Raw genomic sequence first — 178,871 nt, 5'->3', positions numbered from 1 at the left:
CGCAGACCGTGAAACAACAGCGTTGCTGCTATCTCGGAGAAGATGGTGCATCCGGGAGGATTCGAACCTCCGACCGCTCGGTTCGTAGCCGAGTACTCTATCCAGCTGAGCTACGGATGCATCGGGAAACTTGCTTTACTGCCGATATTGATACCGCTGCTAAAGCCGTATCAAGTAAGAGATGGTGCATCCGGGAGGATGACTCACTCGGTTCGCCCTTCGGGCCGTTGCTGAAGCAACGTTATCCTCCCTGGTGCTGGCGATTATCTCGCAGACCGTGAAACAACAGCGTTGCTGCTATCTCGGAGAAGATGGTGCATCCGGGAGGATTCGAACCTCCGACCGCTCGGTTCGTAGCCGAGTACTCTATCCAGCTGAGCTACGGATGCATCGGGAAACTTACTTTACTGCAGATTTTGATACTGCTGCTAAAGCTGTATCAAGTAAGATGGTGCATCCGGGAGGATGACTCGCCTTGCGGCTCGCCCTTCGGGCCGTTGCTAAAGCAACGTTATCCTCCCTGGTGCTTGCGGCTAATACCGCCACCTCATCCACACCTTCGTTGCTGAAGGTATGGAGAATATGGTGCATCCGGGAGGATTCGAACCTCCGACCGCTCGGTTCGTAGCCGAGTACTCTATCCAGCTGAGCTACGGATGCAAAATGGCGGTGAGGCGGGGATTCGAACCCCGGATGCAGCTTTTGACCGCATACTCCCTTAGCAGGGGAGCGCCTTCAGCCTCTCGGCCACCTCACCACACGCCTCTTACGAGTGCTTCGAAGAACTTGTTTCTGCTCTTCGTCGCTGCGATGGCGCACATATTACTTTCTGGTACTTATAAGTCAAACCTTTTTTCGAGACCTTTTTTTCGTTTGCACACTTCCCGCGCAATTAGCCTGTGAAAACGGCAAAAAGAGTATTTTATCAACAAGAAATTGGCGATTACGCCGCGGCTAGCGCAAAAGATAACTGTCGCGGACGCTGAGAAAGAGACAAAAAAGAGAAGCTATCGGAGAGGAAAAGTGGCACAAATGGGGGATAGAAGGAGGCGCCTCACCGAACAGCGAGGCGCGAAAACCTTAGTAACTGGACTGCTGGGATTTTTCAGCCTGGATACGCTGGTAGATCTCTTCACGATGCACGGAGACTTCTTTAGGGGCATTAACGCCAATACGTACCTGGTTACCCTTCACCCCTAAAACTGTCACAGTGACCTCATCTCCAATCATGAGGGTCTCACCAACTCGACGAGTCAGAATCAGCATTCTTTGCTCCTTGAAAGATTAAAAGAGTCGGGTCTCTCGTATCCCGGCATTATCCATCATATAACGCCAAAAAGTAAGCGATGACAAACACCCTGCGGTGTAAGCAGTCACGGCATCACATTCTGTTAAACCTAAGTTTAGCCGATATACACAACTTCAACCCGACTTTATCGTTATCAGTGCTTCTCGCGCAAGATGCTGTAATCCGAGAATCACAGCATCTATGCAATTATAGTTATTACAGTTTTGCGCTTACCCAGCCTTTCACACTGGCCAACGCAGCAGGGAGAGCAGACGCATCGGTACCGCCAGCTTGCGCCATATCCGGACGACCGCCCCCTTTACCGCCCACCTGCTGGGCGACCATACCTATCAGTTCCCCTGCTTTCACGCGGTCTGTCACATCCTTAGACACACCAGCAATCAGAGAAACCTTACCTTCTGCGACCGTGGCCAACACGACAATCGTTGAACCCAACTGATTTTTCAGATCGTCAACCATAGTACGCAGCATTTTCGGCTCAACGCCGGCCAGCTCGCTGACCAGCAGCTTAACGCCGTTAATCTCTTCCGCTTTGCTGGAGAGATTTGCGCTCTCCTGCACGGCAGCCTGCTCTTTCAGCTGCTGCAGCTCTTTTTCCAGCTGACGGCTGCGTTCTAACGCGGCGCGGACTTTGTCACCGAGGCTGTGGGTATCCCCTTTCAGCAGCTGTGCAATATCGCCCAGCAGATCGCTCTGCGCATGCAGCATCGCCATCGCGCCTTCACCGGTTACCGCTTCGATACGGCGCACGCCCGCGGCGGTACCGGATTCAGAGGTAATGCGGAACAGGCCTATGTCACCGGTGCGCGAGGCGTGCGTACCGCCGCACAGTTCGGTGGAAAAATCGCCCATACTCAGCACGCGAACGCGATCGTCATACTTCTCGCCAAACAGCGCCATCGCGCCGGATTCACGCGCAGCGTCAATATCCATGATATTGGTTTCGATCGGCAGGTTACGACGAATTTGCGCGTTCACCAGATCTTCTACCGCACGGATCTCCTCCGGCTTCATCGCTTCAAAATGCGAGAAGTCGAAGCGCAATGCTTTGTCGTTGACCAGAGAGCCTTTCTGCGCAACGTGCGTACCGAGAACCTGGCGCAGCGCCGCGTGCATCAGGTGCGTCGCGGAGTGGTTCAGGCGGATACGCTGGCGGCGAGCCTGATCGACATCGGCCTGCACGGCGTCGCCGACTTTGAGCGAACCGCTGGTCAGTTTACCAATATGGCCAATTGCCTGACCGTACTTCTGCGCGTCGCTGACCTGGAAGGAGAAACCGGCGCCCTTCAGTTCGCCTTTGTCACCCACCTGGCCGCCGGATTCGGCGTAGAACGGCGTCTGGTCGAGGATAACAACCGCTTCCTGACCGGCGTTCACCGCGTCAACCGCTTTACCATCGATAAACAGCGCGGTGACTTTGCCATTCAGTTCCAGGCTGTCATAGCCTTTAAACTCAGAGGTGCCGTCGACGCGGATCATCGCATTGTAGTCCGCGCCAAAGCCGCTGGATTCGCGCGCGCGACGGCGCTGCTCTTCCATCGCGGCTTCAAAGCCGGCTTCGTCAACCTTGATGTTGCGTTCGCGGCAAACGTCCGCGGTCAGGTCAACCGGGAAGCCGTAGGTGTCGTACAGGCGGAAAGCGGTTTCGCCGTCCAGCGTGTCGCCCTGCAGTTTAGCCAGCTCTTCATCCAGCAGCGCCAGTCCGCGCTCCAGCGTACGGGCAAACTGCTCCTCTTCGGTCTTCAGCACCTGCTCAACCTGAGCCTGCTGCTGTTTCAGCTCTTCGCCGGCGGAACCCATCACGTCAATCAGCGGGGCAACCAGTTTCCAGAAGAAGGTCTCCTTCGCGCCCAGCATGTTGCCATGGCGAATTGCGCGGCGAATGATGCGGCGCAGCACGTAGCCGCGGTTTTCATTCGACGGGATAACGCCATCGGCAATCAGGAACGCGCAGGAACGAATGTGGTCAGCGATAACGCGCAGCGACTTGTTCGAGAGATCGGTCGCACCGGTAACCTTCGCCACGCTCTTAATCAGATCGCGGAACAGGTCGATATCGTAGTTGGAGTTGACGTGCTGCAGCACGGCGGCAATACGCTCGAGGCCCATACCGGTATCTACGGACGGCTTCGGCAGCGGCTCCATGGTTCCGTCAGCCTGACGGTTGAACTGCATGAAGACGATATTCCAGATCTCAATATAGCGATCGCCGTCTTCTTCCGGCGTTCCCGGAGGGCCGCCCCAGATATGGTCGCCATGGTCGAAGAAAATTTCGGTGCAGGGGCCGCACGGCCCGGTGTCACCCATCTGCCAGAAGTTATCGGAAGCAAACGGCGCGCCTTTGTTGTCGCCGATGCGGATAATACGCTCGCGCGGTACGCCAACTTCATTTGCCCAGATATCGAACGCTTCATCGTCGGTTTCGTAGACGGTCACCCACAGTTTTTCTTTCGGCAGGGCGAACCAGTTTTCACCGGTCAGCAGTTCCCATGCGTATTTGATGGCATCCTGCTTGAAGTAATCGCCGAAGCTGAAGTTACCCAGCATTTCAAAGAAGGTGTGGTGACGCGCGGTGTAGCCGACGTTTTCCAGATCGTTGTGCTTACCACCCGCACGAACGCAACGCTGCGCGGTGGTCGCGCGCGAATAATTACGTTTGTCGAGACCAAGGAAGACATCCTTGAACTGGTTCATCCCGGCGTTGGTAAACAGCAGGGTCGGGTCGTTATGCGGCACCAGGGAGCTGCTCGCAACTACCTGATGTCCTTTACTATGGAAAAAGTCGAGAAACGCCTGACGGATCTCAGCGGTGCTCTTGCTCATAATTATCCTGAAATCAAGCTAACGAAATGTCGCTGGCAGCCACTACCCAGTATCGACCGGCAGGCTACTCACGAAAATAAAGTGGGAATAAGATAAGTTTTCTTCACGGGGAAGTAAAATCCCGGATGGGTCAATCTGCAAAATTTCGCCAGATTTCCTGAATATCCTCCATCAGATAGCCGCGATAGAGCAAAAAGCGCTGAATTTTGACTTTTTCGGCAAATACGCTGGGCAGGGGTTCGCCATATTTTCGCTGCGCCTGCTCTTTGGCAAGCCGCGCCCAGTCGATTTCGCACTCGCGCATGGCTGCCTCTGTCGTCTCGCGGGAGATCCCCTTCTGCTTTAGCTCCTGGCGGACGCGCGCCGGGCCGTACCCCTTGCGGCTACGGCTGGCAATAAACTGACGGACAAAGCGTTCGTCATCCAGATAGCGGTTCTCAATGCACCATTCAACGACTTTATCGACCTCTTCCGGCGTCACATCTAACGCTTCAGGGCCATTTTTGCTCATGACCGGTGCAGCCAGTTTTCGCCTTAGCTCCTGTTCGCTGTGGTCGCGCATTGCCAGAATGCGAATCGCGCGATCCAGCAGCCTGGCGTAGTCAGAGCGGCGGGATGAAGTTTCAGTCACGGTCAGCCTCGCTAATCAAAAAAAGCAAAAGGGCCGCATAAGCGGCCCCTTGTTAGTCTGTTCAGACGATATCAGAAATCCTGTTCGGTTTCCGCTTCGCTGTTGCCATCTACCGCGAAGTCCGGCGTGGAGTCCTGATTGCTCAGCAGCAGTTCACGAACTTTCTTCTCGATCTCTTTTGCCGCAGCCGGGTTCTCTTTCAGCCAGGAGATAGCGTTCGCTTTACCCTGACCAATTTTATCGCCGTTGTAGCTGTACCAGGCACCGGCTTTCTCGATCAGCTTCTCTTTCACGCCGAGATCGACCAGCTCGCCGTAGAAGTTAATCCCTTCACCGTAGAGGATCTGGAATTCAGCCTGTTTAAACGGCGCGGCGATTTTGTTTTTCACCACTTTAACGCGGGTTTCGCTGCCGACAACGTTATCGCCCTCTTTCACCGCGCCGATACGACGGATGTCCAGACGAACGGAGGCGTAGAACTTCAGCGCGTTACCGCCGGTGGTGGTTTCAGGGTTACCGAACATCACGCCAATTTTCATACGAATCTGGTTGATGAAGATCAGCAGGGTATTGGACTGCTTCAGGTTGCCCGCCAGTTTACGCATCGCCTGGCTCATCATACGCGCCGCGAGGCCCATGTGAGAGTCGCCGATTTCGCCTTCGATTTCCGCTTTCGGCGTCAGCGCCGCAACGGAGTCAACGACGATAACGTCTACCGCACCGGAACGTGCCAGCGCGTCACAGATTTCCAGAGCCTGTTCGCCGGTATCCGGCTGGGAGCACAGCAGGTTGTCGATATCGACGCCCAGCTTGCGTGCGTAAACCGGGTCCAGCGCGTGTTCCGCATCGATAAACGCACAGGTTTTGCCTTCGCGCTGCGCGGCGGCGATAACCTGCAGCGTCAGCGTGGTTTTACCGGAAGATTCAGGCCCGTAGATCTCGACGATACGGCCCATCGGCAGGCCGCCTGCGCCCAGGGCGATATCAAGGGAAAGCGAGCCGGTGGAGATAGTTTCCACATCCATGGAACGGTCTTCACCCAGGCGCATGATGGAGCCTTTACCGAATTGTTTTTCGATCTGGCCCAGTGCTGCCGCCAACGCTTTCTGTTTGTTTTCGTCGATAGCCATTATTACTCCTCTCATGCCGGGTGTAACCGGGTAGTGAATTCTGTTCTGTTGAAGCAATTATACTGTATAGTCATACAGTATCAAGTATTTTGTAGAAATTGTTGCCAGAGGAGATTTAGCGCATAGGCCGTGGCCTGGCGGCGTACCGACTCGCGGTCTCCGGCAAAGCATTCGCGCCGGGTCACGCCCTGTCCGCTGGCGCTGGCGACGCCAAACCAGACGGTTCCCACCGGCTTTTCCGCGCTGCCGCCATCCGGTCCGGCAATGCCGCTGACCGAAATGGCATAGTCCGCGCGGGCCGCGCGCAGGGCGCCAATCGCCATTTCCACGACCACCGGTTCACTCACCGCGCCATGCTCAAGCAGCGTCGCTTCGCTGACGCCAATCATCTGCGATTTCGCTTCATTGCTGTAGGTCACAAAACCGCGCTCAAACCATGCCGAACTGCCGGCGATATCGGTAAGGGTTTTGGCGACCCAGCCGCCGGTACAGGACTCCGCCGTGGTCACCGTCGCGCCGCGCGCTTTCAGCGCCTGCCCCACCAGCTCGCTCAGCTGCATTAATTCGGAATCTGTCATTCGTCGCCCCACGTAAGCTGTACAAACAGGCCATCAAAGATAGCATTTTCAGCAGAGATATGGGGATGAGGTAACGAATTTACGAGTCTGCTTCAGAAAAACATCGACCACGCCCGACGGCGTATTTTCGGATAGCCGCCAAAGGTCGCCGGTGTCACAATTCACCGCACATCTAAGGAAGAGTGAAATAAGAGGTTACCAGGAATGGCCAAAGCACCGCTTACCTCAGAGCAGAACGTGAAAAAATACGCCAGGTGCGTCTGCGCCTGTTTATCTGCGGCACAGTTTCACTGCTAACCGCGCTACTGCATATTTTCACCCGCTCATTCAACCCGCTGTTCGAAGGCGTACAGATCCTGCTGGGCGTGGGCTGTATTGCCAGTGGATTCACATTGAACAAAAAAATCAAGCAGATACTCGCAGAACCATAGCGGCGGAAAACCGGCCCATCGCGGGCCGGCTTTTATTTATTTCATACTCGCCGCGATCAGCTCCACGTTGTGACGCAGCATTTTCACGTAGCTGTCCGCCACGCCGCCCGGTTTAGAGAGCGCTTCAGGGTAGAGCTCTCCCCCCGGCTGCGCGCCCGTTGCGCTGGCAATCTGTTTAACCAGTCTTGGATCAAGCTGATTTTCCATAAACCAGGTATGCACCTCGTCGGCTTTAATTTGTTTGATTAAGGCCGCCACCTGCGCCGCGCTGGCTTCACTTTCCGAAGATAATCCCTGCGGCGCGAGGAAGGTCACGCCATAGGCGCGGCCAAAATAGCCGAACGCGTCGTGGCTGGTCAGAACCTTACGCTTTGCCTGCGGAATGGCGCTGAACCGATCTTTTGCCCAGCGATCGATCTCATTGAGCTGGCTGATATAGCGCTGACCGGATGCCTCCAGCGCCGACTTATCTTCCGGGTCGGCTTTCACCAGGCCGTTGAGGATATTCTGCGCATACAACGCACCGTTCGCGGCGCTATTCCACGCGTGCGGATCGGTTACCGTTGCGCCATCTTCTTCCAGCGTATGGGTTTTTACGCCACCGGAAGCCACCACCAGCTCACCTTTAAACCCCGATGCCTTAATCAGCCTGTCCAGCCAGCCTTCCAGCCCCAGGCCGTTCACCACCACCACATCGGCTTTGCTCAGCAGCGCGCTGTCTTTCGGCGAGGGTTCAAAGGTGTGCGGGTCGCCGTCCGGCCCTACCAGCGTATCCACATGCACATGTTCGCCGCCAATCTGCTGCGCCATATCGCCTAATACGGAAAAACTACTCACCACGTTTAGGGTTTTCGCCATCACCCCGTGCGATGCCAGACCCAGCGCCAGCGCCAGCCATATCCCGGTACGTTTCATCATTGTCCTTACCCCATTAATTTGCGCCAGCCGACCACCAGCCGGCTGCGCGAGCCAAAAAACACCGATATAAAAAAGAGGCCGCTGGCGGTCAGCACAATGGCGGGCCCGGCAGGCAGGTTTGCCGCCCACGACAGGCTCAGCCCCATCCACGCGCAAAAAGCGCCAATGAGCGCCGCCAGCAGCAGAATGCCCGGCAGCGTCCGCGCCCAGCAGCGCGCCGCGACCGCGGGCAGCATCATGACCCCCACCGCCATCAGCGTGCCGAGCACCTGAAACCCGGCCACCAGATTGAGCACCAGCAGGGCGAGGAACAGGCCGTGCAGCAGCGCAGGCACTCTTCGCGCGTTCACCTGAAGCCAGACGCTGTCGAAGGCTTCGCTGACCAGGCCGCGATAAAACAGGGCGATGCAAATCAGCGTCAGGCTGGCGACGCCGCTCACAAACAGCGCCGAATCGCTGTCCACCGCCAGAATCGAGCCGAACAGCAGATGCAGCAGGTCGACGTTAGAGCCACGCAGCGAGACCAGCGTCACGCCCAGCGCCAGGGAGCCGAGATAAAATCCAGCAAAGCTGGCATCCTCTTTTAAAAGCGTGCGTCGGCTGACCCACCCCGCCACCAGCGCCACCGCAATGCCGGCAATAAAACCCCCGACGGTCATCGCCAGCAGCGACATCCCGTTAAGCAGGTAGCCCACCGCCACGCCGGGCAAAATCGCATGCGAGAGCGCATCGCCCATCAGGCTCATGCGGCGTAAAAGTAGGAAGACGCCGAGCATGGTAGTACTCAGGGACAACGCCAGGCACACCACCAGCGCGCGGCGCATAAAGCCAAATTCGATAAAGGGCTGAATGAAGGTGTGCCAGATCATGCCAGCCTCGCGGAGTGAAAGGCGGGCAGCACATCAGGCGTACTGCCCCAGCGGGCGCGCTGCGGCGTCAGCAGCATCGTTTCCGGGAAATAGTTGGCGACCCGCTGGTTATCGTGCAGCACCGCCAGAATCGTCTGCCCCTGCTGATGCATTTCAAGGATCAGCGCCATCAGCTCGCGGCAGGTGGCTTCGTCGATGCCGGTAAACGGTTCGTCGAGCATCACCAGCGGCGCGCGCTGCACCATCACCCGCGCGAACAGCATGCGCTGAAACTGGCCGCCGGAGAGCGCCTCAATCGGCGTTTTCGCCATCGTTAACAGCCCCACCCGCTCTATAGCTGCGACGATGCCCTGGCGCATCTCCTCCCCGAGCCCGCGCAGCAACGATACCTGCGGCCAGGCCCCCTGGCTGACGACATCCTGCACCGTGAGCGGAAACTGCGACTCCAGCGCATGCCGCTGCGCCAGCCAGCCGATAACCGGCCGTCCGTCGCGCCAGTTCAGGCGGCCGCTGACCGGCGGGATAAATCCGGCCAGCGTCTTTAACAGCGTCGATTTCCCGCAGCCGTTCAGGCCGACGATAGCGGTCATACTCCCCGTTGCAATCGTGCCGCTAAGTGACGGCGCGATCGCCAGCCCTTCATAGCCAGCCACCAGATGATCGAGCTCTATCATGGCAGCGATACCGCCCACCAGGTTGCCAGCCACAGGGCGGCCAGCAGCACGCCGGCCATCGCCAGCCGGGCGATGCCTGAAGTCATCAATAAGGAAGTCAATGTTTACGCCTCAGTAAAATGTTATAACATAACAATATTAAAAGAAGCGCGGAATGTAAATTGGCGTCAACAAAAGGAAATGCTGCAAAATGTTACAGACTCCTCTCCGGATGGAGAGGAGCACAGAAGACGGGGTTACTGCATGCGGGCCTGAGAAACCGCCAGACCCAGCTGCCAGACGGCCATCGCGTAGTGGGTGCTGTGGTTATAGCGGGTAATGGTGTAGAAGTTCGGCAGACCGTACCAGTACTGGTAGCCTGTGCCGATATCCAGACGCAGCAGGCTCGCCTGCTGGTGGTTACCCAGCGGCTGAGTCGGGGTAAGTCCCGCCGCCGCCAGCTGCGAGACGCTGTATTTGGTTTTGAACCCATTGTTCAGCCCAGGCGCCTGGCCCAGCGCCTGTACCGCGACCAGATCGCCGCTCACCCAGCCGTGCTGCTTGAAGTAGTTCGCTACGCTGCCGATCGCATCGACCGGATCCCACAGGTTGATATGCCCGTCGCCGTTAAAGTCCACCGCGTACTGCCTGTAAGAAGAGGGCATAAACTGACCGTAGCCCATCGCGCCGGCGAAGGAGCCTTTCAGATCGAGCGGGTCATCCTGTTCGCTGCGCGCCATCAGCAGGAACGTTTCCAGCTCGCTGGAGAAGTACTCGGCGCGGCGCGGATAGTTAAACGACAGCGTCGCCAGCGCATCAAGGATGCGGGTTTTCCCCATCACCCGCCCCCAGCGGGTCTCGACGCCAATAATCCCGACGATAATTTCCGGCGGCACGCCGTAAACCTGGTACGCGCGGTTGAGCGCATCCTGATACTGGTTCCAGAATGCCACGCCGTTCTGCACGTTATCCGGGGTAATAAACTGTTTTTTGTAGCGCAGCCAGGCGCCGTTTGGCCCTGACGGCGGCAGCCCGGTGGGCGCCTGGCGGTCCATCAGGCGCAGCACATAGTCCAGGCGTTTAGCCTGCGAGAGAATTTGATGCAGCTGCTGGCGGTCGAAGCCGTGCTTGCTCACCATTTTATCAATGAACTGTTCCGCCGCCGGGTTATTGGCGAAATCGCCGCTCATCTCCATCACGTTATGCTGCGGCTCGAGTAAAAAACCGCCCGTGCCGCCCGCCATTTCCTTTTCCGCAGGAGTTTGAGGTTTGCTGCTGCAGGCAGCGAGGAGAACGCACAGGGGGAGTAAAGCCAGGGAACGACGCTTCAACATGGGACATCCATTTAACAAATCGGCAAGGGGTAATTATGGTAAAGCATGCGCCCGCTCACAAGGAAGCGGCGGCAATGTAAATTCTTTTTTATCGCCCTTTTTCCTCTCTCCCCGCCGGATCCTTCGTTCACTTCAGCTACAATCTTTCAAAATAAAATATTTATCTTTCATTTTGCGATCAATATAACAATTTCAAACCTTTTAAAATGATTAAAATTAGCTGCCAGTTAGCAAGAAAAATAACACGCTGAAGGAGAGAACAATGATTGAAGTCGTTACCCACGGCGCCGAATGGTTTATCGGCCTGTTTCAGAAGGGAGGCGAGGTGTTCACCGGTATGGTCACCGGGATCCTGCCTTTGCTGATCAGTCTGCTGGTGATCATGAACGCGCTGATCAACTTTATTGGTCAGCAGCGGATCGAAAAGCTGGCGCAGCGCTGCGCCGGTAATCCGATCTCCCGCTACCTGCTGCTGCCCTGCATCGGCACCTTCGTTTTCTGTAACCCGATGACCCTGAGCCTTGGGCGCTTTATGCCCGAGAAATATAAACCGAGCTACTACGCGGCGGCCTCCTACAGCTGCCACTCAATGAACGGCCTGTTTCCGCACATCAACCCCGGCGAACTGTTCGTCTATCTGGGGATCGCCAACGGGCTAACCACCCTCGGTCTGCCGTTAGGGCCGCTGGCGGTGAGCTATCTGCTGGTGGGCCTGGTGACGAACTTCTTCCGTGGCTGGGTGACCGACCTGACCACGTCAATTTTTGAGAAAAAAATGGCCATCCAGCTTGAGCAGAAAGTGCATCTGTCAGGAGCGACATCATGACCCGTATTCGCATTGAAAAAGGCGCCGGCGGCTGGGGCGGCCCGCTCGAACTGGACGCCGTTGCCGGTAAAAAGATTGTCTATATCACCGCGGGCACCCGCCCGGCGATCGTCGATAAAATTGCCCGCCTCACCGGCTGGCAGGCGGTCGATGGCTTCAAAGAGGGCGAACCGCCGGAAGCGGAAATCGGCGTGGCGATTATTGACTGCGGCGGCACCCTGCGCTGCGGTATCTACCCGAAGCGCCGCATCCCGACCATTAATATCCACGCGACCGGCAAATCGGGTCCGCTGGCGCAGTACATCGTCGAAGACATTTACGTTTCCGGCGTCAAAGAAGAGAACATTTACGCGCTGGAAGAGGGCCCCTCCCCGGCCGCGCAGGCCGCGCCAGCCCAGCCGGCGGCCCGCGACTATGACACCAGCAAGAAAATAACCGAGCAGAGCGACGGCCTGCTGGCCAAAGTTGGTATGGGGATGGGCTCGGTCGTGGCGGTGCTGTTCCAGGCCGGGCGCGACACCATCGATACGGTGCTGAAAACCATTCTGCCGTTTATGGCCTTCGTTGCGGCGCTGATCGGCATCATCATGGCCTCCGGCATCGGCGACTGGATTGCCCACGGCCTGGCGCCGCTCGCCAGCCATCCACTGGGCCTCGTCACCCTGGCGCTGATCTGCTCTTTCCCGCTGCTGTCGCCGTTTCTCGGCCCCGGCGCGGTCATCGCCCAGGTTATCGGCGTGCTGATTGGCGTGCAGATTGGCCTTGGCAATATTCCGCCGCATCTCGCCCTGCCCGCGCTGTTCGCCATTAACGCCCAGGCCGCCTGCGACTTTATCCCGGTTGGCCTGTCGCTGGCGGAAGCGCGCCAGGACACCGTGCGCGTCGGCGTACCGTCGGTACTGGTGAGCCGCTTCCTGACCGGCGCGCCAACGGTGCTGATCGCCTGGTTCGTTTCCGGATTTATTTACCAATAAGAGGTGCCTGAAGATGACCGTGATTTACCAGACCACCATTACCCATATCGGCGCCAGCGCGGCGATGGCGCTGGACGAGCAGATGCTGATCACCTTCCGCGAAGGCGCCCCGGCCGATATCGAAGAGTACTGCTTTATTCACAACCACGGCGAGCTGTCCGGCGCGCTGTTGCCGGGCGCTGAGCTGCAGCTCGGCGAGCTGCGCTACCCGGTCACCGCCGTCGGCGACGTCGCCGAGCAGAACCTGCGCGAGCTGGGCCATATCACGCTGCGCTTTGACGGCCACCGCGAAGCGGAATTCCCCGGAACCGTACACGTGGCGGGGCCGGTGCCGGAAGGCATCGCCGCCGGCTGCGTACTGAAATTTGTTGCTTAAGCTGTAAGGAGAAAAGTATGAATCAGGTTGCTGTTGTCATCGGTGGGGGACAAACCTTAGGGGAGTTTCTGTGTCGCGGGCTTGCCGCAGAAGGCTATCGCGTGGCGGTGGTCGATATTCAGAGCGATAAAGCGACCCGCGTCGCGCAGTCGATTAACGCGGAATATGGCGAAGGAACGGCGTGGGGCTTCGGCGCGGACGCCACCAGCGAAGCCAGCGTCGTCGCCCTTGCCCGCGGGGTCGACGAAATATTTTCCCGCGTCGACCTGCTGGTCTATAGCGCCGGGATCGCTAAAGCGGCGTTTATCAGCGACTTCGCGCTGGGGGATTTCGACCGTTCGCTGCAGGTGAATCTGGTGGGCTACTTCCTTTGCGCCCGCGAGTTTTCCCGCCTGATGATCCGCGACGGCATTAAAGGACGCATCATTCAGATCAACTCTAAATCCGGCAAAGTGGGCAGCAAGCATAACTCCGGCTATAGCGCGGCGAAGTTCGGCGGCGTGGGGCTGACACAGTCGCTGGCGCTGGACCTCGCGGAGTACGGGATTACCGTGCACTCCCTGATGCTCGGCAACCTGCTGAAGTCGCCGATGTTCCAGTCTCTGCTGCCGCAGTACGCCACCAAGCTGGGGATCCCGGAGGAGCAGGTCGAGCAGTATTACATCGACAAAGTCCCGCTGAAGCGCGGCTGCGATTACCAGGACGTACTTAACGTGCTGATGTTTTACGCCAGTCCGCAGGCTTCGTACTGCACCGGCCAGTCCATTAACGTCACCGGCGGGCAGGTGATGTTTTAAAACAGGATTCCCGGATTGCGCTGCGCTTATCCGGGTCTTCCCTACACCACACTTTATGGAGACTTTTATGGTTACCGCACTTATCACCGTCGCCGCCATCGCCTGGATAACCCAGCTCGCCTTTGGCGGCTGGCAAATCAGGCAGTTCAATCGCGCATTCGATCGGCTGTGCCAGCAGGGACGCGTCGGCGTCGGCCGTTCCTCGGGGCGGTTCAAGCCGCGCGCCGTCGTCGCCATCGCCGTCGACGAAAACGACCGCATTCGCGATACGCTGTTAATGAAAGGCCTCACCGTCTTCGCCAGGCCGCAGAAAATTCCCGCCCTCACCGGTAAGCATCTTAAGGAATTGCAGCCTGATGTGATCTTTCCCAATGATCCGCTCTGTCAGAATGCACTATCATTAGCGCTTAATCCGAAACATGGATAATTTCGTTGTGAACGTTAATATCTTGCGAAATTATCATTTCGAAACTTTAAACGCAGGATACAACGCCTATGAAACCACGTCAGCGCCAGGCAGCCATTCTCGAGCACCTGCAATCGCAGGGCAAATGCTCGGTCGAAGAGCTGGCGCAACACTTCGACACCACCGGCACCACCATCCGTAAGGATCTGGTGATCCTTGAGAATGCCGGTACCGTTATCCGCACTTATGGCGGCGTGGTGTTAAATAAAGACGAGGCCGATCCGCCCATCGACCACAAAACGCTGATCAACACTCATAAAAAAGAGCGGATTGCCGAAGCCGCGGTCAGCTTCATTCACGATGGTGACTCGATCATTCTTGACGCCGGAAGCACGGTGCTGCAAATGGTGCCGATGCTCAGCCGCTTCAATAACATTACCGTGATGACTAACAGCCTGCATATCGTCAACGCCCTCTCCGAACTGGATAACGAACAAACCATCCTGATGCCGGGCGGCACGTTCCGCAAAAAATCAGCCTCCTTTCACGGCCAGCTGGCGGAAAACGCCTTCGAACACTTCAGCTTCGATCGACTGTTTATGGGCACCGACGGCATTGATTTAATCGCCGGCGTCACCACCTTTAATGAGGTTTATACGGTCAGCAAAGCGATGTGCAATGCCGCCCGCGAAGTTATCCTGATGGCCGACTCGTCAAAGTTTGGCCGCAAAAGTCCCAATATCGTCTGCGGCCTCGAGAGCGTGGACAAACTGATTACCGATGCCGATATCAGCCCGGAATTTAAGCGGGCGCTGGAAGACAAAGGCATCGAAGTCATTATTACTGGAGAACATCATGAGTAACTTTCTGTTAGAAGCCGGACGCCAGACCCTAATGCTGGAGCTTCAGGAGGCGAGCCGCCTGCCTGAACGCCTGGGCGACGACTTCATCCGCGCGGCGGAAACCATCATCCACTGCGAGGGCAAACTGGTGGTCTCCGGTATCGGCAAATCGGGCCATATCGGTAAAAAGCTGGCCGCCACCTTCGCCAGCACCGGCACCCCGGCATTTTTCGTCCACCCGGCGGAAGCGCTGCACGGCGATCTCGGAATGCTCGACAGCCGCGACGTGATGCTGTTTATCTCCTACTCCGGCAGCGCCAAAGAGCTGGATCTTATCGTCCCGCGCCTGGAGGAAAAATCCATTCCGCTGCTGGCGATGACCGGTAAATCCACTTCGCCGCTGGCGCTGGCGGCGAAAGCGGTGCTTGATATTGCCGTTGAGCGTGAAGCCTGTCCGATGCACCTCGCGCCGACCTCCAGTACCGTCAATACCCTGATGCTCGGCGACGCGCTGGCCATGGCGGTGATGCAGGCCCGCGGCTTTAACGAAGAAGATTTCGCCCGTTCGCACCCGGCCGGCGCGCTGGGCGCGCGGCTGCTGAACAAAGTTCACCATCTGATGCGCCGCGACGGCGACGTGCCGCGCGTCGCCAACGACACCAGCGTGATGGACGCGATGCTCGAACTCAGCCGCACCGGCCTGGGGCTGGTGGCGGTCTGCGATGAGCGCAATCACGTGCAGGGCGTCTTTACCGACGGCGACCTGCGCCGCTGGCTGGTGGGCGGCGGCAGCTTACAGGATATCGTCAGCCAGGCGATGACCCGCAACGGCGTTACTCTGCAGGCGGAAAGCCGCGCGATAGAAGCCAAGGAGCGCCTGATGAAGCACAAAATCAGCGCCGCTCCGGTGGTGGATGAAAACGGCCAGCTGGTCGGCGCGATTAACCTGCAGAACTTTTATCAGGCCGGGATCCTTTAAGCCCCAGACGCTTCGCCAGCCGGTGCAGGTTGGCGACATCGAGCCCCAGCGCGCGGGCGGCGGCGGCCCAGCTGCGGCCATTAGCCGCCAGCGCGCTGGCTATCGCTTCGCGCTGGAACGCCTCCGTCGCCTCGCGCAGGCTCACCGCTTCCGCCGCCGGCTGCGGGCTGACGCTCGGCAAGGCCGGCGCTTCCCCGGCCAGCTGAAAGTGCCGCGGCTGCAGCACGATGTCATTACCCGCCTGCGTCGCCCGCGCCAGCACCACCGCCCGATGAATAGCGTGCTCCAGCTCGCGCACGTTGCCCGGCCATGGCCAGGCCAGCAGTCTGGCCCGCGTCGCCTCGCTTAAAATCACCTGCGCCAGCCCCATGCGCAAACGGCACTGTTCGCAGAAATAGCCGGCCAGCAGCACCACGTCATTTTCCCGCTCGCGCAGCGCCGGAACCGACAGCGGAAACACGCTCAGACGATGATACAGGTCGGCGCGAAAGCGCCCCTCCACCACCTCCTGACGCAGGTCGCGGTTGGTAGCCGCCAGCACCCGCACATCAACCCGCAGGCTGCGATCGTCGCCGACGCGCTGAATATCGCCATACTGCAGCACCCGCAGCAGCTTGGCCTGGAGCGCCAGCGAAAGCTCGCCAATTTCATCGAGGAACAGCGTCCCGTTGTCAGCCATTTCAAATTTACCGCTGCGGTTGCTGATCGCCCCGGTAAAAGCCCCTTTGACGTGGCCAAACAGCTCGCTCTCCGCCACGCTCTCCGGCAGGGCCGCGCAGTTGAGATAGACCAGCGGATTGGCCGCCCGCGGCGACCCCTGATGCACCGCTTTCGCCACCAGCTCTTTGCCGGTGCCGGTCTCGCCGCTAATCAGCACGTTTAAGTCAGAAGCCGCGACGATATCGATCTCTTTTTTCAGCTGCAGCATCGGCGCCGACAGGCCAATCATCTCCTGACGTTCGGCTGCCGGATACACGATAGCCTGCTCCGGCAGCACGTTTTGGTTCTCCAGCCGGGCGATCAGCAGCGCGTTATTGAGCGCCCCGGCCACCAGGGCGGCAATCAGGCGCAGCTCCTCGTCGCTGAAGCTGTCAAAACGGTCCGCATCCATGCCGTCGAGGGTGAGCGCGCCGATCAGGGTTTGCCCGGCAAACAGCGGCAGGCCGACGCAGGCGTGCACCTTCAGGCTCTCCTGTCCGGGGATCAGGCCATCGTAAGGGTCCGGCAGATCGCTATCCGCCGGGAAGCGCACCACGTCCCCCGCCCGGGCAATCGCCTCCAGCCGCGGGTGGCCTTCAAGGGCAAAGCGTCGGCCAAGCACGTCCTGGGCCAGGCCATCAATCGCCAGCGGCACAAACTGGTGCGCCTCGTAGCGCAGCAGCGCCGAAGCATCGCAGCCGAGTATCTGCCGCAGGGTGGTAATCAAACGCGAAAAACGGTCGGCATGGCCGAGATCGCTTTGTAAATCAATGGCGATTTTCGCCAGGGCCTCGACGGAGAAACTCATTGTCGCCTCATAGTCATTCTGACAATTAACATAGTCATATCGACTATTTTAACCATTGTCATTTTGACATCAACAGATTTAATAAAAATCATAAAATATTTTAAATTCAACAAGTTAAAAAATTGGCACGCAACTTGATATAAGCAAAACATCTTATTTGAACACTGCTGAATTAATTGAGGTTGCTATGTCTATTCTGGTTAAAAATAACATTCATTGGGTTGGCCAACGCGACTGGGAAGTGCGTGATTTCCACGGGACTGAATATAAAACGCTGCGCGGCAGCAGCTACAACAGCTATCTCATCCGGGAAGAAAAAAATGTGCTGATCGATACCGTCGATCATAAATTCAGCCGTGAATTCGTGCAGAACCTGCGCGGTGAAATCGACCTCGCCGATATTGATTACATCATTATCAACCATGCTGAGGAGGACCATGCCGGCGCGCTGACCGAACTGATGACGCAGATCCCGGATACTCCAATCTACTGTACCGCCAACGCCATCGACTCCATCACCGGACACCATCATCATCCGGAGTGGAATTTTAAGGTGGTGAAAACCGGCGACAGCCTGGATATCGGCAACGGCAAACAGCTGATTTTCGTCGAAACCCCGATGCTGCACTGGCCGGATAGCATGATGACCTATATGACCGGCGACGCGGTGCTGTTCAGCAACGACGCCTTCGGCCAGCACTACTGCGATGAGCATCTGTTTAATGATGAAGTTGACCAGGTTGAGCTTTATGAACAGTGCCAGCGCTACTACGCCAACATTCTGACCCCGTTCAGCCGCCTGGTGACGCCGAAAATTACCGAAATTCTCGGCTTCAACCTGCCGGTAGATATGATTGCCACCTCCCACGGCGTGGTCTGGCGCGATAACCCGACGCAGATCGTCGAAAAATATCTCGAGTGGGCGGCGGATTATCAGGAAGACCGCATCACGATTTTCTACGACACCATGTCCAACAACACCCGCATGATGGCCGACGCGATAGCCCAGGGCATTACCGACGTGGATCCGCGCGTGGCGGTGAAAATTTTCAACGTCGCCCGCAGCGATAAAAATGAAATCCTGACCAACGTGTTCCGCTCAAAGGGCGTGCTGGTCGGCACCTCAACCATGAATAACGTGATGATGCCGAAAATCGCCGGCCTGGTGGAGGAGATGACCGGCCTGCGTTTCCGTAACAAGCGCGCCAGCGCCTTCGGCTCCCACGGCTGGAGCGGCGGCGCGGTTGACCGCCTGTCCACGCGTTTACAGGATGCGGGCTTTGAAATGTCCCTGAGCCTGAAGGCCAAATGGCGCCCGGATCTCGACGCGCTGGAAGTGTGCCGCGAGCACGGCCGCGAAATCGCCCGCCAGTGGGCCCTCTCCCCGCTGCCGGCGAGCGAGGCCAAACACGCCGCGCCTGAGGCAACGCCCTGCGCAGCGCCAGCGGCAGCCGATCTCGGCCCGAAAATGCAGTGCAGCGTTTGCCAGTGGATTTACGACCCCGAACAGGGCGAACCGAACCAGGACGTCCAGCCGGGTACGCCGTGGAGCGAAGTCCCGGATAACTTCCTCTGCCCTGAGTGTTCGCTGGGTAAAGATGTGTTTGACGTTCTGGCGTCGGAGGCAAAATGAGCGATGGCATCGTCATTATCGGCTCGGGCTTCGCGGCCCGCCAGCTGGTGAAAAATATTCGCAAGCAGGACCCGAATATCCCGCTGATCCTGATCGCCGCCGACAGCATGGATGAGTACAACAAACCGGATCTCAGCCATGTGGTCAGCCGCGGGCAGAACGCCGACGACCTGACCCTGCAAACGGCGGGCGAGTTTGCCGAGCAGTACAATCTGCGCCTGTTTCCGCATACCTGGGTCAGCGATATCGACGCCGAGCAGCACCTGGTGAAGAGCCAGGACCGCGAATGGCGCTATGACAAACTGGTGCTGGCCACCGGCGCAACGCCGTTTATCCCACCGGTGCCGGGCCGCGAGCTGATGCTGACCCTCAACAGCCAGCGGGAATACGGCGCGGCGCAAAGCCAGCTGCGCGATGCAAAAAGGGTGCTGATCGTCGGCGGCGGGCTGATTGGCTGCGAGCTGGCGATGGATTTCTGCCGCGCCGGCAAAGCGGTGACGGTGGTGGATAACTCCGCCAGCGTACTGTCGGCCCTGATGCCGCCCGAGGCCAGCAGCCGACTGCAGCATCGTCTGACCGACATGGGCGTGCATCTGATGCTGAAGTCCCAGCTGGTAAGCCTGGCGCAGAGCGCCGACGGGATTCGCGTCACCCTTGACCGCCAGCGTACGGTAACGGTGGATGCGGTGGTGGCCGCCGCCGGTTTACGCCCGGAAACGGCGCTGGCGCGGCATGCGGGTCTGAAAACTCACCGCGGCGTGGTGGTGAACAGCCAGCTGCAAACCAGCCATCCGGCGATTTACGCCCTCGGCGATTGCGCGGAAATCAACGGCATGGTCCTGCCTTTTCTGCAGCCGATTCTGCTGAGCGCCATGTGCCTGAGTAAAAATCTGCTGGCCCAGCAGGGAGAACTGAAGCTGCCGCCGATGCTGGTGAAGGTCAAAACGCCGGATTTACCGCTGCACCTGGCGGGCGATACCCGGCGCGAGGATCTGACGTGGAATATCGTTGCCGCCAAAGACGGCCTGGTCGCGAAAGGCGTTGACGCCGAGAACCAGCTGCGCGCTTTTGTGGTCAGCGAGGATCGCATGAAAGATGCTTTTGCCCTGCTCAAGCAGCTGGTGAGTTAACCTCGATGAAATAATCTTATTCCCGGGTCGCGGCGTAAATGCCTTACCCGGGCTACCGGATCTCAGACGGCCATTAACCTGTAGCCCAGCTAAGCGCAGCGCGAGCCGGGAAAATGCCCAACCTACCGCGCCAGGTTATCGTACCCGCGCCAGCGGTAGTTGAGCACCGACAGCACCCAGCAGGCCACGAACAGCCCGACTACCGCAAAACCGGCGTCGCCGAGATGGTCGTTCAATGCACCAACCCAGCGCCAGAGGCCGCCGCTGAGGGAGAACTTATCCATCAACAGCCCCAGCGCTTCCAGACCGCCGATAAACAGCGCCACCACCACCGAGGTGCCGGTAATGGTCATATTGTAATAGAGCTTGCGCTGCGGCTTACTGAACGCCCAGCCGTAGGCGCCGACCATCAGCACGTTATCGAGCGTATCCACCAGCGCCATCCCGCTGGCGAACAGCGCCGGAAAAATCATAATCGACCAAATCGACATCCCGCTCGACGCGCTGGCCGCCGAAATCCCCAGCACGCCGATTTCCGTCGCCGTATCAAAGCCGAGGCCAAACAGAAAACCCACCAGATACATCTGCCAGCTGCGGCTAATCAGGCGGAAGGTTTTACCGAACAGCCAGCTCATCATGCCGCCGGTCATAACCTCATCGCTCACCTTTTCGCCCTGCTTCCACGCCCGAAAGCTGCGCCAGACGCTGCGCAAAATAACCAGGTTGATAAAGGCCATCACCAGCAGGAACAGCGCCGACACGGCGGTGCCGATAACGCTGCCGGTCTCGTGAAACCAGCTCATCTGCTGGCCAAACGCGGTGGCGGTCGCGGCAATCGCCGCCGACGCCAGCACCACAATCGACGAATGCCCCAGCGAGAACCACGCGCCAACGGCAAAAGGCCGCTTCCCCTGCTGCATCATTTTGCGGGTCACGTTGTCGATCGCCGCGATATGGTCGGCGTCCACCGCGTGGCGCAGACCGTAACCCCAGGCCAGCAGGCTGGCGGCCATCAACGCGCCGCTACCGCCGAACGCCGCAAATGCCCAGCCCCAGGCCAGCAAATTGGCGGCAATCAATGCCAGCACCAGCGCCGCTGCGCGCGGCTGCTGACGCAAAATCGTCACTATCATATTGATGTCCTTTAAGCCTGCAGGCGGGCCGCAGCGATAACCGCCTGGCCGAGGGCAATCGCGCCATCGCCTGCGGGCAGCTGCTGCGGAAAGAGCAGAGTAAAATCGGCCAGATAAAAGGTCAATCGCGCCGTCAGCAGGCGGTTGTGCAGTACCCCGCCGCCGAAGGCCAGCGTGTGAATATTCCGTGCGTTCGCGCAATCGCGCATCATGGCCGCCAGCCCGCGGGCCAGCGCATCATGAAAGGCCCAGGCTTTTTGCGCCGGGCTCGCCTGCCAGCTCAGCCACCGCTGCCAGAATGTAGCCATGTCCAGTTTACCTTCGCGCCACGGCAGGGTCGCTGGATGATCAACTCCTTCGCAGGTCGCCGCCAGCGCCTCCAGACGGCACGCCGCTTCCCCCTCATAGCTCAGGGTGAGCGGCGCGCAGCCCAGCGCGCAGGCGACGGCGTCAAACAGACGGCCGCACGACGATGCCTGCGGCGCATTAATACCGCGCTCGATGGCCCGCGCCAGCAGCGGCCAGCTTTGCTGGCGCAGCGCGGCGGTGTCGGCATAATTCTGCCATTCAGGGACGAACGCCAGGCAGTGGGCGAGCAGATTGCGCCACGGCTGACGCGCCGCGAGGTCACCGCCGGGCAGCGCCACCGCCGGCAGACCGCCGAGATGCTCGCACTCGCGATAGTTGACCCGCAGGCACTCGCCGCCCCACAGCTCGCCGTTTTCCCCCATCCCGATACCGTCGAGGGTCAGGGCAATCACGTCGCCGCCCTCCAGCGGCCAGCGGTGCTCGGCCAGGCAGGCGGCTGCGTGGGCATGATGATGCAACACGCGGTCCACCGGCAGCGCCAGCGACGCCGCCCACCGCGAAGCGCGGTAGCCGGGATGGGCGTCGGCAACCACCCGCTGCGGGGTAAAAGCGTAAATCTCCTGCATCAGACGCAGCGCCTGCCGCCACTGCGCCTCGACGCCCTCCTCGTCGAGATCGCCAAAATGCTGGCTGAGCACCGCTTCATCGCCGCGCAGCAGGCAGAACGTATTTTTCATATCCGCACCGAGAGCCAGCAGCGGCGGTACGTCGTGGAAACCCGGCGGCAGCGCCAGCGCGTCCGGCACGTAGCCGCGGGCGCGGCGCAGCATCTCGCCGCTTTGCCGCACCACGGAATCATCCATCCGCTGCACAATCTCGCGATTATGCAGCAGAAAACCGTCGGCAATTCCGGCTAAATCCGCCAGCGCCTCGGCGTTGGTTAACGCCGGCGGGCGGCCGCTGAGGTTGCCGGAGGTCATCACTAATGGGCGCGCCAGCGCCTGCGAAAGTAAATGCTGCAGTGGATTAGACGGCAGCATCCCCCCTACTTCCGCAAGCCCTGGCGCAATCTGGTCGCACAGGCCGGCCACCTGCGTTTTCTCCAGCAGCACGATCGGCGCGGCGGGAGAGGTCAGCAGCGTCAGCGCCGGTTCATTGAGCCCCGCCGTCGTCGCCAGCATCACCGCCAGCGGTTTCGCCGGGCGATGCTTACGCGCCCGCAGCTTCGCCACGGCCTCGCAGTTTCCGGCGTCGCACAGCAGATGGAAACCGCCCAGCCCCTTCACCGCCACAATATCGCCCGCCAGCAGGCGAGCAATCGTCGCATCTAAGGCGGCCTCGCCAAATAAGTGCCCCTGCGGGCCGCGCCACTCCAGCTGCGGCCCGCACTCGGCGCAGGCTACCGGCTGCGCGTGAAAGCGGCGATCGGCGGGATCGCCATATTCCGTCGCGCAGGCGGGGCAAAGAGGAAACGGCGACATAGAGGTCAGCGGGCGGTCGTAGGGCATAGCGCGAATAATGGTAAAGCGCGGCCCGCAGTGGGTGCAGTTGATAAACGGATAGCGGTAGCGGCGCTCCCGCGGGTTGTTCATCTCCGCCAGGCATGCCGGGCAGGTAGCGGCATCGGGCACAATCTGCGTGCGCATGCTTCCGGCCCCGCTTTGGCGGATGGTAAAGCCCGGCGGCGGCGCGGCCCAGACAAAAGGCGCCGCTGCCGCGCTGTCAATACGCGCCAGCGGCGGGCAGCGCCGGGTTAACGCGGCGAGAAATGGCGTATCATCGCCGACAAGGCGCACCAGCACGCCGTCGCCGTCGTTGCACACGTCGCCGCGCAGCCCCAGCTGCTGCGCCAGCTGCCAGACGAAGGGGCGGAATCCCACCCCCTGCACTTTACCGCGAATGCGGATTTGCACCCCGTTCATTGCGCGGCCGGCTTACCAGGCCAGCGCGGTGCGGCGGCGTTTTTCGATATTCATCTGTTCGAGCTTGTTGCGGTCGACGCAAATCAGCGCGTGGGTCGGACAGGCATCCATACAGGCCGGGCCTTCCTCACGGTGGTGGCAAAGGTCGCATTTGTTGGCTTCGGCTTTTTCCGCCATCACGTTCAGCCCCGCGCCGCTGTGGCGGATAACCGGGCGCACCACCACTTCCATGGCGCCGTACGGACAGGCCACCACGCAGGTTTTGCAGCCGATGCAGCGCTCCTGCATCACGTGGACGAAGCCCTGGTCGCGGCTGATGGCGCCGTTCGGGCAGACGTTGGCGCACGGGGCGTCCTCACACTGACGACAGGCGGTGGCCGTCGACACGTTGACGCCTTTGATCACGTGAATACGCGGTAGAAAGGTTTTTGGCGTCAGCGCGGCGCAGTCCTGATTTTCCTGATGAGAGACCACGCAGGCCACTTCACAGGTGCGGCAGCCGATGCATTTGCTCGCGTCGGCGATAATGAAACGGTTCATCCATTTCTCCAGCTGTAAGAAGGTTACGCGCCGGAGTATGCATAATGCGTTCCAATTTTTATCTTACTAATATTAAAGGAGATAATTACGATACAGACTGTCATCGTCAGTTGTGACGATGACAGCTGACGACGTCAGGCGTGCGGGCCGGGAACCATCGAGTCGCGTTCAATCAGCTCGCCGGAAAAGGTTTGCTGAAATTTAAAATCGCCGCCGTCGAGCATAAAGATCAGCCGGTTGATGCTCTCTTTGATCATCTCCGTCACCGGGACTTTGACGCTGGAGAGCGCCGGTACCATAAACGGCGCCAGCGCGATATCGTCAAAGCCCACCACCGAAACCTGCTCCGGGACCTTGACGCCGAGCTGGTGCAGCTGCTTCATCGCACCAACCGCCATATCGTCGTTGCTCGCCACCAGCGCGCTATAGCCGACGCGGCGCTGGCGCAGCGTCGCGACTCCCGCCGCGCCGGTTTCCGGCGTCCAGCGGCCTTCGACGATCAGATCGTTATTCAGGGCAATGCCGCCGCGGGCCAGCGCGTCTTTATAGCCCGAGAGGCGCTCTACGCCGGTTGGCGAATCCAGCGAACCGGTAATAAACGCGATATCGCGATGGCCGAGCGCGATAAGCTTTTCCACCGCCATCATCGCCGAGGCTTTTTGATCGGACCAGACGCAGTGGCTGGCGTTGCGGCGCAGACGGCGGTTGAGCACCATGATCGGCCGCTCATGATTTTCGATAATCTCATCCATCTCATCAACGCTGAGAAAGCGCGGATAGATAATAATCGCATCGCAGCGCAGATCGAGCAGATACTGAATCGCCTCGCGCTCCTCCTCCGCGCTGTGCTTGCCGTCGGCGAGGATCAGCTGCCGCCCTTTGTCTTCGGTCATCCGCGCCACGTGGTAAAGCAGTTCGCTGAAATAGACGCCGTGATAAAGGGTGTTGGTCACCACCAGCCCGAGGGTCTGGGTCTTTTTCGTCGCCAGATTGCGCGCCAGCAGATTCGGCCGGTAGCCGCTTTCGGCCACCGCCTGGAAAACGCGATCTTTGGTCTCCTGGCTGACATAGCCGTTCCCCGACAGCACCCGCGAAACGGTGGCCTTCGACACCCCCGCGCGCTTCGCTACCTCCAGCATCGTTGCCATGTGGTTATTCCTGTTGCCAATGTTGCCCGCAGTGTACTGCACGCGCTGCCCTTTTTCAGCATTTGCGCGTCGCCCGCGCTGATGCGCACACAGCGATCAAAATCACAAAATTAAGATCTTATTTTTTTATTTCTTGTATGCATTCATGAAACTAATCATGATTTTGTGGAACCGGTTTCCTACGTATACATGATGCCGCTCCGCTTTCCGGCGCGGCGACAAGCCAGTACCCCATTGATAAACAGGATAAAATCCGATGTCTAAAAATTATGCAGCTCTGGCGCAGCAGATTATCGCGGCAATTGGCGGCGCAGATAACGTTGCCGCCGTCACCCACTGCATGACCCGCCTGCGTTTCGTGGTCAAAGACAACGAGCGGGTCGACAGCGCCACCCTCAAAGGGCTGAAAGGCGTGCTCGGCGTCGTGCGTAGCGATAACCAGTGCCAGGTGATCGTGGGCAATACCGTCTCCCAGGCGTATCGCGAAGTGGTCGCCCTGCTGCCGGGAGAACTGCGCCCTGCCGAACCGCAGGGAAAACCGCCGATCACCCTGAAGCGCATCGGCGCCGGGATCCTCGACGCACTGATCGGCACTATGTCGCCGCTGATCCCGGCAATTATCGGCGGATCGATGGTCAAGCTGCTGGCGATGATCTTAGAGATGACCGGCGCGCTGCCCAAAGGCGCGCCAACGCTGACTATTCTGACGGTTATCGGCGACGGCGCGTTCTTCTTCCTGCCGCTGATGGTTGCGGCCTCCGCGGCGGTGAAGTTCAAAACCAATATGTCGCTGGCGATTGCGATTGCCGGGGTGCTGGTACACCCGAGCTTTATCGAGCTGATGGCCAAAGCCGCCCAGGGCGAGCACGTGGAGTTCGCCTTTATTCCGGTGACGGCGGTGAAATACACCTATACCGTGATCCCGGCGCTGGTGATGACCTGGTGCCTCTCCTATATCGAACGCTGGGTCGACCGTATCACCCCGGCGGTGACAAAGAACTTCCTTAAACCGATGCTGATCGTGCTGATCGCCGCTCCGCTGTCGATTCTGCTGATTGGCCCGCTCGGCATCTGGATCGGTAGCGCCATTTCCGCGCTGGTCTATACGATCCACAGCTATCTCGGCTGGCTGTCGGTGGCGATTATGGGCGCGCTGTGGCCGCTGCTGGTGATGACCGGGATGCACCGGGTCTTTACCCCGACTATCATTCAGACCATCGCCGAAACCGGCAAAGAGGGCATGGTAATGCCGTCGGAAATCGGCGCTAATCTGTCGCTGGGCGGTTCGTCGCTGGCGGTGGCGTGGAAAACCAAAAACCCGGAGCTGCGCCAGACGGCGCTGGCGGCCGCGGCTTCCGCGATTCTGGCGGGGATTTCCGAACCGGCGCTGTACGGCGTGGCGGTGCGGCTGAAGCGACCGCTGATCGCCAGCCTGATCAGCGGCTTTATCTGCGGCGCAGTGGCCGGCATTGCCGGGCTCGCCAGCCACTCAATGGCGGCGCCGGGGCTGTTTACCAGCGTCCAGTTTTTCGACCCGGCCAATCCGATGACCATCGTCTGGGTCTTCGGCGTCATGGCGCTGGCGGTAGTGCTGTCGTTTGTCCTGACGCTAATGCTTGGCTTTGAAGATATTCCGCAAGAAGAAGCCGCCGCCGACGCCAGACAGCGCCAGGCCGGCACCCAGGCTTCTCACGCCTGAACACCATTTTGTTAACGAGGTAACGCATGGCGACTTTTCCACAGGGATTTTTATGGGGCGGCGCACTGGCCGCCAACCAGTCCGAAGGGGCATATCTGGAGGGCGGCAAAGGGCTGACCACCGTCGATATGATTCCCCACGGCGCGCACCGCCTGGCGGTCAAGCTGGGGCAGGAGAAACGCTTCGCGCTGCGCGACGATGAGTTCTACCCGAGCCACGAGGCGATCGATTTTTATCATCGTTATAAAGAAGATATCGCCCTGATGGCGGAGATGGGCTTTAGCGTCTTCCGCACCTCTATCGCCTGGAGCCGTCTGTTTCCTAAGGGCGATGAGCTGGAACCGAATCCGGAAGGGATCGCCTTTTATCGCTCGCTGTTCGAGGAGTGCAAAAAGCACCGCATCGAGCCGCTGGTGACGCTGTGCCATTTCGACGTGCCGATGCACCTGGTCACCGAGTACGGCTCCTGGCGCAATCGAAAAATGGTGGAGTTCTTCACCCGCTACGCCCGCACCTGCTTTGAAGCCTTTGATGGCTTGGTGAAATACTGGCTTACCTTCAATGAAATCAACATCATGCTGCACAGCCCGTTCTCCGGCGCCGGTCTGGTGTTTGAAGAGGGGGAAAATCAGGAGCAGGTGAAATACCAGGCCGCCCATCATGAACTGGTCGCCAGCGCCTTAGCGACCAAAATCGCCCACGAGGTGAATCCGCAAAATCAGGTCGGCTGTATGCTGGCGGGCGGCAACTTCTACCCTTACTCCTGTAAGCCGGAAGACGTGTGGATGGCGCTGGAGAAAGATCGCGAGAACCTGTTCTTTATCGATGTCCAGGCGCGCGGCGCGTATCCGGTCTGGGCGGCGCGGGTATTCCGCGAGAAAGGCGTGACCATCGCCAAAGAAGCGGGCGATGATGAAATCCTGCGCCATACCGTCGATTTCGTCTCCTTCAGCTACTACGCTTCGCGCTGCGCGTCGGCGGAGATGAACGCCGGCAACACCAGCGCCGCCAATATTGTTAAATCACTGAAGAACCCGCATATTCAGGCCAGCGAATGGGGCTGGGGCATCGACCCGCTCGGCCTGCGCATCACCATGAATATGATGTATGACCGCTACCAGAAACCGCTGTTCCTCGTGGAAAACGGTCTCGGCGCGCGGGATGAGATTGACGCTAACGGCGAGATTAACGACGACTACCGCATCAGCTATCTGCGCGAGCATATTAAAGCGATGGGTGACGCCATCGAGGACGGCATTCCGGTGATGGGCTATACCAGCTGGGGCTGTATCGATCTGGTGTCCGCTTCTACCGGCGAGATGAGCAAGCGCTACGGCTTTATCTACGTCGACCGCGACGATGCCGGACACGGCACGCTGGCGCGAAAACGCAAAAAGTCGTTCTGGTGGTATAAAAAGGTGATTGCCAGCAATGGGGAAGATTTGGCGTAGTGTGCCCCGCGGACTGAGGGAGCCTCAGCTTAACAAACACCTGCAACACGGAAATTTTCCCGGCTTGCGCTACGCTTAGCCGGGCTACAGGTTCATCAACGCCAGCGAACCGGTAGCCCGGGTAAGGCGTTTACGCCGCGCCCCGGGAAAAAAGGACGCTTGCTCCCCTGACCGAACTTCCGGCTCGCGCTGCGCTTAGCCGGGGAACGCCGGCTCCTCTGCGGCTTCAAGTGCCGCAAAACCGCCCTGCCCCTGCCAGCCATCAAGCCGCGCGTACACCACCTCGACCGCGTCCTTAATCGGCTGGGTCATTGGGTAATAAAAGCCGACGATATCCGGCTGAATGCCTAGGAAAATCACCTCGCCGATATCCTCTTTTAGCTGATCGATCAGATAGTTGAGCGGCATATTGTGGGTGGTCATCATAAACATCTCGGCGATATCGTCCGGATCGACGATGCGGATCTCGCCGGGATTCAGGCCCATATCGGTGGCATCGACGATCAGCAGGCGCTCGGGGCGCAGCTCGCGAATGGCGACGATATCGTTCTCCGGCGCGCTGCCGCCGTCAATCACCACCCATTCGCCGACGGGGTTAACCGCGCACATCTCCGCCAGCAGCGGACCTGCGCCGTCGTCGCCCATCATACTATTGCCGACACAGAGTAAAACGTCAGTCACGGAGTCTCCTCACTATCAGGTAGATGGCGCTTTCCTGGTGAATATCATGCAGCATGCTGAGCAGCGTTTTGCTCCACGCCTGCTGCTCGGGGGTCTGCCGGGCCTGCGCTTTATCAAAAGCGTTGGCCAGCATCGTCACATGATTGCTGTCGATAACAATCTCGCCGTACTTCGGCACGCCTTCCATTTTACGCCGCGCGGTGCTGCCCTCTTCGAGGGTCGCAATCCACGCCAGATACGCCTGCCACGGGCAGCTCAGTGCCGCCTCAAGGCAGTCGATCACGCCGAGGTGATGGCCAATCGCCAGGCTGTAATAGACCACCTGCTGCGCCTGGTCGGGCGTCGCATCGTTCTCATCAATAAATTTACGGCTCAGCTGACTGAACACCACCGTCTCGCTCATCGGATACGCGCTCCCTCGACCACCTGGTTCAGATGGGTGACGATCTCGGTCAGGCGCGGATCTTTTTCCGCCTCCAGCCAGCGCACCACCTGGCTATCGCCCTGCCCCAGCAGGCGCATATAGTCGTCGGCTATCTGGCGACCGTAGCGATAGCCCGCCAGCCGGCGCGCTTCGCGATCGATGCGCACCCGCAGCGGCTGTACCATATCCGGGTGCAGGAGTTCGGTCGGCTGCTCGTCCTGCTCGCCCGGCAGACGGGCGTGGATTTTCTGCTCCAGCAGGCCCAGCGCCATCGCGAATCCGTACAGCGTCGCGGCGGGGGTCGGCGGGCAGCCGGGAATATAGACATCCACCGGCACGATTTTATCGGTGCCGCCCCATACGCAGTAGAGGTCGTGGAAGATGCCGCCGCTGTTGCCGCAGGCGCCGTAGGAGATACAGATTTTCGGGTCCGGCGCGGACTGCCACGCGCGCAGCGCGGGAGAACGCATCGCCCGGGTTACCGCCCCGGTAAACAGCAGAATATCGGCGTGACGCGGCGACGGCACCACTTTGATCCCAAAACGCTCGGCGTCGAACAGCGGCGAAAGGGTAGCGAAAATCTCGATCTCGCAGCCGTTGCAGCCGCCGCAGTCCACCCGGTAGACGTAGGCGGAACGCTTAATTTTCTTCAGCAGCGATGCCTTCATGCTGGCGATGGACTCATCCACCGTCATCGGCACCGGAATGCCGTTTTCATCGCGCGGCCCTAATAAGTTACTCATCAGCTGGCCTCTCTCATATGGCGAGTCAGTTCAATACGGTCGGACGGCACCAGGCACTTCTGGCGTTTACACTCCGGGCAGGTCTCAAAGCTTTCGCGATGCAGCTCGGCGCGGCTGTCGCCGTTGTGTTTGAGCAGCGCGATGGCGTAGTCGATCTCTTTCTGTACGGCGAACGGCCGTTCGCATACCCGACAGTGGCAGATGGCAAAACGCGACTGCTGGAGGAAATCCTCTTTTTTCCACACCGCCAGCTCGTACTCCTGAGAGAGCCTAATCGCCGCCGTCGGGCAAACCTCTTCGCAGCGTCCGCAGAAGATGCAGCGTCCGAGGTTGAACTGCCACGCCAGCTGGTTGGTGGCCAGATCGGTCTCCACCGTCAGGGCGTTCGACGGACAGGCGTTAACGCAGGCGGCGCAGCCGATGCACTGCTGCGGGTTATGCTCCGGTTTGCCGCGGAAGTTTTTATCCACCGGCATCGGCTCCAGCGGGTATGAGTGCGTCGCGGTGCCGGTTTTGATAACTTTTTTAATAAAGGTAAACATGGCGATTCCTTATTTCAGCGGCGAGTTCTTACGCTCGATGCTGTAGCGCTCCAGCTCTTTGTACGGCACCACTTTGCTTTTCTTCTTGCGCACGTCGACCACGGTCATGCGGTCGGTGCAGGAGTAGCACGGGTCGAGGCTACCGATAATCAGCGGCGCGTCGGAGACGGTATTGCCGCGCAGCATATAGCGCAGGGTCGGCCAGTTGGCGTAGGTCGCCGCCCGGCAGCGCCAGCGGTACAGCTTCTGGTTGTCACCGGTCATGCTCCAGTGGATATCATCTCCGCGCGGCGCTTCCGAGAAGCCCAGCGCGAAGCGGTGCGGAATATAGGTGAACCCTTCGACCATCAGCGGGCCGCCCGGCAGGTTATCGAGGCCGAAGTCGATCATATTCAGCGCGGTGTAGACCTCGTTGATGCGCACCTTCAGGCGCGAGATGACGTCGCAGCCCTGTTCGCTGTGCACTTCCATCGGCAGCAGGCCGTAGCCGACAAACGGGTGATCGGCGCGGGTATCGCGGGCGTGGCCGCTGGCGCGCACCATCGGGCCAACGTTGCTGAAGTCGCGGGCGATTTGCGGGTCGAGACGGCCAATGCCCACGGTACGCTGCTCCATATTCGGCGTGCTGAGCAGCATATCTACCAGCTCCTGCACGTCGCGGCGCATCTGCTGCGCCAGCTGGCGGGTCTGGATCATGTCCTCTTTCAGCAGATCGCGACGAATGCCGCCAATCAGGTTCAGACCGTAGGTTTTACGCGCCCCGGTAAGAATTTCCGCCATCTTCATCGAGGTTTCGCGCACGCGGAAGAATTGCATAAACCCGGAGTCGAACCCGGTAAAGTGGCAGGCGAGGCCGAGGTTCAGCAGGTGCGAGTGCAGGCGCTCCACCTCCAGCAGAATGGCGCGGATCATCTGCGCGCGCTCCGGCACCACGATGCCCATCGCGTTCTCCACCGAAGTGGTGTAGGCGGTGCTGTGGGCGAAGCCGCAGATCCCGCACACGCGGTCCGACAGGAAGGTCACTTCGTTGTAGCCCATCCGGGTTTCCGCCAGCTTTTCCATCCCGCGATGGACGTAGAACAGGCGGTAGTCGGCGTCGATAATATTTTCGCCGTCAACGAACAGGCGGAAGTGGCCCGGTTCGTCGGAGGTGACGTGCAGCGGGCCAATCGGCACCACGTTGTTTTTCTTGCTACCCAGCTCGTTGATAAACTCGTAGGTTTCGGCGTCGGTGGTCGGCGCCGGACGCTGGCGGTAGTCCATGCTGTCTTTACGCAGCGGATAGAGTTCATCCGGCCAGTCGTCCGGCAGCACCAGGCGGCGCTCGTCCGGCAGCCCCACCGGGATCAGACCGTACATATCGCGCACTTCGCGCTCGCCCCATACTGCCGCCGGCACCCGCGGCGTCACCGACGGATACTCGGGTTTATTGGCGTCCACTTCCACGCGTACGGTGATCCAGCACTTCGTGCCCTGCTCCATCGACAGCACGTAGTAGACGGCGTAGTGGCCGTTCAGCTTGCGTTCATCGTTGCCGAACAGCACCGACAGCCAGCCGCCCTGCTTGTAGTACAGGAACTCGACCACTTCCGGCAGATAGTTGACCTTCACCGTGACCGTCAACTGGTCTTTGGTCTGCCAGGCTTCATCCAGCACCACGCCCGGAAAGGCCTGATGCAGCGCGGCGAGATAGTGTTGACCGATTTTTTCTTCAGACATGCTCAAACTCTCTTAAATCACGCCACCAGCAAGGAGACGAAGGCTAAAAAGGCAAAACCAAACCCGGCCCAGGTGACGCGGGAGGTGGCGCAAAAGCGCAGACGCGCCATGCTGTTTTCGAACAGCGCAATCACCAGCACGCCGAGCACCAGCTTGACGACGGCAACCACCAGCGCCAGCAGCAGACCGCCGACGCTAAAGCTGGTCATCTGTCCCCACGGGATAAATACGCCGACGAACATCTGCAGGACCACCAGCTGCTTGAGGCTGATGCCCCACTTCAGCACGCCGAAGCCGCTGCCGCTGTATTCCGAGAGCGGGCCTTCCTGAAGCTCCTGCTCCGCTTCCGCCAGGTCGAACGGCAGCTTGCCCATTTCGATAAAGGTGGCGAAGGCGCAGGCACACAGCGCCAGAATCAGCGGAAGAGTGCGGGCGACAGGCCAGTGATAAATGGTGTCGGTGATGCTGCTGATATGGGTGGACTCCGCGACCTGCGCCGCGACCCACAGGCCGAGCAGCAGGATGGGCTCCACCAGCACGCCGAGCATCGCTTCGCGGCTGGCCCCAATAGCGGTAAACGGGCTGCCGGTATCAAGGCCGGAAATAGCAAAGAAGAAGCGGGCGATAGCGAACAGGTAGATCAGGGTGATCAGGTCGCCCAGCCCCGCCATCGGCGAATCAACGGTCACCACCGGCAGCGCGGTGGCGATGGTCAGCATCACGCCGACCATCACGTACGGCGTCAGGCGGAAGACCCAGCCGGAGGCGTCCGGGCCAACGCTCTGGCGGCCCAGCAGTTTCAGGATATCCCGGTACTCCTGCAGCACGCCCGGACCGCGGCGGTTGTGCAGACGCGCGCGGGCGACGCGGGTCACCCCGGACAACAGCGGCGCGGCGGCGAACAGCACCAGCGCCTGCAACAATGCAATTAATACGCTCATTCTCAGGCTCCTCGGGAAATCACAATCACCACCAGCACCGCCAGCTCCACCAGCGCCACGCCGCGAAACAGCGCGGGCGCGGAAGCGTTCTGCCAGCCGGGCACCAGGCGCACCGGGTTCAGCCAGTGGCGCAGTTTCAGAATCGGCGCAAAGGCTTCTTTCACCGGCATGGCGAAACCGTGGGCGGTCACCACCATGGATTTTTCATGGTCGTAGCCACAGACCCAGGCCGCCCCGCGGGAGCGCGCCGGCAGGCGATCGCCCTTGAAGAAGATCATCAGCAACAGCGGCAGCAGCGGGCAGGCAATCAGCAGAATGGCGATCAGCGGCTGAGACACCACGCTGGAGACCTCCGCCTGCACCGGAAACGCCCCGCTCACCAGCGGCAGCAGCCACGGCGCGGCAACCCCGCCAATCACGCAGCAGACGGCGGCCAGCACCACGCTAAAGGTCATCAGCCCCGGCGCGCAGGTGGCGTTTTCCGCCTCTTTGCTTCGCGGCGCGCCGAGGAAGGTGACGCCGTAGACTTTCGCCATACACATCACCGCCAGGGCGCCGGTAATCGCCAGGCCCACCGCCAGCAGCGGCCCAAGCAGGCGGCCAACAAACGCATCGCCGGTGCTTAGCTTGAAGAAGGACTGATAGATTACCCACTCTCCGGCAAAACCGTTCAGCGGCGGCAGCGCCGCCATCGCCATCAGGCCCACCAGCATGGAGAGCGAAATCAGCGGCATTTTCTTGCCGATGCCGCCGAGCTTTTCGATATCGCGATGGCCGGTGCGGAACCACACCGCCCCCGCGCCGAGGAACAGGGTGGTTTTAAACAGGCTATGGTTGATCAGGTGATACATGCCGCCGATAAAGCCCAGCACCATCAGGGTCGGGTTATGGGTCGCCACGCCGGTGACGAACGCCCCGAGGCCGAGCAGGATAATGCCGATGTTTTCCAGGGTGTGGTACGCCAGCAGGCGCTGAATATTGTGCTCCATCAGGGCGTACAGCCCCCCGACGAAGGCGGTGATCATGCCCAGAACCAGCAGCATCACGCCCCACCACAGCGGCGGTACGCTGCCGGCCAGCGAGACCGTCAGGATGCCGTAGAGACCGACCTTCATCACCACCGTGGAAAACAGCGCGGCGGCCGGCGCGCTGGCGCCTGCGTGGGCCTGCGGCGCCCAGCCGTGCAGCGGAATAACTCCGGCCAGCAGCGCAAAGCCGACCAGGCCCGGCAGCCACAGCAGCGCGTTCTGCGGCACCGCCATCGCCAGCTGGGTAATCTGCGCCAGCTCAAGGGTGCCGTAGGACGACCAGACCAGCCAGCAGCTCCACGCCATCAGCAGCGTACCGAGGCGACCCAGCGCAAACCACAGCTTGCCGGACTGCGCGCAGCCGGTAAGAAATGCGGCGCACAGGGCCATAATCTCCGCCATCACCACCAGCGCGCCGAAGTTCGTCACCACCACCGCGCAGGTCGCAGCGGCCAGCAACAGGTTCACCAGCAGGCCGTTCGCTTTGACCTGCGGATGACGATGCCAGGCAATATTGAACAGCGAAATCGGCAGCGCCGACAGGCCGATCGCCAGCAGCCACAGCGCGTTGACGCCGCCCACGCGCAGGGTCAAATGCAGCATCTGCAGCATGCCGCCGCTAACGCGCTCCGGCATCAGCAGCGCCGTTCCGCCCGCCAGCACCAGCATCGCGCTGGCGACCGCGCCGCCAATCCCGGCGATCGCCCCGCTCAGCGGTTTGCGCAGGGCGAACAGAAACGCCAGCACCGCGCTGGCGGCGTACCAGGCCACCGCCTGATTCACTAAGGAAATCACACTCATTTCACGTCCCCTTGTTGCGCCTGGAACAGCGACAGATCGCCGAGATCGGTATTAAAAGTCAGCTGCCGCTTACGCTTGCTGGCCTGGGCGATATCGCGGATATCCACCAGCAGCAGCGCTTTGGTCGGGCAGGTACGTACGCACGCCGGGCCCTGCTCATCGAAGTGGCACAGGTCGCATTTGACGGCGATGGCGCGCACGCCCGGTACCCAGTCGAGCAGCGAGCTGACGCGGGCCGGCGCCGGCGGCGCGGCGGGGGCCAGGGGGGTATTGGCGTTAGCCGGCATATCCAGCGGACGGCTGCCGGAAAACTCAATGGCGCCGAACGGACAGGCGATGCCGCACAGCTTGCAGCTTACGCACAGGCTCTCATTGAGCTGCACCGCGCCATCAACGCGATTAATGGCGTTAACCGGGCAGACGGCGGCGCAGGGCGCATCTTCACATTGGTGGCACATCTGCGGCGCGGATTCTTTTTCATTGCGCATTAAATGCAGCCGGGGCATGGCCTGCAGGCCCTGCTGGCGGTGAGTCTCAGCGCAGGCGGCTTCGCAGGTGCGACAGCCGATACAGACGGTGGAGTCAGCAATTACAAAACGGTTCACCGGGTCATCCTCAGGTGAAAGTCATTTTTGACGAAAACAGGTTACGCAGGTGTCAGCTTCGACACTTGTCGACACCTGACGATTAACGGGCCAGCGTCAGGTGGCTTAAATCCACCGGCTGGTCTTGTTCGATAGCCTCGTAGAGACGGTCGTAAACGCTGGCGATAGTCGCCAGATAGTGCTCCAGAACCTGCTCGCGATCGCGGTTGCTGATCCGGCCATCAATGGTGCCGTCTGAACCCAGCGTGGCCTGGGCAATCAGGCGTCTGTCGTCGCTGTTTTTGGTTTCGACGTAGTACTCGATGGTGTGGCTGTTAAAGCCCTCCGCCAGCGCCACGTAGACCTGAAAATGGCCAAACAGTACGAAGCACAGCTCTTTATCCGGCGCGCAGCTCATGGCGTGATGCAGACGCGCTTTCGACAGGGTTATTCCCTGTACCAGCGAGTTGCAATAGGTGTGCCACTGCTCCTGATGCTGGCGGTGACGATCGGCGATGTAGTCCGCCTTTTCACTTAATTCCCAAATAGTCATCCCGGATCCCCCGTTGTATGAGATGCACCGGTTAAGCACTTTTCATGCCAAAATTTAATTAATTGATTTTAAACATATTTATAAAATTTCGGGGGCCGAAAAGACATGTCGATGACGACGTCTGCCGCGCGTCATCGACATTTTCGTGACATTACCTATGACCTGGCATCGTTATTGCATTAAAGGGCCATCGCGATACGGAGGCACCATGCACGAAATCACTCTTAGCCAGCGGGCGCTGGAAATTATCGAACAGCAGGCGCTGCAGGCCGGCGCGCGTCGGGTGACCGGCGTGTGGCTGAAGGTCGGGGCGTTTTCCTGCGTGGAGGCCAGCGCGCTGACCTTCTGCTTTGAGCTGGTGTGCCGCGGCACGCTGGCGGAGGGCTGCGAGCTGCATATCGCCGAACAACAGGCTGAATGCTGGTGTGAATCCTGCCAGCAGTACGTGCATCTCATCTCCCAGCACGTGCGCCGCTGCCCGCAGTGTCAGAGCGACCGGCTGCAAATCGTGGCGGATGACGGCTTACAGATTCAGCGACTAGAAGTGGAGTAATAAGATTATGTGTACAACCTGCGGCTGCGGTGAAGGCAACCTTTATATAGAAGGCGACGAGCATAACCCGCATTCGGCGTTTCGCAGCGCCCCCTTCGCGCCCGCCCCGCGCCAGATGATGAACATTACCGGCGTGAAAACCGATAACTTTTCCCCCACCCGCTCGGAAGCTGGCGACCTGCACTACGGTCACGGCGAGGCGGGTACCCATGCGCCCGGCCAGAGCCAGCGGCGAATGCTGGAAGTGGAAATCGACGTGCTGGATAAAAACAATCGTCTGGCCGCCCGCAACCGCGCGCGCTTCGCCGCTAAAAACCAGCTGGTGCTGAATCTGGTCTCCAGCCCCGGCTCCGGCAAAACCACCCTGCTGACGGAAACCCTGCTGCGGCTGAAAGAGAAAACCGCCTGCGCGGTGATTGAAGGCGATCAGCAAACGGTGAACGACGCCGCGCGCATCCGCGCTACCGGCACCCCGGCGATTCAGGTCAACACCGGCAAAGGCTGCCATCTCGACGCGCAGATGATCGCCGACGCCGCGCCGCGCCTGCCGCTGGATGACCACGGGATCCTGTTTATCGAAAACGTCGGTAACCTGGTGTGTCCGGCGAGCTTTGACCTCGGCGAACGTCATAAAGTGGCGGTGCTGTCGGTAACCGAAGGCGAAGACAAGCCGCTGAAGTATCCGCATATGTTCGCCGCCGCCAGCCTGATGCTGCTTAACAAGATCGACCTGCTGCCGTATCTCAACTTTGACGTGGAGAAGTGTCTGGCCTGCGCCCGCGAGGTGAACCCGGATATTGACATCATCCTGCTCTCCGCCACCAGCGGCGAAGGCATGGACCAGTGGCTTAGCTGGCTGGAGACGCAACAATGTGCATAGGCATTCCCGGACAAATCTGCGCCATTGACGGCAATCTGGCGAAGGTAGAAGTGTGCGGTATTCAGCGCGAAGTCGACCTGACCCTGGTGGGCGCGGTCGACGATCGCGGCCAGCCGCGTCTCGGCCAGTGGGTGCTGGTCCACGTGGGTTTCGCCATGAGCGTGATTAACGAAGCCGAAGCCCGCGATACCCTCGAGGCGCTGCAAAATATGTTTGAAGTCGAGCCGGACGTCGGCGCGCTGCTGTACGGCGAGGAGCGGTAAATGCGCTATGTCGATGAATACCGCGCCCCGGAACAGGTGATGCAGCTGGTGGAACATCTCCGGCAGCGCGCGCGCCTGCTGCCGCATACCGCCGACCGTCCGCTGCGCATTATGGAAGTGTGCGGCGGCCATACCCACGCCATTTTTAAATTTGGCCTCGACCAGCTGCTGCCGGAAAATATCGAGTTTATTCACGGCCCCGGCTGCCCGGTGTGCGTGCTGCCGATGGGACGCATCGACGCCTGTATCGATATCGCCAGCCGTCCGGGGGTGATTTTCTGCACCTTTGGCGACGCCATGCGCGTGCCGGGAAAAAACGGCTCGCTGCTGCAGGCGAAATCGCGCGGCGCCGACGTCCGCATCGTCTATTCGCCGATGGATGCCCTTAAGCTGGCGCAGCAGAACCCCGAGCGTGAAGTGGTGTTCTTCGGCCTTGGTTTTGAAACGACGATGCCCGCCACCGCCCTGACCCTGCGCCAGGCCCGCGAGCGCGGCGTCGCCAACTTCTACTTTTTCTGCCAGCACATCACCCTGCTGCCGACCCTGCGCAGCCTGCTCGACCAGCCGGATAACGGTATCGACGCGTTTCTCGCCCCCGGTCACGTCAGCATGGTGATTGGCACCGACGCCTACGGCTTTATCGCCAGCGACTATCATCGTCCTTTAGTGGTGGCAGGATTCGAACCGCTTGATCTACTGCAAGGCGCGGTGATGCTGGTTGAGCAGACAATAGCGCGGCACAGCGACGTGGAGAACCAGTATCGCCGGGTGGTGCCCGATGCGGGCAACCCGCTGGCGCAGTCGGCCATCGCCGAGGTGTTTTGCCTTAGCGGCGATAGCGAGTGGCGCGGTCTGGGGGTGATTAACGACTCCGGCGTGCATCTGACGGCCGCGTATCAGCGTTTCGACGCCGAAGCGCATTTCCGCCCGGCACCGCAGCGGGTCAGCGACGACCCGCGCGCCCGCTGCGGCGAGGTGCTGACCGGCCGCTGCAAACCGCACCAGTGCCCGCTATTCGGCAATACCTGCAACCCGCAGAGCGCGTTTGGCGCGCTGATGGTCTCATCGGAAGGCGCCTGCGCCGCCTGGTATCAATATCGCAGTCAGGAAATCGAAGCATGAAAAGCGTTCAGTTAGCCCACGGTAGCGGCGGTCAGGCGATGCAGCAGCTGATCGGCGACCTGTTTATGCAGGCTTTCGCCAACCCCTGGCTGGCGGAGCAGGAAGATCAGGCGCGTCTCGATCTTGCCCAGCTTAGCGCGCAGGGCGACAGGCTCGCCTTCTCCACCGACAGCTACGTCATCGATCCGCTGTTTTTCCCAGGCGGCAATATCGGCAAGCTGGCGGTGTGCGGCACGGCCAACGATGTGGCGGTGAGCGGCGCGCTGCCGCGCTATCTCTCCTGCGGGTTTATTCTCGAAGAGGGGCTGGAGATGGCCACCCTCGAAGCGGTGGTGAACAGCATGGCGCAGACCGCGCGGGATGCCGGCATCGCCATTGTCACCGGCGATACCAAAGTGGTGCCGCGCGGGGCGGCGGATAAGCTGTTTATCAATACCGCCGGGATCGGCGTCATCCCTACCGGTATTCGCTGGGGGGCGCAGCAGATTAGCGCGGGAGACGTGCTGCTGGTCAGCGGTACGCTTGGCGATCACGGGGCAACGATCCTCAACCTGCGCGAACAGATGGGGCTTGACGGCGCGCTGTCCAGCGACTGCGCGGTACTGACGCCCTTGATTCAGACGCTGCGCGACGTTGCTGGCGTGAAAGCCCTGCGCGATGCCACCCGCGGCGGCGTTAACGCGGTGGCCCATGAATTCGCCGCCGCCAGCGGCTGCGGGATTGAACTGCACGAGAATAAGCTGCCGGTGAACGATACCGTGCGCGGCGTGTGCGAACTGCTGGGGCTGGACGCGCTTAATTTTGCCAACGAGGGCAAGCTGCTGATCGCCGTCGCCCGCGAGGCGGCGGAAAGCGTACTTGCGCATCTACGGTCTCAGCCATTAGGCCGCGATGCGGCAATAATCGGCGAGGTTGTGCCGCGCGCGGGCGTGCGCTCTGTCGGTCTGTACGGCGTGAAGCGCACGCTGGATCTTCCCCACGCCGAGCCGCTGCCAAGAATTTGTTAACGGTGCGGCCCCCGGATTGCGGCTAACGCCTTATCCGGGCTACAAAACTGCGCGCACCTGTAGCCCGGCTAAGCGCAGCGCGAGCCGGGAAAAGCCAGCATGATTATCCAGCCCAAACCAGCGGGCACCCACGGATGGGTTAATGGCGGTCACAACCGCTTTATTAACAGACTATTATTTGTGTCATCACTTTCTTCTGCGCCGCTTTGCGGCGCTTTTGGACTTAAGCAATGTCGTATACACCGATGGGCGATCTTGGGCAGCAGGGTCTGTTTGATATCACCCGCATTTTATTACAGCAGCCGGATCTGGCCGCGCTGAGCGAGACGCTGACCGGCCTGGTGAAGCAGTCCGCGCTCGCAGACCGGGCGGCGATTATTCTGTGGCATTCCGGCAACCATCGCGCGGTCCGGCACGCCTGCGACGACGCGGGGCAGCCGGTGAGCTACGAAGATGAAACCGTCCTCGCCAACGGCCCGGTTCGACGCCTGCTCTCGCGCCCGGATGCGCTGCATTGCGATAGCGCCACCTTTGCCGAAACCTGGCCGCAGCTCGCCGGCAGCGGACTCTACCCCACCTTTGGCTATTACTGCCTGCTGCCGCTGGCGGCGGAAGGGCGTATTTTCGGCGGCTGCGAATTTATTCGCGACGACAACCGGCCGTGGACCGAAAAAGAGTACCAGCGGCTGCACACCTTTACGCAAATCGTTGCCGTGGTCACCGAACAGATCCAAAGCCGGGTCAGCAACAACGTTGATTACGACCTGCTGTGCCGGGAACGCGACAACTTCCGCATCCTGGTGGCGATCACCAACGCCGTGCTCTCGCGGCTGGATATCGACGAACTGGTCAGCGAAGTGGCCAAAGAGATCCATCGCTACTTCCGCATCGACGCCATTAGCGTGGTGCTGCGCAGCAACCGCAAAGGCAAGCTCAATATCTACTCCACCCACTACCTCGACGCCAGCCACCCGGTGCACGACCAGAGCGAAGTGGAAGAAGCCGGTACCCTGACCGAGCGGGTATTCAAAAGCAAAGAGATGCTGCTGCTCAACCTGCATCAGCACGACCCGCTGGCGCCGTACGAAAAAATGCTTTTCGAGATGTGGGATAACAAAATTCAGACCCTGTGCCTGCTGCCGTTGATGTCCGGCAATACCCTGCTTGGGGTGCTGAAGCTGGCGCAGTGCGATGAGAAAGTCTTCACCACCACCAACCTCAAGCTGCTGCGGCAAATCGCCGAGCGCGTCTCGATCGCCATTGACAACGCCCTCGCCTACCGCGAGATTCAGCGCCTGAAAGAGCGGCTGGTCGATGAGAACCTCGCCCTGACCGAACAGCTTAACAACGTTGAGAGCGAGTTTGGCGAAATCATCGGCCGCAGCGAGGCCATGAACAGCGTGCTCAAGCAGGTGGAGATGGTGGCGCAGAGCGACAGCACGGTGCTGATCCTCGGCGAAACCGGCACAGGTAAGGAGCTGATTGCCCGCGCTATTCATAATCTGAGCGGCCGCAATAGCCGCCGGATGGTCAAAATGAACTGCGCAGCGATGCCCGCCGGGCTGCTGGAAAGCGACCTGTTTGGCCACGAGCGCGGCGCCTTCACCGGCGCCAGCGCCCAGCGTATCGGCCGTTTCGAACTGGCGGACAAAAGCTCGCTGTTTCTCGATGAAGTGGGCGATATGCCGGTGGAGCTGCAGCCGAAGCTGCTGCGCGTCCTGCAGGAGCAGGAGTTCGAGCGTCTCGGCAGCAATAAGCTGATTCACACCGACGTGCGCCTGATCGCCGCCACCAACCGCGATCTTAAACAGATGGTCGCCGATCGCGAGTTTCGCAGCGATCTCTACTATCGGCTGAACGTCTTCCCGATCCACCTGCCTCCCCTGCGCGAGCGGCCGGAGGATATTCCCCTGCTGGTGAAGGCCTTCACTTTTAAAATTGCCCGCCGTCTCGGGCGCAACATTGACAGCATTCCGGCGGAAACGCTGCGCCTGCTCAGCCGCATGGAGTGGCCGGGTAACGTGCGCGAACTGGAGAACGTCATTGAGCGCGCGGTGCTGCTGACCCGCGGCAGCGTGCTGCAGCTCTCCTTACCGGAAATGAGTATCGAGACGGAGCCGCTGGCGGCGGAAGTGCTGCCGGAGGAAGGGGAAGACGAATACCAGCTGATTGTCCGGGTGCTGAAAGAGAGCAACGGCGTGGTCGCCGGACCGAAGGGCGCGGCCCAGCGTCTGGGATTAAAGCGCACGACGCTGCTTTCGCGCATGAAACGCTTGGGTATTAATAAAGACCAGCTGCAGTAGGTACATCTTCAGAACGCTGTTTCATTTTGATTTTAATGAAACAGCGTTCTGTGAGACAACTCGCTTTACCCGTTCCTGATGAATGATAAATAAGCCTTTTCCTTAATGGAGATGCTTATGACGCGTTTACCTCTGGCCGCCGCCATCGCTTTGCTTTTGGCTTCTCAGGCTGCATTTTCCTCTCTTCCCACCTTTTCAGTCTGGCCCGGCGGTGAAGCGCCCGGCGCGAAAAACAGCCCGGCGAGCGAATCGCTGGTGGAGCGCAGCAAAGACCCCTCGCTGCCCGATCGTGCGGTCACCGGCGTTCGCGCTCCGACAATTACCGTTTACGCGCCGGAGAAGCCCAACGGTATCGCGCTGCTGGTGACGCCGGGCGGCTCTTATCAGCGGGTGGTGCTGGATAAAGAGGGCAGCGATCTTGCCCCGGTGTTTAACGCCCGGGGCTATACCCTGTTTGTGATGACCTACCGGATGCCGGCGGACGGTCACGCGGAAGGCAGCGAGGCGCCGTTGGCCGATGCCCAGCGCGCGCTGCGTACCCTGCGGGCGCGGGCCGCCGAGTGGCATATCGACCCGCAAAAAATCGGCATTATGGGCTTTTCCGCCGGGGGACACGTGGCGGCAAGCCTGGAGACACGCTATAGCGAACCGGCTTACGCCGCCGTGGACGCGGTTGACCAGCAGAGCGCGCGGCCGGACTTCGCGGTGCTCGGCTATCCGGTTATTTCCATGGATCCGGCAATTGCCCATCCCGGATCGCGCAAGGCGTTGATTGGCGAAACGCCGACGGCGGAGCGGCAGCGTCGCTATTCACCGGAGCAGAACGTCACGCCGCAAACGCCGCCGACCTTTATTTTCCACGCAGTGGACGATCCTTCCGTGCCGGTGGATAACGCGCTGGTGATGTTTAACGCCCTGCGCGCGCATCAGGTGCCGACCGAGCTGCATCTGTTCGCCGAGGGAAAACACGGATTTGGCATTCGCGGGACCCGAGGCCTGCCCGCCGCCGAGTGGCCACAGCTGGCGATGAACTGGATAGCCTCGCTGGCGGAAATGAAAAAATAGCGCTGGTAATCCCCGGCTCGCGGCTGACGCCTTAGCCGGGCTACCTGTCCGCAGACGCTGGGGACCTCGTAGCCCCGGTAAGGCGTCAGCCGCCACCGGGGGGTTGCAGAGCTATTTATCAGAACTGAAGCCGTTGCTGGTCGCCAGTTCGGCAAACCACAGCGCGTTGCGCTTTATCTGCCGCTCTCCGGTTTGCAGATTAAGCCGCCAGAAACCGTAGCGGCGCTTGAACGAGTTAATCCACGACCAGTTATCGATAAAGGTCCACTGATGCACGCCAAAGCAGTTCGCGCCGTCGGCTATCGCGCGATGCAGCTGCACCAGATGCTCTTCCATCAGGCCGATGCGGAACGAATCGTCAATCACCCCGTCTTCGCCCGGCTCGCCTTCCGACTCAATATCCATCGCAATACCAATTTCCGCGAGGAACCACTTTATATTGCCGTAGTTATCGCGAATATTGGCGGCAATGTCATAAATCGCCTGCGGCAGAATCTCATTATTATCGCGATAAGGATTAAAGCGCCCTTGCGGATTCACGTAGTTTTCGAAATAGAACTCCGGGGTGAAATAATCCAGCGTATAGTCGCTTTCGCGCGCCTTCACCCGCCGCGGAACGTAATAGTTAACGCCGAGAAAATCGACGCGCGATCCGGTAATCAGCTCCACGTCGGCTTTTGTCACCTCCGGCAGGCAGTCGTGCGCGGCCAGAATTTCGCACAGCGCTTTCGGGAACTGATGCTTCACCAGCGGATCGAGGAAGCTGCGGTTGAAGAACAGATCCGCATACCACGCCGCTTTTTGATCTTCCGCGCTGTCGTTGCGGGTATAGGAGGGCGTCAGATTCAGCACCACGCCAATCCCGCTTTCCAGCGCCAGCGCGCGAAACTCGCGCACCGCTTTGGCGTGGGCCAGCATAATGTTGAACGCCACCTGCGCCGCCAGCCTGCCGTCTTTCTTGCAGGGATAGTGGAAGTCGTACAGGTAGCCGCCCTCAACCGGCACAATCGGCTCGTTGAAGGTAATCCAGTATTTCACCTTGTGACCGAATAGCTCAAAAGCGGTACGGGCAAAACGCGCGAAGAGATCCGTCACGTGCGCCGACTCAAAGCCGCCGTACTGCTTTTGCAGCGCTTCCGGCATGTCAAAATGATAGAGGTTGATCATCGGCTCGATGCCGTTTTCAATCATCTCATCAAGGTAGGCATGATAGAAACGCACCGCGTCCGCATTGGGCGCGCCGGTTTCGAAGTCATCAATCAGCCGCGACCACTGAATCGACGTGCGGAAGGAGTTGAACCCGGTCCGCTTCATCAACGCCACGTCCTGGGGATACTGATGATAGGTGTCGCAAACGGTTTGCGGCCCAATCTGCTGATAAAAACGTTCCGGCTGTTCGGCAAACCAGCTATCCCAAATAGAACGGTGCGGCTTGTTGCTTATCCCTTCCGTTTGCGGACCAGATGCCGCCGCGCCCCAAAAAAAGCCTTCCGGAAACTGATACCGGGTCATAACGCCTCCTGTAAGTTAAAAAAGGCCGCACCCAACGGGCGCAGCCAATAAGCACTACTCTGCAACCACTTCAATCGATTTGATAAACATGTAGCCCCAGTCGCCGGCAAATTTACCGAAGTCGATGCGGTTATCGCCGGCCTTCAGCTCAACCGGCACCTGCAGCTGCTGGCCCTGTTCATCGGTCTGCGGGAATTCAACCGCGATTGGCGCGCCGTCGTTGACGATAAACGAGTTTTTCTTGCCGCCCCATTTGCCGCTGAACGTCACCCGCAGCTGATACTTGCCGGCCCACGGCGCGGAAACCTGCCAGCTGACCTTATCCCCGTCGTTGGCGAACGGCCCGAGGAAGCCCTCTTCGTCAATCGTCAGCGCGTCTTTCTCACTTTTCGCCGCCTCAATTTTGCCATCGGTCACGTTCAATACCCCGCCGCCAAAACGGCAGTAGTCGGCGGGAACTTTACCGACGGCTTCCGTCACCGTGACCTTAACGGTTTTGCTGCTTTTGAGCAGGCCGTCATCGGCGCTAAAAGTCAGCGCGTATTCACCGGGAGCGCTGAACCAGGCGCGGGTTTCGGCTTTATCCGTCGCGCAGAAGTGGGCCTGCGCGCTGCCGCCGTTGCTCCAGCTCACCGTCACGTTGCGGTCCGGGAGGGCGTCATCGCGCCAGCTCGCGCTGAGCTGCACGCCCTGGTCCTGGCTGGTGGTGAGCGTCTCCGCCAGCGCGACTACCGGCGCCTTATTCGCCTGGGTATGCTTCACGCTAATCACGTTCGAAGGCGATGAACTGCCGCTCTCGTTTTTAGCGATGACGCGGTAATAGTACGTATTCCCCAGCCGCAGACTGCGATAGTCATCGCGGAACAGATCCATCGTCTGCGGGTTCCACTCGTTAACGCCGTCGGCAATGTCGCGCCCCACCACCTTCCACGGCCCGGATGGCGAATCGGCGCGCTCAACATCGTAGGCGCGCCCTACCGCCGCCCCCAGCCAGTTGATCGCAAAGGGTGAATCCGTCGGCCGCAGCGTCGGCGCGTCAGGTTTCGGCAGCGGCGGCGCTTTCTCCTGCCCGTTCATCTGCGCCGCGGCGGTACGCACCAGGTCGACCACCTCCATCTCCTGGTTGGCCTTACCTTCGACCGGGAAGCCCGGCAGATGGTAGCTATAGTGACCGGTGGACTCTTTGTGCCAGTAGAAGCCGCCGTCGTGACGATGACCGCGGAAGCCCCAAATCAGCCCGCCCGCCGCCTGCGCGCCGTTGACTTCGCTATGGACGATCGACTGCATAATGGCGTTAAGCTGCTGCGCGTCCAGCAGGCCGAATTCGCCCACCATATAGACTTTCTTACCCGCCGCCGCCGTCAGGTCTTTTTTCACCTGATCGGGATGGTTGTTATCGGCATTGGTGTAGTAGTGGTTGCTGACGATATCGACATGGGGATCGTTGAGCGCAAACCCGTTAATTTTCTTGTAGGTGCCATCCACCACCAGCTGATGCGGCGCCCACTTTTTGATCCACGCGGCGGTCTGTTGAAGAAACGCCGCGTTGGTGTCTTCCAGTTCGTTGCCGGTCTCCCAGGCCATAATCGCTTTTTCGTCGTAATAAGGACGACCGGTCACGCTGTTGGTACGGGTGATGACCTGGCGAATCACGTCAAGATAGGCCTTGAAGGTTTTACTGTCGGTACGGTAAAAATCCTCCGGCTTTTCGTGGTAGAACGCCGCCAGCTGCTCGCGACCGCCCCACCACCACCAGTGATCGATAAACGGCAGGATCAGGCGCAGCCCCTGTTTGTCCGCCTCGGCGATCATGTTGTCGTATACCCGCATTGCCTTTTCATTCAGGCGCGGCATGCCGTCGGCGGTTTCCGGGGCCTGAATATGGGTTTCGCGACCGCAGGCCTCGTCAAACGTCTGCTGCACCGAGAGCACGTATACCCGCTGCGCCCTGGCGCCGGTTTGCACGAGCGCTTTAATCCAGTTTTCCTGTTCCTCCGCCGTCGGCCAGCGGAAATATTGCCCCCAGCCGCGCGAGTCGGCCTTGCAGGTACCGCGCGCATCATCCTCGATACGGTGCAGTTCCGGCGCATGAATGCCCGCAAAGCGGAACACCTTGTCGCCATCTTTTAACGTTGCGCCGTCGCGGGTAATAAAGTGTTCAAAGTGCGACTGCTCCGCGGCCATCGCGCCTGCGCTTCCCAGCGCCGAAAGCAGCGCGACGAGCATCAGTTTTTTCACCGGCTTAATCATCGTTATCTCTCCTTAGAACCAGACTTCGGCCTGCACGCCGAAGTTCAGCGTATCGGTGTCGCCGCTGCGCGAGTAGCTACCGGCGGAAAGGGTATTGGTGCTCCAGTCGTAGTTGCCGTCCAGCGCGTCGGACACCCCTTTATCCCACTTCGCGTAAGTCACAAAGAAGCGCAGCTGCGGGCGAGTCCAGAAGCCGGAATCAAAGGTCAGGGTCGGCGCGATGGTCACTTTCGTCAGGCCGCCTTTGCCTTTACCGTCCACGCCTTTGTAGTTTTTATCGTCGAGATATTCGTAGCCCAGCTCGTACTGCATGGCGAAGTTTTTGGTGATCTGCTGGTACGGGCGAATCCCCGCCACCCAACTGGTGCGCCCCCAGCCTTCGGCGTCTTCCGTCCACCAGCGGTAGTTTTTGTCTTTCTGATAGTAGGCGAACGTGGAGATTTCCCAGTCGCCGAGCGAGGCCATGTTATCCAGCACCACGCGCCAGGACTGGGTATCGTCGAGGTTTGCCCAGCCCCAGCCGTTTTTACCCAGCGAGTCTCCCGCCGCCAGGCCGCGCCCGTACTGGAAGACCACGCGAGAGTAGCCGCCGGTCAGGCCGTAAAAGCCGTCAAAGTTGTAAACGCCGGTCACGCCGTAGCCCTTCTCCGCCGAGGTCGGGTGCTTCTCGTTGCGGTTCATGTGGTGGCCAATCAGCTCAAGATCGAAGCCGGTGCCGCCGATCTTTTTCAGCCACAGGTTGAGCGAGTAGTCATCCGGATAGCCCTGATCGCCTTTGTCGACCGGGTAGGCTTTGGTTTCATCCGTCGGCGAGAAGGCGTAAACCCCGGCATCGAAGCGCGCGAAGCCGAGATCCATGTTGTCGAAGCCGCCGCCGGTACCGTTGTACTGAATGTACTCCCAGTCGAACTGGTGGCTGGAGGTGTTGGAGCTGCTGTAGCGCTTACCGGCCCAGAAGGTCATTTCCGGGGCGAAGTCGAGGTTTGACAGTTCGGCAAAACCTTCACGGAACTGCACATCATGCCCGTCGTCATCCTGGCAGTTCCAGTCTGAGGTGCATTTCGACTGATGGGTAATGTTGGCCTGGACTTTAGCCACCACGCCGGTGTCCGAGGTTAACGTCACCGTCGGGATCAGTTCGATCTTGGTGTCCTCTTCGTTGCCCAGACGCCACTTGCCGTCCGGCATCAGGCCAACGGAGTCGGCGCGGTTACCGTCGGCGTTGGCGAGGATCCCCGAACGGATATAGCCGTGGAGCATAAAATCGTACTTCGGATCGGCGATGGCGCAGTCGCTCATCACCGCGAGGGCGAGTAAAGACAGAGGTATTGAATGATTTAGCCTGATCATTTTTTATCCTTGGTTATTTTTTTATTAACACTGCCTGAGAACGGGAGGAAATTTACGGATCAAAATTGGAAATGTACATCCGCAAACGGAAATCGCTTTCCGTAATTGCCGGATGAGTTCACAAATTTAACGATAGCGGGCAAATATTCGTGATTTAGATCACATCTTTAAGCGGAAATAAAAAAGCCCGCGCGCGGCGGGCTGTGGCAGGCAGGGGAAAAGCTTAGCGTTCGGCGTCGGCGAGCTGCCGTTCATAGACCTTGAAGAACGGACGATAGAGCATCCAGGCATTAAAAATGGCGAACAGGCACATGCAGAGGTTTTTCCAGCTGCCGTTGGCTGACCACGCCGCGCCGAGCGGCGCCGGCATCGACCACGGCAGCATCGCCACCGCCCGATCGAGAACCCCAAGATGGGTTAAATACCAGGCGATACAGGCATTTATCAGCGGTACGAAAAGAAACGGCAGCAGGAAAACCGGGTTCATGATAATCGGAAAGCCGAACAGTATCGGCTCATTGATGTTAAACAGCGAGGGCAGCAGGCCAATTTTCCCCACGCTTTTCAGCTGCCGCGAACGGCTGCGCATCGCCATAAACACCAGCGGCAGGGTGGAGCCGATACCGCCGATTAGCAGGTAGAAATCCCAGAATCCCTGCAGGTAGATATGCGGCAGCGTGGCGGAACCGGCGGCCAGCGCCTGCTGGTTTTCAAACAGATAGGTCATCCAGAACGGGTTCATAATCCCGGTGATAATCAGCGCCCCGTGAATGCCGACAAACCAAAGCAGGTTGCAGATAAATAAAGAAATTAATACCGCGGTTAAGGTATCGGACGCCACCACCAGCGGCCGCACCGCTTCGCTAATCAGCTCCGGTAAAATGCGCCCGGTGCTCTGCAGCAGCAGCGCGTTGATGACGCTAATAGAGAGCATCACCACCAGCAGCGGGATCAGCAGCTGAAAGCCGTTGCGGGTCATCACCGGCACCTCTTCCGGCAGGCGGATGCACCAGCCTTTCTTATAGAAAAAGCGCACGATTTCAATCGAGTAAGTGCTTGAAATCAGTGCGGTAAAAATCCCCATTCCGCCGAGGAAAATATTGGTTGCGCCGTTGTCGCGAAAGCCGATAAACAGCAAAAACGCCAGGCAGCCGGTCAGCCCGCAGAGCCGCTCCGGCAGCCGGTACTGCTTGGCAAGGCTGGCGCTGGCGCCGAAGGCCACAATCAGCGCCACCAGCCCGATAGTCAATTCAAAGGTTGGCAGCAGAATGGGCCGCAGCTGGAAATAGAACTGGCCGAAAGCCGATGCGCCGTCGATGGAAACGGGCGGAAACAAAATCGGCACCAGCAAACTTCCGACAATCACAAACGGCATCGCCAGCGCAAAGCTGTCGCGCATCGCCGTAATATGGTTATTGCGCGTCAGAACGTTAGCCAGCGGCGCCAGCCGCTGCTCGATGATGTCGACGACAACATTCATCAACTGAATGTTCATAGTCCTGCCTTATAGGAATAGTTTATCGCCAGGATGATCGCGAACTCCCGGATAAAGTAAAAGCCCGCCATAGGTGATCGTGGTCACAATAAATAAATCCACAAACGGAAAGCGCTTTCCGTTTTATATCCATTATGACTATAGTCGGCGCATCCATCTCATCAGGAGCGATATATGAAAAAGATAATGTTGTGCTGTTCCGCGGGCATGTCCACCAGCCTGCTGGTGAAAAAAATGATCGCCGAAGCCGAGCAGCGCGGTCTGCCGGTGGAGATCAACGCCTTCGGCGTCGCGGAATTCGATCAACAGGTTGGCCATTACCAAGTGGTCCTGCTGGGGCCGCAGGTGAAATACATGCAGAAAGATCTGCAAAAGCAGGCTGATAAATACGGTATCCGCGTGGAACCCATCAACATGATGGATTACGGCATGCAGAAAGGCGGCGCCGTACTGGATTTCGCGCTTTCCCTTATCGATAACAAAAACTAAGGAAAGATCATGAGCTCTCTGTACGCGAAGCTGATCGCCGTGATTGAACAGAAGATCACGCCTATGGCGGGGGCGATCGGCCAACAAAAATACGTCACCTCCATTCGCGACGGTTTTATTACCGCCCTGCCCTTTATGATCGTCGGCTCGTTTTTGCTGGTCTTTATCTTCCCGCCGTTTTCCCCGGATACGACGTGGGGATTTGCCCGCGCCTGGCTGCAATTTTCTCTCGATCATCGCGATGCGCTGATGCTGCCGTTTAACTTCAGCATGGGGGTGATGACGCTGTTTATCGCCGTCGGGATCGCCGCCAGCCTGGCGAAACACCACAATCTGGACTCGCTGACCGCCGGGATGCTGTCGCTGATGTCGTTCCTGCTGGTGGCCGCGCCGCTGAAAGATGGCCAGATCTCCACCGCCTACTTCTCCGGCCAGGGGATCTTCACCGCAATTCTGGTGGCGATTTACTCTACCGAGCTGTACGCCTTCCTCAAGCGCCACAATATTACGATCCGTCTGCCGCCGGAAGTGCCGGCTGGCGTGGCGCGCTCGTTTGAGATCCTGATCCCGGTGCTGGCGATCGTGCTGACGCTGCATCCGCTGAACCTGTTTATCGAAGCGCAGCTGGGCATGATCATCCCGGAAGCGATCATGTCGCTGGTGAAACCGCTGGTGGCGGCGTCCGATACCCTACCGGCGATTCTGCTGTCGGTGCTGGTGTGTCAGGTGCTGTGGTTTGCCGGGATCCACGGGGCGCTGATCGTCACCGGGATTATGAACCCGTTCTGGATGGCGAACCTGTCGATCAACCAGGCGGCGATGGCCGCAGGCACCGCGATCCCGCATATCTACGTCCAGGGCTTCTGGGATCACTATCTGCTGATCGGCGGCGTCGGCTCCACCCTGCCGCTGGCTTTGATGCTGCTGCGCAGTAAGGCGGTGCATCTGCGGACGATTGGCCGGATGGGCGTGGTGCCGGGCGTATTTAACATCAACGAGCCGATTCTGTTTGGCGCGCCGATCATTATGAATCCGCTGTTCTTCCTGCCGTTCGTGCTGGTGCCGATGATCAACGCAACCCTGGCCTACTTTGCGCTGAAGCTGGACCTGGTGAGCCGCGTGGTGTCGATGACGCCGTGGACGACGCCGGCCCCTATCGGCGCCTCGTGGGCGGCGAACTGGAGCTTTAGCCCGGTGATCATGTGCCTGATTTGCATGGCGACGGCGATGGTGATGTACCTGCCGTTCCTCAAGGCCTACGAAAAACAGCTGCTGGAGCAGGAGCACGCTAACGCGGCGGCCCAGGCCGAAAGCGCGCCGCAGTCCGCATAATTCATACTATTCAGAGGTTTGTCATGGAATTAGAAGAACAGGTAATGGGTATCATCATCAACGCCGGGCAGTCGCGTAGTCTCTGTTACGAAGCGCTGAGCTGCGCTAAAGCGGGTGATTTCGCCACCGCCGACGAAAAAATGAAAGAAGCGGCGCATTTTGCCCGCGAGGCGCATCTGGTGCAGACCCAGCTGATTGAGGCCGACGAAGGCGAGGGTAAAACCAAAATGACTCTGGTGATGGTTCACGCTCAGGATCATCTGATGACCTCGATTCTGGCGAAAGAGCTGATCGGCGAACTGATCGCCATTTACCGCTCGCGACCGCTGCACGCGTAGGGTTCCCCCTCTCCGGGGGAGAGGAGATGACGTAGCCCGGGTAAGGCGTTTACGCCGCAACCCGGGAAAACGGTAAATGCTCATGTCACCTGGCTGGCTGACTTCCCGGCTCGCGCTGCGCTTAGCCGGGCTACCTGAACTGCACGCGTAGCTCCCTCTCGGAGAAAACCGGCAACCACGATTAAGGACAACCATGCTACATCTGGGTTTAGACATTGGCGGCACCAAAATGGAAGCCGTCCTGCTCAACGCGGCGGGCGAATGCGTCTATCGCCAGCGCCGTCCGACGCATAAAGAGAGCTATCAGGCGTTTATGCAGCAGCTGCTCGGACTGATTGCGACCGTCCGCGACTGGAGCGAACGGCCGTTTACTCTCGGCATCGGCCTGCCGGGGGCTATCGACCCGCAAAGCGGCCTGATTAAAAACTGTAACTGTCTGGTACTCAACGGCCACGACCTGCGTCATGACCTGATGCGGGAGCTCGGTCAACCGGTATGGATGGCGAACGATGCCGACTGCTTCACCCTCTCTGAGGCGGTGGACGGCGCGGGCGCGGGGGCAACGACCGTATTCGGCGTTATCATCGGTACCGGCTGCGGCGGCGGCGTTGCGGTGAACCAACGGCTGCTCAGCGGGCCTAACGCCATCGCTGGCGAATGGGGACACAATCCTCTGCCGGGCTATTGCCCCGAGCGCGACGGCCCGGCGCAGCCCTGCTACTGCGGCAAAGAAAATTGCATCGAAAGCTTTATCTCCGGTACCGGCTTTGCCCGCCGCTACGGCGAGCAGGCGCCTGCGGAAGCGATTATCGCCGCCGCGCAAAACGGCGAACCGCAGGCGCTGGCCCACTGGCGGCATTTTATTGACGCTTTCGGCCGTAGCCTGGCGTCGGTAATCAATATCCTCGATCCGCAGGTGATTGTACTGGGCGGCGGGCTCTCCAACGTCGGGCAAATCTATGAGCAGCTGCCGTCGGCGATTGTCCCGTATCTCTTTTCCGACAGCTGCCGAACGCAGATCAAACAGGCCCGCTTCGGCGACGCCAGCGGCGTGCGCGGCGCGGCCTGGCTGCCGGTTCTGGCCAACGCTGAAGCCGGTCGGCGGTAGACACTTTTTTCAGCAGGTATGCTAAGCTAGGCGAAAATATTCAGACAGAAAATGCCATGCCAACCATTGATGATGTTTCAAGATTAGCGAATGTCTCCCGAGCGACGGTATCCCGCGTGCTGACCGGCACGCGGGGCGTGCGCGAAGAGAGCCGGGAAGCGGTGCTGCGCGCGGTAGAGGAACTTAACTACCGCCCGAGCTTTGCCGCGCAAAACCTCGCCAGTCAGACATCCAATCACGTGGGGCTGGTGATCCCGGCGAACGATGACAGCAGCGGCGCGCGCCTGCTGCCGATGCTCTCGCTAGCGCTGAAGGGGCTGAATAAAAACCTGATTGTTCAGTACGTCACGGATGCGGCGGAACAGGCGGCGGTCGTCGACGATTTACAGCGCCAGTGCGTGGCGGTGGTGGTGCTCGGCGCCGTCCCGGCGGATGCGCCGCGCAACGTGATCTCCTTTGACCGCTTCAGCATTGCCGGGGTCAATAATCAGGGCTACGACTACGCTTTTGCCACCGAAAGCGCCTGCCGCTACGTGATCGGCAAGGGCCATCGCAATATCGCGCTGCTCGTTGATAACGACAGCGATGACGCCAGCCGCCAGATGCTCGAAGGCTATCGCAACGTCCTGCAAAACTACTCCATCCCTTTTAACCGGCAGCTGATGCTGGCGGCCAACGATAACGTTGAACAGGCGCTGCTGACGCTGATTAACAGCTTCAGTAAATACTCGGTGATTATCGTGAAACGGGACCGCTACGCCGCCGAAGCGATGCGCCTGCTGCGCGAGTTCAACGTTGCCGTACCGCAGGAGGTCTCGCTGCTGAGCCTGGAAGATTCTCCCCTCGCCTCGCTGCTCAATCCGCCGCTGACCTGTATCTCCTGGCCGCTGGAGCAGCTGATGGAGAACTGCCTGCAGCGTATCCGCAACCTGATTGACGAGCGCCCCACCTTCTCTCCCGAAGGGCGCACGCTGGCGGGCCGCCTGATCCCCCGCCAGTCGGTGGCCGATCTCTCCTGATTTCAGCGTCCGGCCTTCCGCGTGGCCGGGCCTTTTCCTCTCCCGCCGCGGGTTCGCACGCTAATCATTCGCCTCACATCTAAATAAGAATTATTTTCATTTATAAATAGCTTGTGCTATATAACATAGCAATGGCTATAAATGATGATTAATTAACCGCAACGTTGTGAGGGACCTTATGCTGCACCTGCCACCCCTGAAGCATCTGATGTTTGCCGCCACGCTGGCGCTGCTGGCCGTCGCCCCCGTCCAGGCACAAGAGAAATTTAAAGTGATTACCACCTTCACGGTGATCGCCGATATGGCGCAAAACGTCGCGGGCGACGCCGCCGACGTCAGCTCCATCACCAAACCGGGAGCCGAGATCCATGAATATCAGCCGACGCCCGGCGATATCAAACGCGCGCAGGGCGCGCAGCTGATTCTCGCCAACGGCCTGAACCTTGAACTGTGGTTCGCCCGCTTTTATCAGCACCTGAACGGCGTACCGGAAGTGGTGGTCAGCAACGGCATTCAGCCGATGGGCATCAGCGAGGGGCCGTATAACGGTAAGCCCAACCCGCACGCGTGGATGTCGGCGGACAACGCGCTGATCTATGTCGATAACATTCGCGACGCGCTGGTGAAGTACGATCCTGAAAATGCCGACGCCTATCGCCACAACGCCGAAGCCTACAAAGAGAAGATCCGCCAGACCATGGCGCCGCTGAAGGCGGAACTGGCGAAGCTGCCGAAGGATAAGCGCTGGCTGGTGACCAGCGAGGGCGCGTTTTCTTACCTGGCCCGCGATAACGGCCTGCAGGAGCTCTATCTGTGGCCGATCAACGCCGACCAGCAGGGTACCCCGCAGCAGGTGCGCAAAACCATCGACACCATGAAGAAAGAGCGCATCCCGACCATTTTTAGCGAAAGCACTATTTCCGATAAACCGGCGCGTCAGGTGGCCCGGGAGGCCGGCGCTCACTACGGCGGCGTCCTGTACGTCGACTCTCTGAGCGCCGCCGATGGCCCGGTGCCAACCTGGCTCGACCTGCTGCGCGTCACCACCCAAACCATCGTCCAGGGCATCAACGACGGACTAAGGAAACAGGCATGAGTCACGAGCTGCCGGGCCTCGCGGTCAACAACGTCAGCGTCACCTGGCGCAACGGTCATACCGCGCTGCGCGATGCTTCGTTTAGCGTCCCGCGCAGCGCCATCGCGGCGCTGGTCGGGGTAAACGGCTCGGGAAAATCGACGCTGTTTAAAGCGCTGATGGGCTTTGTGCACGTCGGAAAAGGCGATATTGCGATTCTCGGTCAGCCGGTTAATCGCGCCCTGCGGCTGAACCTCGTCGCCTACGTTCCGCAGGCGGAAGAGGTGGACTGGTCCTTCCCGGTGCTGGTGGAGGATGTGGTGATGATGGGGCGCTATGGCCATATGGGCTGGCTGCGGCGGGCCAAACCGCGCGACCATGAGATTGTCGACGCCGCCCTGGCGCGGGTCGGTATGAGCGAGTACCGCCACCGCCAGATTGGCGAACTCTCCGGCGGGCAGAAAAAGCGCGTGTTTCTGGCCCGCGCTATCGCTCAGCAGGGAAAAGTCATTCTGCTGGATGAACCCTTTACCGGCGTCGACGTGCAGACCGAAGCGCGCATCATCGAGCTGCTGCGGGAACTGCGCGACGAAGGCTGCACCATGCTGGTTTCCACTCACAACCTCGGCTCGGTAAGCGAGTTCTGCGACTACACGGTGATGGTCAAAGGCACCGTGCTGGCCAGCGGCCCGACGGAAAGCACCTTTACCGCCGAAAACCTCGAGCTGGCGTTTAGCGGCGTGCTGCGCCACGTGGTGCTGAGCGGCGCGGAAGAGCGGATTATCACCGACGATGAGCGGCCGTTTATCAGCCGTCGGGCGGCGGGAGGCGAAAGATGAGCTGGCTGCTGGAGCCTTTTGGTTATCACTATATGCTGAACGCGATGTGGGTCTCGGCGCTGGTGGGCGGGGTGTGCGGGTTTCTCTCCTGCTACCTGATGCTTAAAGGCTGGTCGCTGATTGGCGACGCCCTCTCCCACTCCATCGTGCCCGGCGTGGCGGGCGCTTATATGCTCGGTCTGCCCTTCGCGCTGGGGGCGTTTCTTTCCGGCGGCCTGGCGGCGGGCAGCATGCTGTTTCTTAACCAGCGTTCGAAGCTCAAGGAAGACGCAATTATCGGCCTGATCTTCTCCTCTTTTTTCGGTATTGGCCTGTTTATGGTGTCGCTGAACCCGACTTCAGTGAATATCCAGACCATTATTCTCGGTAATATTCTGGCCATCGCCCCGGAGGATATTATCCAGTTGGCAGCGATTGGCTCTATTTCGATGGCGATTCTGCTGCTGAAGTGGAAAGACCTGATGGTGACCTTTTTCGATGAGAACCACGCTCGGTCCATTGGTCTGAATACCACCGCGCTGAAGCTGCTGTTCTTTACCCTGCTGGCGGCCTGTACCGTGGCGGCGCTGCAGACCGTCGGCGCGTTTCTGGTGATTTGCCTGGTGGTGACCCCCGGTGCCACCGCCTGGCTGTTGACCGACCGCTTCCCGCGCCTGCTGGCGATTGCCGTCGCGATTGGCAGCCTGACCAGCTTTTTCGGCGCGTGGCTGAGCTACTATCTGGACGGGGCGACCGGCGGGATTATCGTCGTCGCCCAGACGCTGCTGTTTTTAGCCGCTTTTGTTTTCGCGCCGAAGCACGGCCTGCTCGCCAGCCGTCGCCGCGCCAGGGAGGCCTCATGCTGAGCGCGCTGCTTGAACCTTTCCAGTTTTCCTTTATGGTCAACGCCATGCTGGTGGCGGCGATCGTTGCCATCCCCTGCGCGCTGCTGTCGGTGTTTTTGGTGCTCAAGGGCTGGGCGCTGATGGGCGATGCCATGAGCCACGCGGTTTTTCCGGGCGTAGTGGTGGCGTATATCCTCGGTATCCCCTTCGCCATCGGCGCGTTTATCGCCGGGCTGTTCTGCGCCATCGCCACCGGTTATCTCGACGATAACAGCCGCATTAAGCGTGATACCATCATGGGCATCGTCTTTTCCGGGATGTTTGGCGCGGGCCTGGTGCTGTACGTGTCGATTCAGTCGGAGGTCCATCTCGATCATATTCTGTTTGGCGACATGCTGGGTATTTCCGCCAGCGATATTGTACAAACGTCGCTGATTGCGCTGGCGATTGCGCTGATAATCGGGCTTAAGTGGCGTGATTTTCTGCTGCACGCCTTTGATCCGCAGCAGGCGAAGGCCAGCGGATTGCGCTGCGGGCTGCTGCATTATGGGTTGCTGTGCATGATTGCGCTGACCATCGTGGCGACGCTGAAAGCGGTGGGGATCATTTTGTCGATTTCGCTGCTGATAGCGCCGGGGGCGATCGCTCTGCTGCTGACGCGACGTTTTGTCAGCGCCCTGCTGCTGGCGGTGGCGATGGCGTTAAGCTGTTCGCTGGGCGGCGTGTGGCTGTCGTTTTATCTCGACAGCGCCCCGGCGCCGACCATTGTGGTGCTGTTTACCGTCCTGTTCGTTATCGCGTTTGTCTGGACGTCGGTTCGCGATAGTCAAACCACGGCTCGTTCAGGCGAAGCCCCGGGTCGCGGCTGACGCCTTACCCGGGCTACAGACCGCACGAATTGTAGCCCGGCTAAGCACAGTGCGAGCCGGGGAGTTTATTGCTGGACGTCGGTTCGCGATAGTAAAACCACGGCCCGTTCCGGCGAAACCCCGGGTCGCGGCTGACGCCTTACCCGGGCTACAGACCGCACGAATTGTAGCCCGGCTAAGCACAGCGCAAGCCGGGGAGTTTATTGCGGCTTTTTGGGCCGATACTTATCCGGTAACTTCGGTACCGGGCGTTTGTCATCGATCAGGTGGCGAATCGTCAGGATCGGGTGCCGCCAGAGCATCCGCGGCCCCGCCCAGCGCATAATCTGCTTCATCTCTTCGCGTTTCGCGGGCTGATAGCAGTGCACCGGGCACTGCTTGCAGGCGGGCTTTTCTTCGCCAAATACGCACCTATCCAGCCGCTTGTCGGCATAGCCGTTGAGCGCCTGATAGTATTCTGTATCGTCACGGGCCTCCGGGCAGCGGCGCTGGTAGAGCGCAATCATGCTGCTAATGGTCTTTTTTTCCCGCGCAATACGTTTGCCCGCCATCGCCTGTTCCCCCCGATAAAGATGCATTCATAATACACATTAAGAGAGGGCGATGCAGCCCCATACTCCCTGAGGATTATGCCGGTTTATCCACGTGCCCCAGCGGTTTTTCCGGGAAGCACACATCGCGCACCCGGCGCTTGAGTTCCGCCGCGTCGGGGAAACCGCCATCCTGCTTGCGCTCCCAGATTTGCACATCATCAACGGCCACCACGAAGATCCCGCCGGTTCCCGGAACCAGCGTGACCGAAGCGATATCGGTGCTAAAGCTGTGCAGCAGTTCCTGTGCCATCCAGCTAGCGCGCAGCATCCAGTTGCACTGCGAACAGTAGGTGATGGTAATCGCGGCTTTATGGCTCATCGGCTTCTCGCTGTCGGTAAAAGGGCAAATTGTAAACAACTTGCAGATTAATTGAAGATAACATGATTATTTTGTTGCAAACGATAATACCTATCATTACCATTCGCAATCAATAAGCATGGAGAAAAAACGTCCAGTAACGGAATAACCGGACACACCTGCACTCTGGAAGTAACGCGTGAGCCAATACTAATAATGATTAAGGCGTGGCTACTATGTATAACTCCACTCAATCAACAGCATGGTTCAAGAAAAGCCTGCTGGTGACTTCTTTGCTTACAGCAATTTATCAGACTTCCGCCGGGGCGGCTGATACCACCGCGAAAACCACCAGCAGCGCATCGACTGATGACAGCTCGGAACGGATGACCGTTACCGCGCCGGCGCCGTTGCTGAAAGCGGGCAGCGAACATTCGATCGGCGCTCAGGAGCTGCAGGATAAAGGGGCCAACGACTTTGGCTCGATCATGCGCTACGAGCCGCTCATTAGCGCCACCGGCGCCAGCGGCGGTTCCGGCAACGGCAAAAGCGGCTTCGACCGCGGCGGCTATACCGGCTACAACATACGCGGCATGGAGAGCAACCGCGTCGGGATCGACGTCGACGGCATCGCCCAGCCGAACGCCACCGGGCGCAGCTACGCCAGCCGCGCGGGCCTTAATACCTTCGGTATGGGTCGCGACTATATTGACCCCTATATGTACGGCAGCATCGATATTCAGTCCGGGGCGACATCAACCGAAACCGCTAACAGCGCCATCGGCGGCAACGTCTCTTTCCGCCCGAAATCCGCGGATGACTATCTGCATCCGGGCAAAACCAGCGCCTTCGGCTACCGCAGCGGCTACGACTCGTCCGATCGCAGCTTGCACAACGGCGTCACCGTTGCCGGCGGCGACGAGACCCTGCGCGGGATCTTCGTCTACAGCCGTCGCGACGGTCAGGAGACGGAGAATAACAGCGGGACCGTTGATTCCTATCCGGCAAACTGGCACTCCAACGCCTTTATGGCCTCGGGGATCTGGCAGCCGAATGACGAACATAAGTTCACCAGCACCTTCGATTATTACCATAAAACGAACCACACGCATTACGACGCCTGGGACTCCAGCGGCAACAGCGTTATCGGTACGTCAAACCAGACCAGCCAGACCCGCCGCTGGGGACTGAGCCTGAAAGACGACTGGACGCCGATGAACGACTATATCGACAGCGTATCGACCAAAGTCTACTACCAGCATACCGAGGCCCATGACTGGACCTATATGCCGGACAGCGTCACCCGCGCAATGCAAACGGTGAGCTCCGACTACGATACCGACACCTGGGGGATTCAGAGCGCGCTGGCGAAATCGATAGGCCGCCACGATCTGAGCGCCGGTTTTAACGCCAGCACAACGAAAACCCAGCGGCCGTTAACCCAGTCGCCAACCCCGAGCGCCTTTAGCCAGATTATGCAGCCGGACGCCGATAGCCGCGGCTATATCGTTGCCGGCTTCCTGCAGGACAAAATTAACTTCGACCTCGACGGCCATAACTTTGCGGTTATCCCGGGCATGCGCGTGATGCATCAGTCGACCAGGCCGGAAAACGTCGCCGATTTGGCCAACAACAGCAGCGTGCTGACCGGTTCCGACGTGTCAAATCTGTACGGTAAGAACGCTGATACCCAGGCACTGCCGTCGCTGGTCTTGCAGTACGATATCACCCCGCGCCTGATGACTTATCTGCAGTATCAGCGCGGCGCGCAGTTCCCGAACGCCAGCCAGCTTTACGGTTCGTGGAACCTCGGTTCCAGCTACGCCGGACGCGCCCAGTATGCGCTGATCGGCAACACCGATCTGAAAACCGAAACCAGCGATAACGTTGAGTGGGGGATGAAGGGTGAAGTGGCGGATGGCATCACCATGCGTACCGCGCTGTTCTACAACACCTATAAGAACTTTATCGCCTATACCCGCTACACCCGCGCCAATAATCCGACGCAGTTCACTAACGTACCGTCGAACATCTACACCATTTACCAGGCGGAAAACCGCGATAAAGCGTACATCTACGGCGGCGAAATCAGCGCTAAATTCAACTTTGGCACCTGGTTTGAAGAGGTTAACGGCCTGAGCGCCACCCTCGCTTACGGCTATAGTGAAGGGCAATCGAAATCCAGCTACAGCGGCGATAAGTACGTCGACCTCGATAGCGTCGCGCCAATGAAGGCCATCGTCGGCGTGGCGTGGGACGATCCGGCAAAAGTGTACGGCACCGCGCTGACCGCCACCTTTGTTAAGGGCAAGCGCGCCACCGCCACCAACCGCGAAAGCTATACCAACTCCGGCTCCGCGATTACCGATTCGACCAGCGAGTATATGCGCGTTCCGGGCTACGGCATGCTGGACTGGACCGCGTACTGGCAGGTCGCGAAGAATGTGCGCGTCAACGGCGGCGTATACAACATTACCGATCGTAAATACTGGGATTATCTGAGCAGCCGCAATATCGAAACGGCGACGAACCAGGACGCCAACGACAGAGCGCTGGCGGTGATGCCTGGCCGCACCTGGCAGCTGGGCGTGAACGTCGATTTCTGACCGGCCAATAATAAGAAACCTGCTCCCCGGCCGCGCGCCGGGGAAACTCATCGTAGAGAAGGATGTGAATTATGCACAACACCCAACCGCAACATACCCCGCTGTGGCAGCGCTATCTGACCACGAAAGCGCAATCTTCCGCGAAATACGCCCGCGATATCGCCGCCGAAATGGGGATTAGCGAAGCCGAGCTGACCGAAGCCCGCCTGGGCTACGATGCCGTACGTCTGCAGGACGACGCCCGCGCCATCCTGACGGCGCTGGAAACCGTGGGGGAAACCAAATGCATCTGCCGCAACGAATACGCGGTGCATGAGCAGGTCGGCGAATTTACCCATCAGCATCTGAGCGGCCACGCCGGGCTGGTGCTTAACCCGCGCGCCCTCGATCTGCGCCTGTTTCTCAGCCAGTGGGCCAGCGCTTTTCGCCTGAACGACAACGGCCGCCAGAGCATCCAGTTCTTCGATCCGCACGGCGACGCGCTGCTCAAGGTTTACACCACCCGGAATACCGACATGGCGGCCTGGGATGCGCTGATTGCCGGGCATACGCAGCAATCGCCTGCCCCGCTGGCGATTCGCCCCGCCGCTCCGCTGAAATATGCCGACTCCGCCGACGGCGAGGCGCTGGAAAACGAATGGCGGGCCATGACCGACGTTCACCAGTTCTTCGGCCTGCTGAGAAAATATAACCTGTCGCGCCAGCAGGCTTTCCGCCTGGTCAGCGACGATCTCGCCTGCCGCATTGACACCCGGACGCTGCCGGGCCTGCTGGAAACCATCCGCCAGGATGGCAACGAGATCATGATTTTTGTCGGCAACCGCGGCTGCGTGCAGATCTTCACCGGCGCGCTGGAAAAGGTCGCCCCGATGCGCGGTTGGCTGAATATCTTCAACATCGCGTTTACCCTGCATCTGCGCGAGGAGAGCGTGGATGAGATCTGGGTGACCCGCAAACCGACCTCTGACGGCCACGTCACCAGCGTCGAGCTGTTCGCCAAAGACGGCACGCAGATCGCACAGCTGTTCGGTCAACGCAGCGAAGGCCACCCGGAGCAGGCGCAGTGGCGTGCGCAGGTCGATCGTTTGACCACAGAAGGGCTACTCGCATGAAGCGCTGGCTGATATTACTTGCGGCGTTTCCGCTGTTGGCCAGCGCCGCCGCCGAACGCATTGTGTCGCTCGGCGGCGACGTCACGGAGGTGGTTTACGCTCTCGACGCCCAGCGGCAGCTGGTGGCGAAAGACAGCACCAGCACCTGGCCTGCCGCCGCGCAGAGCCTGCCGGATGTGGGTTATATCCGCCAGTTGAATGCCGAGGGGATCCTCTCCCTGCGCCCGACGTTGGTGCTGGCCAGCGCCCAGGCACAGCCCTCGCTGGTGCTGAAAAAGGTGGCAGAGAATAAGGTTAAGGTAGTCAATGTGCCGGGCGGCTACGACCTTCCGGCAATCGAAGCAAAAATTGGCGTGATTGCCGACGCCCTCGGTAAGCAGAGCGAAGGAAAAGCTCTGCGCCAGAAACTTCTTCAGCAGATCGCGCAAATTCCTTCCCAGCCTGTAAACAAGCGGGTGCTGTTTATCCTCAGCCACGGCGGCATGAATACCATGGTGGCCGGGAAACAAACCGCAGCGGACGGGGCAATCAGGGCGGCCGGGTTAGAGAATGCCATGCAGAGCTTCGACCATTATCGCAGCATGTCGCAGGAGGGCGTTATCGCAAGTAAACCGGACCTGGTGGTGATCTCCGCCGATGGGCTGAAAGGCATGGGCGGCGAAGCCGGGCTCTGGAAGCTGCCGGGACTGGCGCAAACGCCAGCGGGACGCCATAAACAGGTACTGGTGATAGATGATATGGCCCTGCTCGGCTTTGGCCCGCGTACCCCGCTGGCGGTGCTCGCGCTGCGGCAAAAAGCGGAGCAGTTGCCCTGATGCGCACCCACCCTGCCCGGCATCTGTGGTTAATGACGCTGCTGCTGATTGTCCTCACGCTACTCGCCACCACCCTGGGCGCCATGCGTCTGCCGTTGGCCAGCCTGCTGCCCTCCGGCGACGAGATCCTGAGAAACATCTGGCTGACCATTCGTTTGCCGCGAGTGCTGCTGGCGCTGCTGGTCGGCGCCGCGCTGGCGCTCTCCGGCTGCGTGATGCAGGGGCTGTTTCGCAACCCCCTCGCCGATCCGGGGCTGTTAGGGATCAGCGGCGGCGCGGCGCTGGCGGTCGCCTGCTGGCTGGTGCTACCTCTGTCGGTGCCGCTGCTCGTGGCGCTGTACGCCCCGATGCTGGCGGCGTTTATCGGCAGCATGGCGGTGATGGTGGTGATTTTTATCCTCAGCCGGGCGGGAGACGCCTCGCTTTCGCGCCTGCTGCTGGTCGGCATCGCCATTAACGCCCTGTGCGGCGCGCTGGTCGGGGTACTGGCGTGGATCAGCAACGATACCCAGCTGCGCCAGCTTTCGCTTTGGGGGATGGGCAGCCTCGGGCAGGCGGAATGGTCGACGCTGCTGGTGGCGGCCACGCTGATGATCCCGGCCTCTCTCGTGGTGTGGGCGATGGCTTCACGGCTTAACCTGCTGCAGCTGGGCGATGAAGAAGCGCACTACCTCGGCGTCAACGTTCGCGCCCTGCAGCGGCTACTGCTGCTGTGCAGCGCATTGCTGGTGGCGTCGGCGGTGGCTATCAGCGGCATTATCGGGTTTATCGGACTGGTCGTGCCGCATTTGATGCGGATGTGGCTGGGGCCGGACCATCGCGGCCTGGTCCCCGGTTCGCTGCTGTGCGGCGCGATGTTACTGCTGCTGGCCGACACGCTGGCGCGTACCGTTGCCGCCCCCGCCGAGATGCCGGTCGGGCTGTTGACCAGCGTACTCGGCGCGCCGTGGTTTCTGTGGCTGATTTTTCGTCGGGAGAAAGGGCCCCATGGATAACCGCTATAGCGCGCGTTCGCTGTCGCTGCGTCTGGGTAACCGGCAGATTATTCATGATGTTTCGCTCCAGCTCTGCGGCGGTGGAATGACGGCATTGATTGGCCCCAACGGCGCCGGTAAATCAACCCTGTTGCGCCTGTTGACCGGTTATTTAACGCCCGACGGTGGCGAACGGGTGGTGGAAGGCCGCCCGCTGGAGAGCTGGTCGGCAGAAACGCTTTCCCGCCGCCGGGCGGTGATGCTGCAGCGTACCCAGCTTCACGCCGACTGGCCGGTTGAGACGGTTATCGCCATGGGCCGTTCGCCATGGGGCGGCGTAGCAAATGAGGAGATGATCTGCCAGGTAATGAAAGAGACCGGCTGCGATCATCTGGCCGGAAGACGCTACCCTTCCCTCTCCGGCGGCGAACAGCAGCGGGTGCAGCTGACCCGCTGTCTGGCGCAGCTGTGGCGCGATGGCGCCCCCGAGGGCTGGCTGTTTCTCGATGAGCCCACTTCGGCGCTGGATCTCTATTACCAGCAGCACCTGCTGCGCCTGCTCAAACGCCTGACCTGCAGCAGCCGGCTGCACGTCTGCATAGTGCTGCACGACCTGAACCTCGCGGCGCTGTGGGCCGACCGGATTCTGCTGCTGCATCAGGGGAAGCTGGTAGCCGAGGGCACGCCGCAGGAGGTGATCCAGCAGCCGATTATCAGCCGCTGGTACGGCGCGGAGGTCAGCATGGGGGAACATCCCGATGCGGCCGTTCCGCAGGTCTATCTGGCGCCGTGAACTGATGAAATGATTATGCCGGGCGGCGGCTAACGCCCCGCCCTGTGAAAACGTTCCTTTCTGAACAGCGAAGCCGGTATGTCTACCGGCTTCGCTGCGATTGCCAAATTAGAAGATCTGCCGATACAGCGCTTTAATCTCTTCCAGACTGGTGTCACGCGGGTTGCCGCCGGTGCACACGTCCGCAAGGGCCGCGCCGGCCAGAGCATCAATATCCTCTTCTTTCATTCCCACGTCGCGCAGGCGCGCCGGGATATTGACGTCGCGATTCAGCTGCGCCACCGCCTCAATAGCTGCCTGACGCGCTTCGGCAATCGGCAGGGTTGACGCCTGCTTGTTGCCGAGGGCCACCGCGATGTCGCGATATTTTTCGCCAGTATATTCGGCGTTGTAGGCCATGATATGCGGCAGCAGCACCGCATTAGCCACGCCGTGCGGCGTACCGTAGAACGCGCCCAGCGGGTGGGCCATACCGTGGACCAGCCCCAGACCAACGTTTGAGAAGCCCATTCCGGCAATATACTGCCCCAGCGCCATCCCTTCCGCGCCCTGCGCCTCGCCCTGTACCGAAGCGCGCAGCGAGCGGCCAATCACCTCGATAGCCTTCAGATGCAGCATGTCGGTGAGTTCCCATGCGCCTTTGGTGATGTAGCCTTCAATCGCATGGGTTAGCGCGTCGACACCGGTCGCCGCCTTCAGGCTGGCCGGCATGCTGCTCATCATGTCGGCATCGATGATCGCCACTACCGGGATATCGTGCGGGTCGTAGCAAACAAATTTGCGGCGATTCTGTACGTCGGTAATCACGTAGTTGATGGTGACTTCGGCTGCCGTACCAGCGGTGGTTGGGATGGCAATCATCGGCACGGCGGCGTTTTTCGTCTCCGCCCCGCCTTCCAGACTGCGGACGTCGGCGAACTCCGGGTTATTAATGATGATGCCTATCGCCTTACAGGTATCCTGCGGTGAGCCGCCGCCGATAGCGATCAGGTAGTCGGCGCCCGACTGTTTAAACGTCTCTACGCCCTGCTGCACAACCTCAATCGTGGGATTCGGGACCACTTCATCAAAAATGCTGTAAGGCAGCCCGGCTTCGTCGAGAATAGCAAAAACTTTTGTCGCTACGTTAAAACGAATCAGATCCTTATCCGTGACCACCAGCGCTTTTTTGAAGCCGCGTTTTTTAACTTCGTCAACGATACAGCGAATCGAACCTGGGCCAAAATAAGAGGTTTCGTTTAAAATCATTCTGTAAGCCATTTGTGCTCCCTCAACTCGAGTGTTTGGTAACCATAATATTTAGCCCTACAGTAACGTGACTGAAGCAGCCATTTTATTATTTCATATCAAATAACACCCTAATTGCCCGGCACCTGACTCAGTTAATTAACGCATCGCACTTTAGCTATGAGATTTGTCCAACATACTGGACATCCGTGGCCATCATTTTAATGACGACCACTGGCACTCTGCAGCATTATAAATTTGAGAAAGATATTATCTCATTATGTATATTATTGAAGTAGATCACATTATTTTATTTTTAACCACCGACACGCATTCATATAGCAAAAAAGAGAGCTGTACAGAAGCACAAAATGTCTCCGCGCGCCAACCTCATTACAGCATATGGTCATATCGTCGACTTAACACTTTAGAAACAAAAACATCATTTACACAACAAAACGGTCATTCCGGGCCGTCGACTATCGATTAAAAATCCCCCATAAGAATTATCTGTCATTATCGGCAATTGCTTATCGATCAAAGGGTAGACGAAATACCTTTTACTTAGGAGGTGTGAATTTTCACTATTAAGAATATTCTCTATTAATTGCGAGATATTAACTATCAAAAAGATAAAAAAAATCAAAAAAAAACCTAAGAGGCTTATATTTATTGCAAACATCATAACCTCTTGTTAGTATAACCTTTAGTCCATATTTTTATTATAAAAATACCATTTATGATGCTTATTAAACTTTATTCTTATCACCTGACCATACTTCTCCAACGGCAGGAGTAAATGTCTGACCTTATAAATTGACATTTCACACTTGTCCGCTAACTCACGAGTAAGTAACCCCTCAGGCTCATGTTCTTTTAATACATAAAGAATATACTCCTGCTCTGGTACAAGTACCCCGGAGAATTTATTGATACCCATTGAACTCATCAATACTCGTAAACTTTCAACTGCAGCTACAGAATTTTGATGTGAATGCGGGGTACAGGGTGAAAATGAAATCTTCATGAGTCAGCTCCTTCTGTCATTAAGTACACGGCAGTATGGATTGCCCCTACTAAAACGGCAACATTAGCTTTAAATTTCAAGCTAAACAGTACATTTATCTGAAATTCACTTTTTTTTATGATAAAAACCCTGATATAAAGAGTGAATTTTTAATTCCGTGCGGAGATAAAAATGCGGTTCGATATAGAGGGATTTATTACATTTGATACTGAGGAAGCATCTCTGGTCAATCTGTTGACCGGTGATTGTATTGAACTCTCTGCTACTTCCACTCGCCTCCTGACCAATCTGTTACAATACCGAGGGGATATTATTTCTCGCGTTGATATTTTTCAGTCGGTATTTGAAAAGTATGGCGCCAGACCTTCTAATAGTAATCTTAATCAATACATCTCAACGCTACGTCGCAGCCTTGCCGATCTGGGCATAGAGAAAAATGTGATTATTACGGTTCCGCGAATCGGTTTTAAGATTTCTGAAGAGGTCATTATCACCTGCGACAATGATTACTCCTCCTCTTTCACACTCCCGACGCTTACCCCAGAATCTCCCAGGCGTAATCTGCTGTGGAAACACCGCAAAGTCGCCATTTTATTTATCCTGTTAGCGATCGGTTTGATGCTGTTTTCACAGATCTTTACCGATAAAAAACAGTCATCTACAATATCTTTCATTCAGGATAAATGTACGATTTATAGCGCCGGAACACTACGCGCAACGGAAATACTCAGAAATAAAAAGCTGTTCCCCTCAGGGCTCGATTGCTCTACGCCAAAGAAAATATACCTTTTCAACCGACAACTAAATCAGGAACAAGATTTAGGTATTTATATGGATATATTCATACTCAAATGCGATATGAAGTACCAGCAGTGCCATAGTTACTACTATAAGGAAATAAAAAATGCGTAAATACGCTTTAATCGTTCTGCCCTGTACGCTGGCGCTGACATTAGCTTTCATCCTGTACATTTTTTTCAACAGCCGTGACACCTTCTCCTGTAAATCTCAGTACGACCTTACTGAAAATATAAATGAGAACATTCTCCGCTCACAGGGCTTGCTTTCCGCTGAACTTTCTAACCATCGTCTTTTAATCAACCTTGAGGGATTACTTACCAGTAATGGCAATAAATACATTGTCTCGCGCACCATCGCCCTCAATTTAAAAAAAACCACTACTGCGGGTCATCTTTTTTATATTTCCGATGCGCAAATCACTCGCCACAGCGGTGATAATACGCCTGAAAATATCGCGCAGAAAAACCTCTTTAGCGATCAAACTCCTGATAGAATCATCTATATAAATCGCGTTAATAATGATACTATTTTATTCGGTAACCAGACGTTCCCACAATATGGTTGCCAGCGTCAAAAAACAATCATTGATTGAGATTTATCTCATTAATTTTAATTATAAAGATATCATGACGATACATTTACTACCGACGTTAGCCAGCATCGCTAATATTATTGATATGATTAACCCACGGCTAAACCTGCACCATGTCAGAACGGCGTTTATCGCATCGCATCTGGCTAATTTAGTCGGTTTCTCTGCGGCCCAGCGGCGTAAAACCATTCTCGCGGCTCTTGTTCATGATGTCGGCGGGTTAAATGAAAAATCGCGCCTTGAACCGCTAAATTACATCGATAACGAACATAATAATCACGCGCTTATCGGCAGCGAGTTGCTTAGCCGAATTCCGCTGTTTCGCCCGCTTAACAGAATTGTTCGCTATCACCACACCCGCTGGCGCAATGGTCTCGGGCATTATATTGAAGGTGAGCGAGTGCCCGAAGAGAGCCATCTGCTCTTCTTCGCTGATCGACTGGATGTGCTTTATTGCCAGCACCGTACCGACCATAGCGTTTTTTTACGCAACAAGCTAATCGACATCGTTGCCGCCGGAACCAACATTCTTTATAAACAGGAGTTTATTCAGGCCTTCAGAAAGCTCTCCGCCGATGACCGTTTCTGGTCTGTCATGGCCTCCAGCGACTATCGCGATTACATTAACGCGATCCCCGGCGTCCATAACGACACCCTCTCTTTACACAATCTCCGCGATATTGCCGAGCTGGTCTCTTTTATTATCGATCAGTTCAGCCAGCAGACGCCCTGGCACTCCGCAGCCGTCGGGCACATTGCCGGTTATCTGGCGACAAAAATAGAAATGAGCGCGACGCAAACGTTGAAAGTAGAGATTGGCGGGTTACTGCATAATATTTCCTGCCTGGATCATAGCCCGCAGTCGAAGCGCGTTAATGCAGCAGGCAACGTCCTGAACACGCTTTATCCTATTGAAGGTATTGATGATATTTCTGAGTGGATGGCTATACAACATTGCACCGCGCCGCTTCAGTTATCTCAGGAAATCCTCAAACCAGAAGCCGTGCTTATCGCGGTGAGCCGACGGGTAGTCCATGCGCTAAACGGGCCGAAAGCGGAAGAGAAGTCGCTGGCGCAGTTAATAAAAAATAATCCGGGAGATGAAATTCCCCCGTTTATGTTGGCCCTGATTGCCCAATACTCCTCACAGATTATTCAGGTCTATCGTGCAACCGCTGGCGAAATTAAAGCGTTAGTGAATCGCATTGCGCAACTCGCGCATTCTGTTTAGGAGCTAAACCAGCCTAATCACAGACTCAGGCGCTCAATCCACCGTCCAGAACCAGGGTTTGTCCGGTCATATACTGGCTCCCCTCACCGATTAAAAACGCCACCGCTTGCAGCACATCATCCGTTTCGCCCAATCGGCGTAGCGGTATCGACTGGCGCATCTCTTTTAATTTTTGCGCGGGTATCTCCTCCAGCATCTCCGTACGGATCAGGCCCGGAGCCAGGCAGTTGACCCGAATGCCGAAGCGCCCGACCTCGAGCGCCAGCGAGCGGGCAATACCGCTCATCGCCGCTTTACTCGCGGCGTACGCCGTCTGCCCCACGTTGCCCTTTAACGCGCTGACCGACGACATCATCACAATGGAGCCCCGCCGCTGCGTTAACATCGCCGGCAGCAGCACCCGGTTCCAGTTCATCATCGAGATCACATTGGTGTCCAACACCTCGCGCCAGAGCGCGGCGTCCTGATGAATATGCAGGCCATCGCGAGCTATCCCGGCATTGTGGATAATCGCTTCCGGTGCCCCCCGTTCGGCCAGTAGCGCCTGCGCAAGCTGTTCAACCCGCGACGCGTCGTTGCCGTCGCAGACATATCCCTGTACCCGGTGGGCGGAATTTTCGCTCGCCGCACGAGTGGCGTTAATCGCAGCCTCATCGCGGCCGGTAAAGACCACGTTCCCGCTTTGCGCCAGGCCGGTGACCAGCGCCCGACCAATACCGCGGCTGCCGCCGGTCACCAATATCCATTGTTGCGCCATATCAGTTACCTGACTCCTTGCTGATGTGCTGACACAGTTCGCCCAGGGTGATCCCCGGATTGTGAATGAACCAGTCCGCCTCCAGAGTAATATTGAATTCACGTTTTGCCAGCACCATGAGCTCGACGTAGTCAAGGCTATCCAGTTTCAGTCGAACCAGCGGCGTATTCTCATCAATCTCATCCGGTTCCAGATCTTTCGCATCGCAAATCATTTCACATACTTTTTGCAGAACTTCATCATAGGCAGTCATAAATTATCCTTAATTATCAATTATGCACGGGGCCAACTTTTAGCGTGACCACGTTCGTTATTATCAGGTCATCCAGCTGCGCCGCAGCGGCGATGCGCACCAGCGCCCCCTGTTCGGCCTGGCCCACCACCAGCGAGGGCAGCAGCCAGAGCGACAGAGATTGGGGCCGAATCGGCGTCGCTTTGCCCGCGAGACGAGCATCAAACACCACCTCCTGGTGGGTTTGTAGCACCGGATAGCGGGTAAATATTTGCTGCAACGAGGTTTCCTGCGGCCCGAGCAGGGCCGCGATGTTTTCCTGGCGCAGCAGCGCGGGATCGCCAATCAGCTGGCGGAACAGCAAGGCGTCAAGATACTGCCACTGCGCCAGGTCGGGCCAGGCGGCGTTGAAGCGGGACTGCAGCTCGCGCAGCGTCTTTGGCGCAATTATGCAGGGCTGTTTACCCACCAACGATTCCGGCTCGGCCGCCGTGGTCATCTGGCAGGACAGGCAGAGTTCGCCATTCAGCGGATTGCTGACCGATGTGGCGGATAAAAGGCGATTTTTGGCTACCCCGGGTGTTAACAGCCAGTCGGTATCGCACCATATTGGCCTGCGTAAGCGAACCTGGCATTTTACGTAACGCTCAGGGCGGTACAGTCGGGAGTGGGCATCGCGCTTCACGTCGAGCAGCGCGCGCATTCCGTGGACGCTCAGCTGTCCCGCGCCCATCTCGCGCGCTGCCGCGAGGTCGAAGTGAATCGGGTTTTCGTCGCCGGAAAACGCCGCCCACTGCTGCGCGTCGGCAAGGGTGTAGTGCAGCAGCGTCACGCGTGTTTCTCCAGCACCAGCGCAGCATTCGCGCCGCCGAAACCAAAGCTCAGATTCAGCGCCCGATGTATCTCCCCCTGACGGTGCCCTTCGGCGATATAGTCAAGATCGCACTGCGGGTCAGGCTGGGTTAAATGGGCCGTCGCAGGCAGGATCCCCGCCGCCATCGCCTGCAGGCAAACAATGGTCTCGAAGCTACCTGCGGCGGCAATCAGATGCCCGGAGTAGGCTTTGGTGCTGGAAATCGGGATGCGGTACGCTTCGTCGCCCAGCGCCTTTTTCAGCGACTGCGTTTCGTTGAGATCGTTGAGCGGCGTTGAGGTGCCGTGGGCGTTGATGTAATCGAGGTCAGCAGGCTGGAGATCCGCGCCACGCAGCGCCCAACGGATGGTCTGCTCGCGGGCTACGCAGTCCTCCGCCGGGGAGGTAAAATCCACCGCGTCGGAGAAATTAGCATAGCCGGTGACCTCCGCCAGGATCGTCGCCCCGCGCGCGAGGGCGCTCTCGCGCTCCTCCAGGCACAGCACCGCCCCGCCTTCCGAAAGCACGAACCCGCTGCGCTGCAGGCTGAACGGACAGCTGGCCCGCTCCGGCGACTCCGTTTCCCGGCTCAGCGCGCCGAGCACATCGATATTCCAGATCGCGCAAACGCTGTTTAGCGATTCCCCGGCACCGGCGAGCAGCATGCTGGCGCGGCCAAAGCGAATCGCATCATAGGCCTCGCCGATAGCGATAGTGCCGGTGGCGCAGGCCGCGACCGGGGTATTTTGATAGCCGCGTAAATTCCACAGCTGGCTACAGGCGGCGGTGCTCACGTTGGGCATGGAAAAAAAGCAGCTAAAGGGCGAGGAGACGCCGGTTTTCTCAAACTCGGGTACCGCCAGATAGCTTTCATCCAGCCCTGCCCAGCCGGAACCGATGATGGCGCCGCACATTAGCGGGTCATAAAACGCCGTAGGAGCTTCGCCCGCAAAGGCCATCGCCACCGCTTCCCGCGCGGCGGCCAGCGCCAGGCGCGCGTGACGCGGCAGACGCCGACGAATCGCGGCGGGAACCCCCTTGAGGCTGGGTTCATTCGCCACCTGCCCGATAAAATGCGTGTGAATACCGTTCGCGGAGAGATCCACATAGCGGTAGCCGCGTCGATAATCCATGATGGCCTGCCAGCTTTCGGCGGCGCTATCGCCGAGGGGAGTCACCGCGCCATAGCCGGTTATCACCACGCGATAAGGGGATTTACTGTGACTCATTCTGGGAAGTCCTCTGTTGCGGGTTAATGCCTCCCTGCGCCAGCCAAAGCTGCAAAGTGGCATAAAGATAGTCGTACTGGTTCTGCGCCAGGCTGTTCTGCACATCAAGCAGCGCGTCCTGGGCGTTCAGCAGAGTCTGATAATCCACCGCCCCTGAGCGGTAGCGGCTCCCGGTGAGCGCCAGACGCTGCTCGCCCAGCTGCAGCGATTGCAGCAGACGATCGCGCTGCTCGTCGGCGTTAAGCCGCTTCTCCATCGCGTTGTCCACCTCCGACAGCGCGGTATAGGCGGTGCGGCGAAAGTTCACCGCCTCCTGCTGTACCTTCACGCTGGCCTGTTCCACGGTGAGCTGTACCGTGTTCCACTGGATAAAGGGTGCGGAAACGCTGCTGCCCACGGTGCGCAGCGGGTCGTTAAACCACTGGTGAAAGAGCTGGCTTCCGGCGCTTAGCGTTCCCTGCAGCGAGAGCGTGGGATAGAAGCTCAGCCGCGCGGCGTCTGAGCCCGCCAGCGCCGCCCGCAGGCGGGATTCCGCCGCCTGCAGGTCCGGACGGCTGGCGAGCGCGGCCAGCGGCGTGGCGTTGGCAATAGCGATATGCTGACGCACATCCAGCGCGGAGGACTCATCGGTGTGCTGAGCCGGCGGTCTGTTGAGCAGCAGCGCCAGCGCGTTACGGGAAATCGCCCGCTGCTGCTTCAGACTCAGCAGCTGATTCTGGCGGCTAAAGACCGTCTGCCGCGCCTGCAGCACATCGAGCAGGCCCACTTTCCCCGCTCGCTGCCAGGACTCAATCTGCGCCAGCGTCTGCCTGGCGATATCCAGACTCGCCGCCTGATACGTCATTTGCTGGTTCAGCAGTGCGATGTTCCAGTACAGCTGCGCGGTGGTGTCAATCGTCGACAGGATCGTCGCCCGGTAGTCCTGCTCGCTGGCTATCGCCTCCCATTCGCTCTGCTCCCGGATCCGCGCCAGCTTGCCCCACAGATCCAGCTCATAGCTCAGGGACAGTGAGGCGCTGTAGCTCTCCTGCGAACCGCCGCTGTTGAGCGGTTTTGAGTTACTGCCGGAGCCGTTGAGGCTCGCGTCGGGGCTGATATTGGTCCGGGTGAGCCCGGCGGAAATACGCGCCTGCTTAAGGGTTAAGGCGGCAGCGGCGAGATCGTTATTGCTTTCCAGCACCTGGCCCACCACCCGCGACAGACGTTCGTCGCCGAAACGGTCCCACCAGCGCTGCGCTTTCTCCTGCGAGCGCGCGATGCTGTCTCCCTCTGTCCGCTGCCAGTTCTCCGGCACTGACAGAAGCGGGCGCTGATAATCGCTGCGGGTTAAATTCCCGCAGCCCGTCAGCAATATAATTAACGGTAATAAAGTCAGCGGTCTCATTCGCGGGCCAGCGCCTCCGTCGGGTTCAGTCGCGCCGCGCGGCGCGCTGGAAAATAGCCAAACGTCAGGCCAATCAGGGCGGAAAAACCGCAGGCCATCGCTACCGGCAGCCAGGTGAAAACCATGGAAAACTCCTGCGTCAGCAGGGCAAACAGGTTACCGGTGGCCCAGGAGCCCAATACCCCTGTCAGCCCGCCGAGCGCGCAGATCATCACCGCCTCAATTAAGAATTGGTGCATGATGTCGCTGGGGCGAGCGCCGACCGAAAGCCGGATGCCAATCTCATGGGTGCGTTCGGTAACGGAAACCAGCATGATGTTCATGACGCCAACGCCGCCAACCAGAAGCGAGATGGCGGCAATCGCGGTGATCAGCAGCGACATGGAGTCAGAGGTTTTTTGCAGCGCGTTGGCGAGCTGTTCGTCGGTCTGGACAAAGAAATCTTTTTTGCCGTGCTCGCGGATAAGATGCCTTTCCGCCCGCCGCGCCGCGTCCTGCGGCGACAGCGTTTCCTGAAAGCGCAGCGTGAGCGCCTCCAGCGGTTTGTCCCCGGAAATCCGCTGCAATAAAGAGGTATAGGGGATCCAGGCCGACATAAACCCGCTGACCACCTTCGGTCCCGGCTTGCTGGCGATGCCGATCACCCGCCACGGCGCGCCGGCGATTTGCACAATTTTACCCAGCGGATCTTCATTACCGGGAAACAGCGTCTCTTTGCTGGTTTCATCCAGCACCAGCACCGGTTCACGATCGTCGACATCGCGGTGGGTAAAACCGTTGCCGTGGAGGAAACGAATGCCCTGCAGCGAGAAATAGTCGGCGGAAACCCCGGAAAGAATAATTGAGGAATCAAACCCCTGGCGCACCGCGGTCGTCATGCTGGAGACAATCGGCGACACCCCAAGCACCCACGACTGTTTGCCGAGACTGGCGATATCATCCAGCGACAGCGCCCGCTCCATATCCGGACGCTTGCTGCCCCAGCCGGTGCCGGGGCGGATTTCGAGCGTGGTATTACCCAGCTTGCCAATCTCGTTCATGATGCTCTGCCGGGCGCCTTCTCCCACCGCCATGGAGGAAACCACGGACGAAATGCCGATGATAATCCCCAGCATCGACAAAAAGGCGCGCATACGATGCCCCAGCAGCGACCGCCATGCCATCCGTACCGACTCTCCGATGCTGCGCGACAGCGAGGCCCGGCCGTTATCCTGCACCGCGGGCAGCCGCGGAATGCCGTGATTATCACGCGCGCCGCGAATGCTGTCGGCGACCACCTGCCCATCGCTGATCTCGACGATCCTCTGGGCCTGCTGCGCCACCTCGCGATCGTGGGTCACGATAATCACCGTATGCCCGTCAGCGTTCAACTGGTGCAGAACATCCATCAGCGCCCGGCCGCTGACGCTATCCAGCGCCCCGGTGGGTTCATCGGCGAGAATAATCTGCGCGCCGTTGATCAGCGCCCGACAAACGCTGACCCGCTGCTGCTGGCCGCCGGAAAGCTGCGCGGGTTTATGCGCCAGGCGCGCGTCAATGCCCAGCTTTTCCGCCAGCAGCGCAATGCGTGCCTGGCGCTCAGCTGCGGGCATCGCGGTATAGAGCGCAGGGATGGCAATATTCTCTTCCGCCGTCAAATAAGGCATCAGGTGATAGCGCTGAAAAATAAATCCCAGCCAGCGGCTGCGCAGCTCCGCCAGCTCTGCGCTGTCGGCCTGATGGGCGGCGATGCCGTTGATATACACTTCACCGCTGCTGGGTTTATCCAGACAACCGATAATATTCATCAGCGTCGATTTACCCGAGCCGGAAGCGCCCATAATCGCCACCATCTCGCCGGGCATAATGGTCAGAGAGATGGATTTCAGCACCGGAATCCGTTGCGTCCCGGCAACAAAATGGCGCGTGACGTTGTTCAGCAAGATTAGCGGCTCAGCCATCAGATGGACCCCGCATCCTGCGGGATTACCACCCGCTCACCGGACTGTAATCCTTCAAGAACCTGCGCATACTGGCGGTCGTTAATACCGATGCGAATGGTACGCTCCTCGCTGCCGTTCTCCTTTTGCACCACGACCAGGTAGCGCTCATCGCCGAGCGAACGCCCCAGCGCGGCAACCGGCACGCGCAGCGCATCTTTCACCTGCGCGATGCGGATAAACACCTGGGCGGTCATCGAGGTTTTCAGCAATCGCTGGCGATTATCCACCTCGAAGGTGCCGTTATAGTAAATGGCGCTGCTCTGCTGGTTACCGACAGACGCGCCGGCGTTTTGTTCCTCCAGCGCCTCCTGCGGCGCGGGCTGGACATAGCCAAGCTCCCCTTCATAACGGGTTTGCGGGTCGGCAATGACGTAAAACCATAGCGGCTGTCCCGGATGGATTTTCTGGATATCGGCTTCGGAAATGCGGGTTTGGACCTGGACTTTATCGAGATCGGCGAGCACCAGAATCGTGGGCGCAATTTGCGAGGAGACGATGGTTTGCCCTTCACGGGTCACGATGCCCAGCACTTCGCCATCCATAGGCGCGAGAATGCGGGTATAGCCGAGGTTGGCGTTGGCAGTCTGCACGCTCATTTCCGCCTGCACAATCTGCGCCTCATTCACCGCAATCTGCTGAACCTGCGCGGCATACTGCGCCTGCGCCTGTTCGAGGTCGCTGCTCACGCCGGAGCCGTCGCGGCTCATGGCCTGCTCGCGCGCCAGCGCTTTGCGGTACTGCACCAGCATGGCCTCAGAGGACAGCTTTTGCGCTCTGGCGCTGGCCAGCTGCGCGGTAGCGTTGCGTAAGTCGGAAAGCTGCAGCGTCGGGTCGATTTCGGCTAACAGCTGCCCTTTGCGCACCCGCTCGCCCTGGCGCACGTACAGTTTACGCAGCTGGCCGCTGACCTGCGCGCCGACGCTCACCTGGACGGCAGGTTTGATAATCCCGCTCGCCAGCACGACCTTTTCGATATCCCCGCGATCGAGCGTAACGGTATCAATCGACTCGGCCTGTGCCGGAAATGAACGCTGATAGTAGACGGCGGCAACAATGGCCAGCATAGCGACCAGCGCAAACAGCCACGTTTTACGGCGGCGTAAAAATGCTCTTCTCATTGGCCCACCTCTCCCTGTGTGATATCGCGCAGCTTGCCTTCCTTCAGGCGATAAACCCGCGTGAAATGATGCAGGATCTGCTCGCTGTGGGTCACGACGATCAGCGTCTTGCCCTGTTCGCGGCAGTGCTGGCACAGCGCGAGGATCGCCGTTTCCGCGGTTTCATCATCAAGATTGGCGGTCGGTTCGTCGAACAGCAGTATGGGCCGGGTGCTGTAAAGCGCCCGCGCCAGCATCAGCCGCTGACGCTGGCCTAAAGAGAGCGCCGAGTGGCTCTCGCGGATCAGCGCCTCCATTCCTCCCGGCAGCGCCTGAACCACCGGCGCCAGCGCCATTTTTTCGACCAGCGCCTCCACTCGCCCGCGATCGCTGTCGCTGTACCACGGATCAAACAGGGTGATGTTTTGCAGCACCGAGGCGTTGAACAGGATGTCTTCCTGACTCTGTAGCCATACCTGCGACGCCAGCTGCTGCGCGCTCACCTCATCGTTGTTCAGCAAAATTCGCCCATGCTGCGCGGAAAAAAGCCCTGCCATCAGCCGCAGCAGGGTGCTTTTTCCGGCGCCGGAGTCGCCCACGATCGCCAGCCGATCGCCGGGCTCCAGGATGAGATCAACGGCATTGAGTACCGGACGCTGCGGGTTGTAATGAAAGCTCACCTGCTCGAACGTCAGCCGCGGAACGGCTTCACCGCTGAGCGGAGCAAACTGGGGCGCAGCAGGCTCATGGCGGGTGAACAGGCCCTGCGCGCGGGTATCAATCACGTGCAGCTGTGATTTACGGATCACGGCATAAAATATCCGCGTGACGTAGGAGGTAAAAATCTGTCGTAAAAAGCTGTAGGCAAAAAAGTCGCCCAGCGAGATAAGCTTTGCATGCACCAGCGGCAGCACCACCAGCATGAAAACCACCATCTCAAGGCTACCGGTCAGCTGGTACAGTCCCTCTTTGACCTGCTGATAGACTTTCTGCCGCTGGAGGCAGGTGAAAAGGTCATGAGACAGACGGGCAAACTGCGCTTTACGCTGCGTCTCCAGTCCGGCGGTTTTGATAGTTAACACGCCCTGTAGCGTTTCCATAAAAAAGTCATTCAGCGTCGCGCTTTTCAGCTGCAGCTGCTGCGTATACCAGCGGTCGCGGAAAATGGCCCAGACGCTAATCAGCCCCATAGCCACAATACCCACGGCGGAAATCAGCGCCAGCACCGGGGAGATCCAGAACATAATACCGATCGCGATAACGCAGATGATCCAGTCCGAGCGGAGCCCGTTATCCAGTTCGATTTTTTGCAGCATCCCGCCCTGCCAGGCGATAAAACGGCTGAAAACGTCCCCCGGCGCGCGTTTTTCAAAAAAACGCAGCGGATTATTCAGCAGGCGGGAAAAACCGATATCGCTCTTAAGCAGGACAAAGCGGCGAATAAATCGCTCGCTAATCACCCTGACGCCCAGCGCCAGCAGCGTGGATACAACAAAGGCGAGGATGAACCATAAATAAGGAAACTGCGTATTTTGAACGTCAGAGAAGGCCTGATTGATCGCCCGGCTGACCATCGTCGGCATTAAAAACAAGGTGAGCGAAACCAGGAAGGTCAAGAGCATCAGCTTATAAATGCCCGGTACCGCCGCGGTCTCCTTCAGGCTCATCGCCCGCGGCATCTCCTGCTGCGCGCCAGCAATAACCGGGTCCGGGCCGGCAATCGCGCCGGGCGACTCTTCAAGGATCAGCGCATAGCCGCTAATCTCTTTTTTTAATGCCGAGAAAGGCAGCCACTGCTGGCCAATCGCCGGATTCATGACGCAGACGTAATCCCCTTTTCGCCAGGCCAGCAGTACATAGTGGCTGGCGCCGTAGTGCAAAATGGACGGGAACGGCAGCGCATGAAGCTCTGCGTGATCGAACAACACCGGCGCGGTGGCAATACCGATCTGCTGCAGGATAACGGATAAATCGCTCAACGATGTCCCATGATCGGATGCCGGGAAAATTTCCCGCAAAGCCGGCAGCGAGCACGGAATATTCTGGGTTTGCGCCAGCATCGCAATACAGGAGAGGCCGCATTCATTGGTCTCTTCCTGGAAAACCATATCAGGAATAATCTTTTTCATGATGATGCATCAGTGATTAATAAAATAGAGCGAATGGCTGTGCCACAAAAGCCAATCCTGCGGATAGTCACGCAGGGTGTTTTCAATCATCGTCGGTAGCTTTGCCGCGACCTCTTTTGGCCTCAGCGGAGAATAGATCTTTATTTTTATCCCGTGCTGATAATAGAGGTGATAAAAAACAACCTGCGCCGATACGATGCGAGAAAACCGCTGTACCCCGCTATGTAATTTTGCCGGGCGGCCAAATAGCCGGCAGCTTATTTTTCCGGACTGCGCTTCAGGGGTCTGTACGGTATAATCAGCCGGAATATCGGGGAAAATAATCATATTTTCCCGCCCTGCCGACACATTAGTCATTAACGCCATAAGCTCGCTAGCCAGCGATGTATTATCCTGGTGGATTGAGCAGTAAGAGAGCGCGACGCCGCCCATTTTACGGCTGGCGACGGTATAGTTTTCCGCGCTGGAAGAAACCACTACGCTGGCTTTGCCCGGCGTCACGCCGGCCCCGACCATCGCCGCTAAGATATCGGAAATGCAGTGCAGCGGCGCAAGGACAACCGGCGTCTTTTGCGCCGCCAGGGGAGCGACAACGGCGTCAAGCTCTCGCGTGCATGCCTGCATCTGGGCCAGGGTGGCCGGGTGCTGTCCCCAGGTCGCCCCTATCTCCAGCAGCTGGCGGCGCATGGCTATCCATCCGGCATCAATTCGATCCTCGACGCCCGTCAGGCAGCGGTAGTTTTGCGTCGCCACGGCAGTGCGGCCACGGTACTGTCTGCCCAGCAGCCGCAGCCGACACAGCGCGCGAATCGCCAGCAGCAGCAGAGGCATCGGGGTAAAACGCATGACTCTACGCACCGCTTTTTGACCGTAGCCGGTAAGAGGCCGGCAGCGCCAGCTCAGCTGCGCGGACCATTTTCTTACGCTGAAGACGCTCCAGACGATGAGAAAGCGCGCCACGCTTACTCCTTATCCTGGGTTAACAGCTGGCGTAAATAGTCGGCAAATTCAGGAAACTGACGATCCTTTGCCACTACGTATTTTTTATTCACAATAAACAGCGGCGTCGCGTTGATGTCATAAAGCTCGGTGATTTTCGCCATATATTCCAGACGCTCGGCAACGGCCTGGCTTTGGCGTAACTGATGGTATTTCTCGACATCAATACTATTCTTTTTCAGCCAGCCATTAAGCGTTTCCTCATCGGCTAAATTAATCCCGCGGGTCATTACCGCGTTAAACGCCTGGTCGCGCATCTGGCGCTCAATGCCCATAACTTCAAGGGTCGCAAAAACCGGCGCAAAGACCGCCAGTCCGTTATTCTCGCCAGTAATATGGATAACTTCAAAGGTGCTATCCGCGGGTAGCGTGGCGGCGAATTTTTCGATCTCTTCTTCGTTCGATGCGCAGTAGTGACAGCCATAGGACATCACTTCAATAATGCTTTTCTCATTTTTTATTGGGCTACTGGCAACGGTTGCGCTGTCAATTTTCCGCAGGGCGGAAGGCTGACTGCTATCCAGTGAAAATGTATTAAACACAAATATGTGATAGCACAGCACGGTAATTAGCGACGAAATTAACGCCACCAGAAACGTATAGCCAACGGCGGTAATAGGTTTTATCTTCATTTGATACCAGGCTCGCGAGAATGGCGGAGGAATACATGGAGGGTTACCCCTCCATGTATCACATCAGAGATTAACGACGGATGCTGTTTGGCACGACGCACATGCTGTCCGGCGCATCTTTCATGCTAACGGTCGAACCGTGCTTATCCGTACAGGTGGTCACTTGTTTACAGGTAGAAATACCGCCAACGACCACTGTCTCGTAAGAACTTGTGCAAGTTTCCTTGCAGCATCCGCCAATAATATTTGATGCTTCAATCATACTTAATTTTTGCATTTGTTAGATCCTTAACTATTTATATTGAAATGTATTTTTCTTACACTTACCTACTGGCTTAGCTATCTGCCAGTAATTCTGTCGATGTTAGACTTTGTATGCTGTTATACGCAGGGGGTGGCAACGATACACTTGAAAATATTAAACAGTTCTACGTTATTTTTAGCATTTAATTTTTTCATCAGGCCCCGTTTGCAGCGGCTCAGTCGACGAACATCAATTTTTTGCTCAGAGGAAATTTGCGACAATGACTTCCCTTTGAATATTTCTTCCATTAACCACCAGTCATCGCTGGAGATACTGTTATTAAAATCCCGGGCTAACCACTTCTGTCGGGTATAATTAATAAGCGAGCGGCTATAAAATATTTTCTTTGCCACCATCGAATCAGCGCCTTCAATGAATTTAAAAAAATTCTCCAGCGACTCATTTTTTAATAACCAGCTCGCCTCCGGGAGCAGCGAATGCAGCGCAAAGAACAGAGAAATATTATTCTCTCCTAATAAAATCACCAGCTGCTGATTTTCCCGGCAGTAGTACTCTTTTATAGTGTATAGCGCATTAAAGCGTTCGTCCGGCAAACTGTCGACATCGCAGAGCACCCAGCGCAGCTCCTCTTTCTGCTTCGGCAGACGCAGCGTGTTGATCAGCTGAGAGAACTGGTCGAGCCTTGAGAAAGAGCAGTCGTCGTCATGCGCAGCAAGATCGTCAACCAAAGAACGTACGCCTTCTGAGAAAAAGATATTTTTATCGTAGAGAAAGAAACGGCGGCTCATTTTTCATCATCCTTGATCTATTCTACTGGTAATTAAGGGTGTAATACGCTGTTGCCTGAAAAGCACCGGTTTGCAAGGTTTTGTTACTCAAGGCATCCGGTTCCCCTTCAACAAAAGCTTTAAAATTTAACTGCATAGTGGCATCGGAAATAGCGACCGCGGTTGTTGGCGTATTGAGTGAAATCGCCGTGCCGTTACTCTCTTCAAAACCAATGCCAATGCCGCTGGCGGAATTTGGCGCTACCGGCGTAATCGCCAGACGGTCGCTCATATTGGCATTTTCCGTCCCGCTAAAGGTTACGGTAACGGAATTAAAAACATCGGTACTGCAATCCTTAAGCTCAATCACAAACGCTTTGGGCTGTGATTTACTCTCCGCATAGAGCGTACGGGTTGAAATCTGACCAAAATCAACGGCGATATTTTTGGATGAGGGAACGATACTGCAGCCATGGGCCGCGACGGTGCCTTTAAAGGTTAAGTCGCCGCCGATCAGTTCCCCGCTGGCATACGCCGGCGTGACAGCCGGCAGCAAATATATAAGAACCATTGATGCGATAAATTGACGCATGCTGCCCCCTTACTGAAACTCAGCGACCACGGTGGCCGATGCCTGGAATTCCCCTTCGAGAATATTGGTCCCGGCATTAGCAATCGGCGCGGCGGTCAGATTCCATGTTCCCTGATTGTTATTAAAACCCGGCACGTCATAAAATCTATTCGCGGCCACTAAACTGCCGCCTGAATCTTTCAGAATAATGCCAAGATTGGATCGATCGACGGCGCCGGTGGTCCCTAAATAATCGCTATTAAAACTGGCGGTATTGGCCTGCTGAATACCCAGGCGAATATTTAAATTACCGTTCGCGAAACTTCCCCCTTCGCATTTCACCTGAATCGGCACGGACCGGCTGTAATTATTGCCATTTAGCAGCGAACCCGAACTGGGGATGGTATCAAAATCAACGACGATCGGTGAACCTGAGTTGACAATGCATTTATCCGGAACGGTAATGACCCCGGAATTAATCGATATAATCGACATTGGGGTACTGCCCATTCCTGAGCTGTAATTCCCCAGGCGGCCGTAAAGCTTGGCGATTTCTGTACCCAACAGGTTAACGCCGTTGATAATAGGCTTAGTAATCATAAACGTTACCCGCCCCTTGGCGCCGGACTCAAAGTTATTAAACTGGGTAGTTGGCGGGACACATTGGTTCTGAAAGGCATTATTCGATTCGTTATAAAAAGGCACCGAAAGATATTCCATGCGCTGACCACGGATATAAATTTCAATTTTGACATCCATATAATCATTGAGCTTTAAATAGCCCGGCGCGCTTCCCTGCTGCATCAGCGAGGCGGTCGAAGAGTAATAAATTGCCTGATCTTGCATGGGAATCGTACAGCTGGCTATACCAGAGTATTGCCCGCCCAACGAAAATTCATAAGGAATCGTTGCCCCAATGCTGTTATTGGTAATATCCTGATTGACCACGTCAATATTATACATTTTAGGTCCGCCGACCGGCGTAATTTCCCCTTCAATCGCCGCTCTGGCATCAAGGGATAATAAGCCGCCGCAGAGTAAAAGCGTGACGCAAGATTTTCGCCCGAGAACCATCGTCGTCATCAGAGATACTCCATTTTTAAACGCAGCAGTCCGCTAAAGTTGCCCGCGGTCACGTTTCGTCCGGTTGACTCCAGCACGGCAATAAACGTCAGGCTGCTATCGCCGGTTTTCACAATAAACGGCGGCTGCGTTTGATTAATATCCAACGCCCGTTCTTTGACATCCAGCAGGCGAATACCAGCTCCTGAGATGCTGCCGGTCAGGCGCAGCAGCTGGCGATTACGTTCATCCGATTCGCCGATAAAAGTGAGCTGAACCGCCTGCTCGCCGGTGGTGTAGAGATGCTTGCTGTTGCCCGTCGTCCGTGAGGCGATGCTGTCGCGCGCCTGCGAGGCGCCTTTCAGGCAATCCCTGAGTTCGACGCGAACCAGCACCGGCTGGCTCCGGTCGCCGGCCTGATGAAAACGGCGGGCGCTGATTTCACCCATCTCAATAATCTGCAGGCGGCTCTGCGGTGCCAGCACGCAAGGCGAGGCATAAACGGAGCCATTGAATATCACGTTACCGCCATCTTCCCCCTGATGATCCCGGTTATAGTGCTGTGGCTGTAGCGGAATATCAGCGTCGGCCAGCGCTGGCATACTGATACCGAATACAAACAGTGCTAATAGCGATAGACGCGTTTTCATCATCAGGTTCCTCTTTAATTACCCTTGCTGCGATGGCGGCAGCGCTTTACAGGTATTTCCTTCACAGCGATATTTCAGCTCCGGATGACCGCCATAATCGTTCACATACATCATGGCGAAATCTCGCACGCCGCCGTCGGTTACGCTGAACTCCATGCTGGACTTCGGCGCAATCATAATCCCCGGAAACTTAGTGATTTTTTCACCCTTGACGCGGGACAAGCTAATAATGGTGATGTAATAGGGCGTCGGGTTTTGCGCGGTCATCTTATTGCCGCTCTTTTGAAAGACGACCTGGTCCTGCCAAATCTCGCTTTTGCTTTTGGGAATAATGGCCGTCGGGCGGAAAAATAATTTAATCCGCGACTGCATGGCTAACTGCAGGACATTCGCTTTATCCGGCTTGGGCGGGATTTCGCGCACGCTTAAATAAAACAGGCTTTCCCTGTCCTGCGGCAGCTGGTTAATACCGTCAGTTTTGGTGACCCGCGCCACCCCTTTTTGCCCGCCGTTAATCCGCTGTAAAGGCGGCAGCACCACCAGCGGAGAGGTAATCTTGTTGCCCTTGCTGTCCTCAACCCATGATTGCGCGAGAAAAGGAATATCCGGGCTGGTGTTGGTTAAATTCGCGCTCGCCGAGCTGTCTTTACCGGTAATGATAAGACGCGTGCGATCCAGCGAAACTCCCGCCTGAGCGGTACCGCTTACCGCCGTCAGCATCACAACGCCCATCCAGCAGAATTTGTTGCTTATTATGCTCATTTTTGGCCTTTTATTACTGTCACAGTCATTTACACGGCAATAGCGCGGCTGTCGAACGACGCACGATGGTCGGCGGGATGGCAATCTGGCACTGCTTTTTCCCGCTCCACACTACGCTTAGCAGCTCCTGAGGATTAACCCCCGCCAGCCATCCCTGACCACCTTCCATAATCATGGAGACGCTCACGCCATCGCCGTTGATAACCTCCGCGCCGAACGGTGGATAGGTACCGTCAGCCAGGCGAATAATCCCCATCATTTTTTCTCCCTTGGCCATGCCAAAGGTCTGATAGCCAATGGCGCCTTCGGTCAGCGTGGCGGTGCTGATGGCTTTTGCCGGTTCGATGGATTCCGACATCGCATCGACATCAACACGGGTATCAAAGCTGTTGTAGCTCACGATGTCCGGGATAACGGCAATACCGAAATTGTTGGTTCTTGATTTACCGTCATTGAGCGGAACGTCGCCGATACCGTTGGTATTCACCATCACGCGCGCCGTGTTAAGCGTCGCGCCGCTGTTGTGGATCGCCGCCCCGTGCCGGGTAGCGGTAAAGCCGCCGCGCAGGGTGCTGCTCAGGGAAACGTAGTGATCCTGCTGATAGCTGGCGTTGCTGTTGATTTCGGCATACTGCGAGCGGCGCTGATAGTAGCCGTCGACGTTGGCATAGCCGCTCTGGCTCGCCCCGGCACGCAGTCGCCACAGGTTGTTGTAGTCGCTGCTGTCGGTGTACGAGAGCATCGGGCTGGTTTTGCCGTTATTGGTCTGTACGTCGAGACCGCTCCATTTGCTATCGCCAACGGGAATGGAAAGCGAGAAAGCAATAGAGTCGTCTTTACGCCCTTCGTAATCGGAACGGTAGGCCGAAATATTGGTGGTGATCCCGCGAATATTACCGACGTTAAACGAGCGCCCTAACGAGATGCCGTAGCGATCCTGGCTGCTTCGATTCCAGTAATTCTGGTGGGTATAGGTCAGAAAGACGGTAGTCGCTTTGCCTGGCTCATCGGCCCAGAACGTTTTATTCCCGGTGATGGTATAGACTTCTTTTTCACGGCCAAGGCTGTCGTAACCCTCGTAACGCTCGTTGAGATATTGCGAGAAAGAGCGGAAATCTTCCTGAGAGAAGCGATAGCCGGCGAAGGTAATTGAACTGTTATATTCGTCGAACGTTTTCGCATAGCTCAGCTTAAACGAGGTGCCTTTAAGCCGTTTCTGGTTTGACTGCTGGCTGTAGGATTCGGTGGCATCAAGCGAGAGCGCGCCCAGTACGCTGAGATCGCGGCCAATACCGGCGGAGACCGCGGTATATTCCGCCCCTGCGCTTTGTAAACCACCGTACAGCGACCAGGCGTTGGTTATCCCCCAGGAGAAATCACCGGAAGCGAAACCTGGCCCCTGAATTTTATGGTTATAGCGGGACGGCGCGCCGACAGCCACGTTGTAACGCACGTAGCCGGGACGCGTAAGGTAAGGAATGTTGGCGGTGTTAACCTGGAACGTCGAAATGGAGCCGTCCTGCTCCTCCACCTGAACATCCAGCGTACCGCGCACCGAGCTGCGTAAATCCTGAATGTTAAACGGTCCGGCGGGAACCGTCGTTTCATAAATAATGCGCCCGCTCTGCTTCACCGTCACTTTGGCGTTGGTCTTGGCCAGGCCGCGAATTTCCGGCGCGTAGCCCTGCAGGTTTGGCGGCAGCTGACGCTCATCGCTGGCGAGATTAAGCCCGGTAAAGCGCACGGTGTCGAAGACCTGAGAATCAAGGTAGATCTCCCCCGCCGTCAGCTTTGCCGCCATCATCGGCAGCGGACGGTAGGCGTAGATCTGATTCATGTCGAAATCAAATTGATGCGTCGCGCTGTAATAGCTGGTCTGATATTCGCCGCGCAAACGCCAGCCGCCGAGGTTAACCCCGGTCTGGCCGTATCCGCTCAGGGTGGTGTAATCTTCATGCATATCAAGCTGGCGGGTATATTGGCCGGTCAGACTGTAGTCGAGCAAAAACCCGCCGATGCCCTGGTCCCAGCGCTCCGGCGGCGTCCAGTTCGGATCGTTGTATTTCATCCACGCCTGCGGGACGGTGATGTCCAGCACCCCGGCGTAGTTGCTGAGCTTAGCCCCAGGAAGGCTCAGCAGGTCATAGCAATCGGCAAACGGCTGTGCGACCTTTTTCTGCGCTTCTTCTTTCAACGCCAATCTGGCAAGAATTTCGCCGTTAATGCAGGCCTGGGTATGCTTCTGGTCCTTAGAAGCCAGATAACGAACCTTTTGCTGCCCGACCGCCTGGCCATTTATTTTAATATCTAATAAGTACTCGCCCGGCGGGACATAGTTGTCGGTGGCGAAACGGGTTAAATCGATATTGTCGCGATCGGCGGCATCCAGTACGTCGGTATTGAATTCCACGTCGGTTGAGGCACAAGCCATAGAAGCACAGCAGAAAAAAAGCATCTGAGAGAGGATTATTTTTATTTTTAGTTCTGCTGACATGACTATTCATCCCGAATCATTCAGTAAAATATCGTGCGCGGTAAACAAGCTACAACAGCAATAGCTGGCTTGCGTCTAGTTGTAATCCATATAAAAACGAGTGACGGCGTGAAAATCCCCAGCCTTAATATGTTGCTGAACCGGAACCAGCGAAGCGGTGAATTTCAGCGTATTATTCTCATCACTTAGCAGATATCCCGAGGAGGGTTCTCCAAAAGTTAAAACTTCCCCACGGCGATCGCGAATCTGTATACCAAACCCCTTTCCTTCCCCATCAGGAATTAATACGGTCGGGTCCTGCGATGACGCATTGCCGGTAAAAGTAATCGTGGCATAAGCACCGGGCGTTGATTGATTTTCGCTGCCGTAAGACGCGCAGCCCACTAAGCGCACCAGAAAAGGCCGGACGAGCTTACCTTCTTGATCCATATTAATATCGCGAGCGGATATGTTGCCGAAATCCACCCATAGCTCCCGCGAGCTGGGATCAATATCGCAGGCGGCAGCAACCAGCTCCCCCGAAAGCGCCAGCTGTCCGGGCGTAAAATTAGTACTCGAAGCATGTCCGGAAAAGAGTAATACCGATACGAATAGCGCTATCAGTCTCTTTTTCTCTGTATCCTTAACCATACTCAGAATTCCATATTATCGGGTACACCATCCAATATCGCGGGGAGAAACCTCCCCGCGAGCGATAATTCAAAATCGATTATTGATAATCGATAGTGAAATTGATCGTTGACTGGAATGCACCTGCGGTTACGGTAGTGGTAGAACCGCTCGCTGCCGCTTCCGCTTTCAGGAAGGCCACGAAAGGAATGGTGTTAGTACCATCGACCAGGGTGACCGGCGTGGTCTGCGCGCCCCAGGTCACAGTCTGGCTAGCGCTGTCTTTCAGGCCGATACCTGCACCAGATGCGGTACCAGAAGTAAAGGCAGCCAGAGTAGGATCGTTCGGGTTAACCGAAGTCGGGGTATAGGAAACAACGGCGCTGCTGGCGATGGTGGTATCGCAATACTGCAGCTCGATGTTTTTGGTTTCAGTTGCCTGACCACCGCCTTGCAGCAGGGAAACTGGAACCTGACCAAAATCAACGGTTACCGGGCTGGACGACGGCGCTAAACCACACGCGGTATTCACCAGCTCACCCTGAAGCTCAATCTGACCATTAGTGGTATCAGCCAGTGCAGACATTGAGCCGAGAGCAGCAGTTAATGCCACAGCCATAGCAACTTTATTCAGTTTCATAGAAAATTCCTGCGTTGTAAATTTTTATCCTAAAGAGTAAGGAGCTATAAAATTGCTGAGTTATACTCTTATAACAATTTGCAGCCCTCCGCATCACCGAAAAATCCATTTCAATAATTAGACTATTAATTAATATTAATAATTTAATTAAAGCCAGATCCCCTGGTTGACAAAAATACTAACAAATCATTTTTTAGGTAAAAAGAAATACATTTACAAAGGAATTAAAAAAAGATTTAACCTCGCGAACAGTGCCGCCATAGGAAATTAACTCGCAGGATGCTGAGATATATCCTAAAAACAAATTACGAAAGGTAATTAATAGAGGATAAACGAAAGATGTTGATGGTAAGATAATTGTAACATAGATCACATTTTATTAACAATAAACCCTTTTCTGCTATACGCAACAGTGAAAAGCAGACGGAATAAGGGAAATAACGCGAGGCGTACGACGCCGGTGAAAACGGATTTCTCCCCGTCTATACCATCGACCTGCATTCGCCAGTATAGCCTTTTTCCTCTGCGACCTCCCCCTCCGGCATACCGCCGCTGCTTCTTGTTTTCCTGACCTGAAGACTCCGTTATCATGCGGCTCATGGGTCAATAAACAGAAATGCACAGTTTCACGGGAACCGATGAGCGATAGCGCGACGTCATGAAAACAATAAACTCCGCTAACTCATTAAAACTTCAGAAAATGGACAGCAAAAACTGATGAGTACACTAGAGAATCTTGACGCCCACACCCCGATGATGCAGCAGTATCTCAAGCTGAAAGCCCAGCACCCGGAGATTCTGCTGTTTTACCGGATGGGTGATTTTTACGAACTGTTCTATGACGATGCGAAACGCGCATCGCAGCTGCTGGATATCTCGCTGACGAAGCGCGGCGCTTCCGCGGGCGAACCGATTCCGATGGCCGGGATCCCCCATCACGCGGTTGAGAACTATCTGGCTAAGCTGGTTAATCAGGGCGAGTCGGTGGCCATTTGCGAACAGATTGGCGATCCGGCAACTACCAAAGGACCGGTTGAACGCAAAGTCGTCCGCATTGTGACCCCGGGTACCATCAGCGATGAAGCGCTGCTGCAGGAACGCCAGGACAATCTGCTGGCCGCCATCTGGCAGGATAGTAAAGGTTTTGGCTACGCCACCCTCGATATCAGCTCCGGACGTTTTCGCCTGAGCGAACCCGCTGACCGCGAAACGATGGCGGCGGAGCTCCAGCGCACCAACCCCGCCGAGCTGCTGTACGCGGAGGATTTTGCCGAGTCGTCGCTGATTGAGGGCCGCCGCGGCCTGCGCCGCCGTCCGCTGTGGGAATTTGAAATCGACACCGCGCGCCAGCAGCTCAATCTCCAGTTCGGCACGCGCGATCTGGTTGGTTTCGGCGTTGAAAACGCCCCGCGCGGCCTGTGCGCCGCCGGCTGCCTGCTGCAGTACGTCAAAGACACCCAGCGCACGTCATTGCCGCATATCCGCGCCATCACGATGGAGCGCCAGCAGGACAGCATCATTATGGATGCGGCTACCCGCCGCAATCTGGAGATCACCCAGAACCTGGCCGGCGGCTTTGATAATACGCTGGCCTCGGTGCTCGACTGCACCGTGACCCCCATGGGCAGCCGTATGCTTAAGCGCTGGCTACATATGCCGGCGCGCGACACCGCCGTGCTGGTAGAGCGCCAGCAGACCATCGGCGCGCTGCAGGAACATTACACCGAGCTGCAGCCGGTACTGCGCCAGGTCGGCGACCTCGAACGTATTCTGGCGCGCCTGGCGCTGCGCACCGCCCGCCCTCGCGATTTAGCGCGTATGCGTCACGCTTTCCAGCAGCTGCCGGCACTGCGCGCGATGCTGGGGGACGTCGACTGTGCGCCAGTACAGCGGCTCCGGGAAAAGATGGGGGAATTTAGCGAGCTGCGCGAACTGCTGGAACGGGCGATTATCGATGCGCCGCCGGTACTGGTTCGCGACGGCGGCGTTATCGCCCCCGGCTATAACGCGGAACTCGATGAGTGGCGCGGCCTGGCCGATGGCGCGACCGATTACCTCGACAGACTGGAAGTTCGCGAGCGCGAACGTCTGGGGCTGGACACGCTGAAGGTAGGCTACAACGCCGTCCACGGCTACTACATCCAGATTAGCCGTGGTCAGAGCCAGCATGCGCCGATCCACTACGTCCGTCGCCAGACCCTCAAGAACGCCGAGCGCTATATTATTCCTGAGCTGAAGGAGTATGAAGACAAAGTGCTGACCTCCAAAGGAAAGGCGCTGGCGCTGGAAAAGCAGCTGTACGATGAACTTTTCGATATGCTGCTGCCGCACCTTGGCGACCTGCAGCAGAGCGCCAGCGCGCTGGCGGAACTCGATGTGCTGGTGAACCTCGCCGAACGCGCGGAGACCCTCAACTACTGCTGCCCGACCTTTAGCGATAAGCCGGGTATTCGTATCAGCGAAGGCCGCCATCCGGTGGTTGAGCAGGTTCTGAAAGAGCCGTTCATCGCTAACCCGCTGCACCTCGCCCCGCAGCGGAGAATGCTGATTATCACCGGTCCGAATATGGGCGGTAAAAGTACCTATATGCGTCAGACCGCGCTGATCGCCCTGCTGGCGTATATCGGCAGCTACGTTCCGGCGAAAAAAGTCGACATCGGCCCCATCGATCGTATTTTCACCCGCGTCGGCGCGGCGGATGACCTGGCCAGCGGCCGCTCAACCTTTATGGTAGAGATGACCGAAACCGCCAATATTCTGCATAACGCCACCGAGCATAGCCTGGTGCTGATGGATGAAATCGGTCGTGGCACCTCGACCTACGATGGCCTGTCGCTGGCGTGGGCCTGCGCGGAAAATCTGGCGAACAAGATTAAGGCCCTGACCCTGTTTGCCACCCACTACTTCGAGCTGACCCAACTGCCGGAGAAAATGGAAGGCGTGGCCAACGTCCACCTTGATGCTCTGGAGCACGGCGACACCATCGCCTTTATGCACAGCGTGCAGGATGGCGCGGCCAGTAAGAGCTACGGTCTGGCGGTTGCCGCGCTGGCCGGTGTGCCGAAAGAGGTGATTAAACGCGCGCGGCAGAAGCTGCGCGAGCTGGAAAGCATTGCGCCGAGCGCTGCCGCCACGCAGGTGGACGGTACCCAGATGTCGCTGCTTTCCGCTCCGGAAGAGACCTCGCCCGCGGTTGAAGCGCTGGAGAATCTTGACCCGGATTCGCTGACTCCGCGCCAGGCGCTGGAGTGGATCTATCGCCTGAAGAGCCTGGTGTAGTTCTCGTTTAACGTGAAAAAACGGCAGCGCCCTGCGGTGCTGCCGTTTTAACAAATGCAAACTGGGTGCGAGAGGATGCATCCTGACAACCAATACGCGGGGTTGCCCCCGCGCTGATGCTATTTCTTCGATTCGTAAGCGAGAACAGCTTTAAACTCCATACTACGCTCTTTAATACTGAGTTCGCACAGCGAGCTGCGCACCAAAAGCGTAAATCCCAGTACCGTAATACACAGTACGACGATTGCCACAAGGGCATATTTTGTTAGCATGTCTTGCCTCCCTGCAAAGAAGAGACTAACATCTGAATTGTTCAGGTTCATTCGTCAGCCTCAGTTGATAGAAATATCTCCTGGGGCTTTCGTCTATCTGAACCCTTGTCAATGCTCAAAGCCAGATAGCCTCAAGCACCCGCCGCTATTCTATATTTTCCCGGCCGCGAAGCTTATCGGTAATTTATCAAACCCGTTGATTTTATTATAAACTGGAAGATGGCTCGTAAACGTATCTGCTCTATTAACCTTTTATGCAATTTGAAAATTTAATTAATAAATATTTTGCATTGATTAACTAAATATAAAAAGGCCCGACTAAGCGGACCCCGTTGATTTTAGCGTTTATCTTCCGCCAGCAGCGGCGGAATATGCGGCACCATTGGCGCGTCATCGATATCCTTTTGGGTCATGCGGAACGCTTCCGGATAATGTTCCCGGCTGGTGCGGCGTAGCGGTTCAGTATTCCGCCAGGTGTAGAAACAGTGCTGGCACTGAAATACCGTCCAGACATCTTTTACCGGCGATGTTGCCAGCACTTCAATATGTTCATCGGCGCAGCGTGGACAAATCATCTTCTTCTCCTTATTTACGGTTGGCCAGCATGGCGGTCAGTTTTTCAGCCCAGGCTTTAGTTTCAGGAAGATCCTGTACCGGCTGGCTGTAGTGGCCGCGCAGATCGGGCGCAACCGGCGTGGTGGCGTCGATAATCAGTTTGTCGGTGATCCCCGCCGGGCTGGAGCCCGGATCAAGCTCCAGGACCGACATATTCGGCAGCTGTACCAGGTCACCCGCCGGGTTGACCTTCGACGACAGCGCCCACATCACCTGCGGCAGGTTGAACGGGTCGACGTCTTCATCAACCATGATCACCATCTTCACGTAGCCCAGGCCGTGCGGCGTGGTCATCGCCCGCAGACCCACCGCGCGGGCAAAGCCGCCGTAGCGTTTTTTGGTGGAGATAATCGCCAGCAGGCCGTGGGTGTACATCGCGTTAACGGCCTGCACCTCCGGGAACTCGGCCTTCAGCTGCTGATACAGCGGTACGCAGGTTGCCGGGCCCATCAGGTAATCGATCTCGGTCCACGGCATACCGAGATAGAGAGACTCGAAAATCGGCTTGCTGCGGTAAGAAACCTTATCGATACGCACCACCGTCATATTACGGCCGCCCGAGTAGTGGCCGGTAAATTCGCCGAATGGGCCTTCAATTTCGCGCTTGCGGCTTTCAATCACCCCTTCGAGGATCACCTCTGAACCCCACGGTACGTCGAAGCCGGTCAGCGGCGCGGTGGCGATAGGGTACGGGCTTTCACGCAGCGCGCCGGCCATCTCATATTCCGACTGATCGTATTTCAGCGGCGTGGCGCCCATCAGGGTGATAATAGGATCGTTACCCAGGGTAATGGCAATCGGCAGGTCTTCACCGCGCTCTTCCGCTTTGTGCAGATGCAGAGCGATATCGTGCATAGGTACCGGCTGCAGGCCGAGTTTACGTTTGCCCTTCACCTCCATACGGTAAATGCCGACGTTTTGCTTACCAAAATTGTCCGGGTCGAGAGGATCGCGAGAAACTACGCAGGCTTTGTCGAGATAAAAGCCGCCGTCGCCGTCATTGAGACGGAACAGGGGCAGAATATCGAACAAATTAATCGCCTCGCCGTCGACGGTATTTTCCGCCCACGCCGGGTTTGCCCGCCGCTCCGGCGTCACCGGGAATTTATCCCAACGACGAATAAATTCGTCGATCTGATTTTTCACCGGCGTATTCGGCGGCAGCCCCAGCGAGATAGCGTGGTTCTGCCAGGAACCGATGGTGTTCATTGCCACGCGCGCATCGGTAAAACCGCGAATATTGTCAAACCACAGCGCGGGAGCGCCATCGCCGATGCGCCCGGTCGCGTTTGCCGCCGCGGCCAGATCCGGCTCCGCGTTCACTTCTTCGCTAATTTTCAGCAGTTGACCCTGGTCGTCCAGCGCCTGCAAAAAGCTGCGCAAATCATCAAAAGCCATTATTCATTCTCCTGTGATACATTCTCTACCGCCCGCAACCCGCTCCAGCGGCGCGCTTTGTGATACTCCAGACCGAACTGATCCAGTACCCGCGTGACAACGTGGTCAGTGACGTCCTCAATGGTTTTGGGATGGTTGTAATAAGCGGGCATGGGCGGCACCATCGCCACCCCCATGCGTGACAGGGCCAGCATGTTTTCCAGATGGATCGTGCTCAACGGCATTTCACGCGGCACCAGCACCAGCTTACGCCCCTCTTTCAGCACCACGTCCGCGGCCCGCCCCACCAGCCCCTCAGCATAACCGGCACGGATACCCGCCAGCGTTTTCATACTGCAGGGGATAACGATCATGCCGTCGGTACGAAACGAACCCGATGAGATGACGGCGGCCTGGTCCGCCGGACTGTGCGAGAAATCGGCCAGTGCAGCCACTTCACGGGCGCTGTAAGGCGTTTCCAGCTCAATGGTGGTTTTGGCCCACTTTGACATCACCAGATGCGTTTCCACTTCCGGCATCTCTCGAAGCGCTTTGAGCAGCGCAACGCCCAGCGGAGCGCCCGTCGCTCCGGTCATCCCTATGATTAGTTTCATCATCGCCCCACAATTGTTCGTATGCGAACGTTTTTATTAAAACTACGCTTGATGAGCTTTTCGTGCAAGTGCGTTCGTACACGGCCGCATTTTTCATCAAAACAGGAAAAATGCTAAAACGTCTCCCGAGCGGCTATCATAGAACCGACGGTTTGATTACGGAGTTGTCATGGAGTTAAAAAACGAGGCGTTTCACCTGCTACGCCAGCTTTTTCAGCAGCACACCGCCCGCTGGCAGCTTGAACTGCCGGACCTCACCAAACCGCAGTATGCGGTGATGCGTTCCATTGCCGAACATCCCGGCATTGAACAGGTGACGCTAACGGAAGCGGCGGTCAGCACGAAAGCGACGCTGGCGGAGATGCTGAGCCGAATGGAGAGCCGCGGTCTGGTTCGTCGCGAACACGATCCGGCGGACAAACGCCGTCGGTTTGTCTATTTAACCGCAGAAGGCGAAGCGCTACTGGCAAGTTCAATGCCGCTGGGTAACGCCGTTGATGAAGAATTTTTAGGTCGGCTGAACGATGAAGAGCGCCAGCAGTTTTCGCAAATCATCCACAAGCTGATAGCGCGAGAACCCAATTAACCCAGGCGCTCGCGGAGAAAATCAATAAACGCCCGGACCCTGACGGGAACGTGCTGCGCGTCCGGGTAAACCGCGTACACCCCCTGGCGCGGAAAGCTAAACGCCGGCATCACCTTCACCAGCGTGCTGTCTGCCAGCGCAGCAGCCACCATCCATTCGGGCAGCAGCGCGATGCCGCTGCCCGCCAGCGCAAAGGCCATCAGCGCGCTGGCGCTATCTGCCGACAGCCGCGGCGCCTGTTTAATCTCGAAGGCGATGCTCTCCTCATCGGGCCCGGTAAGCGGCCAGCGGAGCGGCGCGGTCAGACGTTCATGAATAATCCACGCCGATTGCGCCAGATCATCAAGCGTCTTTACAGGATGCTGCGCCAGCCATGACGGGGCTGCAACCGGGACGATGGCAAAGCGCGATATCAGCGCCGCGCGGTAGCGCGAATCCGCCAGCGTCCCGAGGCGAATCGCCACGTCAAACCGTTCGGAGATTAAATCCGCGTGGTGAGAAGAAGAAACATGGCGCACGCGGAGCGCTGGATGCCGCTGGCTAAACTCCCCCAGCGCCGGGATAATCACCTGCGCGCCATATTCTGGCGTCGTTGTGATCCGCAGTTCACCGCTCAACCCCACGTGGCTGCCCCGGACGTCGTCCTGCAGGTTTTCCGCCGCTTTCAGCAGCGCGACCCCGCGATGATAGAAGAGCGAACCGGCTTCCGTCAGCGTCAGCCGCCGGGTCGATCGCAACAGCAGCGTAACCCCCAGCTCGCTCTCCAGCTGGCGAATGTTGAAACTCACCACCGCCTTGGTCTGCCCCAGCGCCGTCGCCGCCGCGGTAAAACTTCCGCTATCGACCACCGCTACAAACATGTTCATCCGCTGCAGGTTCAGCATCGCGCCGCCAATTGTCAAAAAATTTCAGACAGTATATCTCCGAATGTCGTGTTTATTCGCCCTGATGCTGAGGTTTACAGTAGCGGCCTTCATGGGGGGTTTAATCAATGACGTATCGCAGCAAGGTCGCAACCGTTTTTCTGCTGGGTTTCTTTCTCGACTTAATCAATATGTTCATCGCCAGCGTCGCCTTTCCGGCGATGGGCCGGACGCTGCACGCGTCGGTGGGCGAACTGGCGTGGGTCAGCAATGGCTATATTGCCGGGCTCACGCTGGTACTGCCGTTTAGCGCCTGGCTCAGCCAGCAGTTTGGTACCCGGCGGGTATTCCTGCTTTCGCTCAGCATATTTAGCTTTGGGGCTCTGGCCGCAGGAATGGCCGACTCGTTGACCAGCCTTGTCATGTGGCGCGCCCTGCAGGGGATGGGCGGCGGACTATTGATTCCGCTAGGCCAGTCGCTGACCTGGCAACAGTTCAGGCCTCACGAGCGGGCGAAACTTTCCGCCGCGGTGATGCTGGTCGGGCTGCTGGCGCCGGCGTGCTCGCCGGCGATCGGCGGGGTGCTGGTGCAATCGCTCAGCTGGCGCTGGGTTTTCTTTGCCAGCCTGCCGATCGCGCTGCTGACGTTCGGACTGGCAGCGCTGTGGATTAAGGATGAGAGACGCGTCGAGCGGCCGGGGGGACTCCTGCGTCTCTCGCTACTGCGCGATCCGCTGCTGCGCTTTTCAATGCTGGTCTATCTCTGCGTGCCGGGGACTTTTATTGGCATCAATGTCGTCGGGATGTTTTATTTACAAAGCGTGACGGGGATGTCGCCCTCCGCCATCGGCGCCCTGATGCTTCCGTGGTCGCTGGCCTCGTTTGTGGCGATCGCGACGACCGGCCGTTATTTCAATCGTCTCGGCCCCCGCCCGCTTATCGCGGTCGGCTGCCTTCTCCAGGCTGTCGGGATCGTTACCCTGGCTGGCGTCAATGCGCATACCGCCAACAGTATGCTAATCGCGGCATTTGTATTCATGGGCGCAGGCGGCAGTCTGTGCAGCAGTACGGCCCAGAGCAGCGCATTTCTGAATGTGGCGAACGGCGATATGCCGGACGCCAGCGCGCTGTGGAATCTTAACCGCCAGCTCAGTTTCCTGATGGGATCTGCGCTACTGGCAGCCTTACTGAGCGCCTTTTTGCTTTACTGGCCAACGCCGCAGGCGTGGCGTGGCGTATTTATCGCCGCCGCCGCGTTGACCCTGGCGCCGCTGCTGGGCTGCCTTACCTTCGATAACCGGGCGATAATCATGCGCCTGCACGGTAAAATGGAGAACAAATGAATCGCTATATTGCGGAAGTTATTGCGGCCCACGTGGCTATAGAAAACTGGCTGAATCAGGGTGAAGGGAGCGTCGACGCGCTGATGCGTCGCTTTAGCCCGGACTTTACCATGATCCCGATAAACGGTATGCGCATGGATCATCAGGCGGTCAGCGCCTTTTTTCACGGGGCTCGCGCCAGCCGTCCGGGCTTAAAGATTGTCGTCGATAGTGCCGCCATACTTGCCGAATGGCACGATGGCGCAGCGGTGAGCTACCGGGAAATACACGCGCTCCCTGGCAAAGCGGAAACCGCGCGCTGGTCGACGGTTCTTTTCCGTCTGCAGGAAGAGAAAATCATCTGGCGGCACCTCCACGAGACGGCGATCGCGTAATCGACGGAGGCCCAAAAAAGAAAAAGGCCCAATCAAACGATTGAGCCTTTTTTAAGAAAGGTGTCTTACTCGCGGAACAGCGCTTCGATGTTCAGCCCCTGGCTTTGCAGGATCTCCCGCAGACGGCGGAGACCTTCAACCTGGATCTGACGCACGCGTTCGCGGGTCAGGCCAATTTCGCGGCCCACATCCTCAAGCGTCGCGGCTTCATAGCCGAGCAGACCAAAGCGACGAGCCAGCACTTCACGCTGCTTGGCGTTCAGTTCGAACAGCCATTTGACGATGCTTTGTTTCATATCATCGTCCTGCGTGGTGTCTTCCGGGCCGTTGTCTTTTTCATCGGCCAGAATATCCAGCAGCGCTTTTTCCGAGTCACCGCCCAGCGGTGTATCCACCGAGGTAATGCGCTCGTTCAGACGCAGCATCCGGCTCACGTCATCAACTGGCTTATCCAGCTGTTCGGCTATCTCTTCCGCGCTTGGCTCGTGATCCAGCTTGTGGGACAACTCGCGTGCGGTACGCAGATAGACGTTCAGCTCTTTGACGATATGGATCGGTAAACGGATCGTACGGGTTTGGTTCATGATCGCCCGTTCAATCGTTTGACGAATCCACCAGGTCGCGTAAGTCGAAAAACGGAACCCACGTTCCGGGTCAAACTTCTCAACTGCGCGAATCAGCCCCAGGTTACCTTCTTCAATCAGATCCAGCAGAGCCAGACCGCGATTGCCGTAACGGCGGGCTATCTTGACGACCAGACGCAGGTTACTTTCGATCATCCGGCGGCGTGACGCAACGTCACCACGCAGCGCGCGACGCGCAAAATAAACCTCTTCTTCGGCCGTCAGCAGTGGGGAATAACCAATCTCTCCAAGATAAAGCTGCGTCGCATCGAGCACCCGTTGGGTTGCTCCCTGCGAAAGAAGCTCTTCCTCAGCCAGATCGCTATCACTGGGTTCCTCTTCAACTAAGGCTTTCTCATCAAAAACCTCGACTCCGTTCTCATCAAATTCCGCGTCTTCATTTAAATCATGAACTTTCAGCGTATTCTGACTCATAAAGATGGCTCCTACCCGTGATCCCTGAGCAAAGCACCTTCCGCTAAACATCACTTAAAAGACGCCCGGACGAAAACCCTTTCTGCCCCGGTAAAGCAGGCTTTCTGGCCGCCCTGGCGTCTCTTTTAGCGATACTGAGCTTATCCGTACTTTGCCAAATTATCGCTGCGGTAAATACTGCAGCGGGTTGACGGATTTCCCCTTGTAACGAATTTCAAAATGCAAACGTGTAGAACTTGTACCTGTGCTACCCATGGTAGCGATTTTCTGCCCCGCCTTGATATCTTGTTGCTCTTTTACCAGCATCGTATCGTTATGTGCGTAGGCACTCAGGTAATCATCGTTGTGTTTGATGATAATAAGATTACCGTAACCGCGCAGTGCGTTACCGGCATAGACGACGCGCCCATCTGCGGTCGCGACAATAGCCTGTCCTTTACTGCCTGCAATATCAATACCTTTATTGCCACCTTCGGCACCACTAAAGTTCTCGATAACCTTGCCATCAGTCGGCCAGCGCCATGAAGAGATCGGCGAACTGGTTGACGTACTGCTTGCAGTCGATTGGGTTGTGCTGACAGTCGGAGCCGTAACAGGCGCGACGGTTGTTGTCGTCGTCGCAGGCTTGTTATTCGGCAACATCTTATTAGCACTCTGTTCACCTGAAGATTCAGAATACGTAATAGTTGGTTGGGACGCAACTACCGCGGTGGATTTTTGTGCAGAATTTGCGGTTAACATCCCGCCGCTGCTGGCCTTCACGCTGGCCTGGGCGACAGGGTTATCTCCGGTGATTGGCTGACCGGATGCGTTGCCAACCTGCAGCGTCTGACCCACGTTCAGACCGTACGGCGCCGGGATATTATTACGCTGCGCCAGGTCGCGGAAGTCGTTCCCGGTGACCCACGCAATATAGAATAGCGTGTCGCCGCGTTTAACAGTATAGGTACTGCCGCCGGTGTAGCTACCTTTCGGAATATCCCCATACTTACGGTTATAGACAATTTTGCCGTTCACCGTTTGTACCGGCTCCTGAGCCATCGGCTGAACCTGAGCGGGCTGCGTCTGCACCGGCTGCGTTTGTACCGGACGCGCCTGCGGAACGTTATTTGACGGAGGCGTGATCAGCATTCCGGAATTCGTGCTGGAAGACGAAGTCCCGCCAGCCGAGCTGACCGGCGCAGGCGGATTGTTGGAGCTGCTGCAGCCTGCCAGCCACAGTGACACCAGTGATAAAGCCGCAATGCGGCTTAAGGTAAAATTTGGGCTTCCCGCGCTCATTTATCCCCCAGGAATATGTTAACTACCAATATCTTGCTCACCGGACGGCGCCCGGCCAGGACACGAAAAATGCGTCCACCCTATGCCTAAATGCAGGCAAAAAAACCTGGAATAATCCGGGTTCAGGCCAACTCCCCCTTCACGAGGGGAACAAAGCGCACGGCTTCGACAGTATCAATAACAAACTCGTTGCCGCGCCGACGGATCCGCTTCAGGAACTGATGCTCTTCGCCAACCGGCAGCACCAGTACGCCGCCATCGTCCAGTTGCGCCAGCAGCGCGGCCGGAATTTCCGGCGGCGCGGCGGTAACGATAATTGCGTCGAACGGCGCGCGCGCCTGCCAACCCTGCCATCCATCGCCGTGACGGGTTGAAACATTATGTAAATCAAGTTGTTTAAGACGACGGCGCGCGTGCCACTGCAAACTCTTAATTCGCTCAACCGAGCAAACGTGATGCACCAGATGCGCCAGAATCGCCGTCTGATAGCCAGAGCCGGTGCCGATTTCCAGCACCCTTGACTCCGGCGTTAGCGTGAGAAGCTCGGTCATCCGCGCCACCATGTAGGGCTGCGAGATGGTTTGCCCCTGACCAATCGGCAGCGCCGTGTTTTCCCACGCCTTATGTTCAAAGGCTTCATCAACAAACTTTTCTCGCGGCACCATCGCGATCGCGTTCAGCACGCGCTCGTCAATAATGCCCTGCGTGCGAAGCTGATTGAGAAGACTTTCAACACGTTTACTTACCATTGCGTATCAACTCCAACGCGATCCAGCCAGCCGCTAACCACCTCATGCGCGCCGTGGGCGGTTAAATCGACGTGTAGCGGCGTGACCGACACATAGCCTTCATCCACAGCGGCAAAGTCGGTATCCGGCCCGGCGTCGTACTTTTCGCCCGGCGGTCCGATCCAGTACAGCGTATTGCCGCGCGGATCTTTTTGCGGGATCACCTGGTCGGAAGGATGGCGACTGCCGCAGCGGGTCACGCGGATACCTTTGATCTGCTCAAGAGGCAGATCCGGCACGTTGATATTGAGAATGCGCCCGGTACGCAGCGGCTCGCGGCTTAAAGCGCGCAGAATAGAGCAGGTGACCGCCGCGGCGGTATCGTAATGCTGATAGCCGTTTAGCGAGACGGCCAGCGCCGGAAAGCCCAGATGACGGCCTTCCATCGCGGCGGCAACGGTGCCGGAATAGATGACGTCGTCACCGAGGTTGGGTCCGGCGTTAATGCCGGAAACCACGATATCCGGACGCGGCCGCATCAGGGCATTGACCCCGAGATAAACACAGTCCGTCGGCGTGCCCATCTGTACGGCGATATCGCCGTTATCAAAAGTGAAAGTGCGAAGCGAAGATTCCAGCGTCAGGGAGTTCGACGCTCCGCTGCGGTTACGATCGGGTGCAACTATCTGAACCTCAGCGAATTCCCGTAAGGCCTTTGCCAGGGTCTGAATGCCCGGCGCATGAATCCCATCATCGTTACTCAGCAATATTCGCATAGTCACCCGTTGTATTGATAAGCTCCCTTACTACGCTGGTGGCGAAGCTGCCCGCGGGCAGCCAGAAACGCAGTTCAACGGTAACGTCATCCCACCAGTTCCAGCTCATCTGCTGGGGATAAAGCAGCATCGCCCGGCGGGCGGCCTCTACTTTTTCACGCACCAGCAGCGCCTGTAGCTGCGTCTCTTCGACCACTGCCGCCTGCTCGGCGGCCAGCGCATCCCGTTGGCTTCCCCAGTCGCCGCTGCCCACAAGCGCAGCGGTAATCATCAGCTCGCGGTTATCTACCCGCGCCTGGAGTTCCGTCAGTTCTTCAGAGGCCGCAACGAACCAGCTTCCGCGCCCCGCTAATTGTAGCGCATCGCCATCAACAACCTGATTAAATTCCGGTTTTTTTAATCTAATACCAACCTGTTGATTAAACAATGCGCTGCGGGCCGCCGACAACCAAAAACTGCGTTTATTGCGATCGCGCACCGGCGCGCCGCTCTCGGCCCAGCGCAGCGCCCCCAGCAGGTTACTGCCGCCGATACCGAAGCGCTGGGCCCCAAAATAGTTGGGTACGCCATGCTCAGCAATCGCCTGTAAACGCGTTTCGACATCGTCGCGATCGCTGATTTCGCGCAGCACCAGCGTAAACTGGTTCCCCTTCAGCGCCCCGAGGCGCAGCTTGCGCTTGTGGCGCGCGTACTCCAGTACCTGACAGCCTTCAAGCTGAAATTTGCTCAGGTCAGGCATCTCTTTGCCCGGTACTCTGGCACACAGCCACTGTTCAGTGACCGCGTGTTTGTCCTTCTGCCCGGCAAAGCTCACTTCACGCGCATGAATTTTAAGGAATTTTGCCAGCGCGTCAGCAACAAAACGGGTATTGCAGCCGTTTTTCAGAATACGCACCAGCACATGCTCGCCTTCGCCGTCAGGGGCAAAGCCGAGATCCTCAACTACCAAGAAGTCTTCCGGACTGGCTTTTAGCAGCCCCTGGCTCAGCGGTTTTCCATGCAGATAAGTGAGTTCGTCAAAAGCGATCATTTCTCCGCCTTACGCAGCAGCGCCACCGCTTCACAGGCAATGCCTTCGCCGCGACCGGTAAAGCCCAGCTTTTCCGTGGTGGTGGCTTTGACGTTAACATCGTCCATATGGCAACCGAGATCTTCGGCAATAAAGATGCGCATCTGGGGAATATGCGGCAGCATTTTTGGTGCCTGGGCGATAATGGTGACGTCAACGTTGCCAAGGGTATAGCCTTTCGCCTGAATCCGCCGCCACGCTTCGCGCAGCAGTTCACGGCTGTCGGCGCCCTTAAAGGCCGGGTCGGTATCCGGGAACAGCTTGCCGATGTCGCCCAGCGCCGCCGCGCCGAGCAGCGCATCGGTTAACGCGTGCAGCGCGACGTCGCCGTCGGAGTGGGCCAGCAGCCCTTTCTCGTAGGGTACGCGCACGCCGCCGATGATGATTGGGCCTTCACCGCCAAAAGCGTGTACGTCAAAACCGTGTCCAATTCGCATTAAGCCTTCTCCTGGTGTCGGGAACGGGTAAGGTAAAATTCGGCCAGCGCCAGGTCTTCCGGGCGCGTCACTTTAATATTATCAGCTCGTCCGGCGACCAGTTCAGGATGAAAGCCGCAGTACTCCAGCGCCGAGGCTTCGTCGGTGATGGTCGCCCCTTCATTAAGCGCCCGCGTCAGGCAATCAACAAGCAGTTCGCGAGGGAAAAATTGCGGCGTCAGCGCGTGCCATAAATCGTTACGTTCAACGGTATGGGCGATGGCAGCCCTGCCCGGCTCCGCGCGCTTCATCGTGTCGCGAACCGGAGCGGCCAGAATGCCGCCCGTACGGCTGGTTTGGCATAGCTGAAGCAGGCGGCTGAGATCGTCCTGGTGCAGGCAGGGGCGCGCGGCATCGTGCACCAGCACCCAGTCGGCTTCGCCAAGAACCTTCAGGCCGGCGAGAACGGAGTCCGCGCGTTCCGTGCCGCCATCAACGACGGTGATTTGGGAGTGGTTCGCCAACGGCAGTTGGCTGAAGCGAACGTCGCCCGGGCTGACGGCAATCACTACCCGCTGTATAAGGGGGTTTGCCAACAGCGCGGCGACCGCGTGCTCGAGAATCGTTTTGTTACCGATTGAGAGGTATTGTTTAGGGCATTCCGTTTGCATGCGGCGGCCAAAACCGGCTGCCGGCACCACGGCGCAAACGCCCGGAAAAGTGGCTGCCATGTTGTAATCCTGGGCCTGTTTATCGATTATTCTGCTGTTGCCCCGCGGCCTGGTTGCGTTTTGACGCATCCGGCACCAGACGATAAAACGTTTCGCCCGGGCGGGTCATACTGAGTTCATTGCGCGCGCGCTCTTCGATAGCTTCCTGACCGCCGTTGAGGTCGTCAATTTCGGCGAACAGCTGATCGTTGCGTGCTTTTAATTTAGCGTTCGTTGCCTGCTGCGCGGAGACATCGTCGTTAACCCGGCTATAGTCGTGCAGACCATTTTTGCCGAACCATAGCGAGTACTGCAGCCAGACCAGCAAAGCCAATAACAGCAGCGTTAGTTTACCCATCCTGCCCCCTGAAAAACGGCATCATCATCCCATAACTCGCCCGAGTTCTCTACTCTGGCGCGCGGACGACGCCGCGTAACGCGGGGACTGTACCACATTTTTACCGTTGATACCCAGGCTAGATTCATTCGTAGAAAGGACTACCCCAGTAGCCAGAGGAACAGCAGACCGAACATCAGTCCGACGGTTAAAATCGTCGCGCAGACGCTGTACTGAAGTTTGCCGTCCATCAGCGAATGCAGCGCGATGCCAACCACGACGGCAACCGGCATTAATGCCAGGAAGAACGGCCAGGTGTAGAGGAGAACAAATAGCGTGTTACTGCCATAGATCAGGAAGGGAATACCCAGCGCCAGCAGCCATGAAATAAAGCCAACGGCAGCGCCCGACAGAGACCAGGTGGTCTCGTCGCTGACTGCCGGCGGCGGTTCTGAACGAATAATACTGATGTTCTGGGTATTGCGCATATCGAATCCTGTTGACCTGGCGATCGGCATCCTGTGATGATGCCGCGGCCGTTTCAGGATCTGATAATATCGCTCTGTCGTAGCAGGTCTAATAATTGGTGCACCAAATTTGTTACCAATTGTTCACCGTCGAGGTGAATTTCGGCGCGCTCCGGGGATTCATACACTGAATCAATTCCGGTAAAGTTGCGCAGCTCCCCGGCCCGTGCCTTCTTGTACAGCCCTTTCGGATCCCGCGCTTCGCAGATCGCCAGCGGCGTATCGACAAAGACTTCAATAAAGCGCCCTTCGCCCAAACGTTCGCGCACCATCTGCCGCTCTGCACGATGCGGTGATATAAACGCAGTCAATACTACCAGCCCGGCATCCACCATCAGCTTCGCCACTTCACCCACCCGGCGAATGTTTTCTTTGCGGTCGTCGTCGCTGAAGCCAAGATCGCTGCACAGGCCGTGACGCACGTTATCGCCATCCAGTAAATAGGTGCTCACGCCGAGCCGGTGCAGCGCCTCTTCCAGCGCGCCGGCAACGGTGGATTTCCCCGAGCCCGAAAGCCCGGTGAACCACAGCACCACGCCGCGATGGCCATGATGCTGCTCGCGCTGCGCCTGCGTGACAGGATGCGCGTGCCAGACGACGTTTTCGTCATGCCGGGCCATTACTTGCCTCCCAGCAGGTCGCGGGCGTCCCAGTGCGGGAAGTGCTTGCGAATAAGCTGGTTCAGTTCAAGCTCAAACGCGCTGTATTGCGAAGCGCCTGCCTGAGCCTGCTCGTTCGGTTCGCGTACCATCCCTGCGCCAACGGTCACGTTGGTCAAACGGTCGATAAAAATCAGGCCTCCGGTGACCGGGTTATCCTGGTATTTATCCAGCACCAGCGGCTCATCGAAAGTCAGATCCACCAGCCCAATGCCGTTGAGCGGCAGCGATTCCACTTCGCGCTGGGTCAGGTTGTTAATATCAACCTGGTAGCGTACGCCATCCACGCGGGCGCGGGTTTTCTTACCGGCGATTTTAATGTCATAGCTCTGGCCAGGCGTCAGGGCCTGCTCCGCCATCCATACCACATCAACGCTGGCGCTTTGTACCGCAGGCAGAGAGACCGCCGCGTCCACCAGCAGGTCACCGCGGCTGATATCAATTTCATCTTTTAGCACGAGAGTGATCGCTTCCCCGGCCGCCGCTTCCGGCAGATCGCCGTCAAAGGTGACAATGCGCGCCACGGTGGATTCCACCCCCGACGGCAGCACTTTCAGGCGCTGTCCTACGCTCACGCTGCCGGCGGCAACCGTACCGGAGAACCCGCGGAAGTCGAGGTTCGGGCGGTTGACGTACTGCACCGGGAAGCGCAGCGGCTGGCTTTCCACCACGCGCTGAATCTCAACGGTTTCCAGCACTTCCAGCAGCGTCGGGCCGCTGTACCACGGCATTTTATCGCTCTGGCTGGCGACGTTGTCCCCTTCAAGCGCAGAAAGCGGGACAAAGCGAATGTCGAGATCGCCCGGCAGCTGTTCAGCAAAGGTCAGATACGCTTCGCGGATGGTGTTAAAGGTCTCTTCGCTAAAATCGACGAGGTCCATTTTATTCACCGCCACCACCAGGTGTTTGATCCCCAGTAGTGTCGAAATAAAGCTGTGACGACGGGTTTGATCGAGCACGCCTTTGCGCGCGTCGATCAGCAGGATCGCCAGGTCGCAGGTTGACGCGCCGGTCGCCATGTTACGGGTATACTGTTCGTGTCCCGGAGTATCGGCGATAATAAATTTGCGCTTCTCGGTAGAGAAGTAACGGTAGGCGACGTCAATGGTGATGCCCTGCTCACGCTCGGCCTGCAGACCGTCCACCAGCAGCGCCAGATCGAGTTTTTCGCCCTGGGTACCGTGACGTTTGCTGTCGTTATGCAGCGAAGAGAGCTGATCTTCGTAAATCTGACGGGTATCGTGCAGCAGGCGGCCAATCAGCGTACTTTTGCCGTCGTCGACGCTGCCGCAGGTCAAAAAGCGCAGCAGGCTTTTGTGCTGCTGGGCATGCAGGTAGGCTTCAACGCCGCCTTCATTGGCAATTTGTTGTGCAATTGTGGTATTCATGGCGGCTCCTTAGAAATAACCCTGACGTTTCTTCAGCTCCATGGAGCCTGCCTGGTCGCGGTCAATCACGCGCCCCTGTCGTTCGCTGGTGGTCGACACCAGCATCTCTTCGATGATCTCCGGCAGCGTTTGCGCATTGGACTCCACCGCGCCGGTCAGCGGCCAGCAGCCGAGGGTGCGGAAGCGCACCATCTGTTTTTTGATCATCTCGCCGGGCTGTAGATTGATGCGATCGTCATCGATCATCATCAGCATCCCGTCGCGCTCCAGCACCGGACGCTCTGCCGCCAGGTACAGCGGAACAATTTCGATATTCTCCAGATAGATGTACTGCCAGATATCCAGCTCGGTCCAGTTGGAGAGCGGGAAGACGCGGATGCTTTCGCCCTTGTTAATCTGGCCGTTATAGTTGTGCCATAGCTCCGGGCGCTGGTTTTTCGGGTCCCAGCGGTGGAAGCGGTCGCGGAAGGAGTAAATACGCTCTTTGGCGCGGGATTTCTCTTCATCGCGGCGCGCGCCGCCGAACGCGGCATCAAAGCCGTATTTGTTCAGCGCCTGCTTGAGGCCTTCGGTTTTCATGATATCGGTATGCTTGGCGCTGCCGTGGACGAACGGGTTAATGCCCATCGCCACCCCTTCCGGGTTTTTGTGCACCAGCAGCTCGCATCCGTAGGCTTTAGCGGTACGGTCACGGAACTCATACATTTCGCGGAATTTCCAGCCGGTATCGACGTGCAGCAGCGGGAACGGCAGGGTGCCCGGATAAAACGCTTTACGCGCCAGATGCAGCATCACGCTGGAGTCTTTACCGATGGAGTACATCATCACCGGGTTAGAGAATTCGGCGGCCACCTCACGAATGATATGGATGCTTTCCGCCTCCAGTTGCCGCAGGTGAGTAAGTCGTTTTTGGTCCATAACCGTTCCTTAAGCCAGATTTACTACAGAAGCCTTAAAGGCGTCTGAGGATGAGGTGTGCTGAAACCAGGCGAGCTGTTGATGTAATTGCACCACTTCACCCACCACCAGCAGCGCAGGCATCGGGGCGTCTTTCGCCAGGTTTTCAAGCTGTTGTAATGTGCCGGTCTTCGTTTGCTGATCGGCGCGGGTGCCGCGCGAGATCACCGCCACCGGGGTGTCGCCATCGCGACCGTTGGCGATCAGCTGCGCGCTGATTTCCGCCGCTTTCAGGCTGCCCATATAAATCGCCAGGGTCTGGCTGCTTTGCGCCAGCCGCGCCCAGTCAAGCGGCGAGTTTTCCGCGCCGAAGTGTCCGGTAATAAAGGTGACGCTCTGGGCATAATCACGATGCGTCAGCGGAATTCCGGCATAGGCCGTTGCGCCCGCCGCCGCCGTCACGCCCGGGACGACCTGAAACGGAATGCCCGCTTCGGCCGCGGCCTGCAGCTCTTCGCCGCCGCGGCCAAAAATAAACGGGTCGCCGCCCTTCAGGCGAATCACCGTTTTGCCCTCTTTCGCTGCGTCCACCAGCAGACGGTTGATCTCCTGCTGCGGTACGGATACGCCGGAAGCGCTTTTACCGACGCAGATTGTCTCCGCGTCCCGGCGCACCAGTTCACGTACTTCCGGGGTGACCAGGTTGTCGTAAAACACCACGTCCGCCTGCTGAAGGGCCTGTAGGCCGCGCAGGGTCAGCAATCCGGCATCGCCTGGCCCTGCCCCGACGAGAATAATTTCACCGGGGCGTTTTTCCGGCTGCCGAAGTTCATCTTCCAGCGCTTTTTCCGCTTCATCTTTATTGCCCGCCAGCATCAGACTGGCAAAGCGACCGGTAAACACGCGCTCCCAAAAGCGGCGACGTTCGGCGGTGGTTTTCAGATGGGTTTTAATATGGTGACGCCAGTAGCTCGCCGTTTCAGCCAGCCGCCCCAGGTTGGTGGGCAGCAGGGCTTCGATTTTTTCGCGCAAAATCCGCGACAGCACCGGCGCTTTTCCGCTGGAAGAGATAGCCACCAGCAGCGGAGAGCGATCGACAATGGACGGAAAGACAAACGAGCACAGCGCCTGATTATCCACGACGTTGACCAGCCGATAGCGCGCGTTCGCCGCGACATAAACGCGTTGGTTCAGCTCGTCATCTTCGGTAGCGGCAATCACCAGAAATACGTCATCAAGCTGGTGCTCTTCGAATACGGTTGCCCGCCACTGAATTTCCTCGCGCTCAACCTTTTCGGCAAGTTCCGGCATCAGCGTTTCGGCGACAATTTGCACCTTCGCTTCAGCGCGCAGCAAAAACGTAATCTTACGCGCGGCTATCTCGCCGCCGCCGATCACCAGCACGGGTCTGTCTTTCACTTCGGCAAATATCGGCAAGTATTCCACTGCGCAACAACTCTCTTACAATCAGCAATAGAGCGACTATAGGGTGCGGTTTAGAGCAAATGAAATTACGAAATGGAATGAGTTGTTACTCAAAAGAATAACGACCCGGGAAAGCTAATATCAAAAAGTGCTTAACACGCGGTTTTTCCACCATTTAAGAGCGATTGAAATTGTTTAACCCTGGTCACAGTTTCATACTATGCGGGTGAAATTGTTTTAAGTACTAAAGGACCCCCTATGTTTTCCGCATTGTGCCGTCGCCTGCTCCCCCTGGCGTTGGGCGCAGGTTTTGTCTTCTCCGCCGCCCCGGCATTCAGCGCCCCGGGCGAAACCGCCAATGCCCAGGCTCGTCATATCGCCACCTTTTATCCCGGAAGAATGACCGGCACGCCAGCCGAGATGCTGTCGGCCGATTATCTCCGCCAGCAGTTCGCCCAGATGGGTTACCAGAGCGATGTGCGCAGCTTCAATACCCGCTACGTCTATACCGATAGCAATCAGCGTAAAAACTGGCATAACGCCACCGGCAGTACGGTGATCGCCGCTCATGAAGGCCAATCTCGTCAGCAGATTATTATCATGGCGCACCTGGATACCTACGCGCCGCAGAGCGATAAAGATGTAGAAAACAACCTCGGCGGCCTGACCCTGCAGGGGATAGACGATAACGCAATGGGGCTGGGCGTCATGCTGGAACTTGCTGAACAGTTAAAGAACGTTCCTACCCGTTACGGTATTCGCTTCGTTGCCACCAGCGGCGAAGAAGAGGGCCGGCTTGGGGCGCAGAATCTGCTCAAGCGCATGAGCGACGCGGAAAAGAAAAACACCCTGCTGGTGATTAATCTCGATAACCTGGTCGTGGGCGATAAGCTGTACTTTAATAGCGGCCGCAGCACGCCAGCGTCGGTGCGCAAGCTCACCCGCGACAGGGCGCTGGCTATCGCCCGTAGCCACGGCATAGCGGCCTTCACCAATCCTGGGATGAACCGGGACTTCCCGAAAGGCACCGGCTGCTGCAACGACGCCAGCGTTTTTGATAGCGCCGGGATCCCGGTACTGTCGGTGGAAGCGACCAACTGGTCATTAGGTAAGAAAGACGGTTATCAACAGCGGAGCAAATCACGCAGCTTCCCGCAGGGCACGAGCTGGCATGACGTACAGCTGGATAACCTGCAGTATATTGATAAAGCGCTGCCGGGGCGTATTGAGCATCGCGGACGCGATGTGATGAAAGTGATGCTGCCGCTGGTGAAAGAGCTGGCGAAAGTCGAAAAAGTTAAAACGGGGAAATCCTGATTTTCCTGAGAGGGAGACCAAACTGCGGTCTCCCTGCTCTATTCATCTACAACCGCTCTTCGCAGTATTTACGCCGCTTAACCTTCGTGCAGCCCGCACTCTCTTTTCAGGCCGAAGAAGCGCGTTTCTTCCTCCGCCATCCCCGGCTCCCATTTGCGGGTGGTGTGGGTATCCCCCACCGACAAATAGCCCTGATCCCACAGCGGGTGATACTTCAGGCCGTGCTTTTGCAGATACTGATAGACGGTACGATTATCCCAGTCGATGATCGGCAGCACCTTAAACACGCCGCGCTGGATCGCCAGCACCGGTAAGTGGGCGCGGCTGCCGGACTGCTCGCGGCGCAGGCCCGCAAACCAGGTTTGCGCATTCAGCTCTTCCAGCGCCCGGTTCATCGGCTCGACCTTGTTAATATCATTGTATTTTTCAATCCCCTCAACGCCCTGCTCCCAAAGCTTACCGTAGCGCGCCTCCTGCCAGGCGGCGCTCTCCTTCGCCCGATAGACCTTCAGGTTCAGATTGAGTTTGTCCGTTAACTCGTCGATAAACTGGTAGGTTTCCGGGAACAGATAGCCGGTATCGGTCAGAATGACCGGAATATCCGGGCGCACCTGATTGACCAGATGCAGGCTCACCGCAGCCTGAATACCAAAGCTCGAAGAGAGCACATATTCGCCCGGCAGGTTTTCCAGCGCCCACGCGACGCGCGCTTCCGCGCTCAGCTTTTCCAGCTGGCTATTGGTTTCCGCCAGCTGCAAAACACGATCGACCTTCGGTAATGCGTTCAGCGCGTTTAGATCGAGTACGGACATAAGAACCTCGCTTGCCTGTTTCGCCGGGCGGTACTGCGTTTGCCCGGCCTACAAAACCCACAGGCCCGGATCGCTGCTCGCCACCGGGCACCTGGATGTTATTCCCAGAAATCACGGGCTGGGTCGAGCACCGGGCGAATGATGCCCGCACGCACCGTAAAGTCGCCGAAGCCTTCACCCGCTTCGCGCTCTTTCGCCCAGCGCCCTACCAGTTCGTCGATCGAATCGAGAATTTCCGACTCGGTAATATTTTCCCGATACATACGCGGAATACGCGTCCCGCTGCGGTTGCCGCCAAGGTGCAGGTTATAGCGGCCCGGCGCTTTACCGACCAGCCCCACTTCCGCCAGCATCGCGCGGCCGCAGCCGTTCGGGCAGCCGGTAACGCGGGTAACGATATGCTCGTCGCCAACGCCATGTTTGCTCATCACCGCCTCGACTTTATCGATAAACGACGGGAGGAAACGCTCGGCTTCCGCCATCGCCAGCGGGCAGGTCGGGAACGACACGCAGGCCATAGAGTTTTCGCGCTGCGGCGTGACGGCGTTCATCAGGCCGTGATCGCGGGCCAGCTTCTCGATCTTCGCCTTCTGATCTTCCGGTACGCTGGCAATAATCAGGTTCTGGTTCGCCGTAATGCGGAATTCGCCTTTGTGGATCTTCGCAATCTTCAGCAGGCCGGTTTTCAGCGGACGACCCGGATAATCAAGGATACGACCATTTTCAATAAACAGCGTCAGATGCCAGTTATTGTCGATCCCCTTCACCCAGCCGATACGATCGCCGCGGCCGGTGAACTCGTACGGACGGATCGGCTCAAACTTGATGCCCGCCCGACGTTCCACTTCCGCCTTAAAGGTCTCAACGCCAACGCGTTCGAGGGTATATTTGGTTTTCGCATTTTTACGATCGGTACGGTTACCCCAGTCGCGCTGGGTCGTGACCACCGCTTCCGCCACCGCCAGAGTGTGCTCCAGCGGCAGATAGCCAAACTCGCTCGCCGTACGGGCGTAAGTTTTCTTATTGCCGTGCTCAATCGATAAACCGCCGCCGACCAGCAGGTTGAACCCGACCAGCTTGCCGTTTTCGGCGATGGCCACGAAGTTCATATCGTTCGCGTGCAGATCGATATCGTTCTGCGGCGGGATCACCACGGTCGTTTTGAACTTACGCGGCAGATAGGTCTGACCGAGGATCGGCTCTTCATCGGTGGTGGCGACTTTCTTCTGATCCAGCCAGATCTCGGCATAGGCGCGCGTGCGCGGTAGCAGGTGCTCGGAGATCTTCTTCGCCCATTCGTAGGCTTCAGTATGCAGCTGAGACTCGTACGGGTTAGAGGTACACAGCACGTTACGGTTCATATCGTTGGCGGTCGCCAGCGCGTCCAGCCCGACCGAATGCAGCATCTGGTGCACCGGCTTGACGTTCTTCTTCAGAATGCCGTGGAACTGGAAGGTCTGACGGTTGGTCAGACGGATACTGCCGTAGATGGTGTTATCGGCGGCGAATTTATCGATCGCCTGCCACTGTTTGGTGGTGATCACCCCGCCCGGCAGGCGGCAGCGCAGCAGCATCGCGTGACGCGGCTCCAGCTTCTGCGCCGCGCGCTCGGCGCGGATATCGCGGTCATCCTGCTGGTACATACCGTGAAAACGGATCAGCAGAAAGTTATCGCCTTTAAAACCGCCGGTCAGGCCGTCGTTCAAATCTTCCGCAATGGTGCCGCGCAGGTAGTTGCTTTCGAGCTTCATGCGCTCGGCGTCAGTCAGTTTACCTTCGACCACCAGCGGGCCTGGATGTTTTTCGCTCATTAGTAGACATCTCGCTGATAACGGCGCTCAACGCGCAGCTCACTTAAAAATTCGTCCGCCGCTTCGGCGTCCATCGCGCCGTATTCGGCAATCACTTCCAGCAACGTCTGCTCAACGTCTTTTGCCATACGATTGGCATCGCCGCAGACATAAATATGGGCGCCGTCGTTAATCCAGCGCCACAGTTCGGCCCCCTGCTCGTGCAGCTTGTCCTGAACGTAGACTTTTTGTTGTTGATCGCGGGACCAGGCCAGGTCGATGCGGCTCAGCACGCCTTCTTTGACGTAGCTTTGCCACTCCACCTGATAAAGGAAATCTTCGGTAAAGTGCGGGTTGCCGAAGAACAGCCAGTTCTTACCTTCCGCGCCTTCCGCCGCGCGCTGCTGCATAAAAGCGCGGAACGGCGCGATGCCGGTGCCGGGGCCAATCATGATCACCGGCGTCTGCGGGTTGGCAGGCAGACGGAAGTTATCGTTATGCTCGATAAAGATGCGCACTTCGCCATCTTCTTCGACGCGGTCAGCCAGGAAGCTGGAAGCGCCGCCGGCCCGAGCGCGGCCTTCGATGTCATAACGCACCACGCCAACGGTGACGTGGACTTCGCTTTCCACTTCCGCCTGCGAAGAAGCGATCGAGTACAGGCGCGGGGTCAGCGGGCGCAGCAGGTCGACCAGCGCCTGGGCATCCAGCTGCGCCGGGGAGAAACGCACCATATCGACAATCGGCGTGGTCGCGGCGTAATGCTGGAGCTGTGCCTTATCGCCCACCAGCGGCAGCAGGGATTCGCTGCGGGTTAAGGTGGCATAATTTTCCACGATGTTACCGGTGTTGACCGTCAGTTCAAAGTGCCACTCCAGCGCTTCGGCGAGCGGCAGCGTTTTGCCGTCAACCGTGACCGGCTCCTCGCCCGTCAGCCACAGCAGCTCTACCAGCTCTTTCACCAGAGCCGGATCGTTCTGGTACCAGACGCCCAGCGCATCGCCCGGCTGATAGCGCAGGCCGGAGTCGCCGAGATCGATTTCAATATGGCGCACATCTTTTTCAGAATCGCGACCGGTAATTTTTTGATTCACCGCCAGCGTCGCGGTCAGCGGCGCTTCTTTGGTATAGGGGCTGGTGTGGATCTCGTTCACCGACCCGCTGGCAATCAGCTGAGACGGGGCGGCGGCAGGCGCGCGCGCTTTCAGCACCTCAACCACCCGCGCGCGCCATTCGGCGGCGGCGGCCTGATACTCTACATCAGCATCAACCCGGTCGAGCAGGCGTTCGCCGCCCAGTTCGGCCAGCTTATTATCAAAATCTTTGCCGGACTGGCAGAAGAATTCATAGGAGGTATCACCGAGGCCAAACACGGCAAATGCAGTATCGGTCAGCTTCGGCGATTTCTTCGAGAACAGGAACTTATGCAGCGCGACGGCTTCTTCCGGCGGCTCACCTTCACCCTGCGTTGACGTCACCACGACCAGCAGTTTTTCGGAGGCAATTTGTTTGAATTTATAGTCGCCTGCGTTGACCAGCTTCACGTTCAGCTGCGCGGCCAGCAGATCGTCGCGCAGCGCTTCAGCCACGCGGCGGGCGTTGCCGGTTTGCGATGCCGAAATCAGGGTGATGGACGGTACTTCCGCCGCCTGGGCTGGCGCAACAACCGCCGCGCCGGGCTGCTGGTTCAGCACCCCCCAAAAATAGCCGGAAACCCAGGCCAGCTGGGTGGGCGTGAAGTCAGTCGTGGCCGCCTGAAGGCGCGCCATTTGCTCCGGACTCAGCGGTAGCAAATTGGAAGGTGGGGCCTGTGTCGTCATGCGTTGTTATGTTCCAGTAAGCAAAGCTGTGATTCACGCCCTGTCGGCGTGATAAACAGAAGATAATGTATTTACTCTAAATAATTCGAGTTGCAGGCAGCGACACAGCGCCCATCAGGGCAAAACCCAAGGCTGGGCCGAGTTATTGCCAACGCACATGCGGCTCGAAGTATGACGAGTGAGTAGGTTAACGGTGCAAATAGTAACAACTAAATAAAGGATGGAAATAACAAATAACCAAATGGACTAACCTGTTTTAGCTATAGTTATTAACAACAAAATCGATTAAATAAGCCCATGAAATATAGGCAATTAATTTGAACAGGCTGGATGGATGTGGCTATTTTCCGCTCAGGGCCGTTTTAGTTAATGCGAAAAAATGTGCTTTCCGGTACCCTACGGCGGTTTTTTGCCATATTGAGAAGAAAAGATGTCCACCACGCTGTTTAAAGATTTCACCTTCGAAGCCGCTCACCACCTGCCGCACGTGCCGGAAGGACATAAGTGCGGTCGCCTGCACGGCCACTCTTTTATGGTGCGCCTGGAGATTACCGGTGAAGTCGATCCCCATACCGGGTGGATCATGGATTTTGCCGAGCTGAAGGCCGCGTTTAAACCCATCTACGATCGCCTCGACCATTACTACCTGAACGATATTCCCGGGCTGTCCAATCCGACCAGCGAAGTGCTGGCAAAATGGATCTGGGAGCAGATGAAACCGCGGGTACCGCTGCTGAGCGCGGTGATGATCAAAGAAACCTGCACCGCGGGCTGCGTCTATCGCGGCGAGTGATAGTGCCTTTAGCTGAATAAGACCCTGATAGCCCTACGCTATCAGGGTTTTTTATATCACGCGATATTGAGGTACTTGTGCGTCTGCATCGATAAGCGCCAGTTGCGGGCAATGCAAGTTTCGATGCACAGGCGCGTCGCGTCATCTTTCTGGCTAATCGGCTGAAGCGCGATAATACGCGGCTTTTCATCGGCCAGCGTTGCCAGCAGCTCATCCAGCGCTTCGATATCGCGCACGCGTCCAACCGGATGTTTAATTTCATCAGCCCGCTGTAGCGCCTGCGAGAGCACGTCATAACCGCCGCGCATGTTCACCTTTGGCGACACCGTCACCCAGGTATGCGGCGTGCAGCGCACTTCATGGGTGCCGCTGGTTTCAATCTGGCAGCTAAATCCGTTTTGCTCCAGTAAAGAGGTTAACGGCGTTAAATCATGAATGCAGGGCTCGCCGCCGGTAATCACCACGTGGCGGGCCGTCCAGCCCTGACGCCCGATGATAGCCAGCAGATCTTCGCTGTTTGCCGGGCCCCATTTGTCGCTCTCTTTGGTTTTTGCCAGAATGCTGAACAGCGACACTTCCCGATCGGCAAGCTTATCCCAGGTATGTTTGGTATCGCACCAGGCGCAACCAACCGGGCATCCCTGTAAACGAATAAAAATGGCGGGAACGCCGGTGAAGTAACCTTCGCCTTGCAAGGTCTGGAACATCTCGTTAATCGGGTACTGCATAATCATCTCTGCTTAGGGTTATGAGCGTGCATTATCGCAGATTTGCCCGCGCAGATCTTGTCCCGCGCTGCGCCGAGTGGTGGGGAGAACCTAAACCTTAATGATAAACCTCCGGCTGCTGGCCGATTCCATTATCCCGCACCGGCTGATTTAATTAGTCTGATAATCATCAGGCGACTATAAGCGGCACGGCTAAAATTTTTGGTGTAACAAAACATGTATAATTTTGAAAGCCAAAAATAAAATAACAAACTTAAAAATAATAAATTTCAACGATGTACAAATGGATACACGAAATAATGAATTTATTGTCCTAGCTTAGGGTCAAATTCGATCCACGACGCTAAATTATCTTAAAATAACCTTAATAAACCGCATCTTATGTTCATTTTCCATTTAATATCCGTTTAATTTTCCGCGCCTAGAATCCAGTCAACCAACCATAATGAGACTGCATTCATGAATACATTATTAATTACTGGCGCGACCGGCTTTCTCGGTGGAGCAGTGTTAGAAAGCATTCTGAATAAAAAGAATGCGCCTAATCTATTACTGTTAGTTCGTGCAGATAATAGTGTAGCTGCCGTAGAACGGGTAAAGGAAAACCTGCGAAAATTCAATATTAGCGAAGAGAGATTAACGGCCCTGACGCCCGGCAACATTCTGCTGGGGGATCTGGCCAATCCGCAGCCCTTTCTCGACGACCCGCGCCTGAATCAGGTGACCCACGTGCTCAACTGCGCCGCCGTCGCCTCATTTGGTAACAATCCGCTTATCTGGAAGGTCAACGTCGAAGGTACGCTGCAGTTTGCCCGGCGGATGGCTCAGGTCGGCGGCCTTGAGCGCTTTCTGCACGTGGGCACCGCGATGTCCTGCTCGCCAGACCCCGATTCGCTGGTAGCGGAAAGCACGGCGTTTCGTGAACGCGCCGAGCATCTGGTCGAGTACACGCACTCTAAATCAACAATTGAACGTCTCATGCGGCAGGAGTGCCCAACGCTACCGCTGGCGATCGCCCGTCCCTCTATTGTTGTTGGCCACACTCATCACGGCTGTCAGCCCTCCAGCAGCATCTTCTGGGTGTTCAGCATGGGGCTGATGCTGCAAAAATTTATGTGTTCGATGGAAGACCGCATCGATGTAATCCCCGTCGATTACTGCGCCGATGCGCTGCTGATGCTGCTTATTAGCCCGCTGGCGCGCGGAGAGGTGGTGCATATTTCGGCGGGAGAGGAAAACAGCGTAAGATTTGCGGATATCGATAACGCGATGGCCTCCGCTCTCGAGCAGGCGCCGGTCGGCGATAAATACGCGCAGGTCAGCTATGAAACGCTGGTCAAAATGCGCCGTGAGCTGAAGACTATTTTTGGCCCCTGCAACGAACGGCTGATGCTAAAAGCCATGCGCCTGTACGGCGCCTTCGCCACGCTTAACGTACGATTCAGCAACGACAAGCTGCTCAGCATGGGTATGCCAAAACCGCCGCGCTTTACCGATTACATTGACCGCTGCGTACAGACCACGCGCGGGCTTTCTATCCCGCAGCAAATGGCGGTAGACTTTAAGTAGCCGCTTTTGCAGGTATAAAAAAAGCCAGCCCGAAGGCTGGCTTTTTCATATCAGATAAAGACAGGCTTATGCCTGACCTTTGATCTCTTTACGACCGTTGTACGGAGCTTTTTCACCCAGCGCTTCTTCGATACGAATCAGCTGGTTGTATTTAGCAACGCGGTCAGAACGGCTCATAGAACCAGTTTTGATCTGGCCTGCAGCGGTACCCACAGCCAGGTCAGCGATGGTCGCGTCTTCAGTTTCGCCAGAACGGTGAGAGATAACGGCAGTGTAGCCAGCGTCTTTCGCCATTTTGATCGCAGCCAGAGTTTCGGTCAGAGAACCGATCTGGTTGAATTTGATCAGGATGGAGTTAACGATGCCTTTCTCGATACCTTCTTTCAGGATCTTAGTGTTGGTTACGAACAGATCGTCACCAACCAGCTGGATTTTGTCGCCCAGTACTTTAGTCTGGTATGCGAAACCGTCCCAGTCAGATTCGTCCAGGCCATCTTCGATGGAGACGATCGGATACTGTTTGGTCAGCTCTTCCAGGAAGTGGGTGAATTCTTCAGAGGTGAACGCTTTGTTGCCTTCACCGGCCAGAACGTATTTACCGTCTTTGTAGAATTCTGAAGCCGCGCAGTCCATCGCCAGAGTGATGTCTTTGCCCAGCTCGTAGCCAGCAGCTTTAACCGCTTCAGCGATAACAGCCAGCGCTTCAGCGTTGGAGCCCAGGTTCGGCGCGTAGCCGCCTTCGTCGCCAACAGCGGTGTTCATACCTTTAGCTTTCAGAACTTTAGCCAGGTTGTGGAACACTTCAGAACCCATACGTACGGCTTCTTTCAGGGATTTAGCGCCAACCGGCTGAATCATAAATTCCTGGATGTCGACGTTGTTGTCAGCGTGCTCGCCGCCGTTGATGATGTTCATCATCGGAACCGGCATGGAGTATTTGCCCGGGGTGCCGTTCAGCTCAGCGATGTGCTCGTACAGCGGCTGACCTTTAGAAGCAGCGGCAGCTTTGGCGTTAGCCAGAGAGACGGCCAGGATAGCGTTCGCACCGAAGTTAGATTTGTTTTCAGTACCGTCCAGGTCGATCATGATTTTGTCGATGCCAGCCTGATCTTTGGCGTCTTTGCCAAGGATTGCCTGAGCGATCGGGCCGTTAACAGCGCCAACGGCTTTCAGTACGCCTTTACCCATGAAACGGGATTTGTCGCCATCGCGCAGTTCCAGCGCTTCGCGGGAGCCAGTAGAAGCACCTGACGGAGCAGCTGCCATACCGACGAAACCACCTTCCAGGTGTACTTCGGCTTCAACAGTCGGGTTACCACGGGAGTCGATGATTTCACGACCGATGACTTTAACGATTTTGGACATTAGGTTTTCCTCAGTACAAGTTAAACTAAAACTCCAGACAAACAATGCACCCGGATGGGTGCATTGCCGTTCTAACTCTTTTACTTCGCCTGACGCTTCTGGTACTCGCCTGCGGCTTTCACAAAGCCAGCAAACAGCGGATGGCCATCACGCGGCGTCGAAGTAAACTCCGGATGGAACTGACAGGCGACAAACCACGGATGGTTAGGCACCTCGATGATCTCGACCAACTGATCATCCCCGGAACGGCCCGCAATACGCAGGCCCGCATTTTCAATCGGCTTCAGCAACATATTGTTGACTTCGTAGCGGTGACGATGGCGTTCGGTAATGGTTGGCTCACCGTACAGCTGGCGCACCAGGCTATCTTCAGCCAGCTGGCACTGCTGCGCACCGAGGCGCATCGTGCCGCCGAGATCGCTCTTATCAGAGCGGACTTCGACATTACCGTCTTCATCACGCCATTCGGTAATCAGGGCCACGACCGGGTACTTACAGTCTGGCACAAATTCCGTTGAGTTGGCGTTTTCCATCCCCGCTACGTTGCGCGCGAACTCAATCAGCGCAACCTGCATCCCCAGGCAAATGCCCAGGTATGGAATGTTGTTTTCACGCGCGTAGCGCGCGGTGGCAATCTTACCTTCAACCCCGCGATAGCCGAAGCCACCAGGAATCAGGATAGCGTCTAAATTCTTCAGAATTTCGACGCCGCGCGTTTCCACATCCTGCGAATCAATCAGCTTGATGTTGACGGTAACGCGATTTTTCAGACCGCCGTGTTTCAGCGCTTCAATCACCGATTTGTAGGCGTCCGGCAGTTCAATGTACTTGCCGACCATACCAATGGTGACTTCACCTGCCGGGTTCGCTTCTTCGTAGATAACCTGTTCCCATTCGGCCAGGTTCGCTTCCGGACAGTTTAAGCTGAATCGTTTACAAATATAATCGTCCAGCCCCTGAGATTTCAACAGGCCCGGGATTTTATAAATGGAATCGACATCTTTCATCGAAATAACGGCTTTTTCCGGCACATTGCAGAACAATGCAATTTTGGCACGTTCGTTCGCCGGAATAGCGCGATCAGAGCGGCAGACCAGAATGTCAGGCTGAATACCAATGGAGAGCAGTTCTTTAACGGAGTGCTGGGTCGGCTTGGTTTTGACTTCACCCGCGGCGGCCATGTACGGCACCAGGGTCAGGTGCATAAACAGCGCGTTTTCACGACCGATATCCACCGCCAGTTGGCGAATCGCTTCAAGGAACGGCAGCGATTCAATATCGCCAACGGTGCCGCCGATTTCAACCAGCACCACATCATGGCCTTCACCGCCGGCCAGCACGCGCTCTTTGATCGCGTTGGTGATGTGCGGAATAACCTGAACGGTGGCACCCAGATAGTCGCCGCGACGCTCTTTGCGCAGGACGTCAGAGTAAATACGACCCGTGGTGAAGTTGTTGCGACGGGTCATCTTGGTGCGAATGAAACGCTCGTAGTGACCCAGGTCCAGATCGGTTTCAGCGCCGTCTTCAGTAACGAACACTTCCCCGTGTTGGATTGGGCTCATGGTGCCCGGATCGACGTTGATGTACGGATCCAGTTTCATCATGGTCACGTTAAGCCCGCGGGCTTCGAGAATGGCTGCGAGGGAAGCTGCGGCAATGCCTTTACCCAGAGAGGATACGACCCCGCCGGTCACAAAAATATAGTTCGTTGTCATGCTGAACCTGAGAAGTTAGGTTTAAAAGACGATGGAATAACCAGGACGGGAAAGCAGTATACCCGATCATGACTGACGCCACAAACTTTCATTATCCCTCCTTTTCATCAGGCCCACACAAACGCAGGGAGTGAGAAAATAGCCGCTTTTGGCGAAATGTTTTTGACGTAAATCAAGCGCTTGTTATTTAAAAAATCACACAAATAGCGCTTGATCACGAAAACTCTTTAGAGATCAGTTTCCTGGCGTTTTACTTCCTGCCACACCAGCTCCATGGTATCGAGGTCAACGCCGGTCATTTCCAGGCCGCGCGCGGCGACAATCCGCTCAACTTCGCGGAACCTGCGCTCAAACTTCAGGTTGGCTTTTTGCAGCGCAACTTCGGCTTTTACCCCTAAATGGCGGGATAAATTGACCGTCGCAAACAGCAGGTCGCCCACTTCCTCCTCCAGTTTAGCTTCATCCACCACGGCCTGCTGCGCTTCGTGCATCACTTCATCTATTTCTTCGTGCACTTTATCCAGCACCGGCCCCAGAGATGTCCAGTCAAAGCCTACCGCCGAGCAGCGTTTCTGGATTTTATGCGCGCGCATCAGCGCCGGAAGGCTATGCGGGATGTCGTCCAGCGCGGAGTGCTGGGACTTTTCCGCTCGCTCAGCGCTTTTGATCTGCTCCCAGCGGGCCAGCACTTCGCTGCTGCTACCGGCGGTCGCCTCACCGAAAATATGCGGATGACGGCGCTCCAGCTTGTCGCTGATGGCGGCGCAGATATCGTTAAAATCAAAGCGCCCCTCTTCCTGCGCCATCTGAGCGTAGAAGACGACCTGGAACAACAGGTCGCCCAGCTCACCGCGCAGATCGTCAAAATCTTCGCGGGCGATAGCGTCGAGCACTTCATAGGTTTCTTCAAGGGTATACGGCGCGATGGTGGCAAAGGTCTGCTCTTTGTCCCACGGGCAGCCGTTTTCCGGATCGCGCAGACGCCGCATAATACCGAGGAGGCGTTCGATTTGAGTCATAAGTCTGTCCTGATAAAAAATGCCGGGTAGCGGTAGCGCCTGACCCGGCTGACATAAGCGTGGGCGTTTATCCGCCGTGCAGACGACGGGCGTCGATGACGTCAGGTACCTGATTCAGCTTCGCCAGTACGCGCCCCAGCACCTGCAGGTTGTAGATCTCAATGGTCATATCGATCGTCGCCATCTGCTGTTTAGTATCGCTGCGGCTGGCAACGCCCAGCACGTTGACCTTCTCATTGGCGAGAATGGTGGTAATGTCGCGCAGCAGGCCGCTACGATCGTTGGCCTGGACGCGCACCACCAGCGAGTAGCCCGCGGAGTAGCTCTCTCCCCACACCGCGTCAACGATGCGCTCGGGAGCATGAGACTGTAGCTCCGCGAGCTGATCGCAATCCGCGCGGTGCACCGAGATCCCGCGGCCCTGGGTGATAAAGCCCACGATCTCGTCGCCGGGAATCGGCTGGCAGCAGCGCGCAATGTGGTGCATCAGATTGCCAACGCCCTCCACCACCACGCGACCATTGTCTTTGCTGCGATTCTGCGGAGCGTGGGTTTTCTGCTGCAGCTGCTTTAGCGCCGCCGCATCCTGCTCCGCCGCGCTGGGTTTATTAAACTGCGCCTGCAGGAAATTAACCATCTGGTTGAGGCGAATATCGCCCCCGCCAATCGCCGCCAGCAGTTCGTCCTGCTCGTTAAAGTTGTAGCGCGGCAGCAGATGCTTTTCCGCGTCCTTCAGGCTGATGCCCAGATGCTCGAGCTCATCATCAAGGATCTGCCGCCCGGCAAGAATATTCTTGTCGCGATCCTGCTTGCGGAACCAGGCGTGAATTTTGGAACGCCCGCGGCTGGTGGTGACGTAGCCAAGATTCGGGTTCAGCCAGTCGCGGCTGGGGTTGGGCTGCTTCTGGGTGATGATTTCAATCTGGTCGCCCATCTGCAGCTGATAGGTGAACGGCACAATACGCCCGCCGATTTTCGCCCCGATGCAGCGGTGGCCGACATCGCTGTGAATATGGTAGGCAAAATCGAGCGGCGTCGAACCCGAAGGCAAATCCACTACGTCGCCCTTCGGCGTAAAGACATAAACCCGGTCATCAAAGACCTGGCTACGCACCTCATCCAGCATCTCGCCGGAATCGGCCATCTCTTCCTGCCAGGCGATTAGTTTACGCAGCCAGGCAATGCGATCTTCATAGCCGCGCCCGCCGCTGGCCGCTGCGCTGGCGCCCTCTTTATACTTCCAGTGCGCGGCCACGCCCAGCTCGGCATCTTCATGCATCTGGCGGGTACGGATCTGAATTTCAATGGTTTTGCCGCCGGGGCCAAGCACGACGGTATGAATTGACTGGTAGCCATTAGGCTTGGGATTGGCGACGTAATCATCGAACTCATCCGGCAGATGGCGGTAATGAGTATGCACGATCCCCAGCGCGGCATAGCAGTCCTGCAGGCGCTCGGCGACAATACGCACCGCCCGCACGTCAAACAGCTCGTCGAAGGCGAGATGTTTTTTCTGCATTTTGCGCCAGATGCTGTAGATATGCTTGGGACGCCCGTAGACCTCAGCCTTGACGCCCTCGGTTTTCATTTCCGTGCGTAAATGGCTGACGAATTCATCAATATAATGTTCACGATCGATGCGCCGCTCGTGTAACAGCTTAGCGATTCGCTTATATTCCGCCGGATGCAGATAGCGGAAGCAGTAATCTTCAAGCTCCCACTTCAGCTGGCCGATCCCCAGGCGGTTGGCCAGCGGCGCGTAAATATTGGTACACTCTTTTGCCGCCAGTACGCGCTCATCTTCCGGCGCATCTTTCACTTCACGCAGATGGGCGATGCGCTCGGCGATTTTAATCACCACGCAGCGGAAGTCATCGACCATCGCCAGCAGCATGCGGCGAATGTTGTCCACCTGTTCAGAGGAGACCGAATCCGTATGGGTGGCTTTAAGCTGGCGTATCGCGGCCATGTCCCGCACGCCGTGGATCAGGGTGACGACCGATTTCCCGACGCTTTCCTGCATGATCTCTTCGCTGACGACGTTGCCGTCCGCCAGCGGGAAAAGCATCGCCGCGCGCAGCGTATCGATATCCATGCTCAACATGGAGAGAATTTCCACCATCTCCACGCCGCGCCATAGCAGGAGATCGGCCTGCGGATGCCCCTGCGTTTTCTCTCGACAATAATCCCAGGTTTCGGCTAAGCGTTCACACGACTGCTGGCTGGAAATTCCCAGACTCGCGATCCATTTCTTCGGGTCAAATTCACCAGCTTTATTTAAATGTGCACTTCTTACCGCAACCATTGTCCTCTCCTTAAGGGACCGCCTGCCGAAGTCGGCAAGCCTCAACTTTTACACTTCATCCTTCAAACCGCGCCAACGCTGGCGTTCGTCTTTTATCTCAGTCACCTGCTTCTGAGGATGCCGCTTCACTGCGATTTGAATGATTCTTGTGCTCAAACAACACCATTGATTCCAGATGTCCGGTATGCGGGAACATATCGAGCATCGCCAGGCGTTGAATGGTATATCCCGCCTGCAATAAAACGTCGCTATCGCGCGCCAGGGTCGCCGGGTTACATGAAACATACACCACCCGACGCGGCGCTAATTTTATAATATGTAACATTACGCCCGCCGCGCCGGCGCGCGCCGGGTCGAGCAAGACCTTATCAAAACCGTGCTTCGCCCACGCCTGGCGGGTGACGTCCTCTTCCAGGTTTTCATGGAAGAAAGTCACATTATGCAACCCGTTCAACGCCGCGTTCTCCTGGCCCTTCGCCACCAGCGCGGGAACCCCTTCAACGCCAACCACCTGCGCCGCACGCTTCGCCAGCGGCAGGGTAAAGTTGCCCATGCCGCAAAAGAGGTCCAGCACGCGATCCTGAGGCTGGATATCCAGCCATTCCAGCGCCGTGCGCACCATCAGCTGGTTTACGCCATCGTTCACCTGGATAAAATCGCGCGGACTGAACACTAAGCGTAGACCGTCCGAGGTATACCAGGGGGCTTCCCCGCGAATATGTTCCAGTATCTCGCTTTGCGGGGCGAGGTACAGGGAAAGACCGTGAGATTGCGAAAAACGTTCCAGCTTTTCTTTATCTGCCGCGGGAAGCGCCGCCGTATGGCGCAATACCATCAGCGGGCCGTTATCCGCCTGCACCAGCTCAACGTGGCCAAGCTGACGCACCGATTTCAATTCGCTAAGACATTCACGTACCGCAGGCAATAGCGCACCAAGAGTGGGCACCAAAACGGGGCACTGCACCACATCGACGATCTCGCTGGCGTTAGCCTTGCGGAAGCCCATCTGTAATTGTTGGGACTTTGGCTGATAATTCAAGCTCAGACGCGCCCGGCGGCGATAGCCCCACGGCGAACCGGCTATAATGTCATCAACCTCGCGCTTCATCAGCCTCGCGAGCGCGGCGCGTTTGCTCTGCTGCTGCAGCTCAATGCTGGCGTGCTGCTGCTGGCACCCGCCGCAGATGCCAAAATGCGGGCAGCGCGGCGCCTGCCGCTGCGGGCTATCGCTAAGACGGCGTTTAACCTGGGCGCGGGCGTACTGTTTTTTATCTTCGACCACAACAACGTCAGCCTGCTCCTGTGGCAATAAACCGCTGATAAACAGCGCCTTACCCTGATGACGCGCAACGCCCTGGCCGAAGGGGTCAAGGTCATTTACTGTAACGGTTATGATCTGGCGCGTCGTCACACGCCGTTTTGCAGAGTAGAATTGCGCCATCGTAGAGATTTGTCTCAATTAAATATACTGACTCTGGATAAGAGTTCGGTCAGGATGAGCCAGAGTGACAACGCACCAGCCTCCTGAAAGATGATGTGTATATTCTCCCATAATGGAACCGCATGACCAACTACAGCCTTCGTGCCCGCATGATGATTCTTATTCTGGCGCCTACCGTCCTGATCGGTCTGCTGCTCAGTATTTTCTTCGTCGCACACCGCTATAACGACCTACAGCGCCAGCTGGAGGATGCCGGCGCCAGTATTATCGAACCGCTGGCGGTCTCCAGTGAATATGGCATGAATTTGCAAAACCGCGAGTCAATCGGGCAGCTCATCAGCGTGCTGCACCGCCGCCACTCCGATATTGTGCGCGCCATTTCCATCTACGACTCGCACAACAGGCTGTTTGTCACCTCTAACTTTCAGCTCGATCCCGGCGAGCTTCAGCTGCCAAAAGGGGAACCCTTTCCCCGCCGCCTGAGCGTAGTGCGCCACGGCGATTTGATGATTTTGCGTACCCCTATTATCTCGGAAAGCTATTCACCGGATGAATCGCCGGGAAGCGATGCCAAGATGCCGGACAATATGCTGGGCTACGTGGCGCTTGAGATGGATCTCAAATCGGTGCGGCTACAGCAGTACAAAGAGATCTTTATCTCCAGCGTGATGATGCTGTTCTGTATCGGTATTGCGCTGATCTTCGGCTGGCGGCTGATGCGCGACGTGACCGGGCCGATCCGCAATATGGTGAACACCGTTGACCGCATCCGCCGGGGCCAGCTTGATAGCCGCGTCGAAGGCTTTATGCTCGGCGAGCTGGATATGCTGAAAAACGGTATCAACTCCATGGCTATGTCGCTGGCGGCCTACCACGAAGAGATGCAGCATAACGTCGATCAGGCGACATCGGATCTGCGGGAAACGCTTGAACAGATGGAAATCCAGAACGTCGAGCTGGACCTGGCGAAAAAACGCGCGCAGGAAGCGGCGCGAATCAAATCCGAATTCCTCGCCAATATGTCTCATGAACTGCGCACGCCGCTCAACGGCGTCATTGGCTTTACCCGCCTGACGCTGAAGACCGACTTAAACACCACCCAGCGCGATCACCTGACTACCATTGAGCGTTCCGCGAATAATCTGCTGGCCATCATTAACGATGTTCTGGACTTCTCTAAGCTCGAAGCCGGGAAGCTTATTCTGGAGAGTATTCCGTTCCTGCTGCGTACTTCGCTGGACGAGGTGGTCACGCTGCTGGCGCACTCGGCGCACGATAAGGGGCTGGAGCTGACGCTGAATATCAAAAACGATGTGCCGGATAACGTCATTGGCGACCCGCTGCGCCTGCAGCAAATTATTACCAATCTGATGGGCAACGCCATCAAGTTTACCGAACACGGCAATATCGACGTGCTGGTGGAACAGCGCGCCATCAGCAACTCAAGGGTACAAATCGAAGTCCAGATCCACGATACCGGTATCGGAATTCCTGAACGCGATCAGTCGCGTCTGTTCCAGGCGTTCCGCCAGGCCGACGCCAGCATCTCCCGTCGCCACGGCGGAACCGGACTTGGGCTGGTCATCACCCAGCGGCTGGTGAAAGAGATGGGCGGCGATATCTCCTTCCATAGCCAGCCTAATCGCGGCTCGACGTTCTGGTTCCATATCAGCCTCGACCTCAACCCCAACGCGGTTCCCGACAGCGTGCCAACCCAGTGCCTGGCGGGTAAAAAGCTGGCCTATATCGAGGCCAACGCGGCGGCGGCGCAGTGTACGATGGAGCTACTGGCGACAACGCCGCTGGAGGTGGTTTACAGTCCGACGATGACCGCCCTACCGGATGCTCACTACGACATCCTGCTGGCCGGCATTCCCGTATCAATACGCGACCTGAGCCAGCATCGCGATAAGCTGGAAAGAGCCAGCAAGCTTGCCGATCATCTGGTGTTGGCCCTGCCGTGCCACGCTCAGGTCAGCGCCGAAACGCTGCGCCAGGACGGCATTGCCGCCTGTTTGCTTAAGCCACTGACCTCAACGCGCTTACTGCCGGCGCTGACGGCCTCCTGCCAGACGCAGCCGACGGTTCTGCCGCCGCGTTCCGACAGTAAGAAGCTTCCGATGACGGTCATGGCCGTTGATGACAATCCGGCGAATCTCAAGCTCATCGGCGCCCTGCTGGAGGATTTAGTCCAGCACGTTATCCTCTGCGACAGCGGCCAGCACGCCGTCGAGCGGGCCAGAGAAACGCAGCAGGATCTGATTCTGATGGATATTCAGATGCCGGAGATGGATGGGATCCGCGCCTGCGAATTGATTCACCAGCTCCCTCATCAACAGCAAACGCCGGTGATCGCCGTGACCGCCCACGCGCTGGAAGGGCAGCGAGAGAAATTACTTAGCGCGGGGATGAACGACTATCTGGCGAAACCCATTGAGGAGGATAAGCTCTACAGCCTGCTGCTGCGCTACCAGCCGGGAAAGACGCTACCGCCGCAGGTCGCCGCGGAGCCTGTTGAGCCGCCCGTTAACCATGACATCACCCTCGACTGGCAGCTGGCGTTGCGTCAGGCGGCGATGAAACCGGATCTGGCGCGGGAAATGCTGCAGATGCTGCTCGCCTTTATGCCGGAGGTGCGTAACAAGGTAGAAGAACAGCTGGTGGGAGAGCAGCCGGAAGGCGTGCTGGATCTCATTCATAAGCTTCACGGCAGCTGTAGCTATAGCGGCGTGCCGCGGCTGAAAAAACTGTGTCACACCCTTGAGAGCCAGCTACGCGCGGGCACCGACGCCGAGGAGATGGAGCCGGAGTTTCTGGAGCTGCTGGATGAAATGGACAACGTCGCGCGCGAAGCCTGTAAGCTGTTGGGGATTTAGAGGATGTAAAAGGCGAGCCCCGGTCTGCGCTTCGCGACCGGGGAAAAACCTATAATAGCCGGCCCATTTTCAGCACGGCGGCGACGTTTCTCGCCGTCATACGCACGTTTTCGGCGGCATTTTCCAGTGCTTGCTCCAGGGTGCAAACGGAATAAATCACGCTGAATACCGCATCCAGGCCGTGCTGATGCACGACGCCGACGTCAGGCGTCAGGCTCCCGGCAATGCCGATGACCGGCAGGTTGTAGCGTTTTGCCACCCTCGCCACGCCAACTGGCACTTTGCCGTGAACCGTCTGGCTATCGATACGCCCTTCACCGGTGATCACCAGGTCCGCATCCGCCACGATATCGGCAAGATGGAGCGCATCGGTCACAATCTCAATGCCCGGCCGCAGCTTTGCGCCACAAAAGGCGTACAGGCCCGCGCCCATTCCCCCCGCCGCGCCGCCGCCTTCAAGATGCAGCACATCAAGTTCTAAATCGCGATGGATAATATCGGCAAAATGGGCCAGCGCGCTGTCCAGGCAGGGGATCATCTCCGCCGTCGCCCCTTTCTGCGGCCCAAATACCGCCGTCGCGCCCTGTGGTCCCGTCAGCGGGTTGGTAACATCGCAAGCGACGTCAATACGACAGCCGGCCAGGCGTTGATCAAGTTCGCTAACGTCGATGCGCGCGAGGCTCTCCAGCGCGCGTCCGCCGGCGGCAATCTGCTGGTTATCTTTGGTCAGCAGTTTCGCCCCCAGCGCCTGTACCATCCCGGCGCCGCCGTCGTTCGTCGCGCTGCCGCCGATGCCGATAATAATTTGACTCACTCCGGCATCCAGCGCATGGCGAATCAGCTCGCCGGTCCCCCATGAAGTGGTCAGCAAAGGATTTCGCCGCGCCGGCGGTACGCTCTCCAGGCCGCTTGCCGCCGCCATTTCAATAAATGCGCACTGCCTATCGCCCGACAGGCCATAGAAGGCCTCCACGGGTTCACCGAGCGGACCGGTGACGGTGACCGCAATCCGGCATCCCTGGGTCGCGGCAACCATGGCTTCAACGGTTCCTTCGCCACCGTCGGCAACCGGCATCTTGACGTACTCCGCATCGGTGTAAATTTCCCGAAAACCTTGTTCTATCGCGGTTGCGACATCCAGCGCACTCAGGCTCTCCTTGTATGAATCCGGTGCGATCACTATCTTCATATGCTGTCCTTAAAATGAACGATTACCCGACGCCGTGCAGGAAACCGGCCCCCGAAGGGACCGCTATTTCTTTAGCGCACCATGCACGGACGCTTGTTATCAAACGTCCAGTTCGGGATCAAATACTGCATGCCCATCGCGTCATCGCGCGCGCCCAGGCCGTGTTTCTGGTACAGCTCATGGGCTTTCATCACCTGATCCATATCGAGTTCCACGCCCAGACCCGGTTTCGCCGGTACCTGTACCATCCCGCCTTTAATTTCAAAGGGCTCTTTGGTCAGACGCTGGTTACCCTCCTGCCAGATCCAGTGGGTGTCGATGGCGGTAATTTTACCCGGCGCTGCCGCCGCCACGTGGGTAAACATCGCCAGCGAGATATCAAAGTGGTTGTTAGAGTGCGAGCCCCAGGTCAGGCCAAACTCGTGGCACATCTGCGCCACGCGGACGGAACCCTGCATGGTCCAGAAGTGCGGATCCGCCAGCGGGATATCGACGGACTGCAGCGACAGCGTGTGGCCCATCTGACGCCAGTCGGTCGCGATCATATTGGTCGCCGTCGGCAGACCGGTGGCGCGGCGGAACTCCGCCATCACTTCGCGTCCGGAGAAGCCCTGTTCTGCGCCGCACGGATCTTCCGCATAGGCCAGAGAGCCTTTCAGGTATTTGCCAATTTTGATCGCTTCATCCAGCGACCACGCGCCGTTCGGATCGAGGGTCACGCGCGCCTGCGGGAAGCGCTTCGCCAGCGCAACGATGGACTCCGCTTCCTCTTCCCCGGCCAGTACGCCGCCTTTCAGTTTAAAGTCATTAAAGCCATATTTCTCATACGCCGCTTCCGCAAGGCGCACCACCGCATCCGGGGTCATCGCTTCATCATGACGCAGGCGATACCAGTCGCATTTGTCATCCGGCTGGCTCTGATACGGCAGCGGCGTGGCTTTACGGTTGCCGACGAAGAACAGGTAGCCGAGCATTTCCACTTCGCTGCGCTGTTGGCCATCGCCCAGCAGAGACGCCACGTTCACGCCCAGATGCTGGCCCAGCAGGTCAAGCATCGCCGCTTCGATCCCGGTCACTACGTGAATTGTGGTACGCAGATCGAAGGTCTGCAAACCGCGTCCACCGGCGTCGCGGTCGGCGAAAGTATTGCGCACGGCGGTCAGCACGTTTTTGTATTCACCCAGCGTCTTACCGACCACCAGCGGGATCGCGTCCTCCAGGGTGGTGCGGATTTTCTCTCCGCCGGGGATTTCACCGACGCCGGTATGGCCGGAATTATCTTTGATCACCACGATATTGCGCGTGAAGAACGGGGCGTGCGCGCCGCTCAGGTTCATCAGCATGCTGTCGTGGCCCGCGACCGGAATGACCTGCATAGAAGAAACAACGGGGGTCGAAAATTGTGCGCTCATAATTTAGTCCTTATTCAAATCAGTGACGGCCGAAAACGGGGCGTTTACGGTCAAAAGTCCATCCGGGGATCAGGTACTGCATTGGGCCTGCGTCATTACGCGCGCCGCCGGGCAGCTTTTTATACGCCTCATGCGCTTTCTGTACCTGATCCCAGTCCAGCTCAACGCCAAGCCCTGGCGCGTCCGGAACGGCAATTTTTCCGTGCTTAATCTCCAGCGGATTTTTAGTCAGGCGGCAATCTCCCTCCTGCCAAATCCAGTGGGTATCAATGGCCGTGGGGTTACCCGGCGCCGCCGCGCCTACGTGGGTGAACATGGCCAGTGAAATATCAAAGTGGTTATTGGAATGGCAGCCCCAGGTCAGGCCCCAGTCATCGCACAGCTGCGCCACGCGCACCGCGCCGGACAGGGTCCAGAAGTGCGGATCGGCCAGCGGAATATCCACGGCGTTCAGCATCACCGCATGGCCCATTTCGCGCCAGTTGGTGGCGATCATGTTAGTTGCCACCGGCAAACCGGTGGCGCGGCGAAACTCCGCCATCACTTCGCGGCCGGAAAAGCCCTGCTCGGCGCCGCAGGGGTCTTCGGCGTAGGTCAGCACATCGTTCAGCCCTTTGCACAGGGCGATGGCTTCATCCAGCAGCCAGGCGCCGTTAGGGTCGACCGTAATGCGCGCATCCGGGAAACGCTTCTTCAGCGCGCGGGCGGTTTCGATCTCCTGCTCGCCGGGCAGCACGCCGCCCTTGAGTTTGAAATCTTTAAAGCCGTAGCGATCCTGCGCGGCTTCCGCCAGCCGCACCACCGCCTCGCTGTTCAGCGCTTCCTGATGACGCAGGCGATACCACGCGTGGCTGCCCGGCGTGCTTTCCAGATAGGGCAGATCGGTCTTCGTACGATCGCCCACGTAGAACAGGTAGCCCAGCACGGTTACCGCATCGCGCTGCTTACCCGGTCCCAGCAGTTCGCAAACCGGCACGTTGAGCGCCTTGCCCAACAGATCCAGCAGTGCAGCCTCCAGCGCCGCCACCGCGTTCACCCGCAGTTCGAACGTCCAGGCGCCTTTACCAAAGGTGTCAAAATCCGCGGCCTGGTTGCCTTTATGCACCTGCTGAACCACTTTATTCAGGCGGGCGATTTCCTGCCCCAAAACCATCGGGATCGCCTCCACCAGCGTCTGATGAATCACCTCGCCGCCGGGCGCTTCGCCGACGCCGGTATTGCCGGCGCTGTCGGTCAGCACCACGATATTACGGGTAAAGTACGCGTTATGGGCACCGCCGATATTGAGCAGCATACTGTCCTGCCCGGCCACCGGGATAACCTTCATGTCCGTGATGACGGGGCTCGATTGCGTTGTCATGATGATTGTCCTGCCACAGGTTTCAGTTCAATACGCTTAATATCGCCGACCAGAACCAGATAGCTCAGCACCGCCACCAGCGCATGGACCCCTACATAAATCAGCGCGCCGTTAAACGAACCGGTGGTGCCAACGATGTAGCCAATCGCAATCGGCGTCACGATGCCGGAGATATTGCCGAACATGTTGAACAGACCGCCGCTCAGGCCGCTGATCTCTTTCGGCGCCGTATCCGCCATCACCGCCCAGCCCAGCGCACCGATGCCTTTACCGAAGAAGGCCAGCGCCATAAAGCCGATGATCATCCACTCCACGTTGACGTAGTTACAGAACACCATCACCATCGACAGCAGCATCCCCATCACGATCGGCGTTTTACGCGCGATGTTCAGCGAGCCGGTACGCCGCATCAGCCAGTCGGAAATAATCCCGCCGAGCACGCCGCCCGCGAAGCCGCAGATAGCCGGCACCGAAGCGACAAAACCGGCTTTCAGAATGGACATGCCGCGCGCCTGCACCAGATAAACCGGGAACCAGGTGATAAAGAAATAGGTTAAAGCGTTGATGCAGTACTGTCCGATATAGACGCCAATCATCATGCGGGAACCCAGCAGCTGCTTAATTTGCCCCCATTTTACGCTAAACGGCACTTTGGCTTTGGCCGCCGCCTGATCCATGTTGATCAGCGCGCCGCCTGCGGCGATGTAATCCAGCTCTTTTTGGTTCACGCCCGGATGCTGATTGGGTTCATGAATGACCTTCAGCCAGACAAAGCTGATGATAATCCCGAGGCCGCCCATAAAGAAGAACACGTGCGACCAGCCCACCTCATGGGTCAGCCAACCCATGATTGGCGCAAAAATAACGGTGGCAAAGTATTGCGCGGAGTTAAAGATAGCCACCGCGGTGCCCCTCTCCTGCGCCGGGAACCATGCCGCGACGATACGGCTGTTTCCGGGGAAAGATGGCGCTTCGGCTAGGCCGACAAGGAAACGCAGGGTAAACAGCGCGACGATAATGCCGAAGCCGCTGAAGATATCGACGAAGCCCTGCAGCAGGGTAAACATGGACCAGATAAAAATGGACCAGAAATAGACGCGTTTTGAACCGAAGCGGTCAAGCAGCCAGCCGCCTGGGATCTGACCGATAACGTAGGCCCATGAGAAGGCGGAGAAAACATAACCCATGCCAACGGCGTCAAGACCAATATCTTTGGCCATCTCCGATCCGGCAATGGATAAGGTGGCGCGGTCGCCGTAGTTGAAGGATGTGACGATAAACAGCATCACCACTATCCAGTAGCGAGCATTAGTGCGCTTTTCAGCGCCGCTCGCCGCCTGACTTAATGAACTCATTGTTGCACTCCTGAATCATAGCGTTAGCTACGTTCATTCTGAACAGCACAACCTGTAGGGTACTCAGAATGACGTGTTAGTGTTTTTCATTGTTTTCGTTATATCTGGCACTGCATTGGGAACTGGCAGGGAAAGTATAAAAAGAGGGGCTGCCGGGCTCACCGTGCAAATACACAGCTTTCACTGGCTGAGCAAATCTGATTTATGGCGTATGCCTAACGAGATGGGGGATGGTTCACGGAAATGAAAAACCGCGCCCGTTGAGAGGTGGAGAGGGCGGTACAAAAGACAGGAGTGTGAATCAACTCTCTTGACCCCGTGAAATAGCCCGGTAAAGACCCTGGCATAACACAGGTTTTAAGGCAAATGCCCGAAGCCAGCCGCGCGGAGAATTGGTACGATCTTTTTGACCGTTAATCTGGCACTGGCATTGAACATCAGTAATAAAAGGGGCGCCCTCTATTGTAGGGAGAGGGCGAAACTTTTTAGTCAAGCAGCGTCGCCCACTGCGTTACCCATGGGTTAGAGACGCTTTCGGGTTCCGGATCTTCGCTGGCGTCAATCATCAGCATATCGCCCACGCGCGTGCCGCCCTGCTCCTGCAATAACGCATCAAACTTCAAACCGCCGCCGCAGAAGTTGGCGTAGGTGCTATCGCCCAGGGCGATAATGCCATAGCGTAAATGCGGCTGATACATATCTTTGATGCCTTCGTACAAGGGCACAATGCTGTCCGGTAAATCACCCTGCCCGGTGGTCGAAGTCACCACCAGCGCATATTTCCCGGTATATGACTCCCAGTCTTTGACTTCAGGATCTTCAAAGACTTTCGCCTGATGACCCAGCCCGCTCAAAATAGCCTGCGCCTCTTCGGCGACCAGGAGCGAATTTCCATACATTGTACCGACAAAAATTCCGACTTCCGCCATGACTAGCTCCCTGAATTGACCTGTATCTCTTCATCCTGACCGCAGTCGTCGGCAAACTCAACCCTTTCATTTAGCGGGAGAAGGCCGCGCCAGCCAAACTGCGACAGCGCGCGCATCCAGACGTCGTCAAGACCGGCGCGAATGACCAGCGGTTCGCCGGTAAAGGGATGCGTTAACGAGAGCTGACTGGCGTGCAGCATCAGCCGATCGCAGCCAAAATGTTCCGCCGCGCTGCGATTCTGCCGCAAATCGCCATGTTTGCTATCGCCGATAATCGGATGGCGAAGATGGGCAAGATGGCGACGCAGCTGATGTTTACGTCCGGTTTTCGGTTCCAGTTCCACCAGGCTATAGCGGGTCGTGGGGTAACGTCCGGTCGCCACCGGCATCTCTACCGTCGCCAGGCCGCGATAATGCGTCACCGCCGGCTGCGGATCTTTATTTTCGCGAGCGAACTTATCGGCGATTTTATCCAGCTCCTCAACCAGCGGATAATCAAGCACCGCTTCGTCGTTGAGCCAGCCGCGAGCGATCGCATGATAGCGTTTCTGCATTTGATGCTGCTCGAACTGCTGCGACAGCAATCTTCCCGCTTCGCTCGATAGCCCCATCAACAGCACGCCGGACGTCGGCCTGTCGAGACGATGGGCGGTGAACACGTGCTGGCCTATCTGGTCGCGCACGGTCTGCATTACCACCACTTTTTCATCACGATCCAACCAGCTACGGTGTACCAGCCAGCCCGAAGGTTTGTTTACCGCGACCAGCCAACGGTCCTGATATAAAATTTCCAGCATCAGGCTTCGCCGCCGGCAAACAGCGCATCCAGCAGGACCAGTTCGGCCAGCAACCGCTCGCGTACGGGGTGAGCGTTATCGAGGGCCATCTCATAATAGGGGGCAACGGCGAAGTTCTGCGGCAGCGGCATTCCGCTTTCCAGCAGCTGGCGCATACGCGGAATCAATACCCACTGCAGCCATTCAATCGGCTCCATGGTGTCGAGGCAAAACGGCTGTTCGCTGGCAAACGCGCGGCTATCGGGGGCACTATCCTGCCAGTGTTCCGTTTCGCGCAGCAGCGCTTCAATGGCGAGCAGGCGCTCGCGCACGCGATGGTCAAGAGTCATGGGAAACCTCGGTGAGTTAAAAACCGGCGCAGAATAGCAAATTCAGACGAGAAATAAAAAAAGGGAGCACTGTATAAAACAGTGCTCCCGGTTCGTTTTGCAGCAATCCAGCTACATTGGTGCTCCCTGCTCGTCCTTGAAAACTTTTCCTGAGGTCTCCTGACCATGTTCATCCATAAACAGTTGCATCCTGCTTTCACACCACCCCGATGCGAAATAACTCATCCTTAAGTCTATCCTGATCTTCCTGATCCACCGAACGTCCCGCTCGGCTCTCGTTCTCCTTCCTGGAGGTGTCCTTTTACGCAATCCCGCGTTATCCTGTGCTTCATCCTGAAGCCTGTCCTTGCAACGCCATCCCGGCGGGTCCTGCAGAAGCGTCATCATCCTGATGTTCACTTCGTTTATCAACTCCCTGTCGATGCGTATAGAATCCCTGATTCCGCCCTGTCTTACAACCCTTGTTAAGGCAATATCTTAAGATTAATCGTCAGTATCCTTAATGAGAAAATCATTAATCACTTGAAAAATATTATATTTCTTAAAATACGCCGCCTGAAGGATCGGCTTAAATGATGACGATCTCTTACAGGTCTTGTAAGAGATCTCTCACAAAAGTTTGGGTACTGTGGATTACAGAACTGGCTTAAGGGAATTAAGGAAACCCGCAAGCGAGGGAGAAAGGGTCGTCCGTTTTCGGGTGCCGAGGGTCTCTTTGATCACTTCACCGCTCATATTACAGACCGAAATGACCTCCAGCTCGCTGTCCAGCGTGGCGATAAACAGCGTGGGCGACAGCTTCAAACGCTTTTGCACCAGCAGATGACCAATCAGATTCTCCTGCACCCGCTGGAAATCATCCGGGCTCCAGGTTTGCAGCAGCGTCATGGTTTCATCGGCAAAACGCGCCTGCATATCACCGGCAAACTGAGTGGTATAATAAGCATGAAGCGGTTGTTGTACCACAATCTCCAGCGCCCGTTCAACCGCGTGAATGTTTTGTTCTAATGAAAACGGCTGCGGCTGCCAGAAAACGCCGTCATCATCCGTGCCGTTGACGCACGGCGACGGGATACCGTAAAGCTCTTCGCTGCGCGGCAGGCTGGAGCGCTGCTGCTGCCACGCCTCACAATAACGTTGGGTAAATGCTTGTAGCGCTTCTGCGGTTTGCTGGTCCACCGGTTTCTCTCTTCACGTTAGACAGGATACACTTGGCATATAGTGTAACCGCTTTAACTATGGTGAAACATGTCTTCTTACGATAATCATCAGGCGCTGGCCGGCCTGACGCTCGGAAAATCAACCGATTACCGCGATACCTACGACGCCAGCCTGCTTCAGGGCGTCCCGCGCAGCCTGAACCGCGACCCGCTGGATCTGCACGCCGATAACCTGCCGTTTCACGGCGCCGATATCTGGACGCTGTATGAGCTCTCCTGGCTGAACGCCAAAGGCCTGCCGCAGGTCGCCGTGGGCCACGTGGAGCTCAGCGATACCACCGTAAACCTGGTGGAATCAAAAAGCTTTAAGCTCTATCTCAACAGCTTTAACCAGACGCGCTTTGCCGACTGGCAGGCGGTCGAGGCGACGCTGGCGCGCGATCTCAGCGCCTGTGCGCAAGGAGAAGTGAAGGTAGCGCTGTATCGCCTCGATGAGCTCGAAGGCCAGCCGGTCGCTCATCTGCATGGCACCTGCATCGACGACCAGGATATTGAAATCGATAATTACCAGTTCAGCGCCGATTACCTGCAGGACGCCGCGGCCGGCAAAGTGGTCGAAGAGACCCTGGTCAGCCATCTGCTGAAGTCCAACTGCCTGATTACCCACCAGCCAGACTGGGGGTCGGTGCAAATCCAGTATCGCGGGGCGAAAATCGATCGCGAAAAGCTGCTGCGCTATCTGGTGTCATTCCGCCATCACAACGAATTCCACGAGCAGTGCGTAGAGCGCATCTTTAACGATATTCAGCGTTTCTGCCAGCCGGAAGCCCTTTCGGTTTATGCGCGCTACACGCGACGCGGCGGTCTGGACATCAACCCGTGGCGCAGCAATACCGATTTTGTGCCGGCCACCGGTCGCCTCGCCCGTCAATAATCAACATTTTCACAATTTGCGTGCGTTAACCCGCGCGCAAGGTTGTGAAAACGCCATCAGCAGGGCTATTGTAATCACAGGAAGACGATAATCGTCCTGTAAGGAGTTCACTTGATTACACACGTTAGCCCGCTTGGTTCAATGGATATGCTGTCGCAGCTGGAAGTGGATATGCTTAAACGCACCGCCAGCAGTGACCTGTATCAACTCTTTCGCAACTGCTCGCTTGCTGTGCTCAACTCGGGGAGCCTGACCGATAACAGCAAGGAGCTTCTGTCTCGTTTTGAAAACTTCGATATTAACGTGCTGCGTCGCGAACGCGGCGTGAAGCTGGAACTGATCAACCCGCCGGAAGACGCTTTCGTTGACGGGCGTATTATCCGTTCCCTGCAGGCCAACCTGTTTGCCGTACTGCGCGATATCCTGTTCGTCTACGGCCAGATCCACAACACCGTCCGCTTCCCGAACCTCGATCTTGAAAGCTCGGTGCATATCACCAACCTGGTCTTCTCCATTTTGCGTAACGCCCGCGCCCTGCACGTTGGCGAAGCGCCAAATATGATTGTCTGCTGGGGCGGCCACTCGATTAACGAAAACGAATATCTGTACGCCCGCCGCGTTGGCACCCAGCTGGGTCTGCGCGAGCTTAACATCTGCACCGGCTGTGGACCGGGCGCGATGGAAGCGCCGATGAAAGGCGCCGCCGTCGGCCACGCGCAGCAGCGTTACAGAGACAGCCGCTTTATCGGGATGACCGAGCCGTCGATTATCGCCGCCGAGCCGCCGAATCCGCTGGTGAACGAACTGATCATCATGCCGGATATCGAAAAACGTCTGGAGGCGTTCGTACGTATCGCCCACGGCATCATCATCTTCCCGGGCGGCGTGGGCACGGCGGAAGAACTGCTCTATCTGCTGGGCATTTTGATGCACCCGTCGAACAAATCGCAGGTTCTACCGCTGATTCTCACCGGGCCAAAAGAGAGTGCCGATTATTTCCGCGTGCTGGACGAGTTTATCGTCCATACGCTGGGTGAAGCCGCCCGTCGTCACTATCGCATTATCGTTGACGACGCCGCGGAAGTGGCCCGGCAGATGAAAAAAGCGATGCCGATGGTGAAAGAGAATCGCCGCGAGACCGGCGACGCTTATAGCTTCAACTGGTCGATGCGCATTGCGCCGGACCTGCAGATGCCGTTCGATCCGACCCATGAGAATATGGCCAACCTTAAACTCTATCCGGACCAGCCCGTGGAAGTGCTGGCAGCGGATCTCCGCCGCGCCTTCTCCGGTATCGTCGCCGGTAACGTTAAAGAGGTGGGTATCCAGGCTATCGAGAAATTCGGTCCGTATAAGATTCACGGCGACCCGGCAATGATGCGCCGCATGGACGATCTGCTGCAGGGCTTTGTGGCCCAGCATCGTATGAAGCTGCCGGGCGGCACCGCTTACATCCCCTGCTACGAAATCTGTTCCTGAGTTCTCTTCTGCTCTTCTCCCGGGCGGCGGCTTACGCCCCCGGGCTATTTCTCCCCGCCCGGGCCGCACTCTTTCTCCGCTTTTTCGCTTATCCATTCGCCCGTATGCTTTCCAGATAAATCATTCCTTTTATGAATTTTTAGCATCGCCTTTACAAAAGCCAATCGTTTGCGTTTCCAAAAACTGCAATAAATATCACCAGGAAAAACGCCTTTTAACGTAAAAACGTCGAGAACTTCGCATTTTTACAGTAAAAACCTCGTTATTACGTCGCGCCACTATTCTCTCATATGCTGAAAATGATAGCCTCCGCGCCACAAATCTCTGGCTGATCACCAGAAACAGGCTGTTGGACTAAAATTGCTTACATTTAAAGTGGATTATTGCATTTGAGATCGCGATCACTGATGCATTCACCATATAAATGTATCTTCCCGCACCAATTGTTACGGAGAAAATGCCTAAAAAACCGTAAACAAACGAATTTCATATTATTTGGTCTTTTTTATTCAATAGATTTTGTTGCTTCCTCCAGGAGATACAGATGGAAACCACTCAAACCAGCACCATCGTTTCGGATGCTACCCGTAGCGGTTGGCGTAAGACGGACACCATGTGGATGCTGGGCCTGTACGGCACGGCTATCGGCGCGGGCGTCCTGTTTCTGCCGATCAACGCCGGCGTCGGCGGCATGATCCCGCTGATCATCATGGCGATTCTGGCCTTCCCGATGACCTTCTTCGCCCACCGCGGGATGACCCGTTTCGTGCTGTCCGGTAAGAATCCGGGCGAAGACATCACCGAAGTGGTCGAAGAGCATTTCGGCGTTGGCGCAGGTAAGCTGATTACCCTGCTCTACTTCTTCGCCATCTACCCGATTCTGCTGGTCTACAGCGTGGCGATCACCAACACCGTGGAAAGCTTTATGCTGCACCAGCTGCATATCACGCCGCCGCCTCGCGCCATTCTTTCCCTGATTCTGATTGTCGGCATGATGACCATCGTGCGCTTCGGCGAGCAGATGATTGTGAAAGCGATGAGCGTGCTGGTGTTCCCGTTTGTGGTCGCGCTGATGATTCTGGCCTTTTATCTGATCCCGCAGTGGAACGGCGCGGCGCTGGAAACCCTCTCCCTGAGCAGCGCGACCGCGACCGGCAACGGCCTGTGGATGACCCTGTGGCTGGCGATTCCGGTGATGGTGTTTTCTTTTAACCACTCGCCGATCATCTCCTCCTTCGCCGTGGCGAAACGCGAAGAGTACGGCCAGGGCGCAGAGAAAAAATGTTCCAGCATTCTGGCCCGAGCGCACATCATGATGGTGCTGACCGTCATGTTCTTCGTCTTCAGCTGCGTACTGAGCCTCTCCCCGGCGGATCTGGCGGCGGCGAAAGATCAGAACATCTCGATTCTGTCTTACCTGGCGAATCACTTTAACGCGCCGATCATCGCCTGGATGGCGCCGATCATTGCGATGATCGCCATCACTAAATCCTTCCTTGGCCACTACCTGGGCGCTCGCGAAGGCTTTAACGGCATGGTGATTAAATCCCTGCGCGGTAAAGGCAAGTCCATCGAAATCAATAAACTGAACAAAATCACCGCCCTGTTCATGCTGGTCACCACCTGGATTGTGGCGACGCTGAACCCCAGCATCCTTGGGATGATCGAAACCCTGGGCGGCCCGATTATCGCGATGATTCTGTTCCTGATGCCGATGTACGCGATTCAGAAAGTCCCGGCGATGCGCAAATACAGCGGCCACGTCAGCAACGTATTCGTAGTGATTATGGGCCTGATTGCTATCTCCGCGATTTTCTACTCTCTGTTTAGCTAATATCCCCCGCGCCGCTTAACGGCGGCGCGCCTCCCGACAGCACTGGATGCATCATGATCAGCGTATTCGATATTTTTAAAATCGGCATTGGCCCTTCCAGCTCCCACACCGTTGGACCGATGAAAGCGGGCAAACAATTCACGGACGATCTTATTGAGCGCGGGCTGCTTCCCGAGGTAACCAAAGTCGTCGTCGATGTCTACGGATCCCTTTCCCTGACCGGTAAAGGCCACCATACCGACATCGCAATTATTATGGGCCTGGCGGGCAACCTGCCGGATACCGTCGACATCGACGCGATTCCCGGCTTTATCCAGGACGTTAACACCCATGGCCGCCTGATGCTGGCGAACGGCCAGCAGGAAGTGGCGTTCCCGGTCGATCAGTGCATGAATTTCCACGCCGACAACCTGTCGCGGCATGAAAACGGCATGCGTATTACCGCCCTCGGCGGCGAGAAGGTTCTCTACAGCCAGACGTACTACTCCATCGGCGGCGGGTTTATCGTCGATGAAGACCATTTCGGCGTGACCGCCGAAGCGCCGGTCGCGGTCCCTTATCCGTATAAAAACGCCGCCGATCTGCAGCGCCACTGCCGCGAAAGCGGGCTATCGCTCTCCGGCCTGATGATGCAAAACGAGCTGGCGCTGCACAGTAAAGAAGCGCTGGAGCAGCATTTTGCCGCGGTCTGGGAAGTGATGAGCAGCGGAATTGAGCGCGGCATCACCACCGAGGGGGTTCTGCCGGGCAAGCTGCGGGTGCCGCGTCGCGCCGCCGCGCTGCGCCGGATGCTGGTAAGCCAGGACAACACCAACAGCGACCCGATGGCGGTCGTTGACTGGATTAACATGTTCGCCCTGGCGGTTAACGAAGAGAACGCCGCCGGCGGACGCGTCGTGACCGCGCCGACCAACGGCGCCTGCGGTATCGTACCTGCGGTGCTGGCCTACTACGACAAGTTCATCCGCAAAGTGAACGCCAATTCGCTGGCGCGCTATATGCTGGTCACCAGCGCCATTGGCTCGCTCTATAAGATGAACGCCTCAATTTCCGGTGCCGAAGTGGGCTGCCAGGGTGAAGTCGGCGTAGCCTGTTCAATGGCGGCGGCCGGACTGGCTGAACTGCTTGGCGGCAGCCCGGGTCAGGTATGCATCGCGGCGGAAATTGGTATGGAGCACAACCTCGGCCTCACCTGCGATCCGGTTGCCGGCCAGGTGCAGGTGCCTTGCATCGAGCGTAACGCTATCGCTGCGGTCAAGGCGGTCAACGCCGCGCGTATGGCCCTGCGCCGCACCAGCGAGCCGCGGGTGTGCCTCGATAAAGTCATCGAGACCATGTACGAAACGGGCAAAGATATGAACGCCAAATATCGCGAAACCTCGCGCGGCGGCCTGGCAATGAAGATTGTCGCCTGCGATTAATGCCCCCTCCCGGTATGCTGCGGCATGCCGGGCTTCCTTTCCCTGCCCTCCTCCTTCATTTATGTTATATAAATGATAATTTAGTTATTTATTAGTTATAAAGACGATTTGTTACCTTGCGGAAAAACCGCTCAAGGAGAACAAATCATGCTCAGATTATCCCGCCCGGCGCTGCTGCTACTGCTGGCAGGCTTATCCGCTTCCGCGCTGGCGAAAGCGCCGGAGACCGTGAATATCGGTTATCAGAAAGCCAATATCTTCGCGCTGCTTAAATATCGCGGCACCCTCGATGAAAGCTTCAAAAAGCAGGGTATCGCCGTCCGCTGGATTGAATTTCCCGCCGGGCCGCAGATGCTGGAAGGGCTGAACGTCGGCAGCATCGACCTCGCCGCCACCGGCGATGCGCCGCCGGCCTTTGCTCAGGCGGCGCAGGCGGATCTGGTCTATTTAGCCCACTCCCCGGCGAACCCAAAAACCGAGGCCATCGTGGTGGCGGAAAACTCGGCAATTAAGAGCGTGGCCGATCTTAAGGGCAAGCGTGTGGGGCTCAATAAAGGCTCCGACGTAAACTACCTGCTGGTGACCGCGCTGGAGAAAGCCGGGCTGAGCTATAAAGATATCACGCCGGTCTATCTGCCGCCTGCTGACGCCCGTGCCGCCTTCCAGCGCGGCGCCATTGACGCCTGGGTTATCTGGGATCCGTTCCTCGCCGAAGTGGAAACGAACGCCAAAGCGCGACAGATTGGCAATGCCGAAGGGCTGGTGCCGCACTACACCTTCTACCTGGCCAGCCGCAAATTTGCCGACACCTATCCGGATACCGCAAAGCAGGTGGTGGATGAGCTGGGTAAACTGAGCGAATGGGCCAACGGTCATCAGGACGATGCCGCCGGGATCCTCTCCACCTCAACCGGGCTGGATAAGGCTATCTGGCTGAAGACGCTGGCGCGTCTGCCTTATGGCGCCGAGCGTATGACGCCTGCGGTCTATAACGAACAGCAGGCGCTGGCGGATACCTTCACCCGTATCGGCCTGCTGCCGGTGAAAGTCGATGTTCGCAGCGCGACCTGGTCGCTGGATAAACAGTAAGCCTTCCCTTCCCGGGTCGCGCGCAGGCGCCTTACCCGGGCTACCGGCCCGCAGAGGGTGGTGGACCCGTAGCCCGGACAGGCGCGTCAAGCGCCGCCTCCGGGAAAAACCTCCCGCCCCACAGTACAGCCCCTCACCCTTCGGGGAGAGAGGGACCGGCAAAATTAACTCACCTTCTCTTCACGTCCGACCGCGACCTGCGCGCCGTAGCGATAGCCTGCGCCCGGATGCGGCGCAGCCAGCCGCGGGCCGGCGCCAAACAGCTTCTCGCGCAGGGTTCCCTCGCGATACTCCTGCTTAAACACGCCGCGCTTTTGCAGCTCCGGAACCAGCAAATCCACCACGTCGCGGAAGGTTTCGTGGGTCACCGCATAGGCGAGATTAAACCCATCGACGTCGGTCTCTTCGACCCAGGACTGCAGCTCATCGGCGACCGTCTGCGGGCTGCCGACCACCAGCGGCCCGAAGCCGCCGATCCCCGCCCAGTCCGCCAGCTTCTGCACGGTCCACTGGCTGTTCGGATCGGCGGTGGAAAACGCCTCTACCATCGACTGAATCGCGTTGGTATGCAGATACTCCAGCACCTGATCCGGCTGATACTGACCAAGGTCGATGCCGGTCCAGCCGGAGAGCAGCGCCAGCGCCCCTTCGTAGCTGACGTACGGTTTATACTCCTGCCATTTAGCCTGAGCTTCACGGTCGGTTTCGCCGACGATGACCGTCTGCATATTGAAGATCAGGATGCTGCGCGGATCGCGCCCGGCTTCCCCGGCGCGACGGCGAATATCCGCCACCGTCTTTTTCAGCAGCACTTTCGACGGCGCGCCGACAAATACGCACTCCGCGTGGCCGGCGGCGAACTGCTTGCCGCGGCTGGAGGCGCCAGCCTGATAGAGCACCGGCGTACGCTGCGGCGACGGCTCGCAGAGGTGGATCCCCGGCACCGAGAAGAAGTTCCCCTGATGGTTAATCGGGTGAATTTTTCGCGGATCGCTGAAGATCTTACGTTCCCTGTCGCGCAGCACCGCGCCATCCTCCCAGCTCCCCTCCAGAAGCTTATAGACCACCTCCAGATATTCATCGGCGTAGTCGTAGCGGGCGTCGTGGTCGGTCTGCGCTTTCTGGCCAATATTACGCGCCCCGCTCTCAAGATAGGAGGTCACGATATTCCAGCCCACTCGCCCCTTCGTCAGATGGTCGAGGGTTGAAAGACGGCGGGCGAACGGATAGGGATGCTCAAAAGAGAGCGAAGCGGTCAGGCCGAATCCCAGATGCTCCGTCACCAGCGCCATCGGCGTAATCAGCGCCAGCGGATCGTTGACCGGCACCTGCGCCGCCTGGCGGATCGCCGCATCGCCGTTGCCGTTCAGCACGTCATAGACGCCCAGCACATCGGCGATAAATAGCCCGTCAAACTTGCCCCGCTCCAGCAGACGCGCCAGGTCGACCCAATACTCGAGGTCTTTATACTGCCAGGAGCGGTCGCGCGGATGGGCCCACAGCCCCGGCGACTGATGGCCGACGCAGTTCATATCAAAAGCGTTCAGACGAATTTCACGTTGTGATGACATCGCACTCTCCACGGCGCGCCCCGCTGTCGGGACGCACGCATAATCATTAAAGGAATCAGGGGATAAAAGGCGTTCAGAACGCCGGACATCGGGCGGATTGTTTGACACCCAGGGTCCGCAGCGCTTCGTCGGCCACGGCGGCGGCATGGTCGGCCACCTGCGGCAGCCCCATTAATTCTCCGAAACAGGCCCGCGCGGCGGGTCCGGAAACCAGCAGATTGGGCGTAATCCGCCCTTCCCGGCCTATCGCCCGCGAGCGGCGATCGACGTCCAGGCCAAGGCCGAACGCATCGGCGCGAATCAGCCCACGCTGGCTTAGCTGACGCAGCAGCGGCTGGCTGTCGGTCAACCCGCCGTGCGCCGGGCCGGTGGTTAAAATAAAGTGGTCAGCGCTCACCCGCAGCGTTTCACCGCGCCGGGGAGCCAGGGTTAGCGCCAGCTTTTGCGCGTCGCCTTCCAGCGCCGTCAGCCTGGCCGCCAGCACCCGCAGGCTGCCGTCGCGCTGGCGCTGCTCAAGAACCCCGGCGACCTGCGGAGCGATACGGTAGCGGTGAACGTCCCAGTAGCTGCGCAAATGACGCAGGAAACGCTGGCGATCGGCCAGCGTCAGCCCCTGCCAGATGCTCTGCCCCTGATTACGCACCGCGTCCAGCACCACCTGCCAGGCCTGTCCCTGCTCCGCCGCGCGCTCGATATCCAGACGGATTTGCCGCAGCCGCTGGCGCAGCGTTCCGCGATCGTATTCGCCAGGCCAGGGTTCACTACTGCCGCTGAGGTTGCTGCGGGACAGCAGCCCGCGGCGTGAAAATGCCGCGATCGGCCCCCGATGGCCCAGACGCGTCAGGGTCGCGACGGTGTCCGCCATCGTCAGGCCGGTGCCCATGACCGCGACGCTCGCTTCCGGGGCGATAGTTGCCAGCACGCCCGCTCGCCAGGGGTTAGCGATGAGCGCCGGATGCGTTGCGAACGGCGTCGCCAGCGTCGGCAGCGAGGGCGGCGGATGGCTGATGGCCAGCACCAGCAGATCGGCCTGCAGCCGACGCCCGCCGTCGGTGATAACTTCACCATGATTAACGCTCAGCGCCTGCTCGCGCAGATGCTTCAGCCGCCCGCCGCTGGCGCGCGCCTCCTCGGCGAAACGCTGGGCGACATAGCGGCCAAACTGACCGCGCTGCGGATAGACCGCGCCATCCTCCAGCAGCGCCTGCGGATCTTCTGCAAAAGCAGGCTGGCTGCGGTACCAGCGGTCGAACGCGCCCTCCTCTTCACCGGCAAGCTGCATCCGCGCGGCAGGAACGTTAATCCGATGGCTCGGTTCGGTCGTGGAGTAGGCCACGCCCGCGCCGGGCACCTCGCGCGGCTCCAGCAGCGTGACCCGCACGCCAACCGGCGCCAGGCGCAGGAGATGAATAGCCACCGCCGCACCGCTAAATCCGCCGCCGACAATCACCACGTGCGGTTCAGTTTGCATAGCCCACCGCCTTCACAAATCGGTGTAACATACGCGCCTCCTCAGCTTGCGCTGACCTGTTTCACCGGACGCTTATCGCCGCCGATGGTTTCGCCAAACGGGCCGGTATTGACGCTACGCGCCTTCGGCTGATCGTGGCCTGCCAGCGGCAATAGCGGCATGACCAGGTCAGCGAAACGATGGGCTTCTTCCAGATGCGGGTAGCCGGAGAAGATAAAGTTGGTGATACCGAGCGCCTGATATTCACGAATGCGTTCTGCCACCTGCCGCGGATTGCCGACCAGCGCCGTCCCGGCCCCGCCGCGCACCAGCCCCACGCCCGCCCACAGGTTCGGCGCAATACGCAGATTGTCGCGCGATCCTTTATGCAGCGAACTCATTCGCGCCTGGCCGGTGGAGTCCATACGGGCAAAAATTTTCTGCGCCTGGGCGATAGTTTCGTCATCAAGGTGTGAAATCAGCCGATCGGCGGCGGCCCACGCCTCCTCTTCGGTTTCGCGAACAATCACATGCAGACGAATCCCGTACTGCAACGTGCGGCCCCGGGCGGCGGCGCGCTCGCGCACTACCGCCAGCTTTTCGGCCACCAGCGCCGGCGGCTCCCCCCAGGTCAGGTAGGTATCGATTTGATCGGCGGCGACGTCGATGGCTTCCTCAGAGGAGCCGCCAAAAAACAGCGGCGGGCCGTTTTCCTGTACCGGCGGAAACAGCACTTCCGCGCCTTCCACGTGGATATGATCGCCGTGATAATCCACCTTTTCCCCTTTCAGCAGGCGTGAGTAGACGTCGAGAAATTCGCGGGTGACCTGATAGCGTTCGCCGTGGCTGAGGAAAATACCGTCGCCTTTGTTCTCCACCGGATCGCCGCCGGTCACCACGTTAATCAGCAGCCGACCGCCCGACAGGCGGTCGAGCGTCGTCGCCATCCTCGCCGCCAGCGTCGGCGGCTGCAGGCCCGGACGAACGGCCACCAGATAGCGCAAGCGGCGGGTCAGCGGCGCCAGCGCCGAGGCCACCAGCCAGGAGTCTTCGCAGCTTTTCCCCGTTGGGATCAGCACGCCGTAGTAGCCGAGGCTGTCGGCCGCCAGCGCCACCTGCTGCAGGTAAGGCAAATCAACCGGGCGTCCGCCCTCCGAGGTGCCCAGATAGCGGCCATCGCCGTGGGTGGGCAGAAACCAGAACACGTTGATTTTATCGTCGGTTTTTTGCGTCATTATCCATTTCCTATATAACCATATCCGATATTTATCGAAGAGTTGTTTTAATTTGGTTATATGAGTGTTAGCGATAATCGTGCCAATGGTGAATAAAAAATTAACAATATAAATTCAGTGAGTTACAAAAAACCGAACCTCACGCCGCTGTTGCAAATGCCGCAGCCAATGCGTCCGGACTGCGGCATTTGCAACAGACCGGCGAGTTAGCCCTCTGGTTTCCGTCCCCGGCACAGGATAACTTCAGGACATCAAATACCGGAGGTCACCATGCTGAACCCTGAATTTCCATCCTCTACGCCCGCGCTGATCGACCCGGCGTCAAAAGCGTTTCAGAGCCTGCTGGATAAACTGGCCCCCACCGAGGCGACCGTGCTGATTGTCGGCGAAACCGGCACCGGTAAGGAGGTCGTCGCCCGCTACCTGCATCACCATAGCCCGCGCCGCCACCAGCCATTTCTGGCCGTCAACTGCGGCGCGCTCAGCGAAAGCCTGGCGGAAGCGGAGCTGTTCGGCCATGAAAAAGGGGCGTTTACCGGCGCGGTACAAGGCCATCCCGGCTGGTTCGAGGCGGCGGAGGGTGGCACCCTGCTGCTCGATGAAATCGGCGAGCTTAGCCTGCCGCTTCAGGTCAAACTGCTGCGCGTTCTGCAGGAGCGCGAAATCACCCGCGTCGGCTCGCGCAAGGCCATTAAGGTGGACGTGCGGGTGATCGCCGCCACCCACGTGGACCTGATGCAGGCCATCCGCGAGCGTCGTTTCCGCGAAGACCTCTACTATCGCCTGAATATCGCTCTCGTCCCGCTGCCGCCGCTGCGCCAGCGTCGCCAGGATATTCCCGTACTGGCGGACCATTTTCTCTCGCTCTACGCCCGCCGCCTGGGCCGCCCGGCTCGTCGTCTGGCCCCGGAGACGCTGGCAAGGCTGATGGAGTACCCCTGGCCGGGCAATATTCGCGAGCTGGAAAACACCCTGCATAACGCGGTATTGCTGAGTAAAGAAGAGGAGATCGGCCCCGCCCAGCTGCGGCTGACGACGCTGAACAATGAGCCCTCGGCGGCGGGCGATAATGAGCTCGACGATTTTATTCGTCGTCAGCTTTCCCTGCCGGGCGAGCCGCTGTGGGAAAGAGTCACCGGGGCGCTGATACGCGGCGCGATGGCCCACAGTGATGATAATCAAAGCCAGGCCGCGGCGCTGCTCGGTATCAGCCGCCACGCGCTGCGCACGCAGCTGGCAAATTTAGGCATCATTAAAAGCCGCCGCCGTCAGGAGCCCCGCTACAGCGCGGCGGTCAAAAAGGTCTCTCGCGACCGGGAACTGCGCATCGGCTTCCAGCACTTCGGCAATCTTGGCATCCTGAAAGCGCGGCGAAGTCTCGAGCAAGCCTTTGCCAGCCGCGGCGTCAGCGTGCTGTGGAGCGAGTTCCCCGCCGGGCCGCAGCTGCTGCACGCTCTCGCCTGCGATGAGATCGATTTTGGCACCACCGGCGAAGCGCCGCCGGTTTTCGCGCAGGCCAATAACAGCGAGCTGGTCTACGTCGCCTGGGAACCGCCCGCGCCGCAAAGCGTGGCGATGGTCGTCCCGCAGCACAGCGACATTCACACCCTTACCGACCTGCGCGACAAGCGCATCGCGCTGAATAAAGGTTCTAACGTGCACTGGCTGCTGCTGCATATCCTGGAAGAGGCCGGGCTGGCATTAAACGACGTCAAAGTGGTCTATATTCCGCCGAAATATCCGCTGACCGCCAGCGATTACCTGGCGGTGGACGCCTGGATGATGTGGGATCCGCTGCTCAGCGACGCGGAATATAGCGGCGAATTACGGGTTGTTGCCAGCGGCGAGGGGCGCGTCAATAACCACCAGTTCTACCTGTCGCACCGCGACTACGCCAGCCGCAATAGCGATATCATGCAGCGCCTGTTAGCCGAACTGGCGCAGACCGGCCAGTTTATTGACCAGCACCGGGAGCAAGCCGCCGGACTGCTCTCCGCCGAGCTGGGGCTTAATGCCGCCTCTCTGACGCGCGCCTTATCGCGCCGCAGCCATCGTCCGCGGCCGATGGATCTCAACGTGATTCGCGCCCAACAAAGTATCGCCGATCGCTTTTACGCTCTGGGGCTTATCCACAAACCGGTTTCGGTGCGCGAGGCGGTCTGGTACGGCGAAGCCACCAATAGCGATCTCGGCCTGCTGATGCACGTTGATTAGCCGGAAACTGCGAGTCATCTTCCTGATTTCCCTGGCGCCAATAGCCTCATCCGCGCGGCGATGTTACCCTGAATGGCACTGCAATAAGAGCCTATTTATGAGGATATCCGTGGCCGTTCATCTGTTAATCGTCGACGCACTTAATCTGATTCGCCGCATCCACGCGGTGCAGGGGTCACCCTGCGTCGACACCTGCCTGCATGCGCTTGAACAGCTGGTGGTCCATAGCCAGCCAACCCACGTGGTGGCGGTATTTGATGATGAAGACCGCGGCCACGGCTGGCGACATCAGCGTCTGCCCGATTATAAAGCCGGGCGCGCGCCGATGCCGGAGCCCCTCGAAGCGGAAATGCCCGCGCTGCGGGCGGCGTTTGAGCAGCGCGGGTTTCGCTGCTGGGCGCTCAGCGGCAGCGAAGCTGACGATCTCGCCGCGACCCTGGCGGTAAAGGTGGCGCAGGCCGGCCATCAGGCAACCATCGTTTCAACCGACAAAGGCTACTGCCAGCTGCTGTCGCCGACGATTCGCATCCGCGACTATTTCCAGAAGCGCTGGCTCGACGCGCCGTTTATCGCCAAAGAGTTTGGCGTGACGCCGGAGCAGTTGCCCGACTACTGGGGGCTGGCGGGCATCAGCAGTTCAAAGGTTCCCGGCGTGGCGGGCATTGGGCCGAAAAGCGCCGCCCAGCTGTTAACCGATTTCCAGGATCTGGAAGGAATCTACGCGCGGCTGGCGGACGTGCCGGAGAAGTGGCGCAAGAAGCTGGAAGAACAGAAAGAGATGGCCTTCACCTGCCGGGACATCGCGCGCCTGCAAACCGATTTACAGCTGGACGGCAACCTGCAGCAGCTGCGGCTGTCCCGGTAGCGCCGGGCCGCGGTGCGCGCGGCTTCCCGCAGGCGATGCTGCGCATCTGTCCCGGCTACCGGCCCGCAGACGGTGAGCGCATTCCCCGGGTCGCGGCTTACGCCTTACCCGGGCTACCGCAGACGACGGTGAGCCCGTAGCCTGGGCAGGCGCTTGCCCGCCCCCGGGAGCAAAGCACAGAGGGGCAGCCCGTAGCCCGGCTAAGCGCAGCGCAAGCCGGGAAATAACAGCGCCGGGGTATCAGCCCAGCACATCTCCCGGAAGCAGCCGGCAGAAGCCTTCGCTTACGGCATCACTCCTCGATACGCAATCCGTAGGTTTTGAATTTCTCCAGCACGATAGCAATGGCCTCGTCGCCAAGAACCGGCACCGGGTCGGTGATGGCCAGAGTGCTGAGATAAAGCTGCGCCAGCACCTCAACTTCATGCGCCAGCCACAGGGCCTTCTCCAGATTCTCTTCACAAGCGATCAGGCCATGGTGCTGCAGCAGCGTCGCTTTGCGGTTTTTCAGCGCCACGGCCACATGTTCAGACAGCTCGCGGGTACCAAACGTGGCGTAGGGCGCGCAGGGGATAGAGTTACCCCCCGCCGCCGCAATCATATAGTGAATGGCGGGAATGGGACGATTGAGGATCGACACCGCCGTAGAGTGAACCGCATGATTATGTACCACCGCGTGAGCATCAGGCCGCGTCTGATAAGCCGCCATATGAAAACGCCACTCGCTGGACGGCAGTTTGCCCTGTTCATGCTGACCTTCGGCATCGATATACACAATGTGCGCTTCCGTCAGCTTTTCGTAAGGAATACCCGTTGGCGTGATCAGCATCCCCCCTTGATAACGCACGCTCACGTTACCGGCGGTTCCCTGATTTAACCCCAGGCGGGTCATTTCCAGGCAGGTATCAATAATCTGCCGGGCCAGTCTATTTCGTTCCATTCTTTACCTCTCTTTATGATGCGCAATGCGACAACAGACGGCTCGCCGGAGATGACGCTCCGACGCTGTTGAATAGCTCAAATAATTACTCACCATCATCATCCCGAATAAGCAGAAAGGAATTTACATCCGCCGGTTCTGTGATTCCTCTCACTTATTTCAGTATAAAAACAACCGTTCATTGATTTTTGCTTTCTGAAAAATGCCCGTTCTTACTAATAGATTTAAAAACGGGCATTTTACTGATAGTTTTAACAACTGCCCGTTTTCCACATAATAAAATAAATCGGTCATCGACCCTGTGGGTTTTACAATTAACTTTCTCAAACGGTCATGTTTTTATGATTATTAAAGTGATGATAATCACATAAAACCACCGAGGGGATACGAAGTGTGACCGCTATCATATTAAAAGGCTTTTTTAATTTGAAAATGAATTCATGAGTTCACTCCGTGATGTTTATTTCACTGTTGATGTCGTCACAAGAGCTCGCCTGATTTTTGCGGTCTGGTGGGCATAAGCCGGCTGCTGAACACGCTTCTGAACCAATGAGGATGCTATGGGAAACACAACAATACAAACGCAGAGTTTTCGTGCGGTAGAGACAGGACAAAGCAAGCGCTACATTATTCCCTTCGCCCTGCTGTGCTCGCTGTTTTTTCTTTGGGCGGTCGCAAATAATCTCAACGATATTTTATTACCACAATTTCAACAAGCCTTTACCTTAACCAACTTCCAGGCTGGACTGATTCAATCCGCCTTTTATTTCGGCTATTTCGTCATTCCCATTCCGGCCGGAATTTTGATGAAAAAGTTAAGTTATAAAGCCGGCATTATTACCGGACTGTTCTTATATGCTTTTGGCGCCGCGTTATTCTGGCCCGCCGCTGAAGTTATGAATTACACCTTATTCCTGATTGGCCTGTTTATTATTGCTGCAGGCTTAGGGTGTTTAGAAACCGCGGCAAACCCGTTTGTTACCGTCTTAGGACCAGAAAGCGGCGGTCACTTCCGGCTTAATCTTGCCCAAACTTTTAACTCGTTTGGCGCCATTATTGCGGTGGTTTTTGGGCAAAGTCTCATTTTGTCTAATGTGCCGCATCAATCGCAGGATGTGCTCGATAAAATGGCTCCGGAGCAGCTTAGCGCCTATAAACACAGCCTGGTGCTCTCGGTGCAAACCCCGTATATGATCATCGTCGCGGTTGTCTTACTGGTCGCTCTGTTGATTATGTTGACCAAATTTCCGGCCCTGCAGAGCGACGACCATAGTGACGCCAACCAGAGTTCCTTCTCCGCTTCCCTTGCTCGCCTGGTCCGCGTTCGCCACTGGCGCTGGGCGGTGCTGGCGCAGTTCTGCTACGTCGGCGCGCAAACAGCCTGCTGGAGCTATCTGATTCGCTACGCTATCGAAGAGATCCCCGGCATGACGCCCGGTTTCGCCGCCAACTATCTGACCGGCACCATGGTGTGCTTCTTTATCGGCCGCTTCTCCGGTACCTGGCTCATCAGCCGCTTCGCGCCGCATAAAGTGCTGGCAGCCTATGCCCTGCTCTCCATGATCCTGTGCCTGATTTCCGCTTTCACCGGCGGCCACGTGGGTCTGCTGGCCCTGACGCTGTGCAGCGCTTTTATGTCCATTCAGTATCCGACCATCTTCTCGCTGGGCATCAAAAACCTGGGGCAGGACACCAAATACGGCTCCTCTTTTATCGTCATGACCATTATTGGCGGCGGGATCGTCACCCCGGTGATGGGCTTTGTCAGCGACGCCGCCGGCAACATCCCCACCGCGGAGCTGGTTCCGGCCCTGTGCTTTGCCGTCATCTTCATTTTCGCCCGTTTCCGTTCGCAAACGGCAGCTAATTAAACATTTATCCGAATAACGTGAGGAATCTGTAATGAAAAAAATCAGCTTACCGAAAATTGGCATTCGCCCGGTGATCGATGGACGCCGCATGGGAGTGCGCGAATCGCTGGAAGAACAAACCATGAACATGGCGAAAGCCACCGCCGCGCTGATCGCGGAAAAACTGCGTCACGCCTGCGGCGCGCAGATTGAGTGCGTCATCGCCGACAGCTGCATCGCGGGTATGGCGGAGTCCGCCGCCTGCGAGGAGAAATTCAGCAGCCAGAACGTCGGCGTCACCATTACCGTGACTCCATGCTGGTGCTACGGCAGCGAAACTATCGATATGGATCCGCTGCGGCCAAAAGCCATCTGGGGCTTTAACGGCACCGAGCGCCCCGGCGCGGTTTACCTTGCGGCGGCGCTGGCGGCGCATAGCCAGAAGGGTATTCCGGCATTCTCCATTTATGGCCACGACGTACAGGACGCCGACGACACCACCATTCCGCCGGATGTCGAAGAAAAACTGCTGCGCTTTGCCCGCGCCGGCTTAGCGGTGGCCAGCATGAAGGGCAAAAGCTATCTTTCCGTCGGCGGCGTGTCGATGGGGATCGCCGGTTCTATCGTCGATCACAACTTCTTCGAGTCCTGGCTCGGTATGAGAGTGCAGGCGGTGGACATGACCGAACTGCGCCGCCGCATCGACCAGAAAATCTATGATGAAAGCGAGCTGGAAATGGCGCTGGCGTGGGCGGATAAAAACTTCCGCTACGGCGAAGACCAGAACGCGCAGCAATATAAGCGCAACGCCGAACAGAGTCGCGCGGTGCTGAAAGAGAGCCTGCTGATGGCGATGTGCATCCGCGACATGATGCAGGGCAACAAGAAGCTGGCGGAAAAAGGGCTGGTCGAAGAGTCGCTGGGCTACAACGCCATCGCCGCGGGCTTCCAGGGCCAGCGCCACTGGACCGATCAATACCCTAACGGCGATACCGCCGAAGCGCTGCTCAATAGCTCGTTCGACTGGAACGGCGTACGCGAACCCTTCGTCGTCGCCACGGAAAACGACAGCCTCAACGGCGTGGCGATGCTGATGGGCCACCAGCTGACCGGCACCGCCCAGGTGTTTGCCGACGTGCGCACCTACTGGTCGCCGGACGCGGTTAAACGCGTCACCGGCCAACCGCTCACCGGACTGGCGGAACACGGAATTATCCACCTGATCAACTCTGGTTCAGCGGCGCTGGACGGCGCCTGCAAACAGCGCGATGCGCAAGGCAAGCCAACCATGAAGCCGCACTGGGAAATCAGCCAGCAGGAGGCCGACGCCTGCCTCGCGGCCACCGAATGGTGCCCGGCGATTCATGAATATTTCCGCGGCGGCGGCTTCTCCTCCCGCTTCCTGACCGAAGGCGGCGTGCCGTTCACCATGACCCGCGTGAATATCATTAAAGGCCTCGGCCCGGTACTGCAGATTGCCGAAGGCTGGAGCGTAGAGCTGCCGAAAGCGATGCATGACCAGCTGGATGCCCGCACCAACTCCACCTGGCCCACCACCTGGTTTGCGCCGCGCCTGACCGGTAAAGGCCCGTTCTCCGACGTCTACTCGGTGATGGCGAACTGGGGCGCTAACCACGGCGTGCTGACCATCGGTCACGTTGGCGCCGACTTTATCACCCTGGCGTCAATGCTGCGGATCCCGGTGTGCATGCATAACGTAGAAGAGGCGAAAATTTATCGCCCCTCCAGCTGGTCTGCGCACGGTATGGATAGCGAAGGCCAGGATTACCGCGCCTGCCAGAACTACGGCCCGCTGTATAAACGTTAAAAATGCCTGATGGCGCTGCGCTTATCCGGCCTACGGATGATACCGTTCCCGTAGGCCGGATAAGGCGTTTACGCCGCCATCCGGCAACGTCTCGGGAGAGATTATGAAGAATGAAGTCATCCTGGTCCTCGACTGCGGCGCCACTAACGTACGGGCGATTGCCGTTGACCGCCAGGGGAATATTATCGCCCGCGCCGCAACGGCCAACGCCAGCGATATCGCCGTGGAGAACAGCGCCTGGCACCAGTGGTCGCTGGAGGCGATCCTGCAACGCTTCGCCGAGTGCTGCCGGCAGATTAGCGATGCGCTCTCATCCTGCACGGTTCGCGGCATCACGGTCACCACCTTCGGCGTCGACGGCGCGCTGGTGGATAAACAGGGTAAGCTGCTCTATCCGGTCATCAGCTGGAAATGTCCGCGTACCGCGGCGGTGATGGACAATATAGGCCGCATTATGCCCGCGCAGCAGCTCCAGCAGATCTCCGGCGTCGGCGCATTTGGTTTCAATACCCTGTATAAGCTGATATGGCTGAAAGAGAACCACCCGCAGCTGCTGGAGCAGGCCCACGCCTGGCTGTTCATCTCCTCGCTTCTCAACCACCGTCTGACCGGGGAATTCACGACCGATATCACCATGGCGGGCACCAGCCAGATGCTGGATATCCACCAGCGGGATTTCAGCGCGCAGATTCTGCAGGCGACGGGATTGCCGCGCCGCCTGTTTCCCCGGCTCGTTGAAGCGGGCCAGCAGATTGGCGCGCTGCGGAGCGATGCCGCGGAAATGCTGGGTTTAGCCGTCGGCATTCCGGTTATCTCCGCCGGGCACGACACCCAGTTCGCGCTGTTTGGCGCGGGTGCGGAGCAGGATGAACCAGTGCTCTCTTCCGGCACCTGGGAAATCCTGATGGTGCGCAGCGCTCAGGTGAATACGCCGCTACTCAGCCACTACGCGGGATCCACCTGCGAGCTGGATAGCCAGCCGGGACGCTATAACCCCGGCATGCAGTGGCTGGCCTCCGGCGTGCTGGAATGGATACGCCAGCTGCTGTGGACGCCTGAAACGCCGTGGCAAACGTTGATTGAAGAGGCCCGCGCCCTCCCCGCCGGCGCTCAGAAGGTGAAGATGCAGTGCGACCTGCTATCCAGCCCAAATGCGGGCTGGCAGGGCATCACGCTGAATACCACCCGCGGTCATTTCTACCTCGCCGCGCTGGAAGGATTAGCCGAACATCTGGCGCACAATCTGCAAACGCTGCAGCAAATCGGCCACTTCAAAGCCCGCGAGCTGCTGCTGGTCGGCGGCGGCAGCCGCAACGCGCTGTGGAATCAGATCAAAGCCAACAGGCTGGAGATCCCCATTAAAGTACTCGATGACGCCGAAACCACCGTCGCCGGCGCCGCCATGTTTGGCTGGTATGGCGTCGGTGAATTCAGCAGCCCGGAGCAGGCCAGAGCGCAGGTGAGCTATCGGTATCGTTACTTTTACCCGCAAACCGAACCCGAACTGATTGAGGGAGTATGAGATGCTAAAAACGATTTCCCCGTTGATTTCCCCGGACCTCCTCAAAGTGCTGGCGGAAATGGGGCATGGCGATGAGATTATTTTTTCCGATGCCCACTTCCCGGCCCACAGCATGGGGCCACAGGTCATTCGCGCCGACGGTCTGCGGGTGAGCGACCTGTTGCAGGCGATTATTCCGCTGTTTGAGTTAGACAGCTACGCTCCGCCGCTGGTGATGATGGCCGCCGTGGAAGGCGACGCCCTCGACCCTCAGGTAGAAACGCGCTATCGCGAGGCGCTTTCCGGCCCCGCGCCCTGCCCGGAGATCGCCCGCATCGACCGCTTTGCTTTCTACGAGCGGGCGCAAAAAGCCTTTGCGATCGTTATCACAGGTGAGCGCGCTAAGTACGGGAATATTCTTTTAAAAAAAGGAGTAACGCCGTAATCTCATGCCGGAGCGCCCGTCTGATGCGGGCGCTCAGCGAACGCCAGGGTGAGAAAAATGAAAGCGGCACGACAGCAAGCGATACTAGACCTGCTCATTAACCATAACAGCCTGACCACCGAAGCCTTATCGCTACAGCTTAACGTCAGCAGAGAAACCATTCGCCGCGATCTCAGCGAGCTCCAGTCCCAGGGGAAAGTGCTGCGTAACCACGGTCGGGCAAAAGTCATTCACCGGCAAAGCCGTGACAGCGGCGACCCTTTTCATATCCGTCTGAAAAGCCACTACGCGCACAAAGCGGACATCGCCCGCGAGGCGCTTGCGTGGATAGAAGAGGGGATGGTTATCGCCCTTGATGCCAGTTCCACCTGCTGGTATCTGGCCCGCCAGCTGCCGGATATCAACCTTCACGTCTTTACCAACAGCCAGCCGATTTGCCAGGAGCTCAGCAAGCGAGAGAATATTCAGCTCACCTGCTCCGGCGGTACGCTCCAGCGAAAATACGGCTGCTACGTCAGCGCGTCGCTTATCCCACAGCTCAAAGCACTGGAGATCGACCTGTTCATTTTTTCCTGCGAGGGCATCGACAGCGAGGGCGCGCTCTGGGACTCAAACACGGTGAACGCCGAGTTCAAATCCCTGCTGCTTAAGCGAGCGTCGCAATCGTTATTGCTGATTGATAAGAGCAAATTTAATCGCTCAGGAGAGGCGCGGATCGGCCATCTGGATGATGTGACGCATATTGTTTCGGACGTGTCGCAGTCGTAACGGCTATGGCAGCGCCGGATAGCGGCTTAACACCCTATCCGGCCTACAGATCAAACTAGCGTTCGTCGCGACGTCCGCCGACGGCAGCCCACAGGCGACGAACGTGAACCGTCACCTCTTCGCGATCGTGATACAGCTGGCGCGCCTGGATTTGCGCGTTGATACCATGCTCGTCAAGCTGTTCCTGAATATAGGCCAGGTTGCGCGACAGCTCTTCGTAGCGTTTTTTCATCGGCAGCTTCAGGTTAAAGATGGTTTCGCGGCACCAGCCGTTGACCAGCCACTGCGCCATCAGCGCCGCCACTTTCGCCGGCTTCTCCACCATATCGCACACCATCCACGAGATGTTGCTGCGCGTCGGGCGATACTTGAAGCCATCTTCACGCAGCCAGGTCACCTGGCCGGTATCCATCAGGCTTTGCGCCATCGGACCGTTATCCACCGAAGAGACCCACATGTTGCGTTTCACCAGCTGATAGGTCCAGCCGCCGGGACAGGCGCCGAGATCCACCGCGTACATACCGTTCGCCAGACGCTCGTCCCACTCATCCGCCGGAATAAAGACGTGAAACGCCTCTTCCAGCTTAAGGGTCGAACGGCTCGGCGCATCGGACGGGAACTTGAGGCGCGGAATGCCCATATAGAACGGCGAGTTGTTGTTAGACAACGAGTAACCGGTGTAGCAGCAGCCCGGCGCGATAAAGAACACGTGGACCACCGGACGCTTTGGCGTTTCATAGTTGGTCAGCACGCCCGCTTCGCGCAGCGCCGCGCGCAGCGGTACCGTAAACTTGCGGCAGAACTTCATCAGCTCTTTGCTTTCGTTGGTATCGGCGACCTCTACGCGCAGCTCGCCGCCCTTCTCCACCACGCCCTGCAGCATACCGACGATCGGGGAAATCCGGTCTTCCGGCGGCAGGTCGCGCAGCAGTTCGCCGACCACAAACATCTGGCGGGCAAACACCAGCGAGCTGAACGGCAGTTCGCGCACCAGCTTTTCGCCATCTTCGGCCTGGTAGCACTCAAAAATCACATAGCCGGAGTCGTCTTTGACCCGGGCAAAACCAAACACCTCAAGGCGCGAGGCCTTATCGGTAATTTCTGCTGCGCACTCTTTCTCAAACCCAGGGCGACAATAGAGGACAACTTTATTCATGAACAACGCCCTTACGTTTCAGACGAATTGCACCAATTAACATTAATATCCAACCGGCGAGGAAGCAGACGCCCCCAACCGGCGTAACGAACGCCCACAGGCGTAAATGCGATAGCGCCAGACAGTAGAGGCTGCCGCTAAAAAGAACGGTACCGAGCGCCATAAAGACGCTGCTCCAGTAAAACCAGATGCTGATGCGGCGCTGCATCGCCACCGCCAGGCCAAAAATAGCCAGCGTATGGAAAGCCTGATACTGCAGGCCGGTGTGGATCCAGCCCATTTCCGCAACGCCCATCGTTTTACTTAAAACGTGCGCGCCAAATGCGCCCAAAGCCACAAAGATAAAACCGCTTATCGCGGCGAAAATCAGCATAAAACGGCTGGTCATGTGTTTACCCTACGATGATTTATTGTTCATAACGAAAGCGAAATTTTTCTTGTTCATTAGCCGCTTTTGCCAGAATCCACTGGCGGAAGGCGGCTATTTTACCCAGTTCTGCCTGACTGTCATGACAAACGAGATAAAACGCATTCTTACTGACCAGAACATCATTAAACGGGCAGACCAAACGGCCCGCCTCAATCTCGGACTGCGCCATTACATTGTTGGCCAGCGCGACCCCCTGTCCATGGATTGCCGCCTGCAGCACCATTGCGCTGTGGCTAAATATAGGTCCCTGTTGAACATTAATATGGTTTAGACCTAACTGACGGGTATAAGTTTGCCAGTCGCGGCGGGAAGCATCGTGCAACAGGGTATGTTGCGCCAGATCGGCAGGCGTTTTCAACGCTTTATCGCCGGTGAGCAACAGCGGTGAGCACACCGGGAGCAGATATTCGGCGTACAGCTTTTCCACCCGCAGCCCCGGCCAGTTGCCGCGGCCGTAAAAAATCGCCACGTCGACATCGTCGGCCAGCTTATCCTCCTGACGGTCCACGGCCTGGATCCTGACGTCGATTCCCGGATAAGCTGAGTTAAAGCTTGTGAGCCTTGGCACCAGCCACTGAATGGCAAAACTGGGGAGCATACTGACGGTTAAGGCCCCTTTTGCGCTTCGGGCCTGAAGCTTGCGGGTCGCTTCGGTGAGCTGCGAAAAAATCTCTTTGATATCCTGAAAATAGCTCTGCCCCTCCTCCGTCAAAAGAAGAGAACGATTGCGTCGACGGAACAGCTTGAGGCCGAGGAAATCCTCCAGGGACTTGATTTGGTGGCTGACTGCGGCCTGGGTCACAAAAAGCTCATCGGCGGCGCGAGTGAAGCTAAGGTGGCGGGCGGCTGCATCAAAAACACGTAATGCATTCAGAGGTGGCAAACGCTTGGACATAGTTATTCTGGCTTAGATGTTAAGGCAATTTAACAAACAGGAAACAACAGTTAACCTATTAGTTTTTTTTATCTGAGCTATTATAATTTGTCCGTTGAGCTTCTACCAGCAAATACCTATAGTGGCGGCACTTCCTGAGCCGGAACGAAGAGCTTTTTTTGGAATGCGTGTTCCAACAAGCTTTTGGCTTACGGTTGTGATGTTGTGTTGTTGTGTTTGCAATTGGTCCGGGTTTGCGGACCATGGTAGCTCAGCTACCCCTTTTCACTTCCTGTACATTTACCCTGTCTGTCCATAGTGATTTAATGTAGCACCGCACTGCGCGGTGCTTTTTTTTTTGCCTGCTATACCTGAATCAGTTATCCAGCTCGCCCAGCTGTTTGACGTCAGAACGGTTGATCTGCTGCTTGTTACCCCAGGCATCTTTGTACGAAATCATGCCAGTATCATTATCCGTTTGCGGTTTGCCGTCGGTCACGATGGTGCGCCCATCGTTGGTATGCATCACGTAGTTGGAGGAGCAGGCGCTCAGGCCAAAGGTCAGCACACAGGCAGAAATAATTGCGGCAGTCTTATTCATTTTCATCTTTCTCTCCTTTCGACTATTTATACTGTTTATGATTCGTTCTGTACCAGGTTAAAACGCAAACCCAACACTATTCAGCATAACTATCTTTTACCCACCCGGAGCCATATTCAGAAAATTCCAGTCGTTAGCAGAAACCTTGTATCACCCGCCGATTTGCGCGACGATCCTGCTATCGATACGAGGAATCTCATGAACGCATTCAACCCCGTCCAATTTCGCGCCCAGTTCCCGGCGCTGGCCGACGCCGGCGTCTATCTTGATAGCGCCGCGACAACCCTCAAACCGCTGGCGGTCATTGAGGCCAGCGACCAGTTCTATCGCCTTAGCGCCGGTAACGTCCACCGCAGCCAGTTCGCCACCGCCCGTCAGCTAACCGAACGCTATGAAAACGCGCGCGAACGGGTGGCGACGCTGCTCAACGCCCCTTCCGGCCAGGATATCGTCTGGACGCGCGGCACCACCGAAGCCATTAATATGGTGGCGCAGAGCTACGTGCGCCCGCGTCTGAAACCCGGCGATGAGATTATCGTCAGCGAAGCAGAGCATCACGCCAACCTGGTGCCGTGGTTAATGGTTGCCGGGCAAACCGGCGCGCGGGTGGTGAAGCTGCCGCTGGCGGGCAACCGCCTGCCGGACGTGGCGGCGCTTGGCGCGCTTATCACGCCGCGCAGCCGGGTGCTGGCGATTGGCCAGATGTCCAACGTCACCGGCGGCTGTCCGGATCTGGCGCTGGCAATACGCCAGGCCCGCGCTGCCGGGATGGTGGTGATGGTCGACGGCGCGCAGGGGGCGGTGCATTTCCCGGCGGACGTCCAGGCGCTGGATATCGACTTTTATGCTTTTTCAGGCCATAAGCTCTACGGGCCGACCGGCATCGGCGCGCTGTATGGCAAAAGCGAACGGCTGGCGGAGATGTCGCCGTGGCTCGGCGGCGGAAAAATGATTACCGACGTCACCTTCGATGGCTTCAAAACCCAGCCCGCCCCCTGGCGCTTCGAGGCGGGAACGCCCAATATCGCCGGGGTGATCGGCCTGAGCGCGGCGCTGGAGTGGCTGGAGGAGACGGACATCGCGCAGGCGGAAAACTGGAGCCGCGGCCTGGCGACGCTGGCGGAAGAGGAGCTGGCGAAACGTCCGGGATTCCGCTCCTTCCGCTGCCAGGACGCCAGCCTGCTGGCGTTTGATTTTGACGGCGTTCACCATAGCGATATGGTGACGCTGCTGGCGGAGTCGGGGATCGCGCTGCGCGCCGGTCAGCACTGCGCCCAGCCGCTGCTGGCGGCGCTTGGCGTCAGCGGCACGCTACGGGCCTCCTTCGCGCCCTATAACACGCAAAACGATGTTTACGCGCTGGTGCACGCCGTGGACCGCGCTCTGGAAATACTGGTGGATTAATGACGACTTCTCACCCTTTTGGTACCCGCATCACCGAGGCATCTCTACGGCAGACCTTTACCCCGCTCAGCCAGTGGGAAGATAAATACCGCCAGCTGATTTTACTGGGTAAGCAGCTTCCCGCGCTGCCGGACGACCTGAAAGCGCAAGCCAAAGAGATTCCCGGTTGTGAAAACCGCGTCTGGCTGGGGCATGTCGTTGACGCCGAGGGCAAGCTGCATTTCTTCGGCGATAGCGAAGGCCGCATCGTGCGCGGCATGCTGGCGGTGCTGTTGACCGCCATAGAAGGCAAAAGCGCCGCTGAGCTGCTGGCGCAGGATCCGCTGGCGCTATTTGATGCGCTGGGGCTGCGCGGCCAGCTGAGCGCCTCGCGCAGTCAGGGGCTCAGCGCCCTGAGCGAAGCGGTGCTCGCCGCCGCCCGCGAGATTGAGGTTTAAGCGCATCCCGGGGGCGGCGCTTGGCGCGCCTTGCCCGGGCTACGGGTTCGTGCGGTTTTGTCGCCCGGACAGGTGCGCAGTTTTGTAGCCCGGGTAAGGCGCCTGCGCCGCGACCCGGGAATTTACGCCGTCTGCCGCTCCGCCTTCGCCAGCATTTTCTTCAGCGCGTGGGAGACGGCGACAAAACCAAAGGTCGCGGTCACCATCGTCGCGGCGCCAAAGCCGGATGCGCAGTCCATTCGCTTCGGCCCCTCAGCGGTGCTTTTCATCGCACAAACGCTGCCGTCCGCCTGCGGATAAACCAGCGCTTCGGTGGAAAACACGCAATCCACGCCGAGCTTACCTTTGCTGTTCTTCACCACCCCAAACTGGCTCTTCAAACGCTCACGCAGCTTTGCCGCCAGAGGATCCTGGATGGTTTTCGCCAGATCGGCGACCTGAATTTGCGTCGGATCGATTTGCCCGCCCGCGCCGCCGGTGGTCACCAGCGGAACCTTATGGCGACGACAGTAAGCGATTAGCGCCGCTTTCGGGCGCACGCTGTCGATGGCGTCAATCACGTAGCTAAAGCCAACGCCAAGATACTCGGCGACGTTTTCCGGGGTGACAAAATCGTCCACCACCGTGACCCGGCACTCGGGGTTGATCAGGCGAATACGTTCCGCCATCACCTCGGCTTTCGCCAGGCCAACGTTGCCGCCAAGGGCGTGGATCTGGCGATTGGTGTTGGTCACGCAGACATCATCCATATCGATCAGGGTAATCGCGCCAATTCCGGTTCTCGCCAGCGCTTCCGCCGCCCATGAGCCTACGCCGCCGATGCCGACCACGCAGACGTGCGCGTCGGCAAAACATTGCAGCGCCTTTTCACCATATAAACGCGCCGTGCCGCCAAAACGCTGGCGCCAGGCATCGCTGATTACAACAGACATAAAACCTCAGAATTAGTGGACATTCCCGGGTCGCGGCGCAAGCGCCTTACCCGGGCGACAAAATCAGCCGTAGCCCCGGTAAGCGCAGCGCGACCGGGGAAAAGAACCGGCGTACTAGCCGCTAAAGACGTTGCCCGCGCCCGGGGCGTTTTTCAGTACCCATACGCGGCCGTAGTGGTTATACCAACCGGCACGATGCCCGGCATCCGGGCCAATGCCCTGGTAAATATCGAAGTGCTGGCCTTTAATCGCCCCGCCAACATCGAGAGCCACCATTAAACGCAGCTCGTACTGGCCGTTAAACTTGCCGTTATTATCCAGCAGCGGCACCTCCGCCAGCAGCGTAGTGCCGGCAGGAACAATGGAACGGTCGGAGGCCACCGATGCGCGGCCAATCAGCGGCACCGCGCTGGCGCCTTTCACCGGTGCAAAAGACTGCGGTTTAAAGAAGACGAACGATGGGTTCTGCTCCAGCAGCTCGCGCACTTCCGCCTCGCTATGTTTTTCGCCCCATTCGCGGATCGCCTGCATCGACATATCTTCGCGCTTCACTTCGCCGCGGTCGATCAGCACTTTACCGATGCTGTAGTACGGCCAGCCGTTTTTCCCGGCATAGCTGAAGAAGTTCAGCGGCGAGCCGTCGCCAAAGTCAATGTAGCCGCTGCCCTGCACGTCCATGATGAAGTTATCCATCAGCGAGTTGCTGTAGGCCAGAATGTAGTTGTCGCTCAGAGCCCCGGCGTAGATGCTGGCGCGGGACGGCAGCTTGCCGCGCTTCGGCGGCATCCGGTAAATCGGGTACTGGAACTCTCCCTGGCGAGTATGGCGCGCCTGCACCACTGGCGTGTAGTAGCCGGTAAACTGGACGTTACCGTAGTTATCCGTCCCCTGCATCTGCCAGGCGTCGATACCAAACTGGCTCAGCGTGCGGGTGTCGCCGCCGGAACGCAGCCACTCCTGAATCGCATTGTAGACGTTGCTCTGGCTGGTGTAGAGGCGCGGAGAGGCGCTACGAATCTGTCTCACCTGCTCGGAGAAATCGCCGGCGTTGATCGGCGAGCCGACCGCATCAGGCTGGTTAACCAGTGAAAACGGCTGGGTGAGTTTACCTTCATTATACTGCTGACCGCGATCGGTCGGTTTTGAGGAACAGGCGGCCAGCATTGCCAGCATTGCGCCTGTTACTGCGTATTTTGCCCAACGTCCTTTCATGGTATCTCTTCTTTATGCTGCTAAGCCCGGGTGCGTGATGAAGATAACAAACCCCCAGGGCTAATGAAATGCGCTTAGGCACCGCAAAGGCAGTTTTGCGCAAAAAATAGGCTGGAAGTGATTCTATATGCACCATTTTTTACAAAATTGATGATTTCTGCCAAAAAGGGTTGCATCAAAACGTTAGCGGAGTATAGTGCGCTTCCACGGACGCGGGGTGGAGCAGCCTGGTAGCTCGTCGGGCTCATAACCCGAAGGTCGTCGGTTCAAATCCGGCCCCCGCAACCAACATCATAAACACCCTCAAGGGTGTTTTTTTGTTTCTGCGCTGCGCAAAATCTTCCATGTGATTCAGGGAACGGCGCAGCGCCGCTCCCCGGCCCTTTCTCAGCCCTTCGGCAACACAATATTGCTCGCCGCCAGCATGCCCATCTCGTGATACATCGCGCAGGCCGCTTCCACGATCGGCATCGCCAGCGCCGCGCCGCTGCCTTCGCCCAGGCGCATCCCCATGTTCAGGTAGGGTTCCAGCTCGAGATGCATCAGCGCCGTACGCGCCCCCTTCTCCGCCGAATAGTGGGACGGGATCAGATAGGGTTTCACTTCCGGCGCAATTCGGCACGCCGCCAGCGCCGCCGCGTAGGAGAGGAAACCATCGAGCAGCACCGGCAGGCCGCAGGAGGCCGCGCCCAGCATCACGCCCGTCATCCCCAATAAATCAAAACCGCCCACTTTCGCCAGCACGTCGAGACCATCGTTCGGGTCAGGCCGGTTGACGGCGATAGCCCGGCGCACCACTTCCACTTTATTAGCGACCTTCGCCAACGGCAGATTAGCGCCAATCCCGACCACCTCCTGGGCATCGCTGCCGGTCAGAACGCTGACAATCGCCGCCGCCGGGGTGGTATTGGCCATTCCGAGCTCCCCGACGCCAAACAGGGTGACGCCATCCTGCGCCAGCCCTCGGGTATAGCGCATCACCTCCAGCAGCAGCTCTTCCGCCTGGCCGCGGCGCATTGCCGGACCGACGGCGATATTGCCGCAGCCGCGCGCCACGCGCATGTTGATAACGCCCGGTATCAGCTCAGCATCGATCCCGACATCAATCACGTGCATTTTCGCGCCCGCCTGCGCCGCCAGCACGCAAACGCCGGTTTTACCCAGCGTCATATTCGCCGCCTGGATGGCGGTCACCGCTTTCGGCGAGATGGCGACCCCTTCGTCCCACACGCCGTGGTCGGCGCACATCACCAGCAGCGCCTTCTTTTTCACCTGCGGCACGCCGTCAAGACCGGGCATGCCCGCCAGCTGTACGGCAAGATCTTCAAGGCGTCCAAGGCTTCCGGGCGGCTTCAGCAGGCCGTCGATATGAAGCCGGGCGCGCGCCATCGCGCTTTCATCAGGCGCCGGGATCGCGCCCAGTAGAGAGGTTAAGCTTTGCATAGAGGTTCTCGTCATGTTGGCTGGCTCATGGCAGAGCCAGCAGGAAGAATAACGCCCGGTACGGCGCGCCTGGCCTATTTGATTTTTACGCCAATGCCCGACACCACCAGCCACACCTCGTCCGCCGCCGCCGCCAGGCGCTGATTAACGCGTCCGGCGATATCGCGGAAATGGCGGGCCAGACGGTTTTCCGGCACAATCCCCATCCCCACTTCGTTGGTCACCAGCACCACGCGGGCCGGGCAGCGCTGGCAGGCGGCAATCAGTACCGCGATTTCGGCGTCGATCGCCCGCTCCATCGCCGCATAATCCCAGTCGTCCGGCGCGCTGTCGCCCCCCAGCGCAAACAGCAGGTTGGTTACCATGGTGGTGATGCATTCCAGCAAAATCGCCTCCTCCGGGGCGATATCCGGGCTAATCAGTTCATCAAGCTGCTGCCAGCGCTCGGCGGTGCGCCAGTGCGCGGGCCTGCCGTCGCGGTGGTGCTGGATCCTCGCCGCCATCTCGTCATCAAAGATCTGCGAGGTGGCGATATAGAGTACCTGCGGCGCATGGGCGATCAGCGCTTCGGCATGGCGGCTTTTACCGCTGCGCGCCCCGCCGGTCACTAAAGTCAGCATACGGGCTCCTGATGTTGGCGCATGATGGCGTAGATTTTTTCGATATCGATATGCTGGCGCATCGCGTCCGCCAGCAGATCGAACTGGCGAGATTTATACTGCGCATACTCGAAATCGCTATCCAGCGCCGCCAGCCCTTTACGCTGGCGCAGGCCGTTAACCAGCGCGCGGGTAAATGCATCGCTATCGAACAGGCCGTGCAGATAGGTGCCAAACGCCAGGCCGTCATCGCTGACCGCGCCGTCCGCCACGCTCTGGCCGCCTTTATGTAGTTGCATCAGAGAACGGCAGCCGTCGCGCAGCTCGGTTTCGCCCATATGAATTTCGTAGCCGCTTACCGCCAGCCCCGCCGTTGCCGCCAGCCACGCCGGCAGCGCCGGCGCCAGAGTTGCCGTGACCTGGGTGGTCGTCTTGCTGTGCGCAAAGTGGGTGACGGTATTGAGCAACCCCAGCCCCGGCTGGGTGCCAAGCCCCGACTCCACCTCATCGATTATGGTTTCGCCGAGCATCTGGTAGCCGCCGCAGATCCCCAGCACCGGTACGCCCTGACGCCGGGCCTGCAGTACCGCGTGCGCCATGCCGCTCTCGCGCAGCCAGCCCAGGTCGCCGAGCGTATTTTTACTGCCCGGCAGGATAATCATATCCACGCCCGCCAGCTCCTGGGGCTGGCGAACATAGCGGACGCGGACGTCCGGCTGCGCCGCCAGCGCGTTGAAATCGGTAAAATTAGAAATGTGCGGCACCTGAATCACGGCAATCTCAATATCGCGCCTGTCGGTGCGCAGATATTTGCCTTTTTGCAGCGCGACGCCGTCCTCATCTTCAAGATCGACGTCCAGCCACGGCATGACGCCGAGCACCGGGACGCCGGTGAGCGCTTCTATCTGCTCGATCCCGGAATACAGCAGCGCCACGTCGCCGCGAAATTTATTGATAATCACGCCCTTGACCCGCGCGCGCTCGCGATCGTGCAGCAGCGCGAGCGTGCCGTAGATAGAGGCGAAGACGCCGCCGCGATCGATATCCGCCACGAGGATCACCGGGCACTGGGCCATCTCGGCCATGCCCATATTGACGATGTCGCGATCGCGCAGGTTGATCTCCGCCGGACTGCCCGCCCCTTCCAGCACCAGCACATCATGTTCGGCGGCCAGGCTATGATAAACCGCGAGGATCTGTTCCCGCAGGCGCGGCTTGTATTCGTGATAGCTCACCGCGTCCATATCGGTCGCCACCTTGCCCATCAGCACCACCTGCGCTTTGCGGTCGCTGGTTGGCTTAAGCAGCACCGGGTTCATGCGCACATCCGGGGTAATGCCCGCCGCTTCGGCCTGGAAAATCTGCGCCCGGCCCATCTCTTTGCCATCCGGCGTGATACCGGAATTAAGCGCCATATTCTGCGATTTAAACGGCGCGGTGCGCTGCCCGTCCTGATAAAAGATGCGGCACAGCCCCGCGACCAGCACGCTTTTGCCGACGTCGGAAGCGGTGCCCTGTAACATAATTGCCAGCGTCATGACGCCTCCTTCATCGCGTTGCTTCGCATCCGCGTAAAAAATTCTTCTTCGGTTTTACACAGCGGCAGCCCGAGCTGCGCGTGCAGTTTCACCAGCCACGGCTGGGTTAGCCCGGCCTGGACCATCAGTTCGCTGCGGGCAAACACCTCCCCGGGTTCGCCGTGCGCCAGCACTTCGCCGCGGCGTAACACGTAAACCGCATCGCTGATTTCATAGATCAGATCGATATCGTGGCTGGAGATCGCCACGTGGTTGCCCCGATCGGCAATACGCTTAATGATGTCGATCATCTGCGCGCGTCCCGAAGGATCGAGACCCGCCGTCGGCTCGTCGAGCAGTAAATAGCGCGCCTGCAGCACCAGCGCGCCGGCTATCGCCACGCGCTTTTTCTGCCCGTGGCTCAGGCACTGAATCGGCTGGTGACGAAACCCCTGGGCATCGACGAGAGTCAGGGCATCGTCCACCCGGCGGGCAATTTCCTCTTCCGCAACCCCCAGGTTACGCAGGCTAAAGGCGATATCGCTGTCGATATCGGTATAGAAAATCTGCTGGTCCGGGTCCTGGAAAACGGTCGCCACCTGCTGACGCAGCGCCAGCAGGCCGCGCTTGCTGTAGTCCAGCGGTTTTCCCTGCCACAGCACCGCCCCGCTCTGCGGGCGCAGCAGACCGCTCAGGTTCATAAACAGCGTGGATTTTCCGCAGCCGTTCGCCCCCACCAGTCCGGTCACCGCGTGATGGGAAAAATCCAGCGTCAGCCCCTTCAGCACCGGCTCGTCCTGATAGCGAAACCAGAGATCGGTCGTGGCAAGCATACTTATCCTTAGAGGTGAAAGTCACCCTGATACAGTTTGATATCCAGCGTGGTGCTCATCTGCTGGTAGCGGATCATCACCCGGGTAAACAGCAGCCCTACCAGCATCGCCAGCGAACGATAGCCCTTCGGCACGCTACGGTAGCCAAAACGTAATGTTTGCGCACGATGAATCGCCAGCGCTTCGTCTAACAGAATAAAAATAAAGCGCCAGGTTAGCAGGATTTGCTCGGTCAGCAGCCGCGGCACCCGCCCGCGCTTGAGTAGCACAATAAGCTGCGGGAACGGCAGATTCAGCACCAGCCAGAAGGTGGACGCCAGCGCCGCCAGGCTGCGCCAGAAGGTCTGATTGGCGGTCGTCAGCCCCTCCGACGTGATGCCCAGCCAGACGCTGCCCAGCGGCAGGCTCACCAGCAGATCCTGCGGATTGCGGCTGACGCTAAACAGAATGGTCAGCACGCCGATCAGCAGGAAGCCAAACGGCAGCGCCATCCAGCGGCACCAGCGCCACGGCGAGACCCGCAGCAGCCAGCAGGTTAAGGCGGCAATCAGCGCCATTTCGATACCCTGCCCCAGCGGAGGCAGGGTAAAGGCCAGCACCATCAGCAGCAGCCAGAACAGGAACTTGCGCTGCGGCGCGACGTGAAACCAGCGGCTCTGATAGCTGAGTCGGTCAAACCCGGTCATCACGGCGCTGTCTGCCTTTGCTGTAGCCCAGAATATAGAAAATCACCGCCGCGCCGAGGGATCCCTGGAGCGTAAACAGCAGGCTCTCAATTTCTCCACTCGCCGGTTCGTACAGCGGCTGGAACCACGGCTCATAATGCGGCGCGACCACCTGAATCTGGCTCTCCGCCTCGCCGTCCGAACCGCCAAACTCGCCGCCGTGATCGACAAAGAACGGCAGGATCACCAGCGCCACCACCATGGCTAACAATATCAGCGTCTTTTTCATGTTAATGCCCCTGTGCGGTAATCAGCTGACGTTTGGTCAACTGGTCGTAGATCATGACGGTTAACAGTCCTTCAGCAATGGCGATCGGGATCTGGGTCAGGCAGAAGATCCCCATAAACTTGACGATCGATCCGCTCGCGCCGGCGGTCGGATCCGGGAAGGCCACGCCGAGCTGTACGGAGGTGACAAAGTAGGTCACCAGATCCGCCAGCATCGCACAGAGAAATACCCCGACATCGCGGCGAATGCCCGCGCGGCAGGCCATTTTCCACACCATATAGCCGACCACCGGCCCGATTACCGCCATCGACATCCCGTTAGCGCCGAGCGTCGTCAACCCGCCATGCGCCAGCAGCAGCGCCTGGAACAGCAGCACGATGGCGCCAAGGATCGCCACCACGCCAGGCCCGAAGAGAATCACCGCCAGGCCGACGCCGGTCGGGTGCGAACAGCTACCGGTCACGGAAGGAATTTTCAGCGCCGAGAGGACAAAAATAAACGCCCCGCACAGCGCCAGCAGCACCTTCTGGTTGTTATCTTCCTGCACGATGCGGCGCAGGCGCACCAGCCCGTACCACAGGCAGGGTAAAAACAGCAGCCACCATGCCAGGGCCCACATCGGCGGTAAAAACCCCTCCATAATGTGCATCGCGAAAGCCTTTTCGGGTACCACTATCAGCAATAGCGCCGCAGCTAACCCGCTGAAAGACAGCTGTTTTAGCTGTTGTTCAAGTTTCATTCTGCATACTCCCACTGTTTGTTGACCAGAATGGTCGAGAAATAGGGCAGCGGCTGGTCGTCGCTGAGGTCACGGAGATGGCGCCAACACTGCTCGCCCGGCAGCGTGGCTTCGGACATCATCAGGGCGGCATCCAGCAGACCGTTTTTCGCCAGCAGCGCTTTGATGCGGGGAAACCGCCCGTACACTTTCATCAGCACCAGGCTTTCATGCTGGCGCAGCGCCTGTTCGATTTCCGTTTCCGGCGCGGTACAGGAGATCACCGCCAGCGACTGCTGCTCCATGGCCAGCGGCGTTTTTGAACGCGCGGCAATGGCGGCGAAAGAGGTGACGCCGGGTACAATCTCCAGCCACTCCGGGCTGCCGATGCGCTGGAGTAAGAACACCCAGGTGCTGAACAGCATGGCGTCGCCGAGGGTAATAAACCCGACCTGCTTGCCCGCCGCCACTTCCTCAACCAGCGCGGCGGCGACCTCGTCCCACACCGCCTCTTTTTCCGCACTGTCGGCGCTCATCGGGAAATGGCAGCAGCGCACTTCGGTCCGTTCGCCGATATACTCCCGCACGATGGAGAGCGCGAGGCTGTCGCCGCCTTTACGTCCGGCGGGCGCGTAGAGAATGTCCAGCTTGCCCAGCACCCGCGCCGCGCGCACGGTGATCAGGTCGGCGGCGCCAGGGCCGGTACTCAGGGCATACAGTTTGCCGCTCATGCCGCCTCCTCCATCGCCAGGCTCAGCGCCTGCTGCAGGTGAGCGACGAACATTGCGCGCACCGCCGGATTCTCTCCCAGCCCGTTCAGCCACGGCGTCGCCGTGATACCGGCGGCGTTGAACAGCGTTTTCCAGGAGTCCTCTTCGTCCGAGGCCATATCGTTAATGGCGTGATCGCCGGCCACCAGCATCAGCGGCATCAGATGCACGCCCTTCACCTCCTGCCGGCGCAGGCTGTCGATAAGAACATCGACCTCCGGATAGCTTTCGACCGCGCCGACCCGCGCCGGAAATCCCTTCGCCGTCATCATATGGTCCAGGCAGGCGTAGGCGGCGAAAGCGTGATGGCTGGCGCCGTGGCCCATAAAGACCACCGTTTCATCGGCGGCAAGCGGCGGCATCTGCTGGCGCAGCGCCTGCATCAGCTGAACGTAATCGTTATGGCTGCTCAGCAGCGGCGCCCCCAGCGTCAGGCGGAGGAACAGCGGGCGCAGGCTCTGCACTTCGCGGACGATCTTTTCATACTCATCGCCGTTGATAATGTGCAGCGACTGAATCGCCACATCCTGATAGCCCTGCTCGGCCAGCTTCTGCAACGCCTGCAGCGGCGTATCAATCTCGATACCGTCGCGCTGTTTGAGCTTGCGGATAATCATCCCGGAGGTAAAGGCGCGAAACGTGTCGCGGTCCGGGCAGCTGGCCGCCAGCTCGCGCTCGCAGGCGACGATGTTCTTTTCACAGGTGTCGGGATAGCTGGTGCCAAAACTGACCACCAGAAGCGCTTTTTTCATTTCTGACTCCTTAAGCAGCGGCCAGCCAGCGCGCTAAGCGCCGGGCAAAGGCAGCCTGACTTTCCAGTAACTCTTCACCGGTCACCAGCGGTGCCGGGCGCGTAATCACGATGCAGGGGATACCGGCATCCAGACAGGGTTGTACTTTTTCCTGATAGCCGCCCTCGGCGCCGGAGGCCTTGGTGATCACCACATCGGCCCGGCACTGGCGGTAAAAAGCGGCGTTGAACTCGGCGCTGAACGGCCCGCACAGGGCGAAGATCTCGCCAACGCCGAACCCCAGCCCGGCGCACTGGGCGATGACATCGGCGACCGGCAACACCCGGGCCAGCAGCGTTTTTTCGCCTAATCCCGCCCGCCAGCGCGCCAGATCTTTGCTTCCGGTGGTGAGCAGCACGCGCTGGCCGAAGCGCCGCGCCACCTCGCAGGCCTGTTCAACGCTCTCCACGGTATAGAGCAGCGGATGCCTCAGGCCGCTCAGCTGTTCAGGGCGCTGATAGCGGCTCAGCAGCACGCCGGCGGTTTCGCAGGCCCGGACGATATTACGGCTCACCGCTTCGGCGTAGGGGTGCGAAGCGTCAATCACCCAGCGGGTTCGGTTCGCCTTCAGCCAGGCGATCATCTCTTCCAGCTCAAGCCGCCCGCAGCGCACCTGGCCGCCAATATCGCCCGCCAGCTGCTGGCCGGTGGGCGTTGCCACCGACAGGGTGTATTTAACCTGCGCAGCATCAAGCTGCTGGCACAGCGCCCGCGCGTCGCTGGTTCCGCCCATCACCAGCACCTCGCCGTGGCTCACAGCACGTAGCCTCGCGGGGTGATCATCAGGCCATCCTGGATATAGGTCGCTTTGTTGCCAACGATCACCAGGCTGGTCATATCGACCGGAGCAAAATCCATCTCCCCCAGGGTGGTCAGCCATTTCTCCTGTTTTTTACGTCCGGCGGACTTCACGACCCCCACCGGGGTCTGCGCGCTTTTGCTGGCCGACAGCAGCTCAAAGGCGCGCGCCAGATGGCCCTCGCGGCCGCGGCTGCGCGGGTTGTAAAAACAGATCACGAAGTCGGCTTCACCGGCGGCGACAATGCGTTTTTCAATCACCGGCCACGGGGTCAGCAGGTCGCTGAGGCTGATATGGCAGAAGTCGTGCATCAGCGGCGCGCCCAGCAGCGAGGCGGCGGCGATGCTGGCGGTCATCCCCGGGATCAGGCGGACTTCCACATCCAGCTTCTGCTTGCTGACCAGTTCGAGCACCAGTCCGGCCATGCCGTAAATACCGGCATCGCCGCTGCTGATCAGCGCCACGTTATGCCCGGCCTGCGCCAGCTCAATCGCCGCCTGGCAGCGCTCAATCTCTTTGCACATCCCGGTTTTGATCACCTGCTTATCGCCGGTAAAGGCTTTCACCAGGTGCGTGTAGGTCTTATAGCCAACGACAATTTCCGCCGCCTGCAGCGCTTCAATGGCCTCCATGGTCATCATGGACTGCGAGCCAGGGCCGATTCCGATTACGCTTAACATCAGTGTGAAACTCCCAAAGTGATAGTGACGCCCTGTTCGCGCAGGGTTTCGCCCAGCAGTTGCCCATGGCTCAGCAGCCAGGCCGCCGGGCCGGATACGCTCCCCACGCCGACGGTTTTTCTGACGAACGATGAAGCGGGAAAGTGGTGCTCATGCTCGCGCAGCGCATCAGCGGGAAAGGTTTCGAACGGTACGCGACAGCAGGAGGCCAGCTGAATCAGCCCCTGCTCGTGCTTCTTCAGCGTCACGCTGCCGATGGCTTTCAGCGCCAGCGGATCCAGATGCTGCGCCTCAAGCTGGCGCGCCAGCAGCGCTGCTAACAGCGGGAATGGCGTATCGCGACGACAGCCAATTCCGGCGACCACCCGCTGCGGCACCAGCTTCCAGTGCGGCACGGCGATGGCCGGCAGCTCGTTGCGCAGCGTGACGCAGACCAGCGCGTCCAGCTCGGGAAGCTGGTGCAGATCGGTCACGGTGATAAATCCCCGCCGGTCGCAGCGGCCCACGTCTTCATCCAGTTCGTCGTCCCACCACAGACCGACGCGCTGCTGGCTGACCAGCATCTGGTTGACGGTTTTCACCGCCGCGCGGAAGTCGCTCATCCGGGCATTAAGCTGGAATGCCAGGGTATCCAGCGCCGCCATCTCGTTGACGTCGGTGGCGGTGGTGATCACCGGGTCGGCGCCGAGCATCCCGGCCAGATAGCGGCTCAGGGCATTCGCGCCCCCCGCGTGGCCGGAAAGCAGGCTAATGACGTGCTGGCCGCGTTCGTCGATCACCACCACGGCCGGATCGCTGAACTTATCATTGACCAGCGGGGCCAGCACGCGTACCGCGATCCCGGTGGCGCCGATGAAAATCAGCGCCGAATAGCTGCTGAAGGCCTCGCGCGCGGCGCTGGCAAAACCGTTTTCAAAGGGGAGAAACCCCTCCTCCAGCAGCTTCTCGCTGGTAAAGCAGGTTAACGGCAGCATCGCCGCCAGCCGTTTCGCCAGCCGAACGCCGCCAGGGGTCAGGCAGAAAAGCGCGATTGATTCAGGCTTTACGGTATTCATGGCTAAAGTCCGCCGCGTAGAGTTTTGAGTAGTGATACTCAGAGCCCAGGAAATTCCCGACCAGAATGAGCGCCGTTTTGCGGATCCCCGCCTCGCGCACCTTGTCGCCGATATCCGCCAGAGTACCGCGTACGGTCTGGCTTTCCGGCCAGGTCGCTTTGTAGATCACCGCCACCGGCGTGGTTGCCGGGTAGCCGCCTTCCATCAGGCGCTCCGCCACCCGGTGAATGCGCTGTACGGAAAGGTAAATCGCCATCGAGGTCTGGTGGCTGGCAAACGATTCAAGCTGCTCGCGCGCCGGCACCGGCGTACGCCCTTCAAGGCGGGTGATGATCAGGCTCTGGGAGACTTCCGGGACGGTGTATTCGACCCCCAGCTCCGCCGCCGCCCCCAGAAACGCGCTGACGCCCGGCACCACCTGCCAGTCGATGCCGCGTTTGGTCAGCTCTTCGCCCTGCTCGCGGATCGAGCCGTACAGCGACACGTCCCCGGTCTGTAAACGCACCACCGTTTTCCCGGCTTTCACGCCGGCTTCCATCAGGTCGAGAATTTGCGCCAGATGCAGTTCGGCGCTGTCGTGACACTCGGCGCCGGGCGGACAGTACTCCAGCAGCGCGGTGTTTATCAGCGACCCGGCGTAGATCACCACCTGGGCCTGCTGGAGCAAGCGGTAGCCCTTGAGGGTAATCAGCTCACGATCGCCCGGCCCTGCGCCAACGAACCACACACAACGGGGGTCAAATGTCTCAGCCATGGTTTTCTTCCTTCTGACAGGCGATAACAAAAACGGGATTATTCGGTTTGAAATAGTGGCCGCTGCCCAGCGCGGTCAGCGATGAAACGTTCAGCTGCAGGCAATCAACCTGTTCGACTCCCTTCAGCCGCAGATAGTCGAGAGCGGCATTCAGGTTCTCCTGCAGGATAAAGGTCATCACCAGACGACCGCCGGGGTAGAGCTGCTGCCACGACCAGTCAATCAGTTCGTCGAGGCGGCCGCCGCTGCCGCCCATAAAAATGGCGTCGGCCCGCTCGGTGATCACCATCGGCGCTTCGCCGGGCAGGATCTCAACGTTGCCGCAGGCGAAATGCTGGCGGTTTTCGTCCAGCAGCTGCAGGGCCGCGGGATTGCGTTCGACCGCCGTTACCTGCAGCGAGGGGTACTGCAGCGCCGCCTCAATCGACACGCTGCCGGTACCGGCGCCGATATCAATCAGGTGGCTTGCCCGGTATAGCTCAAGTTTGGCCAGCGCCAGCGCGCGAACCGCCTCTTTGGTCATCGGCACCTTCTCGCCGCGCAGAAAAAGCTCATCTTTCATCGAGGATCACCACCGCGTTCATCTCATATTCGCCGTCGACCTCACTGACCGGTAGCCAGCGGATCCGCTCGTTATCCATCGCCAGATTTTCGCCAATCACCATCCAGCGATACCCTTTACCCCGCACCGCCAGCTGGGCGGCGATTTCCCGCGGCCCGCAGCGCCCGTCGGTCACCATCGCCACCTTGCGCTGGCGAGCCAGCTCATCAAAACAGACGTCCCGCCCGTGGCTGCTGGTCAGCCAGATATCGTTCATATCGATACCGGCCTTCGCGCAGAGATACTGCACCGCGCTGATGCCGGGGATAATGCGCACGCGCTCGATGCCAAAGTGGGCGATCAGCCGCGTACCGATGCCGTAAAACAGCGGGTCGCCGGAGGCCAGCACCACCACCTTCTGCGCTTCGCGTTCGCCGAGCCATACCAGCAGTTCGGCAATATTGGCGCCCAGCGCAAACCGTTCGCCGTCAAACCCAGGGAACTGCTGTAAATGCCGCTTGCCGCCCACCAGCGCATCCGCGCCGGCGACCGCGTCCCGCGCCGCCGGCGTCATCAGATGCAGGCCTGACGGGCCCATGCCGACCACCGTTAACATGACATCTCCCGCGCAATCTCTTCGACCGGGCGATTGCTGCCGAGCACCTTGTTATCAAAGGAGAACATGATGGCGTCGCAGACGGGCGGCGTTTTGGTAAAGCGCAGCATCTGCATCACCCGCAGGCAGATGCGTTCGGCAAGATGGTGATAGATATGCTGAAAACCGTACGCGTCGATGTGCTCCATCGCCGCTTCGGTGGTATCGCATTCGCTCACCAGCTGCAGCAGCGCCAGCGGCGCGCCCAGCAGCGCCAGATGCGCGACCAGGGTTTCCATCCGCGCATCGGCGATATGGCTGTGGGTGTGGAAGATCCCGGCGGCGACTTTAATCAGCTTGCCGGGATGGCCAATCAGCACGATCTGGCGGAACCCGAGGCGCACGGCCTCTTCAATCATGTAGCCGACGAAGTT

The 178,871-nt window shown here is 58.1% G+C and carries 168 protein-coding genes and 5 tRNA genes; 58 read left to right on the top strand and 115 right to left on the bottom strand.

All coding sequences use genetic code 11. The features are described from left to right. Positions 1-43 precede the first annotated feature (43 nt). The 13 genes from HMPREF1144_RS00885 to mltB form a co-directional block, all read right to left on the bottom strand. Positions 44-120: transfer RNA gene (locus tag HMPREF1144_RS00885), tRNA-Arg, on the bottom strand. A gap of 192 nt (positions 121-312) precedes the next feature. After that, positions 313-389, bottom strand: a tRNA-Arg gene (locus HMPREF1144_RS00880). Positions 390-583: 194 nt separating this feature from the next. Continuing rightward, positions 584-660 (bottom strand) — tRNA-Arg (locus tag HMPREF1144_RS00875). 4 nt (positions 661-664) lie between these two features. Then, positions 665-757 (bottom strand) — tRNA-Ser (locus HMPREF1144_RS00870). Positions 758-1,080: 323 nt separating this feature from the next. Further along, complete coding sequence (gene csrA, locus HMPREF1144_RS00865) at positions 1,081-1,266, bottom strand: carbon storage regulator CsrA (RefSeq protein WP_000906486.1); 186 nt, start codon at positions 1,264-1,266, stop codon at positions 1,081-1,083. A 238-nt stretch (positions 1,267-1,504) separates the two neighbouring features. Then, a complete protein-coding gene (gene alaS / locus HMPREF1144_RS00860) occupies positions 1,505-4,132 on the bottom strand; it encodes an alanine--tRNA ligase (protein WP_004853479.1) in 2,628 nt (875 codons plus the stop codon). Between the two features lie 130 nt (positions 4,133-4,262). Next, positions 4,263-4,763 carry a recombination regulator RecX gene (gene recX / locus HMPREF1144_RS00855; protein WP_009651620.1) on the bottom strand — a complete coding sequence of 167 codons (501 nt, stop codon included), beginning with the start codon at positions 4,761-4,763 and terminating at the stop codon, positions 4,263-4,265. A 71-nt stretch (positions 4,764-4,834) separates the two neighbouring features. Beyond that, on the bottom strand, positions 4,835-5,893 hold the full coding sequence (gene recA, locus HMPREF1144_RS00850) for a recombinase RecA (protein WP_004124003.1): 1,059 nt from the start codon (positions 5,891-5,893) through the stop codon (positions 4,835-4,837). Between the two features lie 80 nt (positions 5,894-5,973). After that, entirely contained in the window at positions 5,974-6,471 is a 498-nt protein-coding gene (gene pncC, locus HMPREF1144_RS00845) for a nicotinamide-nucleotide amidase (protein WP_004124005.1), read from the bottom strand. A gap of 467 nt (positions 6,472-6,938) precedes the next feature. Next, complete coding sequence (locus tag HMPREF1144_RS00835; RefSeq protein ID WP_004853481.1) at positions 6,939-7,817, bottom strand: metal ABC transporter substrate-binding protein; 879 nt, start codon at positions 7,815-7,817, stop codon at positions 6,939-6,941. Between the two features lie 8 nt (positions 7,818-7,825). After that, positions 7,826-8,689: a metal ABC transporter permease gene (locus HMPREF1144_RS00830; RefSeq protein ID WP_004853482.1), complete on the bottom strand. Its 864-nt coding sequence runs from the start codon at positions 8,687-8,689 to the stop codon at positions 7,826-7,828. Further along, positions 8,686-9,396 (bottom strand): metal ABC transporter ATP-binding protein, encoded by a 711-nt coding sequence (locus HMPREF1144_RS00825; protein WP_179026635.1) that lies wholly within the window; start codon positions 9,394-9,396, stop codon positions 8,686-8,688. The genes HMPREF1144_RS00830 and HMPREF1144_RS00825 overlap by 4 nt, the downstream gene beginning before the upstream one ends. A gap of 203 nt (positions 9,397-9,599) precedes the next feature. Beyond that, complete coding sequence (mltB, locus tag HMPREF1144_RS00820; protein WP_009651581.1) at positions 9,600-10,676, bottom strand: lytic murein transglycosylase B; 1,077 nt, start codon at positions 10,674-10,676, stop codon at positions 9,600-9,602. A 262-nt stretch (positions 10,677-10,938) separates the two neighbouring features. Between mltB and srlA the strand changes: the two genes are divergently transcribed. From srlA to gutQ, 7 genes are all read left to right on the top strand, one after another. After that, on the top strand, positions 10,939-11,502 hold the full coding sequence (gene srlA / locus HMPREF1144_RS00815) for a PTS glucitol/sorbitol transporter subunit IIC (protein WP_004104818.1): 564 nt from the start codon (positions 10,939-10,941) through the stop codon (positions 11,500-11,502). After that, positions 11,499-12,476 (top strand): PTS glucitol/sorbitol transporter subunit IIB, encoded by a 978-nt coding sequence (locus HMPREF1144_RS00810; RefSeq protein ID WP_009651615.1) that lies wholly within the window; start codon positions 11,499-11,501, stop codon positions 12,474-12,476. Before srlA ends, HMPREF1144_RS00810 begins: the two co-directional genes overlap by 4 nt. A 13-nt stretch (positions 12,477-12,489) precedes the next feature. Beyond that, complete coding sequence (srlB, locus tag HMPREF1144_RS00805) at positions 12,490-12,852, top strand: PTS glucitol/sorbitol transporter subunit IIA (RefSeq protein ID WP_004853485.1); 363 nt, start codon at positions 12,490-12,492, stop codon at positions 12,850-12,852. 17 nt (positions 12,853-12,869) lie between these two features. Further along, positions 12,870-13,649, top strand: a complete 780-nt coding sequence (srlD, locus tag HMPREF1144_RS00800; RefSeq protein ID WP_009651586.1) for a sorbitol-6-phosphate dehydrogenase — start codon at positions 12,870-12,872, stop codon at positions 13,647-13,649. Between the two features lie 67 nt (positions 13,650-13,716). After that, positions 13,717-14,076, top strand: a complete 360-nt coding sequence (gutM, locus tag HMPREF1144_RS00795) for a transcriptional regulator GutM (RefSeq protein WP_004853488.1) — start codon at positions 13,717-13,719, stop codon at positions 14,074-14,076. Positions 14,077-14,144: 68 nt separating this feature from the next. Further along, positions 14,145-14,918 (top strand): glucitol operon DNA-binding transcriptional repressor SrlR, encoded by a 774-nt coding sequence (gene srlR / locus HMPREF1144_RS00790; RefSeq protein ID WP_004104826.1) that lies wholly within the window; start codon positions 14,145-14,147, stop codon positions 14,916-14,918. Then, a complete protein-coding gene (gene gutQ / locus HMPREF1144_RS00785; protein ID WP_004104827.1) occupies positions 14,911-15,876 on the top strand; it encodes an arabinose-5-phosphate isomerase GutQ in 966 nt (321 codons plus the stop codon). The genes srlR and gutQ overlap by 8 nt, the downstream gene beginning before the upstream one ends. Here gutQ and norR read toward each other — a convergent pair. Next, entirely contained in the window at positions 15,839-17,383 is a 1,545-nt protein-coding gene (gene norR / locus HMPREF1144_RS00780; protein ID WP_009651546.1) for a nitric oxide reductase transcriptional regulator NorR, read from the bottom strand. The genes gutQ and norR overlap by 38 nt on opposite strands. A gap of 187 nt (positions 17,384-17,570) precedes the next feature. Here norR and norV point away from each other — a divergent pair, with 187 nt between their 5' ends. Then, on the top strand, positions 17,571-19,016 hold the full coding sequence (gene norV / locus HMPREF1144_RS00775) for an anaerobic nitric oxide reductase flavorubredoxin (RefSeq protein WP_009651557.1): 1,446 nt from the start codon (positions 17,571-17,573) through the stop codon (positions 19,014-19,016). Beyond that, positions 19,013-20,146: an NADH:flavorubredoxin reductase NorW gene (gene norW / locus HMPREF1144_RS00770; RefSeq protein WP_009651600.1), complete on the top strand. Its 1,134-nt coding sequence runs from the start codon at positions 19,013-19,015 to the stop codon at positions 20,144-20,146. Before norV ends, norW begins: the two co-directional genes overlap by 4 nt. A 122-nt stretch (positions 20,147-20,268) precedes the next feature. On the opposite strand, the gene HMPREF1144_RS00765 is transcribed toward norW, so the two are convergent. From HMPREF1144_RS00765 to HMPREF1144_RS00750, 4 genes are all read right to left on the bottom strand, one after another. Beyond that, positions 20,269-21,279, bottom strand: coding sequence for a HoxN/HupN/NixA family nickel/cobalt transporter (locus HMPREF1144_RS00765; RefSeq protein WP_009651555.1), 1,011 nt, complete (start codon positions 21,277-21,279; stop codon positions 20,269-20,271). A gap of 11 nt (positions 21,280-21,290) precedes the next feature. After that, entirely contained in the window at positions 21,291-23,510 is a 2,220-nt protein-coding gene (gene hypF / locus HMPREF1144_RS00760) for a carbamoyltransferase HypF (protein ID WP_042926693.1), read from the bottom strand. Positions 23,511-23,522: 12 nt separating this feature from the next. Further along, on the bottom strand, positions 23,523-24,050 hold the full coding sequence (gene hydN, locus HMPREF1144_RS00755) for an electron transport protein HydN (RefSeq protein ID WP_009651595.1): 528 nt from the start codon (positions 24,048-24,050) through the stop codon (positions 23,523-23,525). Positions 24,051-24,184: 134 nt separating this feature from the next. Then, on the bottom strand, positions 24,185-25,198 hold the full coding sequence (locus tag HMPREF1144_RS00750) for a LacI family DNA-binding transcriptional regulator (RefSeq protein ID WP_009651558.1): 1,014 nt from the start codon (positions 25,196-25,198) through the stop codon (positions 24,185-24,187). A 256-nt stretch (positions 25,199-25,454) separates the two neighbouring features. Here HMPREF1144_RS00750 and ascF point away from each other — a divergent pair, with 256 nt between their 5' ends. Continuing rightward, complete coding sequence (gene ascF, locus HMPREF1144_RS00745) at positions 25,455-26,897, top strand: PTS cellobiose/arbutin/salicin transporter subunit IIBC (protein ID WP_004853503.1); 1,443 nt, start codon at positions 25,455-25,457, stop codon at positions 26,895-26,897. A gap of 26 nt (positions 26,898-26,923) precedes the next feature. Further along, positions 26,924-28,348, top strand: a complete 1,425-nt coding sequence (locus HMPREF1144_RS00740) for a 6-phospho-beta-glucosidase (RefSeq protein WP_009651593.1) — start codon at positions 26,924-26,926, stop codon at positions 28,346-28,348. A 195-nt stretch (positions 28,349-28,543) separates the two neighbouring features. Here the strand turns inward: HMPREF1144_RS00740 and hycI are convergent, their stop codons facing one another. The 9 genes from hycI to hycA form a co-directional block, all read right to left on the bottom strand. Then, the gene (hycI, locus tag HMPREF1144_RS00735; protein WP_009651572.1) at positions 28,544-29,029 is read right to left on the bottom strand and encodes a hydrogenase maturation peptidase HycI; all 486 of its coding nucleotides are present in this window, start codon (positions 29,027-29,029) and stop codon (positions 28,544-28,546) included. Further along, positions 29,022-29,432, bottom strand: coding sequence for a formate hydrogenlyase maturation HycH family protein (locus HMPREF1144_RS00730; protein WP_009651568.1), 411 nt, complete (start codon positions 29,430-29,432; stop codon positions 29,022-29,024). The genes hycI and HMPREF1144_RS00730 overlap by 8 nt, the downstream gene beginning before the upstream one ends. After that, the gene (locus tag HMPREF1144_RS00725; RefSeq protein ID WP_004853511.1) at positions 29,429-30,196 is read right to left on the bottom strand and encodes an NADH-quinone oxidoreductase subunit B family protein; all 768 of its coding nucleotides are present in this window, start codon (positions 30,194-30,196) and stop codon (positions 29,429-29,431) included. The genes HMPREF1144_RS00730 and HMPREF1144_RS00725 overlap by 4 nt, the downstream gene beginning before the upstream one ends. Continuing rightward, positions 30,196-30,738 carry a formate hydrogenlyase complex iron-sulfur subunit gene (locus HMPREF1144_RS00720; RefSeq protein WP_009651597.1) on the bottom strand — a complete coding sequence of 181 codons (543 nt, stop codon included), beginning with the start codon at positions 30,736-30,738 and terminating at the stop codon, positions 30,196-30,198. The genes HMPREF1144_RS00725 and HMPREF1144_RS00720 overlap by 1 nt, the downstream gene beginning before the upstream one ends. A 9-nt stretch (positions 30,739-30,747) precedes the next feature. Further along, positions 30,748-32,457, bottom strand: coding sequence for a formate hydrogenlyase subunit HycE (hycE, locus tag HMPREF1144_RS00715; protein ID WP_004124089.1), 1,710 nt, complete (start codon positions 32,455-32,457; stop codon positions 30,748-30,750). Between the two features lie 17 nt (positions 32,458-32,474). Continuing rightward, entirely contained in the window at positions 32,475-33,398 is a 924-nt protein-coding gene (locus tag HMPREF1144_RS00710; RefSeq protein ID WP_004853516.1) for a respiratory chain complex I subunit 1 family protein, read from the bottom strand. Between the two features lie 2 nt (positions 33,399-33,400). Continuing rightward, a complete protein-coding gene (hycC, locus tag HMPREF1144_RS00705; protein WP_009651611.1) occupies positions 33,401-35,227 on the bottom strand; it encodes a formate hydrogenlyase subunit 3 in 1,827 nt (608 codons plus the stop codon). After that, on the bottom strand, positions 35,224-35,832 hold the full coding sequence (locus HMPREF1144_RS00700; RefSeq protein WP_009651583.1) for a 4Fe-4S dicluster domain-containing protein: 609 nt from the start codon (positions 35,830-35,832) through the stop codon (positions 35,224-35,226). Before HMPREF1144_RS00700 ends, hycC begins: the two co-directional genes overlap by 4 nt. Before the next feature lie 82 nt (positions 35,833-35,914). After that, complete coding sequence (hycA, locus tag HMPREF1144_RS00695; RefSeq protein WP_004853522.1) at positions 35,915-36,364, bottom strand: formate hydrogenlyase regulator HycA; 450 nt, start codon at positions 36,362-36,364, stop codon at positions 35,915-35,917. 208 nt (positions 36,365-36,572) lie between these two features. Here hycA and hypA point away from each other — a divergent pair, with 208 nt between their 5' ends. From hypA to HMPREF1144_RS00660, 7 genes are all read left to right on the top strand, one after another. Then, positions 36,573-36,917 carry a hydrogenase maturation nickel metallochaperone HypA gene (gene hypA, locus HMPREF1144_RS00690; RefSeq protein ID WP_004114752.1) on the top strand — a complete coding sequence of 115 codons (345 nt, stop codon included), beginning with the start codon at positions 36,573-36,575 and terminating at the stop codon, positions 36,915-36,917. Positions 36,918-36,924: 7 nt separating this feature from the next. Beyond that, positions 36,925-37,797: a hydrogenase nickel incorporation protein HypB gene (gene hypB / locus HMPREF1144_RS00685; protein ID WP_004853525.1), complete on the top strand. Its 873-nt coding sequence runs from the start codon at positions 36,925-36,927 to the stop codon at positions 37,795-37,797. Then, positions 37,788-38,060: a HypC/HybG/HupF family hydrogenase formation chaperone gene (locus HMPREF1144_RS00680; RefSeq protein ID WP_004104861.1), complete on the top strand. Its 273-nt coding sequence runs from the start codon at positions 37,788-37,790 to the stop codon at positions 38,058-38,060. The genes hypB and HMPREF1144_RS00680 overlap by 10 nt, the downstream gene beginning before the upstream one ends. Continuing rightward, entirely contained in the window at positions 38,061-39,182 is a 1,122-nt protein-coding gene (gene hypD / locus HMPREF1144_RS00675) for a hydrogenase formation protein HypD (protein WP_009651548.1), read from the top strand. It begins immediately after the preceding gene. Continuing rightward, positions 39,179-40,189 carry a hydrogenase expression/formation protein HypE gene (hypE, locus tag HMPREF1144_RS00670; RefSeq protein WP_009651551.1) on the top strand — a complete coding sequence of 337 codons (1,011 nt, stop codon included), beginning with the start codon at positions 39,179-39,181 and terminating at the stop codon, positions 40,187-40,189. Before hypD ends, hypE begins: the two co-directional genes overlap by 4 nt. 230 nt (positions 40,190-40,419) lie before the next feature. Continuing rightward, positions 40,420-42,492: a formate hydrogenlyase transcriptional activator FlhA gene (flhA, locus tag HMPREF1144_RS00665; RefSeq protein WP_042926687.1), complete on the top strand. Its 2,073-nt coding sequence runs from the start codon at positions 40,420-40,422 to the stop codon at positions 42,490-42,492. A 117-nt stretch (positions 42,493-42,609) separates the two neighbouring features. Next, entirely contained in the window at positions 42,610-43,557 is a 948-nt protein-coding gene (locus HMPREF1144_RS00660) for an alpha/beta hydrolase (protein ID WP_004853533.1), read from the top strand. 111 nt (positions 43,558-43,668) lie between these two features. Here HMPREF1144_RS00660 and HMPREF1144_RS00655 read toward each other — a convergent pair whose 3' ends face one another. The 4 genes from HMPREF1144_RS00655 to HMPREF1144_RS00640 form a co-directional block, all read right to left on the bottom strand. Next, positions 43,669-45,069: a glycoside hydrolase family 1 protein gene (locus HMPREF1144_RS00655; RefSeq protein WP_009651603.1), complete on the bottom strand. Its 1,401-nt coding sequence runs from the start codon at positions 45,067-45,069 to the stop codon at positions 43,669-43,671. Between the two features lie 54 nt (positions 45,070-45,123). Next, positions 45,124-47,316, bottom strand: coding sequence for a CBM35 domain-containing protein (locus tag HMPREF1144_RS00650; RefSeq protein WP_186385423.1), 2,193 nt, complete (start codon positions 47,314-47,316; stop codon positions 45,124-45,126). Between the two features lie 15 nt (positions 47,317-47,331). Then, positions 47,332-48,669: a maltoporin gene (locus HMPREF1144_RS00645; protein WP_009651545.1), complete on the bottom strand. Its 1,338-nt coding sequence runs from the start codon at positions 48,667-48,669 to the stop codon at positions 47,332-47,334. Positions 48,670-48,892: 223 nt separating this feature from the next. Beyond that, positions 48,893-50,164, bottom strand: a complete 1,272-nt coding sequence (locus tag HMPREF1144_RS00640) for a PTS cellobiose transporter subunit IIC (RefSeq protein ID WP_009651627.1) — start codon at positions 50,162-50,164, stop codon at positions 48,893-48,895. 174 nt (positions 50,165-50,338) lie between these two features. Here HMPREF1144_RS00640 and HMPREF1144_RS00635 point away from each other — a divergent pair, with 174 nt between their 5' ends. The 9 genes from HMPREF1144_RS00635 (at position 50,339) to sitD (ending at position 58,057) form a co-directional block, all read left to right on the top strand. After that, on the top strand, positions 50,339-50,653 hold the full coding sequence (locus HMPREF1144_RS00635; protein ID WP_004104871.1) for a PTS sugar transporter subunit IIB: 315 nt from the start codon (positions 50,339-50,341) through the stop codon (positions 50,651-50,653). A gap of 9 nt (positions 50,654-50,662) precedes the next feature. Beyond that, entirely contained in the window at positions 50,663-51,985 is a 1,323-nt protein-coding gene (locus tag HMPREF1144_RS00630; RefSeq protein WP_004134311.1) for a PTS cellobiose transporter subunit IIC, read from the top strand. 23 nt (positions 51,986-52,008) lie between these two features. Continuing rightward, complete coding sequence (locus tag HMPREF1144_RS00625) at positions 52,009-52,323, top strand: PTS lactose/cellobiose transporter subunit IIA (RefSeq protein ID WP_004853544.1); 315 nt, start codon at positions 52,009-52,011, stop codon at positions 52,321-52,323. A gap of 193 nt (positions 52,324-52,516) precedes the next feature. Then, on the top strand, positions 52,517-53,431 hold the full coding sequence (locus HMPREF1144_RS00620; RefSeq protein WP_009651610.1) for an ROK family protein: 915 nt from the start codon (positions 52,517-52,519) through the stop codon (positions 53,429-53,431). Between the two features lie 56 nt (positions 53,432-53,487). Beyond that, positions 53,488-54,450, top strand: coding sequence for a LacI family DNA-binding transcriptional regulator (locus tag HMPREF1144_RS00615; protein WP_004124158.1), 963 nt, complete (start codon positions 53,488-53,490; stop codon positions 54,448-54,450). A gap of 178 nt (positions 54,451-54,628) precedes the next feature. Continuing rightward, positions 54,629-55,546: a metal ABC transporter substrate-binding protein gene (locus HMPREF1144_RS00610; protein WP_004853549.1), complete on the top strand. Its 918-nt coding sequence runs from the start codon at positions 54,629-54,631 to the stop codon at positions 55,544-55,546. Then, entirely contained in the window at positions 55,543-56,364 is an 822-nt protein-coding gene (locus HMPREF1144_RS00605) for a manganese/iron ABC transporter ATP-binding protein (RefSeq protein ID WP_009651588.1), read from the top strand. The genes HMPREF1144_RS00610 and HMPREF1144_RS00605 overlap by 4 nt, the downstream gene beginning before the upstream one ends. After that, entirely contained in the window at positions 56,361-57,209 is an 849-nt protein-coding gene (gene sitC / locus HMPREF1144_RS00600) for an iron/manganese ABC transporter permease subunit SitC (RefSeq protein ID WP_009651543.1), read from the top strand. The genes HMPREF1144_RS00605 and sitC overlap by 4 nt, the downstream gene beginning before the upstream one ends. After that, on the top strand, positions 57,203-58,057 hold the full coding sequence (gene sitD, locus HMPREF1144_RS00595; RefSeq protein ID WP_009651625.1) for an iron/manganese ABC transporter permease subunit SitD: 855 nt from the start codon (positions 57,203-57,205) through the stop codon (positions 58,055-58,057). The genes sitC and sitD overlap by 7 nt, the downstream gene beginning before the upstream one ends. 200 nt (positions 58,058-58,257) lie before the next feature. Here sitD and HMPREF1144_RS00590 read toward each other — a convergent pair whose 3' ends face one another. Next, complete coding sequence (locus HMPREF1144_RS00590) at positions 58,258-58,608, bottom strand: nitrous oxide-stimulated promoter family protein (protein ID WP_042926683.1); 351 nt, start codon at positions 58,606-58,608, stop codon at positions 58,258-58,260. A gap of 76 nt (positions 58,609-58,684) precedes the next feature. Continuing rightward, positions 58,685-58,969: a SelT/SelW/SelH family protein gene (locus tag HMPREF1144_RS00585; RefSeq protein WP_004853555.1), complete on the bottom strand. Its 285-nt coding sequence runs from the start codon at positions 58,967-58,969 to the stop codon at positions 58,685-58,687. A 215-nt stretch (positions 58,970-59,184) separates the two neighbouring features. On the opposite strand from HMPREF1144_RS00585, the gene HMPREF1144_RS00580 reads away from it, so the two are divergent. The 5 genes from HMPREF1144_RS00580 to HMPREF1144_RS00560 all read left to right on the top strand — a co-directional run bounded on the left by HMPREF1144_RS00580 (position 59,185) and on the right by HMPREF1144_RS00560 (position 65,248). Then, on the top strand, positions 59,185-61,554 hold the full coding sequence (locus HMPREF1144_RS00580) for a TonB-dependent receptor domain-containing protein (protein ID WP_009651590.1): 2,370 nt from the start codon (positions 59,185-59,187) through the stop codon (positions 61,552-61,554). A gap of 71 nt (positions 61,555-61,625) precedes the next feature. Continuing rightward, on the top strand, positions 61,626-62,666 hold the full coding sequence (locus HMPREF1144_RS00575) for a hemin-degrading factor (protein WP_009651602.1): 1,041 nt from the start codon (positions 61,626-61,628) through the stop codon (positions 62,664-62,666). Beyond that, the gene (locus HMPREF1144_RS00570) at positions 62,663-63,481 is read left to right on the top strand and encodes a heme/hemin ABC transporter substrate-binding protein (protein ID WP_004853558.1); all 819 of its coding nucleotides are present in this window, start codon (positions 62,663-62,665) and stop codon (positions 63,479-63,481) included. The genes HMPREF1144_RS00575 and HMPREF1144_RS00570 overlap by 4 nt, the downstream gene beginning before the upstream one ends. Continuing rightward, the gene (locus HMPREF1144_RS00565) at positions 63,481-64,476 is read left to right on the top strand and encodes a FecCD family ABC transporter permease (protein ID WP_009651562.1); all 996 of its coding nucleotides are present in this window, start codon (positions 63,481-63,483) and stop codon (positions 64,474-64,476) included. The genes HMPREF1144_RS00570 and HMPREF1144_RS00565 overlap by 1 nt, the downstream gene beginning before the upstream one ends. Beyond that, positions 64,469-65,248 carry a heme ABC transporter ATP-binding protein gene (locus tag HMPREF1144_RS00560; protein ID WP_009651537.1) on the top strand — a complete coding sequence of 260 codons (780 nt, stop codon included), beginning with the start codon at positions 64,469-64,471 and terminating at the stop codon, positions 65,246-65,248. The genes HMPREF1144_RS00565 and HMPREF1144_RS00560 overlap by 8 nt, the downstream gene beginning before the upstream one ends. A 108-nt stretch (positions 65,249-65,356) precedes the next feature. On the opposite strand, the gene fucO is transcribed toward HMPREF1144_RS00560, so the two are convergent. Both fucO and HMPREF1144_RS00545 read right to left on the bottom strand, forming a co-directional pair. Continuing rightward, positions 65,357-66,508, bottom strand: coding sequence for a lactaldehyde reductase (gene fucO / locus HMPREF1144_RS00555; RefSeq protein WP_009651616.1), 1,152 nt, complete (start codon positions 66,506-66,508; stop codon positions 65,357-65,359). Between the two features lie 673 nt (positions 66,509-67,181). Next, complete coding sequence (locus HMPREF1144_RS00545; protein ID WP_004853563.1) at positions 67,182-67,502, bottom strand: FaeA/PapI family transcriptional regulator; 321 nt, start codon at positions 67,500-67,502, stop codon at positions 67,182-67,184. A 171-nt stretch (positions 67,503-67,673) separates the two neighbouring features. Between HMPREF1144_RS00545 and HMPREF1144_RS00540 the strand changes: the two genes are divergently transcribed. The 3 genes from HMPREF1144_RS00540 to HMPREF1144_RS00530 are packed head-to-tail and all read left to right on the top strand — an operon-like array spanning position 67,674 to position 70,126. Further along, positions 67,674-68,414, top strand: coding sequence for a winged helix-turn-helix domain-containing protein (locus tag HMPREF1144_RS00540; protein WP_009651614.1), 741 nt, complete (start codon positions 67,674-67,676; stop codon positions 68,412-68,414). Next, positions 68,407-68,895: a hypothetical protein gene (locus HMPREF1144_RS00535; protein WP_009651564.1), complete on the top strand. Its 489-nt coding sequence runs from the start codon at positions 68,407-68,409 to the stop codon at positions 68,893-68,895. The genes HMPREF1144_RS00540 and HMPREF1144_RS00535 overlap by 8 nt, the downstream gene beginning before the upstream one ends. Then, entirely contained in the window at positions 68,861-70,126 is a 1,266-nt protein-coding gene (locus HMPREF1144_RS00530; RefSeq protein WP_009651584.1) for an HD domain-containing protein, read from the top strand. The genes HMPREF1144_RS00535 and HMPREF1144_RS00530 overlap by 35 nt, the downstream gene beginning before the upstream one ends. 25 nt (positions 70,127-70,151) lie before the next feature. Here the strand turns inward: HMPREF1144_RS00530 and HMPREF1144_RS00525 are convergent, their stop codons facing one another. The 19 genes from HMPREF1144_RS00525 to HMPREF1144_RS00435 form a co-directional block, all read right to left on the bottom strand. Continuing rightward, a complete protein-coding gene (locus tag HMPREF1144_RS00525) occupies positions 70,152-70,883 on the bottom strand; it encodes an SDR family NAD(P)-dependent oxidoreductase (protein ID WP_004853568.1) in 732 nt (243 codons plus the stop codon). 1 nt (position 70,884) lies between these two features. Next, a complete protein-coding gene (locus tag HMPREF1144_RS00520; protein WP_004853570.1) occupies positions 70,885-71,136 on the bottom strand; it encodes an acyl carrier protein in 252 nt (83 codons plus the stop codon). Positions 71,137-71,152: 16 nt separating this feature from the next. Next, positions 71,153-71,947 carry a MaoC/PaaZ C-terminal domain-containing protein gene (locus tag HMPREF1144_RS00515; protein ID WP_009651601.1) on the bottom strand — a complete coding sequence of 265 codons (795 nt, stop codon included), beginning with the start codon at positions 71,945-71,947 and terminating at the stop codon, positions 71,153-71,155. Then, the gene (locus HMPREF1144_RS00510) at positions 71,944-73,197 is read right to left on the bottom strand and encodes a beta-ketoacyl-[acyl-carrier-protein] synthase family protein (protein ID WP_004853573.1); all 1,254 of its coding nucleotides are present in this window, start codon (positions 73,195-73,197) and stop codon (positions 71,944-71,946) included. Before HMPREF1144_RS00510 ends, HMPREF1144_RS00515 begins: the two co-directional genes overlap by 4 nt. Beyond that, positions 73,184-74,581 carry a TolC family protein gene (locus HMPREF1144_RS00505; protein WP_009651592.1) on the bottom strand — a complete coding sequence of 466 codons (1,398 nt, stop codon included), beginning with the start codon at positions 74,579-74,581 and terminating at the stop codon, positions 73,184-73,186. Before HMPREF1144_RS00505 ends, HMPREF1144_RS00510 begins: the two co-directional genes overlap by 14 nt. After that, positions 74,578-76,521: an ABC transporter permease gene (locus tag HMPREF1144_RS00500; RefSeq protein ID WP_009651541.1), complete on the bottom strand. Its 1,944-nt coding sequence runs from the start codon at positions 76,519-76,521 to the stop codon at positions 74,578-74,580. Before HMPREF1144_RS00500 ends, HMPREF1144_RS00505 begins: the two co-directional genes overlap by 4 nt. After that, positions 76,521-77,681 (bottom strand): efflux RND transporter periplasmic adaptor subunit, encoded by a 1,161-nt coding sequence (locus HMPREF1144_RS00495; protein WP_009651585.1) that lies wholly within the window; start codon positions 77,679-77,681, stop codon positions 76,521-76,523. The genes HMPREF1144_RS00500 and HMPREF1144_RS00495 overlap by 1 nt, the downstream gene beginning before the upstream one ends. Then, the gene (locus HMPREF1144_RS00490; protein ID WP_004853581.1) at positions 77,678-79,789 is read right to left on the bottom strand and encodes a peptidase domain-containing ABC transporter; all 2,112 of its coding nucleotides are present in this window, start codon (positions 79,787-79,789) and stop codon (positions 77,678-77,680) included. Before HMPREF1144_RS00490 ends, HMPREF1144_RS00495 begins: the two co-directional genes overlap by 4 nt. A gap of 9 nt (positions 79,790-79,798) precedes the next feature. Further along, positions 79,799-80,749, bottom strand: a complete 951-nt coding sequence (locus HMPREF1144_RS00485; protein WP_009651606.1) for an ABC transporter — start codon at positions 80,747-80,749, stop codon at positions 79,799-79,801. Positions 80,750-80,751: 2 nt separating this feature from the next. Beyond that, positions 80,752-81,420, bottom strand: a complete 669-nt coding sequence (locus HMPREF1144_RS00480; RefSeq protein ID WP_009651573.1) for a DsbA family protein — start codon at positions 81,418-81,420, stop codon at positions 80,752-80,754. 70 nt (positions 81,421-81,490) lie between these two features. Next, positions 81,491-81,697, bottom strand: coding sequence for a DUF4762 family protein (locus HMPREF1144_RS00475; protein ID WP_004853584.1), 207 nt, complete (start codon positions 81,695-81,697; stop codon positions 81,491-81,493). A gap of 104 nt (positions 81,698-81,801) precedes the next feature. Beyond that, positions 81,802-82,473, bottom strand: a complete 672-nt coding sequence (locus HMPREF1144_RS00470; RefSeq protein ID WP_004853585.1) for a hypothetical protein — start codon at positions 82,471-82,473, stop codon at positions 81,802-81,804. 22 nt (positions 82,474-82,495) lie between these two features. Beyond that, a complete protein-coding gene (locus HMPREF1144_RS00465) occupies positions 82,496-83,044 on the bottom strand; it encodes a fimbrial protein (protein ID WP_004853586.1) in 549 nt (182 codons plus the stop codon). 9 nt (positions 83,045-83,053) lie between these two features. Continuing rightward, on the bottom strand, positions 83,054-84,106 hold the full coding sequence (locus HMPREF1144_RS00460) for a fimbrial protein (protein WP_004853587.1): 1,053 nt from the start codon (positions 84,104-84,106) through the stop codon (positions 83,054-83,056). Continuing rightward, entirely contained in the window at positions 84,106-84,735 is a 630-nt protein-coding gene (locus HMPREF1144_RS00455; RefSeq protein WP_004853588.1) for a fimbrial protein, read from the bottom strand. The genes HMPREF1144_RS00460 and HMPREF1144_RS00455 overlap by 1 nt, the downstream gene beginning before the upstream one ends. Positions 84,736-84,753: 18 nt before the next feature. Beyond that, a complete protein-coding gene (locus HMPREF1144_RS00450) occupies positions 84,754-85,497 on the bottom strand; it encodes a molecular chaperone (RefSeq protein ID WP_004853589.1) in 744 nt (247 codons plus the stop codon). Positions 85,498-85,522: 25 nt separating this feature from the next. Continuing rightward, on the bottom strand, positions 85,523-87,991 hold the full coding sequence (locus tag HMPREF1144_RS00445) for a fimbria/pilus outer membrane usher protein (protein WP_009651587.1): 2,469 nt from the start codon (positions 87,989-87,991) through the stop codon (positions 85,523-85,525). A gap of 75 nt (positions 87,992-88,066) precedes the next feature. Beyond that, a complete protein-coding gene (locus tag HMPREF1144_RS00440; protein WP_004853591.1) occupies positions 88,067-88,621 on the bottom strand; it encodes a fimbrial protein in 555 nt (184 codons plus the stop codon). 79 nt (positions 88,622-88,700) lie between these two features. Further along, on the bottom strand, positions 88,701-89,240 hold the full coding sequence (locus HMPREF1144_RS00435) for a fimbrial protein (RefSeq protein ID WP_004124241.1): 540 nt from the start codon (positions 89,238-89,240) through the stop codon (positions 88,701-88,703). Between the two features lie 717 nt (positions 89,241-89,957). Here HMPREF1144_RS00435 and mutS point away from each other — a divergent pair. Beyond that, entirely contained in the window at positions 89,958-92,519 is a 2,562-nt protein-coding gene (gene mutS, locus HMPREF1144_RS00425) for a DNA mismatch repair protein MutS (RefSeq protein WP_009651566.1), read from the top strand. Between the two features lie 119 nt (positions 92,520-92,638). On the opposite strand, the gene HMPREF1144_RS00420 is transcribed toward mutS, so the two are convergent. The 4 genes from HMPREF1144_RS00420 to HMPREF1144_RS00405 all read right to left on the bottom strand — a co-directional run bounded on the left by HMPREF1144_RS00420 (position 92,639) and on the right by HMPREF1144_RS00405 (position 95,397). Then, on the bottom strand, positions 92,639-92,791 hold the full coding sequence (locus HMPREF1144_RS00420; RefSeq protein WP_009651623.1) for a Hok/Gef family protein: 153 nt from the start codon (positions 92,789-92,791) through the stop codon (positions 92,639-92,641). A 338-nt stretch (positions 92,792-93,129) separates the two neighbouring features. Further along, positions 93,130-93,366: a non-oxidative hydroxyarylic acid decarboxylases subunit D gene (locus tag HMPREF1144_RS00415; protein WP_004853596.1), complete on the bottom strand. Its 237-nt coding sequence runs from the start codon at positions 93,364-93,366 to the stop codon at positions 93,130-93,132. Positions 93,367-93,376: 10 nt separating this feature from the next. After that, positions 93,377-94,804 carry a non-oxidative hydroxyarylic acid decarboxylases subunit C gene (locus HMPREF1144_RS00410; protein ID WP_004853598.1) on the bottom strand — a complete coding sequence of 476 codons (1,428 nt, stop codon included), beginning with the start codon at positions 94,802-94,804 and terminating at the stop codon, positions 93,377-93,379. Beyond that, positions 94,804-95,397 (bottom strand): non-oxidative hydroxyarylic acid decarboxylases subunit B, encoded by a 594-nt coding sequence (locus HMPREF1144_RS00405; RefSeq protein ID WP_032721583.1) that lies wholly within the window; start codon positions 95,395-95,397, stop codon positions 94,804-94,806. Before HMPREF1144_RS00405 ends, HMPREF1144_RS00410 begins: the two co-directional genes overlap by 1 nt. Before the next feature lie 169 nt (positions 95,398-95,566). Between HMPREF1144_RS00405 and HMPREF1144_RS00400 the strand changes: the two genes are divergently transcribed. Beyond that, positions 95,567-95,983 (top strand): MarR family winged helix-turn-helix transcriptional regulator, encoded by a 417-nt coding sequence (locus HMPREF1144_RS00400; protein ID WP_004853601.1) that lies wholly within the window; start codon positions 95,567-95,569, stop codon positions 95,981-95,983. Here HMPREF1144_RS00400 and HMPREF1144_RS00395 read toward each other — a convergent pair. Further along, positions 95,980-96,867, bottom strand: coding sequence for a LysR family transcriptional regulator (locus HMPREF1144_RS00395; protein ID WP_009651626.1), 888 nt, complete (start codon positions 96,865-96,867; stop codon positions 95,980-95,982). The genes HMPREF1144_RS00400 and HMPREF1144_RS00395 overlap by 4 nt on opposite strands. Positions 96,868-96,974: 107 nt before the next feature. On the opposite strand from HMPREF1144_RS00395, the gene HMPREF1144_RS00390 reads away from it, so the two are divergent. Next, the gene (locus HMPREF1144_RS00390) at positions 96,975-98,189 is read left to right on the top strand and encodes an MFS transporter (protein ID WP_009651582.1); all 1,215 of its coding nucleotides are present in this window, start codon (positions 96,975-96,977) and stop codon (positions 98,187-98,189) included. Beyond that, on the top strand, positions 98,186-98,563 hold the full coding sequence (locus tag HMPREF1144_RS00385; protein WP_009651575.1) for a DUF4440 domain-containing protein: 378 nt from the start codon (positions 98,186-98,188) through the stop codon (positions 98,561-98,563). Before HMPREF1144_RS00390 ends, HMPREF1144_RS00385 begins: the two co-directional genes overlap by 4 nt. A 65-nt stretch (positions 98,564-98,628) precedes the next feature. Here HMPREF1144_RS00385 and rpoS read toward each other — a convergent pair whose 3' ends face one another. The 13 genes from rpoS to cysG form a co-directional block, all read right to left on the bottom strand. Then, positions 98,629-99,621 (bottom strand): RNA polymerase sigma factor RpoS, encoded by a 993-nt coding sequence (gene rpoS / locus HMPREF1144_RS00380; RefSeq protein ID WP_004104962.1) that lies wholly within the window; start codon positions 99,619-99,621, stop codon positions 98,629-98,631. Between the two features lie 159 nt (positions 99,622-99,780). Then, a complete protein-coding gene (gene nlpD, locus HMPREF1144_RS00375; RefSeq protein WP_225658693.1) occupies positions 99,781-100,842 on the bottom strand; it encodes a murein hydrolase activator NlpD in 1,062 nt (353 codons plus the stop codon). 182 nt (positions 100,843-101,024) lie between these two features. After that, a complete protein-coding gene (locus tag HMPREF1144_RS00370) occupies positions 101,025-101,651 on the bottom strand; it encodes a protein-L-isoaspartate(D-aspartate) O-methyltransferase (protein WP_009651549.1) in 627 nt (208 codons plus the stop codon). Continuing rightward, positions 101,645-102,406 carry a 5'/3'-nucleotidase SurE gene (gene surE / locus HMPREF1144_RS00365; protein WP_004124266.1) on the bottom strand — a complete coding sequence of 254 codons (762 nt, stop codon included), beginning with the start codon at positions 102,404-102,406 and terminating at the stop codon, positions 101,645-101,647. The genes HMPREF1144_RS00370 and surE overlap by 7 nt, the downstream gene beginning before the upstream one ends. Beyond that, positions 102,387-103,436, bottom strand: coding sequence for a tRNA pseudouridine(13) synthase TruD (gene truD, locus HMPREF1144_RS00360; RefSeq protein ID WP_009651563.1), 1,050 nt, complete (start codon positions 103,434-103,436; stop codon positions 102,387-102,389). Before truD ends, surE begins: the two co-directional genes overlap by 20 nt. Next, the gene (gene ispF / locus HMPREF1144_RS00355) at positions 103,433-103,912 is read right to left on the bottom strand and encodes a 2-C-methyl-D-erythritol 2,4-cyclodiphosphate synthase (protein WP_004853615.1); all 480 of its coding nucleotides are present in this window, start codon (positions 103,910-103,912) and stop codon (positions 103,433-103,435) included. The genes truD and ispF overlap by 4 nt, the downstream gene beginning before the upstream one ends. Further along, the gene (gene ispD, locus HMPREF1144_RS00350; protein ID WP_004853617.1) at positions 103,912-104,622 is read right to left on the bottom strand and encodes a 2-C-methyl-D-erythritol 4-phosphate cytidylyltransferase; all 711 of its coding nucleotides are present in this window, start codon (positions 104,620-104,622) and stop codon (positions 103,912-103,914) included. Before ispD ends, ispF begins: the two co-directional genes overlap by 1 nt. Positions 104,623-104,641: 19 nt before the next feature. Next, positions 104,642-104,959 (bottom strand): cell division protein FtsB, encoded by a 318-nt coding sequence (gene ftsB, locus HMPREF1144_RS00345; protein ID WP_004104977.1) that lies wholly within the window; start codon positions 104,957-104,959, stop codon positions 104,642-104,644. A 140-nt stretch (positions 104,960-105,099) separates the two neighbouring features. Beyond that, positions 105,100-105,426: a DUF3561 family protein gene (locus tag HMPREF1144_RS00340; RefSeq protein WP_004124286.1), complete on the bottom strand. Its 327-nt coding sequence runs from the start codon at positions 105,424-105,426 to the stop codon at positions 105,100-105,102. A 53-nt stretch (positions 105,427-105,479) separates the two neighbouring features. Continuing rightward, positions 105,480-106,085, bottom strand: a complete 606-nt coding sequence (gene cysC, locus HMPREF1144_RS00335) for an adenylyl-sulfate kinase (protein ID WP_004853621.1) — start codon at positions 106,083-106,085, stop codon at positions 105,480-105,482. After that, positions 106,085-107,512 (bottom strand): sulfate adenylyltransferase subunit CysN, encoded by a 1,428-nt coding sequence (gene cysN, locus HMPREF1144_RS00330; protein ID WP_004853623.1) that lies wholly within the window; start codon positions 107,510-107,512, stop codon positions 106,085-106,087. Before cysN ends, cysC begins: the two co-directional genes overlap by 1 nt. A 9-nt stretch (positions 107,513-107,521) precedes the next feature. Then, the gene (cysD, locus tag HMPREF1144_RS00325) at positions 107,522-108,430 is read right to left on the bottom strand and encodes a sulfate adenylyltransferase subunit CysD (RefSeq protein ID WP_004104981.1); all 909 of its coding nucleotides are present in this window, start codon (positions 108,428-108,430) and stop codon (positions 107,522-107,524) included. Between the two features lie 9 nt (positions 108,431-108,439). Beyond that, a complete protein-coding gene (cysG, locus tag HMPREF1144_RS00320; protein WP_009651604.1) occupies positions 108,440-109,846 on the bottom strand; it encodes a siroheme synthase CysG in 1,407 nt (468 codons plus the stop codon). A gap of 246 nt (positions 109,847-110,092) precedes the next feature. Between cysG and HMPREF1144_RS00315 the strand changes: the two genes are divergently transcribed. Further along, a complete protein-coding gene (locus HMPREF1144_RS00315; protein ID WP_004853629.1) occupies positions 110,093-111,151 on the top strand; it encodes an aminopeptidase in 1,059 nt (352 codons plus the stop codon). Positions 111,152-111,228: 77 nt separating this feature from the next. Here HMPREF1144_RS00315 and cysH read toward each other — a convergent pair whose 3' ends face one another. The 3 genes from cysH to cysJ form a co-directional block, all read right to left on the bottom strand. After that, positions 111,229-111,963, bottom strand: coding sequence for a phosphoadenosine phosphosulfate reductase (cysH, locus tag HMPREF1144_RS00310; protein ID WP_004853631.1), 735 nt, complete (start codon positions 111,961-111,963; stop codon positions 111,229-111,231). A gap of 98 nt (positions 111,964-112,061) precedes the next feature. Beyond that, on the bottom strand, positions 112,062-113,774 hold the full coding sequence (gene cysI / locus HMPREF1144_RS00305) for an assimilatory sulfite reductase (NADPH) hemoprotein subunit (protein WP_004853633.1): 1,713 nt from the start codon (positions 113,772-113,774) through the stop codon (positions 112,062-112,064). Further along, on the bottom strand, positions 113,774-115,573 hold the full coding sequence (cysJ, locus tag HMPREF1144_RS00300; protein ID WP_042926662.1) for an NADPH-dependent assimilatory sulfite reductase flavoprotein subunit: 1,800 nt from the start codon (positions 115,571-115,573) through the stop codon (positions 113,774-113,776). The genes cysI and cysJ overlap by 1 nt, the downstream gene beginning before the upstream one ends. A 430-nt stretch (positions 115,574-116,003) precedes the next feature. Between cysJ and queD the strand changes: the two genes are divergently transcribed. Further along, entirely contained in the window at positions 116,004-116,366 is a 363-nt protein-coding gene (queD, locus tag HMPREF1144_RS00295) for a 6-carboxytetrahydropterin synthase QueD (RefSeq protein WP_004853637.1), read from the top strand. Between the two features lie 56 nt (positions 116,367-116,422). Here queD and queE read toward each other — a convergent pair whose 3' ends face one another. Next, positions 116,423-117,094 (bottom strand): 7-carboxy-7-deazaguanine synthase QueE, encoded by a 672-nt coding sequence (gene queE, locus HMPREF1144_RS00290; RefSeq protein WP_042926701.1) that lies wholly within the window; start codon positions 117,092-117,094, stop codon positions 116,423-116,425. 459 nt (positions 117,095-117,553) lie between these two features. Here queE and HMPREF1144_RS00285 point away from each other — a divergent pair, with 459 nt between their 5' ends. Further along, on the top strand, positions 117,554-118,663 hold the full coding sequence (locus tag HMPREF1144_RS00285; RefSeq protein ID WP_004853640.1) for an SDR family oxidoreductase: 1,110 nt from the start codon (positions 117,554-117,556) through the stop codon (positions 118,661-118,663). 66 nt (positions 118,664-118,729) lie between these two features. On the opposite strand, the gene eno is transcribed toward HMPREF1144_RS00285, so the two are convergent. The 5 genes from eno to rlmD all read right to left on the bottom strand — a co-directional run bounded on the left by eno (position 118,730) and on the right by rlmD (position 126,511). Further along, positions 118,730-120,028 (bottom strand): phosphopyruvate hydratase, encoded by a 1,299-nt coding sequence (gene eno / locus HMPREF1144_RS00280; RefSeq protein ID WP_004124327.1) that lies wholly within the window; start codon positions 120,026-120,028, stop codon positions 118,730-118,732. A gap of 80 nt (positions 120,029-120,108) precedes the next feature. Then, a complete protein-coding gene (gene pyrG / locus HMPREF1144_RS00275; RefSeq protein ID WP_004105009.1) occupies positions 120,109-121,746 on the bottom strand; it encodes a glutamine hydrolyzing CTP synthase in 1,638 nt (545 codons plus the stop codon). Positions 121,747-121,973: 227 nt separating this feature from the next. Then, positions 121,974-122,765 (bottom strand): nucleoside triphosphate pyrophosphohydrolase, encoded by a 792-nt coding sequence (mazG, locus tag HMPREF1144_RS00270; protein WP_009651609.1) that lies wholly within the window; start codon positions 122,763-122,765, stop codon positions 121,974-121,976. A 67-nt stretch (positions 122,766-122,832) separates the two neighbouring features. Further along, entirely contained in the window at positions 122,833-125,070 is a 2,238-nt protein-coding gene (relA, locus tag HMPREF1144_RS00265) for a GTP diphosphokinase (protein ID WP_004853643.1), read from the bottom strand. Positions 125,071-125,167: 97 nt separating this feature from the next. After that, complete coding sequence (rlmD, locus tag HMPREF1144_RS00260) at positions 125,168-126,511, bottom strand: 23S rRNA (uracil(1939)-C(5))-methyltransferase RlmD (RefSeq protein WP_042926659.1); 1,344 nt, start codon at positions 126,509-126,511, stop codon at positions 125,168-125,170. 122 nt (positions 126,512-126,633) lie between these two features. Here rlmD and barA point away from each other — a divergent pair, with 122 nt between their 5' ends. Then, positions 126,634-129,387, top strand: a complete 2,754-nt coding sequence (gene barA / locus HMPREF1144_RS00255) for a two-component sensor histidine kinase BarA (protein WP_009651550.1) — start codon at positions 126,634-126,636, stop codon at positions 129,385-129,387. A gap of 49 nt (positions 129,388-129,436) precedes the next feature. Here the strand turns inward: barA and HMPREF1144_RS00250 are convergent, their stop codons facing one another. From HMPREF1144_RS00250 to syd, 8 genes are all read right to left on the bottom strand, one after another. After that, positions 129,437-130,576, bottom strand: a complete 1,140-nt coding sequence (locus tag HMPREF1144_RS00250) for a glycerate kinase (RefSeq protein ID WP_009651594.1) — start codon at positions 130,574-130,576, stop codon at positions 129,437-129,439. 71 nt (positions 130,577-130,647) lie between these two features. After that, the gene (gene gudD, locus HMPREF1144_RS00245) at positions 130,648-131,988 is read right to left on the bottom strand and encodes a glucarate dehydratase (protein WP_004853647.1); all 1,341 of its coding nucleotides are present in this window, start codon (positions 131,986-131,988) and stop codon (positions 130,648-130,650) included. 19 nt (positions 131,989-132,007) lie between these two features. Next, the gene (locus HMPREF1144_RS00240; RefSeq protein WP_042926655.1) at positions 132,008-133,348 is read right to left on the bottom strand and encodes an enolase C-terminal domain-like protein; all 1,341 of its coding nucleotides are present in this window, start codon (positions 133,346-133,348) and stop codon (positions 132,008-132,010) included. Further along, positions 133,345-134,703 carry a galactarate/glucarate/glycerate transporter GudP gene (gene gudP, locus HMPREF1144_RS00235; protein ID WP_004124361.1) on the bottom strand — a complete coding sequence of 453 codons (1,359 nt, stop codon included), beginning with the start codon at positions 134,701-134,703 and terminating at the stop codon, positions 133,345-133,347. Before gudP ends, HMPREF1144_RS00240 begins: the two co-directional genes overlap by 4 nt. Positions 134,704-135,188: 485 nt before the next feature. After that, complete coding sequence (locus HMPREF1144_RS00230; protein WP_004124364.1) at positions 135,189-135,632, bottom strand: flavodoxin; 444 nt, start codon at positions 135,630-135,632, stop codon at positions 135,189-135,191. 2 nt (positions 135,633-135,634) lie between these two features. Continuing rightward, positions 135,635-136,429, bottom strand: coding sequence for a tRNA pseudouridine(65) synthase TruC (truC, locus tag HMPREF1144_RS00225; RefSeq protein ID WP_004853649.1), 795 nt, complete (start codon positions 136,427-136,429; stop codon positions 135,635-135,637). Further along, the gene (locus HMPREF1144_RS00220) at positions 136,429-136,758 is read right to left on the bottom strand and encodes a YqcC family protein (protein ID WP_004124369.1); all 330 of its coding nucleotides are present in this window, start codon (positions 136,756-136,758) and stop codon (positions 136,429-136,431) included. The genes truC and HMPREF1144_RS00220 overlap by 1 nt, the downstream gene beginning before the upstream one ends. 633 nt (positions 136,759-137,391) lie before the next feature. Continuing rightward, complete coding sequence (gene syd / locus HMPREF1144_RS00210) at positions 137,392-137,937, bottom strand: SecY-interacting protein (protein ID WP_009651556.1); 546 nt, start codon at positions 137,935-137,937, stop codon at positions 137,392-137,394. A gap of 69 nt (positions 137,938-138,006) precedes the next feature. On the opposite strand from syd, the gene queF reads away from it, so the two are divergent. From queF to HMPREF1144_RS00185, 5 genes are all read left to right on the top strand, one after another. After that, positions 138,007-138,852, top strand: coding sequence for an NADPH-dependent 7-cyano-7-deazaguanine reductase QueF (gene queF, locus HMPREF1144_RS00205; protein ID WP_004853651.1), 846 nt, complete (start codon positions 138,007-138,009; stop codon positions 138,850-138,852). A gap of 111 nt (positions 138,853-138,963) precedes the next feature. After that, positions 138,964-140,331, top strand: coding sequence for a nucleotide 5'-monophosphate nucleosidase PpnN (gene ppnN / locus HMPREF1144_RS00200; RefSeq protein ID WP_004853652.1), 1,368 nt, complete (start codon positions 138,964-138,966; stop codon positions 140,329-140,331). A gap of 544 nt (positions 140,332-140,875) precedes the next feature. Next, a complete protein-coding gene (locus tag HMPREF1144_RS00195; protein ID WP_004124376.1) occupies positions 140,876-142,165 on the top strand; it encodes an HAAAP family serine/threonine permease in 1,290 nt (429 codons plus the stop codon). Between the two features lie 53 nt (positions 142,166-142,218). Next, positions 142,219-143,586: an L-serine ammonia-lyase gene (locus HMPREF1144_RS00190; protein ID WP_004853657.1), complete on the top strand. Its 1,368-nt coding sequence runs from the start codon at positions 142,219-142,221 to the stop codon at positions 143,584-143,586. Between the two features lie 147 nt (positions 143,587-143,733). After that, on the top strand, positions 143,734-144,675 hold the full coding sequence (locus HMPREF1144_RS00185) for an aliphatic sulfonate ABC transporter substrate-binding protein (RefSeq protein WP_004853659.1): 942 nt from the start codon (positions 143,734-143,736) through the stop codon (positions 144,673-144,675). Between the two features lie 164 nt (positions 144,676-144,839). On the opposite strand, the gene HMPREF1144_RS00180 is transcribed toward HMPREF1144_RS00185, so the two are convergent. From HMPREF1144_RS00180 to ssuD, 3 genes are all read right to left on the bottom strand, one after another. After that, on the bottom strand, positions 144,840-146,246 hold the full coding sequence (locus HMPREF1144_RS00180; RefSeq protein WP_009651628.1) for an LLM class flavin-dependent oxidoreductase: 1,407 nt from the start codon (positions 146,244-146,246) through the stop codon (positions 144,840-144,842). A gap of 73 nt (positions 146,247-146,319) precedes the next feature. Then, entirely contained in the window at positions 146,320-147,717 is a 1,398-nt protein-coding gene (locus tag HMPREF1144_RS00175) for an FAD/NAD(P)-binding protein (RefSeq protein WP_009651574.1), read from the bottom strand. Between the two features lie 41 nt (positions 147,718-147,758). Beyond that, positions 147,759-148,931 (bottom strand): FMNH2-dependent alkanesulfonate monooxygenase, encoded by a 1,173-nt coding sequence (gene ssuD, locus HMPREF1144_RS00170; protein WP_009651608.1) that lies wholly within the window; start codon positions 148,929-148,931, stop codon positions 147,759-147,761. A gap of 270 nt (positions 148,932-149,201) precedes the next feature. Here ssuD and HMPREF1144_RS00165 point away from each other — a divergent pair, with 270 nt between their 5' ends. Together HMPREF1144_RS00165 and xni are read left to right on the top strand one after the other, a co-directional pair. Continuing rightward, the gene (locus HMPREF1144_RS00165; protein WP_009651554.1) at positions 149,202-151,145 is read left to right on the top strand and encodes a sigma-54-dependent Fis family transcriptional regulator; all 1,944 of its coding nucleotides are present in this window, start codon (positions 149,202-149,204) and stop codon (positions 151,143-151,145) included. A gap of 109 nt (positions 151,146-151,254) precedes the next feature. Next, positions 151,255-152,010, top strand: coding sequence for a flap endonuclease Xni (xni, locus tag HMPREF1144_RS00160; protein WP_009651622.1), 756 nt, complete (start codon positions 151,255-151,257; stop codon positions 152,008-152,010). A gap of 292 nt (positions 152,011-152,302) precedes the next feature. Here xni and fucA read toward each other — a convergent pair whose 3' ends face one another. Next, positions 152,303-152,950 (bottom strand): L-fuculose-phosphate aldolase, encoded by a 648-nt coding sequence (gene fucA, locus HMPREF1144_RS00155; RefSeq protein ID WP_004853673.1) that lies wholly within the window; start codon positions 152,948-152,950, stop codon positions 152,303-152,305. A gap of 560 nt (positions 152,951-153,510) precedes the next feature. Here fucA and fucP point away from each other — a divergent pair. The 5 genes from fucP (at position 153,511) to fucR (ending at position 159,342) form a co-directional block, all read left to right on the top strand. Continuing rightward, on the top strand, positions 153,511-154,821 hold the full coding sequence (fucP, locus tag HMPREF1144_RS00150; RefSeq protein ID WP_004853675.1) for an L-fucose:H+ symporter permease: 1,311 nt from the start codon (positions 153,511-153,513) through the stop codon (positions 154,819-154,821). A 31-nt stretch (positions 154,822-154,852) separates the two neighbouring features. After that, on the top strand, positions 154,853-156,628 hold the full coding sequence (gene fucI, locus HMPREF1144_RS00145) for an L-fucose isomerase (protein WP_009651612.1): 1,776 nt from the start codon (positions 154,853-154,855) through the stop codon (positions 156,626-156,628). Positions 156,629-156,731: 103 nt separating this feature from the next. Further along, positions 156,732-158,150 carry an L-fuculokinase gene (gene fucK, locus HMPREF1144_RS00140; RefSeq protein WP_009651618.1) on the top strand — a complete coding sequence of 473 codons (1,419 nt, stop codon included), beginning with the start codon at positions 156,732-156,734 and terminating at the stop codon, positions 158,148-158,150. A 1-nt stretch (position 158,151) separates the two neighbouring features. Further along, complete coding sequence (fucU, locus tag HMPREF1144_RS00135; protein WP_004853682.1) at positions 158,152-158,574, top strand: L-fucose mutarotase; 423 nt, start codon at positions 158,152-158,154, stop codon at positions 158,572-158,574. A 57-nt stretch (positions 158,575-158,631) separates the two neighbouring features. Then, the gene (gene fucR / locus HMPREF1144_RS00130; protein WP_004853684.1) at positions 158,632-159,342 is read left to right on the top strand and encodes an L-fucose operon activator; all 711 of its coding nucleotides are present in this window, start codon (positions 158,632-158,634) and stop codon (positions 159,340-159,342) included. A gap of 55 nt (positions 159,343-159,397) precedes the next feature. On the opposite strand, the gene rlmM is transcribed toward fucR, so the two are convergent. From rlmM to HMPREF1144_RS00110, 4 genes are all read right to left on the bottom strand, one after another. Continuing rightward, the gene (gene rlmM, locus HMPREF1144_RS00125) at positions 159,398-160,498 is read right to left on the bottom strand and encodes a 23S rRNA (cytidine(2498)-2'-O)-methyltransferase RlmM (RefSeq protein ID WP_004124420.1); all 1,101 of its coding nucleotides are present in this window, start codon (positions 160,496-160,498) and stop codon (positions 159,398-159,400) included. After that, on the bottom strand, positions 160,491-160,886 hold the full coding sequence (locus HMPREF1144_RS00120; RefSeq protein WP_004853688.1) for a DUF423 domain-containing protein: 396 nt from the start codon (positions 160,884-160,886) through the stop codon (positions 160,491-160,493). The genes rlmM and HMPREF1144_RS00120 overlap by 8 nt, the downstream gene beginning before the upstream one ends. A 19-nt stretch (positions 160,887-160,905) precedes the next feature. Beyond that, positions 160,906-161,823: a glycine cleavage system transcriptional regulator GcvA gene (gcvA, locus tag HMPREF1144_RS00115; protein WP_004114967.1), complete on the bottom strand. Its 918-nt coding sequence runs from the start codon at positions 161,821-161,823 to the stop codon at positions 160,906-160,908. Positions 161,824-162,178: 355 nt separating this feature from the next. Beyond that, positions 162,179-162,403: a YgdI/YgdR family lipoprotein gene (locus tag HMPREF1144_RS00110; protein ID WP_024274638.1), complete on the bottom strand. Its 225-nt coding sequence runs from the start codon at positions 162,401-162,403 to the stop codon at positions 162,179-162,181. 198 nt (positions 162,404-162,601) lie between these two features. Between HMPREF1144_RS00110 and csdA the strand changes: the two genes are divergently transcribed. Together csdA and csdE are read left to right on the top strand one after the other, a co-directional pair. Next, complete coding sequence (csdA, locus tag HMPREF1144_RS00105) at positions 162,602-163,807, top strand: cysteine desulfurase CsdA (RefSeq protein ID WP_009651570.1); 1,206 nt, start codon at positions 162,602-162,604, stop codon at positions 163,805-163,807. Then, positions 163,807-164,244: a cysteine desulfurase sulfur acceptor subunit CsdE gene (gene csdE, locus HMPREF1144_RS00100; RefSeq protein WP_009651553.1), complete on the top strand. Its 438-nt coding sequence runs from the start codon at positions 163,807-163,809 to the stop codon at positions 164,242-164,244. The genes csdA and csdE overlap by 1 nt, the downstream gene beginning before the upstream one ends. 122 nt (positions 164,245-164,366) lie before the next feature. Here the strand turns inward: csdE and tcdA are convergent, their stop codons facing one another. Next, complete coding sequence (gene tcdA / locus HMPREF1144_RS00095; RefSeq protein WP_009651598.1) at positions 164,367-165,176, bottom strand: tRNA cyclic N6-threonylcarbamoyladenosine(37) synthase TcdA; 810 nt, start codon at positions 165,174-165,176, stop codon at positions 164,367-164,369. Positions 165,177-165,290: 114 nt separating this feature from the next. Beyond that, positions 165,291-166,388 carry a murein transglycosylase A gene (gene mltA, locus HMPREF1144_RS00090; protein WP_004124438.1) on the bottom strand — a complete coding sequence of 366 codons (1,098 nt, stop codon included), beginning with the start codon at positions 166,386-166,388 and terminating at the stop codon, positions 165,291-165,293. Positions 166,389-166,599: 211 nt separating this feature from the next. Here mltA and HMPREF1144_RS00085 point away from each other — a divergent pair. Further along, positions 166,600-166,676: transfer RNA gene (locus HMPREF1144_RS00085), tRNA-Met, on the top strand. 99 nt (positions 166,677-166,775) lie between these two features. Here the strand turns inward: HMPREF1144_RS00085 and cobT are convergent. From cobT to HMPREF1144_RS00005, 16 genes are all read right to left on the bottom strand, one after another. Then, complete coding sequence (gene cobT / locus HMPREF1144_RS00080; RefSeq protein ID WP_004853701.1) at positions 166,776-167,831, bottom strand: nicotinate-nucleotide--dimethylbenzimidazole phosphoribosyltransferase; 1,056 nt, start codon at positions 167,829-167,831, stop codon at positions 166,776-166,778. Positions 167,832-167,905: 74 nt separating this feature from the next. Next, positions 167,906-168,451: a bifunctional adenosylcobinamide kinase/adenosylcobinamide-phosphate guanylyltransferase gene (gene cobU, locus HMPREF1144_RS00075; RefSeq protein WP_009651629.1), complete on the bottom strand. Its 546-nt coding sequence runs from the start codon at positions 168,449-168,451 to the stop codon at positions 167,906-167,908. Beyond that, positions 168,445-169,968, bottom strand: coding sequence for a cobyric acid synthase (locus HMPREF1144_RS00070; RefSeq protein WP_009651560.1), 1,524 nt, complete (start codon positions 169,966-169,968; stop codon positions 168,445-168,447). The genes cobU and HMPREF1144_RS00070 overlap by 7 nt, the downstream gene beginning before the upstream one ends. Further along, positions 169,965-170,780: an energy-coupling factor ABC transporter ATP-binding protein gene (locus HMPREF1144_RS00065; protein ID WP_004853707.1), complete on the bottom strand. Its 816-nt coding sequence runs from the start codon at positions 170,778-170,780 to the stop codon at positions 169,965-169,967. The genes HMPREF1144_RS00070 and HMPREF1144_RS00065 overlap by 4 nt, the downstream gene beginning before the upstream one ends. A gap of 8 nt (positions 170,781-170,788) precedes the next feature. Next, positions 170,789-171,466, bottom strand: a complete 678-nt coding sequence (locus HMPREF1144_RS00060; RefSeq protein WP_009651605.1) for an energy-coupling factor ABC transporter transmembrane protein — start codon at positions 171,464-171,466, stop codon at positions 170,789-170,791. After that, positions 171,453-171,734 (bottom strand): energy-coupling factor ABC transporter substrate-binding protein, encoded by a 282-nt coding sequence (locus tag HMPREF1144_RS00055; protein ID WP_004133685.1) that lies wholly within the window; start codon positions 171,732-171,734, stop codon positions 171,453-171,455. The genes HMPREF1144_RS00060 and HMPREF1144_RS00055 overlap by 14 nt, the downstream gene beginning before the upstream one ends. 1 nt (position 171,735) lies before the next feature. Continuing rightward, on the bottom strand, positions 171,736-172,473 hold the full coding sequence (gene cbiM, locus HMPREF1144_RS00050; protein WP_004853713.1) for a cobalt ECF transporter S component CbiM: 738 nt from the start codon (positions 172,471-172,473) through the stop codon (positions 171,736-171,738). Continuing rightward, on the bottom strand, positions 172,470-173,183 hold the full coding sequence (locus tag HMPREF1144_RS00045; protein WP_009651580.1) for a cobalt-factor II C(20)-methyltransferase: 714 nt from the start codon (positions 173,181-173,183) through the stop codon (positions 172,470-172,472). Before HMPREF1144_RS00045 ends, cbiM begins: the two co-directional genes overlap by 4 nt. Continuing rightward, a complete protein-coding gene (gene cbiK / locus HMPREF1144_RS00040) occupies positions 173,180-173,974 on the bottom strand; it encodes a sirohydrochlorin cobaltochelatase (protein ID WP_009651613.1) in 795 nt (264 codons plus the stop codon). Before cbiK ends, HMPREF1144_RS00045 begins: the two co-directional genes overlap by 4 nt. Before the next feature lie 10 nt (positions 173,975-173,984). Then, the gene (locus tag HMPREF1144_RS00035) at positions 173,985-174,770 is read right to left on the bottom strand and encodes a cobalt-precorrin-6A reductase (protein WP_009651547.1); all 786 of its coding nucleotides are present in this window, start codon (positions 174,768-174,770) and stop codon (positions 173,985-173,987) included. Then, positions 174,767-175,492: a precorrin-3B C(17)-methyltransferase gene (locus tag HMPREF1144_RS00030; RefSeq protein WP_004105101.1), complete on the bottom strand. Its 726-nt coding sequence runs from the start codon at positions 175,490-175,492 to the stop codon at positions 174,767-174,769. The genes HMPREF1144_RS00035 and HMPREF1144_RS00030 overlap by 4 nt, the downstream gene beginning before the upstream one ends. Then, positions 175,492-176,547, bottom strand: coding sequence for a cobalt-precorrin 5A hydrolase (gene cbiG, locus HMPREF1144_RS00025; protein ID WP_004853724.1), 1,056 nt, complete (start codon positions 176,545-176,547; stop codon positions 175,492-175,494). The genes HMPREF1144_RS00030 and cbiG overlap by 1 nt, the downstream gene beginning before the upstream one ends. Continuing rightward, positions 176,528-177,301 carry a cobalt-precorrin-4 methyltransferase gene (locus HMPREF1144_RS00020; RefSeq protein WP_042926641.1) on the bottom strand — a complete coding sequence of 258 codons (774 nt, stop codon included), beginning with the start codon at positions 177,299-177,301 and terminating at the stop codon, positions 176,528-176,530. The genes cbiG and HMPREF1144_RS00020 overlap by 20 nt, the downstream gene beginning before the upstream one ends. Continuing rightward, on the bottom strand, positions 177,294-177,863 hold the full coding sequence (locus HMPREF1144_RS00015) for a decarboxylating cobalt-precorrin-6B (C(15))-methyltransferase (RefSeq protein WP_004853728.1): 570 nt from the start codon (positions 177,861-177,863) through the stop codon (positions 177,294-177,296). The genes HMPREF1144_RS00020 and HMPREF1144_RS00015 overlap by 8 nt, the downstream gene beginning before the upstream one ends. Next, positions 177,853-178,458: a cobalt-precorrin-7 (C(5))-methyltransferase gene (locus HMPREF1144_RS00010; protein WP_009651621.1), complete on the bottom strand. Its 606-nt coding sequence runs from the start codon at positions 178,456-178,458 to the stop codon at positions 177,853-177,855. The genes HMPREF1144_RS00015 and HMPREF1144_RS00010 overlap by 11 nt, the downstream gene beginning before the upstream one ends. Continuing rightward, a partial coding sequence (locus HMPREF1144_RS00005; RefSeq protein WP_042926640.1) for a cobalt-precorrin-5B (C(1))-methyltransferase occupies positions 178,452-178,871 on the bottom strand: 420 nt, incomplete at its 5' end. The genes HMPREF1144_RS00010 and HMPREF1144_RS00005, both read right to left, overlap by 7 nt.

The organism is Klebsiella sp. OBRC7 (assembly GCF_000293135.1).
Lineage (GTDB): Bacteria > Pseudomonadota > Gammaproteobacteria > Enterobacterales > Enterobacteriaceae > Klebsiella > Klebsiella michiganensis.
This window is presented reverse-complemented; position numbering and strand designations above follow the sequence as displayed.

Coding starts and splice junctions, on each gene's coding strand:
- HMPREF1144_RS00560 (WP_009651537.1), top strand. CDS start 64,469: ATGGATAACCGCTATAGCGCGCGTTCGCTGTCGCTGCGTCTGGGTAAC.
- fucR (WP_004853684.1), top strand. CDS start 158,632: ATGAAAGCGGCACGACAGCAAGCGATACTAGACCTGCTCATTAACCAT.
- sitD (WP_009651625.1), top strand. CDS start 57,203: ATGCTGAGCGCGCTGCTTGAACCTTTCCAGTTTTCCTTTATGGTCAAC.
- hypF (WP_042926693.1), bottom strand. CDS start 23,510: ATGAACGGGGTGCAAATCCGCATTCGCGGTAAAGTGCAGGGGGTGGGA.
- HMPREF1144_RS00575 (WP_009651602.1), top strand. CDS start 61,626: ATGCACAACACCCAACCGCAACATACCCCGCTGTGGCAGCGCTATCTG.
- HMPREF1144_RS00070 (WP_009651560.1), bottom strand. CDS start 169,968: ATGACGCTGGCAATTATGTTACAGGGCACCGCTTCCGACGTCGGCAAA.
- ispF (WP_004853615.1), bottom strand. CDS start 103,912: ATGCGAATTGGACACGGTTTTGACGTACACGCTTTTGGCGGTGAAGGC.
- mltB (WP_009651581.1), bottom strand. CDS start 10,676: ATGTTGAAGCGTCGTTCCCTGGCTTTACTCCCCCTGTGCGTTCTCCTC.
- hypE (WP_009651551.1), top strand. CDS start 39,179: ATGAAAAGCGTTCAGTTAGCCCACGGTAGCGGCGGTCAGGCGATGCAG.
- srlR (WP_004104826.1), top strand. CDS start 14,145: ATGAAACCACGTCAGCGCCAGGCAGCCATTCTCGAGCACCTGCAATCG.
- HMPREF1144_RS00640 (WP_009651627.1), bottom strand. CDS start 50,164: ATGAACATTCAGTTGATGAATGTTGTCGTCGACATCATCGAGCAGCGG.
- ssuD (WP_009651608.1), bottom strand. CDS start 148,931: ATGACGCAAAAAACCGACGATAAAATCAACGTGTTCTGGTTTCTGCCC.
- HMPREF1144_RS00490 (WP_004853581.1), bottom strand. CDS start 79,789: ATGAAAAAGATTATTCCTGATATGGTTTTCCAGGAAGAGACCAATGAA.
- barA (WP_009651550.1), top strand. CDS start 126,634: ATGACCAACTACAGCCTTCGTGCCCGCATGATGATTCTTATTCTGGCG.
- cbiK (WP_009651613.1), bottom strand. CDS start 173,974: ATGAAAAAAGCGCTTCTGGTGGTCAGTTTTGGCACCAGCTATCCCGAC.
- HMPREF1144_RS00730 (WP_009651568.1), bottom strand. CDS start 29,432: ATGAGCGAGACGGTGGTGTTCAGTCAGCTGAGCCGTAAATTTATTGAT.
- HMPREF1144_RS00010 (WP_009651621.1), bottom strand. CDS start 178,458: ATGTTAACGGTGGTCGGCATGGGCCCGTCAGGCCTGCATCTGATGACG.
- HMPREF1144_RS00220 (WP_004124369.1), bottom strand. CDS start 136,758: ATGACTCTTGACCATCGCGTGCGCGAGCGCCTGCTCGCCATTGAAGCG.
- fucK (WP_009651618.1), top strand. CDS start 156,732: ATGAAGAATGAAGTCATCCTGGTCCTCGACTGCGGCGCCACTAACGTA.
- fucA (WP_004853673.1), bottom strand. CDS start 152,950: ATGGAACGAAATAGACTGGCCCGGCAGATTATTGATACCTGCCTGGAA.
- HMPREF1144_RS00020 (WP_042926641.1), bottom strand. CDS start 177,301: ATGGCTGAGACATTTGACCCCCGTTGTGTGTGGTTCGTTGGCGCAGGG.
- HMPREF1144_RS00605 (WP_009651588.1), top strand. CDS start 55,543: ATGAGTCACGAGCTGCCGGGCCTCGCGGTCAACAACGTCAGCGTCACC.
- hypD (WP_009651548.1), top strand. CDS start 38,061: ATGCGCTATGTCGATGAATACCGCGCCCCGGAACAGGTGATGCAGCTG.
- HMPREF1144_RS00340 (WP_004124286.1), bottom strand. CDS start 105,426: ATGCGCAATACCCAGAACATCAGTATTATTCGTTCAGAACCGCCGCCG.
- HMPREF1144_RS00460 (WP_004853587.1), bottom strand. CDS start 84,106: ATGACGACGATGGTTCTCGGGCGAAAATCTTGCGTCACGCTTTTACTC.
- eno (WP_004124327.1), bottom strand. CDS start 120,028: ATGTCCAAAATCGTTAAAGTCATCGGTCGTGAAATCATCGACTCCCGT.
- rlmM (WP_004124420.1), bottom strand. CDS start 160,498: ATGAATAAAGTTGTCCTCTATTGTCGCCCTGGGTTTGAGAAAGAGTGC.
- norW (WP_009651600.1), top strand. CDS start 19,013: ATGAGCGATGGCATCGTCATTATCGGCTCGGGCTTCGCGGCCCGCCAG.
- gutM (WP_004853488.1), top strand. CDS start 13,717: ATGGTTACCGCACTTATCACCGTCGCCGCCATCGCCTGGATAACCCAG.
- HMPREF1144_RS00740 (WP_009651593.1), top strand. CDS start 26,924: ATGGCGACTTTTCCACAGGGATTTTTATGGGGCGGCGCACTGGCCGCC.
- HMPREF1144_RS00725 (WP_004853511.1), bottom strand. CDS start 30,196: ATGAGTAACTTATTAGGGCCGCGCGATGAAAACGGCATTCCGGTGCCG.
- cysH (WP_004853631.1), bottom strand. CDS start 111,963: ATGTCCGTACTCGATCTAAACGCGCTGAACGCATTACCGAAGGTCGAT.
- HMPREF1144_RS00180 (WP_009651628.1), bottom strand. CDS start 146,246: ATGTCATCACAACGTGAAATTCGTCTGAACGCTTTTGATATGAACTGC.
- HMPREF1144_RS00110 (WP_024274638.1), bottom strand. CDS start 162,403: ATGAATAAGACTGCCGCAATTATTTCTGCCTGTGTGCTGACCTTTGGC.
- HMPREF1144_RS00015 (WP_004853728.1), bottom strand. CDS start 177,863: ATGAAAGATGAGCTTTTTCTGCGCGGCGAGAAGGTGCCGATGACCAAA.
- HMPREF1144_RS00185 (WP_004853659.1), top strand. CDS start 143,734: ATGCTCAGATTATCCCGCCCGGCGCTGCTGCTACTGCTGGCAGGCTTA.
- HMPREF1144_RS00190 (WP_004853657.1), top strand. CDS start 142,219: ATGATCAGCGTATTCGATATTTTTAAAATCGGCATTGGCCCTTCCAGC.
- srlB (WP_004853485.1), top strand. CDS start 12,490: ATGACCGTGATTTACCAGACCACCATTACCCATATCGGCGCCAGCGCG.
- sitC (WP_009651543.1), top strand. CDS start 56,361: ATGAGCTGGCTGCTGGAGCCTTTTGGTTATCACTATATGCTGAACGCG.
- HMPREF1144_RS00435 (WP_004124241.1), bottom strand. CDS start 89,240: ATGAAACTGAATAAAGTTGCTATGGCTGTGGCATTAACTGCTGCTCTC.
- cobT (WP_004853701.1), bottom strand. CDS start 167,831: ATGCAAAGCTTAACCTCTCTACTGGGCGCGATCCCGGCGCCTGATGAA.
- HMPREF1144_RS00505 (WP_009651592.1), bottom strand. CDS start 74,581: ATGAGACCGCTGACTTTATTACCGTTAATTATATTGCTGACGGGCTGC.
- gudP (WP_004124361.1), bottom strand. CDS start 134,703: ATGAGTTCATTAAGTCAGGCGGCGAGCGGCGCTGAAAAGCGCACTAAT.
- HMPREF1144_RS00495 (WP_009651585.1), bottom strand. CDS start 77,681: ATGAGAAGAGCATTTTTACGCCGCCGTAAAACGTGGCTGTTTGCGCTG.
- truC (WP_004853649.1), bottom strand. CDS start 136,429: ATGCTGGAAATTTTATATCAGGACCGTTGGCTGGTCGCGGTAAACAAA.
- HMPREF1144_RS00175 (WP_009651574.1), bottom strand. CDS start 147,717: ATGCAAACTGAACCGCACGTGGTGATTGTCGGCGGCGGATTTAGCGGT.
- HMPREF1144_RS00465 (WP_004853586.1), bottom strand. CDS start 83,044: ATGCGTCAATTTATCGCATCAATGGTTCTTATATATTTGCTGCCGGCT.
- HMPREF1144_RS00655 (WP_009651603.1), bottom strand. CDS start 45,069: ATGACCCGGTATCAGTTTCCGGAAGGCTTTTTTTGGGGCGCGGCGGCA.
- HMPREF1144_RS00520 (WP_004853570.1), bottom strand. CDS start 71,136: ATGACTGCCTATGATGAAGTTCTGCAAAAAGTATGTGAAATGATTTGC.
- cysC (WP_004853621.1), bottom strand. CDS start 106,085: ATGGCCCGGCATGACGAAAACGTCGTCTGGCACGCGCATCCTGTCACG.
- HMPREF1144_RS00630 (WP_004134311.1), top strand. CDS start 50,663: ATGAGCTCTCTGTACGCGAAGCTGATCGCCGTGATTGAACAGAAGATC.
- HMPREF1144_RS00620 (WP_009651610.1), top strand. CDS start 52,517: ATGCTACATCTGGGTTTAGACATTGGCGGCACCAAAATGGAAGCCGTC.
- HMPREF1144_RS00680 (WP_004104861.1), top strand. CDS start 37,788: ATGTGCATAGGCATTCCCGGACAAATCTGCGCCATTGACGGCAATCTG.
- HMPREF1144_RS00500 (WP_009651541.1), bottom strand. CDS start 76,521: ATGGCTGAGCCGCTAATCTTGCTGAACAACGTCACGCGCCATTTTGTT.
- HMPREF1144_RS00385 (WP_009651575.1), top strand. CDS start 98,186: ATGAATCGCTATATTGCGGAAGTTATTGCGGCCCACGTGGCTATAGAA.
- HMPREF1144_RS00475 (WP_004853584.1), bottom strand. CDS start 81,697: ATGCAAAAATTAAGTATGATTGAAGCATCAAATATTATTGGCGGATGC.
- pncC (WP_004124005.1), bottom strand. CDS start 6,471: ATGACAGATTCCGAATTAATGCAGCTGAGCGAGCTGGTGGGGCAGGCG.
- HMPREF1144_RS00405 (WP_032721583.1), bottom strand. CDS start 95,397: ATGAAACTAATCATAGGGATGACCGGAGCGACGGGCGCTCCGCTGGGC.
- HMPREF1144_RS00540 (WP_009651614.1), top strand. CDS start 67,674: ATGCGGTTCGATATAGAGGGATTTATTACATTTGATACTGAGGAAGCA.
- hypB (WP_004853525.1), top strand. CDS start 36,925: ATGTGTACAACCTGCGGCTGCGGTGAAGGCAACCTTTATATAGAAGGC.
- HMPREF1144_RS00455 (WP_004853588.1), bottom strand. CDS start 84,735: ATGAAAACGCGTCTATCGCTATTAGCACTGTTTGTATTCGGTATCAGT.
- HMPREF1144_RS00250 (WP_009651594.1), bottom strand. CDS start 130,576: ATGAAGATAGTGATCGCACCGGATTCATACAAGGAGAGCCTGAGTGCG.
- HMPREF1144_RS00420 (WP_009651623.1), bottom strand. CDS start 92,791: ATGCTAACAAAATATGCCCTTGTGGCAATCGTCGTACTGTGTATTACG.
- cobU (WP_009651629.1), bottom strand. CDS start 168,451: ATGCTGACTTTAGTGACCGGCGGGGCGCGCAGCGGTAAAAGCCGCCAT.
- flhA (WP_042926687.1), top strand. CDS start 40,420: ATGTCGTATACACCGATGGGCGATCTTGGGCAGCAGGGTCTGTTTGAT.
- tcdA (WP_009651598.1), bottom strand. CDS start 165,176: ATGTCTGTTGTAATCAGCGATGCCTGGCGCCAGCGTTTTGGCGGCACG.
- HMPREF1144_RS00765 (WP_009651555.1), bottom strand. CDS start 21,279: ATGATAGTGACGATTTTGCGTCAGCAGCCGCGCGCAGCGGCGCTGGTG.
- srlA (WP_004104818.1), top strand. CDS start 10,939: ATGATTGAAGTCGTTACCCACGGCGCCGAATGGTTTATCGGCCTGTTT.
- HMPREF1144_RS00660 (WP_004853533.1), top strand. CDS start 42,610: ATGACGCGTTTACCTCTGGCCGCCGCCATCGCTTTGCTTTTGGCTTCT.
- HMPREF1144_RS00530 (WP_009651584.1), top strand. CDS start 68,861: ATGGTTGCCAGCGTCAAAAAACAATCATTGATTGAGATTTATCTCATT.
- HMPREF1144_RS00195 (WP_004124376.1), top strand. CDS start 140,876: ATGGAAACCACTCAAACCAGCACCATCGTTTCGGATGCTACCCGTAGC.
- relA (WP_004853643.1), bottom strand. CDS start 125,070: ATGGTTGCGGTAAGAAGTGCACATTTAAATAAAGCTGGTGAATTTGAC.
- HMPREF1144_RS00065 (WP_004853707.1), bottom strand. CDS start 170,780: ATGCTTGCCACGACCGATCTCTGGTTTCGCTATCAGGACGAGCCGGTG.
- HMPREF1144_RS00750 (WP_009651558.1), bottom strand. CDS start 25,198: ATGGCAACGATGCTGGAGGTAGCGAAGCGCGCGGGGGTGTCGAAGGCC.
- csdE (WP_009651553.1), top strand. CDS start 163,807: ATGACGACTTCTCACCCTTTTGGTACCCGCATCACCGAGGCATCTCTA.
- HMPREF1144_RS00580 (WP_009651590.1), top strand. CDS start 59,185: ATGTATAACTCCACTCAATCAACAGCATGGTTCAAGAAAAGCCTGCTG.
- HMPREF1144_RS00535 (WP_009651564.1), top strand. CDS start 68,407: ATGCGTAAATACGCTTTAATCGTTCTGCCCTGTACGCTGGCGCTGACA.
- HMPREF1144_RS00440 (WP_004853591.1), bottom strand. CDS start 88,621: ATGGTTAAGGATACAGAGAAAAAGAGACTGATAGCGCTATTCGTATCG.
- cysD (WP_004104981.1), bottom strand. CDS start 108,430: ATGGACCAAAAACGACTTACTCACCTGCGGCAACTGGAGGCGGAAAGC.
- hycA (WP_004853522.1), bottom strand. CDS start 36,364: ATGACTATTTGGGAATTAAGTGAAAAGGCGGACTACATCGCCGATCGT.
- gcvA (WP_004114967.1), bottom strand. CDS start 161,823: ATGTCCAAGCGTTTGCCACCTCTGAATGCATTACGTGTTTTTGATGCA.
- HMPREF1144_RS00395 (WP_009651626.1), bottom strand. CDS start 96,867: ATGCTGAACCTGCAGCGGATGAACATGTTTGTAGCGGTGGTCGATAGC.
- gudD (WP_004853647.1), bottom strand. CDS start 131,988: ATGAGCGCACAATTTTCGACCCCCGTTGTTTCTTCTATGCAGGTCATT.
- mltA (WP_004124438.1), bottom strand. CDS start 166,388: ATGAAAGGACGTTGGGCAAAATACGCAGTAACAGGCGCAATGCTGGCA.
- srlD (WP_009651586.1), top strand. CDS start 12,870: ATGAATCAGGTTGCTGTTGTCATCGGTGGGGGACAAACCTTAGGGGAG.
- HMPREF1144_RS00585 (WP_004853555.1), bottom strand. CDS start 58,969: ATGAGCCATAAAGCCGCGATTACCATCACCTACTGTTCGCAGTGCAAC.
- HMPREF1144_RS00045 (WP_009651580.1), bottom strand. CDS start 173,183: ATGAGCGGCAAACTGTATGCCCTGAGTACCGGCCCTGGCGCCGCCGAC.
- fucP (WP_004853675.1), top strand. CDS start 153,511: ATGGGAAACACAACAATACAAACGCAGAGTTTTCGTGCGGTAGAGACA.
- HMPREF1144_RS00525 (WP_004853568.1), bottom strand. CDS start 70,883: ATGGCGCAACAATGGATATTGGTGACCGGCGGCAGCCGCGGTATTGGT.
- HMPREF1144_RS00545 (WP_004853563.1), bottom strand. CDS start 67,502: ATGAAGATTTCATTTTCACCCTGTACCCCGCATTCACATCAAAATTCT.
- HMPREF1144_RS00120 (WP_004853688.1), bottom strand. CDS start 160,886: ATGACCAGCCGTTTTATGCTGATTTTCGCCGCGATAAGCGGTTTTATC.
- norR (WP_009651546.1), bottom strand. CDS start 17,383: ATGAGTTTCTCCGTCGAGGCCCTGGCGAAAATCGCCATTGATTTACAA.
- fucI (WP_009651612.1), top strand. CDS start 154,853: ATGAAAAAAATCAGCTTACCGAAAATTGGCATTCGCCCGGTGATCGAT.
- HMPREF1144_RS00390 (WP_009651582.1), top strand. CDS start 96,975: ATGACGTATCGCAGCAAGGTCGCAACCGTTTTTCTGCTGGGTTTCTTT.
- cysI (WP_004853633.1), bottom strand. CDS start 113,774: ATGAGCGAAAAACATCCAGGCCCGCTGGTGGTCGAAGGTAAACTGACT.
- HMPREF1144_RS00635 (WP_004104871.1), top strand. CDS start 50,339: ATGAAAAAGATAATGTTGTGCTGTTCCGCGGGCATGTCCACCAGCCTG.
- rpoS (WP_004104962.1), bottom strand. CDS start 99,621: ATGAGTCAGAATACGCTGAAAGTTCATGATTTAAATGAAGACGCGGAA.
- hydN (WP_009651595.1), bottom strand. CDS start 24,050: ATGAACCGTTTCATTATCGCCGACGCGAGCAAATGCATCGGCTGCCGC.
- HMPREF1144_RS00590 (WP_042926683.1), bottom strand. CDS start 58,608: ATGGCGGGCAAACGTATTGCGCGGGAAAAAAAGACCATTAGCAGCATG.
- hycE (WP_004124089.1), bottom strand. CDS start 32,457: ATGTCTGAAGAAAAAATCGGTCAACACTATCTCGCCGCGCTGCATCAG.
- surE (WP_004124266.1), bottom strand. CDS start 102,406: ATGCGAATATTGCTGAGTAACGATGATGGGATTCATGCGCCGGGCATT.
- cysN (WP_004853623.1), bottom strand. CDS start 107,512: ATGAATACCACAATTGCACAACAAATTGCCAATGAAGGCGGCGTTGAA.
- fucO (WP_009651616.1), bottom strand. CDS start 66,508: ATGGCTTACAGAATGATTTTAAACGAAACCTCTTATTTTGGCCCAGGT.
- HMPREF1144_RS00625 (WP_004853544.1), top strand. CDS start 52,009: ATGGAATTAGAAGAACAGGTAATGGGTATCATCATCAACGCCGGGCAG.
- HMPREF1144_RS00415 (WP_004853596.1), bottom strand. CDS start 93,366: ATGATTTGTCCACGCTGCGCCGATGAACATATTGAAGTGCTGGCAACA.
- HMPREF1144_RS00315 (WP_004853629.1), top strand. CDS start 110,093: ATGTTTTCCGCATTGTGCCGTCGCCTGCTCCCCCTGGCGTTGGGCGCA.
- HMPREF1144_RS00030 (WP_004105101.1), bottom strand. CDS start 175,492: ATGTTAAGCGTAATCGGAATCGGCCCTGGCTCGCAGTCCATGATGACC.
- mutS (WP_009651566.1), top strand. CDS start 89,958: ATGAGTACACTAGAGAATCTTGACGCCCACACCCCGATGATGCAGCAG.
- csdA (WP_009651570.1), top strand. CDS start 162,602: ATGAACGCATTCAACCCCGTCCAATTTCGCGCCCAGTTCCCGGCGCTG.
- HMPREF1144_RS00720 (WP_009651597.1), bottom strand. CDS start 30,738: ATGTTTACCTTTATTAAAAAAGTTATCAAAACCGGCACCGCGACGCAC.
- cbiG (WP_004853724.1), bottom strand. CDS start 176,547: ATGAATACCGTAAAGCCTGAATCAATCGCGCTTTTCTGCCTGACCCCT.
- mazG (WP_009651609.1), bottom strand. CDS start 122,765: ATGACTCAAATCGAACGCCTCCTCGGTATTATGCGGCGTCTGCGCGAT.
- HMPREF1144_RS00615 (WP_004124158.1), top strand. CDS start 53,488: ATGCCAACCATTGATGATGTTTCAAGATTAGCGAATGTCTCCCGAGCG.
- hypA (WP_004114752.1), top strand. CDS start 36,573: ATGCACGAAATCACTCTTAGCCAGCGGGCGCTGGAAATTATCGAACAG.
- HMPREF1144_RS00240 (WP_042926655.1), bottom strand. CDS start 133,348: ATGACAACGCAATCGAGCCCCGTCATCACGGACATGAAGGTTATCCCG.
- HMPREF1144_RS00810 (WP_009651615.1), top strand. CDS start 11,499: ATGACCCGTATTCGCATTGAAAAAGGCGCCGGCGGCTGGGGCGGCCCG.
- HMPREF1144_RS00480 (WP_009651573.1), bottom strand. CDS start 81,420: ATGAAGATAAAACCTATTACCGCCGTTGGCTATACGTTTCTGGTGGCG.
- alaS (WP_004853479.1), bottom strand. CDS start 4,132: ATGAGCAAGAGCACCGCTGAGATCCGTCAGGCGTTTCTCGACTTTTTC.
- HMPREF1144_RS00055 (WP_004133685.1), bottom strand. CDS start 171,734: ATGAAAAAGACGCTGATATTGTTAGCCATGGTGGTGGCGCTGGTGATC.
- HMPREF1144_RS00510 (WP_004853573.1), bottom strand. CDS start 73,197: ATGAGTCACAGTAAATCCCCTTATCGCGTGGTGATAACCGGCTATGGC.
- HMPREF1144_RS00370 (WP_009651549.1), bottom strand. CDS start 101,651: ATGGTAAGTAAACGTGTTGAAAGTCTTCTCAATCAGCTTCGCACGCAG.
- HMPREF1144_RS00610 (WP_004853549.1), top strand. CDS start 54,629: ATGCTGCACCTGCCACCCCTGAAGCATCTGATGTTTGCCGCCACGCTG.
- HMPREF1144_RS00830 (WP_004853482.1), bottom strand. CDS start 8,689: ATGATCTGGCACACCTTCATTCAGCCCTTTATCGAATTTGGCTTTATG.
- ispD (WP_004853617.1), bottom strand. CDS start 104,622: ATGGCAGCCACTTTTCCGGGCGTTTGCGCCGTGGTGCCGGCAGCCGGT.
- HMPREF1144_RS00565 (WP_009651562.1), top strand. CDS start 63,481: ATGCGCACCCACCCTGCCCGGCATCTGTGGTTAATGACGCTGCTGCTG.
- queD (WP_004853637.1), top strand. CDS start 116,004: ATGTCCACCACGCTGTTTAAAGATTTCACCTTCGAAGCCGCTCACCAC.
- HMPREF1144_RS00060 (WP_009651605.1), bottom strand. CDS start 171,466: ATGACCGGGTTTGACCGACTCAGCTATCAGAGCCGCTGGTTTCACGTC.
- recA (WP_004124003.1), bottom strand. CDS start 5,893: ATGGCTATCGACGAAAACAAACAGAAAGCGTTGGCGGCAGCACTGGGC.
- HMPREF1144_RS00285 (WP_004853640.1), top strand. CDS start 117,554: ATGAATACATTATTAATTACTGGCGCGACCGGCTTTCTCGGTGGAGCA.
- ascF (WP_004853503.1), top strand. CDS start 25,455: ATGTCTAAAAATTATGCAGCTCTGGCGCAGCAGATTATCGCGGCAATT.
- fucU (WP_004853682.1), top strand. CDS start 158,152: ATGCTAAAAACGATTTCCCCGTTGATTTCCCCGGACCTCCTCAAAGTG.
- HMPREF1144_RS00645 (WP_009651545.1), bottom strand. CDS start 48,669: ATGATCAGGCTAAATCATTCAATACCTCTGTCTTTACTCGCCCTCGCG.
- HMPREF1144_RS00835 (WP_004853481.1), bottom strand. CDS start 7,817: ATGAAACGTACCGGGATATGGCTGGCGCTGGCGCTGGGTCTGGCATCG.
- HMPREF1144_RS00710 (WP_004853516.1), bottom strand. CDS start 33,398: ATGAGCGTATTAATTGCATTGTTGCAGGCGCTGGTGCTGTTCGCCGCC.
- HMPREF1144_RS00450 (WP_004853589.1), bottom strand. CDS start 85,497: ATGAGCATAATAAGCAACAAATTCTGCTGGATGGGCGTTGTGATGCTG.
- rlmD (WP_042926659.1), bottom strand. CDS start 126,511: ATGGCGCAATTCTACTCTGCAAAACGGCGTGTGACGACGCGCCAGATC.
- cbiM (WP_004853713.1), bottom strand. CDS start 172,473: ATGAAACTTGAACAACAGCTAAAACAGCTGTCTTTCAGCGGGTTAGCT.
- pyrG (WP_004105009.1), bottom strand. CDS start 121,746: ATGACAACGAACTATATTTTTGTGACCGGCGGGGTCGTATCCTCTCTG.
- queF (WP_004853651.1), top strand. CDS start 138,007: ATGTCTTCTTACGATAATCATCAGGCGCTGGCCGGCCTGACGCTCGGA.
- hycC (WP_009651611.1), bottom strand. CDS start 35,227: ATGAGTGTGATTTCCTTAGTGAATCAGGCGGTGGCCTGGTACGCCGCC.
- HMPREF1144_RS00445 (WP_009651587.1), bottom strand. CDS start 87,991: ATGTCAGCAGAACTAAAAATAAAAATAATCCTCTCTCAGATGCTTTTT.
- csrA (WP_000906486.1), bottom strand. CDS start 1,266: ATGCTGATTCTGACTCGTCGAGTTGGTGAGACCCTCATGATTGGAGAT.
- HMPREF1144_RS00570 (WP_004853558.1), top strand. CDS start 62,663: ATGAAGCGCTGGCTGATATTACTTGCGGCGTTTCCGCTGTTGGCCAGC.
- truD (WP_009651563.1), bottom strand. CDS start 103,436: ATGATCGCTTTTGACGAACTCACTTATCTGCATGGAAAACCGCTGAGC.
- HMPREF1144_RS00230 (WP_004124364.1), bottom strand. CDS start 135,632: ATGGCGGAAGTCGGAATTTTTGTCGGTACAATGTATGGAAATTCGCTC.
- HMPREF1144_RS00410 (WP_004853598.1), bottom strand. CDS start 94,804: ATGGCTTTTGATGATTTGCGCAGCTTTTTGCAGGCGCTGGACGACCAG.
- cysJ (WP_042926662.1), bottom strand. CDS start 115,573: ATGACGACACAGGCCCCACCTTCCAATTTGCTACCGCTGAGTCCGGAG.
- HMPREF1144_RS00470 (WP_004853585.1), bottom strand. CDS start 82,473: ATGAGCCGCCGTTTCTTTCTCTACGATAAAAATATCTTTTTCTCAGAA.
- HMPREF1144_RS00400 (WP_004853601.1), top strand. CDS start 95,567: ATGGAGTTAAAAAACGAGGCGTTTCACCTGCTACGCCAGCTTTTTCAG.
- queE (WP_042926701.1), bottom strand. CDS start 117,094: ATGCAGTACCCGATTAACGAGATGTTCCAGACCTTGCAAGGCGAAGGT.
- ftsB (WP_004104977.1), bottom strand. CDS start 104,959: ATGGGTAAACTAACGCTGCTGTTATTGGCTTTGCTGGTCTGGCTGCAG.
- HMPREF1144_RS00165 (WP_009651554.1), top strand. CDS start 149,202: ATGCTGAACCCTGAATTTCCATCCTCTACGCCCGCGCTGATCGACCCG.
- gutQ (WP_004104827.1), top strand. CDS start 14,911: ATGAGTAACTTTCTGTTAGAAGCCGGACGCCAGACCCTAATGCTGGAG.
- norV (WP_009651557.1), top strand. CDS start 17,571: ATGTCTATTCTGGTTAAAAATAACATTCATTGGGTTGGCCAACGCGAC.